General features: G+C 65.4%; 198 protein-coding genes, 6 tRNA genes and 1 pseudogene (2 of these 205 only partly in view). 97 read left to right on the forward strand and 108 right to left on the reverse strand.

Annotated features, from left to right (window positions below):
* From EDF56_RS01705 to EDF56_RS01770, 14 genes are all read right to left on the reverse strand, one after another.
* Positions 1-2482 carry the 5' portion of an autotransporter outer membrane beta-barrel domain-containing protein gene (locus EDF56_RS01705; RefSeq protein WP_132385000.1) on the reverse strand. 716 nt of this gene lie to the left of the window's left edge, so the window shows 2482 of its 3198 coding nt (coding positions 1-2482); its start codon is at positions 2480-2482; the stop codon falls past the left edge of the window.
* A 336-nt stretch (positions 2483-2818) separates the two neighbouring features.
* Entirely contained in the window at positions 2819-5215 is a 2397-nt protein-coding gene (locus EDF56_RS01710; protein ID WP_132385001.1) for a TonB-dependent receptor, read from the reverse strand.
* A 4-nt stretch (positions 5216-5219) separates the two neighbouring features.
* Positions 5220-6146 carry a FecR domain-containing protein gene (locus tag EDF56_RS01715; protein WP_132385002.1) on the reverse strand — a complete coding sequence of 309 codons (927 nt, stop codon included), beginning with the start codon at positions 6144-6146 and terminating at the stop codon, positions 5220-5222.
* Positions 6147-6184: 38 nt separating this feature from the next.
* Positions 6185-6712, reverse strand: coding sequence for an RNA polymerase sigma factor (locus EDF56_RS01720; RefSeq protein WP_243652329.1), 528 nt, complete (start codon positions 6710-6712; stop codon positions 6185-6187).
* A 127-nt stretch (positions 6713-6839) separates the two neighbouring features.
* Positions 6840-7247: a DoxX family protein gene (locus tag EDF56_RS01725; protein WP_132385003.1), complete on the reverse strand. Its 408-nt coding sequence runs from the start codon at positions 7245-7247 to the stop codon at positions 6840-6842.
* A gap of 141 nt (positions 7248-7388) precedes the next feature.
* The gene (locus EDF56_RS01730) at positions 7389-8081 is read right to left on the reverse strand and encodes a YoaK family protein (RefSeq protein ID WP_132385004.1); all 693 of its coding nucleotides are present in this window, start codon (positions 8079-8081) and stop codon (positions 7389-7391) included.
* A gap of 12 nt (positions 8082-8093) precedes the next feature.
* Positions 8094-9428, reverse strand: coding sequence for an alginate export family protein (locus EDF56_RS01735; RefSeq protein WP_243652408.1), 1335 nt, complete (start codon positions 9426-9428; stop codon positions 8094-8096).
* A gap of 213 nt (positions 9429-9641) precedes the next feature.
* Positions 9642-10070 (reverse strand): DoxX family protein, encoded by a 429-nt coding sequence (locus tag EDF56_RS01740; protein ID WP_132385006.1) that lies wholly within the window; start codon positions 10068-10070, stop codon positions 9642-9644.
* A 3-nt stretch (positions 10071-10073) separates the two neighbouring features.
* On the reverse strand, positions 10074-10967 hold the full coding sequence (locus EDF56_RS01745) for a glyoxalase (protein WP_132385007.1): 894 nt from the start codon (positions 10965-10967) through the stop codon (positions 10074-10076).
* Between the two features lie 164 nt (positions 10968-11131).
* Positions 11132-12976, reverse strand: coding sequence for an amidohydrolase (locus EDF56_RS01750; RefSeq protein ID WP_132385008.1), 1845 nt, complete (start codon positions 12974-12976; stop codon positions 11132-11134).
* Positions 12977-13010: 34 nt separating this feature from the next.
* Positions 13011-13256 carry a DUF1427 family protein gene (locus EDF56_RS01755; protein WP_132385009.1) on the reverse strand — a complete coding sequence of 82 codons (246 nt, stop codon included), beginning with the start codon at positions 13254-13256 and terminating at the stop codon, positions 13011-13013.
* Between the two features lie 39 nt (positions 13257-13295).
* Positions 13296-14132 carry an alpha/beta hydrolase gene (locus EDF56_RS01760; RefSeq protein WP_132385010.1) on the reverse strand — a complete coding sequence of 279 codons (837 nt, stop codon included), beginning with the start codon at positions 14130-14132 and terminating at the stop codon, positions 13296-13298.
* Positions 14133-14275: 143 nt separating this feature from the next.
* Positions 14276-14935, reverse strand: a complete 660-nt coding sequence (locus EDF56_RS01765; protein WP_132385011.1) for a hydrolase — start codon at positions 14933-14935, stop codon at positions 14276-14278.
* 402 nt (positions 14936-15337) lie between these two features.
* On the reverse strand, positions 15338-16267 hold the full coding sequence (locus tag EDF56_RS01770) for a LysR family transcriptional regulator (protein WP_132385012.1): 930 nt from the start codon (positions 16265-16267) through the stop codon (positions 15338-15340).
* A 133-nt stretch (positions 16268-16400) separates the two neighbouring features.
* Between EDF56_RS01770 and EDF56_RS01775 the strand changes: the two genes are divergently transcribed.
* The 6 genes from EDF56_RS01775 to EDF56_RS01800 all read left to right on the forward strand — a co-directional run bounded on the left by EDF56_RS01775 (position 16401) and on the right by EDF56_RS01800 (position 23129).
* Positions 16401-17099, forward strand: coding sequence for a pirin family protein (locus tag EDF56_RS01775; RefSeq protein ID WP_132385013.1), 699 nt, complete (start codon positions 16401-16403; stop codon positions 17097-17099).
* Positions 17100-17155: 56 nt separating this feature from the next.
* Positions 17156-18052 carry a pirin family protein gene (locus EDF56_RS01780; RefSeq protein WP_132385014.1) on the forward strand — a complete coding sequence of 299 codons (897 nt, stop codon included), beginning with the start codon at positions 17156-17158 and terminating at the stop codon, positions 18050-18052.
* Positions 18053-18063: 11 nt separating this feature from the next.
* Entirely contained in the window at positions 18064-18447 is a 384-nt protein-coding gene (locus EDF56_RS01785) for an OsmC family protein (RefSeq protein ID WP_132385015.1), read from the forward strand.
* Positions 18448-18892: 445 nt separating this feature from the next.
* The gene (locus EDF56_RS01790; RefSeq protein ID WP_132385016.1) at positions 18893-20227 is read left to right on the forward strand and encodes a dicarboxylate/amino acid:cation symporter; all 1335 of its coding nucleotides are present in this window, start codon (positions 18893-18895) and stop codon (positions 20225-20227) included.
* A gap of 198 nt (positions 20228-20425) precedes the next feature.
* Positions 20426-22057, forward strand: coding sequence for an NAD-dependent malic enzyme (locus EDF56_RS01795; protein WP_132385017.1), 1632 nt, complete (start codon positions 20426-20428; stop codon positions 22055-22057).
* Entirely contained in the window at positions 22050-23129 is a 1080-nt protein-coding gene (locus EDF56_RS01800) for an oxidoreductase (protein WP_132385018.1), read from the forward strand. Before EDF56_RS01795 ends, EDF56_RS01800 begins: the two co-directional genes overlap by 8 nt.
* 261 nt (positions 23130-23390) lie before the next feature.
* Here EDF56_RS01800 and hutU read toward each other — a convergent pair whose 3' ends face one another.
* From hutU to hutI, 4 genes are all read right to left on the reverse strand, one after another.
* The gene (gene hutU / locus EDF56_RS01805; protein ID WP_132385019.1) at positions 23391-25055 is read right to left on the reverse strand and encodes a urocanate hydratase; all 1665 of its coding nucleotides are present in this window, start codon (positions 25053-25055) and stop codon (positions 23391-23393) included.
* A gap of 14 nt (positions 25056-25069) precedes the next feature.
* Entirely contained in the window at positions 25070-25876 is an 807-nt protein-coding gene (hutG, locus tag EDF56_RS01810; protein WP_132385020.1) for an N-formylglutamate deformylase, read from the reverse strand.
* A 151-nt stretch (positions 25877-26027) separates the two neighbouring features.
* Positions 26028-27557, reverse strand: coding sequence for a histidine ammonia-lyase (hutH, locus tag EDF56_RS01815; protein WP_132385021.1), 1530 nt, complete (start codon positions 27555-27557; stop codon positions 26028-26030).
* Complete coding sequence (gene hutI / locus EDF56_RS01820; protein WP_132385022.1) at positions 27554-28756, reverse strand: imidazolonepropionase; 1203 nt, start codon at positions 28754-28756, stop codon at positions 27554-27556. Before hutI ends, hutH begins: the two co-directional genes overlap by 4 nt.
* A 97-nt stretch (positions 28757-28853) precedes the next feature.
* Between hutI and EDF56_RS01825 the strand changes: the two genes are divergently transcribed.
* Positions 28854-30233: a formimidoylglutamate deiminase gene (locus EDF56_RS01825; protein ID WP_132385023.1), complete on the forward strand. Its 1380-nt coding sequence runs from the start codon at positions 28854-28856 to the stop codon at positions 30231-30233.
* Positions 30224-30931 (forward strand): UTRA domain-containing protein, encoded by a 708-nt coding sequence (locus tag EDF56_RS01830; protein ID WP_132385024.1) that lies wholly within the window; start codon positions 30224-30226, stop codon positions 30929-30931. Before EDF56_RS01825 ends, EDF56_RS01830 begins: the two co-directional genes overlap by 10 nt.
* Positions 30932-30959: 28 nt before the next feature.
* On the opposite strand, the gene EDF56_RS01835 is transcribed toward EDF56_RS01830, so the two are convergent.
* Entirely contained in the window at positions 30960-32582 is a 1623-nt protein-coding gene (locus EDF56_RS01835; protein ID WP_243652330.1) for a DUF5597 domain-containing protein, read from the reverse strand.
* A 244-nt stretch (positions 32583-32826) separates the two neighbouring features.
* On the opposite strand from EDF56_RS01835, the gene EDF56_RS01840 reads away from it, so the two are divergent.
* Positions 32827-33693 carry an SDR family NAD(P)-dependent oxidoreductase gene (locus EDF56_RS01840; protein ID WP_132385026.1) on the forward strand — a complete coding sequence of 289 codons (867 nt, stop codon included), beginning with the start codon at positions 32827-32829 and terminating at the stop codon, positions 33691-33693.
* 54 nt (positions 33694-33747) lie between these two features.
* On the opposite strand, the gene EDF56_RS01845 is transcribed toward EDF56_RS01840, so the two are convergent.
* A complete protein-coding gene (locus tag EDF56_RS01845) occupies positions 33748-34629 on the reverse strand; it encodes an aldose 1-epimerase (protein ID WP_165912057.1) in 882 nt (293 codons plus the stop codon).
* Positions 34630-34997: 368 nt separating this feature from the next.
* On the opposite strand from EDF56_RS01845, the gene EDF56_RS01850 reads away from it, so the two are divergent.
* The gene (locus EDF56_RS01850; protein ID WP_132385028.1) at positions 34998-36071 is read left to right on the forward strand and encodes a LacI family DNA-binding transcriptional regulator; all 1074 of its coding nucleotides are present in this window, start codon (positions 34998-35000) and stop codon (positions 36069-36071) included.
* Positions 36072-36150: 79 nt separating this feature from the next.
* Positions 36151-37557 (forward strand): sugar porter family MFS transporter, encoded by a 1407-nt coding sequence (locus tag EDF56_RS01855; RefSeq protein WP_132385029.1) that lies wholly within the window; start codon positions 36151-36153, stop codon positions 37555-37557.
* Between the two features lie 60 nt (positions 37558-37617).
* Here EDF56_RS01855 and EDF56_RS01860 read toward each other — a convergent pair whose 3' ends face one another.
* From EDF56_RS01860 to EDF56_RS01880, 5 genes are all read right to left on the reverse strand, one after another.
* A complete protein-coding gene (locus EDF56_RS01860) occupies positions 37618-39699 on the reverse strand; it encodes a DUF11 domain-containing protein (protein WP_132385030.1) in 2082 nt (693 codons plus the stop codon).
* Positions 39696-44780: a hypothetical protein gene (locus tag EDF56_RS01865; RefSeq protein WP_243652331.1), complete on the reverse strand. Its 5085-nt coding sequence runs from the start codon at positions 44778-44780 to the stop codon at positions 39696-39698. The genes EDF56_RS01860 and EDF56_RS01865 overlap by 4 nt, the downstream gene beginning before the upstream one ends.
* 18 nt (positions 44781-44798) lie before the next feature.
* On the reverse strand, positions 44799-45848 hold the full coding sequence (locus EDF56_RS01870; protein ID WP_132385031.1) for a DUF11 domain-containing protein: 1050 nt from the start codon (positions 45846-45848) through the stop codon (positions 44799-44801).
* Positions 45849-45920: 72 nt separating this feature from the next.
* Complete coding sequence (locus EDF56_RS01875) at positions 45921-46403, reverse strand: hypothetical protein (RefSeq protein ID WP_165912058.1); 483 nt, start codon at positions 46401-46403, stop codon at positions 45921-45923.
* A 13-nt stretch (positions 46404-46416) separates the two neighbouring features.
* Positions 46417-47391, reverse strand: coding sequence for a hypothetical protein (locus EDF56_RS01880; protein WP_132385033.1), 975 nt, complete (start codon positions 47389-47391; stop codon positions 46417-46419).
* A gap of 175 nt (positions 47392-47566) precedes the next feature.
* Between EDF56_RS01880 and EDF56_RS01885 the strand changes: the two genes are divergently transcribed.
* Complete coding sequence (locus EDF56_RS01885; RefSeq protein WP_165912059.1) at positions 47567-48175, forward strand: response regulator transcription factor; 609 nt, start codon at positions 47567-47569, stop codon at positions 48173-48175.
* A 5-nt stretch (positions 48176-48180) separates the two neighbouring features.
* Here EDF56_RS01885 and EDF56_RS01890 read toward each other — a convergent pair whose 3' ends face one another.
* Entirely contained in the window at positions 48181-48522 is a 342-nt protein-coding gene (locus tag EDF56_RS01890; protein ID WP_165912060.1) for an Hpt domain-containing protein, read from the reverse strand.
* A gap of 179 nt (positions 48523-48701) precedes the next feature.
* Here EDF56_RS01890 and EDF56_RS01895 point away from each other — a divergent pair, with 179 nt between their 5' ends.
* Together EDF56_RS01895 and EDF56_RS01900 are read left to right on the forward strand one after the other, a co-directional pair.
* Positions 48702-51938, forward strand: a complete 3237-nt coding sequence (locus EDF56_RS01895) for a CHASE domain-containing protein (RefSeq protein ID WP_165912061.1) — start codon at positions 48702-48704, stop codon at positions 51936-51938.
* A gap of 120 nt (positions 51939-52058) precedes the next feature.
* Positions 52059-53048, forward strand: a complete 990-nt coding sequence (locus tag EDF56_RS01900; RefSeq protein WP_132385037.1) for an aldo/keto reductase — start codon at positions 52059-52061, stop codon at positions 53046-53048.
* Positions 53049-53088: 40 nt separating this feature from the next.
* Here the strand turns inward: EDF56_RS01900 and EDF56_RS01905 are convergent, their stop codons facing one another.
* Positions 53089-53985, reverse strand: a complete 897-nt coding sequence (locus EDF56_RS01905) for a LysR family transcriptional regulator (RefSeq protein ID WP_132385038.1) — start codon at positions 53983-53985, stop codon at positions 53089-53091.
* A 148-nt stretch (positions 53986-54133) separates the two neighbouring features.
* Here EDF56_RS01905 and EDF56_RS01910 point away from each other — a divergent pair, with 148 nt between their 5' ends.
* From EDF56_RS01910 to EDF56_RS01960, 11 genes are all read left to right on the forward strand, one after another.
* Positions 54134-55174, forward strand: a complete 1041-nt coding sequence (locus EDF56_RS01910) for an NAD(P)-dependent alcohol dehydrogenase (protein ID WP_132385039.1) — start codon at positions 54134-54136, stop codon at positions 55172-55174.
* A 217-nt stretch (positions 55175-55391) separates the two neighbouring features.
* The gene (locus EDF56_RS01915; RefSeq protein WP_243652332.1) at positions 55392-56819 is read left to right on the forward strand and encodes an efflux transporter outer membrane subunit; all 1428 of its coding nucleotides are present in this window, start codon (positions 55392-55394) and stop codon (positions 56817-56819) included.
* Between the two features lie 2 nt (positions 56820-56821).
* Positions 56822-58147, forward strand: a complete 1326-nt coding sequence (locus tag EDF56_RS01920) for an efflux RND transporter periplasmic adaptor subunit (RefSeq protein WP_132385040.1) — start codon at positions 56822-56824, stop codon at positions 58145-58147.
* A 10-nt stretch (positions 58148-58157) separates the two neighbouring features.
* The gene (locus EDF56_RS01925) at positions 58158-58913 is read left to right on the forward strand and encodes an ABC transporter ATP-binding protein (protein ID WP_243652333.1); all 756 of its coding nucleotides are present in this window, start codon (positions 58158-58160) and stop codon (positions 58911-58913) included.
* On the forward strand, positions 58913-60121 hold the full coding sequence (locus tag EDF56_RS01930; RefSeq protein WP_132385042.1) for an ABC transporter permease: 1209 nt from the start codon (positions 58913-58915) through the stop codon (positions 60119-60121). Before EDF56_RS01925 ends, EDF56_RS01930 begins: the two co-directional genes overlap by 1 nt.
* Positions 60122-60147: 26 nt before the next feature.
* On the forward strand, positions 60148-60897 hold the full coding sequence (gene fabI, locus EDF56_RS01935) for an enoyl-ACP reductase FabI (RefSeq protein ID WP_132385043.1): 750 nt from the start codon (positions 60148-60150) through the stop codon (positions 60895-60897).
* An 86-nt stretch (positions 60898-60983) separates the two neighbouring features.
* Entirely contained in the window at positions 60984-61820 is an 837-nt protein-coding gene (locus tag EDF56_RS01940; protein WP_132385044.1) for a universal stress protein, read from the forward strand.
* A 164-nt stretch (positions 61821-61984) separates the two neighbouring features.
* On the forward strand, positions 61985-62248 hold the full coding sequence (locus EDF56_RS01945; protein ID WP_132385045.1) for a GlsB/YeaQ/YmgE family stress response membrane protein: 264 nt from the start codon (positions 61985-61987) through the stop codon (positions 62246-62248).
* Positions 62249-62366: 118 nt separating this feature from the next.
* On the forward strand, positions 62367-63323 hold the full coding sequence (locus tag EDF56_RS01950) for a L,D-transpeptidase (protein ID WP_243652409.1): 957 nt from the start codon (positions 62367-62369) through the stop codon (positions 63321-63323).
* A gap of 174 nt (positions 63324-63497) precedes the next feature.
* Positions 63498-64508 (forward strand): 2-hydroxyacid dehydrogenase, encoded by a 1011-nt coding sequence (locus tag EDF56_RS01955; RefSeq protein ID WP_132385047.1) that lies wholly within the window; start codon positions 63498-63500, stop codon positions 64506-64508.
* A 3-nt stretch (positions 64509-64511) separates the two neighbouring features.
* Entirely contained in the window at positions 64512-66026 is a 1515-nt protein-coding gene (locus tag EDF56_RS01960; protein WP_279389693.1) for an L-lactate permease, read from the forward strand.
* A 33-nt stretch (positions 66027-66059) separates the two neighbouring features.
* Here EDF56_RS01960 and EDF56_RS01965 read toward each other — a convergent pair whose 3' ends face one another.
* Entirely contained in the window at positions 66060-66794 is a 735-nt protein-coding gene (locus tag EDF56_RS01965) for a class I SAM-dependent methyltransferase (protein WP_132385048.1), read from the reverse strand.
* 1061 nt (positions 66795-67855) lie between these two features.
* On the opposite strand from EDF56_RS01965, the gene katG reads away from it, so the two are divergent.
* The 9 genes from katG to trxA all read left to right on the forward strand — a co-directional run bounded on the left by katG (position 67856) and on the right by trxA (position 83421).
* The gene (gene katG, locus EDF56_RS01970) at positions 67856-70048 is read left to right on the forward strand and encodes a catalase/peroxidase HPI (RefSeq protein ID WP_132385049.1); all 2193 of its coding nucleotides are present in this window, start codon (positions 67856-67858) and stop codon (positions 70046-70048) included.
* A gap of 214 nt (positions 70049-70262) precedes the next feature.
* Positions 70263-71678 carry an adenosylhomocysteinase gene (gene ahcY / locus EDF56_RS01975; protein ID WP_132385050.1) on the forward strand — a complete coding sequence of 472 codons (1416 nt, stop codon included), beginning with the start codon at positions 70263-70265 and terminating at the stop codon, positions 71676-71678.
* A gap of 300 nt (positions 71679-71978) precedes the next feature.
* A complete protein-coding gene (locus EDF56_RS01980) occupies positions 71979-74345 on the forward strand; it encodes a PAS domain-containing sensor histidine kinase (RefSeq protein ID WP_132385051.1) in 2367 nt (788 codons plus the stop codon).
* Positions 74342-74788 (forward strand): tRNA (adenosine(37)-N6)-threonylcarbamoyltransferase complex ATPase subunit type 1 TsaE, encoded by a 447-nt coding sequence (gene tsaE / locus EDF56_RS01985; RefSeq protein WP_132385052.1) that lies wholly within the window; start codon positions 74342-74344, stop codon positions 74786-74788. The genes EDF56_RS01980 and tsaE overlap by 4 nt, the downstream gene beginning before the upstream one ends.
* A complete protein-coding gene (locus EDF56_RS01990; protein WP_207904598.1) occupies positions 74785-75783 on the forward strand; it encodes a phosphotransferase in 999 nt (332 codons plus the stop codon). The genes tsaE and EDF56_RS01990 overlap by 4 nt, the downstream gene beginning before the upstream one ends.
* Complete coding sequence (locus tag EDF56_RS01995; RefSeq protein ID WP_132385053.1) at positions 75780-76505, forward strand: nucleotidyltransferase family protein; 726 nt, start codon at positions 75780-75782, stop codon at positions 76503-76505. The genes EDF56_RS01990 and EDF56_RS01995 overlap by 4 nt, the downstream gene beginning before the upstream one ends.
* Complete coding sequence (gene addB / locus EDF56_RS02000) at positions 76498-79512, forward strand: double-strand break repair protein AddB (RefSeq protein ID WP_132385054.1); 3015 nt, start codon at positions 76498-76500, stop codon at positions 79510-79512. Before EDF56_RS01995 ends, addB begins: the two co-directional genes overlap by 8 nt.
* Complete coding sequence (gene addA, locus EDF56_RS02005) at positions 79509-83015, forward strand: double-strand break repair helicase AddA (RefSeq protein ID WP_132385055.1); 3507 nt, start codon at positions 79509-79511, stop codon at positions 83013-83015. Before addB ends, addA begins: the two co-directional genes overlap by 4 nt.
* An 85-nt stretch (positions 83016-83100) precedes the next feature.
* Entirely contained in the window at positions 83101-83421 is a 321-nt protein-coding gene (gene trxA / locus EDF56_RS02010) for a thioredoxin (RefSeq protein WP_132385056.1), read from the forward strand.
* A 75-nt stretch (positions 83422-83496) separates the two neighbouring features.
* Here trxA and EDF56_RS02015 read toward each other — a convergent pair whose 3' ends face one another.
* The 4 genes from EDF56_RS02015 to argJ all read right to left on the reverse strand — a co-directional run bounded on the left by EDF56_RS02015 (position 83497) and on the right by argJ (position 87372).
* Positions 83497-84507 (reverse strand): hypothetical protein, encoded by a 1011-nt coding sequence (locus tag EDF56_RS02015; RefSeq protein ID WP_132385057.1) that lies wholly within the window; start codon positions 84505-84507, stop codon positions 83497-83499.
* A 160-nt stretch (positions 84508-84667) separates the two neighbouring features.
* Positions 84668-85480: an inositol monophosphatase family protein gene (locus tag EDF56_RS02020; RefSeq protein ID WP_132385058.1), complete on the reverse strand. Its 813-nt coding sequence runs from the start codon at positions 85478-85480 to the stop codon at positions 84668-84670.
* Positions 85481-85504: 24 nt separating this feature from the next.
* Positions 85505-86143 carry a glutathione S-transferase family protein gene (locus EDF56_RS02025; protein ID WP_132385059.1) on the reverse strand — a complete coding sequence of 213 codons (639 nt, stop codon included), beginning with the start codon at positions 86141-86143 and terminating at the stop codon, positions 85505-85507.
* A 2-nt stretch (positions 86144-86145) separates the two neighbouring features.
* Positions 86146-87372 (reverse strand): bifunctional glutamate N-acetyltransferase/amino-acid acetyltransferase ArgJ, encoded by a 1227-nt coding sequence (gene argJ, locus EDF56_RS02030; protein WP_132385060.1) that lies wholly within the window; start codon positions 87370-87372, stop codon positions 86146-86148.
* Positions 87373-87524: 152 nt separating this feature from the next.
* On the opposite strand from argJ, the gene EDF56_RS02035 reads away from it, so the two are divergent.
* Complete coding sequence (locus EDF56_RS02035) at positions 87525-87803, forward strand: hypothetical protein (RefSeq protein ID WP_132385061.1); 279 nt, start codon at positions 87525-87527, stop codon at positions 87801-87803.
* 108 nt (positions 87804-87911) lie between these two features.
* Positions 87912-90650, forward strand: coding sequence for a preprotein translocase subunit SecA (gene secA, locus EDF56_RS02040; protein WP_132385062.1), 2739 nt, complete (start codon positions 87912-87914; stop codon positions 90648-90650).
* A gap of 97 nt (positions 90651-90747) precedes the next feature.
* Here secA and EDF56_RS02045 read toward each other — a convergent pair whose 3' ends face one another.
* The 4 genes from EDF56_RS02045 to EDF56_RS02060 form a co-directional block, all read right to left on the reverse strand.
* Positions 90748-92886 (reverse strand): TonB-dependent siderophore receptor, encoded by a 2139-nt coding sequence (locus EDF56_RS02045; protein WP_165912062.1) that lies wholly within the window; start codon positions 92884-92886, stop codon positions 90748-90750.
* A gap of 220 nt (positions 92887-93106) precedes the next feature.
* Positions 93107-93181, reverse strand: a tRNA-Asn gene (locus EDF56_RS02050).
* A gap of 81 nt (positions 93182-93262) precedes the next feature.
* Positions 93263-93337 (reverse strand) — tRNA-Asn (locus EDF56_RS02055).
* A gap of 157 nt (positions 93338-93494) precedes the next feature.
* A complete protein-coding gene (locus EDF56_RS02060) occupies positions 93495-94274 on the reverse strand; it encodes an NAD kinase (RefSeq protein WP_132385064.1) in 780 nt (259 codons plus the stop codon).
* Positions 94275-94433: 159 nt separating this feature from the next.
* On the opposite strand from EDF56_RS02060, the gene EDF56_RS02065 reads away from it, so the two are divergent.
* Positions 94434-95699, forward strand: a complete 1266-nt coding sequence (locus EDF56_RS02065; RefSeq protein WP_243652334.1) for a bifunctional diguanylate cyclase/phosphodiesterase — start codon at positions 94434-94436, stop codon at positions 95697-95699.
* 18 nt (positions 95700-95717) lie between these two features.
* Here EDF56_RS02065 and mfd read toward each other — a convergent pair whose 3' ends face one another.
* The 3 genes from mfd to EDF56_RS02080 all read right to left on the reverse strand — a co-directional run bounded on the left by mfd (position 95718) and on the right by EDF56_RS02080 (position 100199).
* On the reverse strand, positions 95718-99191 hold the full coding sequence (gene mfd / locus EDF56_RS02070) for a transcription-repair coupling factor (RefSeq protein ID WP_132385066.1): 3474 nt from the start codon (positions 99189-99191) through the stop codon (positions 95718-95720).
* A gap of 103 nt (positions 99192-99294) precedes the next feature.
* Positions 99295-99576, reverse strand: coding sequence for a succinate dehydrogenase assembly factor 2 (locus EDF56_RS02075; RefSeq protein WP_132385067.1), 282 nt, complete (start codon positions 99574-99576; stop codon positions 99295-99297).
* A gap of 200 nt (positions 99577-99776) precedes the next feature.
* Positions 99777-100199 carry a host attachment protein gene (locus EDF56_RS02080; RefSeq protein WP_132385068.1) on the reverse strand — a complete coding sequence of 141 codons (423 nt, stop codon included), beginning with the start codon at positions 100197-100199 and terminating at the stop codon, positions 99777-99779.
* Positions 100200-100309: 110 nt separating this feature from the next.
* Here EDF56_RS02080 and recG point away from each other — a divergent pair, with 110 nt between their 5' ends.
* The 8 genes from recG to EDF56_RS02120 all read left to right on the forward strand — a co-directional run bounded on the left by recG (position 100310) and on the right by EDF56_RS02120 (position 108672).
* Positions 100310-102367, forward strand: coding sequence for an ATP-dependent DNA helicase RecG (recG, locus tag EDF56_RS02085; protein ID WP_132385069.1), 2058 nt, complete (start codon positions 100310-100312; stop codon positions 102365-102367).
* Positions 102368-102434: 67 nt separating this feature from the next.
* The gene (locus EDF56_RS02090; RefSeq protein ID WP_132385070.1) at positions 102435-102740 is read left to right on the forward strand and encodes a YdaS family helix-turn-helix protein; all 306 of its coding nucleotides are present in this window, start codon (positions 102435-102437) and stop codon (positions 102738-102740) included.
* A gap of 312 nt (positions 102741-103052) precedes the next feature.
* Positions 103053-103129, forward strand: a tRNA-Pro gene (locus EDF56_RS02095).
* A gap of 116 nt (positions 103130-103245) precedes the next feature.
* Positions 103246-104223, forward strand: coding sequence for a thymidylate synthase (gene thyA / locus EDF56_RS02100; RefSeq protein WP_165912063.1), 978 nt, complete (start codon positions 103246-103248; stop codon positions 104221-104223).
* A 154-nt stretch (positions 104224-104377) separates the two neighbouring features.
* A complete protein-coding gene (locus EDF56_RS02105) occupies positions 104378-105676 on the forward strand; it encodes a thiamine pyrophosphate-dependent enzyme (protein WP_132385072.1) in 1299 nt (432 codons plus the stop codon).
* Positions 105677-105681: 5 nt separating this feature from the next.
* Positions 105682-106734, forward strand: a complete 1053-nt coding sequence (locus EDF56_RS02110; RefSeq protein WP_132385741.1) for an alpha-ketoacid dehydrogenase subunit beta — start codon at positions 105682-105684, stop codon at positions 106732-106734.
* A 4-nt stretch (positions 106735-106738) separates the two neighbouring features.
* The gene (locus tag EDF56_RS02115) at positions 106739-108073 is read left to right on the forward strand and encodes a dihydrolipoamide acetyltransferase family protein (RefSeq protein ID WP_132385073.1); all 1335 of its coding nucleotides are present in this window, start codon (positions 106739-106741) and stop codon (positions 108071-108073) included.
* Between the two features lie 14 nt (positions 108074-108087).
* Positions 108088-108672, forward strand: a complete 585-nt coding sequence (locus EDF56_RS02120) for a YdeI/OmpD-associated family protein (protein WP_132385074.1) — start codon at positions 108088-108090, stop codon at positions 108670-108672.
* 1 nt (position 108673) lies between these two features.
* Here EDF56_RS02120 and EDF56_RS02125 read toward each other — a convergent pair whose 3' ends face one another.
* Positions 108674-109132, reverse strand: coding sequence for a hypothetical protein (locus EDF56_RS02125; RefSeq protein WP_132385075.1), 459 nt, complete (start codon positions 109130-109132; stop codon positions 108674-108676).
* 245 nt (positions 109133-109377) lie between these two features.
* On the opposite strand from EDF56_RS02125, the gene EDF56_RS02130 reads away from it, so the two are divergent.
* Together EDF56_RS02130 and EDF56_RS02135 are read left to right on the forward strand one after the other, a co-directional pair.
* Positions 109378-109454, forward strand: a tRNA-Asp gene (locus EDF56_RS02130).
* 64 nt (positions 109455-109518) lie between these two features.
* A tRNA-Asp gene (locus EDF56_RS02135) sits at positions 109519-109595 on the forward strand.
* A gap of 104 nt (positions 109596-109699) precedes the next feature.
* Here EDF56_RS02135 and EDF56_RS02140 read toward each other — a convergent pair.
* The 4 genes from EDF56_RS02140 to EDF56_RS02155 form a co-directional block, all read right to left on the reverse strand.
* Entirely contained in the window at positions 109700-109915 is a 216-nt protein-coding gene (locus EDF56_RS02140) for a DUF2842 domain-containing protein (RefSeq protein ID WP_132385076.1), read from the reverse strand.
* Between the two features lie 2 nt (positions 109916-109917).
* On the reverse strand, positions 109918-110520 hold the full coding sequence (locus EDF56_RS02145) for a 5-formyltetrahydrofolate cyclo-ligase (protein WP_243652335.1): 603 nt from the start codon (positions 110518-110520) through the stop codon (positions 109918-109920).
* 398 nt (positions 110521-110918) lie between these two features.
* Positions 110919-111260 carry a cell division protein ZapA gene (locus tag EDF56_RS02150; protein ID WP_132385078.1) on the reverse strand — a complete coding sequence of 114 codons (342 nt, stop codon included), beginning with the start codon at positions 111258-111260 and terminating at the stop codon, positions 110919-110921.
* The gene (locus EDF56_RS02155; protein ID WP_132385079.1) at positions 111257-111442 is read right to left on the reverse strand and encodes a hypothetical protein; all 186 of its coding nucleotides are present in this window, start codon (positions 111440-111442) and stop codon (positions 111257-111259) included. Before EDF56_RS02155 ends, EDF56_RS02150 begins: the two co-directional genes overlap by 4 nt.
* Before the next feature lie 211 nt (positions 111443-111653).
* Here EDF56_RS02155 and tkt point away from each other — a divergent pair, with 211 nt between their 5' ends.
* The 5 genes from tkt (at position 111654) to EDF56_RS02180 (ending at position 118268) form a co-directional block, all read left to right on the forward strand.
* The gene (gene tkt, locus EDF56_RS02160) at positions 111654-113642 is read left to right on the forward strand and encodes a transketolase (RefSeq protein WP_132385080.1); all 1989 of its coding nucleotides are present in this window, start codon (positions 111654-111656) and stop codon (positions 113640-113642) included.
* Positions 113643-113658: 16 nt separating this feature from the next.
* The gene (gene gap / locus EDF56_RS02165; protein WP_132385081.1) at positions 113659-114666 is read left to right on the forward strand and encodes a type I glyceraldehyde-3-phosphate dehydrogenase; all 1008 of its coding nucleotides are present in this window, start codon (positions 113659-113661) and stop codon (positions 114664-114666) included.
* A 270-nt stretch (positions 114667-114936) separates the two neighbouring features.
* Positions 114937-116136, forward strand: a complete 1200-nt coding sequence (locus tag EDF56_RS02170; protein WP_132385082.1) for a phosphoglycerate kinase — start codon at positions 114937-114939, stop codon at positions 116134-116136.
* A gap of 22 nt (positions 116137-116158) precedes the next feature.
* Entirely contained in the window at positions 116159-117268 is a 1110-nt protein-coding gene (locus tag EDF56_RS02175; RefSeq protein WP_132385083.1) for an acyltransferase, read from the forward strand.
* 88 nt (positions 117269-117356) lie between these two features.
* Entirely contained in the window at positions 117357-118268 is a 912-nt protein-coding gene (locus EDF56_RS02180) for a fructose bisphosphate aldolase (RefSeq protein ID WP_132385084.1), read from the forward strand.
* Positions 118269-118328: 60 nt separating this feature from the next.
* Here the strand turns inward: EDF56_RS02180 and EDF56_RS02185 are convergent, their stop codons facing one another.
* Positions 118329-118889 (reverse strand): hypothetical protein, encoded by a 561-nt coding sequence (locus tag EDF56_RS02185; RefSeq protein WP_132385085.1) that lies wholly within the window; start codon positions 118887-118889, stop codon positions 118329-118331.
* 101 nt (positions 118890-118990) lie between these two features.
* Here EDF56_RS02185 and EDF56_RS02190 point away from each other — a divergent pair, with 101 nt between their 5' ends.
* A complete protein-coding gene (locus tag EDF56_RS02190; RefSeq protein WP_132385086.1) occupies positions 118991-119539 on the forward strand; it encodes a hypothetical protein in 549 nt (182 codons plus the stop codon).
* A 27-nt stretch (positions 119540-119566) separates the two neighbouring features.
* Entirely contained in the window at positions 119567-120205 is a 639-nt protein-coding gene (thiE, locus tag EDF56_RS02195) for a thiamine phosphate synthase (RefSeq protein ID WP_132385087.1), read from the forward strand.
* A 223-nt stretch (positions 120206-120428) separates the two neighbouring features.
* Here the strand turns inward: thiE and EDF56_RS02200 are convergent, their stop codons facing one another.
* From EDF56_RS02200 to npdG, 4 genes are read right to left on the reverse strand one after another with little or no spacing between them, the layout of a single operon-like run.
* Positions 120429-121349, reverse strand: a complete 921-nt coding sequence (locus EDF56_RS02200) for an LLM class F420-dependent oxidoreductase (RefSeq protein WP_132385088.1) — start codon at positions 121347-121349, stop codon at positions 120429-120431.
* Positions 121350-121362: 13 nt separating this feature from the next.
* Positions 121363-122220, reverse strand: a complete 858-nt coding sequence (locus tag EDF56_RS02205; protein WP_243652336.1) for an SDR family oxidoreductase — start codon at positions 122218-122220, stop codon at positions 121363-121365.
* Positions 122221-122234: 14 nt separating this feature from the next.
* The gene (gene cofC / locus EDF56_RS02210) at positions 122235-122879 is read right to left on the reverse strand and encodes a 2-phospho-L-lactate guanylyltransferase (RefSeq protein ID WP_132385089.1); all 645 of its coding nucleotides are present in this window, start codon (positions 122877-122879) and stop codon (positions 122235-122237) included.
* Positions 122876-123526 (reverse strand): NADPH-dependent F420 reductase, encoded by a 651-nt coding sequence (gene npdG / locus EDF56_RS02215; protein ID WP_132385090.1) that lies wholly within the window; start codon positions 123524-123526, stop codon positions 122876-122878. The genes cofC and npdG overlap by 4 nt, the downstream gene beginning before the upstream one ends.
* Before the next feature lie 132 nt (positions 123527-123658).
* On the opposite strand from npdG, the gene cofE reads away from it, so the two are divergent.
* From cofE to cofH, 3 genes are read left to right on the forward strand one after another with little or no spacing between them, the layout of a single operon-like run.
* Positions 123659-124393, forward strand: coding sequence for a coenzyme F420-0:L-glutamate ligase (gene cofE / locus EDF56_RS02220; RefSeq protein WP_243652337.1), 735 nt, complete (start codon positions 123659-123661; stop codon positions 124391-124393).
* Positions 124390-125334, forward strand: coding sequence for a 2-phospho-L-lactate transferase (gene cofD, locus EDF56_RS02225; RefSeq protein WP_132385092.1), 945 nt, complete (start codon positions 124390-124392; stop codon positions 125332-125334). The genes cofE and cofD overlap by 4 nt, the downstream gene beginning before the upstream one ends.
* A gap of 11 nt (positions 125335-125345) precedes the next feature.
* On the forward strand, positions 125346-127664 hold the full coding sequence (gene cofH, locus EDF56_RS02230; RefSeq protein WP_132385093.1) for a 5-amino-6-(D-ribitylamino)uracil--L-tyrosine 4-hydroxyphenyl transferase CofH: 2319 nt from the start codon (positions 125346-125348) through the stop codon (positions 127662-127664).
* Here the strand turns inward: cofH and EDF56_RS02235 are convergent.
* Positions 127634-128296: a TetR/AcrR family transcriptional regulator gene (locus tag EDF56_RS02235; RefSeq protein WP_132385094.1), complete on the reverse strand. Its 663-nt coding sequence runs from the start codon at positions 128294-128296 to the stop codon at positions 127634-127636. The genes cofH and EDF56_RS02235 overlap by 31 nt on opposite strands.
* Before the next feature lie 84 nt (positions 128297-128380).
* Here EDF56_RS02235 and EDF56_RS02240 point away from each other — a divergent pair, with 84 nt between their 5' ends.
* A complete protein-coding gene (locus EDF56_RS02240; RefSeq protein WP_243652338.1) occupies positions 128381-129148 on the forward strand; it encodes a ubiquinone biosynthesis protein COQ4 in 768 nt (255 codons plus the stop codon).
* Here EDF56_RS02240 and EDF56_RS02245 read toward each other — a convergent pair.
* The 3 genes from EDF56_RS02245 to EDF56_RS02255 all read right to left on the reverse strand — a co-directional run bounded on the left by EDF56_RS02245 (position 129135) and on the right by EDF56_RS02255 (position 131924).
* The gene (locus tag EDF56_RS02245; protein WP_132385096.1) at positions 129135-129608 is read right to left on the reverse strand and encodes a VOC family protein; all 474 of its coding nucleotides are present in this window, start codon (positions 129606-129608) and stop codon (positions 129135-129137) included. The two genes, EDF56_RS02240 and EDF56_RS02245, sit on opposite strands and share 14 nt — an antisense overlap.
* Before the next feature lie 89 nt (positions 129609-129697).
* A complete protein-coding gene (locus EDF56_RS02250; RefSeq protein WP_132385097.1) occupies positions 129698-130879 on the reverse strand; it encodes a sulfotransferase in 1182 nt (393 codons plus the stop codon).
* A gap of 148 nt (positions 130880-131027) precedes the next feature.
* Complete coding sequence (locus EDF56_RS02255) at positions 131028-131924, reverse strand: AraC family transcriptional regulator (RefSeq protein ID WP_132385098.1); 897 nt, start codon at positions 131922-131924, stop codon at positions 131028-131030.
* 170 nt (positions 131925-132094) lie between these two features.
* Between EDF56_RS02255 and EDF56_RS02260 the strand changes: the two genes are divergently transcribed.
* From EDF56_RS02260 to EDF56_RS02270, 3 genes are read left to right on the forward strand one after another with little or no spacing between them, the layout of a single operon-like run.
* Entirely contained in the window at positions 132095-132886 is a 792-nt protein-coding gene (locus EDF56_RS02260) for an SDR family oxidoreductase (RefSeq protein ID WP_132385099.1), read from the forward strand.
* 23 nt (positions 132887-132909) lie between these two features.
* On the forward strand, positions 132910-133917 hold the full coding sequence (locus EDF56_RS02265; RefSeq protein WP_132385100.1) for an alcohol dehydrogenase catalytic domain-containing protein: 1008 nt from the start codon (positions 132910-132912) through the stop codon (positions 133915-133917).
* 1 nt (position 133918) lies between these two features.
* Positions 133919-135175, forward strand: a complete 1257-nt coding sequence (locus EDF56_RS02270; protein ID WP_132385101.1) for an MBL fold metallo-hydrolase — start codon at positions 133919-133921, stop codon at positions 135173-135175.
* A 195-nt stretch (positions 135176-135370) separates the two neighbouring features.
* Here EDF56_RS02270 and EDF56_RS02275 read toward each other — a convergent pair whose 3' ends face one another.
* Entirely contained in the window at positions 135371-136468 is a 1098-nt protein-coding gene (locus EDF56_RS02275; RefSeq protein WP_132385102.1) for a helix-turn-helix transcriptional regulator, read from the reverse strand.
* Positions 136469-136555: 87 nt separating this feature from the next.
* On the opposite strand from EDF56_RS02275, the pseudogene cysD reads away from it, so the two are divergent.
* The 11 genes and pseudogenes from cysD to EDF56_RS02330 form a co-directional block, all read left to right on the forward strand.
* A pseudogene (gene cysD / locus EDF56_RS02280) lies at positions 136556-137476 on the forward strand (sulfate adenylyltransferase subunit CysD); the annotation flags it as partial.
* 118 nt (positions 137477-137594) lie between these two features.
* Positions 137595-139532 carry a sulfate adenylyltransferase subunit CysN gene (gene cysN, locus EDF56_RS02285; protein WP_132385104.1) on the forward strand — a complete coding sequence of 646 codons (1938 nt, stop codon included), beginning with the start codon at positions 137595-137597 and terminating at the stop codon, positions 139530-139532.
* Entirely contained in the window at positions 139532-140272 is a 741-nt protein-coding gene (locus EDF56_RS02290; RefSeq protein ID WP_132385105.1) for a 3'(2'),5'-bisphosphate nucleotidase CysQ, read from the forward strand. The genes cysN and EDF56_RS02290 overlap by 1 nt, the downstream gene beginning before the upstream one ends.
* A 73-nt stretch (positions 140273-140345) precedes the next feature.
* Positions 140346-141014, forward strand: a complete 669-nt coding sequence (locus tag EDF56_RS02295) for a TetR/AcrR family transcriptional regulator (RefSeq protein ID WP_132385106.1) — start codon at positions 140346-140348, stop codon at positions 141012-141014.
* A 291-nt stretch (positions 141015-141305) separates the two neighbouring features.
* Positions 141306-142289 carry an MDR family oxidoreductase gene (locus tag EDF56_RS02300; protein ID WP_132385107.1) on the forward strand — a complete coding sequence of 328 codons (984 nt, stop codon included), beginning with the start codon at positions 141306-141308 and terminating at the stop codon, positions 142287-142289.
* A 107-nt stretch (positions 142290-142396) separates the two neighbouring features.
* Positions 142397-144097: a class I adenylate-forming enzyme family protein gene (locus tag EDF56_RS02305; protein WP_132385108.1), complete on the forward strand. Its 1701-nt coding sequence runs from the start codon at positions 142397-142399 to the stop codon at positions 144095-144097.
* Between the two features lie 12 nt (positions 144098-144109).
* Positions 144110-144526, forward strand: a complete 417-nt coding sequence (locus tag EDF56_RS02310) for a nuclear transport factor 2 family protein (RefSeq protein ID WP_132385109.1) — start codon at positions 144110-144112, stop codon at positions 144524-144526.
* Between the two features lie 93 nt (positions 144527-144619).
* On the forward strand, positions 144620-145066 hold the full coding sequence (locus EDF56_RS02315; RefSeq protein WP_132385110.1) for a MarR family transcriptional regulator: 447 nt from the start codon (positions 144620-144622) through the stop codon (positions 145064-145066).
* Between the two features lie 166 nt (positions 145067-145232).
* Positions 145233-145970, forward strand: a complete 738-nt coding sequence (locus tag EDF56_RS02320; protein ID WP_132385111.1) for an SDR family oxidoreductase — start codon at positions 145233-145235, stop codon at positions 145968-145970.
* A 47-nt stretch (positions 145971-146017) separates the two neighbouring features.
* Positions 146018-147496, forward strand: a complete 1479-nt coding sequence (locus tag EDF56_RS02325; protein WP_132385743.1) for an aldehyde dehydrogenase family protein — start codon at positions 146018-146020, stop codon at positions 147494-147496.
* A 46-nt stretch (positions 147497-147542) separates the two neighbouring features.
* On the forward strand, positions 147543-148283 hold the full coding sequence (locus EDF56_RS02330; RefSeq protein WP_243652339.1) for a TetR/AcrR family transcriptional regulator: 741 nt from the start codon (positions 147543-147545) through the stop codon (positions 148281-148283).
* Between the two features lie 193 nt (positions 148284-148476).
* On the opposite strand, the gene eco is transcribed toward EDF56_RS02330, so the two are convergent.
* From eco to EDF56_RS02345, 3 genes are all read right to left on the reverse strand, one after another.
* Complete coding sequence (gene eco / locus EDF56_RS02335) at positions 148477-149103, reverse strand: serine protease inhibitor ecotin (protein WP_347812963.1); 627 nt, start codon at positions 149101-149103, stop codon at positions 148477-148479.
* A 240-nt stretch (positions 149104-149343) separates the two neighbouring features.
* Entirely contained in the window at positions 149344-150162 is an 819-nt protein-coding gene (locus EDF56_RS02340) for an enoyl-CoA hydratase/isomerase family protein (RefSeq protein ID WP_132385113.1), read from the reverse strand.
* A gap of 23 nt (positions 150163-150185) precedes the next feature.
* A complete protein-coding gene (locus EDF56_RS02345) occupies positions 150186-152396 on the reverse strand; it encodes an acyl-CoA dehydrogenase (RefSeq protein WP_132385114.1) in 2211 nt (736 codons plus the stop codon).
* 217 nt (positions 152397-152613) lie between these two features.
* Between EDF56_RS02345 and EDF56_RS02350 the strand changes: the two genes are divergently transcribed.
* Positions 152614-153954: an amidohydrolase family protein gene (locus EDF56_RS02350; RefSeq protein ID WP_132385115.1), complete on the forward strand. Its 1341-nt coding sequence runs from the start codon at positions 152614-152616 to the stop codon at positions 153952-153954.
* Between the two features lie 76 nt (positions 153955-154030).
* Here the strand turns inward: EDF56_RS02350 and EDF56_RS02355 are convergent, their stop codons facing one another.
* Positions 154031-154837, reverse strand: a complete 807-nt coding sequence (locus tag EDF56_RS02355) for a helix-turn-helix domain-containing protein (RefSeq protein WP_132385116.1) — start codon at positions 154835-154837, stop codon at positions 154031-154033.
* A 312-nt stretch (positions 154838-155149) separates the two neighbouring features.
* On the opposite strand from EDF56_RS02355, the gene EDF56_RS02360 reads away from it, so the two are divergent.
* Positions 155150-156097, forward strand: a complete 948-nt coding sequence (locus EDF56_RS02360) for an enoyl-CoA hydratase/isomerase family protein (RefSeq protein WP_132385117.1) — start codon at positions 155150-155152, stop codon at positions 156095-156097.
* Here the strand turns inward: EDF56_RS02360 and EDF56_RS02365 are convergent.
* Genes EDF56_RS02365 through EDF56_RS02385 form a run of 5 tightly spaced genes read right to left on the reverse strand, consistent with a single transcriptional unit; the run spans position 156023 to position 161717 of the window.
* Positions 156023-157414, reverse strand: a complete 1392-nt coding sequence (locus EDF56_RS02365) for an amidohydrolase family protein (protein WP_347812964.1) — start codon at positions 157412-157414, stop codon at positions 156023-156025. The two genes, EDF56_RS02360 and EDF56_RS02365, sit on opposite strands and share 75 nt — an antisense overlap.
* A gap of 29 nt (positions 157415-157443) precedes the next feature.
* Positions 157444-158649, reverse strand: a complete 1206-nt coding sequence (locus EDF56_RS02370; RefSeq protein WP_132385119.1) for a CoA transferase — start codon at positions 158647-158649, stop codon at positions 157444-157446.
* Positions 158633-160132, reverse strand: coding sequence for a class I adenylate-forming enzyme family protein (locus EDF56_RS02375; RefSeq protein WP_132385120.1), 1500 nt, complete (start codon positions 160130-160132; stop codon positions 158633-158635). Before EDF56_RS02375 ends, EDF56_RS02370 begins: the two co-directional genes overlap by 17 nt.
* Positions 160133-160136: 4 nt before the next feature.
* Positions 160137-160427, reverse strand: coding sequence for a hypothetical protein (locus EDF56_RS02380; protein ID WP_132385121.1), 291 nt, complete (start codon positions 160425-160427; stop codon positions 160137-160139).
* 60 nt (positions 160428-160487) lie between these two features.
* The gene (locus EDF56_RS02385) at positions 160488-161717 is read right to left on the reverse strand and encodes a CoA transferase (protein ID WP_132385122.1); all 1230 of its coding nucleotides are present in this window, start codon (positions 161715-161717) and stop codon (positions 160488-160490) included.
* Positions 161718-162056: 339 nt separating this feature from the next.
* Between EDF56_RS02385 and EDF56_RS02390 the strand changes: the two genes are divergently transcribed.
* Complete coding sequence (locus EDF56_RS02390) at positions 162057-162368, forward strand: hypothetical protein (RefSeq protein ID WP_132385123.1); 312 nt, start codon at positions 162057-162059, stop codon at positions 162366-162368.
* A 100-nt stretch (positions 162369-162468) separates the two neighbouring features.
* Here the strand turns inward: EDF56_RS02390 and EDF56_RS02395 are convergent, their stop codons facing one another.
* Together EDF56_RS02395 and EDF56_RS02400 are read right to left on the reverse strand one after the other, a co-directional pair.
* Positions 162469-162957: a MarR family transcriptional regulator gene (locus EDF56_RS02395; protein WP_207904600.1), complete on the reverse strand. Its 489-nt coding sequence runs from the start codon at positions 162955-162957 to the stop codon at positions 162469-162471.
* A gap of 16 nt (positions 162958-162973) precedes the next feature.
* Positions 162974-164227: an acetyl-CoA C-acetyltransferase gene (locus EDF56_RS02400; RefSeq protein WP_132385124.1), complete on the reverse strand. Its 1254-nt coding sequence runs from the start codon at positions 164225-164227 to the stop codon at positions 162974-162976.
* A gap of 271 nt (positions 164228-164498) precedes the next feature.
* On the opposite strand from EDF56_RS02400, the gene EDF56_RS02405 reads away from it, so the two are divergent.
* On the forward strand, positions 164499-166184 hold the full coding sequence (locus EDF56_RS02405) for an MFS transporter (RefSeq protein WP_243652341.1): 1686 nt from the start codon (positions 164499-164501) through the stop codon (positions 166182-166184).
* A gap of 87 nt (positions 166185-166271) precedes the next feature.
* A complete protein-coding gene (locus EDF56_RS02410) occupies positions 166272-167309 on the forward strand; it encodes a dihydrodipicolinate reductase (protein WP_132385125.1) in 1038 nt (345 codons plus the stop codon).
* A gap of 1 nt (position 167310) precedes the next feature.
* Here EDF56_RS02410 and EDF56_RS02415 read toward each other — a convergent pair whose 3' ends face one another.
* From EDF56_RS02415 to infA, 8 genes are all read right to left on the reverse strand, one after another.
* A complete protein-coding gene (locus EDF56_RS02415) occupies positions 167311-168723 on the reverse strand; it encodes an efflux transporter outer membrane subunit (RefSeq protein WP_132385126.1) in 1413 nt (470 codons plus the stop codon).
* On the reverse strand, positions 168720-171917 hold the full coding sequence (locus tag EDF56_RS02420; protein WP_132385127.1) for an efflux RND transporter permease subunit: 3198 nt from the start codon (positions 171915-171917) through the stop codon (positions 168720-168722). Before EDF56_RS02420 ends, EDF56_RS02415 begins: the two co-directional genes overlap by 4 nt.
* Before the next feature lie 7 nt (positions 171918-171924).
* Positions 171925-173121, reverse strand: coding sequence for an efflux RND transporter periplasmic adaptor subunit (locus tag EDF56_RS02425; protein ID WP_132385128.1), 1197 nt, complete (start codon positions 173119-173121; stop codon positions 171925-171927).
* A 322-nt stretch (positions 173122-173443) separates the two neighbouring features.
* Positions 173444-173519 (reverse strand) — tRNA-Phe (locus EDF56_RS02430).
* Between the two features lie 100 nt (positions 173520-173619).
* Positions 173620-173799 (reverse strand): DNA gyrase inhibitor YacG, encoded by a 180-nt coding sequence (gene yacG / locus EDF56_RS02435; protein WP_132385129.1) that lies wholly within the window; start codon positions 173797-173799, stop codon positions 173620-173622.
* On the reverse strand, positions 173796-174770 hold the full coding sequence (locus EDF56_RS02440) for a ribonuclease E/G (protein WP_132385130.1): 975 nt from the start codon (positions 174768-174770) through the stop codon (positions 173796-173798). Before EDF56_RS02440 ends, yacG begins: the two co-directional genes overlap by 4 nt.
* Complete coding sequence (locus tag EDF56_RS02445; RefSeq protein WP_132385131.1) at positions 174763-175452, reverse strand: nucleoside triphosphate pyrophosphatase; 690 nt, start codon at positions 175450-175452, stop codon at positions 174763-174765. The genes EDF56_RS02440 and EDF56_RS02445 overlap by 8 nt, the downstream gene beginning before the upstream one ends.
* A complete protein-coding gene (gene infA, locus EDF56_RS02450) occupies positions 175385-175630 on the reverse strand; it encodes a translation initiation factor IF-1 (protein ID WP_007014967.1) in 246 nt (81 codons plus the stop codon). Before infA ends, EDF56_RS02445 begins: the two co-directional genes overlap by 68 nt.
* Positions 175631-175856: 226 nt before the next feature.
* On the opposite strand from infA, the gene EDF56_RS02455 reads away from it, so the two are divergent.
* The 3 genes from EDF56_RS02455 to EDF56_RS02465 all read left to right on the forward strand — a co-directional run bounded on the left by EDF56_RS02455 (position 175857) and on the right by EDF56_RS02465 (position 183492).
* On the forward strand, positions 175857-178448 hold the full coding sequence (locus tag EDF56_RS02455; RefSeq protein ID WP_165912064.1) for a TonB-dependent receptor: 2592 nt from the start codon (positions 175857-175859) through the stop codon (positions 178446-178448).
* A 102-nt stretch (positions 178449-178550) separates the two neighbouring features.
* Complete coding sequence (uvrC, locus tag EDF56_RS02460) at positions 178551-180494, forward strand: excinuclease ABC subunit UvrC (RefSeq protein ID WP_207904601.1); 1944 nt, start codon at positions 178551-178553, stop codon at positions 180492-180494.
* A gap of 316 nt (positions 180495-180810) precedes the next feature.
* Positions 180811-183492, forward strand: coding sequence for a M1 family metallopeptidase (locus EDF56_RS02465; protein ID WP_132385133.1), 2682 nt, complete (start codon positions 180811-180813; stop codon positions 183490-183492).
* Between the two features lie 61 nt (positions 183493-183553).
* On the opposite strand, the gene EDF56_RS02470 is transcribed toward EDF56_RS02465, so the two are convergent.
* The 7 genes from EDF56_RS02470 to hisG form a co-directional block, all read right to left on the reverse strand.
* Entirely contained in the window at positions 183554-184420 is an 867-nt protein-coding gene (locus EDF56_RS02470) for a transcriptional regulator (protein WP_132385134.1), read from the reverse strand.
* A complete protein-coding gene (locus EDF56_RS02475; RefSeq protein ID WP_132385135.1) occupies positions 184417-185583 on the reverse strand; it encodes a GNAT family N-acetyltransferase in 1167 nt (388 codons plus the stop codon). Before EDF56_RS02475 ends, EDF56_RS02470 begins: the two co-directional genes overlap by 4 nt.
* A 108-nt stretch (positions 185584-185691) precedes the next feature.
* Positions 185692-187785: a sodium-translocating pyrophosphatase gene (locus EDF56_RS02480; RefSeq protein WP_132385136.1), complete on the reverse strand. Its 2094-nt coding sequence runs from the start codon at positions 187783-187785 to the stop codon at positions 185692-185694.
* A gap of 516 nt (positions 187786-188301) precedes the next feature.
* Positions 188302-189261, reverse strand: a complete 960-nt coding sequence (thiL, locus tag EDF56_RS02485) for a thiamine-phosphate kinase (protein WP_132385137.1) — start codon at positions 189259-189261, stop codon at positions 188302-188304.
* Between the two features lie 69 nt (positions 189262-189330).
* On the reverse strand, positions 189331-189786 hold the full coding sequence (gene nusB / locus EDF56_RS02490; protein ID WP_132385138.1) for a transcription antitermination factor NusB: 456 nt from the start codon (positions 189784-189786) through the stop codon (positions 189331-189333).
* On the reverse strand, positions 189783-191072 hold the full coding sequence (gene hisD, locus EDF56_RS02495; protein ID WP_132385139.1) for a histidinol dehydrogenase: 1290 nt from the start codon (positions 191070-191072) through the stop codon (positions 189783-189785). The genes nusB and hisD overlap by 4 nt, the downstream gene beginning before the upstream one ends.
* On the reverse strand, positions 191072-191728 hold the full coding sequence (hisG, locus tag EDF56_RS02500) for an ATP phosphoribosyltransferase (protein ID WP_132385140.1): 657 nt from the start codon (positions 191726-191728) through the stop codon (positions 191072-191074). The genes hisD and hisG overlap by 1 nt, the downstream gene beginning before the upstream one ends.
* Before the next feature lie 38 nt (positions 191729-191766).
* Here hisG and EDF56_RS02505 point away from each other — a divergent pair, with 38 nt between their 5' ends.
* On the forward strand, positions 191767-192840 hold the full coding sequence (locus EDF56_RS02505; RefSeq protein ID WP_132385141.1) for a DUF2332 domain-containing protein: 1074 nt from the start codon (positions 191767-191769) through the stop codon (positions 192838-192840).
* Between the two features lie 193 nt (positions 192841-193033).
* On the opposite strand, the gene EDF56_RS02510 is transcribed toward EDF56_RS02505, so the two are convergent.
* A complete protein-coding gene (locus tag EDF56_RS02510; protein WP_207904602.1) occupies positions 193034-193306 on the reverse strand; it encodes a BolA family protein in 273 nt (90 codons plus the stop codon).
* Positions 193307-193345: 39 nt separating this feature from the next.
* Between EDF56_RS02510 and EDF56_RS02515 the strand changes: the two genes are divergently transcribed.
* Positions 193346-193936: a J domain-containing protein gene (locus EDF56_RS02515; protein ID WP_132385143.1), complete on the forward strand. Its 591-nt coding sequence runs from the start codon at positions 193346-193348 to the stop codon at positions 193934-193936.
* Positions 193937-193939: 3 nt separating this feature from the next.
* Here EDF56_RS02515 and EDF56_RS02520 read toward each other — a convergent pair whose 3' ends face one another.
* The 8 genes from EDF56_RS02520 to EDF56_RS02555 all read right to left on the reverse strand — a co-directional run bounded on the left by EDF56_RS02520 (position 193940) and on the right by EDF56_RS02555 (position 198560).
* Positions 193940-194347, reverse strand: a complete 408-nt coding sequence (locus EDF56_RS02520; protein WP_132385144.1) for a GFA family protein — start codon at positions 194345-194347, stop codon at positions 193940-193942.
* A complete protein-coding gene (locus tag EDF56_RS02525) occupies positions 194344-194814 on the reverse strand; it encodes an SRPBCC domain-containing protein (RefSeq protein WP_132385145.1) in 471 nt (156 codons plus the stop codon). Before EDF56_RS02525 ends, EDF56_RS02520 begins: the two co-directional genes overlap by 4 nt.
* 20 nt (positions 194815-194834) lie before the next feature.
* Positions 194835-195500 (reverse strand): glutathione S-transferase family protein, encoded by a 666-nt coding sequence (locus EDF56_RS02530; RefSeq protein WP_132385146.1) that lies wholly within the window; start codon positions 195498-195500, stop codon positions 194835-194837.
* Positions 195497-195991: a VOC family protein gene (locus EDF56_RS02535; RefSeq protein WP_132385147.1), complete on the reverse strand. Its 495-nt coding sequence runs from the start codon at positions 195989-195991 to the stop codon at positions 195497-195499. Before EDF56_RS02535 ends, EDF56_RS02530 begins: the two co-directional genes overlap by 4 nt.
* Positions 195988-196614, reverse strand: coding sequence for a glutathione S-transferase family protein (locus EDF56_RS02540; RefSeq protein WP_132385148.1), 627 nt, complete (start codon positions 196612-196614; stop codon positions 195988-195990). Before EDF56_RS02540 ends, EDF56_RS02535 begins: the two co-directional genes overlap by 4 nt.
* A gap of 99 nt (positions 196615-196713) precedes the next feature.
* Positions 196714-197514, reverse strand: a complete 801-nt coding sequence (locus EDF56_RS02545) for a VOC family protein (RefSeq protein ID WP_132385149.1) — start codon at positions 197512-197514, stop codon at positions 196714-196716.
* Positions 197515-197516: 2 nt separating this feature from the next.
* Positions 197517-197888: a DUF1428 domain-containing protein gene (locus EDF56_RS02550; RefSeq protein ID WP_132385150.1), complete on the reverse strand. Its 372-nt coding sequence runs from the start codon at positions 197886-197888 to the stop codon at positions 197517-197519.
* A gap of 3 nt (positions 197889-197891) precedes the next feature.
* Positions 197892-198560 carry a glutathione S-transferase family protein gene (locus tag EDF56_RS02555; protein ID WP_132385151.1) on the reverse strand — a complete coding sequence of 223 codons (669 nt, stop codon included), beginning with the start codon at positions 198558-198560 and terminating at the stop codon, positions 197892-197894.
* A 177-nt stretch (positions 198561-198737) separates the two neighbouring features.
* Between EDF56_RS02555 and EDF56_RS02560 the strand changes: the two genes are divergently transcribed.
* Together EDF56_RS02560 and cobS are read left to right on the forward strand one after the other, a co-directional pair.
* Positions 198738-199442, forward strand: a complete 705-nt coding sequence (locus tag EDF56_RS02560) for a winged helix-turn-helix transcriptional regulator (protein ID WP_132385152.1) — start codon at positions 198738-198740, stop codon at positions 199440-199442.
* An 83-nt stretch (positions 199443-199525) separates the two neighbouring features.
* Entirely contained in the window at positions 199526-200518 is a 993-nt protein-coding gene (gene cobS, locus EDF56_RS02565) for a cobaltochelatase subunit CobS (RefSeq protein WP_132385153.1), read from the forward strand.
* A 471-nt stretch (positions 200519-200989) separates the two neighbouring features.
* On the opposite strand, the gene truA is transcribed toward cobS, so the two are convergent.
* Positions 200990-201736 (reverse strand): tRNA pseudouridine(38-40) synthase TruA, encoded by a 747-nt coding sequence (truA, locus tag EDF56_RS02570; RefSeq protein ID WP_132385748.1) that lies wholly within the window; start codon positions 201734-201736, stop codon positions 200990-200992.
* Between the two features lie 98 nt (positions 201737-201834).
* Here truA and EDF56_RS02575 point away from each other — a divergent pair, with 98 nt between their 5' ends.
* On the forward strand, positions 201835-202356 hold the full coding sequence (locus EDF56_RS02575; RefSeq protein WP_132385154.1) for a hypothetical protein: 522 nt from the start codon (positions 201835-201837) through the stop codon (positions 202354-202356).
* Positions 202357-202360: 4 nt separating this feature from the next.
* On the opposite strand, the gene fmt is transcribed toward EDF56_RS02575, so the two are convergent.
* Complete coding sequence (fmt, locus tag EDF56_RS02580) at positions 202361-203269, reverse strand: methionyl-tRNA formyltransferase (RefSeq protein ID WP_132385155.1); 909 nt, start codon at positions 203267-203269, stop codon at positions 202361-202363.
* Between the two features lie 60 nt (positions 203270-203329).
* On the opposite strand from fmt, the gene recR reads away from it, so the two are divergent.
* The 3 genes from recR (at position 203330) to rmuC (ending at position 206189) form a co-directional block, all read left to right on the forward strand.
* Positions 203330-203926 (forward strand): recombination mediator RecR, encoded by a 597-nt coding sequence (gene recR, locus EDF56_RS02585; RefSeq protein WP_132385156.1) that lies wholly within the window; start codon positions 203330-203332, stop codon positions 203924-203926.
* Positions 203927-203988: 62 nt separating this feature from the next.
* Positions 203989-204558: a peptide deformylase gene (def, locus tag EDF56_RS02590; protein WP_132385157.1), complete on the forward strand. Its 570-nt coding sequence runs from the start codon at positions 203989-203991 to the stop codon at positions 204556-204558.
* 68 nt (positions 204559-204626) lie between these two features.
* Positions 204627-206189, forward strand: a complete 1563-nt coding sequence (gene rmuC / locus EDF56_RS02595) for a DNA recombination protein RmuC (protein ID WP_132385158.1) — start codon at positions 204627-204629, stop codon at positions 206187-206189.
* A 3-nt stretch (positions 206190-206192) separates the two neighbouring features.
* On the opposite strand, the gene EDF56_RS02600 is transcribed toward rmuC, so the two are convergent.
* From EDF56_RS02600 to EDF56_RS02635, 8 genes are all read right to left on the reverse strand, one after another.
* Positions 206193-206630 (reverse strand): META domain-containing protein, encoded by a 438-nt coding sequence (locus tag EDF56_RS02600; RefSeq protein ID WP_132385159.1) that lies wholly within the window; start codon positions 206628-206630, stop codon positions 206193-206195.
* Positions 206631-206788: 158 nt separating this feature from the next.
* Positions 206789-207613, reverse strand: coding sequence for an RNA methyltransferase (locus tag EDF56_RS02605; RefSeq protein WP_132385160.1), 825 nt, complete (start codon positions 207611-207613; stop codon positions 206789-206791).
* A 10-nt stretch (positions 207614-207623) separates the two neighbouring features.
* A complete protein-coding gene (locus EDF56_RS02610) occupies positions 207624-207902 on the reverse strand; it encodes an HPr family phosphocarrier protein (protein WP_132385161.1) in 279 nt (92 codons plus the stop codon).
* Complete coding sequence (locus EDF56_RS02615; RefSeq protein WP_132385162.1) at positions 207899-208306, reverse strand: PTS sugar transporter subunit IIA; 408 nt, start codon at positions 208304-208306, stop codon at positions 207899-207901. The genes EDF56_RS02610 and EDF56_RS02615 overlap by 4 nt, the downstream gene beginning before the upstream one ends.
* A 51-nt stretch (positions 208307-208357) precedes the next feature.
* Positions 208358-209320 carry an RNase adapter RapZ gene (gene rapZ / locus EDF56_RS02620; RefSeq protein WP_132385163.1) on the reverse strand — a complete coding sequence of 321 codons (963 nt, stop codon included), beginning with the start codon at positions 209318-209320 and terminating at the stop codon, positions 208358-208360.
* A gap of 53 nt (positions 209321-209373) precedes the next feature.
* Positions 209374-209811 carry an HPr kinase/phosphatase C-terminal domain-containing protein gene (locus EDF56_RS02625; RefSeq protein ID WP_132385164.1) on the reverse strand — a complete coding sequence of 146 codons (438 nt, stop codon included), beginning with the start codon at positions 209809-209811 and terminating at the stop codon, positions 209374-209376.
* 1 nt (position 209812) lies between these two features.
* A complete protein-coding gene (locus EDF56_RS02630) occupies positions 209813-211453 on the reverse strand; it encodes a stimulus-sensing domain-containing protein (RefSeq protein WP_132385165.1) in 1641 nt (546 codons plus the stop codon).
* On the reverse strand, positions 211446-212243 hold the full coding sequence (locus tag EDF56_RS02635; protein WP_132385166.1) for a response regulator transcription factor: 798 nt from the start codon (positions 212241-212243) through the stop codon (positions 211446-211448). Before EDF56_RS02635 ends, EDF56_RS02630 begins: the two co-directional genes overlap by 8 nt.
* Positions 212244-212473: 230 nt before the next feature.
* Here EDF56_RS02635 and EDF56_RS02640 point away from each other — a divergent pair, with 230 nt between their 5' ends.
* Both EDF56_RS02640 and EDF56_RS02645 read left to right on the forward strand, forming a co-directional pair.
* Entirely contained in the window at positions 212474-214081 is a 1608-nt protein-coding gene (locus EDF56_RS02640; RefSeq protein ID WP_132385167.1) for a phosphoenolpyruvate carboxykinase, read from the forward strand.
* Positions 214082-214220: 139 nt separating this feature from the next.
* Positions 214221-214574 (forward strand): hypothetical protein, encoded by a 354-nt coding sequence (locus EDF56_RS02645; protein ID WP_132385168.1) that lies wholly within the window; start codon positions 214221-214223, stop codon positions 214572-214574.
* A gap of 319 nt (positions 214575-214893) precedes the next feature.
* Here EDF56_RS02645 and EDF56_RS02650 read toward each other — a convergent pair whose 3' ends face one another.
* A complete protein-coding gene (locus EDF56_RS02650) occupies positions 214894-215286 on the reverse strand; it encodes a DUF3597 domain-containing protein (protein WP_132385169.1) in 393 nt (130 codons plus the stop codon).
* A 170-nt stretch (positions 215287-215456) separates the two neighbouring features.
* Positions 215457-217310 carry a DUF885 domain-containing protein gene (locus EDF56_RS02655; protein ID WP_243652343.1) on the reverse strand — a complete coding sequence of 618 codons (1854 nt, stop codon included), beginning with the start codon at positions 217308-217310 and terminating at the stop codon, positions 215457-215459.
* A 78-nt stretch (positions 217311-217388) separates the two neighbouring features.
* Here EDF56_RS02655 and EDF56_RS02660 point away from each other — a divergent pair, with 78 nt between their 5' ends.
* On the forward strand, positions 217389-217598 hold the full coding sequence (locus EDF56_RS02660; protein WP_132385171.1) for a hypothetical protein: 210 nt from the start codon (positions 217389-217391) through the stop codon (positions 217596-217598).
* Positions 217599-217855: 257 nt separating this feature from the next.
* Here the strand turns inward: EDF56_RS02660 and EDF56_RS02665 are convergent, their stop codons facing one another.
* Complete coding sequence (locus EDF56_RS02665; RefSeq protein WP_132385172.1) at positions 217856-218512, reverse strand: alpha/beta hydrolase; 657 nt, start codon at positions 218510-218512, stop codon at positions 217856-217858.
* Between the two features lie 133 nt (positions 218513-218645).
* On the opposite strand from EDF56_RS02665, the gene EDF56_RS02670 reads away from it, so the two are divergent.
* The 4 genes from EDF56_RS02670 (at position 218646) to parC (ending at position 223509) form a co-directional block, all read left to right on the forward strand.
* Positions 218646-219713 (forward strand): aminotransferase class V-fold PLP-dependent enzyme, encoded by a 1068-nt coding sequence (locus EDF56_RS02670; RefSeq protein ID WP_132385173.1) that lies wholly within the window; start codon positions 218646-218648, stop codon positions 219711-219713.
* Positions 219710-220789, forward strand: coding sequence for a cysteine desulfurase family protein (locus EDF56_RS02675; RefSeq protein WP_132385174.1), 1080 nt, complete (start codon positions 219710-219712; stop codon positions 220787-220789). Before EDF56_RS02670 ends, EDF56_RS02675 begins: the two co-directional genes overlap by 4 nt.
* Position 220790: 1 nt before the next feature.
* Positions 220791-221123, forward strand: coding sequence for a 2Fe-2S iron-sulfur cluster-binding protein (locus tag EDF56_RS02680; protein WP_243652344.1), 333 nt, complete (start codon positions 220791-220793; stop codon positions 221121-221123).
* Between the two features lie 91 nt (positions 221124-221214).
* Positions 221215-223509 carry a DNA topoisomerase IV subunit A gene (gene parC, locus EDF56_RS02685; protein ID WP_132385175.1) on the forward strand — a complete coding sequence of 765 codons (2295 nt, stop codon included), beginning with the start codon at positions 221215-221217 and terminating at the stop codon, positions 223507-223509.
* A gap of 220 nt (positions 223510-223729) precedes the next feature.
* On the opposite strand, the gene EDF56_RS02690 is transcribed toward parC, so the two are convergent.
* The 6 genes from EDF56_RS02690 to EDF56_RS02715 form a co-directional block, all read right to left on the reverse strand.
* Positions 223730-224377, reverse strand: coding sequence for a TIGR02281 family clan AA aspartic protease (locus EDF56_RS02690; protein WP_243652345.1), 648 nt, complete (start codon positions 224375-224377; stop codon positions 223730-223732).
* The gene (locus EDF56_RS02695) at positions 224374-225558 is read right to left on the reverse strand and encodes a CCA tRNA nucleotidyltransferase (RefSeq protein WP_132385176.1); all 1185 of its coding nucleotides are present in this window, start codon (positions 225556-225558) and stop codon (positions 224374-224376) included. Before EDF56_RS02695 ends, EDF56_RS02690 begins: the two co-directional genes overlap by 4 nt.
* The gene (locus tag EDF56_RS02700) at positions 225551-226144 is read right to left on the reverse strand and encodes a CoA pyrophosphatase (RefSeq protein ID WP_132385177.1); all 594 of its coding nucleotides are present in this window, start codon (positions 226142-226144) and stop codon (positions 225551-225553) included. The genes EDF56_RS02695 and EDF56_RS02700 overlap by 8 nt, the downstream gene beginning before the upstream one ends.
* Positions 226141-226686, reverse strand: coding sequence for a DUF1285 domain-containing protein (locus tag EDF56_RS02705; RefSeq protein ID WP_132385178.1), 546 nt, complete (start codon positions 226684-226686; stop codon positions 226141-226143). Before EDF56_RS02705 ends, EDF56_RS02700 begins: the two co-directional genes overlap by 4 nt.
* Positions 226687-226766: 80 nt before the next feature.
* A complete protein-coding gene (locus tag EDF56_RS02710; RefSeq protein ID WP_207904605.1) occupies positions 226767-227285 on the reverse strand; it encodes an N-acetyltransferase in 519 nt (172 codons plus the stop codon).
* A gap of 57 nt (positions 227286-227342) precedes the next feature.
* A complete protein-coding gene (locus EDF56_RS02715; RefSeq protein WP_243652346.1) occupies positions 227343-228539 on the reverse strand; it encodes a PQQ-dependent sugar dehydrogenase in 1197 nt (398 codons plus the stop codon).
* On the opposite strand from EDF56_RS02715, the gene EDF56_RS02720 reads away from it, so the two are divergent.
* Positions 228532-229161, forward strand: a complete 630-nt coding sequence (locus tag EDF56_RS02720; protein WP_243652347.1) for a ribonuclease HII — start codon at positions 228532-228534, stop codon at positions 229159-229161. The genes EDF56_RS02715 and EDF56_RS02720 overlap by 8 nt on opposite strands.
* A protein-coding gene (locus EDF56_RS02725) for an oxidoreductase (protein WP_132385181.1) crosses the window boundary here: on the forward strand, positions 229158-230010 show its 5' portion. It continues 59 nt past the right edge of the window; the window shows 853 of its 912 coding nt (coding positions 1-853); the start codon lies at positions 229158-229160; its stop codon lies off the right edge, out of view. The genes EDF56_RS02720 and EDF56_RS02725 overlap by 4 nt, the downstream gene beginning before the upstream one ends.

Raw genomic sequence — 230010 nt, forward strand, 5'->3', positions numbered from 1 at the left:
CCACATCGGTCGCATATTCGCCGCCCAGCGACATGGCGTAGCCCTGGAGGTTGTAGGCGGCGGTGGCGCCCGCGTTCTTGTCGCTGCCCCAGAACGAGAGGTTCAGGCGCGTGGTGAAGCGGGAATCGCCGAATACCGGGCCCTGCGGGTCCTGAAGCTGGCGCGTGAGCGTGCGGGTGCCAAGGCTGATGCCCTCGAAGGCGCCGCCCGCGTGATCGGGCAGCATTTGGGCGACTTTCTCGCGGAAAGTGTCGCCATCGGTCACGCCGAGGAATACCTTTTCGATCGCGTCGTCCTTGCCGAGTGCGGCGAAGACCGCGTCATAGGCCGTGGCTTGCGAGCGGTTGAGGCCGAGTTCCGCCACCGTGCGGCGGGCCACGTCGACGACGATCACGTTGGCGGGCGCGTCCTCGTCCAGCGAGGCCTTGAACATGAAGGGGACAAGGTCCGTCGCGGCCTTGAGCTTGTCGCGGCCGGTCAGCGTGCCGGCGGTCAGGACCTGATAGCTGCCCTCGGCGGTCGAGACATCGGCAAGGCGGATCGAGAGCTTGGCACCGTCCGCGAAAGCGGCGGTTCCGGCCACGGTATAGGCCGAGCCCAGGCCAGCCGCCTTGTTCAGTGTCACCGCCAGAACGCCGCTCGCGCCGACATCCAGCGAGCCGATCGAGGCCGGTTTGTTGACGTCCAGCGTGCCGCCCGAAACCTTGACCGTCAGCGCGCCGGCATTGGCGAGTGCGCCGGAGAACACGGCGGTATCGGCCAGCGTCAGGGTGTCCGCGCCGCCGCCGAAATCCGTGGTTCCGGTGTAGCGGGACGTGCCCGCAAGGGTCATCGTGTCGCTGCCAGAACCGAACGTGACATTGCCCGTCTGCACTGCGTCGCCCGAGAGCGCGAGCGTGTCATTGCCGCCACCTAACGTGACATTGCCGGACATAGTGCCGTCGGCGATGGAGAAGGTGTCGTTGCCGCTGCCGAGGCGCACGTCGCCGGTGATGGCGGGGGCGGCGAAGCCCGATGCGACTTGCGTCTGGCGGATGGTGACGCTGCTGGTGTTCGCCGAAAGATCGATGGCGACATTGCGGCCGCTGTCGGCCTTGGCGCCGGTGGCGGAGATCGTGCCGCTGTTCTCGATCAGGTTGAGGGTACCGCTGGCGTCGCCGATGGCGACGGCGGTGCCGGTCTCGCCGACGACCGCCTTGATCGTGCCCGAGTTGCGCAGGGTGGGCAGGCTGGCCCCGGCCTCGATCTTTACTGCGGTGGCGATCGAGGCGGCGGTGTTGCCGCTGGTGGCGGAGATGGTGCCGCCGTTCTGGATCTGCGGCGTGCTCGCGCCTGCGCCAAGGCGGATCGCGGTGGCCGCGGCATCCTTGGAGGTGGCGACGACCGAGCCGGTCACGCCGATGCCGTTGGCCACGGTGACTTTGCCGCCAAGTCCGCCGATGGCGAGGCCGTTGCCGTCGATGCCGGTGTAGACGCCGTTGCCTTCGATCCCGCCCTCGATCTGGAGGCCGAAGCCGCTGGCAGTGCCGGCCACCGCGCCGATGGCGATGTCGCGGTCTGCCGCGCCGATCACCATTGCCGGGGCCTTGCCGTAGGTGACGACTTTGGCCGAGCCTTCCTTGGCGTCGTCGATGCCGTCGCCGTCTTCGTCGGCCTTGTTGGGGTCGCTGTCCTTGGGCGGCACGGCGAGCACGATGCCGCCGGTGACATTGCCGCCGATCACCAGCGCCGAACCGCCTTGCAGCAGGTCGTCGGCGTCGAGCTTGGAGGGATCGGCGGGGGCGGTGGTGTAGCGATAGCCGGTCGAGGCGATGTTGCCCTGCACGACCATGGCCCCGGTCACATCGCCGCCGAAGTGCGCGCCGACCGAGTTCGCACCCTGCGCGGTGACTGAGCCTGCAAGTCGGACATTGCCGTTGATCGCGCCCGTTTCGACGCCGACCGAATTGTCGCCAAGGACGTTTGTCGTGCCGTCATGGACGAACGCGCCGTTCAGCGTGCCGCCCAGCGAGATGCCCGCCGAATGGTTGCCTTCCACCGTGATCGTGCCGCTCTGGGTGAGCTTGCCGGTGTGATCGCCGTCGACGCGGATGCCGATGCGGTTCGAGCCGAGCGCGAAAGGCCCGTCGAGATCGCCGTCCTTGTCGGTATCGGTCGCGGTATAGGGCTCGTCCACGGTGATCGTGCCGGTGTTGACGATATCGCCGCTGGTGCCCGCGAGCGCGCGGATGCCGATGGCGCCGTCGGCATTGCCGACTGCAAGCGCACCGGCATTGGTGACGCCGTTGTTGCTGTCCATCGTGATCGCCGTGCCCGACGAGAGCACGACCGAGCCGTCCTTGGTCACATTGATGGCGTCGGCGGCGCCGTTCTTGATGGTGGAGGTGAGGAGGGGCGTGGTCTTCTTGGTCGACACATCTTCCGCATGCGCGGCCGTCGCCACGGCAAGCAGCGCAGTGGAGGCAAATAGGTAGCGAGGCATCTTCGTCCCTTCAGATCGATCTCGAAGGGGAAGACGGAGGCCCTGCGGCGGGGCCTTGAAAATAATTTCGGGCGCGCGGATTTCGCTCCAACTCTGGGCCTTAAACCTAACTTGGCCTCCCAAACCTCGTCGTCCCCGCGAAGGCGGGGACCCCGCTTGTTCTTGCGGCTGGGCGAAAAGGAAGCGGGGCCCCCGCCTTCGCGGGGGCGACGGAGTGTTGTTTGGTTGATGGTGGTTTAGCGAATGGCGATTTGGCCAAGGCCGCTTTGGGCACGGCCGGTTTGGTGGGGGCCGGTTTGGCGAATGCCGCCTCGCTATGCGGCTATTCGCACGAATTCAGAATTTCGCGTCGAAACCCAACCGCACCGTGCGCGGGCGCAGCGGCGTCACTTGCTCGCGCCCGGTGGCGAGCGGGGTGCCCAGTGCGAAGCGGTTGCCGCGCTCGTCGGCAAGGTTGGTCACGCTCAATGTCACCCCGTATCCCGGCGTGCCGAGACGAAGGTCGAACCCGCTGTCGAAATAGTCGCCCTGCAACATGCCAAGATCCGGCCCGATCCCGAGCCGCGACTTGCCGAGGTAGCTGGCCCAGGCATTGCCCGAAATCGCGAGATCGCCGTCCAGATCGTGGTTCCACGCCAGCGCAGCGCGTCCGGCGAAGCGGGCGATATTGGGCACCTGCATCTGCAAGGCCTGCACTGTCGCCGCCGCGTAGAAGTACTTCATCTCCGCACCCGGCTCGGGCTTGTCGATCCGGCTGCGGTTGAACGCCGCGCCCGCCTCTAAGCGCAGTCCCTGCATCAGTTTCACCCCGGCTGAGACGCTGGCCGACCAGACGCGCCCATCGCCGATATTGGCAGTGCTGGGCAGGCCTGCGCTGTCGGTGAAGTCGGCCTGGATGTCGCGCCAGCGGGTGTAGGACAGGCTGACCGCAAGGTCGAACGGGCTCACCCCCGCGCGGCCGTGGCGGGCGCCCATTTCGACGGTGCCGGTACGGTCATTGCGGAAGCGGCGCACATAGTCGCTCTCGATGGCGAAGCCGCCGGGGCGAAAGCCTTCCTGATAGCGTATGTAGAACTGGTCCTCGCCGGAGAACGCGGCGTGGAGCGCCAGCGCGGGCAGGAACGCGGTGAAGGTGCGCTGGGCGGTCGTGTTCCGGGCGGCCATGGCCAGAGCTACCAGCGGCGAAAGATCCTCGCCGTCACCGCCCAGCCGGGCGTGGGTGAAGCGTCCCCCGGCGGTGGCCGTGAAGGGCCCCGTCAGATGCAGGCTCGCCTCGCCGTAGAGCGTGAATTCGTCCACGGTATTGCGCACCCCGGTCGCGCTGCTGCGGAAGGTCTGTTCCTCGAATTCGCGCGTCAGAGTGGTGCGGTTGCGGGTGTAACTGGCGCCGAGCAGCCAGCCGAAGCCATGGAGCTCGGGCTGCCACAGCCGCGTCTCGTGCGCGATCATGCGCGTGGCATTATTCTGCTCGAACAGGCGCGGCGGGCCGTCGGGTGTGCCCGCGTCATAGCGCTCGTGCAGGTTCTGGCGCACTGCCCCGGTGGTCGAGCGCAGTTCCAGCCCGCCGATCCGCCCGGCGACGACCAGTTGGCCCAGCGCATAGTCGGCATTCGATCCTTCGCGCACGCGGGCGGAATTCTCCAGCGGCGCGCCGCCGCGATCGGCATATTGGCTGTCCGCCGCGTCGATCGACTGGGCAAGGCCCATGACGTCAACGGTCCAGTCCGGTGCCACTCTTACGCGCAGCGCGGCGCGGCCGCCGAGGACATCGGTGCGGTTGACGTTCTTGCGCCCCATCAGCGGCTTGTCGATATAGCCGCCGTAGCTGGCGGTATCGAACGTGGCGCGGAAGGCGGCGGTATCGGTGGCCACGGGCAGGTTCACGGTAGCACTGAGATCGGTGGAGGGGGCGCCGTGCTGCGTGAGCGCGCCGCCGAGGATGATCGACCCGCCGGTCGTGTCGAACACGGGCGGATTGGGCACGAGGCGGATGATCCCACCCAGCGATCCGGCGCCGTAAAGCGTGCCCTGCGGCCCCTCCAGCACCTCGACGCGGGCAAGGTCCGAAAGCCGAAGGTCCGGATCGGGCGCGTTGTAGGTGAGGCGCATGTCGCCGATGTATTGCCCCACGGTCGCCTGTGTCGGCCCGGTGAAGCTGGAATCGGCGATGCCGCGAATGAACAGCTTGTTGCGCCCGCTGCCAAGCTGGGTGGAGGCGACCGTGGCAAGGCGGCGCACGATCTTCTCGCTGCCGCCGACGCCGCCTGCCGTCAGGCTCTCTCCGCCAAGGATGGTGACTTGCGCGGGGACCTGATCGAGCCGCAAATCGCGCTTGGTGGCGGTGACGACGATGGGTTGCGGCGTGGGTTCAGCGTGATGAACCGCTGCCGGTTTGGCGGGCGGCGTTTCGGCAATGACGCGGCGCGGTTCGGGCGCGAGATCGAGCCGCCATGCGCCTCGGCCCGCAGACACCGCGCGGGCGCCTGCCGCACGGGCGAGGCGGGCAACGGCCTCATGCGCTTCCATCCGTCCACGCAGGGCCGGGATGCGGCGGCTGGCGAGCCGGGGATCGGCGATGACGATGCTGGTGCCGGTCTGCCGCGCGAGTTCGATGGCCGCGTCGCCCGCCGTGCCCTCGCGCGTCGCCACGATTGCCAGTTGCCCCGGCGCCTGGGCAGCGACGGGCAGCGGCACGGCAAGCGCCGTCAGGCAGAGCAGGAACGCGCGGCGCATGGTTTCAGGGCTTGCCGATCGTCCAGACCTGGCCCTCGTGGCGGACCTGTAGCCCGAGCAGGGCGCCGATCATCTGCGGATCGTCATGGATCGGCGTGACAAGGATCGAGCCCGAGACGGGGGCATCGGAACCCGGCTGCGCGGCGAAGGCAATGCCGGTCGCCCGGCTCAGCCTTGCGGCGACTTCGGAAAGCGGGGCGGCGTCGAAAGTCAGGCGGCCCTCGCGCCATTCGCCCACTTCGCGCGGGGGGACATGGCCGACATTCACGCTGCCTGCATCGGCGATGAGCCGGTCTCCGGGGGCGAGGCGCAAGTTCTCCGCCTTGGGGTTGTAGCCCACTGCGCCTTCGGCCACGCCGACGCTGAGCCGCGTACCCTCGCGTGCAACATCGAACACGGTGCCGAGGTCGACAAGCGTGGCCTCGCCCGCCTCGACATGGAACGGGCGCGCGGCGTCATGGCGCACGGTGAACAGCGCTTGCCCCTTGTCGAGCACGGCATAGCGCGGGTCCTTGCGGTCCAGCCGGACCACGGTGCCGCCGGCAAGGTCTATGCGGGTGCCGGTTTCGAGTTCGACCGTGCGCATCTGCCCCGGCGCGGTTTCCAGCGAATAGATCTCGCGCGAATGGGTCTGCCAGAACCAGACCCCGCCTACCAAGGCCAGCGAGGCGGCAATCGCGCTGCCCAGCCAGGCGCGGCGGGTGGGCCGGGCGGCGGGAGGCTCGGCATGGATCCAGCCGTCGTTCGCGGGGGCGGCGACGGCAAGTTCGGCCGCCTCGGCCACGGCAAGGTTCACCGCGTCGTAAGCGCGCCCGTGCGCGGGATCGGCTTCCAGCCATTGCATGAAGCCTTCCCAATCGTCGAAGCCGGGCTCTCCGGTCAGCACCGCCCAGCGTGCGGCGGCGTCGCGGATCATGTCGTCATTCGCCATCGCGCAGTCCTCCTGCGGCATTGACGGAGACGTTCGGCTCAAGCCTCATCGCGTCGTTCCTTCCATTCGCCGAGCGCGCGATAGGCAAGTCGCAAGTCGCTTTCCACCGTGCTGAGGCTGACGCCCAGTTCCGCCGCGACATCGCGCTGCGCCATGCCGTCTATGCGGTGGCGGCGAAAGGCCGTGGCCACGCGCGGGCCAAGCCCGTCGAGCAGCGCGATGACTTCGGCCGCCTCCTGCGCGGCGGCGACGCGGCGCTCGGGCGAGGGATCGGCGGCAATGCCGGTGCCGGTATCGGCATGGACCTCGGTCCAGTCGCGGTCGCGCTTGTCGGCCTGTCGCTGCGAGCGGTAGCGGTCGATCATCAGCATGTCCGCCATGCGCATGAGGTAGCCGAGCGGATTGGCGATGGGGCCGGGGCGGCTGGCGGCGATCCGCAGCCAGACTTCGTGCAGCAGGTCTTCCGCCGCATCGCCTGCGCCGCGCGCGCGCAGAAAGCGCAGCAACGCATCGCGATGCGCGAGGAATGCCGCTTCGAGGCCGGCTCCGGGAGAGGGCAAAGTCACGCGCAGGGCTGTCAGTTCTTGTAGTCGCGCGCCCCGGATAGACGTTCCCGCTGCCGAGGGGAAGGCACATGCGAAGGGGGCGGACCCTTGCGGATCCGCACCCTCGGAGTGCCGGGAATGGTAAGGCTCAGATGCGGCCCTTGCCGAAGGCGACGATCTGCAACAGGCCGCCGGCCATCGCCACGTTCTTGAAGAAGTGGATGAACTGGTTCTGGTCGGCGAAGTTGTTGTGGAAGAAGGCGGCGGTGACGAGGCTGAAGACCGCAAGCACCGCTGCGACAGTGCGCAGGCGATAGCCGGAGATCAGCAGCAGTCCGCCGACCACTTCGACCAATACCGCGCCGGCGAGTGCCAGTGTCGGGAAAGGCAGGCCGACCGATGCGATATAGGCAGTCGTCGCGGCGGGGGCGGCCAGCTTGGAGAGGCCCGAGAGTACGAAAATGGCAGCGATCAGCACGCGGCCGACGAGCGGCAGAGCGCGGACCAGCGGGGCTTCGGTGGGTTCGGAAGTGAAGGTCTGGGTTGTGGTGTTCATGGCGGATTTCCCTACTTTGCAGTTATGGGCGCCGGTCTTTCCTCATCCAGCGTCCTTCGATGGACCGGTTATGCAGGGAAATCGTTTTTCGGAAAATCCCGATAAGTTTGTTTGATATGTTCTGGAAAATAGAAAAGATATTCAGGCGACGTGCGGGTGGGCTGCTGCCGGATGGCGCACGCAGGCAAGAGTTGCGACGAACACGACCACGCCCGCAAGCGCCAGCGGTGCCGACAGGCCAAAGCGCATCACCATGACGGCGCCGACCGCCGCGCCTGCGAAGATCGCGAAGATCGCGGCCAGCCGTCGCACCAGATTGGGCGCGGTGCCGCCGGCCATGCGGGAATCGGCGGCGATGCCGGTGATGGTGAGCGTCAGCACCGTGGTCGTAAGGTCCGGCACCTTTAGCTGGCGGATCGTCGCATTGCGAAAGCCCATGGCGATCGCGGTCAGCGCGATCACCGCGTAGAGCGCAGGCTTGGGCGAAAGCGTCGCCGGATCGTATCCCAGCGCCACCCAGGCCGCGATCCACAGCAGCGTCGCCTCGATCAGCGCCGCCCATGTGAGCCAGTGGCGCAAGGGGCGCGGCGAGAGCAGCTTGCCGGTGCGCCCGGCGATCAGTGCGCCGCCAATGAAGGCCGCCAGCGCCACCAGATAGGGCGCGACCGAGAAGCCCGGCGTGCCCGCTGCGGCAAAGCCAAGGAACACGATATTGCCGGTCATATTGGCGGTGAAAACTTTGCCGAGCCCCAGCACGCTCACCGCATCGACAAGGCCGGTGGTGGACGACAGCAAGAGCAACAGGCCGGGGAGAGGGGAGGAAGGCTTGTCCATCGGGAAGGGTTCCTAAAACCGGAAGTTGCTTTCGAGGCCGAGCATGCGGATCGTTTTCGCAGGCCCGGTATCGCGGATGAAGGCGCCCGGCGCAAAGGCCGACAGCGAGGCGGAAAGTTCGAGTTCGGCAGTGGCCTGCCACGCCAGGGTGGCTTCCACTTCCTTGCCGATGAAGCGGGCGCGGCTGTCTCCGGCATCGCGGATCAGGTTGCCCGGGATGTCGTAGATCCCGTCCTCCCGCGAATAGCGCCAATAGGCCATCGCGGCGAGGCTGGCGGAGACATCCGGCGCCACTTGCAGGCCAAGCGAGGAATAGGCGTTGACGATGTTGTAGGGCCCGACCGGCGAAAGCTCGCCGAAATACTTGCCCTTGGGGAACAGCGCGTTGAACGTGCCGAGGCGGTTGTCCGCCTTGTCGCCGTCGCCGCTGACCACGTTGACGCGCATCGTCAGGTCCGGCGCCATCGGGGCATCCGGGAAGGCATGGCCGAGTTCGCTGCCCAGCGTCCAGGCCGAGATCGGGCCATCTGCGAAGCGGCCGAACTGATAGACGCCCTCGACGTTCCAGTGCCAGTCGTCCCGCGTGCCGTGCCAGCGCGCGCCGAGGCTGTGGCGGGTTTCCGTGCCTTCGCGAGTGCCCCAATGCGCGGCGTCGTTGCGGTAGCCGAGGTAGTAGAGGTCGAGCCCCGGCAGTGCGGCGTAAGCGCCCCACAGCGACTTGTCGGGCGAAGTGCGATCGTTGAAGTCGCCCTTGCGCGCCTGCACGGGCTTGAATGCCAGCAGACTGACTTTGGCCGCGCCCAGTTTTACGTCTGCGCGCAGGCCGTCGAAGGCGAGCGGTACGTTGGGGCCATAGCGCGTGCCGATCAGCCGCTCGGTGCCGAGCGACAGCATCTGCCGTCCGCCGCGCACAGTGACGGGGCCGAGGTCGGCCTCGGCGAAACCTTGCAGCAGGTCCAGACCCGTGCCGTCCACCGGGCTCGGCGAAGGTGCCACGCCGATCGAAGTCGAGGCGATGGGCTGGACGAAGGCGCGCAGTTTGCCGACGTGGAGGTCGGCATAAGGCAGCGCGCGCAGCCAGACATAGCTGTCGTTCGGCGCTTCGGCGCTGCCCCAGAGGTTGTTTTCGAGGTTCTCGTTGCGCACCCGCAGTTCGATGCCGGTGGAGAGCCATGCGTCGTCGCCGATGGGGATGTACTTGAACGGACCGGTCCAGTGGTGGCCGCGCTTTTCGGCGTCGGCGAGGTCGGACCAGTCTTCGTCGTAGCGGGTGATCGAGAGGGTGGGGGCCTGCCAAGCTTCGGTGGGTTCGGCTTGGGCGAGGGCGGGCAGGAAGGCTATGGCCATGACGGCTGCCGCATGGATCGGCGCGAGGCGCTTCATCGAACGGCTCCTGAAACAATCGGATTAAGTCCTCCCCCGCGCGTCCTGAGCTTGTCGAAGGACGCTGGCGCTGCGCTGTGGTCCTTCGACAAGCTCAGGACGAGCGGGGGGTGGGGGAGGAACGAGGGAGTGGAGGGAGTGGGGGAAGGGTCAGCCGGGGAAGGCAGTGCCCGCGATTCAGGCACTTCGCTTCGCCCGGTGCGCAAGGATCGCCACGAGAATGAACCCGCCGACCAGCCCCATGTGCTCGAAGAAGGCATTGGTGGCGGCGAAGCGCTCGGGACCGGCCGGCATGGCCCAGAAGCCATTGGCGACCATTGCGGCGAAGAACGTGAACACCCCCAGCATCCCCGCGCCCAGCCAGACGAGGCGGCCGCTCAGGATCAGCAGCGGACCGACCAGTTCCACCGTGATGGTCAGGGCCGCCCAAAGCGCGGGCGGAGTCAGGCCGAAGTGCGCCTGTTCCGCCACCGCGCCGGGCCAGTCGGTGAGCTTGGTGACCCCGCCGACGAGGTAGGCGCCCACCAGCAGGAGACGGGCGAGGAAGCCCGTCGGCGCGAAGTCCAGCACCGATGCGACGAATTTGGGAGTACCGGTGCCGGACATGGCTCAGACCGCCTCGTTCGAGTGGATCTCGGCGATGTAGCCGCCGGGGAAGCGGACGATGGCGGATTGACGCTTGCCAGTGTTGTACGGCGCCACCAACGTTTCCACGCCTGCCGCCGAAGCCTTGGCGAGCGTCGCTGAAAGGTCGCTCACCGCATAGCCGGTCATGTCGCGGCCATAGGGCCAGGGCAGTTGACCGTCGGAGACGTAGACCACCATCTTGCCGTAGCCGCTGTCTATCGCAACGCGGCGGATGGTCTTGCCGGGCTCGCCGATCTCGGCGCCATTGGCGGCCTTGTCGTCGGCCGTGACTTTGGCGTGGGCGAAGCCGGTCCAGCTTTTGATGAAGGTGTCGGCGGCATCGGCGGTCAGGTAGATGCGGTTTTCCGGCACCGTTTGGAGCGGCGTATAGCTGGGCTTGGCGGTGTGCCAGTAGAGCTGCATGTTCACGCCGCCCGGCCACTGGATCACGGAGTCCCGGCCGATCGGATCGGGGAAGGTTTCCAGACGGCGCACCGCACCGTGGCTCTGGGCCGACTTCACGGCGGCATCGAGGTCGGTGACCAGATAGCCGGTGCGCTCATCGCCGAAGGGGTAGGGGATCGGCGTCTTGAAGCCGAAGACCGAGACGGTGCCCGAAGGCGTCAGCACGAGCTGCGACTTGGTGAGGCTCTTGGTCGGCGTCACCTGGAATTCGCCCTGCTTGCTGGTGGTGCCGCCGAAGGTGGCGACGAAGCTGGAAACGAACGTATCGAACTGGTCCTGCGGCACGTAGACGTGGGTGGTGTCGTACTGGGCACCGACCGAATAGTCGGCCGCGGGAGCGGCGAAGGCAGGCGTGAGGGTGGGGCTCGCGACCAGCATGGCAGTCGCGATGATCAGGGTGAAGCGTTTCATGTCAGTGGCTCCGATGGGGGAGGGCTGTGCCGCTCGGTCGTTGTCGCAAGACCTGTCTAGGCGGTGACCGAGGATCTATCGATCCGAATAATGTCGACTAATATGTTCGAAATTATGGAATAGTTGCGGCACGGCCCCTCCTCGCCCGAAGGGGCCGTGCTGGATCAGACGGCCCAGCAGCCGCAGCCGAGCGAGCCCCAGAAAGTCTGGACATCGGCGGCAGGAACATTGGCGCCCAGCGCGGCGGCATGGTCGTGGCCGTGGACGCCGCAGCTGCTGGCGCAGCCGCAGGCAGAGGCCAGCTTCTGCTTGGCTTCGGGCGTCTGGTAATAGCCGCCGAACGTGGCGACCGGCGACCAGTCCGGCATCGGGCGCGGCAGCTGCGGGGCGAGCGGGCGATAGTCGCCCTCGCCGTGCACCACCTTGCCGCCGAGCAGGGTCAGGATCGAGCGGATGTGGACGATCTCATTGTCCGGAACGCTGAAGTAATCGTCGGAGAGCAGCGCGAGATCGGCCAGTTGGCCTGCCTTGATCTGGCCCTTCTTGCCCACTTCGTTCGAGAACCAGGTGTTCTCGTGCGTCCACATGCGCAGCGCCTTTTCGCGGCTGACGCGGTTGTCGCCGCGATAGAGCGAGAGGCCGCCCACGGTGCGGCCCGTGACGAGCCACGAGAGCGAGACCCACGGGTTGTAGCTGGCAACGCGGGTGGCGTCGGTGCCGCCGCCCACGGGGATACCGGCTGCGATCATCTTGGCGATCGGTGGCGTGCGTTCGGCGGCCTTGGCGCCGTAGCGTTCGACGAAGTATTCGCCCTGATAGGCCATGCGGTGCTGCACGGCGATGCCGCCGCCGAGCGCGGCGATGCGATCGATATTGCGGTCCGAAATGGTCTCGGCGTGGTCGAAGAACCAGTTGATGCCCTGAAGCGGGATGTCCGCGTTGACCTTTTCATAGACATCGAGGGCGCGGCCGATCGTCTCGTCATAGGTGGCGTGGAGGCGCCAGGGCCACCGGTGTTCGGCCAAGAGGCGGATGACCGGTTCCAGATCGCCTTCCATGCTCGGCGGCATGTCGGGGCGTTCAACGCGGAAGTCCTCGAAGTCGGCAGCGGAATAGACCAGCATCTCGCCCGCGCCGTTGTGGCGGTAGGTGTCGTCGCCCTGGCCCGGCGTGACTTGCTTCACCCAGCCCGAGAAGTCGGCCAGTTCCTCTTTCGGCTTCTGCGTGAAGAGGTTGTAGCTGATGCGCACGGTCAGCTGGTCGTCGGCGTGGAGCTTCTCGATGATGTCGTAGTCATCGGGATAGTTCTGGAAGCCGCCGCCCGCGTCGATCACGCCGGTGACGCCCAGCGCGTTCACTTCGCGCATGAAGTGGCGGGTGGAGTTGATCTGATATTCGGGCGGCAGCTTGGGGCCCTTGGCGAGCGTCGAATAGAGGATCGTCGCGTTAGGCTGGGCGAGCAGCAGGCCGGTGGGGTTGCCCGAGGCATCGCGCACGATCTCGCCGCCCGGCGGGTTGGGCGTGTCCTTGGTATAGCCCACGACGCGCAGCGCGGCAGCGTTCAGCAGCGCGCGGTCGTAGAGGTGGAGGATGAACACCGGCGTATCGGGCGCGACTGCGTTCAGTTCCGCAATGGTCGGCAGGCGCTTTTCGGCGAACTGGTGTTCGGTAAAGCCGCCGACCACGCGCACCCATTGCGGGGCAGGGGTCTTGTCGACTTGCGCCTTGAGCATGGCCATCGCCTCGGACAGGCTGGTCACGCCGTCCCAGCGCAGCTCCATGTTGAAGTTCAGCCCGCCGCGAATGATGTGCATGTGACTGTCGATCAGGCCGGGGATCAGGCGGTGCCCCTTGGCGTCGATCACGGTGGCTTCCGGCGCGGCGGCGCGCACCTCCTGCTCGCTGCCGACGGTCAGGAACTTGCCGTCGCGGATCGCCACGGCTTCGGCCTGCGGGTTCTCGCGGTCAAGCGTGGTGATCTTGGCGTTGACGATGATAGTGTCAGTCATGGTGGGGGGAATCTCCGGGGAATTCTCAGCTATTTCAGGCGTCTTCGTGGTCGCCGGGCAGGCGGCCTAGCACATGTTCGCGGCAATCGGTGCGGACGAAGTGGGCAATATCTTCATGAGTAATCAGCCGCTTGGCGAGCGGCACGACCTGTTCGCCCAGCAGGATGCCCAGCAGGCCGACAAGGGCGATCACCGGGGGCGCGGGTGAGCGCACCCCCAGCAGTCCATAGATCACGCCGACCAGGAGACCGGCGCCGAGCGAGAGGAGGTACATCTTCATGGCCGATTTCCTTTTCAGGTAGGGTCGGGCTGGATCAGGTCAAGCGCGAGCGAAGGCGAGCAGGTCCGCGTTGAGGCGATCCTGATGCGTCTTGGGGAAGCCGTGCGGCGCATCGGCGTAAGCGATGAGGGTGGCGTTCGGCAGGATCTCTGCGGCGCGCTTGCCGGTGATCTCGAAGGGAACAACCTCGTCGCCGGTGCCGTGGATCACGAGCGCGGGGATCGAGATGTGCTTCATTTCCTCGCGGAAGTCCGAGGCCCAGAACTGGTCGACACAGGCGTAGAGCGCGTTGATGTCGGCCGCCATGCCCTGCTTCCAGAAGTCCATGCGCCAGCCTTCGCTGCGGGGCGCGCCGCCGCCCCGGTGCATGCCGAAGAACACGTCGGGAAAGTCGAGGAAGAACTGCGAGCGGTTGTCGATCAGCGCCTTGCGAACGCGATCCACCACTTCGACCGGCACGCCGTCGTCGTTGCCATTCACCGCGCCCATCAGCGGCGTAACCGCGCCGAGCAGCACCATCTTGGCGACGCGGCCGGTGCCGTCAGAGGCCGCGTGGCGGGTGATGTAGCGGGTGATCTCGCCGCCGCCGGTCGAGTGGCCGACAAGGATTGCGTCGTGCAGGTCCAGTTGCTTGATGACCGCTGCCAGATCGTCGGCATAAGTGTCCATGGTGTTGCCGGTGGCGCTGGCGTCCGAGCGGCCGTGGCCGCGCCGGTCATGGGCAATCACGCGGAAACCGTTGTTGGCAAGGAACTGCATCGTGCCGTCCCACGCGTCGGAACTGAGCGGCCAGCCGTGCGAGAAGACGATCGGGCGGCCCTGTCCAAAGTCGCGGTAGAAAATGCGGGTGCCGTCGATGGTGGTCACGAAAGCCATGATGCAGATCCTTTCAAGTGTGCGAGCGGGGGAGGTGCGCGAAAGGGGAACACCCGAAGGCGTCGCTGAAAAGCGGAAAAATGGGAAGCGGAAAGCGGGACCGGCAGCCGGACGGGGGGTGAGGGCTGCCGGTCCCGAGGGGTTCAGTGGCCGCCTTCGGAGGCACCGAACATGGCTTTGGCGTACTTGATGCCAAGGCCGTAAGCGCCGCCCACTTCGGCTGCGATGCCGGTGGTGGAGTCGTAGGTTTCCGTGCGCGCCCAGTCGCGCTGCAGTTCGAGCAGGTACTGGAGCGAGGTCATCGGTACGGCGCCCAGCTGGATCATGCGCTCCACGGCGCGCTCATGCGCTTCGGGGGAGATGTCGCCGGAAGCATCGGTGATGACATAGGCCTCGAAACCCTGATCGATGGCCGAGGCGACCGGGCCGACGATGCAGACCGAAGTCCAGAGGCCGGCGAAGACGATGCGCGGCTTGCCGATGCGGTTGACTTCGGCAATCACCGCTTCGTCTTCCCAGGTGTTCATGCTGGTGCGGTCTAGCAGCTTCTGGCCGGGGAAGGGATCGGTCACTTCGCTGAACATCGGGCCGGAGAAGCTCTTTTCGGCAACCGTGGTCAGGATCGTCGGGACCTTGAACGAGGCTGCGGCGCGGCTGACGAGCGCAGCATTGTTGCGCAGCAATTCGGGGGCGATCGACTTGGTGGCGAAGGCCATCTGCGACTGATAGTCGATCAGGATGAGCGCGTGGTTGTCCGGCGAAAGCAGCGAGTTGCCAGGCTTGGCGGTGGCGGTGATCGTCATCGGGAAGCTCCTTGAGAGAGGCAGCGCTTGCTGCGGTGACTTAACGCTATGAGGATTCGCGTTTTTCAGAAATCCGGATAAATCCGTTCGCATCGTTCTAAAGAGTTGAAAAGATTGCCGGACGGCAGTTCAGGAGCGGGGGGTGATGACGGAAACGCTAACGGCGCGCGCGTTACGGGTATTGTACGGAGTCGACGCAATGCCTGCGCCGGCGGGAGGAACGCTGCCAATGCATCGGCCATGGGGAGAGGGTTGGTGAAGCAAAGCCGGTGCTCCAGTGCGATTCGCAACTGGACCATGGATCGCCCGAGGGCATTGCATTCGTAAGGCAATTCTTGATGGACGGCGCGTTTACTTTGTCCGTTGCGGATCGCGCCGCCCATCGGTCTTCGATATTGGGTATCACACGTCGGGAAGGTCGAATCCCACCGCGTCGGCGTCGCATTGGGCAACGAAGCGGTCGACCAGCCATGCGGCGGCCGGGCCCGGCGGCGCGTCGCGGCGCCAGATGCCGGCAAGGCGGTAGGTGCCGCCCGGATGCTCGGGCATTTGCAGGCGTACCAGCGTCCCGGCGACCAGATCGGATTCGATCATCGCAAACGGCATGTTGCCCCAGCCGATGCCCTGCCGCAGCAGGGCGTGCTTGGCGCCGAGGTCGGCAAGGCGCCAGGTCTTGGGGCTCATCACCGAGAAGTCGCGTCCTTCGGTAAAGCGCGAGCGGTCCGACAGGACGAGCTGCGTATATTCGCGCCCGGCGCCCGGGGGGATGTCGGACATGCGGCCCAGCGGATGATCGGGCGCGGCCACGGGAATCATTGCGACCGAGCCGACCGAAACGCTTTCCAGCCCTTCCACGCCCGCGAACAGCGGGCCGGACAGGCCGATGGCCGCCTTGCCATCCAGCACCATTGCGGTGATCGCGCCCAGTGCCTCCACATGGAGTCGCAATTGCACGGTGGGGAACTCTGCCGCGAAGGCGCGCAGCACAAGGCCGAGCCGTTCGGCCGGGAACATGACGTCCACCGCCAGATCGACTTCGGCCTCCAGCCCCTCCAGCAGACCTTTCACTTTGGCGCGTAGTCCGTCGATGCCTTCGGCCACGCCGCGTGCTTCGGCCAGCACGGCGCGACCGGCGACGGTAAGCTGCGGCTTGCGGGTGCCTTCGCGGTCGAACAGCAAGAGGCCGAGTTGCGTCTCAAGGTTGGCGATACCATAACTGATCACGGAGACCGCCCGGTTCAGCTTGCGCGCCGCCCCTGCGAAACTTCCGGTATCCACCACGGCCAGAAAGATGCGAAGTTGGTCGAAAGTCGGCGTACCCGGATTACTCACTTATCAACTCCGTCGAATAGTTCAGTCGATTTTATCACTCTGATCAGGAAAGATGGCAAGGCCTATATGGGTCTTCGACAAGGCGGCCACCGGGCTTCACCGGCTCCCCCGCCAAGACAGGAGATTTAGGACCATGATCGAACTTCGCCCCTTCGACAGCCTCGGCGGCGCCAACCACGGCTGGCTGGATGCCAAGCACCACTTCTCGTTCGCCGGCTACCACGATCCGGCCCGCGTTCACTGGGGCAACCTGCGCGTCTGGAACGACGACATCATTGCCCCCAAGACCGGCTTCCCGCCGCACCCGCACCGCGACATGGAAATCATTACCTATGTCCGTGAAGGTGCGATCACCCACCAGGACAACCTGGGCAACAAGGGCCGCACCGAGGCCGGCGATGTGCAGGTGATGAGCGCGGGCACCGGGATCCAGCATTCCGAATACAACCTGGAAGACGTGGAAACCCGCATCTTCCAGATCTGGATCATCCCCACCCGCAATGGCGAGGAACCCAGCTGGGGTTCGCGTCCCTTCCCCAAGGGTGAGCGTTCGGGCCAGTTCGTGACGCTGGCTTCGGGCTACGAGAACGACAACGACGCGCTGCCGATCCGCACCGATGCGAAGGTGGTGGCAGCCACGCTGAAGGCTGGTGAAACCGCCGAGTACCCGCTGGGCAAGGACCGCAAGGGCTACCTCGTTCCCGCCACCGGCGCGGTGCAGATCGACGACGTTCGCGTCAACGCCCGTGATGGCGCCGCGATCAGCGACCTCGACGTACTGCGGGTAACCGCGATCGAGGACAGCGAGATCGTCCTCGTCGACGCAGCCTGACAATAACGGGGCGGGTGCCACGGTGCCCGCCCTTCCTTTTCCCGGAGAAGCCTGAAATGTCCGTGCAAACTTCCGATGTCGAAGGCGTAGACCTCGTCATTCTTCCCTCGGTCCGCGATCTTGGCGATGGCTTCAAGGTCCGCCGCGCGCTGCCGGTCGCGCAGCGCCGCATGATCGGCCCCTTCATCTTCTTTGACCAGATGGGCGAGGCGGTGTTCAAGTCGGGCGAGGGTCTCGACGTGCGCCCGCATCCGCATATCGGTCTTTCCACGCTCACTTATCTGATCGAGGGCGAGATCCTGCACCGGGATTCGCTGGGCTCGGTCCAGCCGATCCGCCCCGGTGAGGTCAACTGGATGACGGCCGGCAGCGGCATCGTCCATTCCGAGCGCACTTCTCCCGAAATCCGCGCCACGGGCGGCAAGCTGTTCGGCTTGCAGACCTGGGTGGCGCTGCCGAAGGAGGCCGAGGAAATCGGCGCCACGTTCGCCCACCACAAGGCGGACGAGATGCCCGTGGCCGAGGATGCGGGCACGCGCCTGACGCTGGTTGCGGGCACGTCCGATGGGATGACCTCGCCGCTCAAGACCTATTCGGACATGATCTATGCCGACATCGTGATGCTGGACGGCGCGCGCTATCAACTCAAGGCCGAGCATGTTGAACGCGCTATCTATGTTGTCAGCGGCGCGGTGGAAGTCGTGGGGCAGAGCGGCACGTTCGGAGAGGCCGAACTGGTCGTCTTCCAGCCCGGTGCCGAACTGGTGCTGCGCGCCAAGGGGCCGACACGCCTGATGCTGCTGGGCGGCGAGCCGCTGCCCGAAGAGCGCCATATCTTCTGGAATTTCGTCTCCTCGTCGAAGGATCGCCTTGAGCAGGCGAAGGACGACTGGAAGGCCCAGCGCTTCGGCACGGTGCCGAACGAACCCGACTTCATTCCGCTTCCTGCCTGAGAGTTTTGGCCATGACGCAAGCTACCGCCACTATCGGCCAGACCCCCTGGCGCACTGAAATCGTGGTCAACGGCCACGCCATCACCGCCGACGAACCCGCCGCGCTGGGCGGGCAGGGGGTGGGGCCGGCGCCTTACGACCTGCTGCTCGCCAGCCTTGGTGCCTGCACCGCGATCACGCTCAAGATGTATGCCGCGCGCAAGGGTTGGGAGTTTGGCGACCTGACTGTCGATCTCGCGCTCAAGGGTGGGAAGGGCGATTTGCATATTGCGCGCACGTTGACCGTTACCGGGCTCGATGAGGAGCAGAAGAGCCGTCTTGCCGACATTGCTGAGCGGACGCCGGTGACGTTGACGTTGCGGAACGGGTTGCCGATCGAGACGCGGCTGGCGTGAGGGGGCGGGCCCGACTGGCAAATCACCCGTTCGCATCTAAACACCCCGTCATCCCCGCGTAGGCGGGGATCCCGCTTCCTTCCTGCGACCTCGCGTCTTCATGCAAGGTAGCAAAGAAAAGCGGGGCCCCCGCCTTCGCGGGGGCGACGGATGGCTCTATCGTTATTCTGGGTGGTAAAACGCTCCCAGTCCCGCTCAGCCTGAGCTTGTCGAAGGCCCCTCGGCCAGGCGCTGTCCTAGCATCCTTCGACAAGCTCAGGATGAGCGGTGAGGGGTTTGACGAGCGGGTAGGGGAGGATGCGGACCGCAAACTCACCAGATCCCGCAATCCCACACCAACCCACAAAAACCACTTGGAACCCGCCCGCAAATCGCACAGGGTCCCGCGATGTCTACGCCCGCCATCGTGGGATGTGCGCGGCGCCAGGGAGCACAAGACGGGTCCATGCATACCGCTTCGTTCGAGCCGGAGCAGCCTGCCAAGCCGAAGCGCTGGTATGGCCATCTCTATTTCCAGGTCCTCGTCGCCATCGCGGCGGGGGTGCTGATCGGCTATTTCCGGCCCGAAACGGGCGAGGCGCTGAAGCCGCTGGGTGATGCCTTCATCAAGCTGGTGAAGATGGTGATCGCGCCGGTCATCTTCCTTACCATCACCACCGGCATCGCGTCGATGCGCGACCTGAAGGCCGTGGGCCGGGTGGCCGCAAAGGCTTTCGCCTATTTCCTGTTCTTCTCCAGCCTTGCCCTCGTCGTCGGCCTGATCGTGGCCAATGTGGTGCAGCCGGGACACGGGCTCAACATCGATCCCGCCTCGCTCGATGCCTCAAAAGTCGCGCTCTATTCCGAGAAAGCGCATGAGACGAGCGTGAGCGGCTTCCTCATGGCGATGATCCCCGAGACGTTCCTGTCCTCGATGACCGAGGGCAACATCCTGCAAGTACTGGTGGTGGCGATCCTTTTCGGCATTTCGCTTGCCATGCTGGGGGATCGCGGCGCGCCTGCGCTCTCCCTGCTGGAGACGATCTCGATGGTCTTCTTCAAACTGGTGTCCATCGTCATGAAAGCCGCGCCCATCGGCGCTTTCGGAGCCATGGCCTTCACCGTGGGCAAATACGGCGTCGGCACGCTCGCCAATCTCGCGGGGCTGGTGGCGACGTTCTATTTCACCTCGGCGCTGTTCGTCTTCGTGGTGCTGGGCGCGATGGCGCGGATTGCCGGGTTCTCGATCTTCTCGCTGGTCGCCTATCTCAAGGCCGAACTGCTGCTGGTGCTGGGTACCTCGTCCTCGGAAAGCGCGCTGCCGCTGCTGATCGAGAAGCTGGAGCGCGCGGGCTGCCCGCGCCCCATCGTCGGCCTCGTGGTGCCCACTGGCTACAGCTTCAATCTGGACGGCACGAACATCTACATGACGCTGGCCGCGCTGTTCATCGCGCAGGCCTGCAACGTGCACCTTTCGCTGGGCGAGCAACTGCTGCTGCTGAGCGTTGCCATGCTCTCTTCCAAGGGCGCGGCTGGCGTTACCGGGGCGGGGTTCATCACGCTGGCGGCCACGCTTTCCATCGTGCCGTCGGTGCCGGTGGCGGGCATGGCGCTGATCCTCGGCGTCGACCGCTTCATGTCGGAATGCCGCAGCCTCACCAACTTCATCGGCAATGCCGTGGCCACCGTGGTCGTCTCGCGCTGGGAGAAAGCGATCGACATGGACCGGTTCCGGGCAGTGATCGCCAATCGCGCCGATGCGGGCGGCGTGCAAACGGCGCAACTTGCCCCGGCGGATTAACTGGCCTTTTCACTATTGCCGGTGCAGTAATTGCACCTGCTGCCGCGTGACACGGCATGTCCGCCGGTCTATCGAGCAGACGCTAGCTCGCGCCGATCCCTCGGGGGCCTTTCCCGGCCCTCTCGTGGTGAGCATTGCCCTTTCTCGGCATTGCCGCCCCGTCCGGCCGGGCGCCTGAAGTCTGTTGAAAGGTCGCCGATGTCCCCCACCCGCCACGCCGCTGCCCGCGCGCTGCTCTCCGATCCGCTGACCAACAAGGGGACGGCTTTCACCGAGGACGAGCGCGACCGTTTCGGCCTGCACGGGCTGCTGCCCCCCCACGTGGGCACGCTCGAAAGCCAGATCGAGCGCCGCCGCAAGGCGCTGGAGGAGAAGGAAAGCGATTTCCAGCGCTATGCCTTCCTGCGCGAGCTTCAGGATTCCAACGAAGTGCTGTTCCATGCGCTGGTCCAGAGCGACCTGCCGCGCATGCTGCCGCTGGTCTACACGCCGACCGTGGGTGAGGGCTGCGAGCGTTTCAGCGAGATCTACCGCCGCCCGCGCGGCCTGTTCCTGAGCTATCCCAACAAGGACCGCATCGACGACATTCTGGCCGACCCCGCCTATGACCGCGTGAAAGTGATCGTCGTCAGCGATGGCGAACGCATCCTCGGTCTGGGTGATCAGGGCGCCGGCGGCATGGGCATCCCGATCGGCAAGCTGGCGCTTTACACCGCCTGCGCGGGCATCCATCCGGCCGAAGTGCTGCCGATCCTGCTGGATCTCGGCACCGACAACCACGCCCGCCGCGAAGACCCGCTCTACATCGGCTGGCGCGCGCCCCGCGTGCGCGGCAAGGACTACGACGATTTCGTCGAGGCTTTCGTCAGCGCCGTGAACGACCGCTTCCCCGGCGTGCTGCTCCAGTGGGAGGATTTCGCGGGCAAGAACGCCTACGACCTGCTCGGCCGCTACCGCGACCGCCTGCTGAGCTTCAACGACGATATTCAGGGCACTGCCGCCACCGCCGTCGGCACGCTGCTTTCGGCCATCCGCAAGACCGGCGTGCCGATTACCGAGCAGCGCGTCGTCCTGTTCGGCGCGGGTGCCGCGGGCAGCGGCGTGGCCGAGATGCTAGTGCAGGCCATGCAGCATGACGGATTGAGCGAGGCCGAGGCCCGCGCGAAGATCTGGGCGGTCGACCGTGACGGCCTGATCCTCTCCGACATTCCGCGCCTTCCGCCCCAGCAGGTGAAGCTGGCGCGCGATCCGGCCGAGATCGCGGCATGGAACCTCACGGGCGCCAATCTCATCACCCTGCACGACGTGATCGCCAACGTGAAGCCGACCGTGCTGATCGGCACCTCGGGTCAGAAATCGGCGTTCGACGAGCGCGCGATCCGCACCATGGCGGAAAACGTGGATCGCCCCGTGATCTTCCCGCTCTCCAACCCGCTGTCGCGTGCGGAGGCGCATCCCGAAGACGTTCTCGAATGGACCGGCGGCAAGGCCATTGTCGGCACCGGCAGTCCGTTCGGCACGCCGGGCGTCACGCAGGTCAATAACGTCTACGTGTTCCCCGGCATCGGTCTCGGCGCATTGGCGAGCGGCGCCAGCGGCGTCAGCGACGGCATGTTCATGGCCGCCGCCCGCCGCCTTGGTGAACTGCATGAAGGCGACGGCGGACTGCTGCCGCCGGTGACGGCGCTGCGCGAAGTGGCGCTGGAGATTGCCGTCGCCGTGGCCGCGCAGGCGGTTGCCGAAGGCCTTGCCACTGCCGAGCCCGATACGCTCACGCGTGAAAACATCGCGGCGAGCATGTGGATGGCCGAGTACGCCGCCCATGGCTGAGGCTCAGGACATCGTCAGGGTCGGCCTCATCGGTTACGGCTATGCGGGGGCGACGTTCCACGCGCCGCTGATCGCGGCCGTGCCGGGGCTTTCGCTCGATGCTTTCGTCTCGGGCCAGCCCGAGCGGATCCTGGAGCGTTTCCCGGACGCGACGGTCCATGCCCATGCCGAAGCGCTGCTGGCCGATCCGGCCATCGATCTGGTCGTCATCGCTACGCCCAACAACACGCATTTCCCGCTGGCGCAGGCGGCCCTGCGCGCGGGTAAGCATGTCGTCGTGGACAAGCCGTTCACGCTCGATCTCATCGAAGCGCGGACCTTGCTCGCGCTGGCGGCAGAGACTGGGCGGCACCTCACGGTGTTCCACAACCGCCGCTGGGACAGCGACTTTGCGAGCGTGCGCAAGGCCATCGACGAGGGTCTGGTGGGCGATCCCGCGCACCTTGAAATCCACTTCGACCGCTTCCGCCCGCAAGTCCGCGACCGCTGGCGCGAGGGCGATGGGCCCGGCGCCGGGATCTGGTTCGACCTTGGCCCGCATCTCACCGATCACGCGCTGCTGCTGATGGGCCTGCCCGAGCGGGTGACCGCTTCGCTCGCCCTTCAGCGCGATGGCTCGCGCAGCACGGACTGGGCGCATGTGGTGCTCGATTTCGGCGGAAAGCGCGCCATTCTGCACGCCTCTATGCTGGTGGCGGGCGGCTCCGGCCGCTTCATCGTCCACGGCACTGCCGGTAGCGCGGTCAAGCAGGGCATGGACGTGCAGGAGAGCCAGCTCCTCGCTGGCATGACCCCCGGTGCGCCGGGTTGGGGCGAGGACCCCGATCCGCTCGTGCACTATGACGGTGAAGGCAAGCCGCACAGCATCCCGGCCGAGCGCGGAGATCAGCGCGAGTTCTATCGTCTCGTCGCCGAAGCCGTGCGGGGCAGGGCCGCGAACCCGGTTCCGCCGGTCCAGTCGCTGGCGGTGATGGCGGTGATCGAGGCGGCGCAGCAATCGGCTGCGGAAGGGCGCTCGGTGGAACTGCCGCTGACCAAGGTCGAACGAGCGGACTGGCTCGCAAGTCTTTAAGGGAAGAAGGGATTCTGGGGGATGATCCCCCAGACCCGCAAAATGTCTTCGTCGAGCCCAGACTAACCGTCGCGCACGCATTCCGGCTTAGATAGGCCTTCGGCCGAACTGCGCGTCAGGATGACATCCCCACACAAATAACCCCGTCGCCCCCGCGCAGGCGGGGGCCCCGCTTTTCTTAGCGGCCTTGCGCTAGGCCAGAAGAACAAGCGGGGTCCCCGCCTGCGCGGGGACGACGGGGTGGTATCGCTTAGGCCGAGATCAAAGGATCCCCGGCAGATCCAGCCCCTTCTCCCGCGCACAATCCAGCGCGATTTCGTACCCGGCATCGGCATGACGCATCACGCCCGTCGCCGGATCGTTCCACAGCACGCGCTCCAGACGCTTTGCCGCCGCTTCAGTGCCGTCGGCGACGATCACCATGCCCGAATGCTGCGAATAGCCCATGCCGACGCCGCCGCCGTGGTGCAGTGACACCCAGGTCGCGCCGGAGGCGGTGTTGAGCAGGGCGTTGAGCAATGGCCAGTCCGAAACCGCGTCCGAACCGTCGCGCATGGCTTCGGTTTCGCGGTTCGGCGAGGCGACGGAACCGCTGTCGAGGTGGTCGCGGCCGATGACGACCGGGGCTTTCAGTTCGCCCTTGGCCACCATCTCGTTGAAGGCGAGGCCAAGCCGGTGGCGGTCACCCAGACCGACCCAGCAGATGCGCGCGGGCAGGCCCTGGAACTGGATCTTCTCACGCGCCATGTCGAGCCAGTTGTGCAGGTGTGCGTGGTCGGGCAGCAATTCCTTCACCTTGGCGTCGGTCTTGTAGATGTCCTCGGGATCGCCGGAGAGCGCGGCCCAGCGGAACGGCCCCACGCCGCGGCAGAACAGCGGACGGATATAGGCGGGTACGAAGCCGGGGAAGTCGAACGCGTTTTCGACGCCTTCGTTCTTGGCCATCTGGCGGATGTTGTTGCCGTAATCGGTGGTGGGCACGCCCGCCGCCTGGAAGTCCAGCATGGCCTGAACGTGGACCGCCATGGAGGCTTTGGCCGCCTTGGCGACCGCTTCGGGTTCACGCTCGCGGCGCTCGATCCATTCGGCGACGGTCCAGCCAGCAGGGAGGTAGCCGTTGACGGGATCGTGGGCGGAGGTCTGGTCGGTCAGCAGGTCGGGACGAATGCCGCGCGCGAACATCTCGGGCAGCAGTTCCGCCGCGTTGCCGAGCAGGCCGACGGAGACCGGCTTCTTCTCGGCATTGGCCTTCTCGATGATCGCCATGGCCTCTTCGATCGTGCTGGCGGCAACGTCGAGATAGCCGGTGCGCAGGCGCATTTCGATGCGGCTGGGCTGGCATTCGATGGCAAGGCAGGAAGCGCCGGCCATCACGGCGGCCAGCGGCTGGGCGCCGCCCATGCCGCCAAGGCCGGCAGTCAGCAGCCACTTGCCCGAAAGGTCGCCGTTGTAGTGCTGGCGGCCCATCTCGACGAAAGTTTCGTACGTGCCCTGAACGATGCCCTGCGTGCCGATGTAGATCCACGAACCGGCGGTCATCTGGCCGTACATGGCAAGGCCGCGCTTATCGAGTTCGTTGAAGTGCTCCCAATTCGCCCATTCCGGAACGAGGTTGGAATTGGCGATCAGCACGCGCGGCGCATCGGCATGGGTGCGGAACACGCCGACCGGCTTGCCCGACTGGACCAGCAGGGTCTCGTCATCGTTCAGGCGGCGCAGGGTCTCGACGATCTTGTCGTAGCTTTCCCAGTCGCGTGCGGCACGGCCGATGCCGCCGTAGACCACCAGTTCCTCGGGCCGTTCGGCCACGTCGGGGTGGAGGTTGTTCATCAGCATGCGCAGCGGCGCTTCGGTGAGCCAGCTTTTCGCGGAAAGTTCGGTGCCGGTCGCAGGCTTGATGACGCGGCTGTTGTCGAGGCGGGTCATTGTGTTTCCTCAGGTCAGGATTGCGCGAAGGCGATTGCGGCCTTCAGCACGTCTTGCAGGATCGGGGTGAGGGCGGCGGCACGCGCCGCCGAATAGGGCAGGGGCCAGTTGGCTTCGCTGGGCACTTCGGGCTCATCCATGTAGCCGCGAATGGCGAGTTCCATCTGGATCGCATGGACGCCGCTGGCGGGCTCTCCGTAATGCCGCGTGGTCCAGCCGCCACGGAAGCGGCCATCGAGAACGTGGCTCAGGCCGCTTGCCTTGCAGACTTCGACCACGGCGGCGGAAAGCGCCGGATCGCAGGTCTGGCCAAGGTTGGTGCCAATGTTGAACTGTGGCAATTCGCCATCGAACAGGCGCGGCACATTGCTGCGGATCGAGTGCGCGTCATAGACCACGACTTTGCCGTGGAGCATCCGCAGCCGCTCGATCTCGGAACGAAGCGCTGCGTGGTACGGATCGAACCAGAGCGTGCGGCGGCGGGTGATCTCGCCTTCGTCAGGACCTTCGGCCTTGTAAAGCGGCTCACCGTCGAACGTGGTCGTCGGGCAGAGTTCCGTCGTCGCCCGCCCGGGATAGAGCGATGCGCCCGAAGGATCGCGGTTGAGGTCGATCACGCTGCGCGAAACGCGTGCAGCAATCGTCGTCGCGCCAAGCTCGCGGGCGAAGGCGTAGAGATCGTCCACCCACCAGTCCGCATCGCGCCGCGCCAGCCATTCCGAGCGGAAGGCCGGGCCGACGTCGGCGAGGTCGGTGCCGACATGCGGAAAGGCGACGACCAGCGGCGCTTCTCCGCGATGAAGCGTGAAGCTGGGGCTCATGCGCTTCGCCTCACACAACTGCCATTACCCACCATCTCGTCATTGCGAGCGTAGCGACGCAATCCAGGGGCGGCCTTATGCTGCACTGGATTGCCGCGTCGGCTTCGCCTTCTCGCAATGACGAAGGAGGGGGAAGGGACGGAGCGGTGCATCATGCAACGCCGGGCAGCAGGTCGCCGCCGATGTCCACCAGTGCACCGGAGCGGATCAGCACGTTCGCGGCTTCCATGTCGGGGTGGAAGTGGCGGTCATCCTCCAGCTTCGGTACCTGCGCGCGCAGGGTTTCGCGGGCCTGTTCCAGCACTGTGCTCGATGCCAGCGGGGCGTGGAAATCGATGCCCTGCACGGCGGCGAGCAGTTCGATGCCGATCACCGCGCTGGCGTTCTCCACCATGCCGATCAGGCGGCGGGCGCCGTGGGCGGCCATCGAAACGTGGTCTTCCTGATTGGCCGAAGTCGGGATCGAATCGACCGATGCCGGATAGGCCTTCTGCTTGTTTTCGGAGACTAGCGCGGCGGCAGTGACCTGCGGGATCATGAAGCCCGAATTGAGGCCGGGGCGCGGCGTCAGGAACGCGGGCAGGCCGGACAGCGCCGGGTCCACCAGCATCGCCACGCGGCGTTCGGAGATCGAGCCGATTTCGCAGACGGCCAGCGCGATCATGTCCGCGGCGAAAGCAACCGGTTCGGCATGGAAGTTGCCGCCGGAGAGCGCCTCGTCCGCTTCTGGGAAGATCAGCGGATTGTCGGAAACGCCGTTGGCCTCGATCTCCAGCGTCGTTGCCGCCTGACGCAGCACGTCGAGCGCGGCGCCCATGACTTGCGGCTGGCAGCGCAGGCAGTACGGGTCCTGCACGCGGGCGTCGTTTTCAAGGTGGCTGGCGCGGATGGCGGAACCGTCCATCAGCGCGCGCAGGGCGCCCGCTACCTCGATCTGGCCGGGATGGCGGCGCAGTGCGTGGATGCGGCGGTCGAACGGGGTGTCGGAACCCTTGGCCGCCTCGGTCGAGAGCGCGCCGGTGACAAGCGCGGACTGGAACAGGCGCTCCGCCTCGAACAGCCCGGCAAGGGCATTGGAGGTCGAGAACTGGGTGCCGTTGAGGAGGGCGAGGCCTTCCTTGGCGCCGAGTTCGACCGGGGCGAGACCGGCCTGCGCCAGCGCTTCGGCGGCGGGGAGGCGCGCATCGCCCACAAAGATTTCGCCCACGCCGATCATCGTCGCGGCCATGTGCGAAAGCGGAGCGAGGTCGCCGCTGGCGCCGACCGAACCTTGCGAGGGCACTACCGGCGTCAGGCCCTTGGCCAGCATCGCTTCCAGCAGTTCCACCGTCTCTACGCGCACGCCCGAGGCGCCTTGGGCAAGGCTGGCGAGCTTCAGCGCCATCATCAGGCGGATCACCGAAACGGGCGAAGGCTCACCGGTGCCCGCGGCGTGGCTGAGCACGATATTGCGCTGCAGCGTGGCGAGATCCTCGTCACCGATGCGCACGCTGGCCAGCTTTCCGAAGCCGGTGTTGATGCCATAGACCGGCTGGCCCTTGGCAAGAATGCGGGCGACGGCGGCGGCGCTTTCGGCGATCACCGGCATGCACGCGGGATCGAGCTTCACGTCGGCGCCGCGATAGATCGCGCGCCAATCCCTGAGGCTCACCGTGCCGGGGGTTAGCAGCACTTCGTTCATTGACCACTCCAGATGCGGGCATGGAGCGGGTTCAGCCCCATGCGATAGACAAGTTCGGACGGATGCTCGACATCCCAGATCGCCAGATCGCAGCGCTTGCCGGCTTCCAGCGTGCCGCGATCGGTAAGACCGAGCGCGAGCGCGGCATTGCGGGTGACGCCGAGCAGGCATTCATCGACGGTCAGGCGGAACAGCGTCGCGCCCATGTTCATCGTCAGCAGCAGCGAGGTAAGCGGCGAGGTGCCGGGATTGCAGTCGGTCGCCAGCGCGATCGGCACGCCGGCTGCGCGCAAGGCAGCAATCGGCGGCAGCACGGTTTCGCGCGTGAAGTAATAGGCACCGGGCAGCAGCGTGGCGACCGTGCCGGATGCGGCCATCGCGGCAATTCCCGCATCATCGAGATGTTCGAGATGATCCGCGGAAAGCGCGCCGAACCGGGCGGCGAGCGCGGCGCCGTGGAGGTTCGAAAGCTGCTCCGCGTGGAGCTTTACCGGCAGGCCATGCGCGCGGGCGGCGGTGAACAGGCGCTCGGTTTGCTGCGCGGAAAAGCCGATACCTTCGCAGAAGGCGTCCACCGCGTCGGCAAGGCCTTCGCGGGTCACTTCGGGCAGCATGACCTCGCAGATATGGTCGATGTAGCCATCGGCATCACCGGCGAATTCGGGCGGCAGCGCATGGGCGCCGAGGAATGTGGTGGCGATGGAGACCGGCCGCTCGCTGCCCAGCCGCCGCGCGGCGCGCAGCATTCGGAGTTCGCTGGCAAGGTCGAGGCCATAGCCGGACTTTACCTCGATGGTGGTAGTGCCTTCGCCGATCAGCGCGTCGAGGCGGGGCAGGGCGCTGGCGACGAGGTCGTCCTCGCTGGCGGCGCGCGTGGCCGTCATGGTGGAGACGATGCCGCCGCCGGCGCGGGCAATTTCCTCGTAGCTGGCGCCCGCCAGCCGCAGTTCGAATTCGCGCGCGCGGTTGCCGGCATGGATCAGGTGCGTGTGGCAATCGATCAGGCCGGGGGTGATCCAGCGGCCCTCGCAATCGGTGACGATGCGGCCTTGCAGCGTGGGTGCATCCGCCTCGGGGCCCGCATAGACAATCCGCCCGTCGGTGACTGCAACCGTGCCGCGCTCGATCACGCCGATGCCATCCGCTTCCGGGGCCATCGTGGCGAGGCGGGCGTTGGTCCAGATCGTATCGCAGCGCATGGCGGGCCAGTCTCTCCGGGCGGTTCACTCTCTGCCGCGTCTTATTGCATCGGCTCGCGATAATGTATAGACAAAAAGAAATCCAAGGGAGTGCCCGATGTCTCAAGCCCAGCCGCGACAGTCCTTTACGATCCATGCGGGGCGTGCCTTGTGCGAGTCCGGTTGGGCTCGGGATGTGCGCTTTACGGTCGTGGATGGGCGGATCGCGCGGATCGAGTCGGGTGCCGAGCCGGAAGCGGGCGACGAGCGCCACGCCTGCGTGGTTCCGGGCATTCCGAACCTCCACAGCCACGCCTTCCAGCGCGGCATGGCCGGCCTTGCCGAGCAGCGCGGCAATAGCGACGACAGCTTCTGGACATGGCGAGAGGTCATGTACCGTTTCCTCGACCGCATGACGCCGGAGGACCTCCACGCGGTGGCAGCGCTCGCGGCGATGGAGATGCTGGAGAGCGGCTTCACGCGCCTCGGCGAGTTTCATTACCTCCACCACGATGCCGACGGGCGCGCTTATGCCGATCCCGCGCGCATGTGCGCGGCGATTGCCGAGGCGGCGGCGGAAACCGGCATCGGGCTGACGCTGCTGCCGGTATTCTACGCCCATTCCGGTTTTGGCGCGCTGGTGCCGAACCATGGGCAGCGCCGGTTCATTCACGATCTCGACGGTTTCGCGCGCCTGCTGGAGGGTGCCCGCGCGGCGGTATCCGGGCTGGACGAGGCAGTGGTCGGCCTTGCGCCGCACAGCCTGCGCGCGGTGTGCCCGGATGAACTGCTGCGTCTCGAAACGATGGCAGGCGAGGGGCCGATCCATATTCACATCGCCGAACAGATGCGCGAGGTGGAAGACTGCCTGGCATGGAGTGGCCAGCGTCCGGTCGAATGGTTGCTCGATCACGCGGAAGTGGATCGCCGCTGGTGCATGGTCCACGCCACGCACATGACGCGCGAGGAAACCACGCGGCTTGCCCTCAGCGGCGCGGTGGCGGGGCTCTGCCCGATCACCGAGGCCAATCTGGGCGACGGCCTGTTCCCGATGGCGGACTGGCTGGCGGCGGGTGGCGCTTACGGAATCGGCAGCGATTCCAACGTGCTGATCGACGCGACCGAGGAAATGCGCCTGCTCGAATACGGGCAGCGACTGTTCACGCGAAAGCGCAACCTGCTGGCCGATGCGGCAACGGCTTCGACTGGAGAGGCGATCTGGCAAGCTTCGCTCAAGGGCGGCGCGCAGGCTTTGGGGGTGGAGGCCGGGCTGAAAGTGGGCCGCGCGTTCGATGCGGTTTCGCTCGATCTCGACCATCCCTCACTCTGCGCGCGGGGCGAGGATCGCCTGCTCGATGGGCTGGTCTTCGCATCCGGGCGCGCCGGCATCGATTGCGTCTGGCGCTTCGGCAAGCAGGTGGTTAGCTCTGGCCGCCACCACGCACGCGACGGGATCGTCCGACGCTATCGGATGACTCTGGACCGACTCTGCGCATGACCCTTTCCGAACGTATCCGCCACGATTTCGAGAGCCGCATTCTCTCCGGCACGCTCGCCCCCGGCGAGCGCTTGCCGACCGAGCAGGACCTGATGGAACTCTACGGCTGCGCGCGGATGACGGTGAACAAGGCGCTCTCCGCCCTGTCTGCTGCCGGGCTGGTCGAGCGGCGGCGCAAGGCGGGGACGTTCGTCGCCCGGCCGCGCGTGCATTCGATGGCGATGGATATTCCCGACCTCGGCGCCGAAGTCGCCGCGCGCGGGCAGGCCTATCGCTTTGCGCTCTCGCGCCGCAAGCTGGTGCGCGCGGCCGATGCGGCGGTGAAGTGGGATGTCAATGGCGAAGTGCCGCTGTTGGAGCTTTCGGGCATCCATTTCGCGGACGATGCGCCGATGGCGTGGGAACACCGCTTCGTGAACGCCGCCGCCGTGCCCGAGATTGTCGAGGCCGAGTTCTCATCCCCGGGCGGCTGGCTGCTGGAACATGTGCCATGGACCGAGGCTGACGCGCGCATCACCGCCGCCGCAGCGACCGGCGCAGAGGCCAAGGCGCTGGCCGTTTCCGCCGGTGCGCCGTGCCTTTGCATCGAACGCCGCACATGGCGCGGGACCGAGCCGATCACCTATGTCCGCCAGCTTTTCCTTGCCGGGGCTTACGAACTCAACGCCCATTTCGGCCCCTCGGCGGGAAGCCGCTGATTAGCGCCCAATGATCAGCGTCCAATGATTAGTGATAGTGCCCCATGGTCACTTTCAGCATGACCGGGTCCGGGCCGATATTGAAGCCGTAATCGATCTGATCGCCGTTCCAGCGGCGCTTCATGATCCAGTGCCCGTTCTCGAAATGCCCTTCCTCGGCGGAAAGGATTTCGGCCGGGCGGCGCGGATCGGCGGTGGCATCGTCGAGGCGGATGCGCACGTGCTGGCCCATCAGCAGGAAGGTATCGGGGCCGAGCTGCGCCACTGTCGCGCCGCCGATCGGCTTGTCCTTGAGCGGGTGGGCTGCGCCGTCGCTGCCATTCGCGCCGAAAGCCCAACGCGCGTATTGGACGGTGATTTTCCATGTGCCCATGACGGTCGACTGGTCCGCTCCGTCCGCCGCTTTGGCCGTGCCCCATGTCGGGTTCTCCAGGGCGATCCGGGCCCAGTCCGACGCCATCGGCGCCAGCAGGCCATAGGCGGCGCCAAACGCGGTCACGGCCTCCGCGTCCTGATCGGGGCGGGCGCCGAGCGGGTAGTTCGAATAGCCTGAGCTATCCATGCCGAACGGCGCGAAGCCGATCCCGCCGTGCCCCAGCACTGGCCAGAGGAAGCGCGCATGGTCGGGCGAATTGCCGATCTCGGGCACGAGGAGCGGGTTGTCCGCCCGTCCATAGCGGTCGAGGATCTTGGCGACGAAGGCCTCGTCGCGGTTGTAGATGTCGGGCGCGAGCGCGGCGATGTGCGGGGCGGCGGCCTTCCATATCGCGATCATGTTCCAGCTGGGGCCGCCGTAGGGGCCGGTCTCGCCCGGCTTGTCGCTGTCGGCCGAGCCGAGCGAGGCGTTGACGTACATCGGCAGGTCAAGCTGCGCCTGACCGGCGGCGGCGACCTTGTCGATGTAACTTGCGAAGGCCCATGTGCTGAAGGCCTGTTCGGCGTGGAGGCCGAAGACCTGCTCCCACGTTCCGCTCTTGCCCTCGGTGCGGGCGAGCGCGGCGGGCACTGGTCCCCGGAACTGTGCTTCGGCTTCGGGCGCATGATCGCGGGCAAGGCCGTAGCTGCCGACTTCGTTTTCGACTTGCGCCATGATGACGGTGTGGTCCGGATCGATCGCTTTCACATGCGCCATCAGCGCGGCAAAGGCGCGGGCGTCGGCCTTGAGTGTGTCGGGATCGTGCGGGCTCAGGACCATGTGCGGCGTGCCGTCCGCCTTGCGCATTCGCGCGAAGCGATCGGGCGCGGACTTGACCCATTGGGGCGCATAGCTGGCGCCGGTGTTCTTCCATGTGCCGAACCACAGGATCACCAGCCGCTTGCCATGCGCGCGCGCCTCGCGGACGAGCGTGTCGGGCCACGAGAAGTCGAACTTGCCTTCCTCGGGTTCGATCTGCTCCCAGGCGACGGGCATTTCCAGCGTATTGGCATGCATCGCGTCCAGCACCGGCCAGACGGTGGGCAACATCTCTGGATAGTTCGAGCTGTTGTTGGCCTGCGCGCCGAGCATGAGGAAGGGTTTGCCGTCCACTTCCAGCGCATGGCGGCCGTTCTGCGCGACGATGCGGGGCAGCGGCGCGTCGGCGGCTGCAGGAACTGCGCCGAGCAGGGTCAGGCCAAGCGCCAGCGAGGACCATCCGGTTGCATGACGCACTCGGCGATGAGCCGCCGAAAATCCCCTGAACATCAAACGATTTGCCCCTCTTGGTCTTGGCCTGCGCCTCTTGGCAGAGGCCCTGCGCATCGTCTTGCAAGTATTGCTTTGCGGATCAACCGGCTGACAGCGTGCCGAACGCCCGAGGGATGCCTGATGGCACTCACTTTGCCTGTTGCGACGGGCTTGCTAAACACCCGTTCAACACGGGCGGAGGCAGTCCGTCACCGAAACGGGAGAAGGCATGACGCAGCAGGCACCCATCGCGCTGGTGACCGGCGCCAGCAGAGGCGCGGGACGCGGGATCGCTCTTGCCCTCGGTAGCCACGGTTATACGGTCTACGTCACCGGGCGCAGTCAGGCACCGGGCGGCAACGCGCTGCCCGGCACGATCTACGAGACCGCCGAGGCAGTGACCGCCGCCGGGGGACGGGGCGTTGCCGTGGCCTGCGACCACTCCGACGATGCGCAAGTCGCCGCGCTGTTCGAGCGACTGCTGGCGGACGAGGGACGGATCGACCTGCTGGTCAACAATGCCGCCGCCATCCATGACGAACTGACCCAGCCCGGCGAATTCTGGGAAAAGCCGCTGAAACTTGTCGATCTCATCAATGTGGGCGTGCGTAGCGGCTATGTCGCCAGTTGGCATGCGGCAAAGGCCATGGGCGCGCGCAATCACGGACTGATCGTCTTTACCTCGGCCTCGGGTGCGGCGCACTATTCGCTCGGGCCCGCCTATGGCGCGCACAAGGCGGGGATGGACAAGATGGCCTTCGATATGGCGTCGGACTTCCGCCACGCCGGCCGCAAGGTTGCCGCGCTCTCGATCTGGATGGGCGCGCTGATGACGGATCGGCTGAAGGCGATCATGGTCGCCGATCCGGTGAAGTATGGCCATCTCGAAGGCCACTGCGAGAGCCCGGAATTCACAGGCCACGTGATTCACGCGCTCTACGGGGACCAGGATCTTGCCGCGCTCAGCGGCCGTACGCTGGTGGGCGCGGAGATCGCGCGCAAGTATGGACTGACCGATGGCGGCCGCGTGCCGCCGACCGCCGCCGAAATCCACGGCGTGGAGCCGCTGAACTTCCACCCCGCCGAAATCCGCTGATCGGAGCGCTTGTCATGGACCGAGTGACTGACCGTCATCCGGCCACGGATCGGATCAGGTCGTCAGCGGTTCGATCAGCGGCGGCGTCAGTGCCCGTGCGGAAAGGGCCACACTGGCGCGGGTGGACTCGCCGGGGGCGAGCCAAGCCAGTTCCTCCGGCTCGCGGTTGTGCGCGTCGGTTGCATGGCTCACGGGTTCGACGCAGAAATAATCCTCACCCGCCGGGGTGAAGACCACCGTGGTTCCGAGGATGTCTGAAGGCGCGAGCGTAAGGGCAAGGTTCCGCAGCGGCCATTCGATCGTGAGCGGGCCCTCCCGTTCGGTATAGGCGGTGTCGACCGCGCGGGCATCGACGGGTTCGCCCTCCCACCAGTCACGGGCCTCGCCGCGCGTGTCGAGCATCAGCGGCAGGCATTCCGCCGTGTTGCGCCACTCGCCCCGATGGGCGCCGCGATAGCGGGTGGCATGGTCGCGCGGGAAATAGGGATGGAATCCAAGCCCGGCCGGCATCCGCTCGGCGCTGAGATTGGTCACCGACAGCCCCAAGACCAGTCCGGACTCGTCAAGGTGGAAGACCTGCCGCGCACGATATGCCCACGGCCATTCGCCTGCCGGGTGGACGTGCTGAAGCACGGCATGGAAATCCGACGCCTCGACCACGTCCCACGCTGCCAGCCAGCCGAAGCCGTGCAGCGGGTGAGGGTGGTCGGAGCCCGGGAAGTTGGGCGCCAGTGCCACCTCTCGGCTGTCCGCACGAAACCGGCCGTGGGCGATGCGGTTGGAGAACGGCACCAGCGGGAAGCTGGCGACATCGAAAATCGAAGGTCCACTGGCGGGGCGCATCAGCGCCTTCCCCTGCCAGTCGAACCGTGTGACCGAACCGCCCCGTGCGGGATCGAGTTCCAGCCTGTAGTCGCCTGCCCCCAGCACGATCATCAGCGTGTCTCCATCAGAATGCGTTGACTTGGTTTTCCAGCCATTCCTGACGGCCCGGCTTCGGCTCGGGCGTGCGGTTGGACTGGATGCCATGCCCGGCGATCGAAGACAAATGATGCTTCGGGGATGGGGGACGTGCTGATATCGATGCCGAGCAACATGTTCAGGCCCACTCCCACGGGTAACTTCGATTGTGCGACGCCAGGTATTGAACTCTCGTCGACTGGCTAAATAGGTAGCGCTACCAATCAGGATTGACAAGCGTGCACGGGCTTCTGCCGAGCGGCTTGCCAAGAGGCGTCCGGGAAGGATAGGCAGGCGGATGTGATGGGGTAGGCCAATAAGGCCAATGGCAGGGTGATGGGGCAATGATCGAGGGCGACGCATCGGGCGAATCGCGCCGAACCGCGCGGCGCGGGGGCGCGAGCGTGACTGTCTCGCAAGTCGCGCACGCAGCGGGTGTCTCACCGATGACAGTCTCGCGCGTGGTCAATGGCGACCCGCGCGTTTCGCAGGCGACCCGCGAGAAAGTGGACGAGGTGATCCGCGATCTTGGCTATGTGCCCAACCCGGCGGCGCGCAGCCTCGCCAGTGGGCGGCAATGCCGGATCGGGCTGCTCTATTCCAACCCCAGCGCCTCCTACCTGAGCGAATTCCTTGTCGGTGCGCTCGCCGAAGCGGCGCGGCACGATGCCCAGATCATCCTTGAACAGTGCGAGGCCGAAGCGGACGCAGCGGCGCTGGTGGGGCAGTTGCGCCGCCACCGGCTCGACGCGGTCCTGTTGCCGCCGCCGCTTTGCGACGATCCGCAACTGGTGGAGGCGCTCGTGGGCGTCGGCATGGCGGTGGCGCAAGTGGCGACCGGCAGACCGGCCGAGGGCGCGCATACCGTCTGCATGGATGACGAAGGCGCGGCGGCGGCGATGACGGCGCGGCTGATCGCGCTGGGCCATCGCCGGATCGGGTTCATCGGCGGCGATCCGCGTCAGGCATCCAGCCAGCTCCGCCTCACCGGCTATCGCCGCGCGCTGGCCGAAGCGGGGATCGCGATGGAGGCCGCACTGGAGACGGCGGGCGACTATTCCTATCGCTCCGGCCTCGCGTCCTGCGAAGCGTTGCTTGACCTTGCCGTGCCGCCCACGGCGATCTTCGCGGCCAACGACGACATGGCCGCTGCCGCTGTCGCCGTCACGCATCGGCGCGGGCTGGACGTGCCGCGCGATGTATCGATCTGCGGCTTCGACGATACCGCGATCGCCACCACCATCTGGCCCGAACTGACCACGGTGCGCCAGCCGGTGGCCGAGATGGCCCGCATGGCGACGCAACTGCTCGCCGGGGCCATCGCCGGGGGAGCGGAGGAGAGGCAGGCGGCCAGCGATGAGAGCGTCGCCTTCAGCCTGATCGCAAGGGATTCTGACGGTCCGCCCCAGCGGGCTTGACACAGGCCGCAACAGCGGCTCGATAGCGCTAACAATCCCGGGCGGGTCCGGGCCGGAGAATCCGGGGAGAGGTGAGTAGATGACTGGTAAATCCACGGGTCCCGGGGCGAATCTGGGGTTCATCGGCCTGATCGTCGCGGTGGCGACCATCGGCGGTTTCATGTTCGGGTACGATTCGGGCGCGATCAACGGCACGCAGGACGGCCTGCGTCACGCGTTCGGACTGACTGAAGGGCAACTGGGCCTGACCGTCAGCGCACTGCTGCCCGGCTGTGCGCTCGGCGCCTTCCTCGCCGGTCGTTTCGCGGACGTGTTCGGCCGCCGCACGGTGATGATGATGGCGGCACTGCTGTTCCTCATCAGCGCGCTGGTCTCGGGCGCGGCGCCTTCGGCCATTATCCTTGCCATCGCCCGTTTCTTTGCAGGTGCGGCAGTGGGCGCGGCGAGCGTGCTTTCGCCGGCCTACATCAGCGAAGTCACCCCGGCCGCCATTCGCGGCCGTCTGTCGAGCGCGCAGCAGGTTATGATCATCTCGGGCCTGACCGGCGCGTTCCTGGCCAACTACTGGCTGGCCGGTGCGGCGGGTTCGTCGCTCGGCATCTTCTGGGGCGGCTATCCGGCCTGGCGCTGGATGTTCTGGGTTCAGGCCCTGCCGGCGCTGCTGTTCTTCGTGACGCTGCTGCTGATCCCCGAAAGCCCGCGCTTCCTCGTTTCCAAGGGCCGTAACGCCGAGGCACTGACGGTGCTGGGCAAGCTCTTCGGCACCGACGCCGCGCGCGTGAAGCTGGGCGAGATCGAAGCCTCGCTCACCAGCGACCACGCGCCGAGCCTTGCCGACATTCGCAAGCCCGGCGGCGGCTGGCGTCCGATCGTCTGGGTCGGCATCGGCCTTGCCGTGTTCCAGCAGCTCGTCGGCATCAACGTGGTGTTCTACTACGGCGCGGTGCTGTGGCAGGCTGTCGGCTTCAGCGAAGCGGATGCGCTCAAGATCAACATTCTTTCGGGCGCGCTCTCGATCCTCGCCTGCCTGCTTTCGATTGCGCTGGTGGACCGTATCGGCCGCAAGCCGCTGCTGCTGTGGGGCTCGATCGGCATGACGGTGACGCTGGCGACGCTGGTCTGGTGCTTTGCACAGGCGAGCATCGTCGACGGCAAGCTGGCGCTGCCCGGCGGCGTGGGCACGATCGCGCTCGTTGCCGCGAACGTCTACGTCGTGTTCTTCAACATGAGCTGGGGCCCGGTCATGTGGGTCATGCTGGGCGAGATGTTCCCCAACCAGATGCGCGGTTCGGCACTGGCAGTCGCCGGTGCGGCGCAGTGGCTGGCGAACTTTGCGGTCAGCTCCAGCTTCCCCTGGCTTGCCGCGAACATCGGCCTGCCGGTGACGTACGGCTTCTACACGCTGGGTGCGGCGCTTTCGGTGATCTTCGTGCTGCGTGCGGTGCATGAGACCAAGGGCATCGAACTGGAAGCGATGAAGGGCTGATATCCCGGCCATCGCTGGAAATCGCGAACGGCGTCCCGGTAACGGGGCGCCGTTTTCGTTTCAGTTCACCGTTGCGTCGAACCGGATCGCGAAGCTCGTTCCCGCCGCCAATGTGGGCGCGCTGGCTTTGACCGTGCCTGAGGCATAGGACGCGCCGTAGGGATCGCTTTCGTCGCTGCCGGTATCGTTGTCGTCCTCCGCCGTGTTCGCGCTGGCACAGTCGCTGCCGGAATAGATGCTGCCCGCAACATATGTGAGCGTCGCCGGAATCGGATCCGAAGCCGCGACGCTGGTGGCCGCGCTGCTGCCGGTGTTGGCCACGAGGATGCAGTATCGGACCGTCGCGCCGGGGATGGCCTTGGGGTTGTTGGTCCCGCTCACCGGATCGCTGACGACCGAACTGGTCTTGGAAACGGCCAGCGTCGTGCTCGGGCGGCAGAAGGTGATGTCGTGCAGGGCGATGGCCTGCTGACCGGGATCGCTGGGCGCCATCGAGTGGTTGCCATAGCGCACGATGATCGTGTCGATCGGCTGCGAGAAGGTGACTGTCACAGTGCCGTCCGCGCTGGCATCGTCGCTGAGGCCGTCGCCATAGGCGCTATTGCCGATCACGTAGTTGGACACGCCGTTGGTCAGCGTGGGGGTGACCACGGCGCCGTTGTAGCGGCCTTCCACGGTCACCTTGTCGGCAAACTGGCCGGAATAGTAATCGACGTCGAAGATCTTGAATTGCGCGCCGGGCAGGGCGGTGGGCAGGGTGATCGTGGTCGTCGCCTCGGCACTGATGTTCGGCATGTTGACCATCTCGAACAGCGCGTAATCGTTGAGCCCGCCGTTGACGACGTTCTGCCGGACCGGCGACTGGCCGCCGTAGGTCGAACTGCTCAGCCATGTCCCCTGATTGGCGAGCGCGAAGCTGATCGTGCCCAGCGTATCGAAGGAGTAGGAATTGCTGGTGCTGCCTGCCGTCCAGGCGCGGTTGCTCCAGTCGAACACCACCGTTCCCGCCGCGCAGGAAAGCGTGGGCGGTGTGCCGGCCACGCGGCTGCCGGTGACGGTCAGCGTGGCGCTGGCATAGTCGTCCTCGCTGGTGACGCCGTTGCCGGGGGTGGAATCCGGATCGTTCTGGTCGCTGGCGGTGATCTCCGCCGTGTTGGTGAGCGTGGCGCCCGCGCTGGCGTTGACGGTGCCGGTTATGTCCAGAGTGACGCTGGCGCCGGGGGCGATCGATCCCACCGTCCACACGCCCGTCGCGGCGTTGAAGGATCCGGTGCCGTTCGAGGAGACGTAGGTGAAGCCGTCCGGCAGAGTGTCGGTGACTTTCACGTCGGTCGCGGTGTCGGTGGAGGTGCTGGCGTTGGTCACCGTCAGGCGGAAGGTCGCAAGGCCGCCCGAGGTCGGGCTGCTGGTGAGCAGCGTGTTGCCTAGCGAAAGGTCGGCGCCCTTGGCGTTGAAAGCGAGGCCGGACAGCACGATAAACTGTGCCGTGGGGTTGGCCGTGCCGGATACAGTATAGCTGTTATAGACGATGCGGATGCGCTTCACGGCAGTGGTGCCGAAGTTGAAGGTCAGCGTGCCGTTCGTCGAATTGTTGGCCGAGGCTGCCGTGCCGTTCCAGCCGCTGGTATCGTTGGTGACCGCGCTGCCGTCCGACCAGAATGCGCTGTTGCTAACGGCGTTCACGAAAGTGCCGTTTCCGGTGTCGTAATAGACCGCCACGGCATCGCGGTTGTAGTTGTTGCCCGTCGTTTCCCGGTCGATGTCGGCGATGGAAAAGGCAAGGCCGGTCACACTGCGGTTCAGCGTGATATCCATGGTGATCTTGTTGTTCGCATCGAAGCGCGAGGCATCGAAATTGAGCAGCAGGCCGGGGCTGACGCCGCCGATCGCAGGCGTGTTGTAGACCACGTAGTTGTTATAGCCCGATGCGACTGCGAAAGTGCCCGCGCCGCCGACGGTCGTACTCCATGCGGTGCTGACCGTAGTGCCGTCGCTGGCGGTGATCGCTGTCGAGGAACCGACCGATCCGCCGTTCGACAGTCCGAGACTCGACCATGCCGCCGTAGCGTTTTGCGCCTGTGCGGTGCCGGCCAGCAGCAGCGCGGCCAGCGTGGCGAAGAGGGCGAACAGGCGCGCGGTCATCGGCCCAGCCCCAGGAAGCCCAGGCTGTTCTTGTCGAACTTGGCGCGAAGGGTGGCGAACACGCCCTTGTTGGTGCTGCGCGCGGCTGAATAGTCGCGGTCGCGGAAGCCGGTGACGTTGTAGCCGATGGTCAAGAGCATGTCCTGCGTGGGCACTACGCTGATCTGCGGGCCGACCGCGAAGCTGGTGGTGTGTTCGGAAAAGGCGCGGCGCACCGTGGCGGTGCCGCCGACGGAAATGCGGTTGCCGATGCCGATGCCCAGATCGAGGCCCGCGACGGCGGTGAAGCCGGCCAGATCGAAATCCTCGTAACGGTCAAAGCTGTAGCGCCCCCCCACGAACAGGCCCAGCTCCATGCGGTGGACCATGCTTTTCCCTACAGCACCATTAACCAACTTTGCGTTAACCAAACCCAGCGGCGACCAGTTGGTGGACAGGCTGGCGAGCAGGCGACGCGCCGTCGCATTGTCGCTAGCGGAAAGCGCGCTGTTGCCGGCTGCATCGGAATTGCCGCCGGTGCCGACGACCGAGCGGTCGCTGCGGTATTCCAGCTTGGCGAGTGCGGCGAAGGGAGATTCCGCCGGACGGTGGGCGAGCGAGATGGCGGCGTCGGTCACTTCGCTCACCGTGCCGTCTTCCGCCTTCGCATGCGTCCAGGTCACGCCGGAGCCGACCACGCTGCCTTCGCCCAGTTGGCGGATTGCGCCGAAGGTCAGACCCTTGCGGTCGGTCACTTCGCCGTCGCGCCATTCGGCGCGGCCGGTGATCGACCAGCGCTCATGTCGCCAAGCCGCGCCGAAAGTGAGGGCGGTGAAATCCTCGAACAGCAGCGCGTCGGAGGTGCTGATCTGGCCGCCGCTGGTGACGGGCTGGAACTCGTTGATGATCTTGCTGGCCGATACACCGCCCACGGTGCGGTTGCCGTCCACGGTGGCATCCAGCGTCAGGCTCTTGGTCACCGGCAGGCTTTGGGCAAGGCCATAGGCGGCGAAGGCGCGGTTGCCGTATTCGCCGATGTCCTGAAAGCCCATGCCGCCCGAAACGCGCGCATTGGTCCATGCGGCGGTTTCGAACCCGCCCTTCAGCGTGCGGGCGTTGATCGCGTCGCCCAGCGCGATCTCGTAGCTGGCGGTGGCGCGAACATCTTGCGTGACCGCATAGCGCAGACCAAGGCGGTGACGGGTGGGCAAGTCCACCGAATCCGTGCGGCCCAGCGGCATGCTGGAATCGGCGGAGAGTTCCAGCCGGTTGCCCAGCAGGCGGCGGGTCGCGCCGAATTCGAGGACGGTGGAATTGGCGTCGCTGCCATCGGCCAGATGGTCGGCCACTTCGGTCACGCCCGCGCGCAAGTCGGTCTGGCCGTTGCGCCAGTTCACTTGCGCCTTCACGGCATCGCGGCGGGCGGCGTCGGTCAGGCTCTCGTCGTGCCAGGCGCTGGCGGTGAGGCTGAGGCCCTCGGCAAAGGTATAGCGCCCGTCCACGCCGAACTTGCGGCGGCCGCGCTCTGCAATGGACTGCTGGTTTGTGCCGTAATCGGCATCGATCGAGCGGGCATAGGCCAGCATGTCCAGCTTGCCGGTGTGGTGCTCCACTTCGATCAGCCATGCCTCTGACGTCTGCTCGTTCGCGCGGCTGGCGCCCAATTCGGCGCGCAGTTCGGACCGGGGGCCGAAGCGCAGGCGGGCATCTACCGCGCCGATCTTTGTATGGGTTTCGCCATCGCGGTCGGATATGGCCGATGCGCCGAGGCGCAAGGCCCCGTTCGCCAGCGTCACATCCCCGCGCAGGCCCGCATTCCACTGTCCATGGTCCAGATTGCTGTCGACTTCGTAGTCGACGACGATGAAGCGCGGGTTGAGGTCGGAATCGCGGCTGAGCACCGGCGCCTTGAACGTGATCGTGCCCGAGATCAGGTCCACATCGTAATCGAGGTAACGCGTCAGCGGCGTGCTCTCCACCACCAGTTCGGAGCGGAAGCGGTCGCGCACCACCAGCGTCACCGTTTCGCTATTGGCGACGATGGCCTTGGACGAAAGGCTGTAGGGCCCAGAAATGCCCGCGCCCTGAATCTCGTCATGGCGGTGGCTGATCTCGATCTTGGCGGCGAAGCCCTGCACATGGACTGCGCCCATGCGTCCCTCCGCCTTGCCGCCGGTGGCAGTGCGGACGTAGCGGGCAAGCTGGGTCTGGTCGAAGCCCGTGTCGATATCGCCGTAGATCGCATAGAACGTGCGGCTTTCGATGCGCACGTAGAGCTTGTCACGGCTGGCGGCATCGAAGCGGCGGGTCGAGCCGTCGGCGAAGACGGTGTAATAGGCTTTGGGATCGATGGTGCCCAGCAGCACCTGATCGTCGCGCTGTTTGGCGCTGTCATAGGCGGCGGTGACAAGGAAGCTGCCGAGCACGCGGCCCTTGGCATAGAAGGCGGTGCGGGCGTGCTTGCCAAGATCGCTGTCGAACGTGCCGCTCTGCTGCATGGCGTCGGCGATGGACTGCGAACCGACTGCGCCTTCGGCAAGGCCCACCAGTGTCCATTTCTGGTCGCCGGGAACCACCCAGCCTTCAAGGTCCTGCGTGCTGGAAACTTCGCCGTCCGCGAAAGTGAAAGTCAGGTGCAGCGGGCCGGAGACCATGGTGGGGGCGAGTTCGACAAGGGCAACGCCGTCATCGCCCTCGACCGTCCAGGTGGGCGAAGTGCTGCCGGAACCGCTGAGCTGCCGCTGCTGCATCCGCTCGATGGCGGCGGCGCTTTCGTAAGGTGCGTTGATCGAGAGCGCGCCGGAGACGCCCGCGCGCACCGGGTTGCCCTTGCGGTCGGTCAGGCGCAGCGCGATCACCGGGCGCGACCGGCCATCGGCGACAAGGTGCGACCGCTCGCGCAGGATCTGTGCATGGGCGGGCGCGGCGGCGAAATGCACGTCACGGGAGAGTTCCGCCGCTACCGAGCCATCGGCATTGCGCACGGTCGCGGCCAGATGCGTCACTTCCCCGTCCAGCGGCACGCCGCGCCAGATGCTGACGGCATAGCGGCCATCGGCGGACTTCTTCACGCCATCGAAGCTGAGCGCGGGCACCGCCTTGCCGGCGGCGGTGAGGTCTACCTTCTGGCCGGGCTTGTGGCGGATCACCACGCGGATGGCAGGCGCGCGCGGGTTGTGATCGGGCGCGGGGAACAGGAAATCGATGGGGCCATCACCCATGGCCAGCCAGTCGACGCCGCCGCCTGCAGCCTTGGCATCGTCGAGCACGGGGGCGCCGTCTGGAGCCGGTTCGGTCGGCGCAGGAGCCTTGAGATCGACGGGTACGGGCAGGGCGCTCGCGGGAACGACGGCGTAGAAATCGGCGGTGACGAGGCTGCCGCCCTGACCGATGGCAAACAGCGAGTTCGCCTTGCCCGCATTGCGCACCGAGCTTCGGCAATCGACGAAATGGCCGCCTGCGGGCAGCGTATCGGGCTCTGCCTGCACGACATGGGTGCCTGGGACGAGGCCCTCGAAGTGGAAGCGGCCATCGGCGTCGGTAACGGCGAAGCTGCCGTCTTCCAGCATTACGCGCACGCCCGAAATGCCCTGGCGGCCGGAGGCGACGGTGCAGTCCCCGGCGCTGACGCGGCCGATCACGGTCATGCGCGATGCGATGGTGTCTTTCTCGATCTTCACGACGGCGCTGGCCTTTTCGATATCGCCGCGCAGGTCGGTGGTTTCGGCAAGGTTGAGTGCCTGCCCGGCCGGGGCATCGCCGCGCACGCTCATGGCGTAAACCACCGTGCGGGTGCCGCCGGCCGGGATCGCGGCGAGGTTGATGGTGAGGCGGCTGCCGTCTGCGGCTACGCTCACCGTGCTGTTCTCCGGTCTGGCGCCGTCGACGCGGATCGAGGACTTGCGCAGCCGCAGCCATTCCGAGGGCGTATCGACCAGCACCACGCCGGACTTGGCGCGTCCGGCGTCCGAATTGCGCACAGTGACGGTGTAGAACACCACGTCGCCGGGATTGGCGCTGGCGCGCGAGACGGTCTTGGTCAGCGCGACGGCACTTTCCTTGCCGTCCACCGGGATATCGACGCGCACCGGCGCGGGCGAGGAGAGCGTCACCACGCCCCCGAAAGAGGCGTCCTCTATCACCATCGTATTGCCGTCTGGGCGGGTAAACTTGGCCAGCGCCGAGCGCGCAACGGTGGAGGGCGCGGAGTAGCCCTCGGGCGGCTCGATCTCCAGCCGGTAGCGGCCGAGCGGGGCCAGCGGGAAGCGGTACTCGCCCGCCGCGAAGGCATAAGTATTGCCCGCGCCATCCGTCACTGGCTCGCCCGACACCACGGTCGAGGGCCACAACGTGACGCCGTCATCGGCGTAGACCTGGGCGGGCAGGCCGGTGTCGGCATTGATCAGCGTGATCCGCGCACCGCTTACGGCGCTGCCGCTCTCGCTGTCGAACACCATGCCATAGGGATCGGCCAGCACTGCGACCACGGTGCTGGCGATGGTCTTGTGCGTGGTGGCGGAGTTGTAGGCGATGGTGATCGTATCGTCGTTGGCGACGCTGAGGCGGCAGTCGTTGGCCTTGGGCGAAGGCGGGATCGCCGTGGTGGGGATGGATCCTGCGAAGACGCCGGTGTTGGCACCGGTTTCGTAAATCGTGATCTCTTCCGCGTCCCCCTGCGAGGTGGTGAGGGTGACGGCGATCGCATCGATGGCGGAGGCATCGAGATTGGCGCTGGCCGCTTCGATCCGGATCACCAGATCCTCGCCGATGTGGAAGGTCTTGGCGCTGGCGATGGCGGTCAGCGTGGCGCTCGTTGTCGTGCGCGCGGTGGCTGAGAGTTCGGTGCCGCCGCAAGTGGATGCGGCCAGCGGCGTCGACAGCGAGGAGGATGACACCGGGCGATAGGTCTGGATCGTCGCAATGGTCTGCACGACATCAAAGCTGACTTCGTTGGAGCGGATCGTGCGGGCACCGCCGTCCTGCGACCATGCGGCATCGGCGATATTGGAAACGGTGGCGGCCTCGGCAGGCTGGACGCAGGCAAGCGACAGCAGCGCCCCGAAGGACGCTGCTGCCTGCTTGAAGTTCGTCCAGTATCGCACCCGGCCCGCCAGCAGCCGTCAGTTGATCGTGGCGCGGAAGACGAGCGTGCGGGTCACGCCCGCCGCGATGTCGGAGAGCGTGCCGGTCACGGTATTGCTTGCGAAAGTGCCGCCCGAAGTGCCGTCCGCGTTGCAGGTGCTGCCGCTGACGGTGCCGTTGAGCAGGATCGAACTGGTGACGTAGGTCACGTTCGTGGGCAGCGGGTCGTTCACCGAGATATTGGTGGCCGTGGCGCTGCCGGTCGCATTGGCGATGGAGATGCAATACTCGATCGTCGCGCCCGGAATGGCCTTGGGATTGGTGGTCCCGCTGACCGGATCGCTGACGACGCGGCTGGTCTTGAGGACCGTAAGCGCGGCGGCGCTGACCTTGTAGTCGTCCTTGGCGGAGAAGGCGCCGTCATTGGCCGCATCGGTCGCGCCCGCAGCGTCTGCCAGCACGGTATCGACGCCCGTGGTGTTGGTCGCGCTGGTGGTGAGCGCCGCGCCCATCGATCCCGACGTGCCGCCCGCGCGCGCCGTAGCGGTGAGGACGACGGTGGCGATATCGCCGGTCACCTGGGTGGACGGGATGTCCATCACCACGAAGATCGTCTTGGCGCCATCGGCCGCCAGTTCGTCCAGATAGGTGACTTGCGTATCGGCCGAGGTGAACACGCCGTCGCCATTGCTGTCGACGTAGATCTTGACGTTGGAACCGTCGAAGTTGTCCGTGCCGCCCCAGGCCGCGCTGCCGCCCGATTGCTGCGCGGCAGTCAGTGCGAAATCGAGCGTGTCGTTCGACAGGTTGGTGACCTTGAATGTGCTCACCGCCTGAAGTTGACCCGGCGAGACGACCGTGGCCGAACTGCCGACTTCGGTGACGGTGACGTTGACCTTGCGGTCGACCGTGAACGTGTCCGACGCGGACTTGGAGGTCTGGGAGACCCCGCCGACCTGATAGCCGACCGTCACGGTATTCTGGATAGTGGAGCCGGCAGTGGTCCCCGTGGCGAAGGCGGGGCTGGAGCCAAGCGCGACGAGCGCAAGCGAGCTCACCGCACCCAGCAGCGTGCTGGTGCGTGTCATGAACGAAGTTCCTTCAAGTAAGGTGAGCCGCGCCTACCCCCGCCCGCGGCCCGTGGCGGAAATTCGTGCCGGTCAGCGGACCACGGCGTGATACTCCAGCGCGCCCGCCGCGCGGGGCGCGAGGTGCGCCAGCGTCCAGCGGATATGCGTAACGTCCTCAAGCTGCGCTGCGCGGCGCGTGCCCGCCGCATCGGCGACGGTCAGCGCGGCCAGCTTGCCGAAGGTTTTGCCGCCGTCGACCGAGACTTCGTAGCCGCCCTCATCGGCCGCAAGGCGCACCGGCGCGGGCAGGGGATTGGTGACGACGAAATTGTCGACCGGCTTGTCGCCGTCGTTGCTGTAGCGCGTGGTGAACAGCAGCCTGTCGCCGGGGACGACCGTGGTCGGCGGAGCCAGAACGGTCTTGGCCGCGCCGTTCTCGGTCACGACTTTCTCAACCTGCACGTCGCCCTTGAGCGAGACGGGCTCGGCCGCCGAGGCGGCTCCGGCAAAGGCAATGCCGAGAGCGACAGCTGCTGCTGAGGAAATCAGGCGGGCAGGGATATTGCGGTTCATCGCTGGGCGACCTTTACTGGATGGTGACGTTGAACGTGACGGTATGCGTGCTGCCCGCAGCGGCCGTGCCCACCAGCACGTCGATGCCGCTGGCCGACGCCTTGCCCGCGTCCGCATCGGCCGCATCGCTGAGCGCGGTAGTGTCGAGCTTGAGCGTGCCGGCAGTGTAAGTCGTGCCGGTCGGGATTGCGTCGGTCAGGCGCAGGCCGGCGATCGAGCCGCTGCCGCCGATGGTGGCGACCAGCTTGTAGGTCACCGTCGCGCCCGGAACCGGCTGAGTGCCGCCGAAGGGGTCGGCAATGGTCGCGGACTTCACGAGCCCGACCGTGGCGACGCTGGCGACCAGCGGTCCGTTGGCATTGGCGCTTGCACCGGAGGCCCCGACCACGGCATCGCCGCCGCCCTGACCCTTGCCGGCATAAGTGGTGCCCGGCGTGCCGCTGCCGGTAACGGCGCTGGCGGCAAGGTTCACCTTGCTGGTCTGCGCGTCGGTCATGCCGCTTGGGCCGGTAACGATCACAAAAAGCGTGAGCGACTTGTCCTGATCGACCGAAGGCGTCGCCGTGCCCGAAGGGAGCACGGTATCGACCCCGGCGTCATAAACGCCGTTGCCGTTGCTGTCGTAGGCGATCGAGGTGACCGTGGCGGCGAACTGGTTGCCGGAAACGGTCGGGTTCGCGGTAAGGTTGAAGGCTTCCGGCCCGTTGCCGGTATTGGTCAGCTGATAAGTCAGTACCGCACTGCCGCTGGAGATCGAAACCGGCGCGCTGTCCTTGGTAACCAGCGTTACGTCCAGCAGTTCGTCCACCTTCACTGTCACCGTGTTCGAATCCACCGTGCGGGTGGCGGTTCCAGTGGTGAAACTGGCCGAGGCGGTGTTCTGGATCAGCGTTCCCGCGGCCACATTGGCGGCATGCGCCTGCTGGGACGCGAGCAGGGTCGCCAGGACGGCGGTGCTGGTTGCAATACGGGTTTGCGCGTAAGTCATGCCATTCGAGGTGAACTCGTCTGGTTAGCGAAACCTTTCCATTCTCATGGGTTCATACCAAGGTATGCAATCGTTGCTGGATCGAACATACTTTTGGATGTAAGTGTGGATTTAGTGGCAGATTCTCGCGCTAGACGGGGCAGTTGCGCGATTGACGAACACTTGGGGGGGCTTCTTGATTCGACGTCTGATCATTGCCGACGACCACCCGATCTGCGTATCGGCGTTAACCTCGGCTGTTCACGCAGTTGACAATTCCATGCTGGTTTCGACAGCGGAAACGCTTGCCGGAATTCGGGATTTGCTTGCTGCCGAAAGCTTCGACGCTTTGCTGCTGGACCTTGCGCTCAAGGATTGCCAGGGGCTGGCCAACCTTGCCGCGGTTCAGGCGATCGCGCCACGGATGCCGGTGCTGGTGGTGAGCGGCAATGCCGCTGCCGACCTGCCCGCCAAGGCGGCGACGCTGGGCGCGCGGGGGTTCCTCAACAAGACTGCGCCGCTTGCGGAGATGAAATCGGCGATCGCCGTGATCCTCGAAGGCGGAACCTGGTTCCCTCTGCGTGAGGAGCAGGGCGAAGGTCTGGCGAGCAAGCTGTCTCCAGCGCAGCTTCGCGTCATGTCGGAGCTGGCGCAGGGCAAGTCCAACAAGCTGATCGCCTACAGCCTTGGCCTCACCGAACCGACCATCAAGTCCCACCTCTCGGCGATCTACAGGGCGCTGGGCGTACACAACCGTTCGCAGGCGCTGCTGGCCTTGCGACAGGGGGCGGACGAAGCGGCCTGAGCGGTCTAGTCTGGATAGCGCCGGGCGATCCAGTCGCCGGTTTCGCGCGCAGTTGCCAGAAGCAGCGCGAGTGCATCGGCGTCGAGGTTCTGCGTCTCCAGCACTTCGGCCGCGCGCGCCAGGCGGGTGGCGCAAAGGTTGCAAGCCGCGCCCTTGATCGCATGGGCCAGCCGCCGCGCCCGCTCGGGCTCGCGCCCGGAGACAGCCGAGGCGATCTCCCATGCCTCATCCATCACCGTTGCCGCGAACGTCTGGAGGATCGGCACCAGCCGTTCCTCACCCAGCGCCTCCATCGCGCGCGCCAGTTCCTCTTCATCGATGAGCGGAACCTCGGCGGTCTGCAACATGATCCAACTCCGCTGCGTGCTGTCCGGCGGCTTGTCTTGCTGGCCGGATCGGTCTTGTTGGCGACACCATGGCGCGCGGCGCCCCGCTGTCGACGGGTTTCGGCAGGATACCCGGGGAAAACCGCAGTGCAAGCGCATGGTTCGGGACGATATCGCGCTAAGGATCGGGGATGACGGGCATGGCTCGGTTTTTTGCGCGCGACAGGGCTCATGGCGATTCCGTGGGCGCAGGTGTGGCGCTCGCCCGGATGGCGGTTCTTGCCGCAGCCTATGCGCTGGCTGGCGCGGCGGGCCTCGATCTTGCCGTTCCGCCCGGTTATGCAACGCTGGTCTGGCCCGCTTCGGGCGTGGCGCTGGCGGGGCTGCTGGTCTGGGGGCGGCGCTGCTGGCCGGGAGTCTGGCTGGGCTCGCTGACAGTCAATCTGTGGCATACTCTGGACGGGGCCCCGGGCCATCTTCCGTTCGGGCTGGCGCTTGGCATGGGGGCGATACTGGGCCTGGGCGCCAGCGTGCAGGCCACGGTGGGCGCTGCAAGCGTGCGGCGGCATTTTTCCGCCGGGGTCGAACTGACCGATGTGCGGCGCACGGCGACTTTTCTTGCACTCGTGGTGTTCGGGCCGTGCATGATCGCGGCGAGTGCGGGTGTTTCGGCACTGGCGCTGGCTGGCCGCGTCGATCCGGGGCTGGCGCTTCGCAACTGGGGTACATGGTACCTTGGCGACGTGCTCGGCGTTGTCGTTGTACTGCCGACGCTGCTGTTCTCGCCGGGTTCGCCGGTGCCGCTGCGCTGGCGGGGGCGGCCGATGCGGGGGGTGACCGCCACTGTCGCGATATGCCTTGCGCTTTCCATCGGCGTGACGTTCGCCTTGTGGAAGCACAGCGCCGAGCAGCAATTCTCGCGCGCGCACGCCAGTTTCTTCGCGCTGACCACCGAGACCGAACGCGCGCTGGATCGCCGTTTCGAGATCTATTCGCAGGCGCTCGACGGTGCCGCCGGGGTGCTTGCGGTCAACCCGGCGATGAGCGAGCGGGGCTGGTCCGACTATGTCGCGGCGACCGGGATCAAGCGCCATCTGCCCGGAATGCGCGGTATCGGCACGGTCGAGGCGGCAGCGTCGGGCGATATCGCGCGCCTTGTCGCCAATTCCGCACGGGGTGGCATGTCCCCGCCGAACATTCGCCTCGGTCCGGGCCGCTCCGAGCATTTCATCGTCACGCTGGTCGCCCCGATGGAACACAACCGCATGATCTACGGGCTTGATCTCGGTTTCGAACAGCACCGGCGCGAGGGGTTGGAACAGGCACGCCGAAGCGGCCGCCTGACGATGACCGCGCCGATTGCGCTGCTGCCGCACCGTCCGCCGCAGCCGGGCTTTCTGCTGATCCTGCCGCTCGGCAATGCGGCGCATGGTCATGATGGTGAGAAGAACGGCTTCCGCTGGGTCTATGCGCCGATCGGGCTCGATGACATCGTCGCGGGCCTCACCTCGCGGCAGGGGCAGGACTTCGCGCTGGAAGTGTTCGATGGCGATCATGCCGATCCCGCGCATCGCCTCTATGCGGTTGGCACCGAACAGATAAGCGGCACGCCGCTGTTCGTCAGGACCGAGAATGTCGATGTGTTCGGGCGACGCTGGACACTGCAATGGTCCAGCCTGCCTCCGTTCGAGGATCGCACGCTGTCGAACGAGCCGCTCAGCGTGCTGCTGGGCGGCGGGTTGGTCACGGTATTGCTGGGCATGCTGCTCGGCCATTTCGTGCGGCGCGAGGGGACGATCTCGCGCGAGGTGGAGCGCGCCACCGGCGAAGTTGCCCGCGTGGCCGAACAGCGGCGGCTGGCGGTGGAGGAACTGAACGAGAGCAACCGCCTGCTGATGCTGGCCGAAGCGACGGTCCATGCCGGCCACTGGCGGCTGGATTTCATCTCAGGCACGCTCATGTGGTCGGACGAACTGTACCATATTCACGGGGTGGAGAAGGGCAGTGTCGTGCCCACGCCGGCGGAAGTGCTGACATTCTACTACCCCGATGACCAGCCCATCGTTTCCGCCGCGATTGTCGCCGCGCGCGAGCATGGCACCCCGTGCCGTTTCGCCGCGCGCCTCTACCGCGCCGATGGGGCGCTGCGTCATGTCGAGGTGGTGGCCAACGTCGAGCTTGACGAGCAGGGCCGGCCAGCGGGGCTGTTCGGCGTGCTGGCCGACCGCACCGAAGAGGCCGAACTGCGCAACGAACTGTTGCGCACCAGAGACGAGGCCTGTGCCGCCGCCGATGCGAAAAGCGCGTTCCTTGCCAACATGAGCCACGACATCCGCACGCCGATGAACGCCGTGCTGGGTTTCGCAGAACTGCTTCACCGCGCCGAACTGCCGCCCGAACAGCACCATCAGGTCGAGGTCATCCTCGATTCCGGGCGCAACATGATGAGCCTTCTCAACGACATCCTCGATCTTTCGAAGATCGATGCGGGGCGGCTCGAACTGGTCGAGCGCAATTTCGATGTGCGTTATCTGCTGGCCGGGTCGATCGCACTGTTCCGGCAGGCCGCCGCGGACAAGCAGATTACGCTCGATCTCGCGCTCGATCCCGCGGTGCCGCAGTGGATCCGGGGAGACAAGCTGCGCCTGCGCCAGATCCTCGACAACCTGATGAGCAATGCGATCAAGTTCACCGAGAGCGGCAAAGTCACGCTAGCTGCGCGGGTCGAGCGTGAGAGCGGCGCGCGGCGGCTGGTTGTGGCCGTCAGCGACACCGGCATCGGCATCGCCTCGGACCGCCAGCAGCGCATCTTCGACGGGTTCACGCAGGCCGATTCCACCATCCACGAACGCTTCGGCGGTACTGGCCTTGGCCTCGCGATCTGCGCACGACTGGCGGCGCTGATGGGGGGCACTGTCACGGTCGAAAGCCTGCCGGGCGAGGGTTCGACATTCGGCCTGCGCCTACCGCTGCAACTGGCGCTCGACGCGAACGAGGGCGGGCCGGGTGAGGGCGGGGATGAACCGCTGGAACTGGCCGGGCGGGTGCTGGTGGCCGAGGACAATCAGGTCAACCGCATGGTTGCCGGGGCCATGCTCGACCGGCTCGGTGTGCCCTACGAATTCGCGGAAGACGGCGAGGAAGCCGTCAACCGAGTGATGGCGGCGCGCGCTGCGAACGAGCCTTATGTGCTGGTCTTCATGGATATCCAGATGCCGCGCATGGGCGGGCACGATGCCACGCGGACATTGCGGGAGGCGGGTGTAAGTGCAAGCGAACTGCCCATCGTCGGGCTGTCCGCCAATGCCTTCCCCGAGGATACCGTGGCCGCGCTGGATGCCGGGATGCAGGCGCATCTCACCAAGCCGCTGCGGCTTGAGGCGCTGGCCGCCATGCTGCGTGAGTTCGCGGGCGAGGTGCTGCGCCGCACGCATTGATGAACCCCGGTCATGGCTGCGTGCCGACTGATCGCGCTAATCGTTCGCGAAGTTTTGCCCTAGTTTGCCGCTCGCTCCTCAAGTCCCCCCAAAGAGGAGCACGATGTGAAAGGAATTCGCATGAAGACGCGCAAACTCGGCAGCACCGGACCGGAAGTCTCCGCCATCGGTTTCGGCTGCATGGGCCTCGATTTCGGTTATGGGACCAAGGTGGCGAAGGCGGACGGCGTGGCGCTGATCCGCGCGGCTGTCGATCACGGTGTCACGTTCTTCGACACTGCCGAAGTCTACGGCCCCTACACCAATGAGGAAATGGTCGGCGAGGCGCTGCGCCCGGTGCGCGACCGGGTGGTGATCGCGACCAAGTTCGGCTTCAACATCGTCGATGGCGAGATGCAGGGCTTGAACAGCCGTCCGGAGCAGATCAGGGCGGTTGCTGATGCCTCGCTGAAGCGGCTCGGGATCGACGTGATCGACGTGTTCTACCAGCACCGCGTCGATCCGAATGTGCCGATCGAGGATGTGGCGGGCACGGTGAAGGATCTGATCGCGGCGGGCAAGGTGCGCCACTTCGGCATGTCCGAACCGGCTGCCGCCACGGTGCGCCGCGCCCATGCGGTGCAGCCGGTGGCGATGCTCCAGAACGAATACTCGATGTGGACGCGTGGGCCGGAGACCAACGGCATCATCGACACGTGCGAGGAACTCGGCATCGGCCTCGTGCCCTATTCGCCGCTGGGCAAGGGCTTCCTGACCGGAGCGATGAATGCCTCAACCGAACTGGCCGCCGGTGATTTCCGCGCCCGCTTGCCGCGCTTCACGGCCGAGGCGATGGAGAAGAACCAGGCGCTGGTCGACCTGCTGCGCCGCGTGGCCGATGCCAAGGGCGCGACCCCGGCGCAGATCGCGCTGGCGTGGCTCCTCTCGCGCAAACCCTGGATCGTGCCGATCCCCGGGACGACCAAGTTGCACCGGTTGGAGGAGAACATCGCTGCCGCCGATGTCGAACTTTCGGCCGCGGAGCTTGCCGAGCTTCAGGCGGCCGCCGATGCCATCGCCATCGAGGGGGATCGCTATCCGCCCGAACTGATGGCGACGATCGGGGGCTGATGAACGGGTCCGGCGCTGCCCGATCGGCGGCGCCGGACATTCACCCGCCGCGATAGCGCAGCGCGTCCACCAGCAGACGGAAGGCGGCGGAAGATTGACGGCGGCTGGGATAGTAAAGGTGGTATCCGGGGAAGGGCTGGCACCAGTCCTCCAGCAGCGGAACGAGCGCGCCTGACTCCACATAGGGCCGCGAGAACGATTCCATCATGATCGCGATCCCGCTGCCGTCCAGCGCGGCTTTCAGGATCATCGGCATCGAATTGAACGTCAATTGCCCATCGACGCGGACGTTCAGGGCGCGGCCATCGCGTTCGAATTCCCAGGCATAGAGATTGCCGCGCGTGCGGAAGCGCAAGTTGATGCACTGGTGGCCGGCAAGATCGTGCGGCGTCACGGGCCTGCCGTGGCGCGCGAGATATTCGGGCGAGGCGACTGGCACCAGCCGCATCTCCGGCCCGATGCAGACCGCGATCATGTCGCGCGCGACCGACTCGCCCAGACGGATACCCGCATCGAAACGGTCTGCGACGATGTCGGACAGGCCGGAATCGACGCTGACTTCCACGTTGATCTCGGGATAGCGCTCAAGGAACGGCTTGAGCGAGGGCCAGAGCAGTTCGTGGGCGGCGTGTTCGGTGGTCGTCAGGCGGATCGTTCCGGCCGGTCGCTCGCGCAGTTCCCCGATGGTGGTCAGGCTCTGGTCGATCTCCTGAAAGGCAGGACGCAGGCTGGCGAGCAGCCGCTCGCCCGCCTCGGTGGGCGCGACGCTGCGCGTGGTGCGGGCCAGCAGGCGAACGCCGAGTCGCGCTTCCAGCCGGCGGATCGTATGGCTCAGCGCCGATTGCGAGGAACTCAGCTTGGCGGCCGCGCGGGTAAAACTGCCCTCGTCGGCGACGGCGATGAAGGCGATGAGGTCGGCCATGTGCTCACGTTGCATTCATGAGGCTCTATCATGACTGCATTGCGATTTCCTCCGGTTTTCGTGAGTGTTCGCTGTCCCTATATGAGGGTATGCTGCATTGCGGCATTCGATTCCCCGAAAATACCCTCTCCCAGGCACTCTTCCTCCAAGGATCTCCCCAGACATGAAGACCATCGGCTATGCCGCCCAGTCTCCCGAGACTCCGCTTGCCCCCTACGAGTTCGAGCGCCGCGACTTGCGCCCGGACGATGTCGCCATCGAGATCCTCTACTGCGGCGTCTGCCATTCGGACCTGCATACCGCCCGCAACGACTGGGGCGGCGCGCGGTACCCGATCGTTCCGGGCCACGAGATCGTCGGCCGCGTCACGGCTGTCGGCCCCGAAGTGACGCGCCACGCGGTGGGCGATACGGTCGCCGTCGGTTGCCTTGTCGATAGCTGCGGCCACTGCGACCAGTGCGAGCGCGACCTTGAAAACTATTGCCGCAACGGCTGGACCGGCACCTACAACGGTCTCGACAGGGTGACCGGCGAGGTGACGCAGGGCGGATACGCGCGCGCCATCGTCGTGCGCGAGGAATTCGTCCTCACCATGCCCGAGGGGCTCGATGTCTCCAAGGCGGCGCCGCTGCTCTGCGCCGGCATCACCACCTATTCGCCGCTGCGCGAATGGAACGTGGGCGAAGGCAGCCGCGTCGGCGTGATCGGCCTTGGCGGTCTTGGCCACATGGCGGTCAAGCTGGCCGCCGCGATGGGCGCGGACGTCACCGTGTTTAGCCGCACGCCGGGCAAGGAGCAGGATGCACTGGATCTGGGCGCCAAGCGCGTGCTGATCTCCAGCGATGTCGAGGCGATGAAGGCGGCTGCCAACAGCTTCGACGTCATCATCGATACCGTGCCGGTGAAGCACGATCTCAATCCCTACCTGCCGCTGGTGGATATCGACGGCAGCCTGGTGCTGGTCGGCCAGATCGGCCCGGTGGACGAGCCGATCACCACGCCGCTGATCTTCGGCCGCCGCCGCATTGCCGGTTCGCTGATCGGCGGCATCGCCGAAACGCAGGAAATGCTCGACTTCTGTGCCGAGAAGAACATCCTTCCCGAAGTAGAGATGATCCGCATGGACGAGATCAACCACGCGTTCGAGCGCATGGAACGGTCCGACGTGCACTATCGCTTCGTGATCGACATGAGCACGCTCTAGGTCTCATCCAAATCACGGACCATGAATGGCCGGCGCATCTTGCGCCGGCCATTTTCATTGGTGCGGCTGATACACGTTGCAACAATTTACCTGTGGCCTTTCACCTTGACCTGAAAGGCAAAACAAGGACATCCTCGCGCTCCCCCAAGGGCTGTGGAGTCCCTCGAACTTGCGAGCTGCAATCGTCCGACGTCTTCCGCTCCCGCTTGCCTTTTGTTTGCTCTCCGCATGCACGGTCGGGCCGAACTACGCACCCAAGAGCGCGGCCGAAATCGGTGTGCCGGACCAGTGGTCAGTCACGGCCCCGCCGGCTGCTGCAGACCTGACCCGCTGGTGGCAGACATTCGACGATCCGGTGCTGACCCAACTGGTCGATCAGGCGGCCGCCGCCAATCTCGATCTGGCGCAGGCGCTGGCGCGGCTGCGGCAGGCGCGGGAATCGCTGGTCATCAGCCGCTCCGCGTTGCTCCCCTCGGTTTCGGCGTCGGGCAGCATCAACCGCACCGAACCGCTGAAGGGCGGCGGCACCACGCTGACCCAGCCCGACGGCACCGTGGTCGTGGCCGGCAGCGGCGGCAGCACCAGTTTTTCGCTGGGCGCGGACGCCAGCTATCAGCTTGACCTGTTCGGCGGCAATCGCCGCGCGGTGGAAGCCAGCAAGGCGCAGTTCGAAGGCTCCGGCTTCGATTACGCGACCACGCTGCTCTCGGTGGAGAGCGAAGTGGCGCGCAATTATGTGCTGGCGCGCGGCTATCAGGCGCAGCTGGACAATGCCCGCGCCAGTCTGGCCATTCAGGACGACAACCTGAGCATCGCGCACTGGCGGGTGATGGCCGGGCTGGTTTCCTCGCTCGACGAGCAACAGGCCCGCGCCAGCCGCGCGCAGACGGCGGCGACGATCCCGCAAGTAGAGCAGCAATATGCCGCGGCGGTGGCGCGGATCGGCGTGCTCACCGGGCAGGCGCCGGGTGCGCTGCGGCCGTTGATGGAAGCACCGAAACCCATTCCCGAGGGGCCGCGCGAACTTGGCGCCGGAATCCCCGCGAACGTGCTGCGCCAACGGCCGGACGTGCGCTCGGCCGAGCGCAATCTGGCGGCGACGACCGCGCAGATCGGCGTGGCGAAGGCGCAGCTCTATCCGCAGTTCAACATATCGGCCAGCATCGATACCAATGCGGCCAGCTTCGGCGGGCTGCTGGAGACGATCACCGGCGGCCTGTTCGGCGGGATCAGTCAGGCGATCTTCAACGGCGGGCGTCTCAATGCGCAAGTCCGCTCCAGCCGTGCGGCGGCGGACGGCGCTTTTGCGGCCTACAAGTCCTCCGTCCTCACCGCGATGGAGGATGTCGAGAACGCCGTGGTTGCGCTGCAATCGGCGGAGGCGCGGGAGAAGGAATTTGCGATCGCGCTCGATGCGTCGAACAATTCGGCGTTGCTGGCGCGGATGCAGTACCGCTCCGGTCTGACTGACTTCACTACGCTGAACACGCAGGAAGCCGCGCTCGTTTCCGCGCGGAACGGGCTGGTTCAGGCCCATGCCGACCGCGCGACTGCGGTGATCGCGCTCTACAACGCGCTCGGCGGCGGCTGGGACCCCGGCGCCGACTATACCGCGCTTGCTACCAAGCCACAGGGAACCGACTGAGCATGGCCGACGAAACCCTCGACGAATTCCTCGGCGCCGACAAGCGCCCGCTGTGGCAGCGCAAGTGGGTACCGTGGACCGCGCTGGCGCTTGTCGTGGCGCTGGCGTTGCTGCTCTCGCAGTGCTTCGGCGGCAAGGAGACGGCGAGCTACGCCACCACCAAGGCCGAGAAAGGCCACCTCGTTACCACCGTGGCTGCCACCGGCAGGCTGGCGCCGACCAATCAGGTGACGGTCGGCTCGCAGCTTTCGGGTCTGGTGGTCAAGGTACTGGTCGACGTCAATGACCGCGTGGAGCGCGGGCAAGTGCTCGCCGAGATCGATCCCGAGCAGATCGAGGACCAGATCCGCCAGTACACCGCGCAAGTGAACGCCAATCAGGCGCAAGTTGCGCAGGCCAAGGCCACGCTGGCGGAATCGCAGGCACAGCTTGCCCGTCTTGAGGAAGTCTCGCGGCTGTCCGGCGGCAAGGTGCCTTCGGGAACCGAACTCCAGACCGGCCGGGCCGACGTGCAGCGCGCGCAGGCGGCGGTGAAGACCGCCGAGGCCAATGTGGAGGCCGCCAAGGCAACTCTGGCGCAGAGCCAGACCCAGCGTTCGCGCGCGCTGATCGTCTCGCCGGTCTCGGGCGTGGTTCTCGCGCGTGAGGTCGATCCCGGCCAGACCGTGGCCTCCTCGTTCAACACGCCGACCTTGTTCGTGATCGCCGAGGATCTCAGCAAGATGAAGCTGGAAGTCGCTATCGACGAGGCGGACGTGGGCACCGTGAAGCAGGGCCAGGCGGCGAACTTCACGGTCGATGCCTTCCCCGGCGAGACTTTCCCCGCGAAGATTACCCGCGTGGAAATCGGCTCGAACCAGACGGTGTCCTCGGCCACTTCGTCCAGCACCACTTCAACCACCAGCACCACCGGGCAGGTGGTGTCCTATGCTGCCGATCTGTCGGTGGCCAATGAGGACTTCCGCCTGCGCCCGGGCATGACCGCGACGGCGGAGATCGTCACCTCGGACAAGAACGGCGTGCTGCTGATCCCCAATGCCGCACTCTCGTTCACGCCCGAAACCAGCGGCAGCGCGAAGAAATCTGGCGGCGGCGTCACCTCGGCGATCGGCTTCCGTCCGCCGCGCCGGGGCCAGCCGGCAGCCAAGAGCGCCACGGTGGAACGCGGATCGCGCCGCACGATTTATGTGCTGGGCGCGGACGGCAAGCCGCAGGCCATGGGCGTCGTTACCGGTTCCAGCAATGGCCAGCAGACCGAAGTGGTGGGCGGCGATCTCAAGCCCGGCATGCAGGTCATCACCGGCCAGCTCGCCTCGAACGGAAGCTGAGGGCAGGGCCGTGGCCGAAACCGGCTCCGACGCCGTGCCCGTCATCGCCCTGCGCGGGATCACCAAGGTCTTCGGCGTGGGAGAGACCGCGTTCCGCGCGCTCAAGGGCGTGGACCTCGACATCATGGCGGGCGATTTCGTCGCGGTCATGGGCCCGTCGGGCTCCGGCAAGTCGACGATGATGAACATCCTCGGCTGCCTCGACGTGGCGAGCGGCGGAGAATACCTGTTTCAAGGCCACCACGTCGAAACGCTCGACCGCGATCAGCGCGCGCTGCTGCGGCGCAAGTATCTGGGCTTCGTGTTTCAGGGCTTCAATCTGCTGGCGCGCACGTCGGCGTTGGAGAACGTGGAATTGCCGCTGCTTTATCGCGGCGATGCCAAGCATGAACGGCGCAAGGCGGCGATGAATGCGCTTGAGCGCGTGGGCCTTGCCGAATGGGCGCACCACACGCCGGGCGAGCTTTCCGGCGGCCAGCAACAGCGCGTGGCAATTGCGCGCGCCATCGTCACCAATCCCGAAGTGCTGCTGGCGGACGAGCCCACCGGCAACCTCGACAGCCAGCGCTCGATCGAGATCATGGAGTTTCTCTCCACGCTCAACCGCGATTCCGGGATCACGGTGCTGATGGTCACGCACGAGCCCGACATGGCCGAATTCGCGCGGCGGATCGTCCATTTCAAGGATGGACTGATCGACCGGATCGAGCAGGGCAATGCACGTCAGGCCGTTTCGGATGTACCCGATTCCGGAGTTACCGGCTGATGCTGAGCACGATCCTGCTTCTCGCGCTGCGCTCGATCCGCCGCCACGTGCTGCGCTCGCTGTTGACGATGCTTGGCATTGTCATCGGCGTGGGCGCGGTGGTGTCGATGGTGACGCTGGGCCGGGCGACGACCGTGGCGGTGACGCAGCAAATTGCCGCGCTGGGCACAAACATCCTGCAAGTCCGTCCGGGGCAGGGCTTCGGTCGCGGCGGCGGCGGCACCACGCCGCGCGATTTCGACCCGTCCGATATCGTCGCAATCCGCCAGCAAGTGGGCGGGGTGACCGCTGTGGCCCCGTCGGTCTCGTCCAGCGCGACCGCGATTTTCGAGGGCGCCAACTGGTCCACCACGATCAACGGGACGACTTCGGATTACTTCAAGATCCAGCCCTGGCCGCTACAGGAAGGGCGCCTGTTTTCCGAGGATGAGGAAAGCGCGGGCAAGGCGGTCTGCATCATCGGTTCCACCGTTTCGCGCAACCTGTTCGGCAATGCCAATCCCGTTGGAAAGCGCTTCCGTCTGGGGCAGGTGAGCTGCGACGTGATCGCCCTGCTTTCCACCAAGGGGCAGGCCGGGTTCGGCGGCGATCAGGACGATACCGTCATCATGCCGCTCAAGACCGTGCAGCGGCGGTTTCTGGGCACCACCACGATCCGCACCATTCTTGTGGGCATCGACGGCAACTATTCGAGCGAGCAGGTCCAGTCCACGCTGACCAACCTGCTGCGCGAACGGCGGCGGATCACGGCGGGCAAGGAAGACGATTTCAACATCTTCGACACCAAGCAGATATCGGACACGCTGACCCAGACGACCACGATGCTGACGCGGATCGTTGCCGCCGTGGCGGCGATCAGCCTTGTCGTCGGCGGGATCGGCATCATGAACATCATGCTCGTCTCGGTGACAGAGCGCACGCGCGAGATCGGTATCCGTCTCGCCATCGGCGCCGTGGCGAGCGAGGTGCTGATGCAGTTTCTGGTGGAAGCCATCGTGCTGTCATGCCTGGGCGGACTGATCGGGCTGATCCTCGCGCAAATCGTGGTCGCCGCTGCGGTACCGCTGATGGGCGTGCCGTGGATCTTCGAGCCCGGCGTCAATCTCGGCGCTTTCGCGGTTTCTGCGATTATCGGCGTGGTCTTCGGCTATTTCCCGGCGCGGCGGGCAGCCAGTCTCAACCCCATCGACGCCCTGAGACACGAGTAAACGTCACCAGGAGGAGAAGGCGGCATATGCGCGGACTGATCGTGGGCATGGCGAACGACCAGTCGCTCGCTTGGGGCTGCGCGGAGGCGCTGCGCGCCGGAGGCGCCGAACTGGCGATCACCTACCAGAACGACAAGGCACGCCGTTTCGTGGAACCGTTGGCGCAGGAACTGGAAGCCCCGATATTCGCGCCGCTGGACGTGACCGACCCGGCCCAAGTCGAGGCACTGTTCACGGAAATTGCGGAGCGTTGGGGCAGTCTCGATTTCCTGCTCCATTCGATCGCCTTCGCGCCGAAGGAGGACCTTCACGGCCGCGTGGTCGACAGCTCGGTGGAAGGGTTCTGCCTGGCGATGGACGTCTCCTGCCACTCATTGATCCGCCTCGCCCGCCATGCCGAGCCGCTGATGAAGGAGGGCGGGGCGATCCTGACGATGAGCTTCTACGGCTCCGAAAAGGTCGTGCCCAGCTATGGGATCATGGGCCCGGTCAAGGCCGCGCTGGAGGCGAGTGTGCGCTATCTGGCCGGGGAACTTGGGCCGTCCGGCATTCGCGTGAATGCCCTCTCGACCGGGCCGGTGCGCACGCGCGCGGCCTCCGGCCTCTCGCACCTTGATGCACTGATCCGCCTCGCCTCGGAGAAAGCGCCGCTGCACCAGTTGGTGACGATCGAGCAGATCGGCCACATGGCGGCGTTCCTGCTGGGCCCCAAGGCGCGCTTCGTGACCGGGCAGACTGTCTACGTCGATAGCGGCTACAACGCGGTGAGCGGGTGAATGGGCAGCCGGTATGAGGCGTGACCTTGCCGCCGGCTTCGATTAGGTTTCCGGATCCCGGAGCGATTTCAGCAGGGAGATTGGCGATGTCGATGGGTGCGATCTTGGTGGCGACGGACCTCAGCGCCCGAAGCGACCGTGCGATTGACCGTGCATTCGAACTGGGACGCGACCTCGGCGCGGCGGTGAAAGTGGTCCATGTCGTCAAGCCGGAGGGCCACACCGGGCTGCTGGAAGAACTGGTCGAAAGCCGCGTGCGCGAGACTCTGCCGGAACTGGGCGAGGGTGCTGAAATCCTGCTGCCGGAAGGCTCGCCGCCGGGCACCATCGCGCGGGTCGCCGGGGAACAGGGTGCGGCGCTGATCGTGGCCGGGGTGGCGCGGTTCAACCAGATTTCGGACTATTTCCTTGGCACGGCGGTCGATTACCTTGTCCGCCATGCCGAAGTGCCGGTGCTGGTGGTCAAGCAGCGCCAGCGGGGGCTCTATCGCCGCCTGCTTGTGCCCAGCGACTTTTCGGCAGCGTCGAAAGCGGCCGTTCTGGCAGCGGCCCGCCTGTTTCCCGACGCCGCGATCCGGGTGGTGCACGTGTTCCACGTTGGTTTCGAGGGTTGGGGTGTGGCCGATCACGTGATGGAGGAAACGCTGGCCCGCGCCGAGGGAGACATGGCCGAATTCCTCGCCTCGTCGGACTTTGCGGACCTTAATCCCGGTCGGATCGAGGGCGTTCTGGCAGGCGGCGAGCCGGAGGTTGCATTGGGTAAGGCGATCGAGGCCTATCAGCCGGACCTTGTCGTGCTGGGGACGCAGGGCGGCGGCGTTCTGCGCCAACTGGCAGTGGGCAGCCGTGCCTCGTCGCTGCTTTCATGGGTCCGTCCCGATACCCTGATGGTGCGGCTTACCGAGCAGACCGAAAACCCATAGCCGCCTGTGACCCTGTGAAAACACACAGTATCCATTGACGATCGAAGCATCCGGGCGCAGTCTGCATTGCACGTGTTCTACTAAAAGTTCGATGTTCTGGTGTGTCAGCACTTTCGGTACGTTCAGGATGGTCTTGAGCGGCTGGAAGAGGTCAGGAGATGGACATGGGGTGGATTATCGCATTGATCGTGGGCGGTGTCGCCGGTTGGCTCGCCAGTCTCGTCATGAACCGCGACGCATCGATGGGTATTGTCTGGAACATCGTTGTCGGCTGCGTCGGCTCGGTGATCGGCAATTTCATCGCCAACCGCTTCGGAATTGCCGGATCGGTCAAGGAATTCTCCATCGTCGGCCTGATCGTGGCGTTTTTCGGCGCGGTGATCCTGCTCGCCATCGTCAATTTCATCCAGCGCGGCACAGTCCGCTGAAATCCTGCTGAAGGCAGTACCGGCGGAACGCGGAGCGGCCGTTCGACGTGGAGTTGCAGAGGACCTGATGAAGGCAGGAACAAGGCTGGCGCTGGGCGCGTCATGTGTGCTTGGCGTAATGTGCTGGACGAACCCTGGCTTCGCGCAAGGCGCCAAGGCAACGTCTCCACCCGAATTCGCGCGGCGGATCGAGAATCTCAAGCCCGGCCAATGGGTCTGGGCGCCGACCGTGGCGCCTTCGGGGCCGGTCCTGGTCTATGTCGATCTCTCGAAGCAGATTGCGCTGGTCTATCGCAACGGCGTGCGCATCGCGGCGGCCACGGTATCCAGCGGCAAGGACGGTTATGCCACGCCGACTGGTGTCTTCACCATCCTTCAGAAGGATGCGAAGCACCGCTCCAGCACGTACAACAACGCGCCGATGCCCTATCAGCAGCGGCTGACGTGGGATGGTGTCGCGCTTCATGCGGGCGGCTTGCCCGGCTATCCCGAGAGCCACGGCTGCGTTCACTTGCCCTATGAGTTCGCGCGCGAACTGTTCTCCATCACCAAGCTGGGCGTCACGGTCGTTGTCCAAGGCGACGCCGCCACGCATATGCGCACCAGCGAGAACAGCCTGCTCACCCCGTTCAACAATCGCGGCGAAGCGGTCGAGCATCAACCTCTGGCAGGCGGCGAGCAGTATCGCTGGAAGCCCGAACTGGAGCGCGAGGGGCCGCTCTCGATCATCGTTTCCAAGCTCGACCAGCGCGTGGTCGTGCTGCGCAACGGGACGGAGATCGGCCGCAGCATTGCCGAAGTGAATGACGATGATCCCGGCAGCCATGTCATTACGCTCGTGACGCAGGGCGGCAAGCCGCAATGGGTCTTCGTCGGCCTGCCCGGCCACAGCGACGACGAAGGGCGCGCGGTCGACGAGGCCGTGCTCAACCGTCTGCGCTTGCCACGCGGCTTCTATGAAAAAGTGAAGGCTGCCCTCACGCCCGGCGCGACCATCCTAATTACCGATTCGCGCGTGGGTGCCGAGCCGCTGGAACACCTCACGGTGATCGACGCGGTCAGGCCCGCGCCTTGATTCAGGCCGCCATCGCCGGGCATCCGGCCCGGGATTTGGGCCTCAAATCGGATATCCGGATCGGGTCGTCCCACCCGCTGCACATATCGTCGATGACAGGCGACAGCGGCCGCGCGGTTTGTCAGGTAAATACCTGTCTCCCTTCGAATTCGTCATGGCTTCTGGAGAACTCGCGTGAAGATCGCCGTTTTCAGCACGAGACCCTACGACCGTGAATTCCTGGAGCAGGCAAACGAGGCCACCGGAGGGCGGCATGCCTTCTCGTGGTACGAGTCCCGGCTCAATGTGACGACCGCCGATCTGGCGCGCGGACACGACTGCATCTGTGCTTTCGTCAACGACCATCTCGGCCGGGCTGAGCTGGACATTCTGGCCGGACAGGGCACCCGCCTGATCGCGCTGCGCAGCGCCGGTTTCAACAATGTCGATCTGGACGCAGCGCGCGATCTGAACCTCGAAATTGGCCGCGTGCCCGCCTATTCGCCCGACGCCATTGCCGAACATGCGGTGGCGCTGATCCTCACGCTCAACCGCAAGATCCACAAGGCCTATGCCCGCGTGCGGGAGGGTAACTTCGCGCTGGAAGGCCTGCTCGGCTTCGACCTCAAGGGCAAGGTCGCCGGGGTGATCGGTACCGGCAAGATCGGCATCAACGTCGCCCGGATCCTCAAGGGTTTCGGCTGTGAGGTGGTGGCGAGTGATCCGTTCGAGACGGCTGAACTGACAGCCATCGGTGGCCGCTATGTGCCGCGCGATGAACTCTTCGCGATGTGCGACATCATCACGCTCCATTGCCCGCTCACACCGGATACGCACCATCTGATCGGCCGTGCGGCGATTGGGGCGATGAAGGACGGCGTCATGCTGATCAACACCAGCCGCGGCGCGGTGATGGATGCGCGCGCGGTAATCCACGGGCTCAAGAGCGGGCGGATCGGCTACGTCGGGCTCGACGTCTACGAGGAAGAGGAAGACCTGTTCTTTGAGGACCTGTCCGAACAGGTGATCCGCGACGATGTCTTCGTGCGGCTGATGACCTTCCCCAACGTGCTCATCACCGGGCATCAAGGATTCTTCACGCGGGAGGCGATGACAGCCATCGCCGGCACCACCATCGCCAATATCAGCGCGTTCGAGGACACGGGCGCGCCGCTTCATCCGGTCCAGGTCGAACGCCGGGGCTGACCCGTGGCAGGATTCGCGATCCTTCCGATCCTCCTCCTGGTGCTGTTGATGACTGTGCTGCGTTGGTCGGCGGCGGTGGCGGGGACAGTGGCAGCGGTCGCGGCGGCAACCGTGGCGGTCGTGGTTTTCCAGTTCGGCGAAACTCCGGCGGATCTTGCAGGCCCCATTCTGGAGGCGGCCTTCACGGCCGCGACGATCCTGTGGATCATCTTTCCCGCGCTCTCGATCCACGAGTACCAGACCCACACCGGCGCCACCGGCGTGATCGGCAATTGGCTGTCCTCGATCTCCGATAGTCCGGCGGCGACGGCGCTGCTGCTGGGCTGGTTTTTCGCGCTGTTCCTCGAAGGTGCCTCGGGTTTCGGTACGCCGGTTGCCATTCTGGCGCCCATGCTGGTGGCGCTGGGGGTTTCGCCTTCGCGCGCGGTATTGACGGCGCTGCTGGGCCATGTCGTTGCGGTGTCGTTCGGAGCCGTAGGCGCGCCGATGGTACCGCTGCTGGAGGCCGGTCTGCTCGACGAGCGGCGACTGGCTCTGGAGATTCTGCTGCTCCATGCCTGCCTTGGCTGGGTCATGACCTTGCTGGTCGTGCGCTATGCGGCGGTCGGGCCGGCGATAGCAGGAGCGGCCGGAGCGAATGACGCCACGCCGATGGCGCGGCGTTTCGCTCTCGTCGCTGCCGTGTGCTTCTTCGGCGCAGCGGCAGTGGTCGCCATGCTGACGGGAGCTGAACTGCCGGCGCTGGGCGGCGCATTGCTGGGCGGTGCGCTGTTCGTCGCGTGGCTGCGGCGGGGGCCTTCCGCTTCCAGCCGCTCAGGGCCGGGCGTCACGGCCGTCCTGATGGCGGGGCTGCCGTACATCGTGCTGGTGGTGCTGATCCTCGGCAGTCGCCTGATCGGGCCGCTGCGCACGGCGCTGCGGGCCGATCGTATCGAATGGACATACGGAACCGGCTTTGGTGACGTGATGCTGCCGTTCTATCATCCCGGCACGATGCTGATGGCGGCGTTTCTGGTGACGGCGGTGGTCCATCGCTCGTCGCCGCGACTGGTCGGCACCTCCATGGTCGCGGCGGCGCGGCGGCTGCCGCAAGTCGCCATCGCGCTGGTGGCGGTGCTTACTCTGGCACGTTTCATGGTCCATGGCGGGCTGATCGATGCGCTGGCCGTGGGTGTGACCACGCTGTTCGGCCGGCTTTGGCCGCTGGCGGTGCCGCTGGTGGGCGCGCTCGGCTCGTTCGTGACGGGATCGGGGACCGCTTCGAACATTATCTTTGCCAATTTCCAGGTCGCGGCCGCAGATGCCGTACGCATGCCGCATGGGTTGGCGCTTGCAGGGCAGAGCGTGGGGTCCGCGATCGGCAACATCATTGCGCCGCACAATATCGTTGCAGGCACGGCGACGGTCGGCCTTGTTGGGCGTGAGGGGGAAACACTGGCGAGCACGGTGCCGATTTGCCTCGGCTACGTGGCCGCGGCCGGTGTGCTCGTACTGCTTTTGCAGACGGTGCTGCCCTGATCTGGCGGCAGTCCGGCTAACCGAATTCAGCCGTCAATGCCGGCGTGCGCAAAGCATTGCTGCGTCGGTGCTGTCATGGTCTTCGTAGCGCACCAGTATCTCGCCAAAACCCTTTTCGTGAAACAGGCGAAGAACGGCATCCAATGGATACTCGTTCATCTGCATTACCGGCGTATCGGCAGCCCTGCCGCCAAGCAGATTCAGCACGGCCTGTCCGCCAGGAACGATATGGCGAATATGATAGCCCAGTTTGTGCCAGAGGCTTTGATTGCGTTTCGTGGACAGTTGGATGAGGCATCCACCGCCGGGCCGCACGCGCTCAAGCAACTGGCTGAGAAGTACCATGCCGCGCGCGACCGGGATATGCTGAAATACGATGCAGCTATTGACGAAATCGAACGTGCCCTCGACCCGCGAAAGCGTGTCGTCGGACAGGAGATAATCGATTTGCCGCCCTTCGCTGTTGCGACGGGCTTCTTCCAGCATGGCCGGCGCAATATCGAGCCCGACGACCGCACCGAAGTGCCCGGATAGCGGAATGGTCAGCCGCCCTACACCGCATCCGAAATCCAGCGCGCGTTCGCGCGGCAAGGCACCGAAATGCCGTTCGATCTGCGCAACCCAATGGGCGACGAATGCTTGTCCGCTCTCGAAGAAATGCTGCCGGTTTGCATCGATATTGCCGCTGCGAAAGCGGGCATCGGTGAGAACCGCGTAATAAGGATCGCGCTCACCCCATAAGCGCCAATTGTGATCGCTGTCAGCCATTGCGAGGCTTTATCCATGTCTGCTCGGACCGCCAAAGCGCATGTAAAGGCTTATCAACGTTTTGATACGGAATTTATCTTTCACAGGGCGGCGATACCCATGGCGCGTCCGGCGCCTGAAATTGATGGATATTGCAGGTTTTATAGTCTGGTGATTTGCGGTTCCTTGTCGGCTGGGTTCACTCGCTGTCCATGTTGCTGAGATCCAGAAGGTGAGTGATAAAAATCGTCCGGATTTTTCGATTTCGTTCCCAATTTAACTACGGGCGTAAATTATAATTTGGCGCATGATGCTCTAAAGGATGAGTTTTTCGAAACACCTTGACTTAAGGGGCAAGATTATCGTCTTATCCCTGTAATATTTGGCGGCAACAGCAAGCCAAGGGACGTTCGGCGTCCTGAAGGGGAGGAAACGCGACTACGGCATGCGCTTTTCCGGGTGCCATCGCTGAAACGATGGCGGGTTAACGCGACAGGATGCCGATTCCCTTTGTCTTTTCGCGGCGGGTCGCTACGAGCCCGCTCGCAAGTTCATTCGTTTCGCGGCAGTCGGGTTCCCGGCTGCCCGCAAGGGAGTGCGTTGCAAGGTCCTGAAGCGTCGGGGTTCTTGCAGCGCCGATTTTCCGCCTCCTGTGCCAAGTCACCACCGAGCGCGACAGGAGGCGGAAAACACCCCGGATGGACATCCCCGGCGGCAGGTCGTTTTGTGCGCGGGATGAGTCGAAACCGACTTTGTCATCCGCCCGTCGCGCGCGTCCGCCATGGTGCCTTCATCTAATCCTTCTCGATTGATGATCGGAATTATGCATGACCGATCAGTACAATACGGCCTTTGATCGCCTGTCGGATTCTGGCACTCTCCCGCCGTTGGCAGACGATTCCGGGAGCGACCCATGGCCAGGGGTCTCAGGATTTTCGACACGTCTTTCATGCGGGAGCCTGCTGTTGCGGCACCCCGTTTGCTGCGGCTGATCGTCAGGCCTTCACATACCGACCTCATGACCTGAATCCCCGAAGCAGGGATCGACAAGGCCGGGAAGAGGATCAACAAGGAGAGAACCCATGGACGCGAAGACCAGTGGCTGCCCGATGCACGGCGAACCCGTGCGATCGCTCCTCGGACGCACCAACCGTGACTGGTGGCCGAACCAGCTCAGTCTGGACATTCTGCGGCAGGGCGGCGTCAGCCCCAGCCCGATGGACCCGGATTTCGACTATGCCACCGCCTTCAAGTCGCTCGACCTTGCTGCGGTCAAGGCTGACCTTACTGCGCTGATGACCGATAGCCAGCCGTGGTGGCCGGCGGACTATGGCCACTATGGTCCCTTCTTCATCCGCATGGCCTGGCACAGTGCGGGTACCTATCGCATCGGTGACGGTCGCGGCGGTGCCGGTGCGGGCGACCAGCGGTTCGCGCCGCTCAATTCCTGGCCCGATAACGCCAATCTCGACAAGGCGCGTCGCCTGCTCTGGCCGGTGAAGCAGAAATATGGCGAGAAGCTTTCGTGGGCGGACCTGATGATCCTGGCCGGCAATGTCGCCTTCGAATCGATGGGTGCGCCGGTGCTTGGCTTCGGGGGCGGCCGTGCCGACGTCTATGAGCCGGAAATCGCCGTCTACTGGGGCACCGAGGAGCAATGGGTCGGGCAGGGCGCCGAAACCCGCATCCAGCCCGAGAAGGAAATGGTTCTCGAAAATCCGCTGGCGGCCATCCAGATGGGCCTGATCTACGTCAATCCGGAAGGCCCCGGAGGCAATGCCGACCCGATCGGATCGGCGCGCGACGTGCGCGAGACGTTCGCCCGCATGGGCATGGACGACATCGAGACGGCCGCACTTACCGTGGGCGGCCATACTTTCGGCAAGTGCCACGGCGCGGGCGATGCCGCCAAGGTCGGCCTCGAACCGGAGGGCGCTGATATTGCGCAGCAAGGCCTCGGCTGGCTGAGTGGTCATGAGAGCGGATTCGGCGATCACACGATCACCTCCGGCCTCGAAGGTGCCTGGACGCCCACGCCCACTCAATGGGACATGAGCTTCCTGCACATGCTGCTCGATTATGAGTACGAACTGGTGCACAGCCCCGCCGGTGCGCAGCAATGGCAGCCAGTGAACCAGAAGCCCGAAGACATGGCGCCCGGCGCGCACAGTCCCGACCGGCGCGTGCCGACGCTGATGACGACCGCCGACATGGCGTTCAAGGCGGACCCCGAATACCGCAAGATTCTCGAACGCTTCCGCGCCGAACCGGCATGGCTGGAGGATCAGTTCGCCAAGGCCTGGTTCAAGCTCTGCCACCGCGACATGGGCCCGAAGGCGCGCTACCTCGGCGCCGACGTGCCGGCGGAGGACTTCGTCTGGCAAGACCCACTGCCCAAGGCGGACGGCGCACCGATCGGCGCGGCGGATGTTGCAGCGCTGAAGGACAAGATCCGGGCGTCGGGCTTGTCGGTTGCCGAACTGGTCTCCACGGCATGGGCCTCGGCGGTGACCTACCGCAGTTCGGACCATCGCGGCGGTGCCAATGGCGCGCGCATCCGGCTTGCTCCGCAGAAAGACTGGGAAGTTAACGAGCCTGCCAAGCTGGCCAAGGTCCTCAAGGTCTATGAGGACATCAAGGCCGGTGCCGGCAAGTCGGTCTCGATTGCCGACCTGATCGTGCTCGGCGGCGGCGTTGGGATCGAGAAAGCGGCGGCCGATGCCGGTACGCCGATCGAGGTTCCGTTCGTTCCCGGCCGCGTCGATGCCACGCAGGAACAGACCGACGTGCATGGTTTCGCGGTGCTGGAGCCGCGCGTGGATGGATTCCGCAATTACATCCAGGTCCCCTACAACGTGCCGACCGAGGAACTGCTGGTGGACCGCGCGCAACTGCTGGGCCTCAGCGCTCCGCAGATGGCCGTGCTCGTCGGCGGCCTGCGTGTGCTGGGGGCCAACTTCGGCGGTTCGAAGGATGGTGTCTTCACGACCCGCGAAGGGCAGTTGACGAACGACTTCTTCGTCAATCTGCTCGATATGAAGACGGCCTGGAAGCAGGTTGACGACGAGGCGGATGAGACTTTCATCGGCACCGACCGCGTCAGCAACCAGCAGAAGTGGACGGCAACGCGCACCGATCTGGTGTTCGGCTCCAACTCGCAGCTTCGCGCAATCAGCGAAGTCTATGCCGCCGCCGACGCGGGCAAGAAGTTCGTGCGCGACTTCGTGGCCGCGTGGACGCAAGTGATGAACGCGGATCGTTTCGATCTCGCGTAAACTCGACGCGCATTGAAGAAAGGGGCGGGAGACTGCGGTCTTCCGCCCCTTTCTTGCGTTTCAAGGGTGCGCCGGCGCGCGATAAAAATCGGATATAAAGATATCTTTATATTTGCTTCCGGCCGAGCGAGCGGGTAGGGACGGCACCATCGCGGCGCCCTTCGCCATTCCGGTGCGGGGGCCGTAAAGGCAACACTTCCAGGAGTTCGCGCCCGTGGCCACGACCACCGCCCCCGACTACGCCATTACCGACATCTCGCTTGCCGATTTCGGCCGTACCGAGATCGCCATCGCTGAAACCGAAATGCCGGGCCTGATGGCGCTGCGCGAGGAATTCGGTGCATCGCAGCCGCTCAAGGGCGCGCGCATCACCGGCTCGCTGCACATGACGATCCAGACCGCCGTGCTGATCGAGACGCTGGTCGCTCTCGGCGCCGACGTGCGCTGGGCCACCTGCAACATCTTCTCGACCCAGGATCACGCCGCTGCCGCCATCGCCGCCGCCGGTATCCCGGTCTACGCGATCAAGGGTGAATCGCTGGCCGATTACTGGGATTACGTGGGCAAGATCTTCGACTGGTCGACGGAAGAAAATCCCGACCAGACCGCCAACCTGATCCTCGACGATGGCGGCGATGCCACCATGTTCGCGCTCTGGGGCGCCCGCGTCGAAGCCGGTGAGCCGCTGTTCGAGCCTTCGAACGCCGAGGAAATCGAATTCGTTCGCGCGCTGAACGCCTTCCTCAAGGCGCGTCCGGGCTACCTGACCGCCTCGGTCAAGGCCATCAAGGGCGTTTCGGAAGAAACCACCACCGGCGTTCACCGCCTCTACCACCTCGCCAAGGACGGCAAGCTGCCGTTCCCCGCGATCAACGTGAACGATTCGGTCACGAAGTCGAAGTTCGACAACCTCTATGGTTGCAAGGAATCGCTGGTCGACGCGATCCGTCGCGCTACCGACGTGATGCTGGCCGGCAAGGTTGCCTGCGTTGCCGGCTTCGGCGACGTCGGCAAGGGTTCGGCCGCTTCGCTCCGCAACGGCGGCGCCCGCGTGATGGTCACCGAAATCGACCCGATCTGCGCGCTGCAGGCCGCCATGGAAGGCTATGAAGTCGTCACCATGGAAGACGCCGTGAAGCGCTGCGACATCTTCGTCACCGCCACCGGCAACGAAGCCGTCATCACCGGCGAGCACATGGAAGCCATGCGCGACAAGGCGATTGTCTGCAACATCGGCCACTTCGACAGCGAGATCCAGATCTCGGCGCTCGACAATTACGACTGGAAGGAAGTCAAGCCGGGCACCGACCTCGTCACCTTCCCGGACGGCAAGCAGATCATCGTGCTCGCCAAGGGCCGCCTGGTGAACCTGGGCTGCGCCACCGGCCACCCCAGCTTCGTTATGTCGTCGAGCTTCACCAACCAGACGCTCGCGCAGATCGAACTCTTCGCCAAGAACGACGAGTACGAGAACCGCGTCTACGTTCTGCCCAAGCACCTCGACGAAAAGGTCGCCGCGCTGCACCTCGACAAGCTGGGCGTGAAGCTCACCAAGCTTTCGAAGAAGCAGGCCGACTACATCGGCGTGCCGGAAGCTGGTCCGTACAAGCCGGACCACTACCGCTACTGATTTGAGGTGGCGACGGGGTTGGGGCGATCTCTACGGATCACCATCAGGCTCCGTCGTCCCCGCCCTTCGGCTGGCCGACAGGCCGGCCGCTCAGGATAAACTGCCCGTAGGGCAGGCGGGGACCCCGCTTCCTTCTTTCTTTCTCGCCCGCAGAACAAGCGGGACCGCCGCCTTCGCGGGGGCTACGGTGAAAAGAAGCGCGGAAGTCTACACAACCCGCGAACAACATGGGGAGAGTACCGGCACTGCGGTACTCTCCCCATTGTCTTTGTAGTTCCGGCGCATCATAGCCAAGGGCGAATGGACAAGGAACGCCTCGTACCCCTCATCGTCGGTCTGCTACTCGCTGCCTGGATGCTGGCGGCGGCATGGGCCGTGCTCTCCGCGAGAGGCCGCCAGAAACGCGCCGAGGCGCAGTTGCGCTCTGCCCGCAGGCTGGCCCGCATGGTCGAGGAATCGCCCGCGATCCCGCTGCTGGTCCGCTCCGACGGACGGATCGAGGCCAGCCCGCGCCTCGCGCAGTGGCTGGGCTTCGAGACGGTGCCGCAGTTTCTGACCGAACTCGACGGCGGCGACCGGGGGCTGCCGGCCGACAAAGTGGCCGAACTGACCGAGGCGGTGCGCCGCACGCAGAAGACCGCCACGCCGTTCCGCATGGTCGTGACCCCGCGTAATTCGTCGCGTTCGCTGGCGCTGCGCGGACATCTGGCCGATCCACAAGTTTCGCCCGGCGGCGCGGCCCTGGTGTGGGCCTTCGACTTTTCCGACAGCGAGGGCGAACTGAGCCGCCTGCGCGAGGAAGCCACACGCGCGCGCGGTGATTTTACCGCGCTCGTCTCGCTGATCGAGGCGGCGCCGATGCCGATGTGGTTCCGCCGTCCCGACGGCGAATTGCAACTGGTCAATTCCGCCTATGTCACCGCCGTCGGCGGGGAGAGCGCGCAGTCCGTGGTGGCCGCAGGCACCGAACTGGTCGAGATCGTCGACGGTGTGGGCCCCGCCCAAGTCGCGCGGGTGGCGGCGCAGAAGGGCGCGCCGATCCAGCGCATCGTCTCGACTACGATCAACGGCCAGCGCCGCGCCATGCGCGTGAGCGACCTGCCGCTGGGCGAGGACGGGGTTGCCGGCTATGCCGTCGACATCGAGGATCTGGAAGAGATGTCGCGCTCGTTCCGCGCGTTCCGCGATGCCCAGCGCGCGCTGCTCGACCAGCTTTCGGCCGGCGTCGCCCAGTTCGACGGGCGCAAGCGTCTCAGCTTCGCCAACCAGCCGTTCCAGCGCATTTTCAAGCTGACGCAGGGCGCCTTGCAGGATCCGCCGTTGTTCGAACGGCTGCTCGACGCCGCGCGCGATGCCGGACGCGTTCCCGAAGCGCGCGATTTTCCCGCCTGGCGGCGCGAGAAGGCGGCATGGTTCGCCTCCAGCGAAAGCCATGAGGAAGCGTGGACGCTGTCGGACGGTTCGCACTTGCGCATCGTTGCCCAGCCGCTGCCCGATGGCGGCCTGCTGCTGATTGCCGAGGATCGGACCGAGCAGCTTCGCCTCTCCGCCGTCCGCGATACCCTGCTGCGCACGCGCACCGCGACGTTCGACAGTCTGTTCGAATCGATTGCGGTCTTCGCGCCCGATGGCCGCATGCAGTTGTGGAATCGCCGTTTCGCTGCCGACTGGGGGCTGGAAAACGACTTCCTCGACACGCACCCGCATGTCGAGGCGCTGCTCAAGAAGATTGCCCCGCGCCTCAAGCGTCCGACCGAAGCCGAGACGGTCGGCAATGTCGTGCGCGCCGCCGCGCTCGACCGCGTGCAGAAGGGCGGCCGAACCGTGCTCGCCGATGGGCGCATGCTTGAATATGCGGGCGTGCCGCTGCCCGACGGCAATGGCCTGCTGGCGGTGCTCGACATTACCGACTCGCAGAAGGCCGAGGCGGCCCTGCGTGAAAGCAACGAGGCGCTGATTGAGGCAGACGCGATCAAGACGCGCTTCCTTGCCAAGATCAGCTACGAATTGCGCACCCCGCTCACTTCCATCGGCGGTTTTGCCGAACTGCTGGAAGCGGGCGTGGGCGGCTCACTCGATCCCGGTGGGCACGAATATGTCGCCGCGATCCTCGCTTCGGTTGACCAGCTTGGCGAGCATATCGACAGCCTGCTCGATCTCTCGCAGAGCGAGGCGGGGTTGCTACCGCTCAAGAAGGAGGAGATCGACCCGATGCCCTTCATCCGCGCGGTGGTGGAGGAGCGGGCGGCACGGCTCGAACGCGCCGGGCTGGTGCTGGACTTGCGCGCCGATGGCTTGCTGCGCCCATTCCAGGGCGACCGCCGCCGACTGGCGCGGGCGATCGGCCATCTGGTCGACAATGCCATCGCCGCCTCGCGGCGCGGCCAGCGCATTCTCGTGCAGATCGCGCGCCGCAAATCGGAGGGCGGAGACGGTGAGGACGTGCTCCAGATTCTCGTACAGGATCGCGGGCAGGGCATGGATGGCCGCAACCTTGCGCTCGCGCTCGACGGCATGAAGCAGAGCGCCGACGGCAAGACGGTGGAGCGTAGTCAGGGCCTTGGCCTGCCGCTCGCCCGCCAGCTTGTCGAGGCGCATGGCGGCGCGCTGCGGCTCGTTTCGGAGCGCGGGAAGGGGACGAGCGCCTTGGTGGAGCTGCCGGAATGAGAATCTCGCTTCCCGATCTCGCGGCGATGGACCGTTTCGGCCGCGCCATTGCCGATGTGCTGCGCGCCGACGACGTGGTGGCGCTGGAAGGTGGCCTTGGCGCGGGCAAGACCACGCTGGCCCGCGCGATCATCGCCGGGCTGGGGCACGAGGGCGACGTTCCCTCGCCCAGTTTCGCCATTGTCGAGGTCTACGATCCCCCCGCCGTGCGCCTGCCGCTGGTCCATGCGGACTTCTACCGGCTCAAGCATCCTTCCGAGGCAGAGGAGATCGGTCTCGACGATTATCGGCAGGGCGCCGCGCTGATCGCCGAGTGGCCGGATCATGCCGGCGGCTTCGCACATGAGCCGGGTTGCCTCTCGATTACGCTGGAAGTTGAGGAAGAGGGGCGGATCGCCATTGTCGAAGCCGGTGCGGATTGGGTAGGGCGAGTCCCGAAATGAGCACGATTCCCGCCAATCTCCCCGAGGGCCTCGAACCCTTCCTTGCCGATGCCGGATGGCACGGCGCCGCCGTAGAGCCGCTGGTCGGCGACGCTTCGTTCCGCCGTTACTTCCGCGTACGCGGGACGAACGGCGAATGCGCGATGCTGATGGACGCGCCGCCGCCCACCGAGGATCCGCAGCCCTTCCTGCGCGCCGCGCGCTGGCTTGACGCCAACGGCATGCGCCCGCCGCGCATCCTGGCCGAGCGGGCCGACCGTGGCCTCGTGCTGATGGAAGACTTCGGCGATGCGCGCATGCGCGATTACATCGACCAGTGGCCGGATGACGAGCGCGCGATCTACAAGGGCGCGGTCGATGCGCTGGTGCAGTTGCACCGACTGCCGGCCGGGCCGTTCCTCGACTATTCGATGAGCGAGTATCAGCGCGAGGTGCGGCTGTTCCTCGAATGGTATGGCCCGTCGCAGGGGCTGCAGCTCGATGCCGCCGGTTTCACCGCCGCGTGGGAGAGTGTGCTGGGCGAAATGCTGCCCCGCCAGCGCCCCGGCGTGACCGTGCTGCGCGATTATCATGCCGAGAATATCATGCTGCTCGGCGCGCTGGAAAAGCAGGGTCTGCTCGATTTTCAGGACGCGCTGGTCGGCCACCCGGCCTATGACCTCGTCTCGCTGCTGCAAGACGCGCGGCGCGATGTCTCGCCCGAGTTGGAGGCGGAGATGTTCGACCATTACCTGCGCGCGACCGGCGTCGATGGCGAGACCTTCCTGGCCGACTATGCCCGCCTCGGCGCGCAGCGGAACACCAAGATCGTGGGCATTTTCGTGCGCCTGTTCAAGCGTGACGGCAAGCCCCGCTATCTCGACCTGATTCCACGCGTCTGGGCGCAGCTTGAGCGCGATCTTGCCCATCCTGCGCTGGAGCCGGTGGCGCACTGGTTCGATGCCAATGTGCCGGACGAACTGCGCGTGACCAACGGCGGGAGCTTTGCGGTATGAACACCCTTCCGCTCGCCAGCGACACGGCGATGGTGCTTTCCGCCGGTCTCGGCAAGCGGATGCGGCCTCTTACCGCTACCCAGCCCAAGCCGCTGGTGCGCGTGGCGGGCAAATCGATGATCGACCATACGCTGGACAAGCTGGACGCGGCAGGCGTCACCAAGGTGGTGGTCAATGTCCACTATCTTGCCGACGCGCTGGAGGGGCATCTGAAGGTGCGCCGCAAGGGCCCGGCGATCACTGTTTCGGACGAGCGCGAGCAACTGCTCGAAACCGGCGGCGGCATGGTCAAGGCGGCACCGCTGCTGCCCGAGACGTTCTTCTGCCTCAACAGCGACAATATCTGGCTCGATGGCCCGGTCGATGTGTTCCACGAGCTTTCGCTTGGGTGGGACGAGGCGGCGATGGATGCGCTGCTGCTGATGGTGCCGCACCCGCGCGCGATGAACTACCGCGGCGAGGGCGATTTCCATCTCGATCCGGCGGGCCGTGTTAGCCGCCGCAAGCAAGGGCGCGTGGCGCCATTCATCTATTCGGGCATCCAGCTCGTGTCCAAGCGCCTGCTGCGCGATGCGCCGGAAGGGCCGTTCTCCACCAACCTGCTGTGGAGCCGCGCCATCGAGGAAGGCCGTCTTTTCGGCATCGTCCACACCGGCCTGTGGTTCGAAGTGGGCGAACCCGGGGCCATCAGGCCCACCGAGGAATGGCTGACCCGTGCCTGACAGGGCAGGGCCGAAAGTCTATTCGATTGCTGCCCATCGTGGTTTCGCCGATGCCCTCGTAGCTGGACTCGCGCCGCGCTACGGGCAGGGCGAGCTTGGCCTTGCCCGGCTGACCCTGCTGCTGCCCAGCCGCCGCGCGGTGCGCACCGTGACCGAGGCTTTCGTGCGCCATGCCGGTACGGTCGAAACGCCGGGCCTGCTGTTGCCGCGCATGGCGGTGGTCGGCGATCTCGATCTCGACGAGACGCTGGGGCCGCTGCTCGATCCGTTGGGCGCTGCCGAGATCGCACCCGCCGCCGACCCCACCCGCCGCTGGCTGCGCCTCGCCCATTACTTGCATGAGATCGAGGGCGATGCCGCCGGTAAAGGGGCGGCTTTGCTGCGTCGTGCCTGGGAAATCGGGCGCACCATGGATCGGCTGCTGGTCGAAGGGATTGCTCCCATCGACCTGATGAGCGAGCGCGTCATCGGTATTGTCGGCGAAATGGCCGGGCACTGGACCGACAATACGCGCACGTTCCTGAAGGTGCAGCAGTTCTGGCTGGCGGAACTGGCGACACGCGGTGAGATCGACGCGCCCGAGCGGCGCAACCAGTTGTTCGAGCATGCCGCGCGCGAATGGCGCGCCGCGCCGCCGCCGTTCCCGGTGGTCGCGGCGGGTGTCACCAGTGCCTCGCCCGCACTGGCCCGGTTGCTGCGCGTCGTCAGCGAATTGCCCGAAGGCAGCGTGGTGCTGCCGGACTTCGATCTCGCGCTGCCCGAGAACGTGTGGGACGAACTCGGCACTGCCGGACACCCTGTCGAGCCCGAAGATCCGCCGTTCGGCCCGAATGACGCGGTGACGCATCCGCAATATCATCTGAAACTGCTGCTCAATCGCATGGGCGTATCGCGCGGCGAAGTGGCGCCCTGGCACCGCTCCGGCCCCGGCGCCTCGGCCCCTTCGCGCAGCACGGTGATTTCCAACCTGTTCCTGCCGCCGCAGGCGTCGACACTCTGGGTGGACTTGCCGGTTGAACAGCGCCGCCTGCCGGGCGTGCGCCTGATGGAAAGCGCGCATCCCGAACAGGAAGCGCAGGCCATTGCGATTCTCGTGCGCGAGGCGCTGGAAGTGCCTGAGCGGCGCGTCGCGGTCATCACGCCCGATCGCGGTCTAGCCGCGCGCGTCGTGGCGCATCTTACGCGCTGGGGTATTGCGGCGGACGACACTGCGGGCTTGCCGCTGGCGCAGACGGCGGCGGGGCGGCTCATGCTGCTGCTCACCGAAGTCATGGCCGATCAGGCCGCGCCGGTGCCGCTGATAGCGTTGCTGGTCCATCCGCTCGCCGGTGCCGGAGAACGGCGCGCGCAGTGGCTGGAGAATGCGCGCAAGCTTGACCGCGCACTGCGCGGGCCGCGCCCCGGCGGCGGCCTTGCCGCGCTGGCGGGCATCGCCGCAGAGCGCAAACTGGACGACTGGTGGGCCGAAGTGGAGGCGGTGCTCATGCCGCTCTTTGCTCTGGAGACGGGTGACCCGCTGGAAACGATGCTTGGCCGCCTTGCCGATGCAGCGGAAATGCTGTGCGGCGAGGCGATCTGGTCCGGTCCCGACGGCCGCGCGCTGAGCGCCATGGTCGAGGATCTGCGCGCCGCTGCCGCCTCTGCCGGCACGCTGTTCGACCCGCGCGAGCTTCACGCCATGCTGCGCGACGTGATGGACCGCGCGGCGGTGCGCCCGCCGTGGGGCGGCCATCCGCGCGTTTCGATTTACGGCTTGCTCGAAGCGCGCATGAGCCGCGCCGATCTCGTCATCTGCGGCGGTCTGGTCGAAGGCGTCTGGCCTGCGAGCCCCTCGCAGGACGCGCTACTGCCGCCCGCCGTGCTGCGCGCTCTTGGCGTGCCGGGGGCTGACTTCCGCATCGGCCTTGCCGCGCACGATCTGGCGGCGGCGCTTGGCGCGCCCGAGGTGCTGCTGAGTTGGTCGCTGCGCGATGCCGGAGGGCCGGTGATCCCGTCGCGCTTCGTGCTGCGCGTCAAGGCGCTGCTGGGCGAGCAGGCCGAGCGCCATGTCGAGAGCGAGGCGCTGCGCCTTGCGCGCATGATCGACGATGCTGCACCGGTACCGCCGCACCCGCGCCCGCAGCCGATGCCGGGCGCCGACCAGCGCCGCGTTGACCTTTCAGTGACCGGGCTCGACCGGCTGCGCGGCGATCCATACGAGTTCTACGCCAATGCCGTGCTGGGCCTTTCGCGGCTCGATGCGCTCGATGCGGAGCCAAGCGCGGCCTGGAAGGGCGAAGTCGCCCACCTTGTCATGGAGCGTTGGCACAAGGCGGGCGAACCGGTGAACGAACTCCACGCCATTGCCCGGCAAGTGCTGGCCGAGAAGAACGCGCATCCGCTGATGCGCGCGCTCTGGTGGCCGCGTCTGTCCGCAGCATTGGATACGTTCCGCGACATGGTGCTTGCCCACAAGACCCACGGCCGCCGCGTCATCGCCACCGAGGCGCGGGGCGAAATGCGCTACCGCGACATCCGCATCCACGGCCGCGCGGACCGGCTTGACCGGTTGGCCGACGGGAAGCTGGGCGTTGTGGACTACAAGACCGGCTCGCCGCCTTCGACGCGCCGCGTGGAGGAAGGTTTCGCGCTCCAACTGGGTCTTGTTGCGATGATTGCCGAGGCGGGCGGGTTCAAGGACCTTCAGGACCTCACGATCCGGGGCGAAGCGGAAGCGTTCGAATACTGGTCGATGGCCAAGAGCAAGGACACCATCGGCTACACCACCACGCCGCTCAAGGAAGCCGGCAAGCGCTCCGGCATCGCGCCGGACGAGTTCATGCCGAGGACCGAGGATTTCCTGAACGACGCGCTGGATCGCTGGATCCTGGGCACCGAACCGTTCACGGCGCGGCTCAATCCCGAACTCGGCTCCTATGCCGATTATGACCAGCTTATGCGGCTCGACGAGTGGATCACATCGCTGGGAAGTCGTCCCGCATCGGGAACTGAGGGAGAGGGCGCATGAGCGGTCCCGCCGCCGTCCATCCGCTTCACGGCAACCAGATGCGCGCCGTGGACCCGCGCGACAGCGTATGGCTGTCCGCATCGGCGGGCACCGGCAAGACGCAAGTGCTGTCCTCGCGCGTGCTGCGGCTTTTGCTGCAAGAGGGCGTCTCGCCGTCGCAAGTGCTGTGCCTGACGTTCACCAAGGCGGGCGCGACGGAAATGGCCGCGCGTATCAACGGCACTTTGGCCGAGTGGGTGCGGCTGGAGGAAACCCAGCTATTCTTGAGGCTTGAAGCCATCGGCGCGCCGACCGACCGCGAGACGATGAGCCGCGCGCGCACGCTGTTCGCGGCCGTGCTCGACTGTCCCGGCGGGGGGCTGCGGATCGATACCATTCACGCCTTTTCGCAGTGGCTGCTGGCGACCTTCCCGCTCGAAGCGGGCCTCGTTCCCGGCACGCGGCCGATGGAAGACCGCGAGCGGACGCTGCTGGCGCGTCAGGTCCTGTCCGATCTGCTGGTGGAGGCAGAGGAAACACCGTTCGGCGATCCGCAATTGCTGCAAGCCATTGCCGCATTCTCGCTGCGGCACGGGCCGGATTCGGTGATGGACTTCCTGCTGCGCTGCGCCTCCGCGCGTGAGGCGTGGTTCGGTCCGGGATCGTGGCAGGCGGGCGACATGCGCGACCACGTGCTGCGCCTGCTTGGCCTGCCCGGCGATGCCAGTGAGGACATGCTGGCGGCGATGTGTACGGATGAGGCGTTCGACGTGCGCTCGCTGCGGCGTTGCTGCGAAGTGCTCGCCGAGTGGAACACCGGCACTGCCCACAAGGCGACCGACGTGCTGGTGCCATGGCTCATGCTCTCACCCGCGCGCAGGGCGGAGCAGGTGGAGGACGTCTACGGCGCGCTCTTCACCAAGGACGACGCAGTTCGCAGCGCCAAGAACCTCGCGAAGTTCGAACCGGATTACCAGGGCTATGCGATCCGCGTCGGCGAATGCCTTGGCCGCATCCGTGAGGTGAAAGCGCTGCTGGGCCTTGCCGAAAGACTTGTGCCCGCGCTGCGGCTTGGCCGCGCTTTCGCCATTGCCTGGGACGAGGCCAAGCAGCGCGAAGGCCTGATCGATTTCGACGACCAGATCCGCCGCGCCGCCGACCTGCTGCGCGGGCAGGCGTCGGCCGACTGGATCCGCTACAAGCTGGACCGCCGCTTCGACCACATCCTTGTCGACGAGGCGCAGGACACCAATGCCGCGCAGTGGGACATCGTCTTCGCCATGGCGGAAGAGTTCTGGGCGGGCCTTGGCCAGCACGAAGAACGCTATGTGGAAACGATGCGCACGCTCTTCGTGGTGGGTGACTACAAGCAGGCGATCTTCCGCTTTCAGGGCACCAGCCCGGAGAACTTCCGCCGCGCCGCTGACCGCGTGCGCGGCCTGATGGAGGATGCGGCGGGCAATGCCGAAATGCTGCGCAGCAGGTTCGCGCCGCGCCGGCTTGTCGAATTGGGGCTAGATCGCAGCTTCCGCACCGCGCAGCACGTACTGGACTTCGTGGACGAGGCGATCGGCGGCATCGGCCATGCCAGTTTCGGCCTCGACCGTCCTGCCGAGCGCCATGTCGGGCAGGAACGCCCGGGCTATGTCGCGCTCTGGCAGCCGGTCGCGGAAGAATTCGACGAGGAAGAGCCGCTCGAAACCGACGACAATGACGGCGCGCAGCCCAACTGGCTCTCGCGTCCGGACCGGCAGATGGCCGAGCGGATCGCGCAGCAGGTCAAGGCGTGGCTGGACCCCAGCGGTCCCGGCTTCGCGCTGCACAAGGGCAAGCCGCGTCGTGCCGGCGCGGGCGACATCATGGTGCTGGTGCGTCAGCGCAAGGAACTGGCGGGCCTGATCGTTGCACGGCTCCATGCTGCGGGTGTGCCGGTCGCGGGCGTCGACCGCTTGCGCCTTGGCGCGCCGCTGGCGGTCAAGGACCTGATCGCGGCGCTGCGCTTCGCAGTGCAACCGCTTGACGACCTGACGCTCGCCAGCCTGCTGGTCTCGCCGCTGGTGGGCTGGAGTCAGGCGCAATTGCTTCGCTTCGGTCACCGCGAAAAGCGCGTGCGGCTCTGGGACCATTTGCGCACGCAATCCGGCCCCGAAATCGGCGTGGTCATGCAGCAATTGGGCGAGCTGCTGGCTCGGGCCGACTATGCGCCGCCTCAGGCGATGCTGCACTGGTTGCTGGTGGGGCCGTGGCAGGCACGACGCAAGCTGGTGGCGCGGCTCGGCAGCGAGGCCAACGATCCGATCGATGAACTGATCAACGCCGCGCAGGCCTATGTCATGACCGATACGCCGAGCCTTGCGGGCTTCCTCGCATGGTTCGATGCGGGGGACGGGGAACTGAAGCGCGAGGCGGATGCGGCGCAGGGCCTTGTCCGCGTGATGACCGCGCATGGCTCGAAGGGTTTGCAGGCGCCCATCGTCATCCTCGCCGATGCCACCGGTAATCCCGAGGCGGCGCGCGAACGCGGTTTCGAACTCACGGACCCGCGCGAGACGCGCCGCAAGGTGCCGCTGCCGCCGCTCTCCAAGGACGAGAAAGTCGGCCGCATCGCCGCGCAGATCGCCGAAAACCGTGAGGGGGACGAACAGGAGCACTGGCGCCTGCTTTACGTCGCCATGACCCGCGCCGAGGAAGCGCTGTTCGTCGGCGGCGCGCTGGGCAAGCGCGACAAGGACGGACCGGCCGAGAAGAGCTGGTACGCGCGGCTGCGTACGCTGTTCCCGGATGGCGCGGAGGCGCCGGACGCGATCTGGGGCAGCCGTTGTGATTATGGCGCGCTGCCGGAACCACTGCCGCCGGAAGTCCGCTCGGTCGAACTGCCGCTGCGCGAGCCGCTGCCGCGCTGGCTCGAACGCGCACCGCCTGCCGAACCGCGCCCGCCGCGCCCGCTCGCGCCGTCTGCGCTGGGTGAGGAGGATGCGCCCGATCCGCCGTTCCCGCCGGGCGCCGGCCGCGATGCCCTGCGGCGCGGTACGCTGGTGCACAAGCTGCTCGAACGCCTGCCGCAAGTGGCGGCGGACATGCGCGAGGAAGCGGGCTGGCAATGGCTCGCCCGCAATGCCGCCGATCTCGACGAGGCCGCGCGCGAGGCGATGCTGGCAAGTGCACTCGCGGTGGTTCACGAACCTGCCTGGGCCGAGCTGTTCGGCCCCGGAAGTCTGGCCGAAGTGCCGGTGGCTGCCGTTGTTGGCGGACAAGTGGTGGCGGGCACGATCGACCGTCTGGTCGTCGAGCCGGGCCGCGTTCGCCTTGTCGACTACAAGACCGCGCGCCGTCCGCCCGAACGTCTGGAGCAAGTGCCGAAGGGCGTCCTGCGCCAGATGGCGGCATACGCCGCTGCGCTGGAAGTGGCGTTTCCGGGCCGGATAGTGGAGGTGGCCTTGCTCTATACCTCGGTCCCGCGCCTGATCGCGGTTCCGGGCGAAGTGCTGGAGGCGCACAAGCCGGACTTTGCACAGGTCCAGTAAAGCTATGTGGGCAGGGGCGTTGCCACGCAACAAATCCTCCCTAGATTGCGTTCAACCCGAAATACCCCCCGAGGAGTTCAAGTTCATGGCGACTATTGCCGTTACCGATGCCAGCTTCGAAGACGACGTCCTGAAGTCGGACAAGCCGGTTCTCGTCGATTTCTGGGCGGACTGGTGCGGCCCGTGCAAGATGATCGGCCCCGCGCTGGAGGAAATCAGCGAGGAACTGGCTGGCAAGGTGACCATCGCGAAGATGGACATCATGGCCAACACCGACATCCCCGGCCAGATCGGCGTGAAGTCGATCCCGCTCATGGTGCTGTTCAAGGACGGCCAGCCGGTCGCCCAGAAGCTCGGCGCCGCGCCCAAGAGTGCGCTGAAGGGCTGGATCGAAGGCGAGCTCTGAGCCTCGCCACGCTCGAACTTATCCCCGAGCAGCAAGCAAGAAAAACCCCTTCCGCCGCGAGGCGGGAGGGGTTTTCTATTTGGCGGGCAGTGGTCGCGCTTCTGCGGCCCCGGCCAAGATCAGGTCGGCATGAGGCAAATGCTCCAGAGCGAGCCGTTTCCATAAGGGATGGTTGGCGATGCTGCCGCACAAGTCCGCCCAGAATGCCTCTTCCCCGTTGGACGGATTTCCATTCTTCGCCCTGTTTTCGGGCCAAGCGAGATGAAGCAGTTCCCGCGCCAGATCGGAATGTCCCGAAAGCGCGAGATTGGCGAGCGTCTGCACGGTAACCGGCGTGCCCAGGGCGGATTCTTGCCGCGGATAGAGGGGATAAGCCGGATCTTTGTCTTGCGCCCAGCCACGCAATTCCCCCTGAATTGCGGTCAGGCGGGACGCCAATTCGCGGCGGGATGGCGGAGGATCGGTCATGACGGCAGGATCGAGCGCGAAATCCCCGCCTTGCTCATCTTCTGCCCAGCGGACCGGCAGCATGACGATGGCTGGGGCGGCATGGGGCGCGCCATTGAAGTACTCGATGTCGAACGGCAGCGCGAAGCGGGGCGAATCTCGATCGGTTCTGACGACCACGCTGTCCATGCGTTCGCCGCTCAGTTTCCGGATCGTGAGCCGCTGGTCGAACCCGACAACGAAAAGATCGCCTTCGCCCCCGGACCCACCGGAATCTCCCAGGACGACGACGCTGGGCGTAGTGTCGGGTGAGCGCGAGGCCCAGAGCAACTTTACGTCCATGTAGCCGGCGCCCAGTGGCGTGGCTTGCGCGCCTTGGGTGACTTCGACGGCGCGGCAATAGTCGTCGCTATCGCCGTCGGACGGGCAAGGTGCAACGACGATAGCATCGTTGCCTCGCTGCCAGATGGCGCCAAGCTGCTGCGGTGCGGCTTGGGCCGAGGGCACGAGTAACACAAAACTTGCGAGGAAAATGAGTGAGATACGCACGGATGGACGACTCCGAATGTCGGTGCCGATGTCATCCGGTTGTGATTTCAGGTCAATGGCAGGTTTTCCTACATCGCGAAGATCTGCCAAGGTTGCGGATATTTGGGATCTTTGAAATCGTCGGAAACGTGCGGGATTTTTGGCGGCATAAGGTGACGGTCGGGAGCGGAAGGTGACACCTTTGCACAAGGTGACACCTTTCACTCAGGACCGTGTCAACTGTGTCAACCGGAGCGTCACCTTGTGAACGTCAGTCTTCCAGCGCGGCAAGGCGCGTGGCGAGGCCTTCGAACAGGGCGGGGCTGGAGGCGCCGATGAGGCCTTTCTTCTCGAACTCGTCCACGCGGTAGGGGCTGCCGTCCGGCCGGGCCGCCATGCCGCCAGCTTCGTTGAGGAACAGGGCGCCCGCCGCATGGTCCCACGGCAGGGTGCGTTCGAAGATCGCCACGTCGTTCTGGCCAAGCGCGAGGCGGGGATATTGCTCGGCGGCGCAGCGGGGGATGTCGACGAGGCGGTAGTGCGGGGCGACTTCGGTGCGGATGCGTTCGCGTCGCGATTCCTCGGTGAAGATCAGCGAGATCGCGGCGACGGGCGGCACTTCCCCGGTGGCACGGGCGGTGAGGCGTTCGCGGTCCACCCAGGCACCGCCGCCCGCAGAGGCGTGGCAGAAGCGGCCGGTGAGGCAGTCGAGAATCCAGCCGCCCAGCGTCTCGCCCTTGTCGGCAAGGGCAATCAGCATGCCGAACGGGGCCTTGCCCGAGGCGAAATTGTTGGTGCCGTCCAGCGGATCGACGATCCAGCAGAGCCGGTCCTTGAGCTTCAGCAGCTCGTCTTCGTTGGCGAAGGTCGCTTCCTCACCCACCACGGCGGCATCGGGGAGCAGGGCGGTGAGGCGCTCGGCAAGGATCGCCTCGCTCTCGCGGTCGGCCACGGTCACGACGTCGTTCACCGCCTTGCTGACGATCTGCTCGGCCGAGAGCGACTGGTAGTGCGGCAGGATCACATCGCGCGTGACCTCGCGCATGATCGTTTCGACCGCGGTATTGAGCGTGGAGGTGATCATGCGGGAGGCCTTTGGATGGGAGGGTCAGGTGAGCGGGATCATGACCTGCTGGCCATATCCGGGCCGCTCGTGAAGGCGGGCGTACCAGTCGGCCAGCGCGGGAAACTCGGGCCGGTCCAGTTCGAACTGGTCGAACGGCAGCGAGAACCACGTATAGGCATAGACGCCCATGGGAATGTCGCCGATCCCGAACTGGCCGCCGGAAAGCCAGGGCTTCTCGGAAAGGTAGCGTTCCAGCACGGTCAGGTGCGCGGCGCAGGTCTTGGTGTCACGCTCGATTGCGGCCATGTCCCACTGCTCGCGCGGAGTGCGGGCCATGGCGAGGAACGGCACGCGCTGGGCCTCGGCATAAGTGATCTGCCAATCCATCCAGCGGTCGGCGAGAGCGCGGTCGATGGGATCGTGCAGGAACCAGCGCTCACCGCCGTATTCGGCCGCCATGTAGCGCAGGATCGCGTTCGATTCCCAGAGAGTGAGCTTGCCGTCCTCGATCATCGGCACCAGCCGGTTCGGGTTCTTGGCGAGGTACTCGTCGGTATAGCCGAACTTGCCGCCGATATCGTGACGGACGTAGTTCAGTGCCAGTTCCTCGGCGAACCAGGCGACTTTCTTGACGTTGTGGGAGTTGAGGCGACCCCAGATGGTGAATTGCGGACCGGCCACCGTCAGCTCCTGTAGTCGGCGTTGATCGAGATGTAGCCGTGCGTCAGATCGCAGGTCCACACGATGGCGGCGCCTTCGCCAAGGCCGAGGTCGACCTGGATGGTCACGTCCTGCCCCTTGAGGTGCGCTGCGATGGGGGCTTCGTCGTAATCGGCAAGTGGCAGGCCCTCGCGTGCGGCCCAGATGCCGCCGAAGCCGATGGAGAGCTTGTCGCGGTCGGCCGGTTCGCCCGCCTTGCCCACGGCCATGACGACGCGGCCCCAGTTGGCGTCCTCGCCGGCGATGGCGGTCTTCACCAGCGGCGAGTTGGCGATGGCCATGCCGACCTTACGGGCGCTCTCGTCCGAGACGGCGCCGGAAACGGCCACTTCGATGAACTTCTGCGCGCCTTCGCCGTCGCGCACGACGAGGTGGGCCAACTGGCGGCAGACGTCATGGATCGCGGCGGCAAAGGCGTGGGCGCCGGGCGAGGCGATGGAGGACAGCGGTGCGTTGCCCGCTTTGCTGGTGGCGAAGGCCAGTACGGTGTCGCTGGTGGACGTATCCGAATCGACAGTGATGCAGGAGAACGTGCGGAAGTTGGCGGCGGAGAGGCACTCCTGAAGGAAGGCAGGCTCCACGGCGGCATCGGTGAAGATGTAGCCGAGCATCGTCGCCATGTCCGGCGCGATCATGCCCGAGCCTTTGATGACGGCAGCGATGGTCACCTTGGTGTCGCCGATCATCGCCGTGGCCGTCGCACCCTTGGCGAACGTGTCGGTGGTGGAGATGGTGTTTGCGACGTCTTCCCACGAGCACGGCTCGGCGGTGAGGGCCTTCTCCACGCCTTCGCGGGCCTTGTCCTTGGGCAGCGGCACGCCGATCACGCCGGTCGAAGAGACGAAGACCTGTTCGCGCGGGCAACCCACGTGGGCAGCAACCTGATCCATGATCTGTTCCACCGCCTCGCGGCCGCGATAGCCGGTGAAGGCGTTGGAATTGCCGGCATTGACCACCAGAGCGCGGGCGAGGCCCTGCTTCACGTTGTCACGCCCCAGTTCGACTTCGCTGGAGCAGCACAGGTTCCGGGTGAACACCCCTGCGACGGACGTGCCTTCGTCCAGCTCCACATACGTCAGGTCGCATCGGCCCCAGTCTTTGTACCCGGCACGCACGATATGCGGCGTCACGCCGGCGATCGGCGGCATCTCGGGGAAGGGCGAGGCGAGCGGGGAGGTGGGATAGGCCATGGGCAAAGCGACTAGCGCGTGCGTGTGACAGGTCAAGAGTCGCTGCAATCTCAGGTTGCAAAGCAAGCCCGGCGGCGATCTTCCGTGCGGAAATTCGGGCGCGGTGCTCTCCGTTGTGGACACCGGCGAAAGCGCCCCCTATCTGATCCGCCATGGCAAATCGCCTGCTCCTTACCCTGCTGGCCCTGTTGACGGGCCTTGCCGCACAGATCGGCCCTGTCGATGCGCGTGCGTCACAGGTGGCCAGCCTGCAAGTGGTGCTGGGCGAGGCGGCCGTTGCCGCCAAGGCGCCGCGCGCGCCGGTTGCTCTGGCGCAGCTGCCCGAACCGGGCCTGCGCAACACGCGCCGCCATGCTCCCTCGCTCGTTGCGGTGTCGGATTCGCTGGCGGTGCCCACTGTCCTGACCGGGATAGACCGCGCGCGCGAGTAAGCGCACGCGCCATTCGCAGCTTCGCGAAAACCTTTCACGCGTCCCGCGACTGGCGGAGGCGCGCAATTCCGACATTCACGAACAGCATGTAAAACAGGGATTTCCGCCATGTTCGGCGCACTCGCCAAGTCCATTTTCGGCTCGTCCAACGACCGCTACGTCAAGTCGCTCGACAAGATCGTCTCGCAAATCAACGCTTTCGAATCCGTTCTGGAGGCGATGAGCGACGATGAACTGGCCGCCCAGACGCCGAAGTTCCGTCACTTGCTGTCCGAGGGCAAGACGCTCGACGACCTGCTGCCCGAAGCTTTCGCCACCGTGCGCGAGGCGTCGAAGCGCGTCTTCGGCATGCGCCACTTCGATGTGCAGCTGATCGGCGGCATCGTGCTCCATCGCGGCGAGATCGCCGAGATGCGCACCGGTGAAGGCAAGACGCTCGTCGCCACCACCGCGACCTACCTCAACGCGCTTGAGGGCAAGGGCGTTCACATCGTTACGGTCAACGACTACCTCGCTCGCCGCGACGCCGAGCAGATGGGCCGCGTCCACGGTTTCCTGGGCCTCACGGTCGGCGTGATCGTGCCCAACCTCGACGAATTCGAGCGCCGCGCGGCCTATGGCGCCGACATCACGTACGGCACCAACAACGAATTCGGCTTCGACTACCTGCGCGATAACATGAAGCACGAGCGCGGCCAGATGGTGCAGCGCCCCTTCAACTTCGCCATCGTCGACGAAGTCGACTCGATCCTGATCGACGAGGCGCGCACGCCGCTCATCATCTCGGGCCCCACCGACGACAAGTCGGAACTCTACATCGCCGTCGACGCGATCGTGAAGCAGCTGGTCCCCGAGGACTATGAGGCTGACGAGAAGACCAAGAACATCACGCTGACCGAGGACGGCGTCGAGAAGGCCGAGCGCATTCTCGAAACCGCCGGGCTGCTGGTCGGCTCGAACCTCTATGACGTTGAGAACACGCAGGTGGTCCACCACCTCGACCAGAGCCTCAAGGCCGTGGTCATGTTCAAGCGCGACACCGATTACATCGTCAAGGACGGCAAGGTCGTCATCATCGACGAGTTTACCGGGCGCATGATGGATGGCCGCCGCTGGTCGAACGGCCTGCACCAGGCGGTCGAGGCCAAGGAAGGCGTGAAGATCGAGCCCGAGAACCAGACGCTGGCCTCGATTACCTTCCAGAACTATTTCCGCATGTACCCGAAGCTTTCGGGCATGACCGGCACCGCCGCCACCGAGGCTGCCGAGTTCTACGACATCTACAAGATGAACGTCGTCACCATTCCCACGAACGTGCCGGTCCAGCGCGTCGACGAGGAAGACGAGTTCTACAAGAATACGCATGACAAGTTTGGCGCCATCGCCAAGCTGATCCGCGAGAAGAACGAGATCGGCCAGCCGGTGCTGGTGGGTACCGTTTCGATCGAGAAGTCGGAACTGCTGTCGGACTTCCTCAACAAGGAAGGCGTCAAGCACTCGGTGCTGAACGCCCGCTTCCACGAGATGGAAGCGCATATCGTGGCGCAGGCGGGCAGCCTCGGCGCCGTGACCATCGCGACCAACATGGCCGGTCGCGGCACCGACATCCAATTGGGCGGCAACGTCGAATTCCGCGTTGAGGACGAGCTGAGCGAAATGGCCGAAGGGCCGGAGCGCGATGCCGCCATCGCCAAGATCAAGGAAGAGGTTGCCGAACAGAAGCGTCTCGTCCTCGCGGCGGGCGGTCTCTGCGTCATCGGCACCGAGCGCCACGAAAGCCGCCGCATCGACAACCAGCTGCGCGGCCGTTCGGGCCGTCAGGGCGACCCGGGCCTTTCGAAGTTCTACCTCTGCCTGGAGGATGACCTGCTGCGCATCTTCGGGCCGGACACGCTGTTCGCCAAGATGATGAACAGCAATCTTGCCGATGGCGAGGCGATCGGCTCCAAGTGGCTGTCCAAGGCCATCGAGACCGCGCAGAAGAAGGTCGAGGCGCGCAACTACGAAGTGCGCAAGCAGGTCGTCGAATACGACGACGTGATGAACGACCAGCGCAAGGTGATTTACGAGCAGCGCTCGGACATCATGGATGCCGATACGGTCGACGATGTCGTGATCGACATGCGCAATGACACCGTCAACGCGATCGTCGCCGATACCTGCCCGCAGGGTTCCTATCCCGAGCACTGGAACGTCGATGTGCTCAAGGCCAAGGCGAGCGAGATCCTGTCGCTCGACGTGCCGATCGAGGCCTGGATCGACGAGGACGGCATCGACCCCGAACTGGTCGAAGAGCGCATCGCGGCCATGGCCGAAGCGCAGATGTCTGAGAAGATGTCGCGCGACGATCCGGCGATCTGGCGTCAGGTCGAAAAGTCGATCCTGCTCGACCGGATCGACCATTACTGGAAGGAACACCTCTCCACGCTCGACGCGCTGCGTCAGGTGGTGTTCCTGCGCGCCTATGCCCAGAAGACGCCGATCAACGAGTACAAGACCGAGGCGTTCGGCCTGTTCGAGCGCATGCTGGAAACGATCCGCGAGGACGTGACGCGCATTCTTTCGGTCAGCCAGATCCAGATCCCGGAGCCGGTGCAACTTCCCGAGCTTCCGGACTTCCTGACCGGCCACATCGATCCGCTGACCGGCATCGACAATTCGCGCGATGGCGACGGTTCGGCGCTGATGCCCGAACTGTTCGGCTCGCTGGCGGGCAGCCCGCAGGCGGGTGTCGGCCCCGGTGCCTCGGGCGAGAATCCCTATGCGGACCTGCCGATCAGCCGCAACGCCCCGTGCCCCTGTGGTTCGGGCAACAAGTACAAGCACTGCCACGGCGCGCTCGCCTGACGCACATGGAAATGGCGGTCGCTGCAACTCTGCAACGACCGCCATCGCTGGAAACAGGAAGGAGGCCGCGGCTCGGGTGCCGCGGCCTCTTTTTATGTCAGAAGCTTACACCCAGCGTGCCGCGAACGGTGCGCGGCGCGCCGTAGTAGGCCTGATCCCATTGCAGGCTGGTCCAGTACTTCACGTTGGTCAGGTTATCGAGATTGACCGCCACGGAAACGTTCCGGGTGACCTGGTAACGCGCCATGAGGTCGACGATCGCGTAGCCGTCCTGCTCGGTATAGTCGTTGTGGATCCGGCTCTGGTAGCGCGCCGAGGCGCCTAGGCGCAGGGCTTCGAGAAAGCGCGGCGTGTAGGTGGCATTGAGGTGGGCCGTGTGACGCGGGATGAAGGCGCGGGCGTTGTTGCCGTCCGTGTCCTCGATGTCGACATAGGCATAGCCGCCGGAGACCTGGAAGCCCGGAAGCACTTCGCCGGCCACGTCGACCTCCACGCCTTGCGACTTGGCATCGACACCGTCGTAGAGCGTCTGGCCAAGTGTGGGATCGAAGCCGATCGATTCGGCGACGTTGTCTTCCTTCGTCCGGAACACCGCGACGGCGGCGGTCAGCTTGCCGCCGTTCCACTCGCCCTTGACGCCGGCTTCATACGTCTTGCCCTGAAGCGGGGCGATGATCGAATGATCGGCGGTCAGATAGACTTGCGGGCTGAAGATCGTGGCATAGCTGGCATAGGCCGTGATGTTGCCGGTCAGGTCCAGCGTCAGGCCCGCGAATGGCAGGAACTTGGTTTTATCGAAGGAATAGGGGGTGTCGTAGGACGTGCCGTCGCGCCGGGCATTGGTCACGTTGCCGCCCAGCATGAGCTTGAGCGGATCGGCCAGCGAGAGGCGGACGAGGCCATAGGCGCTGGCGATCTTCGTCGTGAAGTCGGCCTGCGGGGTGTAGGGGCCCCAGTTCGGATAGGGGAATGTGCCTTCGAAGGCGCTGTTGCCGGGGAGGGCCGCGCCGATGGCGTCGGCATCGACCGATTCCTGCTCGACCAACTGCGATACGCCGTAATTGACGCCCAGCACCACGTCGTGCTCGCGGCCGGCGATCCTGACTTTGCCGGTGACGTTCGCGTCGATCGTCGTTTCGCGCAGCTTGTCGAGATAGGCCCCGGGGTAGGCGGCCAGTTCGCCGTCTTCGCCGTAATAGACGTAGAACAGCTTGGAGTCCTGATTGCGCGCGCGGCGCAGGACGGAGACCTTGCCGGTCCAGCCGTCGCCGAAATCAAGGGTGATATCGCCGAACAGATTGCGGTCGAGCGAATACCAGCGCGTCCAGGGCTGCGCCGAATTGGTCGAGCGCGGATAGGTCGCTGGCGTGCCATCGGCATAGGTGAAGGGCAGGGCGCCCCAGCTTACCCCGCGCGGATCGCTCTCCTGCCATGAGTAGCCGACGGTGGCGACGGTATCGGGTCCGAGGTCAGCAGCGGCCACGCCGTAAAGCGTCAGGCGCGAGGTGTGGTAGAAATCGAGATAGGAATCGGCGTTCTCGTAGGAGCCGACGAAGCGCGTCCGGATGGAGCCGTCTTCGGTCAGCGGGGTGTTGACGTCCACACTGCCGCGTACTTCGTCATAGGAGCCGTAGCTGAGGCTGGCATCGCCGCCCAGTTCCTTGGTAGGGCGCTTGCGAATGAAGTTGATCGCGGCGGAGGGATTGCCCGTCTGCGAAAGCAGGCCGGTGGCGCCGCGCACGATGTCGACTCGTTCGAACAGCGACGTGTCGATCTGCCCGTTCTGGAGCCCGTAGCTGAGCGGCTGGCCGATGCCGTCGAACTGGAAGTTGACGATGTCGAAGCCGCGCGCGTTGTAATAGGTGCGATCCGTCTCGGCGCTGTCGACATTCACGCCGGTGGCGCGCCGCAGCAGGTCATCGACGGTGTTGAGGCCGAAATCCTCGATCTGCGCGCGCGTGATGACCGTCACCGCCTGCGGCGTTTCACGCAGCGACAAGTCGAGACGGGTGCTGCTGGACTGGCCGGCAACAACGTAATCCTCGGGCACGGAGCCGGTCACGATGATGTCGTCGGCGCGCGGTTTGGCATCGGCATCGTCAGCCCAGGCGGTCGGCGCGAAAGTGGCTCCGGCCAGCCCGATCAGGGCAAGGCGCGAGGCTCCCGTGAGAATTGTCTTTCGAATGGCGCGGCGATGCTTGCCCCGGTCTTGCCCGTTCCCCTGCGTGACGATCACGTATATGCTCCTATGCTAATGAGAGTGATTTGCAGTAGCAGGTTGCATAGAGGCGGAGGGCGGTATGTCAACGCTGCCCGGCTGCCGCACGGATGCGGTCTCGCCACTTGCCGGACAAGCGGATCGACGGTCGTTGGAGCAAAGGGGAAGCGCCGGAACGCGTTCCGGTCGTGTCAGTAAGGCAGGATGGGATGGATAGCCGCGCTGGGGCGAAGGGAGGTGGCTCCCCGAGTAGGATTCGAACCTACGGCCATTCGATTAACAGTCGAATGCTCTACCGCTGAGCTATCGGGGAACAGCCTGTCGGTGTTTCCACCGTCGGGCGGAAGAGTTGCTTCCGGTGCCTGGACACCGCTTCGAACCCTTCAGAAAGAAGTGGCTCCCCGAGTAGGATTCGAACCTACGGCCATTCGATTAACAGTCGAATGCTCTACCGCTGAGCTATCGGGGACCGGCCTATCAGTGTCTCCACCGGCGGGCAGGGGTGCGCCTATAACAGCGCCATCGGGATTGGCAACCCTGACTTTGACCAAAACATTACGAAAATTTTTCCACAGCACCTGTTCTCGCACGCAAGCTGGCGGAATAGCGTGGTTCCCGGCGCGGATTCAGACCTGGAACTGTTCGGCGAAAATCCGTTCTTCCAGCGTGAAGCCGGGGTCGAACAGCAGGGTCAGCTCCTTCTCGCACGAGGCCCGGATTCGCACCGATTTCACGTCGCGCACTTCCTTTTGATCGGCAACGGCGGCGACCGGGCGCTTGCCGGGTTCGCGGATGTGGAATTCGACTTCGGCGCTTTCGGGCAGGATCGCGCCTTTCCACCGGCGCGGGCGGAACGGGCTCAGCGGCGTCAGCGCCAGCATGCGCGCGCCCAGCGGCAGGATCGGGCCATTGGCGGAGAGGTTGTAGGCGGTGGAGCCGACCGGCGTTGCCAGCAGCACGCCGTCGCCCACCAGTTCGTCCATACGCACGCGGCCGTTGATGCGGACTTCCAGCTTGGCGGTCTGGCGCGTCTCGCGCAGCAGCGAGACTTCGTTGATCGCGTAGAAATTGAATTCCCGCCCGTCGTGGCTCACCGCATGCATCTGCAACGGCGCAACGGGAACGCGGTGCGCTTCCATGACGCGATGCAGGATCGGGATGTGATCGTGCGGCCCGTTCATCAGGAAGCCCACGGTGCCTAGATTCATGCCGTAGACCGGCTTGATCGTATCGCGGTCCAGCATCTCGTGCAGCACGTGGAGCAGGAAGCCGTCGCCGCCCAGCACCACCAGCACGTCGGCGTCCTCGGGCGAGGTCCAGGCATGCGAGTCGCGGAGGGCCTCGGCGCCTTCCTGCGCCTTGGCGGTGTCCGAGACGATGAGAGCCAGCTTGGGTTCGTCGCTCATTTTCAATTCCTCAAAGGCGCGACCGTCGCGCCTCCGTCTCTTCGTCGGGGACCTTTCGAATTTTGAGGGCTTTGGCAAGGGGCTTGGGCTAAGGAGGCGGTCATGGGTTCGAGAAGGGATGGGGCGTCGCAGGGCAAAGCCCGGGCACTTGAAGACAGGTTGACCGGGATTCCCGGGCTCGAAGCCGTGCGTGAGCGCGTCGATGCCTGGCGTTCGGGCGGCGAATCGGAGGGCGCCCACATCCATGCGATGCTGCTGGGCCTGCGCCGACTCGATGCGATCAATATGGCTTATGGCGCCGATACCGGTGACGGTGCGCTCGCCGAAGTCGCCAACCGCATCGCCCATTTCGCCGGTGAGGAACTCGATGGCCACTGGCTGCTGGCGCGGGCGGGCGGCGGTTCCTTCGTGCTTGTGGCGAATGAGGCGTGCAGCCGCGAGCGCTGGCAACTTGTGGCCGATCAGCTGGCCGAGGCGGTGGCGCGGCCGATGACGGTGCGTTCGGGTGTGCTGCGCCTCTCGCCGCGCATCGCGCTGGTGCGGGCGCTGGCCGAAGAGGGCGTCGATTCGATGCTCGACCGACTCGGCCATGCGCTGGAGGATGCGCGCGACCAGCAGGGCACCCGGCTCGCCTGGGCCGATGGCGAGGTGAGCCCGCCGGGCCATTCCGCCGCGCAGCTGGAAGCGGACCTGCTCGGTGCCATCGACCGGGACGAGATCGAGATCCTGTTCCAGCCGCAGTTCAGTCTTGTCGATGACCGGCTCACGGGCGCCGAGGCGCTGGCGCGGTGGAACCATCCGCAGCTTGGCCGTATCGGCGCCGGTGCTTTGTTCGCCATTGCCGAGCGGGCCGACCATGTCGCGCCGCTTTCGCGCCATATCGCTGCCAAGGCGCTGGCGATTGCAGGCGACTGGCCGGGCGATCTGCGCCTCTCGATCAATGTCACCCCGGCCGATCTCGCTTTCGGCAACTATACGCGCCAGATGCTCGACCTTGTGCGCGCCAGCGGTTTTGCGCCGCGCCGCCTCACGCTGGAAGTGACCGAGCAGGCGCTGATCGGCGATATCGCGCAGGCCGCGCAGATCATGGCGGAGTTTTCGGCGCAGGGAATCCGCATTGCGCTCGATGACTTCGGGGCGGGGTTCTGCAACTTCCGCTACCTGAAGGTCCTGCCGATCCATTACCTGAAGCTCGACCGTTCGATGATCGACGGCGTGGCGACCGATCGGCGAGACGTGGCCGTGCTGCGCGCGATCGTTGCCATGGCGAAGGCGCTGGATCTGGAAGTGATTGCCGAGGGAATCGAGGAAGAAGCCCAGCGCAAGGTCGCCGCGCGCGAGGGCTGCGCCTATTTTCAGGGCTTCCTGCGTGCGCAGCCGATGAGCGTGGCGATGTTCGCGAAGTTGGCGCGGGCTTCGCAGTAACGGGCCTCGGCGGGGCGATTACGCCGCCTTGCGTGCCACCGCGCTCAGCCCCTTGGTCAGCTGCAGCAAGCCATTGAGCCGCGACTTGGGATCGCCCCACGCGCGCGTCAGGACCAGCTTGTTGTCCGGTCGCAGCTTGACCGTGCCCTGAAGCCGCTCGGCATAGGCGATCAGGCCGACCGGGTTCGGGAAACTGTCGTTGTGGAAGCTGACGAGTGTGCCGCGCGGCCCCACGTCGATCTTGGCGATATGCGCCTCGATGGCCTGCCGCTTGATCTGGATGAGCTTCACAAGGTTCGCTGTCGCCGGCGGCAGCGGTCCGAAGCGGTCGATCATCTCGGCGGAGAGCGATTCGATCTCGTCCTTGCCCTCGGCGTCGTTGAGGCGGCGATAGAGCGCCATCCGCACCGCCAGATCCGGGACATATTCCTCCGGGATCATGATCGGCGCATCGACAGTGATCTGCGGGCTTAGGCCCGAAGTGTCCTTCTCCAGCCCGACACCGCCCGCGCGGGCGGCGAGGATCGCATCCTCCAGCATCGACTGGTAGAGTTCGAAGCCGACCTCGCGGATATGGCCCGATTGCTCGTCGCCCAGCAGGTTGCCGGCACCGCGAATGTCGAGGTCGTGGCTGGCAAGCTGGAAGCCCGCGCCCAGCGAATCGAGGTCGCCCAGGACCTTCAGCCGCTTTTCCGCGACTTCGGAAAGCGCGCGGCCCGCAGGCGTCGTCAGGTAGGCATAGGCGCGCAGCTTCGAACGGCCGACGCGGCCGCGCAGCTGGTAGAGCTGAGCTAGGCCGAAACGGTCTGCCCGGTGGATGATGATGGTGTTGGCGCGCGGAATGTCGAGGCCCGATTCGACGATCGTGGTCGAAAGCAGGACCTCGTACTTGCCCTCGTAGAAGGCGCTCATCCGCTCTTCCACTTCGCCCGCGCTCATCTGGCCATGGGCGGTGATGCACTTGACCTCGGGAACGTGCTTGGCGAGCCATTCCTCGATTTCCGCCATGTCGGAGATGCGGGGCACGACGATGAAGCTCTGGCCGCCGCGATGGTGTTCGCGCAGCAGGGCCTCGCGCATGACCATCTCGTCCCATTCCATCACGTAAGTCCGCACCGCGAGGCGGTCGACCGGCGGGGTCTGGATGGTGGAGAGTTCGCGCAGGCCGCTCATCGCCATCTGGAGCGTGCGCGGGATCGGCGTGGCGGTGAGCGTCAGCACGTGAACGTCGGCGCGAAGCTGCTTCAGGCGCTCCTTGTGGTTGACGCCGAAGCGCTGCTCCTCGTCGACGATGACGAGGCCGAGGCGTTTGAAGTTCACCGATTTCGAAAGGATCGCATGGGTGCCGCAGACCACGTCCATGGTGCCAGCGGTCAGCCCTTCGCGGGTGGCCTTGGCTTCCTTCTCGGGCACGAGGCGCGAGAGGCGGCCGACTTCCAGCGGGAACCCGGCGAAGCGGTCGGCAAAACCGGAATAGTGCTGGCGCGCGAGCAGTGTGGTCGGCGCGACGACGGCAACCTGCTGACCCGCCATGGCAGCCACGAAGGCCGCACGCAGGGCCACCTCGGTCTTGCCGAAGCCGACATCGCCGCAGACGAGGCGGTCCATCGGCTTGCCTTCGGCCAGATCGCCCAGCACGTCTTCGATGGCGTGTTCCTGATCCTCGGTTTCCTGCCAGGGGAAGCGGTCGACGAACTGGTCGTAGGAGGATTTCTCGGCGATGAGCGCGGGCGCGGTGCGCAAGGCGCGCTCGGCAGCGGTCTTCATCAGTTCGCCCGCGATCTCGCGGATGCGTTCCTTCAGCTTGGCGCGGCGCTTCTGCCATGCCTCGCCGCCCAGCTTGTCGAGCGCGACGCCTTCGCTCTCGCTGCCGTAGCGCGAAAGCACGTCGAGGTTCTCGACCGGGATGTAGAGCTTGTCGCCGCCCGCATAGGTCAGCATCACGCAGTCGTGCGGGCTCTGGCCCACCGGGATCGACTGGAGGCCTTCGTAGCGGCCGATGCCGTGGTCCATGTGGACGATCAGGTCGCCGGGCGTCAGCGCCGCCAGTTCGGCGAGGAAGGCGTCGGAATCCTTCTTCTTTTTCTTCCGGCGGACAAGGCGGTCGCCCAGAATGTCCTGCTCGGTGACGACTTCGACGGCATCGTTGGTGAAGCCGGTTTCCAGCGGCAGCACCAGCGCGGCGGAGCGCCCCTGTACGGCAAGGCCGAGCGCTTCCTGCCAAGTGTCCGCCAGCTTGGGCTCGGGCCCCTGTGCTTCGCCAAGGATCGAGACAAGGCGGGCGCGACTGCCGGTGGAATAGGCGGCGAGGATAGCCTTGCGACCGGACTTGGCGACGGCATGCAGATGCTTGGCGGCAGCCTCGTAAGCATTGTCGCCGCGCGCGCGCTCGGGCGTGAAGTCGCGGGCATTGCCGAAGCCGAAGTCGATGACCGTCTTGGTTTCCGGCTGCGCGAAAGGATCGGCGCGGTGGACCGGGAAGGCGGCCACGGCCTGCTCGAACTCCGCGCGCTCCAGATAGAGCGCATCGATGGCCAGCGGGCGGTACGATCCCGCCTTCTGGCCCGAGGTTTCGAGGCGGGCCTTGTGATAGTCCGCAATGTCGGTGAAGCGCTCGTCGGTGGCGCCCAGCGCGGCGCTGTCGATCACCAGCAGGTCGTCGTCCGAAAGGTGATCGAACAGGGTGACCAGTCGGTCCTCGAACAGCGGCAGCCAGTGTTCCATGCCCGCAAGGCGGCGGCCGTCGCTGACGGCCTGATAGAGCGGGTCCGCCGTGGCATTGGCGCCGAACATCTCGCGATAACGGCTGCGGAAGCGCTTGACGCTGTCGTCGTCGATCAGCGCTTCGCTCGCGGGGAGCAGCAGGTGTTCAGGGATGGTGCCGGTGGAGCGCTGGGTGCCGGTGTCGAACAGGCGCAGCGTTTCGAGTTCGTCTCCGAAGAAGTCGAGCCGTAAACCGCCGTCGAGGCCAGAGGGGACGATATCGAAGATCGAACCGCGTACGGCGAACTCGCCCGCGTCGATGGCGGTGTCGCTGCGCTGATAGCCTTGGCGGCGCAGCAGCGCGATCAGGCTTTCATGCCCCACTTCCATGCCGGGCTTGAGCAGACGCACCGATTCGCGAATGCGGAACGGCGTAAGTACGCGCTGGAGCACGGCATTGGCGGTCGTGACCAGAAGCTGCGGGCCGCTACGCTTCTGCTGGAGCCGGTGGAGCGCGGCGAGACGGCGGGCGCTGACCGAAAGGGCGGGGCTTGCGCGGTCGTAGGGAAGGCAGTCCCACGCGGGAAATTCGACGACATCCAGCTCGGGCGCGAAGAACTGCGCGGCATCGGCAACGGCGCGCATCGCGCTTTCGTTGTCGGCGATGAACACCGCCCGGCCTTTTGCCGCGCGGGCCAGATCCGCCATGACCAGCGGCTGCGCCCCGCGCGTGACCGAGGCAAGAGTGAGCGGTGAACGGGCCGAGAGGATGCGTTGAAAGTCGGTCATGCGGCGCGTGCGGGGCCTTCGGCAAGCTCAGGCTGAGCGGGTTTGGGAAATTGCGTCATCCTCCGCTCATGCCGAGTCCCGGGCTTGCCGAGGGATCGCAGCATCAGCGTGGAATCTCGACGTAATCGAGCTTCATCATGCGGTCCAACAGCGGGCCGCGATATTCTTCGGGAATGCTCTGGGTGCCGAGTGCCCAGGCCATGATGTCGACGTCTTCTTCCTCGATCATCTTCTCGAACAGGTCGATGTCGGTGTCCGACCATTCGGTGTGGAAGCGATCGAAGTAGCAGCCGATCATGTAATCGGCCTCGCGCGTGCCGCGATGCCAGGCGCGAAACTTCAAACGGGCGAAGCGCTGTGCGGTCTGAGGCGAAATTTCGGTCATGACCGCGCCGTTACAATGCGGCGCTGTCATGGGCAAGTTTTTGGGCTCTAGTGCGCTATAGACGTGCCCTCGGCAAAACCTAACCCCCGTCACCCTGAACTTGTTTCAGGGTCCATCCTGCCGATAACACCGCCGTTTGATCGGCGAGATGGACCCTGAAACAAGTTCAGGGTGACGGAGCAGGAAGGGTGCGCCGGCGCCTAGCGCTGGATCACCTTGATGATCTCGTCACTTGGGCGGCCTGCCAGATTCTTCGGCACTTCGGTAATCAGGGCGTCCTTCAGTTCCTTGTGATAGTGCCGCCGCATCTCGCCCAGCGAGCGAGGGTCGGCCACGATCACCAGTTGCGCGATCTCTCGGTCCAGGACCTGCTGGTTGAGCCAGCCTGCCACGGCAGCGGCATGGGCGCTTTCGTCCAGGGCATCGTTACTGCCGTCCCCGGTGCGGGCTTGATGCCGCTTCGGCGCGTCATGACGGCGAAAACCCGCGCTGAAGTTCGTCGCTTCGAGTTCCGGCGCATCGAGCGAGGTGAGACGCGGGGCGCCTTCGCGGCCGGAATTGCGATAGAGTTCGAAGTTCTCGCCATCGACGATCGCGAACACGGTTCCATGCGGAAGAAGCATACATCTCTCCTGTGCTGGGTGCTGAGGGTGCACAAGCCAACGTGCCTGTGTGCAAATCCGTTCCCCGATGGTCTGGTGAAACGCATTGCACTCGCGCTAAGAGGCTGGCCATGCGGCCCGAAGCTCTGAATTGCCTGTTCACCGAGACCGATTCCCTCGACGGCGTGGGCCCCAAGCTCAAGCGTCCGCTCGAAAAGCTCGGGCTGACGCGGATGCGCGACCTGATCTATCACTTGCCCGACCGTTTCGTGGAGCGACGCGCCGTCTCCAACCTCGACGAGGCGAGCGTGGGCGAGAACGTGATCGTCCAGCTTACCGTGCGCGAGCATCGCGCCTCCTCTGGGCGCGGGCCGTTCCGCGTGCTGGCCGAGGATGTGACCGGGAATGTCTGCACGATCACCTATTTCGGCCGCGCCTCCTACACCGCGAAGAAGCAGCTGCCGGTGGGCGAGACGCGCTGGGTGGCCGGGCGGCTCGACCAATATGGCCAGATGCTCCAGATGGTGCATCCCGAGCATATCTCGGAAGACAGCGCCGCGCCGGTCGGCCAGCTTTGCGAGGCGGTCTATCCGCTGTCCGAAGGGCTGACGCAGGGGCGCGTAGCCAGCCTTGTCCAGCAGGCGCTCAAGGCTCTGCCCGAGCTGGCCGAATGGATCGAACCCAGCCTTTACGCGAAGATGAAGTGGCCGGTCTGGCGCGAGGCGGTGGTCGAGGCGCATCGCGGCGTCAATGCCCCGGCGCGCGACCGGCTGGCCTATGACGAACTGCTCGCGAACGCGCTGGCGCTGATGCTGGTGCGCGAAAGCAACCGCCGGCAGTCCGGTACGCCGCTCAAGGGCGATGGCTCGCTGCGGGCCAAGCTCAAGCTGCCATTTGCGCTGACCGGCGCGCAAAAGCGCTCCATCGCGGAGATCGAGGGCGACGTGGTCCAGCAGGCGCCGATGCTGCGGCTGCTTCAGGGTGATGTCGGCGCGGGCAAGACGGTGGTGGCGCTCAACGCCATGCTGATCGCGGTGGAAGCCGGCGCGCAGGCCGCGCTGCTGGCGCCCACCGAGATTCTCGCCCGTCAGCATTACGAAACGCTGGCACGCATGCTTCAGGGTACGGGCGTGGAGATCGCGCTGCTGACCGGGCGCGACAAGGGCAAGGCGCGCGAGGCCATCCTGATGGGGCTGGTGGACGGCTCCATTGATATCGTCGTCGGCACCCACGCGATTTTTCAGGATACCGTGTCCTACCGCAATCTCGCGCTGGTGGTGATCGACGAGCAGCACCGCTTCGGCGTCGGCCAGCGCCTGATGCTCGCGCGCAAGGGGCGGCGCACGCCGCATACCCTGGCTATGACCGCCACGCCGATCCCGCGCACGCTGACGCTGGCCCAATATGGGGAGATGGAAGTCTCCAAGCTCGACGAACTGCCGCCGGGCCGTCAGGCGATCGACACGCGCGTCGTTTCGGTGGAGCGCATGGGCGATGTGGTCGGCGCGATCGCCCGGCATATCGAGACCGGGCAGCAGGCCTATTGGGTCTGCCCGATGGTCAGCGAGAGCGAGAATGACGACCTTGCCGCCGCCGAAGCGCGTTACGCGACGCTGAAGGAGCGCTTCGGGGATACCGTGGTGCTCGTTCACGGGCAGCTCAAGCCTGAAGCAAAGGATGCCGGCATGGAGCGCTTCGCCAGCGGCGAGGCATCGGTGCTGGTGGCGACGACGGTGATCGAGGTCGGCGTCGATGTGCCGAACGCCACGCTGATGGTGATCGAGCAGGCGGAACGCTTCGGCCTTGCCCAGCTCCACCAGCTGCGCGGGCGCGTGGGACGCGGCAGCGAGAAATCGACTTGCCTGCTGCTGCGCGGCCAGCAACTCAGCGAAACCGCGCGCCAGCGCCTTGCCCTGATGCGCGAGACTCAGGACGGCTTCCGGCTGGCAGAGGAAGACCTGCAACTGCGCGGGGGCGGTGAACTGCTCGGCACGCGCCAGTCGGGCGATACGCCGTTCCGCATCGCCAGCCTCGACCAGATCACCAAGCTGCTTCCGCTCGCCCACGATGATGCACGGCTGCTGATCGAGCGCGACGGCGGCCTTACCGGCCCGCGCGGCGAGGCGGCGCGTCTGCTGCTCTATCTCTTTGAGCGTGACTGGGGCGTGCAACTGCTGCGCGGCGGATAAGCGGCCAGAGAGAAAGCCGGGGAGGGCGCAATTGACTTGGCTCCGGCGCCCTGTGATGGCCTCTGCCATGTCCCAGAAACCGGAAATCCAGCTCGCCATCTTTGCTCAGGCAGTCGACGCAGTCGGCGGACAGCGTGCGATGGCGCGCTTTATGGGAATTTCCGAGAAGGAAGTGCGCGACTGGCTCTCGGGCGATGCCGAGCTGGATCGGAACGCTTTGCGCTCTGCTTCGCAAGGGCTGATCAAGCATGCGGATATGTGCCGCCGCCTTGAACGCAAGCTTTCGCCCGCCTTCGTGGAAAATCTCACCGACAAGCAGCTTGAGGGCCTGAGCCTGCCCGACGGCCGCCCCGAAGTCCGCAAGCCGGGCTGATCCACGCCGAAAGCCGCCTTTTCTGCGACCGAATCAAGTCGGCGTGCCGGTGATTCTGCGCGTTCCCGTCATCGACGAATGGGCCGCGATGGCGGGTTTTCAGCCCTCCACTGCATTTCAATTCAGCCCGCGCAGAGCGACGAACCCTCGCATTTCCTAGCGTTTCGGGCAGTGGGGCAGGGCGGGGGCGAAGTTGTCCACACCCTCAAATCGCCAAGCTTCACGAAAAGCGATTTTCGCCCCTTGCCACCCACAGAATCGCTCTCTATAGGCGCCCTCCTGCCCCGGGCGCTCTTCGGAACGCCCTCCGGTCGGGGAATAGCTCAGCCTGGTAGAGCACTGTCTTCGGGAGGCAGGGGCCGGAGGTTCGAATCCTCTTTCCCCGACCATTTCATCTTCGGATGAGCAAGTAAAACCCAGCGGAAACGCTGGGTTTTTTGCTGTCTGGCTTCTACGCGTGCGGCGCGCCCTTTCCCTTCGCTGCGTGGAGGGCTAGGTCTTGGACATGACCGAAAGCCTGCTCGAAACCGCCAGCACCATTGCCCCCTCGCAAGGCCGCGACCGTCACTGGGAATGGCAGTACCTCGATCTGATGCGGCAAATCTGGGAGCACGGCGACGAGCGCGTCGACCGTACTGGCATCGGCACGCGCTCGATCTGCGGCGCGACGATCCGTTTCGATCTCTCGGGCGGGCAGATGCCGCTGCTCACCACCAAGCGCGTCTTCTGGAAAACCGCGAGCCGCGAGATGCTTTGGTTCCTGACCGGCGAGACCAATATCCGCCCGCTCTGCGCGCAAGGCGTGGAGATCTGGACCGACTGGCCGCTGGATCGCTATCGTAAGGCCACCGGTGAGGACATCGCGCGCGCCGATTTCTCGCGCCGGATCGTCGAGGACGAGGGCTTTGCCGCCGAGTGGGGCGATCTCGGCCCGGTCTACGGCAAGCAGTGGGTGGACTGGCCGGTCTATGAGCCGGCGGGCGACGGCCTCTATCGCAAGCGCGCACAGGGCGTGAACCAGGTGGCCGAGGTGATCGCCAGCTTGCGGGCGAATCCCGGCAGCCGCCGCCATATCATCGAAGGCTGGAACGTCGCCGAACTCGACGCCATGGCGCTGCCGCCGTGCCACAAGACCTATCAGTTCCATGTCGCCAATGGCCGCCTCTCGTGCATTCTATACCAGCGGAGCTGCGATCTCGGCCTCGGGTTTGCTTTCAACATGTGGTCGCTGGCGCTGCTGACGCGCATGTTCGCGCAGCAGTGCGATCTTGAGCCGGGCGAGGCGGTCTGGATGGGCGGGGACGTGCATCTCTATCTGAACCACGCAAGCCTCGTCGAAGAGCAGCTTTCGCGCACGCCGTCGGGCGAGGCGCGGCTGGAGATCGCGAGGCGTCCCGATTCGATTTTCGACTACCGGATCGAGGATTTCACCGTCTCCGGCTATGCGCCGCAGGGGCACATTTCAGCCCCTGTAGCGGTCTGACGCACCGCATGCGCGATGGATCGCCTTTGTATTGACATTACTCATGGTTGAAATATTGTGACCTGACCGTGGAATTTTGAAACGCGCTGTTGATCGCTGTTTTCAGCGTCGTTTCGCGTTCCACGGCCCGATTTAAGCGGGAGAGGACGCAAAGATGGCCCTAGGCCCGACACGAGCAGGCAAGTCGCGCGGCAACCTGCCGCCCCTCGATCTCTATGTCCCCGAGCCGAAGTTCCGGCCCGGTGATCCGGTCGACTATACCCATCTGGAAATTCCTACGGCCGGCAAACTGGCGCGCCCCGACGAGGGTTGCGCCGCCAGCGAGACATGGCCGCTGACGCTCGACCTGATCCGCGTTCTCGATGAGAACGACGCGGCGGTGGGCGCGTGGAATCCCAATCTCGATCCCGAGACGATGCGCCGCATGCTGGCCTCGATGGCGCTGACCCGCGCTTTCGACGATCGCATGTATCGCGGGCAGCGGCAGGGCAAGACCAGCTTCTACATGAAGTCCACGGGCGAGGAGGCGGTCTCGATCGCCTGCGCCCATGCGCTTGCCTTCGACGACATGGTGTTCCCCAGCTACCGCCAGCAGGGCATCCTGATCGCGCGCGGCTACCCGCTGGTGGAGATGGTCAACCAGATCTACTCCAACCGCGCCGACCCGTTGAAGGGCCGCCAGTTGCCGATCATGTATTCGGCCAAGGACTACGGCTTCTTCTCGATCTCCGGCAATCTGGCCACGCAGTTCCCGCAGGCGGTGGGCTGGGCGATGGCCAGCGCGATCAAGGGCGATACCCGCATCGCCACCAGCTTCGTGGGCGAAGGCTCCAGCGCGGAAGGCGATTTCCACGCGGCGATGACCTTCGCGGCGGTCTACAACGCGCCGGTCGTGCTCAATGTCGTCAACAACCAGTGGGCGATTTCCAGCTTCTCGGGCTTTGCCGGGGCGGAGCGCACCACCTTTGCCGCACGCGCCACAGGCTACGGAATCGCCGGCCTGCGGGTGGACGGCAACGACATCCTGGCGGTCTATGCCGCGATGGAATGGGCTGCCAACCGTGCCCGCTCCAACCAGGGGCCGACGCTGATCGAGCACTTCACCTATCGCGCCGAGGGGCACTCCACCTCGGACGATCCCACGGCCTATCGCTCCGCGCATGAGCGTGAGGAATGGCCGCTGGGCGATCCGATCATGCGTCTGAAGAAGCATCTGATTGCCTTGGGCGAATGGTCCGAGGAGCAGCATGTCGAGATGGACCGCGATGCCGCCGAACAGGTGAAGGCCGCCACCAAGGAGGCCGAGAAGAACGGCATCCTCGGCCACGGCATGCACCATCCGTTTCACACCATGTTCGAGGACGTCTTCGAGGAACTGCCCTGGCACCTTGAGGAACAGGCGGAACAGGCGATCCGTGAGCGGCAGAGCAAGTTCCCGGACTGGAAGGACTGATCATGATGATTGAAGAAGATTCTGTCAGCCTCCACGACGCGCCGACTCGCCAGATGAACATGATCGAGGCGATCAACGACGCGCTCGACATCATGATGGCGCGCGATCCCGATGTGGTGACCTTCGGTGAGGACGTCGGCTATTTCGGCGGCGTGTTCCGCGCGACCGCCAACCTTCAGAAGAAGTATGGCCGCAACCGCGTGTTCGATACGCCGATCAACGAATGCGGCATCATCGGCGCCGCCGTGGGCATGGCCGCATACGGCCTGCGCCCGGTGCCGGAGATCCAGTTCGCGGACTATATCTATCCCGGTATGGACCAGCTCGTCTCCGAAGCGGCGCGTCTGCGCTACCGCTCGGCGGCGGAGTTCATCGCGCCGATCACCGTGCGGTCGCCTTTCGGTGGCGGCATTTTCGGCGGCCAGACCCACAGCCAGAGCCCAGAGGCGCTGTTCACGCACGTTTCCGGCCTGAAAACGGTGATCCCGGCCAGCCCCTACGACGCCAAGGGCCTGCTGATCGCGGCCATCGAAGACAACGATCCGGTGATCTTCTTCGAGCCCAAGCGCATCTATAACGGCCCGTTCGACGGCTATTACGATCGCCCGTCGAAGACGTGGAAGGGCCACCCGCTCGGCATGGTGCCGGAGGGGTACTATTCGATCCCGCTCGGCAAGGCGCGGATCGTGCAGGAAGGTTCGGCGCTGACGGTGGTGACGTACGGCACCATGGTCCACGTGGCCGAGGCGGTGCTGGCCGAAAAGGGCGTCGATGCCGAGATCATCGACTTGCGCAGCCTGGTTCCGCTCGATCTGGAGACTGTGGAAAAGTCCGTGGAAAAGACTGGGCGTTGCCTGGTGATACACGAGGCAACCCGCACCTCCGGCTTTGGCGCCGAACTGGTGACACTGGTTCAGGAACGCTGCTTCTACCACCTTGAAGCGCCCGTCGAGCGCGTGACCGGCTTCGATACGCCGTACCCGCACAGCCTTGAGTGGGCCTATTTCCCCGGTCCCGTCCGCATTGGCGAGGCGGTCGATCGTCTGTTGAAGGATTGATTTGATGGGACGCTATACTTTCAGGCTGCCCGACATCGGTGAAGGCATTGCCGAGGCAGAGATCGTTGCCTGGCACGTGAAGATCGGCGATCGGATCGAGGAAGACGACCGCGTTGCGGACATGATGACCGACAAGGCGACGGTCGAGATGGAAAGCCCGGTTTCGGGCGTGGTGGTCGAAGTCGCCGGTGAGGCGGGTGATGTCATCGCCATCGGATCGCCGCTGGTGGTGATCGAGGTCGAAGGCGCCGGTAACGAGGTTGACGGTGCGGCGGCTGGTGCTTCGACAAGCTCAGCACGAGCGGATGTTGTGGAGGCGGAGGCCAAGCTGGCACCTACGCCCGCTCCAGCTCCCACTCCCGCTCCCGCTCCGGCACCTGTGCAGGCGCCCGAGCCTACTCCGGTCGCGGCAAATCCCACCCCCGCTCAGGCTGAGCCTGTCGAAGCCCGCACGCCCACGCCTGCCGCCAAGGTCACCGCCAGCCCCGCCGTCCGCAAGCGCGCTTCGGACCTCGGCATCAATCTGGCCGAAGTCCGCCCCGCGGAAGACGGCCGCGTGCGCCACGGCGATCTCGACGCCTTCCTGTCCTACAATGCTGCGGGTGGTTTCCAGCCCGCCGGGAACAAGGGCAAGGACGAACAGGTCCGTGTGATCGGCCTGCGCCGCCGCATTGCCGAGAACATGGCGGCGTCCAAGCGCCAGATCCCCCACTTCGCCTATGTCGAGGAATTCGACGTGACGGCGCTGGAGGAGACCCGTGCACAGCTTAACGCCGGGCGCGGTGACAGGCCGAAGCTGACGATGCTGCCATTCCTGATCGCGGCGATCTGCAAGTTGCTGCCGAAGTATCCGATGCTCAACGCACATTACGATGACGAGGCGGGCGTGGTGACGCGTTACGGCTCGGTCCATCTGGGCATGGCCGCGCAGACCCCGGCGGGCCTGATGGTTCCGGTGATTCGCGATGCGCAGGACCGCAACCTTTGGCAGCTCGCCACCGAGATCGGCCGCCTTGCCAATGCCGCGCGCGACGGTTCGGCCAAGTCGTCGGAGCTTTCGGGCTCGACGATCACGGTCACCTCGCTCGGGCCGATGGGCGGCGTGGCGACCACGCCGGTCATCAATCGCCCCGAAGTCGCCATCATCGGCCCGAATCGCATCGTCGAGCGGCCGATGTTCGTGAAGGGCGCCGATGGCGTGGAGCGCATCGAGAAGCGCAAGATCATGAATATCTCGATGTCGTGCGATCACCGTGTGGTAGACGGTTGGGACGCGGCAAGCTTCGCGCAGGACCTCAAGAAGCTGATCGAGGCCCCTGCGCTGATTCTGGCGGGCTAAGGGAGAGGGCATTCATGGGCAAGGATCCGCGCGTCGATGAGTATATCGAAAAGGCTGCGGACTTTGCCCGCCCGATCCTCACCCATTTGCGCGATCTCGCCCATCGCGCGCTGCCCGAGGCCGAAGAGGCCATCAAATGGGGCATGCCGCACTTTCTGGTGAAGGGTAAGAATGTCGCCGGGATGGCGGCGTTCAAGGCGCACTGCACTTTCGTCATCCACGGAGATGGACGACAGGGCGATGCCATGGGGCAATTCGGGCGTATTGAAGTGCTCGGCGATCTGCCGCCCGAGTGCGAACTCATCCTAAAATTGCAGGCGGCTCAGGAGAGGGTGCTCGACAAGGGTACCGCACTGAAGCGCGCTGCGCCGCGTGCGCCCAAGGCGGAAATCGCGGTGCCGGACGATTTTGCCGCTGCGCTCGCGGCCGTGCCCGCTGCGCAGGGGCATTTCGACGCTTTCTCTCCCTCCCAGCGGCGCGAATATCTGGAATGGATCACCGAGGCCAAGGCGGAGGCCACGCGCGCCAAGCGCATGGCTCAGGCGGTCGAGTGGATTTCCGAAGGAAAGCGCCGCAACTGGAAGTACGAGCGCTGCTGAATCAGCGCACGATGCCGCTGTAAGTGATCTGCCCGCGACCGCGTGCCGCGCTCTGCGGCGGGATGCGCCAGCGGACATGGGTGACGTCTTCCGGCGTGGCGAGGCGGTTGCCGATTCTCAGCGTGCCCAGACGGCCCCATGAATGTCCCCCGTCCACCGAAACCTCCTGCATGTCCTCAGCGCTCTGCTGATAGGAGAGCGCGGTGGGCACGGGATTGGTGATAACGAAGCCGCCCGTCCCGGCCGCGCGATACCAGGTGACGATCGTGACGACCCGATCCCCGCGTGCAAGGCGGCTGGCGGGCTCCAGTCGGCGGGAAGCGGCCGTGCCGCTGCGTTCTACATAGACGGCGCTGTCGGTGGCCACGGAAGGTCCCGTGTGCAGCTCTGCCTGCGCCTCGGTGGCGGCAAGCGCGCTGCCTGCGAGAGCGAGCGTCACGGCGAGATGGAATGCTTTCATCCGAGTTCCCCCTGTCGTCTCCGCGCGGATCGTTTCGCGTGGATGGGGTATTTTCTGCGATTCCAGTCGCCAACATATAGTTAACGGCGATTGACCACGTTCGCCGCCTATTGAGCGCGCGCGGGTGCGTGCAGCATTTTTCGGGGGTGTGGATAAAAACTTTTCATTGTCCCGAGCAATCCGGTTGACAGGGTGGGTGCCCTGCCATAGAGGCGCGGCTCCCAAGCGGACGCAACCGCAAGAACGCGGGTGTAGCTCAGTTGGTTAGAGTGCCGGCCTGTCACGCCGGAGGTCGCGGGTTCGAGCCCCGTCACTCGCGCCACTTGGGAAAAATGCTGGTAATACAGCGACTTGAGGTAGTCTAAAAACCTCACATACATTGCTGCGCGGGTGTAGCTCAGTTGGTTAGAGTGCCGGCCTGTCACGCCGGAGGTCGCGGGTTCGAGCCCCGTCACTCGCGCCACTTCCTTCACGGAAGTGGATAGCAATGAAACGAAAAAGGCCGGGTTAACGCCCGGCCTTTTCTTTTGTCTGCGTGACTTGCGGGCAAAAGAAAACGCCGGGGAATCATCCCCAGCGCCCGGTCTCCATCCAGATCAGGAACCGCTTCAGCGGCAGGATCCAGACGACACCTAGAATGACATAGACCGGCGTCTGGAGCAGCGGATGCCATTCTGTCATCACGGGAGCCAGATAGCGCGCGATCAGCACGCCATAGGCGATCAGGACAGCGAACAACCCCAACACGCCGAGGGGGATTCTGAGTGTTGGAGTCTCGCGCAAGTTCAGATCGCTCCCTCATATATTCTCGTCGGCGTCACCACGGCATCCAGGATGCGGTCGTGCGCTTCTATCGGGAGGGTGTCGGCGAGTTGGCAGTCCCATGCAAGGCCGATTGCGGGAACGTCGGGATTGGCATCGAGCCAGCGATCGTAATGGCCGCCGCCTTGCCCCAGCCGGTGTCCTTCGGCGGTAAAGGCCAGCAGCGGCACGATGACGATGGCGGGGACCACGGGATCGCTCTCGGGCAGCGGCTGTAGCGCCCCCCAGGGCCCGATCGTCAGTTGCTCCTCATCGAAGGGATTCGCCCAGCGGCGGAACTCCATCGGCGATTCGCGGGTGGCGAACCAGGGCAGGGCGACATTCCGGTCATGTTCCGAAAGCCAGCGCGCCCAGCCGAACGCCGGGGCTTCGTCTCCCACCGGCGCATAAAGCCCGATGGTCAGCCCTTCAGGCATCATTTCGGCGACGGGGGCAGGCGGCCGGTTGAGCACCAGCGCGCGCAATCCTTGCGGGAGCGAAGCGACATGACTGGCGCGCGCGATGCGGTGTTTCTTGCGCAGCGCGGCCTTTTCGGTCGCGGGGGAGAGAGGGGGTGATGAATCCACCGGAGGTCCCATTCCTGGCATTCGAGAAGGCAGAGTACCATCTGCGGTCTCGTTCGGCATGTTGGAATTCCAACATGACATATGTTGGAAGGGTGAGGCAGCGCGCAATCAGCTCATGCTGAAACGGATCACGCTCTATCTATTATGTGTGCTTTGCATTTTTCGTGCGGTCTGGCGATCCGCCTGCCTTGAAAATGCATAAGTCCCCGAAAGGTCATGGGGAAGGAGGGTGACGGGTCCACCATGGGTCGTTGCCTAGAAATCCTCTGACGCCTCAACGTCAGGTGGGGACCATGTGCGTCGGACCAGGGTCCGGGCAGGGACAGCCCCCTTGGATTTGCTTATAGCCTCAGGGATTTTCGAACGGCTCGTGCCGGGCAGATCCCGTCTCCCCCTAGTTAGGAGGTCTTGCCCGATCCCTCAAGGAGTTCGGCAAGATTTTCTATGCGCGTGGCGACGGCGACGAGTCGCTCGGCCAGTTCGGGCGAGATTTCCGCCGCGGCCGGAGTGGGGGCGGCTACCGGAACCGCCGGAGCGGGCTCCGCGCGCAAGTTGTGCAGTTCGTCGGCCAGCATGATCGCCGCGAACAGCAGCATGCGAGTCTCGGTCTGGCCGACCGCGCCCGCTGCCGCCACTTTCTCGTCGATCAGGCGACCGAGATCCTCGACATGGCTTTCCTGACCATCGGCGCAGGCCAACGTGAAGCTGCGCCCGCCGATCGTGAGATTGACGTTGCTCATGGCCGGGCCCGCCGTTCGGACGGCGCCAGCAGTTCATCGAGTTCGCCGAGTGCCTGTTCCACCGAAATTCGCAGGCGCGCATCGCGGGCCCGCTGTTCCATCGTTTCGGGGATCACTTTGTCGAGACGCGCCAGCGCGGCCTCGATCCGTTCGACGACCTGTTCGATCGATACCTCATTCATGACGTACGGTTACCGCGAAACCGCAAAAAGGCAAGAAATCCGCACGGTTTGCCGACAATTGCTTCGACGAAGCGAGCACTTTGTGCCACCACGCGATTGCGCGAGGGCCGTGCATGTTTGCCGTCCGGGCGAACTTGACGCCCGCTGGCCTCTCCCTAAAGGGGGTCGGCAAGCCGAATCGTCCCTTTATTCCGTTTACCGGAGCCACCCGATGACCCTTGCAGCCGACCGTCTCGCGCCGATGGCCAACGCCATCCGGGCGCTTTCCATGGATGCGGTCCAGGCGGCCAACAGCGGCCACCCCGGCATGCCGATGGGCATGGCCGATGTCGCCACCGTCCTGTTCTCCAAGTTCCTCAAGTTCGATCCTGCACAGCCCAAGTGGGCCGACCGCGACCGCTTCGTGCTGTCCGCCGGCCACGGCTCGATGCTGATCTATTCGCTGCTCCACCTGACCGGCTATGCCAGCCCGACGATGGACGACATCCGGAACTTCCGCCAGCTCGGCTCGGTCTGCGCCGGCCACCCGGAAAACTTCCTGATCGAAGGCGTGGAATGCACCACCGGTCCGCTGGGCCAGGGCCTGGCCATGGCAGTCGGCATGGCGATGGCGGAGCGTCAGCTCAACGCCACCTTCGGCACCGATATCGTCGACCACAAGACCTGGGTCATCGCCGGTGACGGCTGCCTTATGGAAGGCATCAACCACGAAGCCATCGGCCTTGCCGGCACGCTCAAGCTGGGCCGCCTGAAGGTTCTGTGGGACAACAACAAGATCACCATCGACGGCGACACCTCGCTTTCGACCAGCGAAGACATCCCGGCGCGCTATCGCGCTTCGGGCTGGGACGTGTTCGAGTGCGACGGCCATGACTTTGCCGACATCGAACGCGCGCTGGCTGAGGCCGCCGCTTCGGACAAGCCGACGCTCGTCTCCTGCAAGACCGTGATCGGCAAGGGCGCCCCGAACAAGCAGGGCGGCCACGACGTTCATGGTTCGGCGCTGGGCGATGCCGAAGTGGCCGCTGCCCGCGAATATCTGGGCTGGACTTCGGCTCCCTTCGAAGTCCCGGCGGAAATCCTCGCCGACTGGCGTTCGCTCGGTGAAAAGGGCGCCGCTGCCCATGCCGAATGGTTCGGCCGCCTTGCCGCCTCGGACAAGGGCGAGGAATTCTCCCGCCGCATGGCCGGCGAACTGCCGGAAACCGACGCGATCCGCGCCAAGCTGGCCGAATGGCTGGAAGGCGACTCCACTGTCGCCACCCGCAAGGCCTCGGAAAACTGGCTGAACGTGCTGGCCCCGGCGCTGCCCGAGATGATCGGCGGTTCGGCGGACCTTACCGGCTCGAACAACACCAAGGCCAAGTGCCAGGAGCCGTTCACGCCTGACAATTACGGCGGCCGTTACGTTTATTACGGCATCCGTGAATTCGGTATGGCTGCCGCGCTCAACGGCATGGCGCTGCACGGCGGCGTGATCCCTTACGGCGGCACTTTCCTGATCTTCTCGGACTACTGCCGCAATGCGATCCGTCTCTCGGCGCTGCAGCAGACCCGCGCGATCTACGTGCTGACCCACGATTCGATCGGCCTTGGCGAAGACGGCCCGACCCACCAGCCGGTCGAGCATGTCATGTCGCTGCGCATGATCCCGAACCTCTACGTGTTCCGCCCGGCGGACGTGATCGAAACGGCGGAATGCTGGAACGTCGCTCTGGAATCGCAGGACACGCCTTCGGTTCTGGCGCTTACCCGCCAGAACCTGCCGCAGCTGCGCAAGACCGGCGATATGCTCTCGGCACGCGGCGCCTATACGCTTCGCCACGCCGAAGCGGACCGCAAGGTCATTATCGTCGCCACCGGCTCGGAAGTCGAACTTGCCGTCAAGGTCCGTGCGGAGCTTGAATCGCAGGGTATCGGTACCGACGTCGTGTCGATGCCGTGCATGGAACTCTTCGCCGCTCAGGACGAAGCCTACCAGCACGAAATCCTGCCCAACGACGGTTCGATCCTGAAGGTCTCGATCGAGGCCGGGGTCACGATGGGCTGGGAACGCTACACCGCACAGAGCCGCAATGGCGGCCTGAACATCGGTCTCGACCGCTTCGGTGCCTCGGCTCCGGCCAAGGACCTGTTCGCTCGTTTCGGCTTCACTGTCGAAGCGATCGTTCCGAAGATCCTCAACAAGCTTAGCGTTTAAACAGGAGACTACCCCAATGGCGACCAAGGTTGCGATCAACGGTTTCGGGCGTATCGGACGTAATGTCGCGCGCGCCATTCTCGAGCGCACGGACCATGACCTCGAGCTGGTCTCGATCAACGACCTTGCCGACGCCAAGGCCAACGCTCTCCTGTTCAAGCGTGACAGCGTCCACGGTACTTTCGAAGGTACCGTGGAAGTTGACGGCACCGACCTCGTCATCAACGGCAAGCGCATTCATGTGACGGCCGAGCGTGACCCGGCGAACCTGCCGCACGCCGCGCAGGGCATCGACATCGTGCTGGAATGCACCGGCTTCTTCACCAACAAGGAATCGGCCGGCAAGCACATCGACGCGGGCGCCAAGCGCGTCCTCGTCTCGGCCCCGGCCAAGGGTGTGGACCTCACGGTCGTTTACGGCGTGAACCACAAGGAACTGACCGCCGAGCACGTGATCGTGTCGAACGCTTCGTGCACCACCAACTGCCTGGCGCCGTTCGCCAAGGTCCTGCACGAGAAGATCGGCATCGAGCATGGTCTGATGACCACGATCCACTCGTACACCAACGACCAGAAGATCCTGGACCAGATCCACAGCGATCCGCGCCGCGCCCGCGCCGCCGCGATGAACATGATCCCCACCAGCACCGGCGCCGCCGTTGCCGTGGGCCTCGTTCTTCCGGACCTGAAGGGCAAGCTCGACGGTTCGTCGATCCGCGTGCCGACCCCGAACGTCTCGGTCGTCGACCTGACTTTCGTGCCGAAGCGCGAAACCACCAAGGATGAAGTCAACGCGCTGCTCAAGGAAGCGGCCGAGGGCGAACTCAAGGGCGTGCTGGCCTACACCACCGAGCCGCTGGTTTCGATCGACTTCAACCACGATGCGCACTCGTCGACCATCGACAGCCTTGAGACTCACGTGCTCGAAGGCAAGCTGGTCCGCGTTCTGTCGTGGTACGACAACGAGTGGGGCTTCTCGAACCGCATGGTCGACACCGCCGGTGTGATGGCGGGTCTGCTCTGAGGAGCCAATGACGGCAGGCCGCCCTATCGGCATCGCGTGGCCCAAGGGGCGGCGCACCGATAGGGAACTGCGGCCTGCCGAGGGGACCGTCGCCGCGGGAGTCCAAGGGGCTTTCGCGGCGCGGTGCGTCCGGACCGGAAGAACGGCGCAGCGCCTGTTCCCTTCCGGCGCTACCGACCAGGACAGGACAATCGGGCGTCGGCCCTCGCTCCGCGCGATAATGTGCCGGACGGGCCGCGACGCCTGCTGCGACGAAATGAGGATCGAGAGATGAGCGCTTTCAAGACTTTGGACGACCTTGGTGATGTGAACGGCAAGGTCGCGCTGGTGCGCGTCGACTTCAACGTGCCGATGAACGACGGCGTCGTCACCGACGATACCCGCATCCGCGCCGCCGCACCGACCATCCTCGACCTGACCGCCAAGGGCGCCAAGGTTCTCCTGCTCGCCCACTTCGGCCGCCCCAAGGGCGAGCGCGTGCCCAGCATGTCGCTGTCGATGGTGGTCGGCGCGGTCGAGAAGGTGCTCGGCAAGGAAGTGATGTTCGTGCCCGAGATCGCGGGCGACGTGGTGAAGCAGGCTGTAGGCATCCTGCGCGCCGGTGACATCGCCATCCTCGAAAACACCCGTTTCTGGAAGGGCGAGGAAAAGAACGACCCCGAACTGGTCAAGGCGATCGCCGCGAACGGCGATTTCTACGTCAACGACGCGTTTTCCGCCGCGCACCGCGCCCATGCCAGCACCGAGGGCCTTGCCCGCGTGCTGCCGGCCTATGCCGGCCGCTCGATGCAGGCCGAGCTGGAAGCGCTCGACAAGGCGCTGGGCAAGCCGGAAAAGCCGGTCGCGGCCGTAGTCGGCGGCGCCAAGGTCTCGTCCAAGCTGGACGTGCTCAAGCACCTCGTGACGCAAGTCGATCACCTCATCATCGGCGGCGGCATGGCCAACACCTTCCTTGCCGCCAAGGGCGTGGACGTGGGCAAGTCGCTCTGCGAGCATGACCTGACCGGCACCGCGAACGAGATCCTCGACGTGGCCGACAAGTCGGGCTGCACCGTGCACCTGCCTTACGAAGTGGTGGTTTCGAAGGAATTCGCCGCCAACCCGCCTTCGCTGCGCACCTGCAACGTCCACGAAGTCGCCGCCGACGAGATGATCCTCGATGTCGGCCCGCGCGCGGTCGAGGCGCTGGGCGATGTGCTCAAGACCTGCCGCACGCTGGTCTGGAACGGCCCGATGGGCGCGTTCGAGACCGTACCGTTCGATGCGGCCACCGTCTCGCTGGCGAAGACGGCCGCAGCGCTTACCCGCGAAGGCTCGCTGGTTTCGGTTGCCGGTGGCGGTGACACCGTAGCCGCGCTTCACCACGCAGGCGTTGCGGGCGATTTCTCTTACATTTCGACGGCCGGTGGTGCTTTCCTCGAATGGATGGAAGGCAAGGAACTGCCCGGCGTAGCGGCCCTCGAGGCCTGATCGCGGGTAGGGGCGGCGGCGCATGAACAGTTCGGTCCATGTTGCCGCTCCCGAAGCGGCCCGGGCCTGGCAAGGGCGTCGCCCGCCATGGCATGGCCGCTATGTAACGCTCGACGGCATGCGCGGGATCGCCGCGCTTGCCGTCGCGCTGTTCCATTTCAATATTTCGCAGGCCCCGCACGGCTATGTCGCGGTAGACTTCTTCTTCGCGCTCTCGGGCTTCGTGCTCGCCACCAGCTACCTGCCGCGCTGGCAGGACGGCATGGGCGTGGGCGAGTTCATGCTCAAGCGGCTGATCCGGCTCTATCCGCTGTTCCTCGTCGGCGTGGTGCTGACGACGGGCGTCGGCCTCGCGCGGCTGCATAGCGGGGGCGATACCTCGCTCGGCCTCGTGACGATCTTCGGCAGCACCCTGTTCAACGCGCTGATGCTGCCGTCGCCGCTGACCCATACGCTGTTTCCGCTCAACGTGCCGGCCTGGTCGCTGTTCTACGAACTCGTTGCCAATTTCGCGATGATCGTGCTGTTGTTCCGCCTGCCGCGGCTTGGCATTGCGGCGGTCTGCCTGCTTTCGGTCTGGTGGTTCGTGCCGGCGGCGCTGGAGAACGGTTCGGGCAATATCGGCGCGATGTGGAAGGAATGGGCGGTGGCGCTGGCCCGCACGCTCTATTCCTTCGGCATCGGCATGCTGATCGCCAGCCTGCCGCAGCCGAGGCACCGCCCGGCGACACTGGGGGGCGTGGCCTGCCTGATTGCCATTACGGTGATGCTGTTGGCCAATCCCGGTTTCATCTCGACCGTATGGTATGATCTCGCTTGCGCGCTGGTGGTCTCGCCGCTGCTGGTCTGGTGCGGTTCGCGGGTCGAGCCTTCGCGCCGTCTGGCGCCGCTGGCCTGGTTCGTGGGCGAAGTTTCTTTCGCGCTCTACGCGGTGCACTGGGCGCTGATCGAGCCCATGCGGTATTTCAAGGACGATCTGCACTACAACGCGGTGCTGATGGCCTTCGTATTCCTGGGCGCTTGCGTCGCGGTGGCCTGGCTCTGCGTGCGCTGGATCGATGTGCCTGCCCGCACGCTTCTGGGCGGCCTGCTGCGCCGCCGGTCGAAGCCGGCCGTCCACCCGCTGCCGTGAATTTCCGCCGATAGAACGGGAATCACGGGGGAGGGCCCGGCAAACAGTTTCGCTCCAGTCCGTTGGAGCATCTCAAGGAGGAGAAACCATGCAATTTTCAGATATGAGGGCCAAGATGGCCGGCGGAAACGGCTTTATCGCCGCGCTCGACCAGAGCGGCGGTTCGACGCCGAAGGCGCTCAAGGGCTACGGCATCGAGGAAGGCGCCTGGTCGACCGAAGAGGAAATGTTCGGCCTGATCCACCAGATGCGCGCCCGCATCATCGCCTCGCCCGCTTTCAACGGTGACAAGGTCATCGGCGCGATCCTGTTCGAGCGCACCATGGACGGCGAAGTGAACGGCGTATCCACCCCGCAGGCGCTGATCGCCAAGGGCGTGGTGCCTTTCATCAAGATCGACAAGGGCCTTGAGGACGAGGCCAACGGCGTTCAGCTGATGAAGCCGATGCCCACGCTCGACGCGCTGCTGGAGCGTTCCAAGGCGCTGGGCGTCTATGGCACCAAGGAGCGTTCGGTGATCAACTCGGCGAATGCGGAAGGCATCGCCGCCGTGGTCCGCCAGCAGTTCGAGATCGGCAAGCAGGTGCTCTCGCACGGCATGATGCCGATCATCGAGCCCGAAGTGAACATCAAGAGCGAGACCCGCGCGGAGTCCGACAAGCTGCTCCTGGCCGAGATCCTCAAGAACCTCGACGCGCTCGAAGACGGCGTGCAGGTCATGCTCAAGCTGTCGCTGCCGGTGGTTCCGGGCACGTTCGACGCGCTGGTGTCGCATCCCAAGGTGCTGCGCGTGGTCGCGCTCTCGGGTGGTTACAAGCGTCCCGAAGCTTGCGCCGAACTGGCCAAGAATAAGGGCATCATCGCCAGCTTCAGCCGCGCGCTGCTGGAAGACCTGCGCTCGCAGATGAGCGACGCGGAATTCGACGCCGCGCTCGCTGACGCGATCGACGCCATCTACAAGGGCTCGACCGAGAAGACCGGCGCCGCCACGGCCGCCTGATCTTTCAGAGGTTGCGTTTCAGGGAAAGGGCGGTGCCGCAGGGCGCCGCCCTTTTTCGCGTCAGATGCCGCCCATGAAGCGGAAGCCGAACTGGTAGGCGAGCGGGGCGGGGCGGGATCCGGCGGTGGGCCCGGGCAATGCGTCGAGCAGCAACAGCTTGCCATCGGCAACCTGGATCGGCTCGCCCATCGTCATGTCCAGCTTGTGGCTACCGGAACCGAGATCCACGCGCACCCGGACTTTCAGGCGTCCGGCCCAGACACACTGGGTGCCTTGCGCGCAGCGGCTGTCTTCGATCAGGGAAAGCGGGGTGACCTTGGGGCCGTCCACGAAGACCGTCTCGCCGATGCGCGTATAGGCGAGCGGCGGGCCGCTATAGGGCTGGGAAGGCGGAGCGGGGCTGGCGACAGGTTCGTAAGCGGGCGTCGGGGTGGCGACCGGCGGCGGCTCGGGGTACCTCTGTGGCTGCCGTTCTTGGGGCATCGCAGACGTCATGGGCGGCGGCGTTGCAGGTGCACCGGCGCTCTCCGGCCCGGCCCCTTCGGGAATGATTCGGCATCCGGCCAGTGCGGCAGCGAAAAGGGCCAGCGAAACCACCGGCGAGAAGGCGCGTCGTCTCATCGTCCCGAGACATCGCACGAACAGCGCCTTGGTTCCGAACTTCGGTCTTTCGCGGTGCAACAAAGGCCATTAGGCTTTCCGCCAATGCCTGAACCTGTTCAATGATAAGTCCGGACCGCAACAAGTGGTCTTCGGCACTTGCGGTGCTGGGATTCGCGGCCGCGATCGGCCTGCGGATCGGGGCTGTATTGCTTCTGCACGACCTGCTGATCCTGATGCTGCCTGCGGTCTTCGTCGGCGGCGCGGTCTATCTGATCCTGCAAAACTATCGTCCGTCGCTGCTGGAGCCGCTTCGGATGGCCGTTGTCCTGCTGGCGGCGCTGGACACCTGGCAACTGATCGACGCGGCGATCACCGGGGCGCTCGGTTCGCGGATCGTGCTGGAACTGGCGCTGGGCTGTGCGCTGGCTTGCCTGATCGTCTGGCGCGCGAACCGGGTGAACTTGCGGCTCATGGTGGGTTTTCAGGCTTTCGCCATCGTTGGAGACCTCTACGCCATTGCCTCCGCAGGGGTGCTGGATCGCTCGCTGGGATTTCCGGCGCTCTACGCGCTCGTGCATATGACGATCCTGCTGGCCGTGCTGCGCGTGGTGCGAAACCTCGAACGCGAGCATGCAGACGCCTTGTTCGACGACGAACTCTTTTCCTGAGGCCGTCAAAAGGCTAGGTGCGCGCTCATGGATGAGAACGAACGCGAACCGACGCAGCTTTACCTGATTTCGCCGCTCGACGTGACTGGCGCTTTCCCCGATCGCCTGGCCCGCGCGCTTGATGCCGCGCCGGTCGCGGCGTTCCAGTTCCGGGTGAAGGGCGTGGACCAGCATGAGGCCGCGCGTCTGGCCGAGCCGCTCCAGAAGATCTGCGCCGAGCGTGGGACGGCCTTCATCGTCAACGACTCGATTGCCCTTGCCAAGCGCCTTGGCGCGGATGGCGTCCATCTGGGGCAGGAAGACGGCACTGTCGAGGAAGCGCGCAATGCCCTCGGCCGCGATGCGCAGATCGGCGTGACCTGCAACAACAGCCGCCACCTTGCCATGGACGCAGGCGAGGCGGGTGCGGACTATGTGGCCTTTGGCGCATATTTCCCGACCACCACCAAGGACGTGAAGCACATGGCAGGCGTGGACCTGCTCGAATGGTGGCAGGCGATCTTCGAGATTCCCTGCGTCGCCATCGGCGGCATCACCCCTGAGAACTGCGCGCCGCTGGTAAAGGCCGGTGCCGACTTCCTTGCCGTGTCCGGCGCGGTCTGGAACGGTGACGAAGTTGCTGCGGTGAAGGCCTTCCACGAGGCCATGACCGGGGCGATGGACTGAGGGGAACTTCGCCTGTGCTATCGGCCTGCCGTAGCGCGGGAGATAACCCGCTCCAGCGCCCCCAAGAACTCGTCGTCCCCGCGAAGGCGGGGACCCCGCTTGTTCTTCGAGCGCCAAAGGAAGCGGGGCCCCCGCCTTCGCGGGGGCGACGAGATTTATGGTTCAGGGTTTGCGGTTCAAGGCACCGGACGGCAACGCTCGTCCAATGCCTTGAACTGCTCCCTTAAAAATCAATCTTCGCAATCACTTCCTCGCCAAACTTCAGCGCGAGTTCGCAATATTCCGCACGCGTATCGGCATAGACCGTCGCCCCGGCCGCATCGATGCCGAGCGACTTCAGATGCGCGAAGTGATCCAGCGCTTCCTGCGCGCTCCAGCCCTGCTTGATCGAGTACGTGGACGAAGCGATGACCTTGGGCGGCTCGGCGCGGCCGATCTTCTCGGCATGGGCGCGCATGTAGGCGATCGCTTCGCTGATATCGTCGTCACCTTCGAGATTGGCGGTGCGCGCGGTGTCGGTCACGGACTTGGGCACGAAGAACGGATGCCAGGCATCGCCCATCTCTGCGGCGCGGCGCAGCGCGCGCTTGGAGTTGCCGCCGACCAGCAGCGGCGGGTTCGGCTTTTGCGCGGGCGTGGGCAGCATGCGATTGCCGAGCGCGGTGTAGCCGGTGCCCTCGAACGTGAAATCCTCGCCCGTCCAGGCCAGCTTCATGGCGGTGATATACTCGTCCATGAGGTCGTTGCGGCTGTCGAAATCGACGCCGAGCGCCTTGTACTCCGCCTTGAGATACCCCGCGCCCAGGCCAAGGATCACGCGGCCATTCGTGAAGTGATCGAGCGAGGACACGCTGCGTGCCACCACGAAGGGATTGCGATAGGGCAGGACGAGGATGTTGGTCTGAAGCCGCAGCTTCGTCGTCACCGCGCCGATCAGCGAGAGCATCACGAAGGGATCCTGCGCATAGTGCCCGCCTGCGTCCAGCCAGCGCGATGACGGCGCGGGGTGATCGGTGACGGTACCGGCGTAGAAGCCCGCCTTTTCCACGGTGCGCGCGATCTCGTGCACGGCTTCCATGGTGCCGTATTCCTCCGGCTTGTCGATCCGGTCGAACGGCAGACTGGTGCTGAGCGTGAAAGTCATGGCTTGCGGTCTTTCAATTGGTGGCTTCGGGCGGCAGCACCCAGTCTTCGCGGTCGTTGCGGATCCAGCCGCCCGAGGCCCAGGTGCCGCCATCGACGGGGATGATCGTCCCGGTGACGTAGCTCGACATTTCGGAGGCGAGGAACAGGGCAACGCGGCCGCATTCCTCGTCCACACCGGCACGGCCGAGCGGGATGCGGCGGCGGATTGCCTCCTCCTGCGCGGGGGTGGGCTGGTACCAGAGGCTGGGATCCACCGCTCCGGCAAACTGGCCGCGCGTGCCGGGCGTCACCGTGTAGTCGGGCGCGATGGCGTTCACGCGGATGCGGTGATGGGCAAGTTCGACCGCGAGCGTGCGGGTGAGGTTGTTGATCCCCGCCTTGCAGGCCGCATAGACCGCATAGCCCGGCGCCGCGCGCGAGGCTTCGATGCTGGTGACGTTGATGATCGAGCCGCCCCTGCCGCTTTCGATCATGATCGGCACGGCAGCCTGCGTGGCGGCGAGGTTGGAGACCAGATTGAGGTCGATATGGCGGCGCCAGTTCTTCTCGACAAGGTCGACGAAAGGCCGCCGTGTCACGCCGCCGGCGTTGTTCGCCAGCACGTCCAGTCTGCCGAAATGGCGCGCCGCCTCGGTCACCGCGTTTTGCACGACGTCCACGTCCATCGCATTGCCGGCGATGCAGAGGGCCTTGCGCCCCCGCGCCTCGACCATTTCGGCGACTTGCTCGCAGCGTTCGGGAATCACTTCCAGTATCGCGATGTCCGCGCCCATGTCGGCGAGGCAAAGGGCGATGGAACGCCCGATTCCGCCGCCGCCGCCGGTGATGAACGCGACTTTTCCCGTTAGGTCGATGACAGAGCCATCCACACCCGTTCTCCCCATCATGCCGGCCGTATTCGGCCTTGCGCGCGCGGTCTGCGGTTGGTTCCGGCTATGAACACGCGTCTCAACAGGCGGACAGCATCAGCGAGATCGAGAGGGTCGTCTATATCTTTCTCCAGTCCGCAGGAGAGGATCGTCTCCACGGTAAGGCTTAGATTTACAGCTTCATTACAATGATTTGAGAAGCTGTTCTCACCGAACGCGAAAGGAAGCCATGCCCCTGCGGGCAAGGGCAGCGAGAGGGCATTGGTGCCGGTGCGATGGCGGTCCGGGGCGATGCCCATCGTGTTGTCGGGCAGAGTGGCCAGCCGGTCGAGGTCCTCGGTGGTCAGGCCGGGGAGATCGGCCGGGACGATCACGATGCGGTCCGGACCCGCCGCCGTGATCGCAGCCAATGCCGAGGATATTGCGCCGTTGAGGTCCGGCCCGGCATCGTCGATGCGCAGGATCCCGCTGCCAAGGTTCGCGCGCGGCGGACCAAGCACGCAGACGCGCTTGATCCTCCGAGAGGATCGCGTCACGTCCAGCACGTGCCGGAACATGGCTTCCACCAGAGCCTCGCGCTCGTCCGGGTCGAGCGCCGTCGCCAGTCGTGTCTTGCCCAGTCCCGGCGCCTTGATCGGGATGAGCGCCCAGCAGCTCACGGTACTTGGGGGGCTGCCGTGAGGTTGGTGAACCGTATCCCGGCCCCGTCGGCCTTGTAGGTCTTGTTCATGTAGATGAGGATCGAGGTCAGCGCCTCGGCCGCTGCCGAATTGGCGAGCGCCCCGCCGGAGAGCCCGCGCAGGCCCATGCCCGGGCAGAGATCGACCACCGTCTGGCGCGCCTCGACGTCGTCCGAGAAGACCAGCACGTCGCAGTCGATCGCATGGTCGCTGTCGAGATGGTGGGCCGAGACGTTGTGAAACGCCGTGACGAGCCGCGCGTCCGGCCCCAGATGTTCGCGGGCCTGCATGGCGGCGCTACCCTCGGCGGGAAGCTGCACGCGCATGACTTTGGGCGGGACCAGCGGCACGGTGGTGTCCACGACCACGGCAGAGCCGACCACGCCCGCGATCTGGCGCAGCGTATCGCCCTGCGAGGCGTGGGGCACAGTGACGATCACCACATCCTTGCCTTTCGCGGCCTCACCATTCTCGGCAAAGCCTGCTGCGCCCAGTTCCTCTGCCGTCGCCCGCGCCTTGTCCGCAGTGCGCGACCCGATCGTCACCTCATGCCCGGCTCCGACGAGCCTGCGAGCGATACCTTTGCCAAGCGCACCGGTTCCGCCGATCACCGCGATCGCTGCCATCAGATTATCTCTCCCGCGAATTCTTGTTTGTCATCATTGTCGTTTACGGCGCGGCGGCTTTAGACACGGGGTTCGGGAGGTCCGATGAAGCGAAATCCAGAATTGACCGTACGACCGCTGGCCGGATTGCCCATGTTCGCTACGGATATGTCGATAGCGCAAGCGATATGCGCGAGCCTTGAGGCTGAGGGCGACCGGTTCCGCGACGGCGATATCTGCGTGGTGGCGCAGAAGATCGTCTCCAAGGTGGAAGGGCGCACGCGCGATCTTGCCGCGTTCGAGGCTTCTGAGAAAGCACATGAACTCGCCCGCGCAACCGGGCGCGATGCGTCGATGATGCAGGCGATCCTTGACGAGAGTGCCGAGATCCTGCGCCGCACGCCGGCCGCGGTGATTGCGGTGCATCGCACCGGGCACGTGCTCGCCAATGCCGGGATCGATGCCTCGAATGTCGAAGGGGGACAGGAAGGACGCGTGCTGCTCTGGCCGGTCGATCCCGATGCTTCGGCGCGGGCGCTGCGGGCCGAACTTCAGAAAAGGTCTCAAGTCCGGATCGGCGTGGTGATCGCGGATTCGATGGGGCGGGCATGGCGGATCGGCACGCTCGGCACGGCCATCGGCTGCGCGGGGCTGACGGTGCTGGAGGATCGCCGTGGGCGCGCACAGGATCTGTATGGCCGCACGCTTCAGGCCACGGTGATCGGGATTGCGGACTCGGTTGCGGCGATGGCGGCACTGGCGATGGGCGAGGGCGCGGAGGGCACTCCGGTCGCGCTGGTGCGCGGCTGCGAGCGCTGGGTGACCGAGGAAGACGGGCCCGGTGCAATCGGCGGATTGAGGCCCATGGAGCAGGACATGTTCCGATGAGCAGAAAGCACATCCTTGCGCTTTCGGGCGGCGTGGGCGGGGCGAAGCTGGCGGCGGGGCTTGCTGCGGTCATGGCGCCGGGGGATCTCACGATCGTCGTCAATACCGCCGACGATTTCGAGCATCTTGGTTTAACTGTCTGTCCTGACATAGATTCTGTAACTTACGCGCTTGCCGGGCTCAATGACACGCAGCGCGGTTGGGGTGTGAAGGACGAGACGTGGCAGACCATGGCCATGCTCCGTGCGCTGGGCGAGGAGGGGTGGTTCAACCTCGGCGACCGCGACATGGCGATGCACATCGCGCGGTCATGGCGGCTGCGGGCAGGTGAGACGCTTTCTGAAGTGACGGCGCGGCTGACGCGCGAACTCGGGATCGCTCACGCGGTCGTGCCGATGAGCGACGATCCGGTGCGCACGGAAGTCTTGACCGAAGCGGGATGGACGCCGTTCCAGCGCTGGTTCGTGGGCGAGCAATGCGGCCCCGCGGTGTCGGATGTGCGGTTCGAGGGCACACCGGGCGCAAAACCATCACCGGGTCTTGCCGCCGCATTGGCGCGGGACGACCTTGCCGCCGTGGTCGTCTGCCCGTCCAACCCGTTCCTCAGTGTCGATCCGATCCTCGCCGTCGACGGCGTGCGGGCGACCTTGGCGGAGCGGCAGGTGCCGCTGATCGCGGTCTCTCCGATTGTCGGCGGAACCTCGGTGAAGGGCCCGCTGGCCAAGATGCTGGCCGAGCGTGGCCAGGCGGTAAGCAATGCGGCCATCGCGCATCACTACAGCGATCTTCTCGATCACCTCTTGATCGACCATGCCGATGAGGCCGATGTCTCTGGCTTGCAGGCACGGGGCCTCAGCGTCACCGTGACGACGACAATGATGCGCGAAGCCGCCGACAGGGCAAGGCTCGCGAAGGAGGTGCTTGCCCTCGCAGGCATCTGAAGGGTGAGCAGATGCAGGATGAGACCCGCCAGATGAAGGCATGGTTGCTGGCCGCTCCGCTGGAGGAGGTCACCGGCCGGGCACGCGCCAGACGCGATGCGCGTGGTCCGGCCCGGATGACCTATTCGCCCAAGGTCTTCATCCCGCTGACGCGCCTTTGCACCGACGTCTGCCACTATTGCACCTTCGCGACGACGCCTTCGCGGCTTGAAGCGCCTTACCTCACGCCTGAGGAAGTGCTGGACATCGCCCGCGCGGGGGCCGCTGCGGGCTGCCGGGAGGCGCTGTTCACGCTGGGGGATGCTCCGGAGCGCCGTTATGCCGCCGCGCGCGACTGGTTGGCGGAGCGGGGCTTTGCGCGGACTATCGATTACGTGCGCCACTGCGCCGAACTGGTGTTGAAGGAAACCGGCCTGCTGCCGCACGTCAACGCTGGCGTACTGGAGGAAGAGGACTGCCGGATGCTGCGCTCGGTCGCGGCTTCGGCGGGGCTCATGCTGGAAAGCACGTCGGAGCGGCTGCTGGAAAAGGGCATGTGCCACCATGGCTCGCCCGACAAGGTGCCGGCGGTGCGGCTCGCCTCGCTGGCGGCGGCCGGTCGCGCGGGGGTGCCGATGACCAGCGGCGTGCTGATCGGAATCGGCGAGACGGCGGAAGAACGGATCGACGCGCTGATTGCTCTGCGTGATCTGCACCGCGAACACGGCCATTTGCAGGAAGTGATCGTCCAGAACTTCTGCCCCAAGCCGGGCACGAAGATGGCCCGCGCGCCGGAGGCGAGCGAGGCAGATTTCCTGCGCGTGGTCGCCGCCGCGCGCATCCTGCTGCCGGACGAAGTCTCGGTACAGGCGCCGCCCAATCTCAATGATGAGCGTCTGGTCGAACTGATCGACGCCGGGATCGACGACTGGGGCGGTATTTCCCCGGTCACGCTCGATCATGTGAACCCGGAAGCGCCCTGGCCCGAAGTGGAGCGGCTGCGCGCGATCTGTGCGGCCAAGGGCCTGCCGCTGGTCGAGCGCCTGACGATCTATCCGCGCTTCGTGATGAGCGAGGACCACTCATGGCTCGATCCGGCGATCCGGCCGGCAGTGTTGCGCCATGCCGATGCCGAGGGGCTGGCGCGAGACAGCGTCTGGAGCCCCGGTCTGGCCGATCAGCATGCACCGGGCAGTGTTCGCGCTCCGCTGGGGCAGTTTCATGCCGGGCCGGTGGCAGCCTCGCTCCATCGTATCCTCGACCGCGCGGCGAGCGGGGTGACGCTGAGCGAGGACGAGATCGTCGCCCTTTTCGCCACGCGCGGCGCGGCGGCGCAGGCGGTGGTGGCTGCGGCTGACGCGCTGCGCGCCGAAGTCAGCGGCGATACCGTGACTTACGTCGTCAATCGCAACATCAATTACACCAATATCTGCACCCACACTTGCTCGTTCTGCGCCTTCTCAAAGACCAGCAGCAAGGCGGGTTTCCGCGACAAGCCCTACAATCTCGACTTGTCCGAAGTCGCCGGTCGCGCCCGCGAAGCGGTGGAGCGCGGGGCGACCGAAGTCTGCCTGCAAGGCGGCATCCACCCAAGCTATACCGGCGAAACCTACCTTTCGATCCTGCGCGAAGTGAAGGCGGCGTGCCCGGACCTTCATGTCCACGCCTTCTCCCCGCTGGAAGTCAGCCAGGGCGCGCGCACGTTGGGCATGCCGGTGCGGGACTATCTGGCGATGCTGAAGGACGCGGGGCTGGGCTCGCTCCCCGGCACGGCGGCCGAGATCCTTTGCGACGACATTCGCGAGCAGATCTGTCCGGGCAAGCTGACCACGCAGGAATGGCTGGACGTGGTGGGAACTGCGCACCGTGTCGGCCTGCCGACGACCTCCACCGTGATGTTCGGCCACCTCGAAGGCATCGAGCACTGGGCGCGGCATTTGCTGGCTTTGCGCAATCTCCAGCTCGATACCGGCGGCATTACCGAGTTCGTGCCGCTGCCGCTCGTCCATATGGAGGCGCCGTTCTACCGGCGCGGGCAATGCCGCAAGGGGCCGACCTGGCGTGAGGCGGTGATGATGCACGCGGTGGCGCGTCTGGCGCTGAACGGGGCTATCAACTCCATCCAGTGCTCTTGGGTGAAACTGGGCATGGACGGCGCGGCTGCCATGCTGGCGGCGGGTGCCAACGACCTTGGCGGCGTGCTGATGGATGAAAGCATCAGCCGTGCGGCAGGGGCTGCGCACGGGCAAGGGGTGACGATCGCGGAGCTGCGCACGGCGGCGGAAAGCGTTGGCCGCACGCTGAAGCAGCGCACCACGCTTTACGGCGAAGTGGTGTCCGAACCCGCCTGAACCGGTCTCGCGAGATCGGCATAGCCCATCACTAGCCGAACCAGTCCGTCCTCGATCTCTGCATCGCTCGGCGCGGTTTCGGGGCGCATGATCATCGCGCGTAGGACGCCGACGAAGGCCGTTGTGAGTACGAAGGCCTCTCCCCGCGTCAGCCTGCGGTTTCTACCCGGCGCGGTAGGGCCGGAAGGCGATGAGAGCAGGGTGGTCAGATGTTCGAGCAGCGGCGCCATCCGGTGCGTGCCTCTTGCCAGTGAGCGCTCCATCAGCAGCCGGTGTACGCGGCGCCGGTCGCCATAGGCCGCCGCGACGGCGCGCACGATCAGTCCCACGCGCTCGCGCACCGATACCGTGGCCTGATCGGCCAGAACGCTGAGAATCCGTTCCGACAGCGCGTTCATCTCGCGATCGGCGAGACTGTCGAGGATCGATTCCTTGTTGGGAAAGTACTGGTAGAGCGTGCCGATGCTCACGCCCGCCGTTTCGGCGACGGCATTGGTGGTGAAGCCGTCATAGCCCTTCGCGTCGAGCAGCCGCATGGCTGCCTCCAACATGAGTTCCACTTTGTGCACGGCACGGCCCTGACGCGGTTTTCGCGTCTTGACCGGCGGATTTTCGGGCGATTTTTCGGTCATGAGAGAGTGTGTCTAACGCGAGTTTCAGAACATGAGCATTGCTCATATTACTACCGTCATCGGCATCTGTCCAAGGACTGAATGATGACACCGGAAATCTCGACCGTGATCCCTGACCGCCGCGATTGGGGCACCGCCTTCAAGGCGCTGCGCCGCCTGCTGGCCGATGCCAACGATACGGCGCAGGTCTTTCGCATCATGCGCGCGCTCAATGCAGGCACGGCGAAGGCAGGCTATCTGCGGTTGATGGGCACGGCCCAAGGCGGCCGCCTTGCCTATGAGCGGGTGGAACTGGCCGAGCGTTTTTCGGACCCGGCCTTCATCGCCCAGTTCCGCGAAGGCACCGTGGGCGCGGCTTATGCCGAATTCCTGCGCAAGACCGGCTATTCCGCCACCGGGCTTGCCGAAGTGAGCAAGATCGACGGTGTCGATCTCAACTTGCGTCATCCCTATCTCTGGTACGGCCGGCGCATGCGCGACACCCATGACATTTGGCACGTGCTCACCGGCTATCGTGCCGATGAGCCGCTGGGCGAGCTTTGCCTGGTTGCCTTTTCCTATGCGCAGACGCGCGGGTTGGGCTGGGGGTTCATCGCGCTTGGCGGAGCGCTGAAGGCGCTGCGGGCGCGCGGCGGCAAGCTGGTTCTGCGGGCGATTCGCGAAGGCTATCGCCGGGGCAAGAACGCCGCATGGCTGCCGGGTGAAGACTATGAACGTCTCCTCGCCGAACCGCTCGATGTGGCGCGTGCCCGGCTGAACATTACCGAACCCAACGCCTACCGCATCGCACGAGAGGCAGTGGGCCGTGCCGCCGTACGAGCCGACGGCACGATGCCGATCACATTTTCCTGATCTGCTGCCACATGGCTTCGGGCATCCAGGTATATTCGATGTAGTGCCCGAAGACCTTGCGGGCATCGAGGTAGAGGAACTTCAGCGCGTTCGGATCGTCGCCTTCCGGACGCTCCATCGCCAGCGGGAATTCCTGCGCATCGACGCGCGAGCGGAAGTCCGCCCAGTTGTCGACCGCGAAGCAGACGTGGTGGAAGCGCAGCGGGCCGCCGTTGGACAGGCAGTTAGCGTAGATGCCCACTTCGTCGATCTCGTTCTCGATCAGTTCGATCTGGAGTTCGCCGATCCAGATGAAGCAGATCCGGCCCTTCTGGCGCTTCAGGCCCTGCGGCGTCAGTACCTGCTGGTCGACCGGGATAATGACCGGTTCGCGGGTCAGCCCGCGCCCGCGGAACAGGTCGATACCGGCTTCCAGATTGTCGCAGATATAAGCGTTTTGGTAGTGGCGGCCTTCGAGCATCAGTCTCTCCTCAATTTTTTTTTGGGTCCGGCCTCAACGGCCATCGCCCCCGAAAGCGGGGGCGATGGGATAGGGAGGCGGGCGGCGGTTCAGCCTTCGCGCGCGACGTCGTAACGTGAGAGGTAGCGTTCGAAGAGCGATTCAAGCTCCGCCTTCTCGATGCCGTACTGCGCCAACTTGTATTCGTGCTTGCCGAACTTGTCCTGCGGGTTGTCATCCACCCACTTCTGGATGCCGGCTTCTGCCTCGGCCGTCCACTCGTCGCCAAGCTGCTGATAGACCTTCTTCATCGCGCCGATCGGGTCGGCGGTCATGTCGGCGTAATGGACGTCGATGATCTTGTCCTCGCCGTACTTGTCGCGGAAATCCATGATCCGGTTGGCGTGCTCGGCCGCCTGCCAGGTGTAGTTCTCCTTGAGCCACGCCGTATCCGGCTTGCCCATGTGGGCCATGTGGCTGAGCGAGATGATCGAGCAGAGCGAGGCGGTGGCCGAGAAGGGATCGCGGTGCGCCCAAAGCACGCGGGCGTCCGGATAGACCTTGAAGATCGTCTCCAGCCACAGCGCGTGGCTGGGCTTCTTCACGTTCCACACGCCGCCGGCGTTCTGCTGGAGAACCTGCAGGAACTTCTTGTGGTATTCGTAGGCGCTGGTCATGTCGCAGGAGAAGATGAATTCCTTGTAGCCCGGCAGCTTGCCCTTGGAATCGATCATCAGCGTCTTGAAGTCGTGCGCCATGAAGAACACGCACTCGTTCGGATAGACGGCCGAGCCGCGATAGTATTTGCCCATGGCCGGATTGGCTTCGAGCATCGCCTTTTCCTGCGCCAGACGGGCCTGCGCGCGCGGATCGGTGGTCAGCAGATCGCTGGAGGCGACCGGCGGCACCGGATCGTCGATTTCCCAGGTCAGCGGCGAGCGGCGCGCCGGATCGGCGGCCAGCAGGTTGGAGAGCAGGGTGGTGCCGGTGCGCGGCACGCCCATCACGAAGACCGGCTTTTCGACCGGGCGGCTGAGCAGTTCGGGATTCTGGCGCAGATAGTCCGAAATCTTCAGGCGGCCGCGCAGGTAGTGGAGCGTATCCGCAGTGGCGCGGCCGATGCCGCCTTCGGTGTACTGCCCGCGCGCGATGCCGGCGTTGAAGTCGTTCACGAAGACATCGAAGCCTTCGCGCCAGGTGTCATTGTCGAAGTCCCGGATGCCGGTGTCCTTCATCGCCTGTTCTACGAGAGCGTCGCCGACGAGCTTGTTCGCCGTGAGTTGCTCGGCCATTTCGTAATCCTCTTTCCCGTGTCTCGGTCCGGGCCGCTGCGGCGACCTCATGGGCATGAGTTAGCCTGTGCGCGGGGCCGATTGGCAATGCGGCTGGTGCGTCAGATCGGGTCTATATGTCGAATCCGGGACAAGACCGGCCGAGCGACTAGGCTGCGACGGAGGCCATCGAGCCAAGCGCGCGTCCCTGCCGCTGGCGGAACGTGCTGGGGCTGGCGCCCACCGCGCGGCGGAACGCGAAGGTGAAGCTGGAAGGCGAGGCGAAACCCATGGCAAAGGCGATGGTCTTCACGCTTTCGCCCTCCATCAGCAGGCGCTTGGCCGCTTCCATGCGGCGCTGTTCGATATAGTCGCCGATCGAGCAGGCACGGCTGACGCGAAAACCGCGCGTGAGTTGGCGTACCGAAAGCCCGCACGAATCGGCCAGTTCCTTGAGCGGCGGCGCGGTGAGGTCGTTCGCCAGTCGCTCCTCGATCAGTCGCAGGCGCCAACCGGACAGGCCGCCGGTCATCGGCCTTTCGGAGACTTCAAGGCCATAGCGGACCAGTTCGATGGCGAGTTCGCTGCCCAGCAGTTCCAGCATGCGCTGAGAGGCAAGGCCGGGGTGGCGCACTTCGGCGGTGATCCGAAACAGCAGCGCGCGCACTTGTGCGCTGCCGATGTCGAGCGCGGCGGCCAAATGCGCATCGTCCCACGGCAGGTCGCGGCCCAGCAGGTCATGCACGAGCGAAGTGTCGATGGTGCAGACCAGCGAAGCCTGACGGCCGCTGCCGCCGCGAATGTAGAGCGACTCGCCGGGCGGGATCACGAATATGTCGCCAAGCCGCTCGAAACGGTGCGGGCCCCAGCGCTCGCGATAGCCGCCGCGCGATTCCAGCGGGCGCGGGGTCAGGCACATGTTGACGTGATAGCCGGCGGCCACGGCGTGGCGGTTGTCGGTCGGCTCGGGAATGTCGAAACGCACGATCTGCGCGGTAATTCCAGCGGCGCAAAGCTCCGCATCGACGATCATTGTCGGCGTATGGACGGAGCGGCTTTCGGTCATTGCAGGCTCTCCCGGACCAGTCGGGTCTCTGGCCCGAATTCGTGTCCCTGACGCTTGGATAGGGCCTGAATTCTATGATTGCCAAGCTTGCGGGACAAGCCGCCCACGGGAAACATCGCGCCAACGAAAGTGCCGGCAAGAAGGCCGGTAACGGGATCGAGGAGAGAATGATGGCCAAGGGCCTTTTTGACTGCACGGGCAAGGTGACGGTGGTGACCGGTGGTAACGGCGGCATCGGCTTCGGCTTTGCCATGGGCGTGGCCAAGATGGGCGGCGATGTGGCGATCTGGGCACGCAATGCTGAAAAGAGCGCCAAGGCCAAGGCTGAGCTGGAAGCAGCGGGCGCGGGCAAGGTGATCGCCTATCAGGTGGACGTTTCGGAAGAAGCCAACATCATCGCCGGCTACCAGCAGGTGATGGCGGACTTCGGCCGCGTGGACTGCGTTTTCGCGAACTCTGGCGCCAGCCCCCGCTACAACTCGGCGTTCGAGATGCCGACCGATCACTGGTATGAATTCCAGAAGACCGCGCTGCACGGCGCTTTCTTCACTCTGCGCGAAGCGGCGCGGCTGATGAAGGAGCGTGTGGAAGCGGGCGATCAGAGCGGCGGCAGTCTTGTCGCCTGCGGTTCGCTTTCGCTGTTCCAGGGCCTTGCGGGCAAGATGGAATATGCCTCGTCCAAGGCGGCGATTGCCGCGGCGGTGCGCTGCCTTGCCATCGAACTCGCGCCGCTCGGCATTCGCGCCAACGTGGTCGCGCCGGGTCTTATCATCACTCCGATGATGGGCGAGGGCGCCCGCGCCGATGCCGTGGCGGCGCATTTCGCGCCGACGATTCCGATGAAGCGCACCGGCTATCCGGCGGACTTCGAAGGCATTGGCGCTTACCTTTGCTCAGACGCCAGCTCGTTCATGACCGGCGAGACGGTCACGATCGACGGCGGCTACATGGTTCGCCCCTGAGCGACCGGAAGAGGAGAGAAGCAATGGAACTGCTCAAGATCCACGGCGTCGGCGATGTTCGCGTCGATGCTTACGAACGCCCGGTGGCCGGGCCGAAGGACGTGGTCGTCAAGATGAAGTCGGTCGGCATTTGCGGATCGGACCTGTCCTACATCAAGATGGGCGGGATTCCGCCGGGCGTGGAGACCGCGCTGGGCCATGAAGGTGCGGGTGAGGTCATGGAAGTCGGCGCCGAAGTCGCAGGCATCTCGGTGGGCGATCCGGTGATCGTCAATCCTATGATGACGCCCAGCAACATCGGCTCGGGCGGCCCGGAAGGTGCGTTCACGCAGGAACTGCTGGTGCGCGAGGCACGGCTGGGCGATTCGATCCTGCCGATCCCCGAGGGCATTTCCTATGACGTCGCCGCCATGTGCGAGCCGCTGGCGGTCGCCATGCACGGCGTCAACCGCGCGGACGTGAAGCCGGGCGACAAGGTTGTCGTGTTCGGCTGTGGGCCGATCGGCCTTGGCATGCTGCTCTGGTTGATCGATCGCGGCGTGACTGACGTGGTGGCGCTCGATCTTTCCGAGGAACGGTTGGAGCGCGCGCGGGCGCTTGGCGTGCAGGCGGCACTCGATCCGAGCAAGGTCGATCTTCGCGCGGAACTGGCGAAGCTCCACGGCGAAGTGCCGAGCTATGGCCGTGTGGGCGTGGGCACCGATGCCTTCATCGACGCGGCAGGCGCGCCGAACATCCTCACCGAAGTGATCATGATGGCCAAGCTTCACGCCAAGCTCGTCATCACGGCGGCCTACATGCGGCCCATCGAGTTCCCGGTCGGCCGCATGTTGACCAGCGAAATGACGATCACCACGGCGGTCGGCTACCCGACCGAAATGCCCGAAGTGATCGCCGCCATGCCGCGCCTGAAGGACAAGATCGCGGCGATGATCAGTCACAAGCTGCCGTTCAGCGAGATCATGAAGGGCCTGGAAATCGCTGCGACGCCGCAGTCCGCCAAAGTCATGATCGGTATCGAGGAGGCTTGAAATGCCAAGTGCTGACAGTGTGAAGGACGCCGGGCCGAAGCTGGCAGGTCTGGTCCGCTCGGGCGACGAGCAGGCCGAAGCCATCGCGATCACCGATTTCGTCTTCCAGGCGAACGATATCTCGAACGCCTACCTCGTGACGACGTCCGAGGGCGATGTCGTGATCAATACCGGCTTCATGGACAATGCGGAGCGCACCAAGCGCCTGCTGACCCCGCCGCGCACTGGTCCGCTGGCCTTCATCATCCTTACCCAGAGCCATGCCGATCACTTCGGCGGCGTGCCGGAATTCCTGGAAGACGGCACGCAAGTGGTCGGCGGTCCGGGCTTCAATGAAGCACTTTCGGACATGATGAGCCTTCAGCCCTTCTTCGGGCCGAGGAGCGGGAAGCTCTGGGGATCGACGCTCAAGCGCGGCGGTTCGCCCAAGCCGGCGCCGAATGTGGTTCCGGACATTCTGGTCGATCGCCGCCTGACTATCGATCTTGGCGGGCGCACGTTCGAACTGATCTCCACGCCGGAGGGGGAGACCATCGACTCGCTCACGGTCTGGATGTCCAAGGAGAAGATCGCCTTCACCGGCAATGTCTTCGGGCCGGTCTGGCTGTCGATGCCGTTCCTCAACACCCTGCGCGGCGACAAGCCGCGTCTGGTGCGCAATTACCTGAAGTCGCTGGAGACGATCCGCGACCTTGGGGCCGAGATCGTCGTTACCGGGCATGGCGAGGCCATTCGCGGTGCCGAACGCATCCGCGCCGATCTCGACAGAATGCACGCTGCGGTCAGCTATGTGCGCGACTATACGCTGGAAGGCATGAAGGCGGGCAAGGACGTGCACAGGCTGATGCGCGAATTCGCCTGGCCCGAGGGACTGGAGATCGGCGAATTCCACGGCAAGGCGGCTTGGGCGGTGAAGTCGATCTGGCGCGAGTATTCGGGCTGGCTGCACTATGAGGACGGTACCACCGCGCTTTACGGCGTGCCGCGTTCGAGCGTGGATGCCGATTTGGTCGAACTGGCCGGCGGTGCGGCGAAGTTGGCCGAACGGGCGCAGGCGAAGCTGGATGCGGGCGCTCCGCTGGAGGCTGTGCATCTGACCGATATCGCCCTCAGTGCCGAGCCGGACAATGCGGCGGTGCTGACCGTGCGCAAGGCGGCGCATGAGGCGCTGCTGGCGGCTTCGGGCGGCAAGAACCTGTCCGAGACGATGTGGCTGCGTTCGGAGATCGGCGCGATGGAGGCCAAGCTCAGCGATTGATGAGGGCTGGGTTATTCAGTCCAAGCACATCCTCTCAGTCCAATACTCCGTTGTCCCCGCGAAGGCGGGGACCCCGCTTGTTCTTCTGGCCTTGCGCTAGGACGCAAAAAGGAAGCGGGGTTCCCGCCTGCGCGGGGGCGACGAAGTTTTTGGGTTTGAGGGTGGTTTTGGGGCGCAGCGTTGGGAAAGCGCCCGTTACGCCATCACTGCGCTGCTCTCATAAACCAGCCGCACCAGTTCGGCCTGCCCGCGCACGCCCAGCTTGGCATAGAGTCGCTTGGAGTAATTGCGCGCCGTTTCCAGCGTCAGGCCCATGCGCTCCGCCGCTTCGGCGATGGAGTGGCCGTCCGTCAGCGCCATCGCCAGCTCCGCCTCGCGCCGAGGCAGATCGAAGATTTCGGCCAGTCGCTCGGCGCTATGATCCGAATGCGGCCGGGGTAGGGTGCAGAGCGCCAGGATTGCCGGTGCCGCGAGGGCCTCGGCATTCTCGGCGGGCATCAGCAGCGCTTCGATATGCGGATTGTCCCGCAGAAGTAGCGGTCGCGCAGACAATGTACGGTCCTGTGTCATTTCCGTCGCGATGGCCGCCAGCTTGCGCTCGGCGGCGAGGTCCAGGCCCAGCACGCGCTCACCCGGACGCAGCGCCGCGCCGCAGTGCGCTTGCCAGAATTCCGCCAGTGCTGGATCGGCCGCGAGCACGCGCGCTTCGGCGTCGAGCAGCATCCAGCCCTTGCCGGTGCGCTCCAGCCCCATGGCGTTGATCCGCGCGGAAAGCCGGTCGCGGTCCATCGCCACGAGATTTTCGACCGCGATGGCCACGTAAGGCGCCAGGCTGGAAAGCAAGGCGCTGTCCGCCGCCGAGCACTCACGTGCGCGCGCCATCATCAACCATGCGCTGTAGCGTTCGCCACTGGCGATCCGCACCACGCGCTCGTCTCCGATGCCAAGCTTCGCCATGCGCCGGTTGCGATCCGCGCGCGCCACGGGGTCGTGATCGATCATCTCCCCGATCGAATAGACCCGCCCCGGCCGCAGGCTGTCGTAGAGGTAGCGGTCGAGGTCGAACGGCCCAGCCTGTTCCGACTCGCGGGTACGTTTGCGCAAGTCGATTCCGGCATAGCTTTCGACAATCGCAGCGTGTGGCCCATCGCCCATGCGAAGGATCAGGCTGACGTAATCGGCCTGCGTGCGACGACGCAATCTTTCCAGAAATGTCGAAAAGCGCGGATTTTCGGCATTTCCTTGAAAGAGCGGGATCAGGAGATCGGTCTCGTCGTTGCTGGTTAGGGCCATACCCTCCCATATGGGAGGTTCGCGCGAATGTCATCCCTGCGATTCGGAATCGGGACTGTTTGAAACCCAGCCAACGGGCATGAGCCCAGGGCAGAGGAAGACCTGATGAAAACACTCACGCATCTGGAGCGTCTCGAAGCCGAGAGCATCCACATCATCCGCGAAGTCGTCGCCGAAGCTGAAAAGCCGGTGATGCTCTATTCGGTCGGCAAGGACAGCGCAGTGATGCTGCACCTTGCGCGCAAGGCGTTCTATCCATCGCCGCCGCCGTTCCCGCTGCTTCACGTCGACACGACGTGGAAGTTCAAGGCGATGTACGAACTGCGCGACAAGATGGCGCGTGAGAGCGGCATGGAACTGCTGGTCTACCAGAACCCCGAAGCCATCGAGAAGGGCATCAATCCCTTCGACCACGGCGCGCTCCACACCGATATGTGGAAGACCGAAGGGCTGAAGCAGGCGCTCGACAAGTATGGCTTCGATGCGGCCTTCGGCGGCGCCCGCCGCGACGAGGAAAAGAGCCGCGCCAAGGAGCGCATCTTCTCGTTCCGCACCTCCTCGCACGGCTGGGACCCGAAGAACCAGCGCCCGGAACTGTGGAACCTCTACAACGCCAAGAAGTCGCGCGGTGAATCGATCCGCGTCTTCCCGATCTCCAACTGGACCGAGCTGGACATCTGGCAGTACATCCACCTGAACGACATCCCCATCGTGCCGCTCTACTTCGCCGAAAAGCGCCCGACCGTGGAGCGTGACGGCATGCTGCTGATGGTGGACGACGAACGCTTCCCGCTTCAGCCGGGTGAAGTACCGGTCGAACGCTCGATCCGTTTCCGCACGCTCGGCTGCTACCCGCTGACCGGCGCGGTGGAGAGCGAGGCGAAGACGCTTCCCGAAGTGATTCAGGAAACGCTCCTCACCACCACATCCGAGCGGCAGGGCCGCGCCATCGACAAGGACGCCGGCGGTGCCGGCATGGAAGTCAAGAAGCAGCAAGGCTACTTCTAAGACCCCGTTCCCTGTTCCCGCTCAGGGTGTGCTTGTTAGAGCCCCCTGAGCGATGCGCCAATGCCCTTCGATCCTTCGATAAATTCGGGACTCAAGGGCGAGCGGAGAGAGATTGATCATGGCTGATATTGAAACCAAAGAAGCCGTCTACGTCACCGATCAGCTGATCGCGGACGATATCGACGCATACCTCGTCCAGCACGAGCACAAGACGATGCTGCGCTTCATCACGTGCGGCAGCGTCGACGACGGCAAGTCCACCCTGATCGGGCGCCTGCTCTACGATTCGAAGATGATCTTCGAGGACCAGCTGGACGCGCTCCAGTCGGACTCCAAGAAGGTGGGCACGCAGGGCCAGGAGATCGACTTCGCGCTGCTGGTCGACGGTCTTGCCGCAGAGCGCGAGCAGGGCATCACCATCGACGTTGCTTATCGCTTCTTCAACACCGAGAAGCGCAAGTTCATCGTCGCCGACTGCCCGGGCCACGAACAGTACACCCGCAACATGGTCACCGGTGCCTCCACCGCCGACCTTGCGGTGATCCTGATCGATGCGCGCAAGGGCGTGCTGGTGCAGACGCGCCGCCACTCGTATCTGTGCCACCTGATCGGCATCAAGAACATCGTCCTTGCGGTCAACAAGATGGACCTCGTGGATTACAGCCAGGAGGTCTTCGACAAGATCGTCGCGGACTATACCGAGTTCGCCACTTCGATCGGCATCGAAAACTTCACCGCGCTGCCGATCTCGGGCTTCAAGGGCGACAACATCACCACGCTCTCGGAAAAGACCCCGTGGTACAAGGCGCCGCAGTACGCGGGTATCCCGCTGGTCGAGCATCTGGAAACGGTGGAGGTTCTCTCCTCGGTCGATGCCGACAAGCCGTTCCGTCTGCCGGTGCAGTGGGTGAACCGTCCGAACCTGGACTTCCGCGGTTTCTCGGGCCTGATCGCCACCGGTTCGGCGAAGGCGGGCGACAAGATCCGCGTCCTGCCTTCGGGCAAGACCAGCACGATCACCCGCGTCGTCACTTATGACGGCGATCTGGAAGAAGCGGTTGCCGGCCAGTCGGTCACCGTCTGCTTCGCGGATGAGATCGATTGTTCGCGCGGTTCGGTGATCTCGGTCGCCGACAGCCCGCCGCAGACCGCCGATCAGTTCGAGGCGACTTTCGTGTGGATGGCGGACGAGGCCATGGTGCCCGGCCGCGCCTACTGGCTGAAGATCGGCACGCAGGTCGTGTCGGCAACGGTTCAGGAGCCGAAGTACGAAGTCAACGTCAACACGATGGAGCATCTGGCGGCCAAGACGCTGGAGCTGAACTCGATCGGCGTGGCGGAACTGACCACCGACAAGCAGATCGTGTTCGAGGCCTATGCCGACAACCGCACGCTCGGCGGCTTCATCCTGATCGACAAGATGACCAACGCCACGGTGGCGGCGGGCATGATCCACTTCTCGCTGCGCCGTTCGCAGAACGTGCACTGGCAGGCCGTGGACATCGATCGCAAGCAGCACGCCGGTCTCAAGAACCAGCGTCCGGCGGTGCTGTGGTTCACCGGTCTTTCGGGCTCGGGCAAGTCGACCATCGCCAACCTTGTCGAGAAGAAGCTGCACCGGATGAACCGGCACACCTTCCTGCTCGATGGCGACAACGTGCGCCATGGGCTCAACAAGGATCTGGGCTTCACCGAGGCCGACCGCATCGAGAATATCCGCCGCGTGGGCGAAGTCTCGAAGCTGATGACCGACGCCGGCCTGATCGTGATCACCGCCTTCATCTCGCCGTTCCAGGCGGATCGTGAGATGGTGCGGGCGATGCTGCCGGAAGGCGAGTTCTTCGAAGTGTTCATCGACACGCCGCTGAAGGTGGCCGAGGCGCGCGACGTCAAGGGCCTCTACAAGAAGGCGCGTTCGGGCGAACTGAAGAACTTCACGGGTATCGACAGCCCCTACGAGGCGCCGCGCAATCCGGAAATCCGCATCGACACCACGGCGATCTCGCCGGAAGACGCGGCCAACCTGATCGTCGACACCTTGCTGGGAGACGCTTGATGACGATGGCGAATGACGGCGATCTCGCCGCGCATCTCGCGGAAGTGGCAGGGAAAATCCTGCTCGACGTGCGGGCATCCGGCCTGTTCGAAGGCAAGTCGCTGGGCAAGGCGGGGGATCAGACCGCCAACCAGTTCCTCTGCCACGCCCTTCGCGAGCAGCGGCCCGAAGACGGGCTGCTCTCCGAAGAGGAGAAGGACAATGCCGAGCGCCTGACCAAGGAGCGGGTGTGGATCGTCGACCCGGTCGACGGCACCCGCGAATATGGTGAGGAGCGTGCCGACTGGGCGGTTCACATCGGCATGGCGGTGGACGGTGCACCGGTGCTTGGCGCGGTTGCGTTGCCGGGGGCAGGGGTAGTCCTGCGCTCGGACCAGCCGGGCAAAGTGCCGCCCGCGCCGGAAGTGCTGCGTATGGTCGTCAGCCGTACGCGTCCTGCCAAGGAAGCGACCGGCGTGGCCGAAGCCATCGGGGCCGAACTGGTACCGATGGGCTCGGCCGGGGCCAAGGCCATGGCGATCCTTCGCGGAGAGGCGGATATCTACCTCCACTCCGGCGGTCAGTACGAATGGGACAGCTGCGCCCCCGCCGCTGTCGCTCAGGGCTGGGGCCTGCATGTCTCGCGGATCGACGGCAGCCCGCTGGTCTATAACCGCGAGGACGTCTATATGCCGGATCTGCTGATCTGCCGTAAGGAACATGCAGCGCTGGTGCTGGAGAAGGTCAAGGACTTCCTCTGAGGACAAGCTAATCAACATTGTCGTTTACTAAGCCTGCCGCTATGCTCGCCCGTTCAATCAAGGAGGGGCGAGCATGGAGGCAAGAATACGGCGCAGGACGCGCGACCCGGTCGCGACGCGGGCCGCCATTCTCGACGCCGCGGCCAACCTGCTTGCCAAGGACGGGCCCGAGGGGGTCAGCCTTTCCGCCGTCGCCCATCTCGCCGCCGTCAATCGCGGTACCGCCTACCAGCATTTCGAGACGCGCGAAAAGCTGATCGAGGCCGCCATCCAGTGGGTCTCCGACAAGCTTTTTCGCGCCGTTTTCGGCGATCCCGAGACGGTCGGCGAACGCCGCGTGGAAGAAGTGGACGTGGTCTCGCTCACCGATCGGCTGTGCGACTTCGCGATGGATAACCCCGATATTTGCCGCGTCTGGCTCCAGCAAGTGCTGGCCTCGCCCGATCCTTCCCAGGACCCGTTCTGGCGGGAATATTGCGGATCGCTGGGCCGTTTCGCGGGCACCGATCTGGCCGAGCCGGGCATCGACTTCGAGGTCTATTCAGTGATGAACCTTGCCGGCGTGTTCTTCTGGCCGATCCTCGCGCGCGCCCATGCCGCCGGGGAGGGCGAGCGCCGCGAGCTGTCACGCCGCTATTCGCGCGAAATTCTGCGGCTTTCGATGTACGGTACGATGCGGGCCAAGGCCTTCCCGAAGGTCGCGGACCTGCTGGCGGCGCATGGGGTTTCTCCGGGCGGCTGAGGCAGCCTGCCTAGAGCCTCCCACTCCACCAACCCATCGTCATTGCGAGCGCAGCGAAGCAATCCAGAGCGGAGTGAGCCCGGCTCTGGATTGCTTCGCTGCGCTCGCAATGACGAGGAAGGGGGCGAGGGCGGAGTGCGACTTCACCACCTCAGCCGATACCCCGTCCGTGATGCCGCTTCGCCTAGGCGATGGCGTGGGGCAGCGGCATTGACGGAGCGGCGCATATTCCCTTTCAGCTTGGGCCTGCATCGTAGGGCAAGAGCCAGCCCAACCCTGAGGGAGTATGCCATGTTTTCCGCTATCGTGATCGACAAGACCGACGAGGGCCAGACGGTCACTCTCCAGCAGCTCGACGAGAGCGCGCTGCCCGAAGGTGATGTCGCTATCGACGTCGCTTTCTCGACGCTCAATTTCAAGGACGGCCTTGCCGTTACCGGCGCTTCGCCCGTCGTGCGCAAGTTCCCGATGGTGCCCGGCATCGACCTCGTCGGCACCGTGACCGAAAGCAGCCATGCCGACTGGAAGGCCGGCGATACCGTCGTGCTCAACGGCTGGGGCGTGGGCGAAGGCCACTGGGGCGGCCTGTCGCAGAAGGCCAAGCTCAAGGGTGACTGGCTGGTGCCGCTGCCCGCCGCATTCACCCCGGCACAGGCCATGGCGATCGGCACCGCCGGTTACACCGCCGCGCTTTGCGTCGATGCACTGGTCGACTGGGGCGTGACGCCCGATCAGGGCGAGATCCTCGTGACCGGCGCCACCGGCGGCGTCGGCTCGGTGGCCATCGCCATTCTCAAGAAGCTGGGCTACTCGGTCGCCGCGCTGACCGGCAAGGCTTCCGAAGCGGACTACCTCAAGTCGCTCGGCGCCGAGACCATCATTGATCGCGCCGAACTCGCCGAAAAGGGCAAGCCGCTCCAGAAGGAGCGTTGGGCGGGTGTCATCGACACGGCCGGCAGCCACACGCTCGCCAATGCCATCGCGCAGACCAAGTACGGCGGCGCGGTTGCCGCTTGCGGTCTGGCGCAGGGCTTCGACCTGCCGTCGACCGTCATGCCCTTCATTCTGCGCGGCGTCTCGCTGCTCGGCATCGACAGCGTCATGGCGCCCAAGGCCAAGCGCCTGAAGGCCTGGGATCGCCTCGCCAAGGATCTCGATCCGGCCGCGCTGGAGACCATCGGCCAGACCATCGGTCTGGGCGAAGCCATCGAGGCTGCGAAGAAGTTCATGTCCGGTGAGGTCAAGGGCCGGTACATCGTCGATGTGAACGCCTGATGCAGCCGGGCGCGGCGGCGGGTTTGAGGGAGCCCGCCGCTGCGCCCATCCCCCATCATGGGGCATGGGAAACGGGGCACAGAGCCCCGCAGGATGACGAGGAAGGCATGGTCGAAGTCACGGACGGTCTGTCCATTGCGCGCGGCATTCCGCTCTCCGAGGAGCAGGGCATCGGCCCGCTGACGCTGGGCGGCTTCGTCCGCGAGGTCACGCGGCGCCATGGTCCGGCCGAGGCGGCGGTAATTCACCTTGGCGACAAGGTAGAGCGCTGGACCTACGACGATCTCTGGGCGCGTTCGATGGAAGTCGCGCGCGCACTATCGGCCTGCGGTGTCGGCAAGGGCACGCGCGTCGGCATTCTGGCGACCAACCGCCTCGAATTCCTCTCCAGCGTCTTCGGCACCGCGCTTGCGGGCGGTGTCGCGATGACGGTGAGCACCTTCTTCACGCCCGCCGAACTGGAAACCGTGCTGGGCATGGGCGGCTGTTCGGTGCTGCTGCTCGAACGCAGCGTCCTCAAGAAGGACTTCGCCCAGATCCTGGTCGATCTGGAGCCGCAAATCGGCACCGCGAAGCCGGGCGAGGTCGCCTCCACGAAATTCCCGTTCCTGCGTCACCTCGCGGTGATCGACAGTGACGAAGGCCTCGGCGCGATCGAGGGCTGGAGCACGTTTCTCGCGCGCGGAAACAGCGTCGATCCGGCGCTGGTCGAAGCGGCGGCAGCCTCGGTGCAGCCGAGCGATCCCGGCGTGCTGTTCTTCTCCTCGGGTTCGACCGGCAAGGCCAAGGGCATTCTTTCCGCCCATCGCGGCGTCTGCCTGCAACTCTGGCGCTGGCCGCAGTGGTACGCGATCAAGGAGCCGCCGCGCACGTGGTCGGCCAACGGATTCTTCTGGTCCGGCAACTTCGCGATGGCGCTGGGCGGTACGCTCGGCTCGGGCGGTTCGCTGGTGCTCCAGCGCTGGTTCGATGCCGAGGAGGCGCTGGCGCTGATGGAGGCGGAGCGGGCGACGATGATCCTCGCCTGGCCGCACCAGTGGGCCCAACTCATGGCCGCGCCGAATTACGAGACGGTCGACCTGTCGCCGATGATCTATCTCGACGCGCTGACGCCTTGCGCCAAGCATCCGTCGATTTCGACGACATGGCGCGAACCGGCGCAGGCCTTCGGCAATACCGAGACGTTCACGCTGATCTCGGTCTTCGCCTCGGGCACGACCGAGGATGTGGCGGGCAAGTCGCATGGGCTGCCCACTGCCGGGGCCACGATCAAGATCGTCGATCCACTCAGCGGCGCGACGATGCCGCTGGGCGAACGCGGCGAGATCGCGGTGAAGGGGCCGACGCTGATGCTGGGCTACCTCGGCATCCCGCTCGACGAGACGCTCGACGGCGATGGTTTCCTGCGCACGGCGGATGGTGGCTATATCGACGAACAGGGCCGCCTGTTCTGGGAAGGGCGCCTCAACGACATCATCAAGACCGGCGGCGCCAATGTCTCCCCGCTCGAGATCGACGAAGTGATCCGCGCCCATCCCGAAGTGAAGATGGTGCAGACCGTGGGCGTTCCGGACGAGCTGCTGGGCGAACTGGTGGTCTCCTGCGTCGTCCCGGTCGAGGGGGCGAGCCCGCAAGCCGGCTCGATCCGCGATTTCGCGAAGGAAAAGCTGGCCAGCTACAAAGTGCCGCGCCGGGTGCTCTTCGTCGCTGAAAGCGACCTCAAGACCACGGGCAGCGCCAAGATCAAGACGGCGGATCTCCGCAAGCTGGCTGCCGAGCGACTGGAGGCGGAAGCCACGCCCGGTTGAGGAGAGAATAGCGTGACACAGGCACTGGATTTCGGCGACTGGCTGGAGATATGCAATCTCAAGGCCCGTTACTGCCGGCTGCTCGATACCAAGGACTGGGATGGCTGGGCCGCGCTTTTCACCGAGGATTGCGAGATCGATACGCGCCCGGCCGGTGGCACGCTGGAAAAGGGGCGCGATCGGTTCGTCTCGATGGTGTGCACCTCGCTCGCCGATGCGAAGACCGCGCACCAGATCCACTCGCCCGAGATCACCGTCGATGGCGACCGTGCCGAAGTCATCTGGGCCATGCAGGACCGGGTGATCAAGGACAGTTTCGCGCTCACCGGTTATGGCCATTACCATGAGACTTACGTGCGCACGGCGGAAGGCTGGAAGATCGCACGGCAGACGCTCTCGCGCCTGATCGTGGACATGACCAAGGCCTGACGCGCCTGTCAGGAAGGGGCAGCGCCCGGGCGTTCATTCGGCGGGCCGGGCGATTTCACTCGCCAATGGCCGGTAAGCGGGTATCTCGGGTGCATGGAACGCAAGATCGGCACTGTCCTGTCGCAAGTGGCGCGCTTGATGCGCCGCTCTTTCGACGAGCGGGCCCGGGCGATCGGCGTGACAAGGCCGCAATGGCAAGTGCTCAGCGTGCTCCGGCGGGCGGAAGGCATCAACCAGGGTGGCCTTGCCGAAATCCTTGAGGTTGAGCCGATTACTGCCGGTCGCATGATCGACCGGATGCAGGATGGCGGGCTGGTCGAACGCCGCGCCGACCCGGCCGACCGTCGCGCCTGGCGGCTCTATCTGACCGAGCGGGGCCGTGAACTGCTCGAACAGCTTCAGCCGCTGGCGGAGGAGACTGCCGATATCGCGCTCGAAGGCGTGCCCGATGCGGATATGGAGCGGCTGCTTGAAGTGCTGGAGACGATGCGTCTCAACCTTACGCGCAACCGCCCTTCGGATGCTTCGGTCCAGAGCTGATTATCCCGCTGAGTTTCGAGCCGAATTCGGTTTTGGCTGGGCATCGCCGGGACGCTCCTGTCGAACCATCGTGGCCGCGATAGGCAGCGGCTTGCGCACGGGCTAGGGTATGGGAAATCGTGTCGGTCAAAGCTCCGGCGCAAGAACGAAAACGAGTGGAGGATGCGTGGGTAAGACGATCGTGATCACTGGCGCCGGTGCCGGCCTCGGCCGCGCGCTCGCAAGGCGTTTCGCCAGTGAAGGGGAAACCGTGATCCTGCTGGGGCGCACGCTGTCCAAGGTGCAGGAACTGGCCGACGAGATCGGCGGCACTGCCATGGCGGTGGAATGCGACGTCGCTTCTGCCGATTCCGTGCGCAAGGCTTTCGCGACGATTGCCGAAAAGCACCCGAAGATCGACGTGCTGATCAACAATGCCGCGATCTACGAGCCGTTCACCGTGGCCGAGGCGACCGACGCGCAGATCGACGGCATCATCGCCACCAATCTCAATGGCCCGATCTACTGCTGCCGCGCCGCGATCCCGATGCTGGAAAAGGGCGGGCAGATCATCAATGTGGGCAGCGAATCCATCGCCGTGCCTTTCGTGATGCTCTCGCTTTACCAGACCACCAAGGCGGCGATCGAACGCTTTACCGAAGCGCTGGTCGAGGAACTCGAACCCGCCGGCATTCGCGTCACCACCGTCCGCGCCGGGCCGATGTACGAGGCCGGCAAGACGGCGCCCGGCTGGGATCCCGATGCCGCCATGCGTTTCCATCAGGGCTGTGCCGCCAATGGCATTGACCTGCGCACGCGTCCGATCTCGCAGACCGAGAACGTGACCGGCGTGTTCCGCTCGGTGCTGGATCTGCCGGCAGACGTGCGCGTGACCCACGTCTCGGTCGGAGCGCGGCACCCATGAGCGACGCCCAAATCCTGCAAGACCCCATTCCCGCCAAGGATCAGACGATGACCACTCTTCCCGAAGCCAAGCTTTATATCGACGGCCAACTGCGCGGCGCCAGCAATGGCGGCACTTTCGACGTCATCAGCCCCTGGACCGGTGAGCCGGTGGGCAAGGCCGCTGACGCCACCGCCGACGATGTGAACGCGGCCATCGCCGCCGCCCGCCGCGCGTTCGACGAGACCGACTGGTCGACCAACATCGAGAAGCGCGTGGCGCTGGTGAAGAAGTATCGCGAGCTGTTCGAAGCCGCTCGTCCGCGCCTCGGCGAACTCGCCATCTACGAAGCCGGTGCGGCGCAGGGTGCGGTCGGCCGCGCCCATGTCGATATGGCGCTCAACGGCTGGGACGATTACATGGCCGTGTTCGACAAGGTGGAGTGGGAGAAGGACTATGGCGAGAAGCCGGCCTTCGGCATGATCCACAAGCGCGTCGGCGTGCGTGAGGCAGTCGGCGTGGTGGGTGCGATCACCCCTTGGAACGTGCCGCTTTACGTCAACATCGGCAAGATGGTCGCCGCGTTGCTCGCGGGCTGCACCGTGATCCTCAAGCCCGCGCCGGATACCCCCGGCATGGGCGCGATCTTCGGCGAACTCGCCAAGGAAGCGGGCTTCCCCGACGGCGTCATCAACGTCGTGTTCGGTGCCGATCCGGCGCTGGCGGGTGAAATGCTCGTCACCGACCCGCGCGTGGACCTGATCTCGTTTACGGGCTCCACTGGCGTCGGCAAGCGCATCATGGAGCAGGGCGCGGCCACTCTGAAGCGCGTGTTCCTCGAACTCGGCGGCAAGTCGGCCAAGATCGTGCTCGACGATGCCCCGAACTTCGCGATGGAAGTGGGCATGGCGATGCTCGTGTTCCACGCCGGTCAGGGCTGCGCCGTGCAGTCGCGCCTGCTGGTTCCCAAGAGCCGTTACGAGGAAGCCAAGGCCATCCTCAAGGGCGCTTACGGCAACTTCGGCGACAACTGGGGCGATATCGAGAACCCGGCGCATATCATGGGCCCGGTGATCTCGAAGCGTCAGATGGAGCGCGTAAAGAGCTACATCGACCTCGGCCAGGAAGAGGGCGCCACGCTGCTCGCCGGCGGCCAGATCCGTCCCGACAAGGGCGGCGGCTATTTCGTCGAGCCGACCTGCTTCGTGGATGTCACCAACGACATGCGCATCGCCCAGGAGGAAATCTTCGGCCCCGTACTGGTCGTCATCCCCTACGAGGACGACGAGGACGCCATTCGGATTGCCAACGCCAGCTCCTACGGCCTTTCGGGCGGCGTATCGGGCGATCTCAATCGGGCGATCAATATCGCCAAGCGCGTGCGCACCGGTTCGATGAGCGTCAACAACGGCATGTGCATTGCCGGCGACATTCCCTTCGGCGGCTACAAGGCAAGCGGCATGGGACGCGAATGGGGTGTCGAAGGCATCGAGGAATTCACCGACGTCAAGATCCTCGCCTGGCCGGTCGGCCAGGCGGCGGCCTGACGAACGCAGTTCGGACGAGGCTTTTCTGGTAAGCGACACCGGAGAAGTGACACCCGAGCCCGATGGCGGCGGGGAGGAACCGGTTATTCCGGCCATCCCGCCGTACCTCGCGTCCGCGGTCACCGATGCTGGAGCGGCGATCAGCCACAATCTTCATGGCCAGAGGATGGGCCGCAAGGGACGCGTCACGCGTGAGCGGATCCTTGCGGCGGCCATCGAACTTGTCGAGAAGACCGACGAGCCGGTAACGTTGGGTGCTGTTGCGCGCACGGTCGGCCTCGGGATGACGTCGATCTACAATTACTTCACCGACTTCACCGAACTGCTGCTTGCAGTGCTGGAGCCGGTGATGGGCACTGCGCACGAGGAGTATTTCGCGCTCGTCCGTGATTATTGGTCCGACGACGAGTTGGAGGCGCGCTCCACGGAATTCGTGCGTTCCTATCACGATTTCTGGGCGCGCCACACCGGCCTGTTGCACTTGCGTAACTCGTTGGCGGATCAGTTCGACGTGCGCATCATGCACCAGCGCGTCAATTCGACGCGGCCGCTGATCGGCCTTTTCGTCGCGCAAATGGATCCGCGCGGTGCGTTGGGCGACACGGCCGTGTTGATGGCGACGACCTTGATGACGGGTATCGAACGCTCGATCACGCTGGCGACCGACCGGCGTTTGCAGCGCATTCTCGGCACGCTGCCGGGGCGGCGCGAGGAAAATCTGGTGGAAATCAATGCGCGGCTGATGGAACTGGCGATCCGCGATACGCGGGAGCGGGCAGCCCGGTAAACGAGTAGGAGGCGGACGTATATCGCCCGCCTCCGGTTCGTCAGGTCAAGCCGTCGCCCATCCGATTACCGTATGGCGGCTTCCGGGAGCGGAGTGGGCGGCCTAGAGCGACTGCATCGGATCTACCGCTCTAAACTTTTGGTTTGTCGAATTTTCCGAGTTATCGGGTGATCCTACCTGATTGGAAAATGCTCTAGTTTTGTGATCGCGCCATGACTTCCGGGCCCGCTTTCCATATGCGGTATCGGACCTGAACGTCGTTGGGCGCGAAGATCACCAGCGGCAGGCGGCTGTTGTAGCGCAGCAGCGGTTCGTCGGAACTGCGCACGAATTGTCTGGTCTTGGCGGTGTTCGGGCAGGCCATGAGAGTGCTGGCAGGTTGTCCGACGGACGTGACGACATGATAGTCATATCCCCAGCCTTTCACCGTGCGGGCCTCCATCCGGGACGAGAACATCGCGCGGTTACAGTCGACCAGCATCGATCGACCTATGATCACGCCGACTTTCAGCGCATTCTCATCGGCGGCATGCGGCAGGAAGATGACCCAACGGGTCTGACCGGCGGGTGCTCGCGGAAATGCGGCCAGTTCCTGCTGCGGGGTGCGTTGCGCCACGACCGGGCTCGCTGCCGTGAGAGTGCTGCCGACCAAGGCCAGGGCGAGGAGGAGCCGATGCCCTCCACCGGCAGGACGAACGTTCGAGCTGTTTGAGGCACTGTGAAATCCCATCGCGGCATCCTCCCGTGCAAGTGGCATCGCGCTGCGGTCTCGGCGGACTTTTCCTCGCCGGCGAAGATCGCTTTCCGATGGCCTATTCATGCGCCGATCCGGCGCGCGGGTCTATCCCCCAAGAAACAAGAGGAATTCGAACGCTAGCAGCTTCAAATTTGGAGGCGCGATGGAAGCATGGCTTCCCGTCGGCGGAGGGGAGGGGAACTGCGCCGGTGGCGCGTATCTGTGCCGGGATTCGCATCCAGAGACAGGCAAGTGATATGACTCCGGCAGAGCACGCTGCACTTCCGTTTCCGGAGGAGTGGCGCGTGCTCTGCCGTGTCGAAATTACTTCTTCTTGCCGCCCACGCCCTTCAGATACTCTTCCATGCCCCGAATGTAGTCGGGGTTGAGCATCAGAGCGCTGTTGGCCATGCGTTCGACATGGCGTGCGGAATCGCGTCCGACTTCGGCGCAGAGTTCGATGGCGACCTTGGCCGCGCCCATCTGTTCCGGGTTCTGCTTCGCCAGATGACGGCAGAAATCCATGACGTCCGCTTCGAACGTCTCGTCCTCATAGACCTGGTGGACCAGCCCCATGGTGAAGGCCATGTCGGCCGAAGCAGGCTTGTTCGCCATGATCAGCCAGCGCGCCCAGTGCGGCCCGCAGATCCGCGTGAGGCGGGATACGCCGCCCGATGCCGGAAGCACGCCGAACAGGCCTTCGGGGAAGGCATAGGCAGCGCTCTTGGCAGCAAGGCGGAAGTCGCACGAAAGGCTCATTTCCAGCCCGCCGCCCACGCACATGGCATGATGCGCGACGACGAAGGGCTTCTCGATATGCTCGATCTCATCCCAGAGCTGCTGCATGTTGTTGAGGTTGAGCCGGTGGTTCTCGCGGATGCCCCGCGCGCTGCCGCCGGTGGACACGGGCGAGACGATGTTCTGGTTGCCCCCACGCAAGTCCGCGCCCGAGCTGAAATAGCGCCCCGCCGAGCGGATCAGCATGACTTTCAGTTCAGGCGTCTCGCGAAAGCGCAACACGGCCTCGGTCAGCAGATCCATCATCTGGCGGCTGATCGCGTTGAGCTTGTCCGGCCGGTTCAGCGTAACGATCAGGATGCCGTCCTGATCTTCGGTCAGCAGGTGCGGTGCTTCTTCGGTCATCGTATGCCCCTCAATTTCGCGCATCAGTTCCGCGACCGCGGCAGGCCGAGGCCCTTTTCGGCAATCATCGAGCGGTGCACCTGGCTGGTGCCGCCGTAAATGGTCGTCCCATGGGCATGGCGATAGGCGAGGTTGAGCGCATTCGCCGCGCCCTTGCGCTTGGCCAGCGAATAGGGCGCCGTCAGATCGAGCAGGTCACGCGAATCGGTGATGAACAGCTCGGACGAGAACATCTTCGCCATCGGGCCATAGGCACCGTTGCCCTTGCCGTGGACCTGCGTCCAGTTGGCGCGGTAGGCGATCATCTCGGACGCGAGCACATTGGCGTAAGTGCGCGCCAGCCGGGCCTGCGCCTTGGGCGTGTCGATCAGCTTGCCGCCACCGGCTACGGGGATTTCCTCGCAGAGTTCGACCGCGTTCTCCAGCATCGCGCGCTGGACTTTGGCGAAGCCGCCGCCGTGTTCGAGTTCGAGGCTGGCCGCCATGGTCCGGCCGCCGGCATTGATCTCGCCCAGACGCCAGGTGTCGGGGATGCGCACGTTGTCATAGAACGTGATATTGGTGCGCTCGTCCATGAAGGTATGGACGGCCTGGACGGTGACGCCCTCTGCCTTCAGCGGCACGATGAACATCGTCAGGCCCTTGTGCTTGGCAGCGTCCGGATCGGTGCGGCAGAGCATCAGCACATAGTCGGTCAGATTGGCGCCGCTGGTCCACATCTTGGTGCCGTCGATCCGCCAGGATCCGTCCTCAAGCTGCGTGGCCTTGCACTGCGCGGCGAACACGTCCGATCCGCAGCCCGGTTCCGAATAGCCCAGCGAGCAGATCGCATCGCCCGCCATGACCTTCGTCAGCACGTCGCGCTTCAGTTCCTCGGTACCGAAGCGGTACATGATGAGGGCCACCATCTGCGCAACATTGGCGACCGGATTGTTCCAGCCTTCTTCCTCGAAAGCAGAGCGCGCGCCCGTTACCGCGTAAGGGCTGAGGCCGCGCCCACCCACGTCCTTGGGAAGCTGGAGGTAGGCAAGATTCGCCTCGACCAGCTGCTTGTGGATCACCGGATTATGACCTTCCCACGAGAAGTGGAACTTCTCGCGCTGTTCGTCGGTGACGTTCTTGGCGAAGAATTCGTGGATTTCCTGCTGGATTGCGCGGGCATCCTCGCCAAGGTCGAATTCGACCGGCACTTCGCCCACGTCGGGAAGGCTGGTCGCCTCGCCCGCGTAAAGGCGGCGTCCGGCTTCGGCCAGCCAGTCTTCCGGGTCGCCCGCCACCAGCGGCCAAGCCTTGGCGCGCAAGTTGTAGAGGTGGACGTCATGTTCGGTGGTAAGGCCGATGCCGCCGAAAGTCTGCACCGCGTGGCGTACCGTGCGGCCCGCAGCGCCTGCGGCGTACCACGCCGCCAGCGAAATCTGCGCGCCGGCTTCGGCATCGCCGTCGGCGATCGAGCGCATGGCCTTCCACGCCAGGAACTTGGCGGAATCGATCTCGCAGATGAGGTCCGCCATCGGGTGCGACAGCGCCTGGAACGTGCCGATGAACACGCCGAAGGCTTTGCGCTCGCCTGCATATTCCGCCGCCGTGGCCAGCGCCGCGCGGCTGAGGCCGGACAGGGCCAGCGCCATCAGCAGCTTCCACTCCTCAAGGCCGCTGGCGAAAGTCGCAAGCGCTTCGTCGCCGCTGCCCAGGACAGTCGTGGGGAGGGCGGCGAGATCGAGTTCCGCAATGGCCGTGGAGGCGAGAGTCGGCTCGGCAATGCGCGCTTCCGCGGGTACCGAAACGAGCACGACATCGTTGCCCTTGCGTGCAATGACTGCCTCGGCAACCAGACCGCCTGCGACCCACTGCTTCGGGAACTGCGCGATGTCCTGCATGGCCACGGTTACCACCGCTTCGCCGCCGACGGCGCTTGCAAGGAGGTCTTCCTGACCGCCCAGCAGGCCCAGCAGGCGCGTGGCCACCAGCGCTTCGGCCAGCGGGCCGGAGGCGAGAGTGCGGCCGGCCTCTTCCATCAGCAGGCCCGCGTCGAACAGGCCCAGGCCCATGCCGTCCGCCTCTTCGGGAACGCGCATGGCAAAGGCGCCCAGTTCGGCAAGACCTGCCCACATCTCGGCGTCGAAACCGCCGTTCTCCTGCGCCTTGCGTACGCGCGCCGAACTTGAATTCTCGTCAAGAAAGCGCGCGAAAGTCTCGCGCATCATGGACTGTTCGTCGGTGAGGTCGAAGTTCATGTTTCAGGCTTTCCCCGGGGCTTTTTCTTGTGACGTTTCCCCGTCCTCATCATACCTCGCCGCCCTGTTCAATCACCGCCCCTCCGCAATCGCAGGCGCGATAGCTCGGCATGAGTGCTGGCCGGTCGGGGAGGGGAGGCGTAGCTTCTCAAACCAAGGCGCCGAAGATGCGCCCGCCGGGGACCTATCCGGCCCGGCAACGAATGGGAGTGCCGAAATGGAAATGAACGACATGGTGCTGATCAGTGTCGACGATCACATCAGCGAACCGCCAGACCTGTTTCAGAACCACCTCTCGGGTGCTGCGTTGGAAAGCGCGCCGAAGCTCGTGCAGGACGAGCATGGCAAGGACCTGTGGACCTATCAGGGCATGAAGTTCCCGTCGGTGGGCCTCAATGCTGTGGTCGGCCGTCCTTTCGAGGAATACGGCATGGAGCCGACCTCGCTCGATCAGCTTCGCGCCGGTTGTTATGATGTGCATGAGCGCATCAAGGACATGGACGTCAACGGCATTGCGTCCTCGCTGAACTTCGGTTCGGTGTTCGACTTTGCCGGCGGCCGCCTCCACCGCGTGCCCGACCGCGAACTCGCGAAAGTCCATGTAAGCGCTTATAACGACTGGCATATCGACGAGTGGTGCGGCGCCTATCCGGGCCGTTTCATCCCCTGTGCGATCCTGCCAACCTGGGACATGGAGGCGACGATCGCCGAGCTGAAGCGCGTGTCGGCCAAGGGCTGCCACACCGTCTCGATCAGCGAGAACCCGACCTGCCAGGGCCTGCCGAGCATCCATAACGCCTATTGGGATCCGTTCTACAAGGCGATCAACGATCTCGACATGACGATCTGCATCCACATCGGCGGCGGCAATCCGGCGCCCCATGCCTCGATGGAGACGCCGATCGAGGCGTGGATCTCGACGATGCCGATGTCGATCGCCTATGCCGCGTCGGACTGGCTCCAGCTTGAGGCGCTGCACCAGTATCCGGACATGCGCATCGCGCTTTCGGAAGGTTCGATCGGGTGGGTGCCCTACTTCACCGAGCGCGCGGATTTCTCGAACTGGCGGCACAAGGCCTGGACCAACTCGCGCTTCCAAAAGATGAAGCCCAGCGAAATGTTCAAGCGGCACTTCCTCAACTGCTTCATCGACGATGCCTTCGGCCTTCAGAACATCCAGTTCATCGGTGAGGACAATATCGCTTACGAGTGCGACTATCCGCATTCCGACACGCTGTGGCCGGAAGTGCCGGAGCACCTCTGGCCCTCGATCAACCATCTGACCGAAGCGCAGATCGACAAGATCACGCACAAGAACGCGATGCGCTGGTTCCGCTTCGATCCGTTCCAGCACTACAAGCGCGAGGAACTGACCGTTGGCGCACTGCGCGAGCGGGCGAAGGCGGAAAACGTCGATACCAGCCCCAAGTCCTCGCAGGGTGAGCGCCCGGTCGAGGAAGGCGATACCCGTCCTGTAACTTCGGGCGACATCATGAAGATGTTCATGCGCCACGAAGATACGGACCGGACCAAGCGGATGCAGAAGCAGGAAGCCTGAAACGAAAATGGGCCCCGCGAGAGATCTCGCGGGGCCCGTTCCGTAACGGTGTGCGACCCGTTCAGGATTTGTTGGATTATGCGGCGTGCGGCAGCAGCTGTTCCGGCTCCGCGAACTGGACGGGATCGGGCAGGCACTTGCGCATGGCGTCGCTCAGCGACTGAAGCAGCGCTTCGGGGTTCACCTTGTCGTCCTTGCCGTAGATCAGGCTGATGACGAGCGGGTGGCCTTCGGGCTGGCGCGGGACAAGGCCGCACAGCGCTTCGGCGCCGCTGCCGAAACCGGCCGGACCGAACACATGGCGCGGATCGCGGCAGGCGTCGATGCGGGTCATCATGTCGCCGAACGTGAACTTGTTCAGTTCGTCCGCTTCGGCATTGAGGCGGCGAACCATGCCTTCGCAGCGCTGGCGTGTGACGGTCGAAAGCATCAGCCAGCCGGCGGCGCTTTGTGCCAGCGGTTCCTTGATGCCGCCCGAAAGCTCACGCGTGGCAGCAAGCGCGCGGGGGCCGTGGCGCCAGTTTACGATCTGCACGTCGAGGCCGACCATCGCATGAAGCGCGACCGAAAGGCCGGTCTGGGCGACCAGCCGGTCCATCAGGCGCACGATGCGGCCATCACGGACCAGCTCGGGCTGGCCCGAAGTGCCGATCAGCGCGGCGCGCGGGGTGAGGCTGTAGGCACGCGAATAGGGGTCCTTGTGGAGCAGGCCGAGTTCGACGAGGCTCGACAGCAGTTCCGACGTGCTCGACTGCGGGCGATTGTAGCGGCGAACGATGTCCATGACGGTGGCTTCGCGGTGGGCATCGTCGAAATATTCAAGCACCTCGATAACGCGGCGTGCGATCTTGGCCTTGTTCGATGACGTGGACTTTCCAGGCATGAGGTCTCTCCTCCCTCAAGGGTGGTTATTGGGTGAACTCACTTCTCTCCCGAGTCGGCTGTCAGAAAACTGAGCCCAACTCGTTTTTTGCTAAGCTTGGTTATCATTGCAGAAGGACGTCCGCAATAGGCTTCGCGCAGACGATTAATTGCGCGCACGCGCTTCTGTGGGAAACATCGCTAAATTCCGCGGTTCTTCGTCATCTGCGCTTCGGCAAGGCGTGATATTCGTGGGCCGGGCTGGTCAATCGCGCGGGCGGCGGCCATGATTCGGCGTGGGCCAAGTCACTGGCTGGAAGGGAATTGCCCAGGAATGCGGCCCGAAGATCTGACATTTCCCGCTGCCGAAATCGCTGAAATTGCGGGGGCCGAGGCGCCGATCGCCTTCGTGGACCTCGCGCGCGAATCGCGTGATGGGGTGCCGATTGCTCTGCCGCCATGTCCGGTGATCGGCATCGGTCCGCGTGAGCATCCCTTGTCGGCGCGACTCGATGCCGTGCTCGAACCGCGTTTCGATGCATCGCAGTTGGTGGTGGGCGCCATGGCCCAGCCGCTCGCCGTCATGGTCGTCACGCAATTGCTGCGCGCCCTGCCGTCATTGCCCGTCGCCGAGGCGCTGACCATGGAGTCGCTGGCCTATGCGACCTTGCAGGGAAGCGAAGCGCATCGGCGCTGGATCGCGGGGCGCGAGAGGGCGGCCAGTGCGGAGGGCGCGGTGCTGTTGTCTCGTGAGGACGACATACTCACGATTACCCTCGACCGTCCCGCTGCCGGCAATGCGATAGACCGCGTCATGCGCGATGCGTTGCACGAGGCCTTCGCACTCGCCAATGTCGATTCGACGATTTCCCGTGTCGTGCTGCGGGCCAGGGGCAAGGCCTTCAGTCTTGGCGCCGAACTTGCGGAATTCGGTACTACGACGGACCCGGTCGAGGCGCATCGGATTCGCTGTCTGACGCTGCCCGGGCGCGAGGCGGCGCAATGCAGCGACCGATTCGAGGCAGAGGTGGATGGGGCCTGCATCGGCGCGGGGCTGGAACTGGCGGCTTTCGCCTCACGGATCGTCGCCACGCCGCGTTCGTGGTTTCAATTGCCCGAACTGGCGATGGGCATTCTGCCCGGCGCTGGCGGATGTGTGTCGCTGAGTCGCCGGATCGGGCGGCAGCGCACATTGCTCATGATACTTTCAGGCCGCCGCCTCACGGCGCGCGAGGCGCTGGACTGGGGACTCGTCGATGCGCTGGTGGACGAGTTTCCCTGAGACCAGCGTGGCGCGGACATCCGCACTTTCCAGCCGTTCACGAACCTCCCGCCACGGCCTGTCGAGCAGGCAAAGGTCTGCTACTTCGCCCACCGCGATTCGGCGCTGGCGTGAAAGATCGAGCGGATCGGCAAGGTAGAGCGCGAGCGCCTGTTCGGGTGTCAGCGCTTCATCGGGATTGAACGGCGTGCCTTCGCGCGTGCCGCGCAGCACGGAGGCGCGCATCGCGGCCCACGGGTCCGGGCTGCCGTAAGGCGCATCGCTGCCTCCCGCGAGCACGATGCCGGCCTCCAGCAGTGAGCGCAGACGGTAGAGGTCGGGCTGATATTGGGCTTCGACATCACGGAGATAGCGCTCGCCGCGCTCGTGGATGAAATGCGGCTGTACGCAGGCCCAAAGGCCGAGCGCGGCCATGCGCGCGGCCAGCTCGGGCGAAACGATTGAGGCATGTTCGATGCGGTCGCCGTGCTGGGCGCCAACGACTTCGAACAGCGCAAGCGTGAAGACGAGTTCGACTTCGGTCACACAGTGAACCGCGACTCCACGCTTTTGCGCATGCGCCTCGGCGATCCACGCGCATGTCGCGTCGAAATCGGGAAGCGCGGCCTCGTGCAGGTGCAGCTTGGCCGGGCCAAGCCGCCAGCCATGTTGCGGCGCATCGACAAGCGAAAGTCGGCCCGCGATCACGGCGTGTTGGGCAAGATGTCCGCACTCTGCCTGCTGTGCAAAATGATGCGCCATCACCGCATCGTTGCGCGGCGACATGTCGGTAAGGCCGGTCACGCCGCAGCGGGCAAGGTCTGCGCTCGCTTGCGAGAAATCGGGCGGGGTGCCGGCGAGTGCCTGTTGTAGCCAGGCGTCTTCGTCGAAAAGGCGCCCGGTAAAGCGGTCACCATCGCGTTCCAGGCCCGGTGGTGTGGTATTTTCGGCCAGCAGTTCGTCAAGCGCGGCGCTGTTGAGCAGCCACATGCGGCCGGTACGATGTTGCAGGCGGGCCGGGCGATGCTGCACCATGGTATCGAGTACCGACGCATCGGGCAGCGTGCCTTCCAGCACGCTCTCGCAGAAACCGAAACCGCGCAGCCAGCCTGAGCCGGGCTGCGTCAGCGCTCTGGCCAGATCGTCGCGATCGCGCACGGCAGGCGGGCCGCAGTCAATCGAAGCGGCGCGCACTGCCAGCGCGGCAAGGTGGATATGGTGGTCGTGAAGGCCCGGCAGAAGAATACCGCCTTTTGCCTCGATAACGGGTTCACCGGGGCGCGGCGTGAGGGCGCCTATGGCGGAGATGACATCGCCTTCGACGCGCAAATCGGCCAAGCCGCGACCGTGAATTTCCGCGCCGCGGATCAGCATGATGCCAGCGCGGGCAGATAGTGCGCGGTGTCGGCGCCCAGGGCGCGGACGGGCGCTTGCATCGCGCGGCGTTCGAGCGCGGGGAAGCGGCGGCCGAGGCCCGCTCCCCAACCGCGCAGTTCGGCTTCGAGCAAGGCGGCGTCGAAGGCCAGTTCCTCGGCCAGTGCCATGGCTGTGATTGCGCTCATGGACAGACCGATGCGCTGTGCTTCGCCGCCGCGCAAGGCTTTCAGCGCCTCGCGCGCGCCGGTGATGCCGGTGAGCGGGTCGGCAATCGCATCCCCCACATAGCCCGGCTCGCCCGTCACATCCGCGAGCGCTCGGGAGAGGCCGCCTGCCACGCCGCAGTCGTTGCCGATGCCGACCCAGTTGGCAGCCTCACCCCGCGCGCCGTGGCCGGTGACCGAGAGCCAGACGAGGCCCGGAACTTCGCGCACCAGCGCTTCGGCGTCGATGCCGAGATGCAGCAGGGCGCGCGGCCGCGCGCTTTCGATGACCACGTCCGCACGGCGGATCAGGTCGACAAGCAGGGCTTTCTCGCTGTCGCTGGCGAAATCGACGAGCACACTGGCCTTGCCCTGGTTGATGAGATCGAAAGTCGCCGGATCGTCGCGGCGGATGAGGTCGGGGCGGGTGCGGCTTTCGACCTTCACGACGTCCATGCCGGCCTGCCAGAGCAAGTGCCCGGCCAGCGGCCCCGCCCAGATCGCAGACATGTCGATGACGAGCGGGCGGTGCTGCGCAGTCCGCTCACGGCGCGGACCGCGTGCGATCACCTCTACGGGCGGGGATGCGGGAATTTCGTCAAGCAGGGCGACCGGAAGGCCCAGCATGCGCCCGCGTTCGAGCAGTTCGGCGCCATTGCCGCGCAGCACGGATGCCGCAATCGCGGTGCTGTCATGCACATCCAACCCGGCATCGCCGAACAGGGCGGGCAGCAGCTCGCGATCGATTTCCCGGATCAGGGTGAGCGCGAACCAGTTGCCGTCACGCGTCGGCATGAGGCGGCTGCCACCAAGCCCGGCCGAGATGCGTCCCGCTATCCGATAATCGCCGTGCGCCGCGCGCTCGCCGAGCAGCGTGGCGCCTGACAAACGTGGCAATCCGAAATCGCGGGCAAGCGCCTCCAGTTGCCGGTCGGCCCAGCGAGCCAGTGGGATCGCCGGGCCGGGGGTATCATCGTCAGCCGGCAAGGACATCCTTGACCTTGCGGCGCAGAAGCTTGCCCATTTCGTTGTAGGGCAGCTCGGCGACGAAGACGACTTTCTCCGGCACGCGCGAGGAACGCAGGCGGGCGCGGACGAGGTCCTTGATCTCGGTTTCGCAGGGGAGGGCATGGCCCTCGCGCGTGACGATGGCCACGCCGACCGTCTCGCCCCATTCGACCGAGGGGATCGCACAGGCGCAGGCGTCGGCGACGGCCGGATGCGTGAGCAGCACGTCCTCGATCTCGCCCGGCGACATATTCTCTCCGCCGCGCACGATCACGTCATCGGCACGGCCGGAGAGGAACAGATAGCCGTCCTCGTCCATGAAACCGGCATCGCGGGTGGGGAACCAGCCCTCGGAATCGAGCGCGCTCTTTTCCTTGTACTCACCCGAAACCTGCTCGCCGCGCACGTAGATCTCGCCCGCTTCGCCGGCAGGCAGAGCCTCGCCGTTTTCGCCGCGAATCTCGATCTCGACGGTCGGGATCGGTTTGCCCAGCGAGGTCAGGCGCGCGCGGACTTTGGGATCATCGGACGCCAGGGCGTCGCGGTGTTCGTCCGGGCCGAGCAGGGCAATGGTCGAGCTGGTTTCGGTGAGGCCATAGGCATTGGTGAAGCCGGCCTCTGGGAAGCGCTCCAGCGCCTTCTGGATCACTTCGAGCGGCATCTTGCCGCCGCCATAGGCGATCGCGCGGAGCGAGGAGACCTCGCCGCTCGCGCCCTTTTCCATCGCGTCGATGATGCGGGCCAGCATAGTCGGCACGACGAAGGCGTTCGTGACGGCCTCGCCGCCGACCAGCGCCAGCCAGCCTTCGGGTGAGAAGCTGGGCAGCATCACGATCTTGCGCAGCGAGTAGATCGACGAGAGCAGGGCGGAAATGCCGGCGATATGATAGGGCGGCACGACCACCAGCGCGGCATCGGCTTCATCGGCCGAGCCGAATTCGACCGTGCCGAAAATGTAGCCGAGCAGATTGGAGTGGCGCAGGATCGCCGCCTTCGGCGCAGCGGTGGTGCCGCTGGTGAAGAGCTGGATGGCGATCCCTTCGCCCGGATCATACTCGCGCGCGTCGTCGTCCGGCACGGTTTCCTGTGCCTTGAGGACGAATTCCTCGCGCGAGAACACGGTGTGGTCGTGTTCGCCCGCAAGGCGCTGGATACCCTCCTCATCACCGATAACCAGTGCCGGCGTGATGCGGCCGAGCAGGGCGGCGAGATCGGCATCCGGAAGGCGGTAGTTGAGCGGGCAATAGGGCACGCCGGCCAGCGCCGCGCCGAACACCGCGATCACCGCCGCCTCGCTGCTCTCGTCGAGCAGCGCGACATATTCCACCTGGCTCTGGCGGATCAGCTCGAAAGCGCCGCGCGCGGCATCGAGCAGATCGCCATAAGTCCAGCGCCGACCGTCGCAGACGAGTGCGACACGGTCGGGCGCGGCCTCGGCCGCCATTTCGAGAAGAAGCGCGATGTTCATCGGGTCAGTCCGAGGCGGGCAGCGGTTTGGCGTCCTTGGTGACAAGCGCGACGCCATCGACCGAGAGCGAACCCTTGCCGGGCTTCACGCAAAGCAGTTCGTACTTGCCGTCCGCGTCGACATAGCGCTTGCCCATCAGCGTACCGGCCGAGAAATCGGCGGCGAGGGGAGCAGGCTCGGCAGGCTTGGCTTCGCCCATCGGCGCGCCGCCGCATTCGATCGTGCCGTCGGCGCAGCGGATCACCATAACTTCGGTGTCGCAGGTGGCGCTCTTGAGACGGGTTCCAGGCTTCATTTTCCCAATTCCTCGTAATCTGTTTTAGCGTGACCGGCAGGGTGCCTCAGGCACTCTGTCTCAGGCGATGGCGCCCTTGGTCTTGAGTTCTTCGATCTTGTCCCATTCGACGCCGAATTCCATGAGAACCATCTCGGTATGTTCGGACGCCTGCGGCGAACGGGTGGTTTCCAGTGCTTCGCGATTGAACTGCACCGGGCTGCGCACCAGCTTCAGCGGTGGACCGCCGTCTGCCGCCTCAACCTCGATCAGCATGTCGTTGGCGATCGCCTGTTCGTCGCCTGCCAGTTCCAGCAGGTTGAGGATCGGCGCCCACTGGCCCTTCAGCGTCTTGAGGTGCTCACGCCAGTAGGCGAAGGGCTTTTCGGCAAAGGCTTCGACAAGGATGTCGCTGGCGGCCTTCGCATTTTCGATCAGGCTCAGCACGTCCTTGAAACGCGGATCGTTCGCCGCTTCGGGGCGGCCGACGTGTTCGAAGGTGTCCTGGATCAGGCCGGTGGGGCTGACCATGCACAAGTTGATGGTGCGGCCGTCAGAGGTCCAGAAGTTGCCCATGAACGGGTTCTTGGCACCGCCGCCGGAGCTGGGCATCGAGTTCTTGGTGATCACGCCGGTCTCAACGGCCTGCGCGATGTTCGCGCCCGAGGCCCAGGCAGCCGTGCTCATCAGCGAGACGTCGAGTTCGGCGGTTTCACCAGTCTTTTCGCGGTGGAAGAGGGCCGCCGAAATGCCGCCGGCGATGAACATGCCGCCGATCGAATCGCCGAATGCGGGCATGCCCTGCGAGAGCGGGCCAGGCAGTTCGGGCGGGGTCATGCAATCGGCGATGCCGCTGCGCGACCAGAATGCAGTGCCGTCGAAACCGCCCTTTTCGCGTTCGGGGCCCTTGTCACCCCAGGCGCTGCCGCGGGCATAGATGATGTTCGGGTTCGCGGCGCGGATGTGCTCGATATCGAAGCGGTTCTTCTGGCGGACCTGCGGCAGGTAGTTCGTGAGGAACACGTCGCACTGCTTGGCCAGTTCGTAGAGCAGTTCCTGCCCTTCCGTGGTCGACAGGTCGATGCCGACGCTGCGCTTGCCGCGGTTGGGGTGTTCGAACAGGGTGTGGCGCAGCGGATCGAGCTGCACACCGCCCATGTTGAGGAATCCGCGCTGGGTATCGCCGCGCACGGGGTGTTCGATCTTGATGACGTCCGCCCCCCAGTCGGCCAGAATTGCACCGGCTGCGGGCGTGAACGTGAACTGTGCCACTTCAAGGACGCGCACGCCCTGCATGACCTTTGTCGGCATCTGACAGTCCCCAGTTTTATCTTGCGTTTTATCGTATCGGTCGGGGTGCGAAAGGCGGGTTTTCGCCGGTCGCACCGGTTGGTTTCGATTTGCGCGCAAAGGTGGCCCGGAGCAACACCGCAGCCCATCGTGGCGACGATCAAGCCCCGGATTCGCTGGTGCGATCATTGCATGCTGCGCTGCGGCGACGCCGCCACCCCCGAGAAACTGCGCGGGAGCGATGGTTGCGAAAATAGTTTGTGCGGTTGCGGCAATCGCAATTGACACCTAGGTGCGGAATTACTAACCTAGGTGAGTAAATCGCGGGGACCGACCCGCTTCAGATTTGGAGAGTTCCTCATGAAGAAGTTCGTTGCCCTTGCCGCCGTCGCCTCGATCGCCGCTTTCGCTGTCCCGGCCGTCGCTGAAACCACCCAGTCGGTTCGCGCCGTGACCGAAGAAGCTGCTGCTCCGGTCGACCTGAGCGCCGGCAAGATGCTCTATGCCGCCAACGGCACCCGCATTGCCCCGATCTACCGCGTTGCTGCCGATGGTAACCCGCAGGTTATCCTCAACGGCCGTCTGATCACCGTTCCGGCTACCAGCCTGACCGATGCCCAGGGCAAGCTCACCACCTCACTGACGAAGAAGGACCTCGCTTCGGCGAAGTAAGTCTTCCGACTGCCACGAAAAAGAGAGGGCGGCACTTCGGTGCCGCCCTTTTTTTGTTTGTGGATGTCGGGTGGAGCAGAACCGGGCAGCAACCCGGCGCTTACCCCCGGCTGACGTTGTCGTAGATGCGGCTGAGATAGTCGCGAAGCTGCCCCACTTCCTCGTCGGAGAAGCCGTGGAACATGCGTGCTTCCGCTTCGGAGGCGATCAGGCCGAGCTTGTCGAGCAGTGGCCGCGCGGCCTCGGTCAGATAGACCGAGCGGGCCCGCCGGTCATCGCGCCGGTCCCGCCGTTCGAGCAGTCCTTCCGTGCACAGTCGGTCGATCAGCCGGCCTGCCGAAGCTTCCGACATTTCGAGATATTCGGCGATGGTGCGCTGGGTCGAACCCGGATAACGCGCCACCACCGCAATCATCGCCCACTGTGAGCGCGTGACGTTCAACTCGGTAACAAGCCGATCGAATTTGTTGCGCTGAAGGCGCGCAATCACCGTCATGCGCAGGCTCACCTGGCGGCGGGGGCTTTCGTCCTTGTCGTTCAGAATATCGACAAATCGCCCGCTCAGCTTGTCTTCCGCCTCGGTGGCCAACACGTATCTCCTTGGTTCAAATTCGTTCGATGATAATGGCGGGTGCCATGCCGCCAGCAGCGCACATGGTGATGAGCCCGTAGCGACCGCCGGTGCGTTCGAGTTCGTCGAGCGCCGTGCCGATCAGGATCGCGCCGGTCGCGCCGATGGGATGGCCCAGCGCGATCGAGCCGCCGTTGGGGTTCACCTTCGCGCGGTCGAGATCGAGGTCGCGGATCAGCTTTTCGACTACGACGGCGAAAGCCTCGTTCACTTCCCAGACGTCGATCTGGTCCTTGGTCAGTCCCGCCTTGGCGAGCACTTTCTTGGCCGCCGGCACCGGGCCGTTGAGCATGAGCGTGGGGCAATCGCCGATCTCGGCCATGGCGACGATGCGTGCGCGCGGCTTGAGGCCGTGCTTCTCGGCATAGTCCTTGGACGCCAGCAGGATCGCGGAAGCGCCATCGACCACGCCCGAGGAAATGCCGACATGGTGGATCGGCTTCACGTCGAGGTCGGGATAGACCTGGTTGACCAGTTCGACATAAGTCTTGCCGCCCGGTGCCGAGGGCATGTTGTAGAACATTTCGAACGCCGGCTTGAGCTGCGCCAGACCTTCTGCGGTGGTGTCGGGACGGGGATATTCCTCGTGGTCGAGGATCACATTGCCCTCGTCGTCCTTCACCACGATCGTCGAACGGTCAAAGCGGCCCTCGGCGATGGCGACGGCGGCCCGGCGCTGGCTCTCTACGCCGAACGCTTCCAGTTCTTCGCGGCTGATGCCTTCCATCGCGGCGATGGCGTCGGCGGCGATGCCCTGGTTGGTCTGCGGATGCTTGGCCTGGAGCCGGGGATTGCCCGCACCCATGCCGGCGCTGCCGACCCCGGCTTCGCGCATCTTCATGCCATGCGCATTGGCGTAGGAAAGCATGTCCATCCCGCCCGCGACCATCAGGTCCGACATGCCCGACATGATCATTGCGGCGGCAAGGTTGGTGGCGGTGATGCTGGATCCGCAGAAGCGGTTGAGCGTGACACCGCCGGCGCGCACGTCGTACCCGGCATCGAGCGCGGCCATGCGGCCGATATCGCCGCCCTGAAGGCCGATCGCTGCCGAAACGCCCCAGATTACGTCATCCACATCCGCGGTATCGAGCGCGTTACGCTCCTTGATAGCGGCGAGAACAGTGGCGGACAGATGTTCGGGGTGCATCTGCGAGAGCGCGCCCTTGCCCATCTTGCCGATGGACCGGGGGGTGCGCACAGTATCGATGATCCAGGCTTCGGTCACGATCGGATCTCCTCAAATTCCCATGTGGCGCCGGTGGTCATTTGCGGCGCCTTGGCTTGAGGTCATGCTGGCAGGTCAGGGCAATTGCAATTGGAGGGGGGTGTCCTATCGCAGCGGCGATTGCTTTCATTTGAAAGTATATCGGAGCTTACAGTCACCCCGTCAAGCATACGCAGTAAGGCCATAGATCGTGACGGCGGCGCAGGCTCGGCTTGACGGTAGCGATGCGCGGGACAAAGCAAGGGGTAGGGACAGGATAAAGGGGAAAAGCGTGGGGGCCAGCGGCCACGACGAAACATCGCAAGACGTGGTAACCGGGCAGGGCGGCGCATTCGCGCCCTTGCGGGAGGGCACGTTCCGCCGGATCTGGACGGCCAGCCTGTTCTCGAATTTCGGGCAGCTTTTCCTCGGCGTCGGCGCGGCATGGGAAATGACGCGGCTCACCAGTTCGGCGGAAATGGTGGCGCTCGTGCAGAGCGCGATGATGTTGCCGCTAATGGTAGTGACACTGCCTGCGGGCGCCATCGCCGACATGTTCGACCGCCGCCGTATCGCCATGACCGGCCTTGCTTTCAGCGCATGCTGCGCTGCCGTGCTGGCGACTATCGCGTTCCTCGGCCTTGTCACGCCTTGGATATTGCTGCTGTTCTGCGCGCTGATCGGTGCGGGCGTGGCGCTCTATTCGCCGTCCTGGCAGGCTTCGATCCCAGAGCAGGTCTCGCGTGAGCATCTGCCCGCCGCCGTGGCGCTGGGGACGATCAGCTATAATGTCGCGCGCAGCTTCGGGCCGGCGCTCGGCGGTCTTATCGTCGTGCTCTACGGCGCCCGTGCGGTCTTCGGCATGACCGCGCTGCTCTACCTTCCGCTGTTCTTCGCGTTCGTCATGTGGCGGAGGCGGCACGTACCTTCGCGGCTGCCGCCGGAACGGATGGACCGGGCGATGCTCGGCGGGGCGCGCTATGCACTCCACGCCCCGGCGATCCGCACGGCGCTGCTGCGCGTGCTGGCCTTTGGGCTTTCCACCGCAACCGCTTCCGCGCTGGCGCCGCTGATCGCGCGAGACCTGCTGCACGGCAATGCGGCGACTTACGGCCTTCTGCTCGGCGCGCAGGGCGTGGGCGCGGTGACCGGCGCGCTCTTCGTCAGCCGCATCCGCGAGACGATCTCGACCGAGATGGCCGTGCGCCTCTTCGCGATCGGTACCGGCGCGGCGCTGGCGGTGATCGGCTTCAGTCACGACCTCATATTGACCTGCGCGGCTTTCCTGCTGGTGGGCGCCTGCAATATCCTGACCATCGCCATGCTCAACGTCACCGTGCAGCTTTCGGCGCCGCGTTGGGTGACGGCGCGCGCGCTTTCGCTGTTCTCCTCGGCCATCACTGCGGGGATCGGCATCGGTGCTTGGTGCTGGGGCCAGTTCGCGCAGCAACAGGGCGTTGCCCACGCCATGCTCGCCTCCGGACTGGCGGTGGCGGCTACGGCGCTGCTCGGTTTCATCCTGCCGATCGCGCGCGATACCGCCAGCGGCACGTCCGAAATGCCGCTGGGTCACGAACCCGAGGTCGGCATGGCGCTGACGCTGCGTTCGGGGCCGGTGGTGATCGAGGTGGACTATGACGTCGATCCCGATCAGGCGCGCGAATTCTACGCGACGATGATGAAGATGCAGTCCATGCGTAAGCGAAACGGTGGATTCGCGTGGTCCATCGCGCGTGACATCGCCAATCCGTCACTCTGGACCGAACGCTATCATTGCCCGACCTGGGGCGATTACCTGCGGCTGCGCGACCGCTTTACCGAGGCGGATTACGAGATCCAGGCCGCAGCCGACGCCTTCAACCGGACGCGCCCGGCCAACCGCGTACGCCGACAGTTGGAGCGGCCCTTCGGGTCCGTGCGCTGGAAGGCGGAATCCTACGATCCCAAACAGGAAACGGTGGGCTGGATGGCGCCCTGAGGCGTCTTTCAGTCTGTCCCCATAAGGGAATTGCCGAGGCTGACGCTGGCTGGCGTGGTGAAGCAACGAATTGCGGGAGAGAATATAATGCAGGACAAGATCTGGCGCGTGGTTGAGTGGGCCACGGGCAATGTCGGCAGCCGCGCGCTGCGCACTGTGATCGAGCATCCGCGCATGGAGCTTGTGGGCCTCTGGGTCTCGTCACCCGAGAAGGCGGGCAAGGACGCGGGCGAGCTTTGCGGGTTGCCGGCCACCGGCGTGCGCGCCACGAATTCGCTGGACGATATCCTCGCGCTCGATGCCGATTGCGTGCTCTATATGCGGCAGGGCACCGATTGGGATGAGCTTTGCGCGCTGCTGGCCTCGGGCAAGAACGTCATCACCACGCGCGGCGACTTCCACAATCCGCGCCTGATGGATGCCGACATTCGCGCGCGGGTAGAGGCAGCCTGCGCGAAGGGCGGCACGTCCATCTACTCCACCGGATCGAGCCCCGGCTTCGTGACCGAGGCACTGGCGATCCCGCTGCTCTCGCTGGAGCGTCGCCATGGCGTTCTGACAATCGACGAATTCGCCGACGTATCGAGCCGCGATTCGCCGGAAATGCTGTTCCAGATCATGGGTTTCGGTGCGGAGATGGCCCCGTTCGATCAGCGCCGGGCCGAGCATCTCAAGGGTGACTTCGGCAGCTCGCTCTCACAAGTGGCGGACGCCATGGGCCTTGAGATCGATGCGATCGAAGCCTTCGGCGAACTCTCGGCCACGAAGCAGGACCTGACCATCGCGGCAGGCACTGTGCCGGCGGGCACCGTCGGGGCCATGCGCACCACGATCACCTGCCTGCACAAGGGCGAGCCGATCATGCGGTTCCGCGCCAACTGGTACGTCACCACCGATATCGAGCACGACTGGGATCTGCGGGAATCGGGCTGGCGCGTGACCACTGGCGGCGACACGCCGGTGCGGATGGACATCATGTTCCCGGTGGCGCCCGAGGACTATGCCGCCTTCACGCCAGGGCTCACCGCGCACCGTCCGGTCAATGCGATTCCGGCCGTTTGCGCGGCTGCACCGGGTATCAGGACGACCGTGGACCTGCCACAGATCATCCCGATTTTCGCCTGATTTACCGCGGCGGCTCGGAGGCGGTCGCCTGATCGCCGCCGAGCACGCGGTAAAGCGTGACGCGATTGCTGGCGACGGCAAGCCGCGTCGCGATTTCCAGCTTGCGCGCGGTGTAGAGGCTGCGCTGGGCATCGAGGTTGTCGAGCGAGCTGGCGATGCCCTGCTTGTACGTCGCCTCGGTCAGGCGCGCGGTGTCGGCGGCGGCATTGGTGTAGCTGCTGGCCGCGCGCAGGCGTTCACCGAGCGTGCCCTGATCGGCCAGCGCATCGGAAACTTCGCTGAAGGCGGTCTGGATCGACTTCTCATAGGTCGCCAACGCGGCATCGCGCTTGGCTTTCGAGACGTCGACATTGGCGACCTTGCCGCCCGCATTGAAAATCGTCCAGCTTGCGTCGGCCCCGCCCGTGGCAGCGAAGGCACCCTTGCTGAACAGCGAGGACAGCCCGTCGCTCGCAAGGCCGAGCAGGGCTGTCAGTGAAATCGACGGGAACAGTTCGGCCCGAGCGACACCTATGTCGGCATTGGCGGCACGTAGCTCGTACTCGGCCTCGACCACGTCGGGACGGCGCAACAGGACCTGCGAACTGGTGCCGGCGGGTAGCACGGCGAGCTGGGCATTGACCTCGTCGATGCCGCCGGGAAGCAGGCTCTCGTCGAAATCGGCGCCGACCAGCAGGCGGATCGCGTTCACGTCCTGCGCGAGCAGGGCGGTCTGCGCCGCAAGGTCGCCCTTGGCGGTTTCCAGGACCTGTTCGGCCTGCCTCAGGTCGGTGCGGGGCGCGACGCCGCCCTTGAGGCGTGCGGTGTTGAGCACGACCGAGTGCTGGGCGTTGTCGGCCGTGGCCTTCGCGATGTTCAGCAGGTCGCGGTCGGCACCATAGTTTGCCCAGGTTTGCGCCAGATCGGCGACAAGGCCGAGCCGTACCGTACGGGCAGCGGCTTCGGTCGAGAGCGCCGTGTTGCGCTGGGCCTCGGTGGCGCTGGCGTATTTGCCGAAGAAGTCGATCTCGAAGCTGGAAATGCCGCCCTGGAGCGAGAGCGCGGTGGCGTCCCCCGGGCCGTTTACTTCGGTGCGGGTGCCGGATGCGGAGACGCCGACCGCGGGGATCTGGTTCGCCCGGGTCACACGCACTTGCGCGCGCGCTGCCGCCAGATTGGCCGCTGCCACGCGCAAGTCGCGGTTTTCGATGAGAGCCTGTTCGACCAGCTTCTGCAAACGCGGATCGCGGAAGATCTCGGTGTAGGAGACCAGCGGCAGGTTCGCCTCGCTCTGCGCGAGATAGGCATCGCCGACCGGCCACGATTGCGAGACCGGCGGCGTCGGCTGCACGTACTTCGGCGCCATCGAACAGGCACTCAGGGCCATGGCGGGCAGGGTCAGTGCCGCCAGCTTCAGGGTGCGGGAGCGGATCATGCGGCGTCTCCCTTCGCTTCGCGGCGCTTCTGGATCTGGTGACGGACAGCGGCAAGGCCGTCGCGCACGCCCCGGCGCACGAGCACGAAGAACAGCGGAATGAAGAAGATCGCCAGCAGCGTCGCGGTCAGCATGCCGCCGACCACGGCCGTACCGATGGCGATGCGGCTGTTGGCGCCTGCGCCGCTTGCCACGGCCAGCGGCAGCACGCCGAAGATGAAGGCGAAGCTGGTCATCAGGATCGGACGCAGGCGGATGCGAGCCGCTTCCAGTGCCGCTTCGATCACGCGCTTGCCCTGCTTTTCGGCCATTTCCGCGAACTCGATCATGAGAATCGCGTTCTTGGCGGCAAGGCCCATGGTCGTGAGCAGGCCGATCTGCAGATAGACGTCGTTCTCCAGCCCGCGCAGCGTGACTGCCAGAACTGCACCCAGCAGGCCGAGCGGAATGACCATGATCACCGCGATCGGGATCGACCAGCTTTCATAGAGCGCGGCAAGGCACAGGAACACGACCAGCAGCGACAGCGCGTAGAGCACCGGGGCCTGACCCGAGGACAGCCGCTCCTGATAGGACGAGCCCGACCATGCGACGGCGGTGCCGGGGATCTGGCTGGCCAGATCCTGCATGATCTGCATCGCCGTGCCCGAGCTGACGCCCGGCGACGGGGTGCCCGAGAATTCGTAGGCTTGCAGGCCGTTGAAGCGCGAGGTCGAGCTTGGCGCGGTTGACCAGCTCTGCGTCGAGAAGGCCGAGAAGGGCGCCATCTGGCCGCTCGAACCACGCACGAACCAGCGCGCGAGATCCTCGGGGCGCGAGCGGAACTGCGCGTCGCCCTGAACGTAGACCTTCTTCACGCGGCCCTTGTCGAGGAAGTCGTTCACGTACGTACCGCCCCACGCCGTTTGCAGCGTGTTGTTCACGTTCGCGGCGGTGAGGCCATAGGCCGTGAGCGCGCGCGTGTTCGTGGCGATCTTCAGCGTCGAGACTTCGGGAAGGTCGCTCAGGCGCACGTTGGTCAGGCGGCTGTCGGCTGCGGCCTTGCTCAGCAACTGATCACGCGCCTGCTGGAACTGCGAACGGGTCATGCCCGAGCGGTTCTGAAGCTCCATGGTGAAGCCGGACGATTGACCGAGGCCGCGAATGGCGCCGGGAACCAGCGTGAAGACCTGCGCGTCGCGCAGCCCCTTGAAGGCCCCGTTGGCGCGCTGGACGATGGCATCGGCGGTGTTCTTCGCCCCCGGACGCTTGTCCCAATCGACCAGCGTGATGAAGGCCTGGCCGGTGTTCTGGCCGGCCGCACCCTGTCCGCCGCCCGAGACGGTGAACATGTTCTCGACGTTGCCCTTTTCGTACGTCGCGAAGTACTGCTCGATCTTGTGCTGCACGTCTTCGGTGCGCGTGCGCGGCGAGCCTGCGGGCAGGCGCCACTGCACCATGATCGAACCCTGATCCTCGTTCGGGAGGAAGCCGGTGGGCAGTCGGTGGAACAGGAAATACGTTGCGGCGCAGGCGATCAGGAACAGGCCGAGCCAGCGCCACTTGTGCGCGACAACGTGCTCGACGCGGCGGACATAGCCGTTGGTCAGGCGCTCGAAGCCGTTGTTGAAGCCGGTGTGGAAGCGCAGCCACAAGTTCGCCAGCCACGGCACGTGGCGGTCGAACCAGGTCGGCTCTTCCTTGCCGTGGACTTTGGCCTTGAGCAGCGTTGCAGTCAGTGCGGGGCTGAGGATCAACGCCACCAGCACCGAGAGCACCATGGCGACGACGATCGTCAGCGAGAACTGGCGGTAGATCACGCCGGTCGAGCCGCCGAAGAAGGCCATCGGCAGGAACACGGCAGAGAGCACCAGCGCGATGGCGATCAGCGCGACCTGGATTTCCTCCATCGACTTGATGGTGGCCTGCCGGGCGGTCATGCCCGGATTTTCCTCAAGCAATCGTTCGACGTTCTCGACGACGACGATGGCGTCGTCGACCAGCAGGCCGATCGCAAGGACAAGGCCGAACAGCGTCAGCGTGTTGATCGTGAACCCGGCGATGTAGAACACCGCAAAGGTGCCCAGCAGCACCACCGGCACGGCAATGGCCGGGATCAGCGTGGCGCGCCAGCTCTGCAGGAACACGAACATGACGATGACGACCAGCACGATCGCCTCGAACAGCGCCTTTTCGACCTCGGAGACCGACAGCTTGATGAACGCCGTGGAATCGTTGCCGTAATCGTAGGCAAGGCCATCGGGCATGCCCACGGCGAGCTGCGACATCGCCGCCTTCACGCGCTCGGCCGTCGCCAGCGCGTCGGCGCCCGGCGAAAGCGAGATCGAAATACCGGCACCGGGATGCCCGTTGATGCGGCTGATCGTGCTGTAATTGTCCGCGCCGATCTCGACACGGGCGACGTCGCCGATCGTGACCGTCGAGCCGTCGCTGTTGGTCTTGAGCACGATATCGCGGAACTGGTCGGCCGTTTGCAGGCGCGAACCGGCGGTGACGATGGCGTCGATCGCCTGATCCTGCGGCGCGGGCAGGCCGCCGATTTCACCTGCGGCGACTTCGGTGTTCTGCGCGGTGATCGCCGTGGTCACGTCGCTCGGCATCAGCGAGACAGCGGCCAGCTTGGCGGGATCGAGCCAGATGCGCATCGCGTGCGGCGCGCCGAACACGTTGACGTCGCCCACGCCTTCAAGGCGCGAGAGCGGGTCCTGGATGTTCGAGGTCAGGTAGTCCGAAACGTCCTGGTTCGAACGCCCGTCAGTCTCGTCGTAGACGGCGACCAGCAGCAGCTGGTCGGGGTTCGACTTGGTGACGGTAACGCCCTGGCTCTGCACCGCCTGCGGCAGGCGGGAGAGCGCGGACTGGACCTTGTTCTGGACCTGCACCTGCGCGATGTCGGGGTCGGTACCCTTGGCGAAGACCGCGCTGATCGTGGCCTGGCCACGGTTCGAGGACTGCGACGAGAAGTACAGCAGGCCGTCGATGCCAGTCAGCTGCTGCTCGATGATCTGGGTGACGCTGTTCTCGATCGTTTCGGCCGAGGCGCCGTTGTAGGTCGCGCGGATATTGACCTGCGCGGGCGCGATGTCCGGATACTGCTCGTTGGGCAGGTAAACCAGCGCGCCGGCGCCGGCCAGCATGACGATGATGGCGAGAACCCAGGCGAAGATCGGCCTGTCGATGAATATCCGGGACATGGGAGGATCAGTGGCCCTTCGCGCCGGCTTCACCGGGCTTGGCAGCCCGCGGTTCCACCTTCTGCGGCGCCGTCGATGGCACCGCCTTGATTTCGGTGCCGAGCTTCAGGCCGTTCAGACCCTGCACGATGACTTTGTCTCCGGGCTGGAGACCGGACGTTACCACGACATAAGCGCCGCTGGTGCGGTCCGCGACGACCTTGCGGCGACCGGCCTTGCCGTCGTCGCCCGCCGTCATGACGAAGGCGGAGCCGTCGAAGTCACGCTGAACGGCGTTCTGTGGGATGAGGAAGGCGTTGGGGTCGTTGGCCTGATCGAAGATCGCCGAGACGAACATGCCCGGCAGCAGCAGGCCGTCCGGGTTCGGGAACTTGGCGCGCAAGGTCACCGTGCCGGTGCCTTCGTCCACCGTCACTTCGGAGAACTGCACGGTTCCGGCGTAAGCGTACTTGCTGCCGTCATCGAACTTGAGGTGAACCGTGGTGCTGCCCGGATTGATGCCGCCAGCCGCCAGTCTGCGGCGCAGCGCGGTGATGTCGGCCGCCGACTGCTGCATGTCGACATAGATCGGGTCCATGCGCTGGATCACGGCAAGCGGATCGGCCTGGCTGGCACTCGCGAGCGCGCCGACAGTGAACAGCGAACGGCCGATGCGGCCGCTGATCGGGGCCGGGACCGTGGTGAAGCGCAGATTGGTCTTCGCGGTGTCCAGCGCCGCGGCATTCTGCGCGATCGAGGCGCGGGCCGAGCGGGCAGTGGCCAACGCATCGGCATAGTCCTGCTTGGCGACCGCTTCCATGTCCGCGAGCGGCTTGTAGCGATCCGCCTTGGCGCTGGCGGCCTCTGCGGTGGCGCGGGCGCTGGTGAGATCGGCCTGCGCCTGATTGACCGCCGCCCGGTAGAGGCTTGAATCGATCTGGAACAGCTGCTGGCCGGCGCGAACGTAGCTGCCTTCGGTGAAGTAGCGCTTGACGATCACGCCGTTGACCTGCGGGCGGACTTCCGAGGTTTCGAAAGCCACGGTGCGGCCGTTCAGCGTCACCGCGAGTGGGACGGTCGAAGGCTGGGCAACGATGTAGCCGACTTGCGTGGGATGCTTAGATGCATCCTTTGCACCCTGACCGGAGCATCCGACCAGAAGCGAGGCAAGGATCAGCGTGAGAGTGGTCCGGCGCATCGGAAAGGCCGGAAGCATCGTGGGCATGGTCGATTTCAAGTTGCGCACCGCGTGTCGAAGGATGCGCGAGCTATCAAGGCATTCGCGAGGCTTCGCAAGTCGCCATTTCGCGGGTGCGACAATTTGTGACTAATTGCGATTTCCGACACTTGCGATGAACAGGAAAGTCGAACGGTGGAGGTGTTTTCAGCCTCGCCGGAGCCGGAATCGGTCATGGGGGCCATGTCGCCGGCCGCGTCTTCGCGAATCGCCATGACGGCACGGCGATGCGCGATTCAATTCCGATGTGAGGGTAAAGGGAAGTGCGCGAGCGGCGCAAAGAAAAAGGCACCACTTCCGGTTAAGGAAGTGGTGCCCGGGGACGGGATCGAACCGCCGACACCATGATTTTCAGTCATGTGCTCTACCAACTGAGCTACCCGGGCATCCCTGGTTCGGTGCGGTGCCGAAGCGACCGTTCCGTGTCGGTGGCGGGCCTATGGCGAAGGGCGCTGAGCTTGGCAACCCTAAAATGACAGTGCCGCTTCAATCGTCCTGTGGAAAAATTTCCGGTACGTCCGGATCGGCGGGCGGGCCGGGCAGGGCATAGCCGTCGGCCAGCCACTTCACGAGGTCGCGGTCGCGGCAGCCCTTCGAACAGAACGGCGTGTGTTCTTCGCTGCGCGGCTTGCCGCAGATCGGGCACTTGCGGATTTTCGTGGTCATGATGTGATCGCCTGCGCGAATCCGCCGGTGAGCGCAAGCGTCGCGTCCTCCTGCCATCGCAGCGTGCGGCCGGCGCGGCGCGCGAGTTCGGCCTCCCACTGCGGCAGGACTTTCGCCCGCACGCGCGGATGGGCAGCCAGCAGCAACGTGCCGGGCTCCGCAATGCGTTCGGCGCGGCGCAGCAGCAGGCGGGCGCAGGCTCCGGCAGGATCGTGGCGCAGGCGGTGGAGGATCGAGGGGCGCTCCAGCCGCGCCACCAACTGGACGAATCCGAATCCGTTCATTGCGGTGTGCTGGTGCGGCCAATGGTCGAGCGCGGCCGCCATAGCCTCGTCCACGGCGCGGCGGTCGTCCTTGCGCTCCAGCGAGGGGAAGTCGATGCCGATCGAGCCGCCCAGGTCGAACTGCTCCACTGCGCGCGCGATGGCGGGGACGGCCGCACGGGCGAGGGTGGACGGTGGCAGGGTGCCATCGATATCGATCAGCGTCATCGCGGGGGTCGGGATCACGAGGATCGCGCCGCCGTCGAACGTGATCTCGCCCGCGAAGGCTTCCGCGAAAAGTTCGGGCCAGGGATCTTCGGGGAAAGCGCGCACGGTGCGGACCGGCAATCCGGTCTCCCGCAGCGATTCGGCCAGCGTAGGCGCAGGGCGGACTTGATGTTCCGTGGGCCTTGCCTGCGCGCGCTTGAGCCTTCCCGTTTCCGCCATGGCGGCGCGGGTGACGACAAGCCGCAGGGCGCGGCCCTCGCTGGCGTCGGCGGGAAGGCCGTCCACCAGCGCCTCGGCGCCCGATGCGAAGCGTGCCGTGCCGCGCTTCGATCCTTTCGCGCGCGAGGTCAGCACCGCCTCGGCGACTTCGCCCGCCCTCAGGCCGTCGTCCCAGTCAAGCCGGGCGGCGAGCACCTCGCCATTGTCGACCAGGACCGCGCGGGATTCGCCGATCCCGTCCTCGACAAGCCATTCAGGCAATCGCGAACCCCGCCGCCTTGAGCAGCGCGCGGGTCTCGTGGAGCGGCAGGCCAACGACGCCGGAATGGCTGCCGGAAATCGCGGTGATAAGCCCCTCGGCGCTGCCCTGAATGGCGTAGCCGCCCGCCTTGCCGTGCCATTCGCCGCCGGCGATATAGCCCTCGATCTCCTCGCGGGAGAGTGCCTTGAAGCGGACGATCGTTTCGGACAGCCGTTCGCGCAGCGTGCCGTCGGGCGATTTCAGGGCGATTGCGGAAAGCACACGATGGCGACGGCCGGACAGCAGGGCCAGGCATTCGCGCGCAGTCTTCTCGTCCTCGGCCTTGGGCAGCACGCGGCGGCCGCAGGCGACCACGGTATCTCCGGCAAGGACATGGGCATGATCTGCGACAACCGCGAGCGCTTTCTCGCGCGCCATGCGGCGGGCGTAGGCGCGCGGGTGTTCGCGCGGATCATGCGTTTCGTCGATGTCGGCGGCGATGATCGCGTGCGGCGTCAGGCCCAGCCGGCCGATCAGTTCGCGGCGGCGCGGGCTCGCCGAAGCGAGGATCAACTGCAGCTGTGCAGAAGCGTCGACACGCGGTGCGATGGCGTCCCCGCTGGGGGACGCGGTGTCAGTACTGACCGGGGCCACCGCGACCAGGCATGAAACGGTAGGTGATACGACCCTTGGTGAGGTCATAGGGGGTCAGTTCGACCAGAACTTCGTCTCCGACCAGCACGCGGATGCGGTTCTTGCGCATCTTGCCCGCAGTGTGACCGAGGATTTCGTGGCCGTTTTCGAGCTCTACACGGAACATGGCGTTCGGGAGCAGTTCGACCACGCGGCCGCGCATTTCAAGGAGTTCTTCTTTCGCCATCGGCGATCTAGTCCGTGAGCTTGTTGTGTCGTCGCGGCGCGACATAGCCACGACTCGCCAAAAATGGAAGCCTTGGCGAACACTTGACCCATTTGGGCACCCCTGCGGTGACGGGTTCTCCAGTTGCGACAAAATGTTACCCGGCGCCGCCTTGCGACCTTTTCGCAGTCGCGGCATCAGCGCCGCCGGGTGGGGGAAACTATATCTTTTTGGCGGAGATCCTGAGTTGCGTTGCGTTCATCTGATCCCACTCGCGGCGGGCGTCAGCCTGTCGGCGATGGTTCCGGCACTGGCCAGTGCTCAGGAGACTCATGCCCAGCCTGCGGATGCGAGCGTGGCTGTGCCAGCCGTGCCCACATCGTTGGCGGCAACCGACGAATCCACGCCGGCGCCGACGGTGAAGAGCAACGGACATGAAATCGTGGTCACCGCCGCGCGTATCGCCGGGCAGCTCGAAGTACCGAGCCAGCCGATCCAGACGTATGACGAGGATGACATTGCCGCTTACGGCGTGAATTCGATTGCCGACCTGATCGATGCGATCTCTCCGCAGACCGGCAGTGGGCGTGGGCGCGGGGACGGGCGTCCGGTGATCCTCGTCAATGGCCAGCGCATCACCAGCTTCCGCGAAATGCGTGACATTCCGCCCGAGGCGATCCGCCGCATGGAGGTCCTGCCCGAAGAAGTGGCGCTGCGTTTCGGCTATCCGGCCAACCAGCGGGTGGTGAACATCATCCTCAAGAAGAAGTTCTCCGCGACCACGGTTTCGGGCGAGTACAATCTCCCGACCCGCGGCGGCTACGACAATTACGAACTGGAAAGCGGGTTCTTCAAGACCGTCGGACCGCGCCGCTTCAACGTGGCCGCCAAGTACACCGACACTTCGATGCTGACGGAAAACGAGCGCGACGTGCGGCAGGATCCGGACTCGCTGCCGACCGTGGCGGGCGATCCCGATCCGGCGCGCTACCGCAGTCTGGCGGCCGCCGATTCCGAGTTCACGCTGAACGGCACGATGACGCAGGGCATCGGCAAGGACGGGTTCGACGGCTCGTTCACCACCAATGGCACGTTCACGCACTCGGTGACGAACGCCTGGTCCGGCCTCGATACGGTCAAGCTGGTCCATGACGGCGATTCCGCCGTTCGCACTTTGCCCGATCCGCTGGCGACGCGGGTGGAGACCAACGAATTCCAGGCCGGTCTCGGCTACAGCCGCATGCTTGGTGGCTGGAATTTCAACGTCACCAATGACGCCGGCTACACGATTACCGAGACCGATACAGACCGTCCGCGCGACACCTCGGGTCTGGTCGACGCGGCCAAATCGGGCGCGCTCGCCATCGACGGCGCGCTGCCGGTCGTGCCGGGCGCGGGCGTGGACGAAGCGCGCAATCGCACGACCACGCTGTCGTCGTTGGCGACGCTTTCGGGCCGTCCCTTCACGATGCCGGCGGGCGATGCCAACCTGACCTTCAAGGGCGGCTACGACTATACCCACAGCGCCAGCGAGAACTCGGCCTCGAAGATGGGCATGGTGGGCCTCACGCGCGGGGACGTGTCCGGCGGCCTTAACCTCGCGGTGCCGCTGACCAGCCGCAACAATGATGTGCTTGGCGCGATCGGCGATATCACGCTCAACTTGAGCGGCGGACTCGACCACTTGTCGGACTTCGGCACACTGACGGACTGGAGCGCGGGGCTGACCTGGTCGCCCACCGGCAAGCTGACGTTCCAGGCGAGCTATCTGGTCAACGAGGCCGCGCCGACCTTGGTCCAACTAGGTGCGCCGGTAGTGCAGACCTACAATGTGTCGGTCTACGACTTCACCACGAACCAGACCGCGCTGGTGACGGTGACGAGCGGCGGCAATCCCGATCTCGTCAAGGAAATGCAGCGCGACATCAAGCTTTCGGCGACATGGCAACTGCCGTTCATGCAGCGCTCGAACATGGTGGTGGAGTACTTCCACAACCATTCGAGCAATGTCTCCGAGGCGTTTCCGATGCTCACGCCTGCGGTCGAGGCGGCCTTCCCGGACCGCGTGACGCGCGATGACGAGGGCAACCTGACGGCGGTGGATCGCCGTGCGGTGACGTTCGCCGAAGAGACCAGCTCGCGCATCCGCTGGGGCTTCAACCTTTCAGGCAATATCGGTGCGCAGCCGCAGGGCGGCCCCGGTGGCTTCGGCGGCCCGCCTCCGGGCGGCGCAGGTGGCGGATCCGGTGGGGGTGGCGCTGGCCATTCCGGCGGTGGTGGCTCTGGCGGCTCCGGTGGCGGGGGCGGCGGCTTCGGCGGTCCGCCGCCGATGATGGGCGGCGGACGCGGCCCTCAAGGCGCGCGCTGGAACTTCTCGATCTACCACACCTGGCGCTTCACCGATGATGTGAAGATCGCCGATGGCGTGCCGGTGCTCGACCAGCTCAACGGCGGCGCACTGACGGCGGGCGGCGTGCCGCGCCACGTGATCGAGGCCGAGGGTGGCATGTTCGTGAATGGCTATGGCTTGCGCCTCAAGGCCGAATGGGATGCGCCCAGCACGGTGGACGGCACCGGCGCGCCGACCAGTTCGGACTTGCACTTCGGCAGCACTGTCGTCGCCAACTTGCGCATTTTCGCGGATCTCAGCCGCAATACCGAGCTGGTGAAGAAGATGCCGATCCTCAAGGGGATGCGCGTGTCCTTCGTCGCGAACAATCTGTTTGATACGCGCCAGAAGGTCACCGACGACAACGGCGAAGTGCCGATTGCCTATCAACCGGCCTATCGCAATCCGCAGGGCCGCGTGATCGGGATCGATCTGCGCAAGATGTTCTGAGGCCATCGCAAAATCCGCAGGCGGCGGATTTTCGAAAACACCTCTGAGGATTGATCGCGGCCGGGTCTACCCGATCCGGCCGCGATATCCTATCTGGCGGGGATGGCGCGAACACCTGCCGGAACTCCCGAACACCCCAAGGGCACCGCACGCTTCAATGAGGAGCAGGCGACTTTCACCCTGCGCGGCTCCGATCAGCCCGATCTCCAGCAAGGCGTGGAGGTCATCCGCGAGACGGTTCGCACGTTGCCGTCGAAGCCCGGCGTCTACCGCATGCAGGATGCGCGCGGGGACGTGCTCTATGTCGGCAAGGCGCGGGTGCTGAGGAACCGCGTCGCCAACTACACGCAGTGGGAACGGCTGCCGATCCGGCTCCAGCGCATGGTCAGCCAGACGCGCAGCATGACCATCGTCACCACCAATTCGGAGGCCGAGGCGCTGCTGCTGGAAGCGCAGCTGATCAAGCGCTTCCGTCCGGCCTACAACGTGCTGCTGCGCGACGACAAATCGTTCCCGTTCATCCTCTTGCGGGCCGAACATGACTTCCCGCGCATCATGAAGCATCGCGGTGCGCGCAAGATGAAGGGCGACTATTACGGCCCCTTCGCCAGCGCCGGTTCGGTCAACACCACGATCAACGCATTGCAGAAGCTGTTCCTGCTGCGCAGTTGCACGGACAGCTTCTTCTCGCGGCGGGACCGGCCTTGCCTGCTCTATCAGATCAAGCGCTGCTCGGCGCCTTGCGTCGGCCGCATCGACGAGGCGGGCTATGGCGAACTCGTGAAGGAGGCCAAGGACTTCCTCGGCGGCAAGTCGAGCGCGGTGCAGAAGAAGATCGAAAGCCAGATGGCCGAAGCCGCCGAAGCGCTGGACTTCGAGCGCGCGGCCATGCTGCGAGACCGGCTGCGCGCGGCGACCTTCATTCAGGGCAGTCAGGCGATCAATGCCGAGGGCATGGACAGCGCCGATATCTTCGCGATGGCCTGCAAGAACGGGCAGGTCGGCGTGCAGGCCTTCTTCATTCGCGGCGGCCAGAACTGGGGGCACCGCGCCTTCTTCCCGACGCACACCGAGGGGCTTTCCGAGGAGGAGGTCTTCGAAAGCTTCCTCGCGCAGTTCTACGAGGAAGTGCCCCCGGCGCGCACGATCCTTGTCGACCGCGAACTGCCCGAGGCTGAATTGATGGCCGAGGCTTTCCGCGAACTGGCTGGCGGCAAAGTCGAGATCTCGGTGCCCCAGCGCGGCAACCGTCGCCGCCTGATGGATCAGGCAACCCGAAACGCCGTCGAAGCGCTCGACCGCCGCATGGCCGAGCGTGGCTCGCAGGCAAAAATCTGGCGCGAGATGGCGGAATTCCTCGAACTGCCGGACCTGCCACAGCGCGTGGAAGTCTACGACAACTCGCATATTCAAGGCAGCAAGGCGGTCGGCGCAATGGTGGTGGCGGGGCCGGAGGGCTTCCAAACCAACCAGTACCGCAAGTTCAACATCCGCGAGGCGCAGTCGAACGACGACTTCGCGATGATGCGCGAAGTCATGACCCGCCGCTTCGCCCGCGTTCAGGAGGAAGACCCGGAACGCGAGAGCGGCATGTGGCCGGACCTCGTGCTGATCGACGGGGGCAAGGGCCAGATGAGCGCAGTGAAGGACGCGCTGGAGGAACTCGGCATCGAGGATGTGAACCTTATCGCCATCGCCAAGGGCCCAAACCATGGCCGCGAAGGGCGGGAGGTATTCCACTTCCCCGACGGCCGCGAGAAGATGCTGCCGGTCAATTCACCGCTGCTGTTCCACCTCCAGCGGCTGCGGGACGAGGTCCACCGTTACGTGATCGGCGCCCACCGGGCGAAGCGCAGCCGCGCCATCACCGCCAGCCCGCTGGACGAGATTCCCGGCATTGGCCCGGCCCGCAAGCGCGCGCTGCTGCTGCACTTCGGGACGGCGGGGAAGGTGAGGGCGGCCAGTCTGGAAGACCTTCAGCGCGCGCCCGGCGTCAGTGCGGCGGTGGCGCAGACGATTTACGACTTCTACCACCCGGGCGGGTGAGGGCAGGGCGGGACACGGATCGCCCCAGGGTCATCGTCATTGCGAGCGCAGCGAAGCAATTCAGAGCGGTTTACGCGGCTCTGGATTGCTTCGCTGCGCTCGCAATGACGAGGGATGGGGCGTGTTCGCAGACATTTGATTTAAGGTTCAACAACCAAACCCGTCGCCCCCGCGAGGGATGCGACAGGTCGAACTGCCGACTCCTATCGACGAACGACATGGCCGCTCCGCGACATTTCGCGCTACCACGCGCGCATGACTGGCGCGGCGTTCTGTCTGCGCAGCAATACCCGATATCCCGGAGTTTTCGCCCCCCATGCGTTCTTCCCTGCGTAATTTTGCCACGGCCGGTGCCGTGATCGCTTTCGCCATATCCGCCCACGCTTTCGCCGCTGCCGCGCCGGCAGTGCCCGCCGCCACGCTCGCGCCGCTTGCCGAGAGCGTCCCGAGCGACCTGCCGCGCAATGCCCGACCCACCCACTATCGCATCGAAGTGACGCCCGACGCGCAGGCGCTGACCTTCAAGGGCAATGTCTCGATCGACGTGACGGTCTTTTCCGCCACCGACGCACTGACGCTGCACGGCAATGGCTTGACCGTCTCCAGTGCCTCGCTGGTTCCCGCAGGTGGCAAGCCGGTTGCGCTTACCGTGACCGCGGACGAAGCCGCGCAGACCCTGCACTTCGCGGCCCCAGCAACCATCGCGGCAGGGCAGTATCGTCTCGATATCGTCTACACCGGCAAGATCGGCACGCAGCCCTCGGGCCTTTTCGCGCTCGACTATCCCGACAAGCGTACGGGCAAGGAAGTGCGCGGCCTGTTCACCCAGTTCGAGGCGCCGGATGCGCGCCGTTTCGTCCCCAGCTTCGACGAGCCCAGCTACAAGGCGACGTTCGACCTCTCGGCCATCGTTCCGGCCGACCGCATGGCGCTGAGCAACATGCCGGTGAAGGGGCAGGAAGTGCTCCCCGGCGGCCTCAAGCGCGTGACCTTCGGCACGACGCCGAAGATGAGTTCCTACCTGCTGTTCTTCGGCGTGGGAGACTTCGAGCGGTCCTCGCAGATGGCGGCGGACGGCGTCGATGTCGGCATCGTCGCGCCCACCGGCAGCGGCAAGCAGGCGGACTATGCGCGCGAAGGCCTCGCCCAGATCCTGCCGTGGTACGACGATTACTTCGGCGTGAAGTTCCCGCTGCCCAAGCTCGACAACATCGCTGCCCCCGGCACTTCACAGTTCTTCGGCGCGATGGAGAACTGGGGCGCGATCATGACGTTCGAGCGCATCCTGCTGATGGATCCGGCCATCACCAGCCCCTCGGGCAAGCAGTCGATCTATTCGGTGCAGGCGCACGAAACCGCGCACCAGTGGTTCGGCGATCTCGTGACCATGGCCTGGTGGGACGACATCTGGCTGAACGAGGGCTTCGCAAGCTGGATGGCCGACAAGGTCACCGATCACTTCCACCCCGAGTGGAACTGGAAGCTGGGCGGCATCGACGGCCGCGAAGGCGCCATGGCGCTCGACGCGCTGCCGACCACGCACCCGGTGGTGCAGAAGGTGCGCACCGTCTCCGAGATGGAGCAGGCCTTCGACTCGATCACCTACCAGAAGGGGCAGGCGGTCATCGCCATGCTCGAAGACTATGTCGGGCCCGATACCTGGCGCGACGGCATGCGTCTCTACATGAAGCGCCATGCCTATTCGAACACCTCCAGCCGCGATCTCTGGGCGGCGATGGAGGATGCCGGCGGCAAGGACGTGGATCGCATTGCCGAGGCCTTCACCCACACCCCGGGCGTGCCGCTGCTGCGCGTCAACGCGGTTTCGTGCGTGGGCGGGCAGACCCGTCTCGACCTGACGCAGGACGCGTTCTCGCTCGATCCGGCAACGCGCGGGGGTGAAGCACCGCTCTGGCCGATGCCGCTGCTAGTGCGCGTGGGTGATGCCGCGCCGGTCCGCCACCTGATGACCGGCCGGAGCGAAAGCGTGATGCTGCCCGGCTGCGGCCCGGTGCTCGTGAACGCGGGCCAGCTCGGCTACTACCGCACGCTCTATTCGGCGAGCGCGATCAAGGCGCTGAAGGCTTCGTTCGGCACGCTGGCGCCGATCGACCAGTACGGTCTGGTGCGTGACAACCTCTCGCTGTCGTTCGCCGGTTATCAGGACATGTCGGTCGGCCTCGACCTGCTGTCGGCGATCCCCGGCAATGCCGACGCCACGCTGGCGGGCAAGGCCGTGGCGCGGTGGCAGAACGTCTATGACCTGCTCGAAAAGGGCCCGGCCAAGGACCGCATCGGCGGCATGATCTCCGCCAAATGGTCGCCGCGTCTGGCCAAGCTGGGCTTCGATCCGGTCGCGGACGAACCGCTCGTCGATACCCAGCTGCGCGCGCAGCTTATCGACGCGCTGGGCGGCGTAGGCGATCCGCGCGTCGTGGCCGAGGCGCGTCGCCGCCTTCAGGGGTTGGCTGCCGATCCCAAGTCGCTCGACGGTCCGCTCAAGGGCACTTGGCTCGGCGTGGCGGCGGCCAACGCCAACCGTGCGGACTGGGAACTGCTGCGCAAGCTGGCGACCGGCGCGACCGGCTTTGTCGAGCGCCAGCTGTACTACGCCGATCTTGGCCTTGTAAGCGACGAGACGCTGGCGAAGGAAGCTTTGGCGCTGGCGATTTCGGGCACGCCCGACGCCACCAGCGCCTCGCAGATCATCACCTCGGTCGCCCGCGCGCATCCGGAGATGGCCTTCGACTTCGTGCGCGCCAATCAGGCCCGTGTCGATGCGCTGATCGAGCATTCCGGCCGTGCGCGCTTCTTCGCGCGCATCGTGGCGTCCAGCACTAATCCGGCCATGGTCGCCAAGGTGGAGGCCTATGCCGCGACGCTTCCGGCCGACGAGGCCAAGCCGGTGGTGCAGGCGCTGACCGCGCTCAAGGAACGCATCGCCAACCGTCCGCGCCAGCGTGAGCAGGTCGCGGCCTGGGTGAAGACGAAGAAGTAAAGGATTGGGGAGGGGTAACACCCTCCCTGACCATTGGCTCCGGGAAGCGCCGGGGTGGCGGTTACTGCGCCACGCCGAACTTGCGCAGCACGCGCCAGATCAGCGCCTTGCCCCGATTGTGCGCGGGCCAGCGGCCGGGCGCCTTCGGTTTCAGCCCGAAACGGCGCAAAACCCCGTTGAGCGCGCGGGCATCGGCTTCCGCGAAGCTCCATTCCGACCGCCACGTGATCGAGAGCGAGATCGAGGGCTCGGTGCCGTTCCGCACGAAATGAGGCGCCATAACCGGAACGAAGACAGCCTCTCCTGGCTGAAGCGCGAATTCCCGGCCGCCATCGAGCAGATCGTCCCGCCACTTGAGTTCGCGACCGCCTCCGGTGTGATACGTCTCGTGGACCTCGTCGGGCGCGAAGCGAGGATTGCCGGCGGGAAACTGGGTCATGACCTTGTTGCCACGCACTTGCAGCAGGATATTGTGCTCGGGATCGAAGTGGTAGGGCGTCACGCCCCCCGCTGACGTGACGAAAATGAAGCCCTGCAGTTTCATCATCCGCCCGGTGCGCGCCTCGATCACCGGGCGCAGTTCGCCGAGCAGATCCTCCAGCAGGCGGGCATAGTCCGCATGCTGTTCGACGTTCTTGATGACCGCCCAGGAATTGGTGGTCTCGATCTCCCGGATAGTGCGGCCGATGGGAATGCCGGTGGGCGCGGGCTTGCCGTCTACGCCGAGCGGCTGGTTGCCGAAATTGTACTCTATCGACCCGGCCGGCAGACATTCGGCCAGTTCGGCAAGCGCTTCCAGTTCCAGCAGCGGATGGCTGCGCAGCGCATGGGCCAGCTTGTGCGGGATCTCCGGATAATTTCGGGAGAAGCACTCGCGCTGGGATGAATCGAAGACGGAGCGATCGGGCAGGGCGGATCGGGCGTTCATGGGCGGGGCCTCGCGGGATTGCGCGCCAGTTCGGCCTTGACGAAGCGACGAAAGAGCGCGCGGCGCAGCGGACCGCCGATGGCAATGGACAGGCGCCCGACCGCGCGGCGCTCGCGCCAGATATGGTCGATCATCGGGTGGTCCTCGGCCGCGCAGCTGTCGGTCCATGCGATTTCGCGGCGGTTGAGCATGTCGAGATATTCGCGCTGGAGCAGGACGCCGGGCGAGAAGCGTGAGAATCCCTCATCGAAGGCAGTCTTGTAGGAGAAGGCGCCGGGCGGGGTGAGGAACGTCGCCAGCATGGCGATGGGCCTGCCGTCCAGCCGCAATGCCAGTCGCTCCAGCCGTCCGCGCGCAGCGGCACCGGAAAGGGCCTCGCGAAAAAGTCTGGCGGTGCCTTCATGGCTCGCCAGCGCCGATCCGGCCTTGCCTTTCCAGCCCGCGGCTTCGAGCGCGAGGAACTGGCGTGCCCAGTTGTCCAGCCCATCGTCGTTACGGCCGCGCTCGACGGTGACATGGCCGCGTTCGGCAAGGCGATTCCACTGGCGACGCATCTCCTTGCGCTTTTTGCCGGTGAGCGAAGCTTCCAGATAGTCATCCGGCGAAAGGGTCGAATGCAGCACGGCGCGCTCTTCGCGGTGCACGGTTTCCACCGCGCGGGTGCCCCGTGCCGCCATCAGTCCGTCATGAACCGGGCCTTCCAGCGGCATTTCGCGTAGGTGCAGGAAGAGGGCGGTGCCCGGTGCGCGATCCGTCCAGTCGAACAGTGCCCGCCAGAACGCGCTTTCCGCACCGCGCTCGATCAGCGGCGTGCCGAGGAAGGCATTGGCGTGGAGCCACCCCGCCAGATTGGGCACGGGCCAGCGATAGTATCGGCGGCTGCGCACCACCGGGAGCAGCCCGGCCAGACGGCCATGACGCTCGAACCGCAGAATCGATACGCATTCGGAACTGCCCAGATGCCGCAGCGAAGGCAGCAGATACCAGCTCTCGAAAAAGGGATTGGGCTCGCTGGCCCGGTGGGCGAGTGCGTCCCAGGCGTCGACTTCGCTCTCCATCGCGCGCCACGGCAGGCAGGCGATAAGGCCGTCATCGGATGCCGCACGATCGGATCGGCCGAAACCGGTCTCGTCCTCGTGCAGCAGGGGCGCGGCGGTGAACATGAAGCGCCTTCTAGCGTGCCCGGCTCAAGGAAACGCTAACGGCTCCGTGAAAATGCGAAGGGCCCCGGCGGATCGCTCCGCCGGGGCCCTTGCATCGCAATCGGTCGCCTAGTGTGCGGCCAGCGCGGCGAGCAACAGAAGGGCGACGATATTGGTGATCTTGATCATCGGGTTCACGGCCGGTCCGGCGGTGTCCTTGTAGGGATCGCCGACGGTGTCGCCCGTCACTGCGGCCTTGTGGGCTTCAGAGCCCTTGCCGCCGTGGTGGCCGTCCTCGATGTACTTCTTGGCGTTATCCCATGCGCCGCCGCCCGAGGTCATCGAGAGCGCAACGAACAGGCCGCCGACGATCACGCCCAGCAGCAATGCGCCGAGCGCGGCAAAGCCGTTCTCCACGCCTGCGACGAAGCTGATGACGAAGTACACCACGATCGGCGCCAGCACCGGCAGCAGTGAGGGGACGATCATCTCCTTGATCGCTGCCTTGGTCACCAGATCGACGGTGCGAGCGTAATCCGGCCGTGTCTCGTACGTCATGATGCCGGGGTTGGATTTGAACTGCTCACGCACGTCCACCACCACATCGCCCGCCGCGCGGCCCACGGCGGTCATGCCCATGGATCCGAACAGGTAGGGCAGCAGCGCGCCGAGCAGCAGCCCGACGATGACGTAAGGGTTTTCAAGGCTGAAATCGACGTCGAGATCGGGGAAGAACTCGCGAAGGTCGGCGGTATAGGCTGCGAACAGCACCAGCGCAGCCAGCCCGGCCGAGCCGATGGCATAACCCTTGGTGACGGCCTTGGTGGTATTGCCCACGGCATCGAGCGCGTCGGTCTTCTCACGCACGCTGTCGTCGAGGCCGGCCATCTCGGCAATGCCACCGGCATTGTCGGTCACGGGGCCGTAGGCGTCGAGCGCGACGACCATGCCTGCGAGGGCCAGCATGGCAGTGGCGGCATAGGCAATGCCCAGCAGGCCCGCGAGCTGGTAGGCGATGATGATGCCGGTGATGATCACCAGCGTCGGCAGCGCGGTCGCCTCAAGGCTGACGGCGAGGCCCTGGATCACATTGGTGCCATGCCCGGTTTCGGAGGCCTTGGCGATCGAGCGCACCGGGCGGTAGCCGGTGCCGGTGTAGTATTCGGTGATCCAGATGATGAGCCCGGTGATGACGAGCCCGACCAGTGCGCAATGGAACAGCGCGCGGCCGTCGAAGCCGGTCATGCCGATTTCGGCCGAGATGTCGCCCAGCGCGTAGTTGATCGCCCACCAGATCGCCGGCACCGAGAGTACCGCCGTGACCAGGAAGCCCTTGTACATGGCGCCCATGATGTTCTGCGATTTGCCGAGGCGGACGAAATAGGTGCCGATGATCGAAGTCACGATGCAGACGCCGCCGATCAGCAGCGGCAGCGCCATCAGGCCCGAAAAGTTGTCGACGCCCTTCATCAGCAGCGCGGTCAGCACCATGGTGGCGCCCACGGTGACGACATAGGTTTCGAACAAGTCGGCGGCCATGCCCGCGCAATCGCCCACATTGTCGCCCACGTTGTCGGCAATGACGGCGGGGTTGCGTGGGTCGTCCTCGGGAATGCCGGCTTCCACCTTGCCGACGAGGTCGGCGCCGACGTCGGCCGCCTTGGTGAAGATGCCGCCGCCAAGGCGCGCGAAGATCGAGATCAGGGAAGCGCCGAAGGCAAGGGCGGTCAGCGCCTGCACCACGGTACGGTCCTCGCCGCCGACGGTGTGCCCGCCGGGGCCGGTCAGATACCAGTAGAACACCGCGATCGCGAGCAGGGCGAGCCCCGCAACGAGCATGCCGGTGATGGCGCCCGCGCGGAAGGCCAGGGTCAGGCCCGGCTGCAGGCCGGTCTGGGCGGCGGCGGCAGTGCGCACGTTCGATCGGACGGAGATGTTCATGCCGATGAACCCGGCGACCCCCGAAAGGATCGCGCCGATCACGAAGCCGATGGCCGAGATGTGGCCCAGGGTCAGCGAGATGATGATGGCGACCACGATGCCGACGACGGCGATGGTCGAATACTGCCGCTTGAGGTAGGCCTGCGCGCCTTCCTGGATGGCGGCGGCGATCTCCTGCATCTTTTCGGAACCGGCCGGAGCACCGAGTACCTGTCTGCTGGTTATGAGGCCGTAAAGTAAGGCCACAAATCCCAGGACAATCGCGATCGTGACTGGATTCACAAAACGCCCCCTTTTTCCCAATGCGAACATGCGCAATTTGCGACGGGTTTTCCCGTTCGTGACGTAAAGGGCTATAGATAAGGAGGATTAGTGGCAAGCGACTTCGTTTGAAGGCGACTTTACTGCCGCAAAACGCGTTCGGTTGACGTGGGGCGCGAGTGATCGCCGGTTGTCGAGAAATGAAAAGTAGGGGGCCAAGATAGCCTCCCACACTCCGCTCAGGCTGAGCCTGTCGAGGCATGGAGACCTCGCGCTACGTCTCGGGGGCTTCGACAAGCTCAGCCTGAGCGGGAGGAGGGGCAGGTGCGGTGAGGACAGACGGGGCAGCCACCACCCCGCTCGTCCTGAGCTTGTCGAAGGATGGAGGTTTCGCGCCACGCTTCGGGGGGCTTCGACAAGCTCGCCCTGAGCGGGAGGAGGAGCAGGTGCGGTGAGGACGGGCGGGGCAGCCACCACCCCGCTCATCCTGAGCTTGTCGAAGGATGGCAGCCTCGCGCCACGCTTCATCCGCGTGGCCTAATGTTGGTAGCCGAGCCTGTCCGGCAACGAAATCGGCGCACCCTTCCATTCGAGGACTATGCCGCTCCCCGGGGTCACAGTCCCGATAGCGTGGATCTCGGTTTCCAGCCCCTTTGCCGCGGCGCGCAAGTAAGCGGTGTGCACCGGCGGCGCGGTAAACAGCAGTACATAGTCGTCACCCGCCGTCATCGCCGCAATGCGCTGGTCGAGATCGTCGCCAGCAACGGCGCGATAGGCGGCCGAGAGCGGCACTTCGGCAATGTCGAAATGAACCGCGACGTCGCTTGCCTCGCTCATCCGGCGCGCGTCGATCAGCAGTCCGTCGGACACGTCCATCATCGCGCTGGTCAGCGGGGCGAGCGCGACGCCCAGCGCGGGTTCGGGCATGGGGCGGCGATAGCGGTCGATCAGCCAGGTGTGATCGGGGCTGACATCCTTCACCGGGTCGGACAGCAGCGCGAGGCCAAGGCCGGAATCGCCCAGCGTTCCGCTGCACCAGACGATGTCGCCCGGCTGCGCGCCGCTGCGCGTGGGCACTGCCACATCCTCCAGCCCGCGTCCGATCGCGGTAAGCGAGAAGCTGCGGGCGGATCCGCGCGGCATGCGTACCGTGTCGCCGCCCAGCAGCGGCAACGCGAAGTGGCGGCAGGCATTGTCCATCCCGCGCAGGAAAGCGCGGTCCCACTCGTCCTCTCCGAGGGCGTGCGATTTCAGGCAGCCGAGCGGCTCCGCGCCCTTGGCGGCAAGGTCCGAGGCATTCACCGCCACCAGCTTCCAGGCGATGCTTTCCGGCGGATCGTCGTGCAGGAAGTGGATGCCCTCGACCAGCGTGTCCATGGTCAGGACCAGCTTTTCGCCGCCGATTTCCAGCACCGCCGCATCGTCGGCAAGTCCGCGCGCGGCCGGGCTCACGGCAATGGCGCGCAGGGCTTCGATGAAGGCAAATTCGCGGGTCATGATATAACAATGGGCCCGAGAGGGCCCATTGTCGAGATCACGAGTGCACGGTCATGCTGCGCACAAATGTCAGCGTACGGCCTTCGCGACGGCATCGAGCACGCCGTTGACGAACTTCGCCTCGCGCTCATCGAAGAAGGCGTGGGCGACGTCGAGATACTCGCCGATCGCCGCGCCGGTGGGCACGTCCGCGCGGGCCAGCAATTCGTATGCACCGGCGCGCAGGATCTGCAACATGGTCTTGTCGAGACGGGCGAGCGACCAGCCTTCGGCCAGCTTGCCGGACAGCAGTTCGTCGATCTCGTCGCGGCGGGCGATCACGCCCTTCACCACGTCGTCGAAGAAAGCGACTTCGGCAGTGGCGTACTGGTCCTCGTCGATTTCCGCGCCAAGGCGATGGCGGTGGAATTCGTCAAGCAGGATGGCCTGCTGCGTGCCTTCCATCTCGAACTGATAGAGAGCCTGAACGGCGGCGAGGCGCGCTGCGGAGCGGGCCTGCTTCGAATTGGGCTTGGAATTGCTCATTGGGAAAGTCTCACGGAAATGGAGCGCGCGTGCGCGGGAAGCCCTTCGGCATCGGCAAGGGCAACGGCGGCGGGGCCAATGGCCTCAAGCGCCGCCTGATCGAGCTGGATGAAGCTGGTGCGCTTCATGAAATCGAGGACCGACAGGCCCGAGGCGAACCGCGCGCGGCGCCCGGTGGGCAGCACGTGGTTAGGGCCGGCGACGTAATCGCCCACCGCTTCGGGGGTCATGCGGCCAAGGAACACCGATCCGGCATGACGGATCCGGCGGAACAGGCTTTCGGGATCGTCGGTGGCGATCTCGACGTGTTCGGCAGCCAGCGCATCGGCCAGCGCCGGGGCCTCTTCGAAGCTCTCGACGACGACGATCACGCCGTAATCGTTCCAAGACTGGCGCGCGGTTGCCTGCGTGGCGAGGGCGGAAAGTTCCAGTTCCACCGCTTCGGTGACGGCGTCCGCGAAAGCGGCATCGTCGGTGATGAGGATCGACTGCGAGGTGGGGTCGTGCTCGGCCTGGCTCAGCAGGTCGGCGGCGATGCGGCGCGGTTCGTTCTTCGCATCGGCGATCACGAGGATTTCGCTGGGGCCCGCCACCATGTCGATGCCGACCACGCCGTAGAGCTGGCGCTTGGCTTCGGCCACCCAGGCATTGCCGGGGCCCGTGATCACATCAACAGGCGCGATCCTGTCGGTGCCATAGGCCAGCGCGCCCACGGCATGGGCACCGCCCACGCGCCAGACTTCATCCACGCCCGCAAGGTGCGCGGCAGCGAGGACGAGCGCGTTGACTTCGCCCTTCGGCGTCGGGGTCACGACGACGAGACGCTCCACGCCCGCAACTTTGGCGGGGATCGCGTTCATCAGCATCGAGGAGGGGTAAGCGGCCCGGCCGCCCGGAACATAGAGCCCGGCGGCATCGACCGCGCGCCAGACGGCGCCAAGGCGCACGCCAGCCTCGTCGGTATAGTCGCGGTCCTCGGGAAGCTGCGCGGCGTGATAGGCGCGGATCCGTGCGGCGGCGAGTTCGAGCGCGGCGCGAAGTTCCGGGGTGAGGGCATCGAAGGCGGCGCGGCAGGTCTCGGCGTCGATCCGCCAGCCGCTTTCATCGAGTTCGTGGCCGTCGAACCGGGCAGTGTACTCGGCCAGCGCAGCGTCGCCGCGTGCGCGCACGGCAGCCAGAATGTCGGCCACGTCACGTGCAACGTCGACGGCGCTCTCGCGGCGGTCGGCAACCACTTGCCGGAAGGCCTCGGCGAATCCGGCGTCCTTGCTGGAAAGTCGCAGCATCAGGCGGCCGCTTTCGTTTCGGCAACGAGCGCACGGAACGCATCGACCAGCGCTGCCACGCGGTCATCGGTCTTGAGCGCCGCGCGGTTGACGATGAGCCGCGCCGAGATGTCGAGAATGCGGCTCGTTTCGACGAGGCCGTTTTCCTTGAGCGTGCGGCCGGTCGAAACGAGGTCGACGATGCGGCTCGAAAGGCCCAGCGAAGGTGCCAGTTCCATCGCGCCGTTGAGCTTCACGACTTCGGCCTGCACGCCCAGCTTTTCGAAATAGCGGCGCGTGAGGTTCGGATACTTGCTGGCGATGCGCAAGTGCGAGGGCAGCGGGCCGCCGATCTCGCCCTCGGGCTCGGCAACCGACAAGCGGCAGTGGCCGATGTTCAGGTCAACCGGCGCGTAGAGGTCCGGATAGGCGAATTCCTCCACCACGTCGGAGCCGACGATGCCGACTTGCGCGGCGCCATGCGCGACGAACGTTGCCACGTCGAAAGCGCGGACGCGGATCAGGCGCATCTCGCTGTTCTCGCACGCGAATGACAGCGCGCGAGACTTCTTGTCGTGGAACTCCGCTTCGGGCACCACACCGGCGCGTGCCATCAGCGGCAGCGCCTCGTCGAGGATTCGCCCTTTGGGCACGGCAAAGGTCAAGGTTGTCGGCATGGTGCGCGCATTTAGGCGGCAAGTGGCGAAAGGGCAACATGGCACAGGACCAGAAAGAGTTCAGCGAAGGTTTTGGCGGCAATGTGGCCGAGGCTTTCGCCAATCAGGTGGAATATTGCCGCAAAAACGGCGCCCCGATCACCGCGCGCATCGTCGCCGGGCTGGCTGCCGTGCTGGGCGATGCGGATGCGGGGCCGTTCCTGACGCGAATCCGCGATTGGCGGGGCATGCCGCTGGCGGATGCCGTGCCCTTGCGCGCAGCCGGGGGGCTCCATGCTTTGCACCAGTCCGGCCGTGAGCCTGCGCTGGCGCCGATTTATGCGGGCGATCCTGCGGACGACGCTGCGATCCTGCGCGATGTGGTTCGCCGTCACGATGCCGAACTGATGCCCTGGCTGGACGGGCCGCCGCAGACCAATGAAGCGGGCCGTTCGTCCAACTTCGTTGCCGCGATGCTCTGGCTTGCGGGGAAGGGGCTGCCTGCCCGCTTCGAATGTCTGGAAGTCGGCGCGAGCGCGGGCATCAACCTGATGCTAGAACGATACCGTTACGATTTGGGCGGTGTCACCGTCGGGCCGGAGCGGGCGGTCATGCAATTCGCGCCCGAATGGCGCGGTGCGCCGCCGCCGTCGGAGCCGATCTCGTTCGCGTCGCTGAGGGGATGCGATGTCGCGCCGGTCGACCTTGCCGATCCGGCGCAGGCGCAGCGGCTGCGCGCCTATATCTGGCCCGAGCACACGGAGCGCTTCGCCAGACTCGATGCTGCCATCGCCGCTGCGAACGAGCATGCGCCCGATCTGGTGAAGATGAATGCGGCGGATTTCGTCGAGCAGCAACTCACCATGCCGCAGGCGGAGGGCACGACGCGCGTGCTGATGCACTCGATCGTCATGCAGTACGTTTCCGAGGATCAGCGCGTGAGGATTGCGCAGGCCATGGAAGCGGCCGGGGCTGCGGCGAGTGCGGACAAGCCGCTTGCATGGATTTCGGTCGAAGGAGACCGGACCAAGCTCGGGCATGCACTGACAGTGCGCTATTGGCCAGGCGGCGAGGAATGGCACTTGCTGGCGCATGCTCACGCACACGGGGCATGGATTGAGTGGCTGGGTTAGGGGCCTGAAGCGTGGGGCTTCGCCGACGCCCGCCATTCGGCGGAAGTTTGGCACTTAATCTAAAGCCTAGCACTTCGTCGTCCCCGCGAAGGCGGGGACCCCGCTTTTCTTGAGAGGGAAGCATGGCAGCGGGGCCCCCGCCTTCGCGGGGGCGACGAGGTAATCTGAAGTTGGAATGTCGGCGTTGGCCGCCTTATTCCCCGGGCGCGCGGGCCTTGATCGCCACGGCATGGACGCGCTCGCCGGGAATGTCGCCCAGCGCGGCATTGACCAGGCGCTGGCGCTGCAGGCGGGAGACGCCCTCGAAACGGGGGCTTTCGATTTCGATGGTGAAATGCGATTCGCCGCTGCCGTCGTCGCCCGAATGGCCGCGATGGGTGGCGGAATCGTTGATCACTGCAAGGTGGCTGGGGGCGAAAGCTGCTTCAAGCAGCTGACGCATTTCCTGTTCGATCGGTCCGGTCATGGCTTCCATTTAGGCGCTCAATCCCCCATCTGGAAGCCGGTGAGACATACGAGATTTCATGGCAGGGTCGAATCCGGCAGCCGCGAGTGCGGTTGGCCGGGTTGCGAAGAGACGGGTGAGTTCCGGGCGCCGGGCGGTCGCCCCTCGGGTTTTGACGGGCCGGGCGACTATCGCTGGTTCTGTCTCGATCACGTGCGCCAGTTCAATGCGGGCTACGATTATTTCGACGGCATGGATTCAGAGCAGATCCTTCGGGCGCAGTCTCCGCTCCATGGCTGGGAGACGCAGACGCGGGCTTTCCGCCCGGACGCTGGCGTGGACGGGGCGCCGCGCTGGGCCGATTTTGCCGATCCGCTCGAAGCCATCAGCGCGCGGGCAAGGGCACATGTGCGTCGCCGTCAGGCCGATATGAAGCCGGAGAATGCGCGCTTCACGCCGAACGAACGGCGTGCGCTGGAAGTACTGGGGCTCGATGGCGACATCGACCGAAAAACGCTGCGCCTGCGGTACACGCGGTTGCTGCGCCAATACCACCCGGACCACAACGGCGGCGATCATGGTCACGCCACGCGTCTTCAGGCGGTTGTCGAAGCCTACCAGTTGCTCCGCAAGGCGGCCGCTTTCGCCTGAGAATCAGCGGCCGCGCAGGATTCGCCAGCGCGCCGCGCCGTTCTCGCCGTAGATGCGCGTGACATCCTTGCCGGAATAGAACTGCTCGAACCGTTCCGCGCTTTCGGACAGCATCACCCAGGGTTGTTTGCTCTCGGTGAAAACATGCACGTCGGGCGGGCAGATGTCGGGATCGTCGAGCGTGCCCACTCGGATGAAATCGGCCTTGAGCGAGGGCGTGTCGATGCGCTCCGGCGCGCTTTCGCCGATCAGTTCCACCCGGTCTGCCTCGATCACGGCATTGAGCGCAAAGGCGCTGCCGCTCTCGCGCTGGCACCAGCGGCAATGGCAGCAATGGACCACGATCGGATCGTCCAGCAGGCGGTAGCGCACCTGCCCGCAAGTGCAGCCTCCTTCGGCCCCTGCGCTCAAGCGGCTTTACCTTCGCAGATCTCCGCGAGTTGGCGGGCGCAGGCCGACCAACCGTCCACGAAGCCCATCTCGTCATGCTTCTTCATGGTTTCCGCGTTCCAGTGGCGGGCCCGCGCGGTGTAGCGGGTGCCGTTGCCTTCGGGTTCGATTTCCCAGATGCCGATCATGAACGGACCCGACGGCTGGAATTCGCCGGATTCCGTCAATGTAATGGCATCGGTCGTCACGAAGCGTCGGCCTTCCTCGAATGCGAGGTAGATGCCGGTCTGCGGCGCAGTTTCGCCGTCAGGACCGTACATGGTCATCCGACAGACGCCGCCGGGACGCTTGTCCTGCTCGTTCACTTCGACACGCCAGGGGCGGGGGCACCACCATTCTTCCTGGCGGTTGGCGAGGACATCCCAGACCTTGTCGGTCGGGGCGTCGATATAGAGGGTGATCGAAAGTTCGTTGTCCGTTTCGCTCACGGGCAATCTCTCCCAAAAAATCAGTCGCGGTCGGGTGCGCCGAGCGGGAAGTAGGAACGGAACGGCCGGGCATCATCCACGCAGCGCGCGACTGGCGGCAGAGAGAGCAGATGTGCGCGCCATTGCCGAAGACGAGGCAGCGATTCGGGGATGGGATGCACCCAGTCGGCATAGAACAGCGACGGGCCCGCCGCGCACTCGATCAGGGTTACATGGTCCATCTGCGGATAGAATCGCAGCCAGCCTTCAAGCCAGGCATAAGTGCGTTCCAGCCGCGTGCGGGCTTCGGCGCAGCGCGCCATATCGGGATTGTCCGGCGCGCGGATATGCTCGTCCACGACGATCTGCATGATGTTCATCACGTAGTTGTCGAAGACCCGGTCGAGCATGCGGATCGCCGTTGCCGCATCAGGATCTTCGGGCAGCAGCGTGCCCGGCGCAATGTGGTGACGGTCCAGATATTCGAGGATCGAGGTCGTTTCGAACAGCAGGTTCTCGCCGTCGCGCAGGACCGGGAATTTGCCTTGCGGGCCCGCCGTCTGGACCACTTCCGCGTTGTCCGGATGTTCGGGATCGACCACCTTGAAGGTGAAAGGCACTTCGTAAGCATAGAGCGCGATCAGAACCTTCCACGTGTAGGACGAGAAAGGGTGACCGAAGAGTTCGAGGACGGGTTCGGAATTCACGCGGAAGCTCCGGAAAATGCCGCTTCAATCGCGGCGATATCGATTTTGCGCATCGTCATCATCGCTTCCATCGCGCGCTTGGCAGCGGCACGGTCAGGATCGGTGAGGGCGTCGGACAAGGCCTTGGGCGTGATCTGCCAGGACAGGCCCCACTTGTCCTTGCACCAGCCGCACATGCTTTCAGCGCCGCCGTTATCGACGATGGCGTTCCAGTAGCGGTCGGTCTCTTCCTGCGTCAGTGTCTCGACCTGGAACGAGAACGCCTCGCTGTGCGGGAAGCTGGGGCCGCCGTTGAGGCCGATGCACTCGATCCCCATGACCGAGAATTCCACCGTGATGACGTCGCCCGTCTTGCCGTCGGGATAATCGGTGGGCGATCGGGTCACTTCGGTGACGTGCGTGTCAGGAAAGACGCTGGCATAGAACGTCGCGGCGTCCTCGGCCGTACCGTCGTACCAGAGGCAGACGCGGTTCTTGGTGCGGGCGGTCATTTTTTCATCTCCGCAATCAACGTGTTGTCGACTGCCTTGGCGGCCTTGTAGCCGTCGCGGGCCTGTAGACGCTCTGCATAAGCGACGAAGGCCGGACGCGGCGGCATGGTGCCGAAGGTCAGGCCCCAGTCCACCGCGCTGCCGACATAGACATCGGCCATGGTGAAGCGCGCGCCGCAAACCCAGTCGCGCCCTTCGAGATGCTTTTCCAGCGCATTCATCGTGCGGTCAAAGCTGCCCCAGCCGGCCATCATCTCCTGTTCGGGCGCGGGCTCGCTCTTGAAATGGCGCGACGTGATCGCCTGTTCGACCGGGCCGGCCGCAAAGAACGTCCAGCGGTAATAGTCCGCCATCTCGCCGTCGTTGGGCAGCAGCCCCGCTTCGGGATGCATCTCGGCAAGGTAGAGGCAGATCGCGGCGGCTTCTGTCACCACCCGATCCCCGCTTTCGGCATGGTGGACGATGGTGGGGACTTTGCCCATCGGATTGATGTCCAGAAAGCCTGCCGGCTTTTCCTTCCAGTCGATGATGACCTGATCGTAATTGGCGCCGGCTTCGTGGAGGGCCCAGCGAGCGATCTGACCGCGCGACATGGGGTTGGTGTAGAAGGTGTAGTCAGCCATTCCCGGTGCTCCTCGCAATCCGCGTCTGAGGTGGAACAATCATGGAACAAACGCCGATCGTCAAGCGCCGATCGGCGTGTTCACCGATGCGCGTGCGGATCAGTCGCCCTTGGGGCCGACAAGGCCGAAACCGGCGCCTTGCGGGTCCACTGCAACGACGATCCAGTCCCCGCCGGGAACCTCGTGCGGGCCCATCAGGACTTTGCCGCCGTTGTTTTCGATTGCCGATTTCGCCGCGGCGATGGACGGCACGCCGAAGTAGAACAGCCAGACCGCCGGCTGCTGGTCGCTCTGGCGCTGCATGATCGCGCCGAGTGTCTGCCCATGGTGGCCGATGAAGCAGTAATCGCCCATGTCGCCCATCGGCATCTTGTCATTGAATTCGAAGCCGAAATGCTTGCCGTAAAACGCCATCGAGGCGGCCTGGTCGGGGCTGGCGAGTTCGTTCCAGCGCACGTGCTGGTTCTCGGTGACGGAGAAGACATCGCTGGTGGAATCGGTCTGGCCCGCGGGTGGCACCGGCTTCATCAGATAGATCGGCACGCCCTGCGGATCGGCAACCATGGCGATGCGGCCGACCGGAAGGTCGAAGGCGGGCAATTGCTCGCGCCCACCCTCGGCGACGATGGCATGGACTGCGGCGTCCACGTCCTCGACATTGAGATAGGGCAGCCAGCAGGGGCGGGCCCCGCCCATCGCCATGTCCTGGGTGATCTGCATCGCGCCGCCGGCCATGCCGCCGTCGTCACGCTGGATCATGCGGTAATCCATGCCGCCCGCACCGGGATCGGAATGGGCCGAGAACGTCCAGCCGACCACGGCCTTGTAGAAGGCTGCGGCGCCATCGACGTCGCTGGTGAGAAGTTCGTACCAGATGAAGCTGCCAACAGGATTGGCCATGGTCATTCTCCCACTTGGACGACAGGTTGGAAACCACCGAAGACCATCCGCGCGCCATCGAACGGCGGGGGATTGTTCGCGGGGTCAAAGCGCGGGTCGTTTTTCATCAGTTCCATCAGCAGGCCCATCTGCCGGTCGCGGGTTTCCTTGTCCGGCCATTCGATCCAGCTGAAACAGACCGTCTCGTCCTCCTTGGCGTCGACCGCGCGGTAAAAGTCGGTCTGCTTGCCGTGAGGCACGTCGTCGCCCCAGCATTCCCAGACTCGAAGCGCGCCGTATTCGATGAAGTAGTCATCGAATTCGCGCGCGTGGGCGATGAACTTGTCCTTGTTGGCAAGCGATACGGGGATCAGGAAACCGTCGACGTAGGCCATGGCTCACTCTCCTGCGGGGGCGGAATAGGCGTCCAGTTGTTCGGTCAGGGCTTGGATGAAGGCGGGGCGGGCCTCGGCGCGGGCCTTGTAGGCGGCGAGCACGGGAAAGCCTTCGAGGATCGCGGTATGGTCGATGCAGCGCAGCACGGTGACCATGACGATGTCGGCGATGGAGAAGGGGCCTGCCAGCCATTCGCGATCGCGCAAGGCCTTCTGGGTCACTGCGAGCCTGCGTTCGGCCAGTTGGACGACGCCGGGACGGGCTTCGGCCACCCAGGCCTCGCCGGCGTGGAACAGGTCGAGCGCGGTCACTTGCGTCACGAACGGCTCGACGCTGTTGACCGCCGCAAAAAGCCAGGTGATCGCCTGCCAGCGCGTGGCGGGATCGGTGGGGAGCAGGCGTTCGTCCTGTTCGCCAAGGTAGAGCAGGATCGCGCCGCTTTCGAACATGCGCGTTTCGCCATCTTCGAAGGCAGGAACCTGTCCGAAGGGCTGCCACTCGCGGTACTGGTCGGTACGAGGGGCCATCGCGTCGAAAAGTTCCATCCGATAATCGCGCCCGATCTCTTCGAGCGCCCAGCGGATACGCAGATCGCGCACCTGCCCACGCACCGGTGGGGGCACGTTGTTGAAACCGCTGATCACCGTTGCTGCGTTGTCGCAAACAGGCATCTGCTCTCTCCCGATGATGTCCATAACATAGGTCGGTCCGCAATCGGACCCGCGAAGTGTTCGCCACGGTTGCCCTTGCGGCGAATCGTTCTTGCAGAAAGCTGATCCTATGAGTTACAAAAAGCAACTATGAAGTTACTAAATGAAACTGGTGTAACGGCGAAGCGAGCAAAGCGGATGGAGAAAGAGGCATGCGCCTCGGGCTCGCAGGCTGCCGCACGCCACGGCCGCTGGTATGAAGACGCCTGCGGCGGTTCGCTGGCGCTCGAATTGATCGGGGAGCGCTGGTCGCTGCTGATCGTGCGCGAGATGCTGCTCGGTCCGCGCCGCTTCAACGAATTGCGCGCGGCGCTGCCAACGCTGAGCGCCAAAGTTCTGACCGAGCGGCTGGTCTCGCTGGAGGCATCGGGAATCGTTCGCCGCACCAAGCTGGCGCCGCCCGCCTCGGTGCAGGTCTATGGCCTGACGGAGTGGGGACACGGGCTGGAGCCGGTCCTGCTCGAACTGGTGCGTTGGGGGCTGCGCTCGCCGGGGCACGATCCGGCTTTAGCGTTTACGCCGGTTTCGCTGATGCTGTCGCTACGGGCGCTGATCGACCGGGCGCGCGCTGGCGATCTTTCGCTACTGGCGGCTTTCGAGATCGGTGGCCAGAAATTCGCCGCCCGCGTGCAAGACGGAGAACTGATAGTCCATCCCGCCGGAGACGCGATGACGGCGCCCGAACTGCGCTTCTGCGCGGATAGCGCGTCCGATTTTCTCCCGATCTTCTACGGCAAGCGCACGGTGGAGGAGGCGGGCGGAAAGCTGGCGATCGAAGGTGATCCGGCACTGGCCGCGCAGTTTATCGACCTCTTCGCATTGCCGCCCAAGTTCCGGTCCTGAAGCGGAATAGTTCGTCGGCGCGTATCATTCGTCCGTCAAAGGCTGTTGCGGTGCAGCGCCCGCTTGTCTACCCGATAGGCACGATGACTGAGTCCGAGACCATGAAGCCCGAGAACCGCGACGCCACCGTCCTTGCCGCGCCCGACATCGAAGTCGACGTCCGTGAGACCTTCGGGATCGATATCGACATGAAGGTGCCTGCCTTCTCCGTCGCCGACGAACGCGTGCCCGACATCGACGAGACCTATGTCTTCGATCCGGACACCACGCTCGCGATCCTTGCGGGCTTTGCCTACAATCGCCGCGTGATGGTGCAGGGCTATCACGGCACCGGCAAGTCGACGCATATTGAGCAGGTGGCCGCGCGCCTCAAGTGGCCGTGCATCCGCATCAACCTCGACGCGCATATCAGCCGTATCGACCTGATCGGCCGCGATGCCATCGTCCTGCGCGACGGTCTTCAGGTTACCGAGTTCCGCGAAGGCCTGCTGCCCTGGGCGCTCCAGCACCCGGTGGCGCTGGTGTTCGACGAATACGATGCGGGCCGTCCGGACGTGATGTTCGTGATCCAGCGCATTCTGGAAACCGAGGGCAAGCTGACGCTGCTCGACCAGAACCGCGTGATCCGCCCCGATCGCAACTTCCGCCTGTTCGCCACGGCCAACACGGTGGGCCTTGGCGATACGTCGGGCCTCTATCACGGTACCCAGCAGATCAACCAGGGCCAGATGGACCGCTGGAATCTGGTGGTCGGCCTCAACTATCTGCCCGAGCCGGTCGAGACTGACATCGTCTCCAAGAAGGTGCCGCAGATCGATGCCAAGACCATCGCTAACATGGTCAAGGTTGCCGATTTCTCGCGTCAGGGCTTCATGAACGGCGATATCTCGACCGTGATGAGCCCGCGTACGGTCATCACGTGGGCGCAGAACACGGCGATCTTCAACGACGTCGGCTTCGCGTTCCGCCTTTCGTTCCTCAACAAGTGCGACGAGACCGAGCGCGTCATGGTGGCCGAATACTACCAGCGCGTGTTCGGCACGGAACTGCCTGAAAGCATCGTCTCCAAGGCCTGAGTTGGCCGCAACGGGATCGGAAAAGGGGAGGCTCCGGCCTCCCTTTTTTGTGCCTGTGGAGAAGTGTTGAGGAGATTGGATCACGCGGAGACGCGGAGGCGCAGAGATGTCGCTCCGGACCGCATTCTCGCTTCGTCATCCGACACTGCGGCAACCGCAGCCTTGGAGCGGGGAACCGGCTTCTCCCGAAACGCTATTCCTCCGCCCGACCGCCTCACACCCCGCTCATCCTGAGCTTGTCGAAGGATGGGAGCAACAGCGCCACGTCGCCGGGGGCTTCGACAAGCTCAGCCTGAGCGGGATCAAAACGATGATCGGAATGAGCATGCGGCCCAGAACGCGTCTGTGTCGGGTATTCGGCAATGGAATGGCAAGCGACCTTGCATCCACCGCTTCCTTCTGACCGCAGCGAGGTTGGCGTAACTGGAACAGCGTGCCGGCAAGGCATGTCACCATGTCCGGCAGCCAGGATCAGTCCTCGGGATAAGTCGCTTTCACGAAATAGAGACCGTCCGGCGGAGAATTGAGGCCCAGCGCCTGCCGATTGCGCGCCGCCAGCGCTTCGGCGACCTTCTGCTCGTCCCAGCGGCCCATACCCACCAGCGCAAGGCAGCCGACCATCGAGCGCACCTGATGGTGCAGGAAACTGCGCGCTTCGGCCTCGATCAGCACCATCTCGCCCTCGCGCCGCACGTCGAGCCGGTCGAGCGTCTTCAGCGGGCTTTGCGACTGGCAGTGGGCCGAGCGGAACGTCGTGAAATCGTGCAGCCCCACCAATATCTGGGCCGCGCGGTGCATGGCGGCTTCGTCCAGCGGCTTGGGTACCTGCCAGGCCTTGCCGCGCTCCAGCGTTAGCGGCGCGCGGCGATTGACGATGCGGTAGATGTACGATCGGCCTATGCACGAAAAACGGGCGTGCCACGCGTCCGGCACGATCTCGCAGGCGACAACCGCAATCGGATGGGGACGCAGCCGCGCATTCATCCCCTCCATGAAGTGGAACGGCGTGAACGGCTTATCGATGTCGATATGCGCTTTCATGCCCAGCGCATGGACGCCCGCATCGGTACGGCCGGCGGCATGCATGCTGGTGCTCTGGCCGGTGAGCGCGAACGCCGCTTCCTCGACGCTTTGCTGCACAGAAGGGCCATGCGCCTGGCGTTGAAGGCCCATGTACGGGGCGCCGTCGAATTCGAGAGTGAGGGCAAAGCGGGTCATCGCGCCGCCGATACAGGACTGCGGGCCCGCTGCAAACGGCTTGGCGTCCACGGAGAAGGGGCGCATTCTCGGCGCGACGCTTCAGGGGAGAGTGCAAAATGGCCGATGCGCCGCCACGTTTCGAGATATTCCGGGGCAGCAATGCACCCACGCTGGACGAATGCGGCTGCATGACCATGGCGGGCGAGGTGCCAAACATGATGGCCGCGCTTCCGCTTTTCGCCGAAGCTGGCGCGGAAACCGGTGAGCTGGTCGATGTCCCTTATCGCCGCCCGGGCATGAGCCTCGCCCGGCTTTTGCTCAAGAGCGGTTTTGCACTCCCGCTGCACAGCCATGATTGCGACTGCCTCTATTACATCGTCGCGGGCAGCGTGGAGCTTGGCACCGAGACGCTGGTCGCAGGCGACGGTTTTTTCGTCGGCAGCGAGGTTCCCTACGCTTATGTCGCGGGGCCGCAGGGCGCCGAAGTGCTCGAATTCCGCTCGACCGACGCTTTCGACATCCGCATTCGCGACAAGTCGCCGGAAGGCTGGGCGAAAAGCGCCGGACTGGTCCGAGAGGCGCAGGCCCGCTGGGCGGACGAGGCGCCGCCCGTCCGCCGCTTACCTGAACGCACGTAACGAATCAGCCGAGGCGCGTGCCCGCGAGAATCGGGCGGCCGCGCAGCAGGTCTGCGGTCGTCATCGCGGGCTTACCCGCGCGCTGGATGCGGGTGACGCGGACGGCCCCTTCGCCGCAGGCCACGGTGAGTGCGTCGTCGAGCGTCGTGCCCGGCTCTCCGCTGCTTTCGACAACATCGGCCGCGAGCACTTTGTATCGTTCGCCATCGAGTTCGAAAAAGGCGCCCGGCGCGGGCATGAAAGCGCGCACATGCCGCTCGACTTGCTCGGCCGCCTGCGTGAAGTCGAGTCGCGCCTCGGCCTTGTCGATCTTCTTCGCGTAAGTCACGCCGTCCTCGGGCTGGGTGACGGCGCGGTGGACCGCAAGGTCGCGCAAGGTTCCGACCATGAGCTGCGCGCCCTTGTCCGCCAGTTCGGCGGTCAGTTCACCGGCCGTCTTGCGGTCGATCGTCGTGCGCAGGGTGGCCAGCATCGGCCCGGTGTCGAGCCCGGCCTCCATCTGCATGATCGTGACGCCGGTGGTCGGATCGCCCGCCAGAATCGCGCGCTGGATCGGCGCCGCACCGCGCCAGCGGGGCAGGATCGAGGCATGGATATTGAGGCAGCCAAGACGCGGCGCGTCGAGCACCGCCTTTGGCAGGATCAGGCCATAGGCCGCGACGATAGCGATATCGGCTTCGAGCGCCGCGAATTTCGCCTGTTCTTCCGCATTGCGCAGCGAAACCGGATGCCGGACCTCTATCCCGCGTACCTCGGCTTCCTTGTGAACGGGGGAGGGCGTCAGTTCCTTGCCCCGGCGGCCACCGGGGCGGGGCGGCTGGCTGTAAACCGCGACGACATTGTGCCCGGCCTCGACCAGTGCGACGAGTGCGGGCACCGCGAAATCGGGCGTTCCCATAAAGACGATGCGCATGGTGTGGGGAAATCTCCGAAACACTTCCTCTGAAGCTGCGGAGGCCCTATCTCCGGCGCCATGGCATCGCAAGAGATCGAGACGCTTACCGCGGCCCTGTCGCGCCTCCCCGGCCTAGGCCCGCGTTCCGCCCGCCGTGCGGTGCTCTGGCTCATCAAGCGGCGGGAAACCTCGCTCGTGCAACTGGTCGATGCACTGGGAGCCGTGCGGGAAGCGCTGGTCGAGTGCCAGACCTGCGGCAATATCGATACGACCAATCCTTGCGGCATCTGCGCCGATTCGCGCCGAGATGCCGGCTCGCTCTGCGTGGTGGAGGAAGTGGCGGACCTTTGGGCGCTCGACCGCGCGCGACTCTTCAACGGCCGTTACCATGTCCTCGGCGGCCGACTTTCGGCGCTCGACGGCGTGCGGCCTGAGGACCTGACGATCGACCGCCTGCTCCGCCGCGTGGAAGAAGGCGGCATCGACGAAGTGGTGCTGGCGATGAACGCCACGCTCGAAGGACAGACCACGGCGCACTACATTGCCGAGCGTCTGGAAGGACTTGCAGTGCGGATCACACAGCTTGCCCATGGCCTGCCGGTGGGCGGTGAACTCGACTATCTGGACGAGGGCACGCTGGCCCAGGCGATCCGCGCGCGGCGGCCGGTCAGCTGACCGATCACTGTCATCGAAGCGTCCATCTTGCGAAAAACGGCCATCGCGCTTATTTGGCGGGCATGGCTATCCGTGAAATCCTCGAAGTTCCCGATCCGCGTCTCAAGCAGGTTTCGGTCCCCGTCGAAAAGTTCGACGACGAGCTCAAGACGCTCGTCGAGGACATGTTCGAAACCATGTATGACGCGCCGGGCATCGGCCTTGCCGCCATTCAGGTGGGCGTGCCGCTGCGCGTTCTGGTGATCGATCTCCAGCCTGACGACGAGGATGCCGAGCCGGAAGTGTGCTCCTCGCACGGCGGGCATCACCACACGCACCAGCCGACGAAGAAGGAGCCCCGGATCTTCATCAATCCGGAGATTCTCGACCCTTCGGAAGAGCATACGGTCTATCAGGAAGGCTGCCTTTCGGTGCCGGAGATCTTCGCCGATGTCGAACGCCCGTCGCGCATCCGCGCGCGTTGGCATGACCTCGATGGCAATGTTCATGAGGAAGACATGGATGGCCTGATGGCCACTTGCCTCCAGCATGAGATGGACCATCTCGAAGGCATTCTCTTCATCGATCACCTCTCGCGCCTGAAGCGCCAGATGGCGCTCAAGAAGCTCGACAAGATGCGCAAGGCCGCCTGATTTCGCGATTTGGGGAAAAGCCGGCCTGAGGGCTGGCGTTCCCTGAATGTTCCGGTTATGCTGCCGGGATGGAAATCGCTGTCGTCGCCATTCTCGCGCTTGTTGTCGGTCTTGGAGCCGGCTGGTTCTTCGGTTCCAGACCGGTTGCTGATTGGCGAAACCGCCACGAAATCCGCGATCGCGAAGCGCGCGAACTCGATGAGAAGTTCCGCGCCGCGATTCGCGACCTCGCTTCGGCGAGCGAACGCGCCATTCGCGCGGATGACCTTGCCGAAGCGCTTGAGCGCGGCCGCGTGGACCATGCCGAGGCGATGGATATTGCCCGGCGTGGCCACGGCGAAACGATCGAACGGCTGCGCGGCGAGCACGGGACCGTGCTGGAGCGCACACGCACCGAACATGCGTCGCTTGTCGACGCCCTGCGCCGCGAACAGCGCGAACTTGCTTCCGAACTCGCGACCCTGCGCGAAAAATCCGCCAATTTCGACGAGCAGAAGCGTCTGCTGATCGAAGCGCAGGAAGCGCTTCGCAAGGAATTCGAGAATGCCGGGGCCAAGGTTCTGGCGGGCGCGCAGGAGGCCTTCCTGACCCGCGCCGGTGCGCGTTTCGAGGAAAGCGAAAAGGCCAATGCCGAGCGCATTGCCACTTTGCTCGCGCCCGTCGGCGCGCGGCTGAAGAGCTACGAGGAGCAGGTTACCGCGCTGGAGGCCAAGCGCGTCGATGCCTTCGGCCAGCTTACCGGCCAGATCGAGGCGCTCCGGGTTGGGCAGGAGCAGGTGCGGGCCGAAGCCGTCCGGCTCGGCAATTCGCTGCGTAATGCGCCTAAGGCGCGCGGACGCTGGGGCGAGCAGCAGCTCAAGAACGTGCTCGAACAGTGCGGGCTGACCGAACATACCGATTTCGTCACCGAGCATTCGATCGATACCGATGAGGGACGTCTGCGTCCCGACGCCATCGTGCGTATTCCCGGCAACAAGCAACTGGTGATCGACGCCAAGGTCTCGCTCAATGCCTATCAGGATGCTTTCGAGGCGGATGACGAGACGGCGCGACTTGCCTTCCTCGATGCCCATGCCGCCTCGATGCGCAACCATATCCAGACACTGGGCACCAAGAGCTATCAGAGCCAGTTCGAGAACGCGCCGGACTATGTGCTGATGTTCGTGCCGGGCGAGCACTTCATTGCCGCTGCGCTCGATCACGATTCGAGCCTGTGGGACTATGCCTTCGAGCGCCGCGTGCTGCTGGCGAGCCCAACCAATCTCGTCGCCATCTGCCGCACCATTGCGCAGGTCTGGCAGCAGGAAGGCCTTGCCAAGGAAGCGCGCGAGATCGGTAAGCTCGGCAGCGATCTCTATGACAGCATTGCCAAGACGCAGGACGATCTGTCGAAGGTCGGCGTGCATCTCGGCCGCGCGGTCAACAGCTTCAACGATTTCGCGCGGACTTATGAGGGCAATGTGATGAGCCGCGCTCGCCGCCTGACCGAAAAGCACATCAAGATCGGCAAGCGCGAGATTTCGGACGATGTGCCGATGGTCGAAGCCGCGCCGCGATTCTCCGAATCCGGCGCGGTTATCGCGGACTTCTCGAACGAGGCGGAAGAAGAGAGCGCCGAAGCGGCCGAATAAGCCTTAACTGCCAGTGCCGGGGAGCTTGTCATTCCCGGCTACGCTGGTTTCCCGTTGCAGCTCGGCGGTGTGGCCGCTCGATTGCAGGATCATGCGATTGCGATCAACGGTGAATCGCGGCGTGGCGACGAGCAGCGCGCCGATCGCCTTTTCCTGATCCCATGCTGGTGTCGGACAGCTCATTTCGGTGAGCGCCAGCGGTCCGGCGACCAGCCGGTCGTCATCGACTCGCCATGGGCCGTCCATCTGGTTGCAGCCGACACGCACGCCGATCTTTCGACCCTCGAACGTGATGCGGGCACCGTCCGTCTGGGGGTGCTGGCCATCGATCAGCGTGAAGCGCCAGGTGCTGCGGGAAAGCTGCGAATCGCCGCCGCCGCCGCCCGAGCATGCAGCGAGTGAGGCGGCGCAGAAGACCGGCAGAAGGGCGTGACGAACCATCGTCGACGCTCCTGCCACAACCGACCTGAGGCTGTGATGAACACGGCCTTTCGGAAAGGCCGCGGGGCGCATGTATTGGTGTAGATCGCTAATGAGGCTGGAGCTTAAGGCACCGGCCTCATTACCTTGTTCCGAACGCTCTTAGGACAAACCGGCGCTTACTTGCCCGGACGCAGATGCGCCAAGGCTTCGTAGGCGAGCACGGCACCGGCGACGGCGGCATTGAGGCTGTCGGCGCGGCCCAGCATGGGGATGGTCACGCGAAGGTCGCAGGCCTCCTCATAGGCCTGCGGCAGGCCTTGCGATTCGTTACCGACCATCAGGAAACAGGGCGCGGCGTAAGGTGCCTCACGGTAATCGGTGGGATCGCGCAGCGAGGCGGCGACAAGCTGCCCCCCGTTTCCGCCATCGCCATTGCGCAGCCAGGGCAGGAATTCATCCCAGCGCGCGATGGCGATCTTCTGTGTGAAGATCGCGCCCATGCTGGCGCGCACGGCTTCCACCGAGAAGGGGTCGGCGCAGTCGTCGATCAGGATCAGGCCACCAGCGCCCACGGCGTCGCCGGTGCGCAGCATTGTGCCAAGGTTACCAGGATCGCGCAGCGCTTGCGCCACCAGCCAGATCGGCGCAGCGGAGCGATCGAGATTGGCGAGGCGGGTGTCGAATTCGGCAAAGACGCCGGCCACCGCCTGCGGATTGTCCTTGCCGGTGACTTTGGCAAGGATCTCTTCGTCCATCTCGACGATCTCACCGCCGGCGGCGGCCACGGCCTCTTCCAGCGCGTCAAGCAGAGGGTGCGGTTCGCGCCCGATGGCCATGACGAGCATCTCGGGCAGGACGCCGCATTCGCGCGCATCCGTGAGCAAGCGCAGGCCTTCGGCCAGGAAACGCTCTTCCCGCTTGCGATGCTTCTTCTCGCGCAAGGAGCGCAGGAATTTGACCAGCGGGTTCGAAAAACCGGTAATAGTGCGGCGCTCGGCCAACGGACTGCCCTTATTCTTCGCCGAATCCATCGCGGACCAAGCCTGCCAGCACCGACAGCGCGTCAGGTGCGCCATCGCCCACGCAGGAAATCTCGATCGTGTCGCCCTTGGCGGCACCGAGCATCATCAGCCCGAGGATCGAATTGCCCGCGGCCTCGATCCCGTCCTTGCCGACCTTGACCAGCACGGTGGCCGGCAATTCAGCCACGTGATTCACGAACTTGGCACTGGCGCGGGCGTGCAGCCCCCGCTGGTTCACGATCAGGACCGTCTCACGACAATCATTCATGCGGCGTCTTGCCCCAGGTATTCGCTTGCGATGGTGATGTAATTGCGGCCTGCGTCGCGCGCGGCCGCGGCGGCTTCGCGCACCGACATGCATTCGCGGGCCTTGGCGAGGCGGATCAGCATCGGCAGGTTGATGCCGGCGATCACTTCGACGCGCCCGGCCTCCATCAGCGAGATCGCCAGATTGGAGGGGGTTCCGCCGAACAGGTCGGTAAGGATGATGACGCCCTGGCCGCTGTCGACCGCGACGATTGCCTCGGCAATCTCGCTGCGGCGACGCTCCATATCGTCATTGGGACCGATGCAGACAGTCGCCACCGCCGACTGATCGCCGACGACGTGCTCCATCGCGTGTACGAACTCCTCGGCGAGATTGCCGTGGGTAACCAGGATCATGCCGATCATGCTGGAAACGGGCTCCGAACTTTTTCTTGCTTGGGCGACCAGATTGTTTGTTCATTTTTCACGCCGCTGACCTCCTTCCAGAAGATCGGCTGCTCGCGAGCCCAGGTTGCGGTGCAGCAATGTGGGCGAAAATCCCGCTTCGCGCAAGGCCGCAGCCATGCGCTCGGCTGTGAATACCGACCTGTGCCGCCCCCCCGTACACCCGAATGCGACGTGGACATAGGCCTTTCCCTGTGAGCGGTAACGGGGAAGGAGCAGAAGGAGAAGATCGCGGATTCGCTCGAAAGCTTCGTCGAAGGCTGGATCGCGGCGGATATAGTCGCCCACCGGCGCATCCAGTCCGGTCATCGGCCGCAGTATGGGATCCCAGTGGGGATTTTCCACGAAGCGCATATCGAAGACCAGATCGGCCAGCGGTGGCATTCCACGCGAAAAACCGAAGCTGGAGATGGTCAGCGTGAGATCGTCAGGCCGTTCGGCCGAGAAACGCTCGCGAATCACGCGCTGGAGGTCGTTCGAGGTGAATTCGGTGGTTTCCACCAGCAGATCGGCCCAGCGCCGCAGCGGTGCGAGCAACTCACGCTCGGCACGGATGCCGGTATCGACCGGGGCATCGGCGGCCAGTGCGTGGCGGCGGCGGGTCTCGTTGAAGCGGCGTTCCAGTTCCTTGCTCGAACAGTCGAGGAACAGGGTATTGAGCTCGATATCGCCGCGTTCGCTGAGCGTCCGGACTTGTCCGATCACGCGTTCGGGATCGAAACCGCGGGTGCGGCAATCGAAGCCGATCGCCAGCGGCGGGCGCGGCGACTGGTCGGCTACCGGCGCGCTTTCGATCAAGCGTTCGAGCAGGCGTACCGGGAAGTTGTCGATGATTTCCCAGCCCAGATCCTCAAGGACGCGCAGCACGGTCGTCTTGCCAGCGCCAAGCATGCCGGTGACCAGCAGCACGCGCTGACGGTCCGGGATGGCTTCGGCCTCTGACAGATATTCGCTTTCCGGGGAATCGGGGGTCATGAGGGCCTGTTTGCGCCGGGCGGACCGGAAAGGGAAGAGGGAGGGTAGCGCTGTCAGCAAACCCTGTTGCCAAAGTGGGACAGTGCCAGTTCCGCCTTGAGCGCGAGCGGGCCCGCGTGCGGCCAGAGGCGCACCAGCGGGATGGCGATTCCCGCAATTTCAATAGTATCGGCCGCTTCGATGAAGCGCGGGGCCTGCGGGTTCAGCACGATGACGAGCGCAACCGTTGCCTCCTCCGCGCAAGGGAAGGGCAGGATGCCAAGGTTGCGCACTTCGACGAGTCCGCGCGTATTGGGATGGGGATGCGCCAGAAGGCGGTTGCCGGACACTTCGAGCAGGACGGCGTCGTCCCCCACCAGCACCGCGCCCCGGTCGATGAGTTCCAGCGCGAGGCTTGACTTGCCCGTTCCGGAATCGCCCTCGATCAGTATCGCGCGGCCGTCGATGGCGACGCTGGTGGCCTGACGCACGAGAGGCGGTGTTCCCGTCATGTCACTCGCCCTGCCATGCGGGAAGGGAGAACACCAGCCGGGCCCCATGCTCGCCGTCGATACGATCCGTGGCGCGCAGCTTGCCGAAATGCGCCTCGACGATGGTGCGCGCGATGGCGAGGCCGAGGCCGCTGTGCTTGCCGAATTCCTCGCCCGACGGGCGCAGCGAGTGGAAGCGTTCGAAGATCCGCTCACGCGCGGGCTCGGGAATGCCGGGTCCGTGGTCGGAAACGGCGATTACCACGCGTTGCGCTTCGCGGGTCAGCATGATCTCGATCGGCGCACCGGCGGGCGAGAACGAGATGGCATTGTCGATCAGGTTCTGGAGCACGCGTTCGAGCCGTCCGGCATCCCCGGGGACAACCAGCCGGTCGGCCCCATAGGCATCGACCCCGGCGGCTTCGAGGATCTCGACCGGGCAGTTCCCGTTGACGCCGCGCTGCTCCCGTTCGTTGACCAGTGCGCGCACCAGCCGCAGCATATCGACCGGTTCGAATGTGGTGCGGCTCAGTTCGGCGTCGATGCGACTGGCATCGGCGATCTCGGTCACGAGGAAGTCGATGCGGCGCACGTCATCCTTGGCGATGCCGAGCAACTGGCGGCGCAGGTCCGCATCCTCGACCCGGTCGAGGCTTTCGAGCGCGCTGCGCAGCGAGGTCAGCGGGTTCTTGAGTTCGTGGGCGACATCGGCCGCGAAGCTTTCTACGGCGTCGATACGCTGGCGCAGGGCGCCGCTCATGTCCGAGACGGCACGCGCGAGCAGGCCGATTTCGTCACGCCGGTCGGGCAGGCGAGGCACCACCACGCTGCGGTCGCGGCCGAGCCGCACACGCACGGTTGCGCGCACCAGTTTGCGCAGCGGCTCTACGATGGTGCGGGCCAGGAACAGCGAGAGCAGGATCGAGACGCCCAGCGCGCCGCCGACGATGATCGCCAGCGTCTGACGCGCCATCCGCACGTTCTCGGTAATGTCGCGCGCGTTGCGGGTGACGAGCAGGGCATCGCCCCGGTCGCCCACCGGAGTTGCGGCGATGATGACCGGGGTCTGGTCTGGCGCGGCCTCGTTGCTGACTTCGGTGCGGCCATTGGCGAGGGCGGTGGCGATCTCCGGCCAGGCGCTGGCATTGGCGCCCGGATTGTCGTGATAGGGAGGCACCGGGGGGGAGCCGAGGACGAAGTTCATGCCGCTGTCCAGCGCGCGGGCGGCGTCCTGCAACCACGGCTCGGTGGCCGGATCGACAAGCGTATAGGACGGCGGGGCCAGTGCGAAACTGTCCGCGATCAGGTGGCCTTTCGCATCGAACAGACGAAGGCGCAGGGTTTCGCTCGATCCGATGCGGGCGATCAGGTCGCGGCGCTGATCTCCCTCGGTGCCGGAAAGGGCATGGGCGACGATCTCGGCCTGCGAGGCGGCGAGGCGGTAGCGCTCGTCCAGCAATTCGCGCCGGTAGCTGTCGAGGTAGAACAGGCTGCCTGCCAACAGCGCCAGCGCGATGACGTTCACGGCAAGAATGCGCGCGGTGAGCGAGACGCGCCACGGCAGGCCCAGACGGACGCCGAGCGAGGCCTTGCCGGATAAGGGATGACGCGATGAGGTGGCGCGGGACGATTTGGACCGCTTTGTGCGGTGGTGTTCAGCCATCGGCGAAGGAGTAACCGGCGCCGTAGAGCGTGTCGATTGCGGCGAACTCGGGATCGACGGCGCGGAACTTGCGGCGCAGGCGCTTGATGTGGCTGTCGATGGTGCGGTCGTCGACATAGACGTCCTCGCTGTAGGCGGCGTCCATCAGCTGGTTGCGGCTCTTGACCACGCCCGGGCGCATCGCCAGCGCCTCCAGGATCAGGAACTCGGTAACCGTCAGCGAGACCGGCGTGCCGTCCCATGCGACCTGATGGCGGGCGGGATCGAGTTGCAGGCGCCCGCGTACCACCGTGTCCGGCAGGCTTTCGCCGGAGTCGGCATCGATGGGCGCGCGCACGAGTTCGCTGCGCCGCAGGATGGCGCGAATGCGCGCGACGAGCAGGCGCTGGCTGAACGGTTTGGCGATGTAATCGTCCGCCCCCATGGCCAGCCCGAGCGCCTCGTCCGGCTCCTCGTCCTTGGAGGTGAGGAAGATCACCGGCAGGCTGGACTGCGCGCGCAGCGCCTGAAGCAGCGAGAGTCCGTCCATGCGCGGCATCTTGATGTCGAAGATCGCAAGGTCGGGCGGATTGTCGAGCAGCGCTTTCAGCGCGGCCTCGCCATCGGTGTAGACGCGCGTGGCAAAGCCTTCGGCCTGAAGGCTGATGGACAGCGTGGCGAGGATATTGCGGTCGTCATCGACGAGCGCGATCGTCTGGATACGCGCGGGCGCTTCGGCCCGGACTTCTCCCGCATGGGCGGGGGCGGGGATCGTCTCGCCGTTTCCGGGGGCTGTCGAAGGCTCTGCCATGAGGCTGCGGGGTCCTCTTTATCGCTAGCGACAAACGCCTAGCGGGAGTGGGTCCGGCTGACAATCTCCGTTCCTGACGCAAAAGAGATAAGGTTCGTCGCAGTCCGATTGGTTTATTTTTCCCCAGATTTGACGGAAAAGGGGGGCGGGATTATGCGCGCCCCGAGTCTTGCGAAAAAATGTCCGGGTATCGATCGATCCCCCTCGATCGGTGCCTGAAAATGGAGGAGATGACATTGACCGCTACCCTGAACTATCCGCTCGCCAAACAAGGCATTGAAACCAACGCGGAAATCTTCGCGAACCTGGGCACGGCCCCGCTCGTGGAACATGCGGTCAGAAACGGAGAGGGCGTGCTGAGCGTCGACGGACCTTTCGTCGTCGCCACCGGCAAACACACCGGCCGCTCCGCCAAGGACAAGTTCATCGTCAAGGACGCCGAGACCGAAAATACGGTCTGGTGGGGCAAGACGAACGTCGCAATGACGCCGGAGCACTTCGCCGCGCTCAAGGAAGACTTCCTCAAGGCCGTGGCCGAGAAGGATACGCTCTACGTGGCGGACCTGTTCGGCGGTTCGCAGCCGGAGCACCGCGTCAAGGTGCGCATCATCAACGAGTTCGCCTGGCACAACCTGTTCATCCGCACCCTGCTGGTGCGTCCGGACGCCGCTGAACTCGCGGACTTCGCGCCCGAATACACGATCATCGACCTGCCCAGCTTCCGCGCCGATCCCGAGCGTCACGGCAGCCGCAGCGAAACCGTGATCGCGGTCAACTTCACCGAGAAGCTGATCCTGATCGGCGGCACGTCCTATGCGGGCGAGATGAAGAAGTCGGTCTTCGGCATCCTCAACTACCTGCTGCCCACCAAGGGCGTGATGCCGATGCACTGCTCGGCCAACATCGGCCCCGAGGGCGACACTGCCGTGTTCTTCGGCCTGTCGGGCACCGGCAAGACCACGCTTTCGGCCGACGCCTCGCGTACCCTGATCGGTGACGACGAGCATGGCTGGTCGGACACTGCGGTGTTCAACTTCGAAGGCGGCTGCTACGCCAAGATGATCCGCCTCTCGGCCGAAGCCGAGCCGGAAATCTTCGCGACCACCAAGCGTTTCGGCACCGTGCTCGAAAACGTCGTGATCGACCCGGTCACGCGCGAGATCGACCTCGACGACAACTCGCTGGCCGAGAACAGCCGCGGTTCCTACCCGATCGACTTCATTCCGAACACCTCGGAGAAGAACCTCGGCCCGGTTCCGAAGAACATCATCTTCCTGACCGCAGACGCTTATGGTGTGCTGCCTCCGATCGCGCGTCTCACGCCCGATCAGGCGATGTACCACTTCCTCTCGGGCTACACCGCGCGCGTTGCCGGTACCGAGATCGGCGTGACCGAGCCGGAAGCGACCTTCTCGACCTGCTTCGGCGCGCCGTTCATGCCGCGTCACCCGTCGGTCTACGGCAACCTCCTCAAGGAGCGTATCGCCAAGGGCGGCGTGAAGTGCTGGCTGGTCAACACCGGCTGGTCGGGCGGCAAGGCCACGATGGAAGGCATCAAGCGCATGCCGATCAAGGCCACCCGCGCGCTGCTCAATGCTGCACTGGACGGCAGCCTGAACACTGCCGAGTTCAAGGAAGATCCGAACTTCGGCTTCGAAGTGCCGGTCGCGGTTCCGGGCGTTGACGCCAAGCTGCTCGATCCCCGCGCGGCCTGGGCCGACGGCGCCGAGTACGACAAGACCGCGCAGACTCTGGTCAAGCAGTTCATCGACAACTTCGCCCAGTTCGAAGCCCATGTCGACGAAGGCGTCCGCAAGGCTGCACCCGTCTCGGTGTAACGGCCGGAAACGGCGCCAACGCGCGCCGTTCAGCGTGAAATAAAGGCAGGGTCCCGGAACTTCGGTTTCGGGGCCCTTGTCTTGTCATGAATTGGGTGCATGCTGTCGCTCCCCCTCTCTCTTTCATGGAGAAACGACCATGGGAATTTTTGACGGCATTCTCGGCCAGGTCAGCGATCACCCCGATGTCGAGAACCTTGCCGGCAAGCTGGGCCTTGATCCGGCAACGGCGGAAAAGGCGATCGCCGCACTCGGCTTCGCGCATCAGCAGGAAGGCGATACCGCGCAACTGGCGGCGGAAAAGACCGGTCTGGGTGTCGGCACGATCCAGCAGATCATCAGCTCGATCGGCGGCGAGGGCTCTCTGGGTCAGTTCGCCAGTCTCGTTTCCAGCGATCCGTCGAAGTTCACGTCCTTCCTCGACAAGGACGGTGACGGCAGCGTGGTCGACGACATCACCAACATGGCCAAGGGCCTGTTCGGCAAGAGCTGAACCCCGGCCATGACGAAGAAGGCCGCCCTGCTTGAGCGGGGCGGCCTTTCTCGTGGGCCGTCCGAAGGCGCGGACAAATTCGCAAGGCGAATCCGACCCGGCCGACTTGGCAGTGCTCCCGGCTGCCCGATCCCTGCCCGAAAAACACCCGTCATCCCCGCGCAGGCGGGGATCCCGCTTTCTGGCAGCAGAACGAGAGGTTTCAAGGCAGCGGGGCCCCCGCCTGCGCGGGGGCGACGAAACGACGAAGCTGGACGAATTCTGAGCGTAATCCGTTCGTTCCGAGCCGTCAGGTGATGCCACCCGACTTGAAAATGCTTTAATCGAGCATGTCGGCCGGCACCTGACCGCCGTGGGCAGCTAGTTGGCGCAGAGTTTCCTTGTGCAGCCACAGGTTCATTTCCGCCGAGCCGTCCAGCGCGCCGGTATAGCCCAGCTCCTTCGCCAGTTCCTTGCGGTTGTCGAGGCTGGAATCGATATTGAGCACTTTCATCAGATCGACGATCGAGTGCTGCCAGTCGAGGTTCTTGCCGGACGCCATTTCGGTCAGCACGGCGCTGACGTCTACCGATTCGGGCGCGGCCTGCGGCGGCGGGGCCGCGGCTGCGGGAGCAGGCGCTGCGGCGGGGGCTGCCGCTGGTGCCGCTGCGGCAGGCGCCGGCGCGGCCTTCTTTCCGAAAATGGCATCCTTGATCGAGCCGAAGATGGACATGGGCATGCTCCTTGGCTGAGTTCCGGGGGGGTGAAAAACGAACCGCCGCCCGCACGCGCCTGAGTCGGACAACGTAGGGGCGGCGGATCGATCCTGCTCCCCGGCAGGCCGGGTGCCTACGCCATGTCCGCGCTCATGGGGCATGGTGCCCCGTGAGCGCGGCGGAGCGATCAGCGCTTGCCGGTGGTGGTGATATATTCGTCGATATTGGTGGCCAGCACGTCGAGCGGGACATTGCCGCCGTCGACCACGGCCTGGTTGAAATCGCGGAGGTCGTAGGCCGTGCCCAGCGCCGCCTTGGCGCGGTCGCGCTGGCGGTTGATCTCCGAATGACCCATCTTGTAGCCGCAGGCCTGACCCGGCCACGAGCAATAGCGGTCCACTTCGCTGGCGATCTCGCCCGCATTGCTGCCGTTGCGTTCGACGAAGAACTGCACCGCCTGCTGGCGGCTCCAGCCCTTGGCGTGAAGGCCGGTATCGACCACCATGCGGCAGGCACGGAAAGCGATCGACTGGAGGTAGCCGAGGCGGCCCACCGGATCGTCGTCATAGGCGCCAAGCTCGTCCGCAAGCTGTTCGGCGTAGAGCGCCCAGCCTTCGGAATAGGCGTTGAACGCCAGCATCGAGCGGATCAGCGGCAGCCGGTTGGCATATTCGCCCTGCCAGACGTGGCCGGGGATCGCCTCGTGATGGACCAGCGTGGGCAGGTCGAACTTGCGGTGCAGGTCGGTGGTGTGGAGGTTGATCCACATCTTGCCGGGCACCGTGCCGTCCTTCGAGCCGCCGCCGCCATAGGCCGTGGGCGCGCCGGGCTCTTCCGAAAGTGGCAGGCGGCGCACTTCGACATTGCCCGAGACCGGATCGCGGAAGGCGCGCGGCATCTGCGCGCGGATCCAGTCGATGCGCTTCTGGATGAAGGCCATGATCTCGGCCCGGCCGGGATCGCCTTCGGAGAACATGAAGCGCTTGTCGTTGCCGAGCGCGGACATCCGCGCGCCCACAGTGCCCTGCGTATAGCCAAGCGACTTCAGGATCGGGTCCATGCGGGCGTGGAGCGCCGCCAGTTCCTCCATCCCGCGCTGGTGGATTTCCTCGGCGGGGACGGTCGTGGTGGTGCTGGCGCGCAGGGCCCAGGCGTAGAACTCGTCGCCATTCGGGCGGGCGCCCATACCCGGATCGCTCTTGGCAAGGCCGCGCTGGCGCTTGAGTTCGGCCAGTTGGCGTTCCAGCGCGGGCACCACTTCGCCCGCGACGATGGTCTTGGTGCGGTTCTCCCAGTCGCCGGGGATCGTCTTGGTGCGGCCGACAAGCGAGGACACCAGCCCGCCGCCATTGTTCCGCGCCTCGGTAATCGTGCTTTCCATCTGCGCGATGGCGCGGTCCAGCAGGAAGTCGGGCGGGACGAGGCCCTTGTCGGTTGCCGCGCGCATGCGCTCCAGCTCACCGTCAAGCTGGGCATCGAACTGCGAGAGGCGCGAGACATAGGCCTCGGCATCGGCGGCGGTCTTCACCGGGTGATCGGCGTCAAGGAACTTGGGCGTATCGAGATAGGCGCCGACGTTCTGGATCACGACGTAAGGCGTGTTGCGCCAGCCGCCCACGGCCACGTCGCCATAGGGCTGGGCCAGACCGTCGAGCGCGGTCTTGTAGGCGCTGCGCACGACGGCGAGGCTGGTGCGGTTCGCATGGTCCAGCCCGGTGGTGTCGAATGCCTCGACGCGGGCGAGATCGGCGCGCAGCGTCTTTCCGAGCGCGGCGCGGCCCGCGAAGGAGCGGTCCTCAAGGCGCGAGCGCAGCGCGGCATGCGCGCCGGTGTCGACGCCGAGGCTGGTGGCGTTTTCAGGCGCGTGCTCCAGCATGTTCCACGCGATCGAATCGAGCAGAGCGGCGGCGTTCTGCTGTCCGGCCGGTGCGGCGGCGAGCGCGCGGGCGCCGGGCAGCGCGAGCGCGGCGGTACCGGTGGCGAGAAGTTGGAGCGTGGTGCGACGCGAGAGCGGCGGGGGGGCCATGGTCTGGTTCTTCATGGGCCGCGAAATTGGCGAGCGACGAGGCGTGTGTCAAACCCGCTCGATTGCCGGACCGCGCTCGGCTAGGGGATAACCATGGACATTGCGCTTTCCCTGCTCGTTCTCACTATTGTCGCGCTTGTGCTGGGCGCTTTTGCGCTGTTTCGGCGTGGGGGGTATCGCAAGCAGGCGGTGCTGATGCTGGTGCTGGCGGGGGTGATGGTGGCGAATGTGGCGATTCTGGTCGTGCCCACGTCCGGCGGCGAGACGCTGGCCGGTGCGGCAAAGGAAAAGGCGCCGGAGTGAGCCTCCGACGCCTTTTGCCAATTTTGCGATTTCCGAACCGACGCACCAACTTCCACTGACGTCACCCTGAACTTGTTTAGCTGCGCTGGCCTTCGGCTCAGGGGCCATCGTGGTTCTGGCGCTGTGTCTGGCGGCAGTAATACGCCGTCGCGGCTTTACCCCTGCGACCCCCAGCCTAGGCTGAGAAATGGCCCCTGAAACAAGTTCAGGGTGACGCAAGGGGTAAGCGCCCGCTTTGCGGGCGCCAACCGCTTGCGTCACTTAATCGGACAATCCGGCGAAAGACGCATATCGAGGTAATTGTCCACCGAACGCATCAGATCGTCGATCTCGTTCTCGAAGAAGTGGTTCGCGCGCGGGATTTCGTCGTGGTGGATGGTGATGTGCTTCTGCGTGCGCAGCTTGTCGACCAGCTTCTGCACCGCGTTCGGCGTGACCACCGTGTCCGCCGCGCCCTGGATGATGATGCCCGAGGCGGGGCAGGGGGCGAGGAACGAGAAATCGTACATGTTGGCCGGCGGGGCCACCGAGATGAAGCCGCGAATCTCCGGGCGGCGCATCAGCAGCTGCATGCCGATCAGTGCGCCGAACGAGTAACCGGCGATCCAGGTGGTCGAGGCTTCGGGATGGATTGACTGCACCCAGTCAAGCGCGGCGGCGGCGTCGGACAGTTCGCCCACGCCGTTGTCGAAGCTGCCCTGGCTGCGGCCGACGCCGCGGAAGTTGAAGCGCAGCGTGGCGAAGCCGCGCGCCACGAAGGCCTTGTAAAGGTGCTGGGTGACCCGGTCGTTCATCGTGCCGCCCGCCTGCGGGTGCGGGTGAAGGATCATCGCCACCGGTGCGCGCGGGCGCGTTGCGGGCTGGAAGCGGCCTTCGAGGCGGCCTTCGGGTCCGGGAAAAATGACTGCGGGCATGTGTTTGCGGGCCTGACCTGTTGAAACTCCCGCGAAATACCGGCGGCGGTCTGCCGCACCGGCAATCGCGGGAGTGCAAATAAGAAGGTTCGCTATATAGAAACAACCGCCCCGAAAACAACTTTTGCAAACAATGGCCCCCGAAATCGAAAACGCACCGATCTATCTCGACCATGCCGCGACCACGCCGATCATGTCCGAAGCGCGCGATGCGTGGCTGGAAGGGGCGCGAATCTGGGCCAACCCGTCGAGCCCGCACAAGGCCGGCCGCGCCGCCCGGGCCGGGCTGGAGGATGCGCGCGAGCGGGTAAAACGGGTGCTGGGCTGGGAGGGTGAACTGATTTTCACCTCCGGCGCCAGTGAGGCGCTGGCGATCGGCCTTGGTCGCGCCAAGGCGGAGCGGCGGCTGGTCTCTGCGGTCGAGCATGACGCCGTGTTTCGCGCCGCGCCCGATGCCGAAGTGTTGTCCATGCGTGAGGGCGAAGTCGATGCAGGCGCGCTTGCGGCGGCGCTGGCGGGCGCGGGGCGTCCGGTCGTCGCGGTACAGTCGATCAACTCGGAGACCGGCACTGTGCTGCTGCCCGCTGGACGCACGCCCTTGGCCGAACAGGTGCGCGCGGCGGGCGGGCTGTTCCTGGCGGATTGCTCGCAATCGGCGGGCAAGATGGCCTTGCCTGACGCGGATATGGTAGTTGTCTCCGCGCACAAGCTGGGCGGTCCCGTCGGCATCGGCGCCTTGCTGGTGAAGGATTTCGCTATGCTGGAGCCGAACGGCGGACAGGAGCGTGGCTACCGTGCCGGGACCGAGAACCTGCCCGGCGCGCTCGGTTTCGCCGCTGCGCTTGAAGCGCGGGGTCTGGAAGACTGGGAAACCACCAGCGAGCAGCGCTTCGACTTCAGGAACCGTCTGTCCGCGCATGGGGAGATCCTTCAGCCGGGCATGCCCTGTTCGCATATCTTTGCCGTTGCCGCGCCGCGTCTGGCCGCGACCGCCACACTGATCCGCATGGATGCCATGGGCTTTGCGATTTCGGCGGGAAGCGCCTGCTCCTCGGGCACGCTCAAGCAGAGCCGGGTCTTGCAGGGCTTCGGCGTCGACGAAGACCTCGCCCGGCGCACCGTGCGCATCAGCATTGGCTGGAATACCACGCCGGCCGAACTCGATGCCTTTGCGGAAGCCTGGGCGCAGGTGAACGCATGATCTACCTCGACTATCAGGCCACCACGCCGCTCGCCCCCGAAGCGCGCGAGGCGATGCTGCCGTGGCTTGGCGGGCCGGAGGGCGTGGGTTTCGCCAATCCGCATAGTCCCCACCGTCCCGGACGCGGCGCGGCCGCCATTGTCGAAGTGGCGCGCGAACAGGTTGCGGCGCTGCTGCCGCCGGGGGGCAGGGTTGTCTTCACCTCCGGCGCGACCGAGGCGATCAATCTTGCCTTGTTCGGCAGCGGCGCGCGCAGGCTGGCAGTCTCCGCAATCGAGCATGCGGCCGTTCTCGACGCCGCGCGGGTGGTCGATCCCGATGTGGCGATCCTTCCCGTCGATGCCGACGGATTGGTCGATCCTGCGCTCAACCTTTCTGACGGTCCGGACCTTGTCGCGGTCATGCAAGTCAATAACGAGATCGGCACTGTCCAGCCGATCGCCGCGCTGGCCGAGGCTGCGCACCGCGCGGGGGCATTGTTCCTCTGCGATGCGGTGCAGGGTGCGGGCAAGATCGCAGCGCCGCAGGGCGCCGATCTCATCGCGCTTTCGGCGCACAAGCTCTACGGTCCCAAGGGAATCGGTGCGCTGTGGATCCGGGACGGGCTGGACCTTAAGCCCCTGATTCACGGCGGCGGACAGGAGCAGGGATTGCGCTCGGGAACGCTGAGTCCGGCTCTCTGTGCGGGTTTCGGCGCGGCAGCCAGACTTGCCGCACAGCGCATGGAAGCGGACGCGGCGCATGTCGAGGCGCTGTGGACGGCGGCGCGGGAGGCGCTGGCCCGCTGGACGCTCAACGGCTCGGCCAAGCATCGCTGGCGCGGAAACCTCAATGTGCGGCGCGACGGGCTCGATGTCGCGCGGCTGATGTCGGACTTGCGGGACATGGCCTTTTCCGCCGGTTCCGCCTGCGCCAGCGGATCGGGACGACCCAGCCACGTGCTGAAAGCATTGGGACTTTCGGACCGGCAGGCCAAAAGCTCTATCCGTCTGGGATTCGGGAGATATACTGGGCTTAGGGAAATCGGGGATGCCTGCGCACGTATCGATGCCGCAGCAGCGGCGCAGGGAGTCTGAATTGTTGAACGTCAGATTTGTTACCGCTGAAGGTGTATCCGTCACGGCCGAGGCCGAGCCGGGGACGCGTCTCCTTGCCCTTGCCCAGCGCTGCGGCATGCCGCTTGAGGGCACATGCGAAGGCCAGATGGCCTGCTCCACCTGCCACGTGATCGTCTCGCCCGAGTGGTTCGATGTTCTTGAGCCGGCCTCCAATGACGAGGAAGACATGCTCGACCTCGCTGCCGGCGTCACGCGCACCAGCCGCCTGTCCTGCCAGATCGAACTGACCGAGGCGCTGGACGGCCTGGAAGTGCGCATCCCCGGCCTCTCGCGAGACATGCAGATCGGCTGATCCCGATAAATCGGAACGAATCGGGAAACCAAGTTCTGGAAAACACGGGAATCCGACTTGGCACCGGGCGGGGCGCTGCTAGGTTCCGCCCATGGTGACCACGACCGACGAAGATTCAGATCCGTTCGACGCCATCGTCGATGCGCCTTTCGATGCCGCGCTGTCTCAGCGCTACCTTGTCTATGCGCTTTCGACCATCACGGCGCGCTCGCTGCCGGATTTGCGTGACGGATTGAAGCCGGTCCACCGCCGCCTGCTCTGGGCGATGCGGCAGCTGAAGCTCGATCCCGGCAATGCCTACAAGAAGTCGGCCCGCGTCGTCGGTGACGTGATCGGCAAGTATCACCCGCATGGCGACGCTTCGGTCTACGACGCGATGGTCCGCCTCGCGCAGGACTTCTCGCTGCGCTATCCGCTGGTGCAGGGCCAGGGCAACTTCGGCAATATCGACGGCGATAATGCGGCCGCCTACCGCTACACCGAAGCGCGCCTGACGCGTACGGCGATCCACCTGATGTCCGGGCTGGACGAGGGCACCGTCGATTTCGTTCCCACCTACAACGGTGAAGAGAGCGAGCCGGACCTGTTCCCCGGCATGTTCCCCAACCTGCTGGCGAACGGTTCGACCGGCATCGCCGTGGGCATGGCGACCTCAATCCCCAGCCACAACGTCGCCGAGATCATCGATGCGACGATGATGCTGATCGACAATCCCCATGCCGAGCATGAGCAGCTCATGCAGGTGTTCCACGGCCCCGATTTCGCGACCGGCGGCCTGGTGGTCGATAGTCCCGAGGCGATCAGCCACGCTTATGAAACCGGCAAGGGCGCCTTCCGTGTGCGCGGCCGGTTCTCGACCGGAAAGGATCAGGCGGGCAACTGGGAAGAGAGCGGGATCGAGCGGCTTGGCAGCGGCCAGTGGCAGCTCGTCATTTCCGAAATTCCCTACATGCTGGCCAAGGGCAAGCTGATCGAGCAGGTCGCCGCGCTGATCGGTGACAAGAAGCTCCCGATCCTCGAAGACATTCGCGACGAAAGCGACGAGCAGATCCGCATCGTCTTCGTGCCCAAGAGTCGCAATGTCGATCCCGAGCTGCTGAAGGAAAGCCTTTACCGGCTTACCGATCTGGAAAGCCGCTTCTCGCTCAACCTCAACGTGCTGGATTCGCATCGCACGCCGGGGGTGATGGGCCTGAAGCTGCTGCTGTCCGAATGGGTTTACAGCCAGATCGACATCCTGCTGCGCCGCGCGCGCCACCGCTTGGAAAAGATCGCCGCGCGGCTGGAACTGGTCGCCGGTTACATCATCGCTTATCTCAACCTGGACCGGATCATCGAGATCATCCGCACCGAGGATGAGCCCAAGCCGGTGATGATGGCCGAGTTCGAACTGACCGATCGTCAGGCCGAAGCCATTCTCAACATGCGCCTGCGCAGTTTGCGCAAGCTTGAGGAAATGGAGCTTCGCAAGGAGCACGAGGAACTGCTGCGCGAGCAGGATGACCTCAACAAGCTGCTCGAAAGCCCGGCTCGCCAGCGCACGCGCCTCAAGCGTGACCTGACCACGCTGCGCAAGGAATATGCCGAGGATACCGTCATCGGCCGCCGCCGCACGACGATCGCGCAGGCCAAGCCGACGGTAGAATTCAGCATGGACGCGATGATCGAGAAGGAGCCGGTGACGGTGATCCTCTCGGCGAAGGGCTGGGTGCGCGCCGCCAAGGGCCATGTTCCGCTGGATGGCGACTTCAAGTTCAAGGAAGGCGACGGCCCGGCCTATGCCTTCCACGCGCAGACCACCGATAAGGTGCTGATCGCGCTGGATAATGGCCGCTTCTACACGGTCGGTGCCGACAAGCTTCCGGGCGCGCGCGGGTTTGGCGAGCCGATCCGCACGATGGTCGATATCGATGCGGATGCGCACATCATCGCGGCGCTGGTTTACAAGCCGAAGTCGCAGATCCTGCTGGCCTCGAACGTGGGTCGCGGATTTGCGGTCGAGGCGGAGGAATTGCTGGCCGAAACGCGCAAGGGCCGTGCGGTCATGTCCACCAAGGCGGGCGTTCAGCTCAAGATCGTGCGCGAGATCCCTGCCGAGCATGACCATGTTGCCGTGGTTGGCGACAATCGCAAGCTGGTGATCTTCAGTCTGGAAGAACTGCCGCTGATGGCCAAGGGGCAGGGTGTGACGCTCCAGCGCTACCGTGACGGCGGACTGTCCGATCTCATTACGCTCAAGCTTGAGGATGGCCTGTCGTGGACGATGGGCGGCGACAGCGGCCGCACGCGGACCGAAAAGGACATGGGTCTCTGGAAAGTCGCACGCGGCGCGGCAGGCCGTCTGCCGCCGACCGGGTTCCCGAGGGACAACAAGTTTCAGGGATAAATAAGGTGTTCAGCGGCTTTTACATGGCCGCCGAACACCCGGATCATTCGTGATCCGAGCCATCCCAAATCCCCCGTCGTCCCCGCGAAGGCGGGGACCCCGCTTGTTCTTGCGGCGGGGCGAAAAGGAAGCGGGGCCTCCGCCTTCGCGGGGGCGACGGACTGTTTTGTGCTGGGGCCTGCCTGACAATCTTGAGGGAGCGATTTTCCGCACCCCCGCCTCAATCCTTGGCCGCGCTCGCAGGCTTGGGCACCAGAATGAGCTGGTTATTGTCCACCCGCCAACTTCCCAGCTGCGACAGCAGGTTCATGCCGATGACATTGGTTTCGACCTCGCTGTCCGGGCCGATGGCGACGGGCAGGGAGGTCGCCTCGATCGAGCCGAAGCGCAGCGAACTTGCGGTTCCCATGCGGGCGACGATGGTGCCGCCCGCCGTATCCAGCATCACGCCCTGATCGCCTTCGTCGGGCATGATGCCCGCGCGGCGGGCGGCCGATTGGGAGATGCCGGTGTAAGTGGCGCCGGTATCGATCAGGAAATTGACAGGCACGCCATTGAGCTGCGCCTCGACCCAGAAGTGGCCGTCGGTCCGCAGCGGTAGCACGGTCTGCCCGCCTTCAACAGCGGCCGGCCTCACCTGATCGAGCCAGAGCGCGGCATCCGAACGGTGCGCGCTGGTGGCAAGGCTGGCGACGGTCAGCAGAAGCGCGGCAGTGAGGGCGAGGTACGCCGTATTGCGCATGCCATGCCCAAGGCGCGGGTAACGGTGGAGCAGCATGCCGGCCAGCACCGCCAGCAGGATCGCGACGATGGTCAGCGCCAGCAGCGGCTTCGCATAAAGCAGCGCTTCAAGCTGCCCGAAGTTCACTGCGCCTGCCCTGTCAGTTCCGCATCGAGCAGCGCGTCGATGCGCGGGGCTGCGGGAAAGCCCTCGGCGATCCAGCGATCTTCGACGCGGCGCAGCACGCGGGCCACTTCAGGTCCGGCGCTGACGCCGCGCGCCACGATCTGGCCACCCTTGAGCGGGAAGGCGGGAATGTCCCACTGGCCCAGCGCCGCGGTGTCGGCACCGGCGATCAGCAGCCGGTCGAGCGCGCTTTCGCGGCCCAGCCGGTAGGCGAGTGCGCGCGGCTCTCCGGGCTCGTCCTCTCTCGCGGCGGCGAGGGCGAGGCGCTTTTTCTGCGCGCCGGAAAGGCGGAAGCGAGAGGCGATCTGCTCGGCCAGCGGCACTTGCGCGGGCAACAGCGCAGCAAGGCGGCGTAGCGCTTCGGGCGCGATGGCCTGCGCCTTTTCCTGCGCCACCAGTGCCGCAAGGGCGACCGGATCGGCCTCGGGCAGGATCACCGCGAGCACGCCAAGCTCGGCCATGCGCGCGATAGTCGGCGCCGGATCGGGCAGACCGAGAAGGTTCATCATCTCCATGCCCACACGCTCGCGCGAGAGGCCCTTGAGCGTGGCAGCGAGTTCGGCGCAGGCACTTTCCGCTTCCTCGTCAGCGGGTTGCGAGCCAAACCGGGCCTGAAACCGGAAGTAGCGCAAGATGCGCAAGTGGTCCTCGCGGATGCGCTGGCGGGCATCGCCGATGAAGCGCACGCGGCGGGCGGCAAGGTCGGCAAGGCCGTCGAACCAGTCGAAGACCTCGCCGGTCAGCGGATCGGCATAGAGCGCGTTGATCGTGAAATCGCGCCGCGCGGCGTCTTCGCGCCAGTCTTCGGCGAAGGCCACCGTAGCGCGGCGCCCGTCGGTCGAGACGTCATGGCGCAGCGTGGTGATCTCCACGGGGCCGCCGGGCAGTACGGCCGTAACGGTGCCGTGGTCGATGCCGGTGGGGATCCTGTGAATATCGGCGCTCTTCAGGCGTTCCATCACCGCGTCGGGTTCGAGCACGGTTGCCATGTCGATGTCCTTGACCGGCAGGCCCAGCAGCGTGTCGCGCACCGCGCCGCCGACGTAGCGGGCATTTTCGGCACCCAGCGTTTCCACCAGCGCCGCGATATCCTCCCTCCGCATCCATTCGGGCGCGATGCGGGTGGGCAGTGGTTCAGTCATTCCAGTCGAGCCTGCGGGAAAGGTTGTGAAGGATCGCTCCGGTCACGCCCCAGATGCGGTGGTCGTGCCAGTTGATCTCGACAAAGCGGTGATGGCGGTTTTCCCATTCCACCGAGCATTGCTGCTGGTTGGCGGGATCGAGGAGGTAGCTCATCGGCGCCTCGAACCACTGCGCCACTTCGGCGGGATTGGGGTGGATCGGCAGGTCGGCGGGGATCACCGCAAGTACCGGCGTGATCTCGTAGCCGCTGCCGGTGCGGTAGACGTCGCTGGTGCCCAGCACCTGCACGTCGCGCGGATGGATGCCCAGTTCCTCGTCCGCCTCGCGCAGCGCGGCCTCGATCGCGGTTTCGCCGTCGTCCAGCCGGCCGCCGGGGAAGGCGATCTGGCCGGGGTGGGCGCGCATCGTGGAGGGGCGATGGAGCAGCAGCGTGCCGGGCTTGTCACGCTCGGTCAGCGTCACCAGCACGGCGGCGGGCTTGAACTCGGGGATCTCGTCGATGCGCGGATCGAGCCAGAGTTCGGGCGGCGCGTTCTTGTGCGCGGCGTCGAAACGCGGGCGGAGGCGATCAAACAGCAGGCTCATGACGGCACCAGATCGAAAGTCGCGCCCCGGCTGGTCACCGAAAGGTCGCCGCCGGAAAGCGCGATCTCGGCAAGCTGACCGTAAGTGCTGCGGTTGAGACGGGCCTCGGCGCCATTGCGGACGGCAAGATAGAGCGCCGGTGTCTCGGGATCGCCTGCGCTGCGGATCGGGTGATCCGGCCCGGCGATGACGATATCGTCGGTATTGAGGCGGAAGACCAGCGCGTCGCCGTCTGCCCGTACATCGGTGGCGATGAAGGCGGCGTCCTCGACCTCGATCGAGAGCTTCTCGGCGGGTGTGACCAGCCAGTGCCGGCCATCGTCGTCGCGCAGCAGGAGGGAGGCGAAGGCGCGGACCATGGCGGGACGGCGGATTTCGCCGCCCTGATGGAACCAGCGCCCGTCGGCCATGATGCGCATTTCGCTGTCGCCCGTCTGCGCGGGCGACCATTCGGAGACCGGCGGCAGCTTGCGCGCGGCCACCAACTCGGCCGCTTCGGCGAGCGTCAGGGCGGAGAGATCGGGCGGCACGTCATAAGGCATGGCTTCGCGATGCCAGATAGGGGCTCGCGCGCCAAGGTCCAGTGCGTGTCCGCCCGCGATTTAACGGGAAGACGCGATTATTAACGGAGCCAAGGCCCCAGCGCGCCCTCGCGCGGCAGAACGGCCGGATTGTCGCAGCGTACGAGCAGGCGGTGCCGCTCGAAGGGTCCCGGAAGCGTCCATTCGCCGGTCGCCTCGTTCGAGAAGCCCCAGAAGCGGCCGTAATAGTCGGGATCGCCGATCAGCACTTGCGGCAGCGGCGCGCGTGCGTCGATCCCGGCAAGGCTGGCCGACATCAGCGCCTTGCCGAAGCCCTTGCCCTGAAGGCCGGGAAGCACGGCCACCGGCCCCATCATGATCATCGGGTGCGCGCGCCCGTCCGGATCGGTCAGCGCGACCGGCCAGCACTGGATCGTGCCGACCAGCATCTCGCTGCCGTCCAGCGCCGCGAAGGACAGCCCGGGCAGCCAATCGGTGCCCGCACGCACCTTGTAGGCGGTGCGCGTGTGTCGCTCCGGCTCGAACGCACGATCGAGCAGCGCTTCGACGAGCGCGGGATCGACATTGTCGAGCGGAATGAGCGTGGCGATATCGGACATCGCGCGGGCCGATAGGTGCGGCGCGCCGGTTTGTCGATTCAATTCATGTGAGGGCTATTAGGTTGATGGTGTGAGATGCAGCAACCGGCCGGAGTCTGGAGCGGGGCCGTCCTCCAGCAGCCAGATCGATCCGTCGGGCCCCTGCTGGATCTCGCGGATGCGGTTATCGAGCGGGTAACGCGCTTCCTCCACGGCCTTTTCCCCGTCGATCCGCACGCGCACGAGGCCGGGAAGGGCGAAAGAGGCGATCAGGAACTGCCCCTGCCACTGCGGGAATTGCTGGCCGGTGTAGAAAATGAAGTCGCCCGGCGCGATCACCGGGTTCCAGCTGATCGCCGGGGCGGCAAGGTCGGGCCGGGTCTTGTGGCGCGGGATCGGCGTACCGTTGTAATTGTCGCCGTCCGAGACCAGCGGCCAACCGTAGTTATGACCCGGCTTGATGAGGTTGATCTCGTCACCGCCCGCCGGGCCGTGTTCGAGGTTCCAGAGTCGGCCCTTGTCATCGAACACGAGGCCCAGCACGTTGCGATGGCCATAGGACCAGATCTGGTTGGTCGGCGCGCCCTTGTCGGCAAAAGGATTGCCGGGGGCAGGGGTGCCGTCGGGCAGCAGGCGCACGATCTTGCCGAGATTGGTGCCAAGGTCCTGCGCAGGCGTGAACTTCTGCCGCTCGCCCGAGCTGACGAAGAGGTACTTGCCGTCCGGGGAGAACACCAGGCGGTGCGAAAAGTGGCCCTCTCCGGTCACCTTGGGCACTTGCCGCCAGATCACCGTCAGGCCCTGAAGCGAGCAGCTTGCTGGTTGCGGGCAGGAGAGGGTGCCCTTGCCGACCGCCGCGCCGCGCGTATCGCCTTCGCCGGCTTCCGCCCAGCTGAGGTAGACCACACGCCCGTTCAATGTCTTGGCATCGAGCGTCTTGCCGGTTTGGTCCGGAGCGAAGATCACGTCGCCCAGCCCGCCCTGTCCGCCATAGGCGACCGTCGGTGCGCCGCTCACTTCGCCCATCGTGCCATCGGCAAGACGCAGGCGGATCCTGCCTTTCTTCTCGGTGACGATCATCGCGCCGGTGGCCTTGTCGATATCCATCGCCCAGGGCTCGTTGAACGCGGCGACTTGCGAGACCTTGAACGGCGCGGCATCGGCCGTCGCCGCGGACGCCTTATCCCCGGAGCCTGCCGCACCGCAGCTTGCGAGGATGAAAGCTACGGGCGATACCGCAGCGAGGAGCGATCTGGAGGTATTCCGCTTGGTCACGTCGATTTCATCCCCTGTTGCCATTGCACCGGGCCGCCTCATCATCGGCGTGGACGAGGCAGGGCGTGGCCCTCTGGCCGGTCCGGTTGTGGCGGGCGCGGTCGTGCTGTGCAAGCCCCGGCCATCGGGGTTGGACGATTCCAAGAAGTTGTCCGGCAAGCGCCGCGCGGAGCTGGAAGAGGTGATCAAGCGCCGCTGCCGTTGGGCCGTGGGCGTGGTCGGCGTCGAGGAGATCGACCGGATCAACATCTTCGGCGCGACGATGCTGGCGATGACGCGCGCGGTCGCCGCGCTCTGCGCGCAGCTTGAGCAAGACCCGCACGAAGTCCTGATCGACGGCAACATGACGCCGCACGGTCGCACCGCCGAGTGGCGCTGGAACGCGCGCGCCATTGTCGGCGGGGACGCGGTGGAACCGTGCATTTCGGCCGCCTCGATCATCGCCAAGGAGCACCGGGACCGCCTGATGCGCGAACTGGCACTGGCGCACCCGCACTACGGCTGGGAGCGCAATGCGGGTTACGGCACCGCCCAGCACCTTGAGGCGCTGCGTACCCACGGCCCGACCATTCACCACCGCCGCAGTTTCGCGCCGGTCGCTCAACTGGAGATGGCGCTTTGACGGGATTCACTGCAGCGGATGTGACCGGACAGGCCGGCAAGTGCTTCCTCGTCACCGGCGCCAATACCGGGCTCGGTTACGAGGCGACGAAAGTGCTTGCCGCGCAGGGCGCGCGCGTGCTGCTCGCCTGCCGCAGTGAGGACAAGGCGCGGCTCGCCATGGAGCACATCCGCATGGAAGTGCCCGGCGCCAATCTGGCCTTCGTGCCGCTCGATCAGGCGGACCTTGCCAGCGTGCGCGAATGCGCCGCGATGGTTTCGCGTGACGAGCCTCGGCTCGATGTGCTGGTGAACAATGCGGGCGTCATGATGCCGCCGCTCCAGCGTACGGTGCAGGGGCACGAATTGCAGTTCGGGGTGAACCACCTTGGCACGTTTGCACTGACCGGGCTGTTGCTGGCCAAGTTGTCCGCCGTGGATGACGGGCGCGTGGTCATCACCGCCAGCCTTGCCCATCGGCGCGGCAAGATCGACTGGGACGATCTCGACGCGCATCGCAGCTACAACCGCTCGCAGCGCTATGGCGACAGCAAGCTGATGAACCTGCTGCACATGTACGAACTGGACCATCGCCTGCGCGCGGCGGGCTCGCCGGTTACGGCGGTGGCCTGCCATCCCGGCGTCGCTTCCACCGAACTGGGGCGTCACTCGCTGGCGTTCCGGGCACTGTTCCCGATTGTCGGCGTGATGCTCAACAGCGCGGCGCAAGGGGCGTGGCCCACGCTTCAGGCGGCGACGGACGCCGTCGAACCCGGCCAATACTACGGCCCCCAGCGCATGGGCGAGGTTTCGGGCCCCTCGGGCGTGGCGAAGCGCAAGCCGTCCGCCACCGATCCCGAAGCGGCACGGC

It is taken from the genome of Novosphingobium sp. PhB165, from assembly GCF_004341845.1.
Classification (GTDB): domain Bacteria; phylum Pseudomonadota; class Alphaproteobacteria; order Sphingomonadales; family Sphingomonadaceae; genus Novosphingobium.

What these genes read in the sequence shown, in the direction of transcription:
- EDF56_RS01710 (WP_132385001.1), bottom strand. Translation starts at nt 5,215, where the DNA reads ATGCGCCGCGCGTTCCTGCTCTGCCTGACGGCGCTTGCCGTGCCGCTG.
- EDF56_RS01715 (WP_132385002.1), bottom strand. Translation starts at nt 6,146, where the DNA reads ATGGCGAATGACGACATGATCCGCGACGCCGCCGCACGCTGGGCGGTG.
- EDF56_RS01725 (WP_132385003.1), bottom strand. Translation starts at nt 7,247, where the DNA reads ATGAACACCACAACCCAGACCTTCACTTCCGAACCCACCGAAGCCCCG.
- EDF56_RS01730 (WP_132385004.1), bottom strand. Translation starts at nt 8,081, where the DNA reads ATGGACAAGCCTTCCTCCCCTCTCCCCGGCCTGTTGCTCTTGCTGTCG.
- EDF56_RS01735 (WP_243652408.1), bottom strand. Translation starts at nt 9,428, where the DNA reads ATGGCCATAGCCTTCCTGCCCGCCCTCGCCCAAGCCGAACCCACCGAA.
- EDF56_RS01740 (WP_132385006.1), bottom strand. Translation starts at nt 10,070, where the DNA reads ATGTCCGGCACCGGTACTCCCAAATTCGTCGCATCGGTGCTGGACTTC.
- EDF56_RS01745 (WP_132385007.1), bottom strand. Translation starts at nt 10,967, where the DNA reads ATGAAACGCTTCACCCTGATCATCGCGACTGCCATGCTGGTCGCGAGC.
- EDF56_RS01750 (WP_132385008.1), bottom strand. Translation starts at nt 12,976, where the DNA reads ATGACTGACACTATCATCGTCAACGCCAAGATCACCACGCTTGACCGC.
- EDF56_RS01755 (WP_132385009.1), bottom strand. Translation starts at nt 13,256, where the DNA reads ATGAAGATGTACCTCCTCTCGCTCGGCGCCGGTCTCCTGGTCGGCGTG.
- EDF56_RS01760 (WP_132385010.1), bottom strand. Translation starts at nt 14,132, where the DNA reads ATGGCTTTCGTGACCACCATCGACGGCACCCGCATTTTCTACCGCGAC.
- EDF56_RS01765 (WP_132385011.1), bottom strand. Translation starts at nt 14,935, where the DNA reads ATGACGATCACCGCCACCGCCAAGCCTGGCAACTCGCTGCTTTCGCCG.
- EDF56_RS01775 (WP_132385013.1), top strand. Translation starts at nt 16,401, where the DNA reads ATGATCGAACTTCGCCCCTTCGACAGCCTCGGCGGCGCCAACCACGGC.
- EDF56_RS01780 (WP_132385014.1), top strand. Translation starts at nt 17,156, where the DNA reads ATGTCCGTGCAAACTTCCGATGTCGAAGGCGTAGACCTCGTCATTCTT.
- EDF56_RS01785 (WP_132385015.1), top strand. Translation starts at nt 18,064, where the DNA reads ATGACGCAAGCTACCGCCACTATCGGCCAGACCCCCTGGCGCACTGAA.
- EDF56_RS01790 (WP_132385016.1), top strand. Translation starts at nt 18,893, where the DNA reads ATGCATACCGCTTCGTTCGAGCCGGAGCAGCCTGCCAAGCCGAAGCGC.
- EDF56_RS01795 (WP_132385017.1), top strand. Translation starts at nt 20,426, where the DNA reads ATGTCCCCCACCCGCCACGCCGCTGCCCGCGCGCTGCTCTCCGATCCG.
- EDF56_RS01800 (WP_132385018.1), top strand. Translation starts at nt 22,050, where the DNA reads ATGGCTGAGGCTCAGGACATCGTCAGGGTCGGCCTCATCGGTTACGGC.
- hutU (WP_132385019.1), bottom strand. Translation starts at nt 25,055, where the DNA reads ATGACCCGCCTCGACAACAGCCGCGTCATCAAGCCTGCGACCGGCACC.
- hutG (WP_132385020.1), bottom strand. Translation starts at nt 25,876, where the DNA reads ATGAGCCCCAGCTTCACGCTTCATCGCGGAGAAGCGCCGCTGGTCGTC.
- hutH (WP_132385021.1), bottom strand. Translation starts at nt 27,557, where the DNA reads ATGAACGAAGTGCTGCTAACCCCCGGCACGGTGAGCCTCAGGGATTGG.
- hutI (WP_132385022.1), bottom strand. Translation starts at nt 28,756, where the DNA reads ATGCGCTGCGATACGATCTGGACCAACGCCCGCCTCGCCACGATGGCC.
- EDF56_RS01825 (WP_132385023.1), top strand. Translation starts at nt 28,854, where the DNA reads ATGTCTCAAGCCCAGCCGCGACAGTCCTTTACGATCCATGCGGGGCGT.
- EDF56_RS01840 (WP_132385026.1), top strand. Translation starts at nt 32,827, where the DNA reads ATGACGCAGCAGGCACCCATCGCGCTGGTGACCGGCGCCAGCAGAGGC.
- EDF56_RS01845 (WP_165912057.1), bottom strand. Translation starts at nt 34,629, where the DNA reads ATGATCGTGCTGGGGGCAGGCGACTACAGGCTGGAACTCGATCCCGCA.
- EDF56_RS01850 (WP_132385028.1), top strand. Translation starts at nt 34,998, where the DNA reads ATGATCGAGGGCGACGCATCGGGCGAATCGCGCCGAACCGCGCGGCGC.
- EDF56_RS01855 (WP_132385029.1), top strand. Translation starts at nt 36,151, where the DNA reads ATGACTGGTAAATCCACGGGTCCCGGGGCGAATCTGGGGTTCATCGGC.
- EDF56_RS01860 (WP_132385030.1), bottom strand. Translation starts at nt 39,699, where the DNA reads ATGACCGCGCGCCTGTTCGCCCTCTTCGCCACGCTGGCCGCGCTGCTG.
- EDF56_RS01870 (WP_132385031.1), bottom strand. Translation starts at nt 45,848, where the DNA reads ATGACACGCACCAGCACGCTGCTGGGTGCGGTGAGCTCGCTTGCGCTC.
- EDF56_RS01875 (WP_165912058.1), bottom strand. Translation starts at nt 46,403, where the DNA reads ATGAACCGCAATATCCCTGCCCGCCTGATTTCCTCAGCAGCAGCTGTC.
- EDF56_RS01880 (WP_132385033.1), bottom strand. Translation starts at nt 47,391, where the DNA reads ATGACTTACGCGCAAACCCGTATTGCAACCAGCACCGCCGTCCTGGCG.
- EDF56_RS01890 (WP_165912060.1), bottom strand. Translation starts at nt 48,522, where the DNA reads ATGTTGCAGACCGCCGAGGTTCCGCTCATCGATGAAGAGGAACTGGCG.
- EDF56_RS01895 (WP_165912061.1), top strand. Translation starts at nt 48,702, where the DNA reads ATGGCTCGGTTTTTTGCGCGCGACAGGGCTCATGGCGATTCCGTGGGC.
- EDF56_RS01900 (WP_132385037.1), top strand. Translation starts at nt 52,059, where the DNA reads ATGAAGACGCGCAAACTCGGCAGCACCGGACCGGAAGTCTCCGCCATC.
- EDF56_RS01905 (WP_132385038.1), bottom strand. Translation starts at nt 53,985, where the DNA reads ATGCAACGTGAGCACATGGCCGACCTCATCGCCTTCATCGCCGTCGCC.
- EDF56_RS01910 (WP_132385039.1), top strand. Translation starts at nt 54,134, where the DNA reads ATGAAGACCATCGGCTATGCCGCCCAGTCTCCCGAGACTCCGCTTGCC.
- EDF56_RS01920 (WP_132385040.1), top strand. Translation starts at nt 56,822, where the DNA reads ATGGCCGACGAAACCCTCGACGAATTCCTCGGCGCCGACAAGCGCCCG.
- EDF56_RS01930 (WP_132385042.1), top strand. Translation starts at nt 58,913, where the DNA reads ATGCTGAGCACGATCCTGCTTCTCGCGCTGCGCTCGATCCGCCGCCAC.
- fabI (WP_132385043.1), top strand. Translation starts at nt 60,148, where the DNA reads ATGCGCGGACTGATCGTGGGCATGGCGAACGACCAGTCGCTCGCTTGG.
- EDF56_RS01940 (WP_132385044.1), top strand. Translation starts at nt 60,984, where the DNA reads ATGTCGATGGGTGCGATCTTGGTGGCGACGGACCTCAGCGCCCGAAGC.
- EDF56_RS01945 (WP_132385045.1), top strand. Translation starts at nt 61,985, where the DNA reads ATGGGGTGGATTATCGCATTGATCGTGGGCGGTGTCGCCGGTTGGCTC.
- EDF56_RS01950 (WP_243652409.1), top strand. Translation starts at nt 62,367, where the DNA reads ATGTGCTGGACGAACCCTGGCTTCGCGCAAGGCGCCAAGGCAACGTCT.
- EDF56_RS01965 (WP_132385048.1), bottom strand. Translation starts at nt 66,794, where the DNA reads ATGGCTGACAGCGATCACAATTGGCGCTTATGGGGTGAGCGCGATCCT.
- katG (WP_132385049.1), top strand. Translation starts at nt 67,856, where the DNA reads ATGGACGCGAAGACCAGTGGCTGCCCGATGCACGGCGAACCCGTGCGA.
- EDF56_RS01980 (WP_132385051.1), top strand. Translation starts at nt 71,979, where the DNA reads ATGGACAAGGAACGCCTCGTACCCCTCATCGTCGGTCTGCTACTCGCT.
- tsaE (WP_132385052.1), top strand. Translation starts at nt 74,342, where the DNA reads ATGAGAATCTCGCTTCCCGATCTCGCGGCGATGGACCGTTTCGGCCGC.
- EDF56_RS01990 (WP_207904598.1), top strand. Translation starts at nt 74,785, where the DNA reads ATGAGCACGATTCCCGCCAATCTCCCCGAGGGCCTCGAACCCTTCCTT.
- EDF56_RS01995 (WP_132385053.1), top strand. Translation starts at nt 75,780, where the DNA reads ATGAACACCCTTCCGCTCGCCAGCGACACGGCGATGGTGCTTTCCGCC.
- addA (WP_132385055.1), top strand. Translation starts at nt 79,509, where the DNA reads ATGAGCGGTCCCGCCGCCGTCCATCCGCTTCACGGCAACCAGATGCGC.
- trxA (WP_132385056.1), top strand. Translation starts at nt 83,101, where the DNA reads ATGGCGACTATTGCCGTTACCGATGCCAGCTTCGAAGACGACGTCCTG.
- EDF56_RS02020 (WP_132385058.1), bottom strand. Translation starts at nt 85,480, where the DNA reads ATGATCACCTCCACGCTCAATACCGCGGTCGAAACGATCATGCGCGAG.
- argJ (WP_132385060.1), bottom strand. Translation starts at nt 87,372, where the DNA reads ATGGCCTATCCCACCTCCCCGCTCGCCTCGCCCTTCCCCGAGATGCCG.
- EDF56_RS02035 (WP_132385061.1), top strand. Translation starts at nt 87,525, where the DNA reads ATGGCAAATCGCCTGCTCCTTACCCTGCTGGCCCTGTTGACGGGCCTT.
- secA (WP_132385062.1), top strand. Translation starts at nt 87,912, where the DNA reads ATGTTCGGCGCACTCGCCAAGTCCATTTTCGGCTCGTCCAACGACCGC.
- EDF56_RS02060 (WP_132385064.1), bottom strand. Translation starts at nt 94,274, where the DNA reads ATGAGCGACGAACCCAAGCTGGCTCTCATCGTCTCGGACACCGCCAAG.
- mfd (WP_132385066.1), bottom strand. Translation starts at nt 99,191, where the DNA reads ATGACCGACTTTCAACGCATCCTCTCGGCCCGTTCACCGCTCACTCTT.
- EDF56_RS02075 (WP_132385067.1), bottom strand. Translation starts at nt 99,576, where the DNA reads ATGACCGAAATTTCGCCTCAGACCGCACAGCGCTTCGCCCGTTTGAAG.
- EDF56_RS02080 (WP_132385068.1), bottom strand. Translation starts at nt 100,199, where the DNA reads ATGCTTCTTCCGCATGGAACCGTGTTCGCGATCGTCGATGGCGAGAAC.
- recG (WP_132385069.1), top strand. Translation starts at nt 100,310, where the DNA reads ATGCGGCCCGAAGCTCTGAATTGCCTGTTCACCGAGACCGATTCCCTC.
- EDF56_RS02090 (WP_132385070.1), top strand. Translation starts at nt 102,435, where the DNA reads ATGTCCCAGAAACCGGAAATCCAGCTCGCCATCTTTGCTCAGGCAGTC.
- thyA (WP_165912063.1), top strand. Translation starts at nt 103,246, where the DNA reads ATGACCGAAAGCCTGCTCGAAACCGCCAGCACCATTGCCCCCTCGCAA.
- EDF56_RS02105 (WP_132385072.1), top strand. Translation starts at nt 104,378, where the DNA reads ATGGCCCTAGGCCCGACACGAGCAGGCAAGTCGCGCGGCAACCTGCCG.
- EDF56_RS02110 (WP_132385741.1), top strand. Translation starts at nt 105,682, where the DNA reads ATGATTGAAGAAGATTCTGTCAGCCTCCACGACGCGCCGACTCGCCAG.
- EDF56_RS02115 (WP_132385073.1), top strand. Translation starts at nt 106,739, where the DNA reads ATGGGACGCTATACTTTCAGGCTGCCCGACATCGGTGAAGGCATTGCC.
- EDF56_RS02120 (WP_132385074.1), top strand. Translation starts at nt 108,088, where the DNA reads ATGGGCAAGGATCCGCGCGTCGATGAGTATATCGAAAAGGCTGCGGAC.
- EDF56_RS02125 (WP_132385075.1), bottom strand. Translation starts at nt 109,132, where the DNA reads ATGAAAGCATTCCATCTCGCCGTGACGCTCGCTCTCGCAGGCAGCGCG.
- EDF56_RS02150 (WP_132385078.1), bottom strand. Translation starts at nt 111,260, where the DNA reads ATGAGCAACGTCAATCTCACGATCGGCGGGCGCAGCTTCACGTTGGCC.
- EDF56_RS02155 (WP_132385079.1), bottom strand. Translation starts at nt 111,442, where the DNA reads ATGAATGAGGTATCGATCGAACAGGTCGTCGAACGGATCGAGGCCGCG.
- tkt (WP_132385080.1), top strand. Translation starts at nt 111,654, where the DNA reads ATGACCCTTGCAGCCGACCGTCTCGCGCCGATGGCCAACGCCATCCGG.
- gap (WP_132385081.1), top strand. Translation starts at nt 113,659, where the DNA reads ATGGCGACCAAGGTTGCGATCAACGGTTTCGGGCGTATCGGACGTAAT.
- EDF56_RS02170 (WP_132385082.1), top strand. Translation starts at nt 114,937, where the DNA reads ATGAGCGCTTTCAAGACTTTGGACGACCTTGGTGATGTGAACGGCAAG.
- EDF56_RS02175 (WP_132385083.1), top strand. Translation starts at nt 116,159, where the DNA reads ATGAACAGTTCGGTCCATGTTGCCGCTCCCGAAGCGGCCCGGGCCTGG.
- EDF56_RS02180 (WP_132385084.1), top strand. Translation starts at nt 117,357, where the DNA reads ATGCAATTTTCAGATATGAGGGCCAAGATGGCCGGCGGAAACGGCTTT.
- EDF56_RS02185 (WP_132385085.1), bottom strand. Translation starts at nt 118,889, where the DNA reads ATGAGACGACGCGCCTTCTCGCCGGTGGTTTCGCTGGCCCTTTTCGCT.
- EDF56_RS02190 (WP_132385086.1), top strand. Translation starts at nt 118,991, where the DNA reads ATGATAAGTCCGGACCGCAACAAGTGGTCTTCGGCACTTGCGGTGCTG.
- thiE (WP_132385087.1), top strand. Translation starts at nt 119,567, where the DNA reads ATGGATGAGAACGAACGCGAACCGACGCAGCTTTACCTGATTTCGCCG.
- EDF56_RS02200 (WP_132385088.1), bottom strand. Translation starts at nt 121,349, where the DNA reads ATGACTTTCACGCTCAGCACCAGTCTGCCGTTCGACCGGATCGACAAG.
- npdG (WP_132385090.1), bottom strand. Translation starts at nt 123,526, where the DNA reads ATGGCAGCGATCGCGGTGATCGGCGGAACCGGTGCGCTTGGCAAAGGT.
- cofE (WP_243652337.1), top strand. Translation starts at nt 123,659, where the DNA reads ATGTTCGCTACGGATATGTCGATAGCGCAAGCGATATGCGCGAGCCTT.
- cofD (WP_132385092.1), top strand. Translation starts at nt 124,390, where the DNA reads ATGAGCAGAAAGCACATCCTTGCGCTTTCGGGCGGCGTGGGCGGGGCG.
- cofH (WP_132385093.1), top strand. Translation starts at nt 125,346, where the DNA reads ATGCAGGATGAGACCCGCCAGATGAAGGCATGGTTGCTGGCCGCTCCG.
- EDF56_RS02235 (WP_132385094.1), bottom strand. Translation starts at nt 128,296, where the DNA reads ATGACCGAAAAATCGCCCGAAAATCCGCCGGTCAAGACGCGAAAACCG.
- EDF56_RS02240 (WP_243652338.1), top strand. Translation starts at nt 128,381, where the DNA reads ATGACACCGGAAATCTCGACCGTGATCCCTGACCGCCGCGATTGGGGC.
- EDF56_RS02245 (WP_132385096.1), bottom strand. Translation starts at nt 129,608, where the DNA reads ATGCTCGAAGGCCGCCACTACCAAAACGCTTATATCTGCGACAATCTG.
- EDF56_RS02250 (WP_132385097.1), bottom strand. Translation starts at nt 130,879, where the DNA reads ATGGCCGAGCAACTCACGGCGAACAAGCTCGTCGGCGACGCTCTCGTA.
- EDF56_RS02255 (WP_132385098.1), bottom strand. Translation starts at nt 131,924, where the DNA reads ATGACCGAAAGCCGCTCCGTCCATACGCCGACAATGATCGTCGATGCG.
- EDF56_RS02260 (WP_132385099.1), top strand. Translation starts at nt 132,095, where the DNA reads ATGGCCAAGGGCCTTTTTGACTGCACGGGCAAGGTGACGGTGGTGACC.
- EDF56_RS02265 (WP_132385100.1), top strand. Translation starts at nt 132,910, where the DNA reads ATGGAACTGCTCAAGATCCACGGCGTCGGCGATGTTCGCGTCGATGCT.
- EDF56_RS02270 (WP_132385101.1), top strand. Translation starts at nt 133,919, where the DNA reads ATGCCAAGTGCTGACAGTGTGAAGGACGCCGGGCCGAAGCTGGCAGGT.
- EDF56_RS02275 (WP_132385102.1), bottom strand. Translation starts at nt 136,468, where the DNA reads ATGGCCCTAACCAGCAACGACGAGACCGATCTCCTGATCCCGCTCTTT.
- cysN (WP_132385104.1), top strand. Translation starts at nt 137,595, where the DNA reads ATGGCTGATATTGAAACCAAAGAAGCCGTCTACGTCACCGATCAGCTG.
- EDF56_RS02290 (WP_132385105.1), top strand. Translation starts at nt 139,532, where the DNA reads ATGACGATGGCGAATGACGGCGATCTCGCCGCGCATCTCGCGGAAGTG.
- EDF56_RS02295 (WP_132385106.1), top strand. Translation starts at nt 140,346, where the DNA reads ATGGAGGCAAGAATACGGCGCAGGACGCGCGACCCGGTCGCGACGCGG.
- EDF56_RS02300 (WP_132385107.1), top strand. Translation starts at nt 141,306, where the DNA reads ATGTTTTCCGCTATCGTGATCGACAAGACCGACGAGGGCCAGACGGTC.
- EDF56_RS02305 (WP_132385108.1), top strand. Translation starts at nt 142,397, where the DNA reads ATGGTCGAAGTCACGGACGGTCTGTCCATTGCGCGCGGCATTCCGCTC.
- EDF56_RS02315 (WP_132385110.1), top strand. Translation starts at nt 144,620, where the DNA reads ATGGAACGCAAGATCGGCACTGTCCTGTCGCAAGTGGCGCGCTTGATG.
- EDF56_RS02325 (WP_132385743.1), top strand. Translation starts at nt 146,018, where the DNA reads ATGACCACTCTTCCCGAAGCCAAGCTTTATATCGACGGCCAACTGCGC.
- eco (WP_347812963.1), bottom strand. Translation starts at nt 149,103, where the DNA reads ATGAATAGGCCATCGGAAAGCGATCTTCGCCGGCGAGGAAAAGTCCGC.
- EDF56_RS02340 (WP_132385113.1), bottom strand. Translation starts at nt 150,162, where the DNA reads ATGACCGAAGAAGCACCGCACCTGCTGACCGAAGATCAGGACGGCATC.
- EDF56_RS02345 (WP_132385114.1), bottom strand. Translation starts at nt 152,396, where the DNA reads ATGAACTTCGACCTCACCGACGAACAGTCCATGATGCGCGAGACTTTC.
- EDF56_RS02350 (WP_132385115.1), top strand. Translation starts at nt 152,614, where the DNA reads ATGGAAATGAACGACATGGTGCTGATCAGTGTCGACGATCACATCAGC.
- EDF56_RS02355 (WP_132385116.1), bottom strand. Translation starts at nt 154,837, where the DNA reads ATGCCTGGAAAGTCCACGTCATCGAACAAGGCCAAGATCGCACGCCGC.
- EDF56_RS02360 (WP_132385117.1), top strand. Translation starts at nt 155,150, where the DNA reads ATGCGGCCCGAAGATCTGACATTTCCCGCTGCCGAAATCGCTGAAATT.
- EDF56_RS02370 (WP_132385119.1), bottom strand. Translation starts at nt 158,649, where the DNA reads ATGTCCTTGCCGGCTGACGATGATACCCCCGGCCCGGCGATCCCACTG.
- EDF56_RS02375 (WP_132385120.1), bottom strand. Translation starts at nt 160,132, where the DNA reads ATGAACATCGCGCTTCTTCTCGAAATGGCGGCCGAGGCCGCGCCCGAC.
- EDF56_RS02380 (WP_132385121.1), bottom strand. Translation starts at nt 160,427, where the DNA reads ATGAAGCCTGGAACCCGTCTCAAGAGCGCCACCTGCGACACCGAAGTT.
- EDF56_RS02385 (WP_132385122.1), bottom strand. Translation starts at nt 161,717, where the DNA reads ATGCCGACAAAGGTCATGCAGGGCGTGCGCGTCCTTGAAGTGGCACAG.
- EDF56_RS02390 (WP_132385123.1), top strand. Translation starts at nt 162,057, where the DNA reads ATGAAGAAGTTCGTTGCCCTTGCCGCCGTCGCCTCGATCGCCGCTTTC.
- EDF56_RS02410 (WP_132385125.1), top strand. Translation starts at nt 166,272, where the DNA reads ATGCAGGACAAGATCTGGCGCGTGGTTGAGTGGGCCACGGGCAATGTC.
- EDF56_RS02415 (WP_132385126.1), bottom strand. Translation starts at nt 168,723, where the DNA reads ATGATCCGCTCCCGCACCCTGAAGCTGGCGGCACTGACCCTGCCCGCC.
- EDF56_RS02420 (WP_132385127.1), bottom strand. Translation starts at nt 171,917, where the DNA reads ATGTCCCGGATATTCATCGACAGGCCGATCTTCGCCTGGGTTCTCGCC.
- EDF56_RS02425 (WP_132385128.1), bottom strand. Translation starts at nt 173,121, where the DNA reads ATGCCCACGATGCTTCCGGCCTTTCCGATGCGCCGGACCACTCTCACG.
- yacG (WP_132385129.1), bottom strand. Translation starts at nt 173,799, where the DNA reads ATGACCACGAAAATCCGCAAGTGCCCGATCTGCGGCAAGCCGCGCAGC.
- EDF56_RS02445 (WP_132385131.1), bottom strand. Translation starts at nt 175,452, where the DNA reads ATGACCTCACCAAGGGTCGTATCACCTACCGTTTCATGCCTGGTCGCG.
- infA (WP_007014967.1), bottom strand. Translation starts at nt 175,630, where the DNA reads ATGGCGAAAGAAGAACTCCTTGAAATGCGCGGCCGCGTGGTCGAACTG.
- uvrC (WP_207904601.1), top strand. Translation starts at nt 178,551, where the DNA reads ATGGCGCGAACACCTGCCGGAACTCCCGAACACCCCAAGGGCACCGCA.
- EDF56_RS02465 (WP_132385133.1), top strand. Translation starts at nt 180,811, where the DNA reads ATGCGTTCTTCCCTGCGTAATTTTGCCACGGCCGGTGCCGTGATCGCT.
- EDF56_RS02470 (WP_132385134.1), bottom strand. Translation starts at nt 184,420, where the DNA reads ATGAACGCCCGATCCGCCCTGCCCGATCGCTCCGTCTTCGATTCATCC.
- EDF56_RS02475 (WP_132385135.1), bottom strand. Translation starts at nt 185,583, where the DNA reads ATGTTCACCGCCGCGCCCCTGCTGCACGAGGACGAGACCGGTTTCGGC.
- thiL (WP_132385137.1), bottom strand. Translation starts at nt 189,261, where the DNA reads ATGACCCGCGAATTTGCCTTCATCGAAGCCCTGCGCGCCATTGCCGTG.
- nusB (WP_132385138.1), bottom strand. Translation starts at nt 189,786, where the DNA reads ATGAGCAATTCCAAGCCCAATTCGAAGCAGGCCCGCTCCGCAGCGCGC.
- hisD (WP_132385139.1), bottom strand. Translation starts at nt 191,072, where the DNA reads ATGCTGCGACTTTCCAGCAAGGACGCCGGATTCGCCGAGGCCTTCCGG.
- hisG (WP_132385140.1), bottom strand. Translation starts at nt 191,728, where the DNA reads ATGCCGACAACCTTGACCTTTGCCGTGCCCAAAGGGCGAATCCTCGAC.
- EDF56_RS02505 (WP_132385141.1), top strand. Translation starts at nt 191,767, where the DNA reads ATGGCACAGGACCAGAAAGAGTTCAGCGAAGGTTTTGGCGGCAATGTG.
- EDF56_RS02510 (WP_207904602.1), bottom strand. Translation starts at nt 193,306, where the DNA reads ATGACCGGACCGATCGAACAGGAAATGCGTCAGCTGCTTGAAGCAGCT.
- EDF56_RS02535 (WP_132385147.1), bottom strand. Translation starts at nt 195,991, where the DNA reads ATGACCGCCCGCACCAAGAACCGCGTCTGCCTCTGGTACGACGGTACG.
- EDF56_RS02540 (WP_132385148.1), bottom strand. Translation starts at nt 196,614, where the DNA reads ATGGCTGACTACACCTTCTACACCAACCCCATGTCGCGCGGTCAGATC.
- EDF56_RS02545 (WP_132385149.1), bottom strand. Translation starts at nt 197,514, where the DNA reads ATGGCCAATCCTGTTGGCAGCTTCATCTGGTACGAACTTCTCACCAGC.
- EDF56_RS02550 (WP_132385150.1), bottom strand. Translation starts at nt 197,888, where the DNA reads ATGGCCTACGTCGACGGTTTCCTGATCCCCGTATCGCTTGCCAACAAG.
- EDF56_RS02555 (WP_132385151.1), bottom strand. Translation starts at nt 198,560, where the DNA reads ATGCCTGTTTGCGACAACGCAGCAACGGTGATCAGCGGTTTCAACAAC.
- EDF56_RS02560 (WP_132385152.1), top strand. Translation starts at nt 198,738, where the DNA reads ATGGAGAAAGAGGCATGCGCCTCGGGCTCGCAGGCTGCCGCACGCCAC.
- cobS (WP_132385153.1), top strand. Translation starts at nt 199,526, where the DNA reads ATGACTGAGTCCGAGACCATGAAGCCCGAGAACCGCGACGCCACCGTC.
- truA (WP_132385748.1), bottom strand. Translation starts at nt 201,736, where the DNA reads ATGACCCGCTTTGCCCTCACTCTCGAATTCGACGGCGCCCCGTACATG.
- EDF56_RS02575 (WP_132385154.1), top strand. Translation starts at nt 201,835, where the DNA reads ATGGCCGATGCGCCGCCACGTTTCGAGATATTCCGGGGCAGCAATGCA.
- fmt (WP_132385155.1), bottom strand. Translation starts at nt 203,269, where the DNA reads ATGCGCATCGTCTTTATGGGAACGCCCGATTTCGCGGTGCCCGCACTC.
- recR (WP_132385156.1), top strand. Translation starts at nt 203,330, where the DNA reads ATGGCATCGCAAGAGATCGAGACGCTTACCGCGGCCCTGTCGCGCCTC.
- def (WP_132385157.1), top strand. Translation starts at nt 203,989, where the DNA reads ATGGCTATCCGTGAAATCCTCGAAGTTCCCGATCCGCGTCTCAAGCAG.
- rmuC (WP_132385158.1), top strand. Translation starts at nt 204,627, where the DNA reads ATGGAAATCGCTGTCGTCGCCATTCTCGCGCTTGTTGTCGGTCTTGGA.
- EDF56_RS02600 (WP_132385159.1), bottom strand. Translation starts at nt 206,630, where the DNA reads ATGGTTCGTCACGCCCTTCTGCCGGTCTTCTGCGCCGCCTCACTCGCT.
- EDF56_RS02610 (WP_132385161.1), bottom strand. Translation starts at nt 207,902, where the DNA reads ATGAATGATTGTCGTGAGACGGTCCTGATCGTGAACCAGCGGGGGCTG.
- EDF56_RS02615 (WP_132385162.1), bottom strand. Translation starts at nt 208,306, where the DNA reads ATGATCGGCATGATCCTGGTTACCCACGGCAATCTCGCCGAGGAGTTC.
- rapZ (WP_132385163.1), bottom strand. Translation starts at nt 209,320, where the DNA reads ATGACCCCCGATTCCCCGGAAAGCGAATATCTGTCAGAGGCCGAAGCC.
- EDF56_RS02625 (WP_132385164.1), bottom strand. Translation starts at nt 209,811, where the DNA reads ATGACGGGAACACCGCCTCTCGTGCGTCAGGCCACCAGCGTCGCCATC.
- EDF56_RS02630 (WP_132385165.1), bottom strand. Translation starts at nt 211,453, where the DNA reads ATGGCTGAACACCACCGCACAAAGCGGTCCAAATCGTCCCGCGCCACC.
- EDF56_RS02635 (WP_132385166.1), bottom strand. Translation starts at nt 212,243, where the DNA reads ATGGCAGAGCCTTCGACAGCCCCCGGAAACGGCGAGACGATCCCCGCC.
- EDF56_RS02640 (WP_132385167.1), top strand. Translation starts at nt 212,474, where the DNA reads ATGACATTGACCGCTACCCTGAACTATCCGCTCGCCAAACAAGGCATT.
- EDF56_RS02645 (WP_132385168.1), top strand. Translation starts at nt 214,221, where the DNA reads ATGGGAATTTTTGACGGCATTCTCGGCCAGGTCAGCGATCACCCCGAT.
- EDF56_RS02650 (WP_132385169.1), bottom strand. Translation starts at nt 215,286, where the DNA reads ATGTCCATCTTCGGCTCGATCAAGGATGCCATTTTCGGAAAGAAGGCC.
- EDF56_RS02655 (WP_243652343.1), bottom strand. Translation starts at nt 217,310, where the DNA reads ATGAAGAACCAGACCATGGCCCCCCCGCCGCTCTCGCGTCGCACCACG.
- EDF56_RS02660 (WP_132385171.1), top strand. Translation starts at nt 217,389, where the DNA reads ATGGACATTGCGCTTTCCCTGCTCGTTCTCACTATTGTCGCGCTTGTG.
- EDF56_RS02665 (WP_132385172.1), bottom strand. Translation starts at nt 218,512, where the DNA reads ATGCCCGCAGTCATTTTTCCCGGACCCGAAGGCCGCCTCGAAGGCCGC.
- EDF56_RS02670 (WP_132385173.1), top strand. Translation starts at nt 218,646, where the DNA reads ATGGCCCCCGAAATCGAAAACGCACCGATCTATCTCGACCATGCCGCG.
- EDF56_RS02675 (WP_132385174.1), top strand. Translation starts at nt 219,710, where the DNA reads ATGATCTACCTCGACTATCAGGCCACCACGCCGCTCGCCCCCGAAGCG.
- parC (WP_132385175.1), top strand. Translation starts at nt 221,215, where the DNA reads ATGGTGACCACGACCGACGAAGATTCAGATCCGTTCGACGCCATCGTC.
- EDF56_RS02695 (WP_132385176.1), bottom strand. Translation starts at nt 225,558, where the DNA reads ATGACTGAACCACTGCCCACCCGCATCGCGCCCGAATGGATGCGGAGG.
- EDF56_RS02700 (WP_132385177.1), bottom strand. Translation starts at nt 226,144, where the DNA reads ATGAGCCTGCTGTTTGATCGCCTCCGCCCGCGTTTCGACGCCGCGCAC.
- EDF56_RS02705 (WP_132385178.1), bottom strand. Translation starts at nt 226,686, where the DNA reads ATGCCTTATGACGTGCCGCCCGATCTCTCCGCCCTGACGCTCGCCGAA.
- EDF56_RS02710 (WP_207904605.1), bottom strand. Translation starts at nt 227,285, where the DNA reads ATGTCCGATATCGCCACGCTCATTCCGCTCGACAATGTCGATCCCGCG.